This window comes from Paenibacillus harenae DSM 16969 (genome assembly GCF_000422465.1).
Lineage (GTDB): Bacteria > Bacillota > Bacilli > Paenibacillales > Paenibacillaceae > Pristimantibacillus > Pristimantibacillus harenae.
This window is the reverse complement of sequence record NZ_KE383843.1, coordinates 484,271-714,956: the sequence shown is the minus strand read 5'-3', so window position 1 is coordinate 714,956 and position 230,686 is coordinate 484,271. Positions and strand designations below refer to the sequence as shown.

205 protein-coding genes, 1 tRNA gene, 2 riboswitches and 1 other annotated feature (1 of these 209 only partly in view) are annotated in these 230,686 nt (G+C 52.2%); of the genes, 156 read left to right on the top strand and 50 right to left on the bottom strand.

What is annotated here, in order from left to right; translation table 11 throughout:
- Positions 1-686, top strand: partial view of a thymidylate synthase gene (gene thyA / locus H581_RS0122715; RefSeq protein WP_028612012.1) — the 3' portion only. It extends 148 nt beyond the left edge of the window; 686 of the gene's 834 nt are visible here — the last part of the coding sequence; its start codon lies off the left edge, out of view; its stop codon occupies positions 684-686.
- A gap of 21 nt (positions 687-707) precedes the next feature.
- Positions 708-1,466, top strand: coding sequence for an ankyrin repeat domain-containing protein (locus H581_RS0122710; protein WP_028612011.1), 759 nt, complete (start codon positions 708-710; stop codon positions 1,464-1,466).
- 350 nt (positions 1,467-1,816) lie between these two features.
- On the opposite strand, the gene H581_RS0122700 is transcribed toward H581_RS0122710, so the two are convergent.
- A complete protein-coding gene (locus H581_RS0122700) occupies positions 1,817-2,707 on the bottom strand; it encodes a LysR family transcriptional regulator (protein ID WP_028612010.1) in 891 nt (296 codons plus the stop codon).
- 109 nt (positions 2,708-2,816) lie between these two features.
- Here H581_RS0122700 and aroA point away from each other — a divergent pair, with 109 nt between their 5' ends.
- Entirely contained in the window at positions 2,817-4,169 is a 1,353-nt protein-coding gene (gene aroA, locus H581_RS0122695; protein ID WP_028612009.1) for a 3-phosphoshikimate 1-carboxyvinyltransferase, read from the top strand.
- Between the two features lie 22 nt (positions 4,170-4,191).
- Complete coding sequence (aroC, locus tag H581_RS0122690; protein WP_028612008.1) at positions 4,192-5,247, top strand: chorismate synthase; 1,056 nt, start codon at positions 4,192-4,194, stop codon at positions 5,245-5,247.
- Positions 5,248-5,253: 6 nt separating this feature from the next.
- On the opposite strand, the gene H581_RS0122685 is transcribed toward aroC, so the two are convergent.
- Genes H581_RS0122685 through H581_RS0122675 form a run of 3 tightly spaced genes read right to left on the bottom strand, consistent with a single transcriptional unit; the run spans position 5,254 to position 6,780 of the window.
- The gene (locus tag H581_RS0122685) at positions 5,254-5,694 is read right to left on the bottom strand and encodes a DoxX family protein (protein WP_028612007.1); all 441 of its coding nucleotides are present in this window, start codon (positions 5,692-5,694) and stop codon (positions 5,254-5,256) included.
- 13 nt (positions 5,695-5,707) lie between these two features.
- Positions 5,708-6,169: a DUF2269 family protein gene (locus tag H581_RS0122680; protein ID WP_028612006.1), complete on the bottom strand. Its 462-nt coding sequence runs from the start codon at positions 6,167-6,169 to the stop codon at positions 5,708-5,710.
- Positions 6,170-6,183: 14 nt separating this feature from the next.
- Positions 6,184-6,780, bottom strand: coding sequence for a TetR/AcrR family transcriptional regulator (locus H581_RS0122675; protein WP_028612005.1), 597 nt, complete (start codon positions 6,778-6,780; stop codon positions 6,184-6,186).
- Between the two features lie 201 nt (positions 6,781-6,981).
- Here H581_RS0122675 and kduI point away from each other — a divergent pair, with 201 nt between their 5' ends.
- Genes kduI through kduD form a run of 3 tightly spaced genes read left to right on the top strand, consistent with a single transcriptional unit; the run spans position 6,982 to position 9,392 of the window.
- Positions 6,982-7,812: a 5-dehydro-4-deoxy-D-glucuronate isomerase gene (gene kduI / locus H581_RS0122670; protein WP_028612004.1), complete on the top strand. Its 831-nt coding sequence runs from the start codon at positions 6,982-6,984 to the stop codon at positions 7,810-7,812.
- A gap of 25 nt (positions 7,813-7,837) precedes the next feature.
- Positions 7,838-8,632 carry a DeoR/GlpR family DNA-binding transcription regulator gene (locus H581_RS0122665; protein WP_028612003.1) on the top strand — a complete coding sequence of 265 codons (795 nt, stop codon included), beginning with the start codon at positions 7,838-7,840 and terminating at the stop codon, positions 8,630-8,632.
- 4 nt (positions 8,633-8,636) lie between these two features.
- Positions 8,637-9,392 (top strand): 2-dehydro-3-deoxy-D-gluconate 5-dehydrogenase KduD, encoded by a 756-nt coding sequence (gene kduD / locus H581_RS0122660; protein WP_028612002.1) that lies wholly within the window; start codon positions 8,637-8,639, stop codon positions 9,390-9,392.
- Between the two features lie 153 nt (positions 9,393-9,545).
- On the opposite strand, the gene H581_RS0122655 is transcribed toward kduD, so the two are convergent.
- Positions 9,546-9,971, bottom strand: a complete 426-nt coding sequence (locus H581_RS0122655) for a hypothetical protein (RefSeq protein ID WP_028612001.1) — start codon at positions 9,969-9,971, stop codon at positions 9,546-9,548.
- 3 nt (positions 9,972-9,974) lie between these two features.
- Positions 9,975-10,138, bottom strand: a riboswitch (cyclic di-AMP (ydaO/yuaA leader).
- 58 nt (positions 10,139-10,196) lie between these two features.
- A complete protein-coding gene (locus tag H581_RS0122650) occupies positions 10,197-10,529 on the bottom strand; it encodes a winged helix-turn-helix transcriptional regulator (protein ID WP_028612000.1) in 333 nt (110 codons plus the stop codon).
- Positions 10,530-10,780: 251 nt separating this feature from the next.
- Here H581_RS0122650 and H581_RS0122645 point away from each other — a divergent pair, with 251 nt between their 5' ends.
- The 4 genes from H581_RS0122645 (at position 10,781) to H581_RS0122630 (ending at position 14,567) form a co-directional block, all read left to right on the top strand.
- Positions 10,781-11,545 (top strand): dioxygenase family protein, encoded by a 765-nt coding sequence (locus H581_RS0122645; RefSeq protein ID WP_028611999.1) that lies wholly within the window; start codon positions 10,781-10,783, stop codon positions 11,543-11,545.
- A 32-nt stretch (positions 11,546-11,577) separates the two neighbouring features.
- A complete protein-coding gene (locus H581_RS0122640; protein ID WP_028611998.1) occupies positions 11,578-12,324 on the top strand; it encodes a GTP cyclohydrolase II in 747 nt (248 codons plus the stop codon).
- A 147-nt stretch (positions 12,325-12,471) separates the two neighbouring features.
- Positions 12,472-13,512 (top strand): hypothetical protein, encoded by a 1,041-nt coding sequence (locus H581_RS0122635; protein ID WP_028611997.1) that lies wholly within the window; start codon positions 12,472-12,474, stop codon positions 13,510-13,512.
- 89 nt (positions 13,513-13,601) lie between these two features.
- Complete coding sequence (locus tag H581_RS0122630) at positions 13,602-14,567, top strand: aldolase catalytic domain-containing protein (RefSeq protein WP_028611996.1); 966 nt, start codon at positions 13,602-13,604, stop codon at positions 14,565-14,567.
- Positions 14,568-14,698: 131 nt separating this feature from the next.
- Here H581_RS0122630 and H581_RS0122625 read toward each other — a convergent pair whose 3' ends face one another.
- Positions 14,699-15,013 (bottom strand): hypothetical protein, encoded by a 315-nt coding sequence (locus tag H581_RS0122625; protein WP_028611995.1) that lies wholly within the window; start codon positions 15,011-15,013, stop codon positions 14,699-14,701.
- Positions 15,014-15,166: 153 nt separating this feature from the next.
- Between H581_RS0122625 and H581_RS35090 the strand changes: the two genes are divergently transcribed.
- Positions 15,167-16,501: a vWA domain-containing protein gene (locus H581_RS35090; protein ID WP_051251237.1), complete on the top strand. Its 1,335-nt coding sequence runs from the start codon at positions 15,167-15,169 to the stop codon at positions 16,499-16,501.
- A 149-nt stretch (positions 16,502-16,650) separates the two neighbouring features.
- On the opposite strand, the gene H581_RS0122615 is transcribed toward H581_RS35090, so the two are convergent.
- Positions 16,651-18,030, bottom strand: coding sequence for a Glu/Leu/Phe/Val family dehydrogenase (locus tag H581_RS0122615; RefSeq protein ID WP_028611994.1), 1,380 nt, complete (start codon positions 18,028-18,030; stop codon positions 16,651-16,653).
- 163 nt (positions 18,031-18,193) lie between these two features.
- Between H581_RS0122615 and H581_RS0122610 the strand changes: the two genes are divergently transcribed.
- From H581_RS0122610 to H581_RS35055, 25 genes are all read left to right on the top strand, one after another.
- Positions 18,194-19,711, top strand: a complete 1,518-nt coding sequence (locus tag H581_RS0122610) for a spore germination protein (RefSeq protein ID WP_036719602.1) — start codon at positions 18,194-18,196, stop codon at positions 19,709-19,711.
- Positions 19,704-20,789 (top strand): Ger(x)C family spore germination protein, encoded by a 1,086-nt coding sequence (locus H581_RS0122605; protein ID WP_028611992.1) that lies wholly within the window; start codon positions 19,704-19,706, stop codon positions 20,787-20,789. Before H581_RS0122610 ends, H581_RS0122605 begins: the two co-directional genes overlap by 8 nt.
- A gap of 19 nt (positions 20,790-20,808) precedes the next feature.
- On the top strand, positions 20,809-21,921 hold the full coding sequence (locus H581_RS0122600) for a GerAB/ArcD/ProY family transporter (protein WP_028611991.1): 1,113 nt from the start codon (positions 20,809-20,811) through the stop codon (positions 21,919-21,921).
- Between the two features lie 68 nt (positions 21,922-21,989).
- Positions 21,990-23,414: a copper resistance D family protein gene (locus H581_RS35085; protein ID WP_051251235.1), complete on the top strand. Its 1,425-nt coding sequence runs from the start codon at positions 21,990-21,992 to the stop codon at positions 23,412-23,414.
- A gap of 106 nt (positions 23,415-23,520) precedes the next feature.
- Positions 23,521-24,006: an ATP-binding protein gene (locus tag H581_RS35080; protein ID WP_051251233.1), complete on the top strand. Its 486-nt coding sequence runs from the start codon at positions 23,521-23,523 to the stop codon at positions 24,004-24,006.
- Complete coding sequence (locus H581_RS0122585) at positions 24,003-24,347, top strand: STAS domain-containing protein (protein WP_028611990.1); 345 nt, start codon at positions 24,003-24,005, stop codon at positions 24,345-24,347. The genes H581_RS35080 and H581_RS0122585 overlap by 4 nt, the downstream gene beginning before the upstream one ends.
- A 37-nt stretch (positions 24,348-24,384) precedes the next feature.
- Positions 24,385-25,605: a PP2C family protein-serine/threonine phosphatase gene (locus H581_RS35075; RefSeq protein ID WP_051251231.1), complete on the top strand. Its 1,221-nt coding sequence runs from the start codon at positions 24,385-24,387 to the stop codon at positions 25,603-25,605.
- A 32-nt stretch (positions 25,606-25,637) separates the two neighbouring features.
- A complete protein-coding gene (locus tag H581_RS39365) occupies positions 25,638-27,857 on the top strand; it encodes an AAA family ATPase (RefSeq protein WP_051251229.1) in 2,220 nt (739 codons plus the stop codon).
- Between the two features lie 176 nt (positions 27,858-28,033).
- On the top strand, positions 28,034-28,612 hold the full coding sequence (locus H581_RS0122570) for a Pvc16 family protein (RefSeq protein ID WP_028611989.1): 579 nt from the start codon (positions 28,034-28,036) through the stop codon (positions 28,610-28,612).
- A 2-nt stretch (positions 28,613-28,614) separates the two neighbouring features.
- Positions 28,615-29,427: a peptidase associated/transthyretin-like domain-containing protein gene (locus tag H581_RS0122565; protein WP_028611988.1), complete on the top strand. Its 813-nt coding sequence runs from the start codon at positions 28,615-28,617 to the stop codon at positions 29,425-29,427.
- Positions 29,428-29,501: 74 nt separating this feature from the next.
- Positions 29,502-31,214 carry a phage tail sheath family protein gene (locus H581_RS0122560; RefSeq protein ID WP_028611987.1) on the top strand — a complete coding sequence of 571 codons (1,713 nt, stop codon included), beginning with the start codon at positions 29,502-29,504 and terminating at the stop codon, positions 31,212-31,214.
- 38 nt (positions 31,215-31,252) lie between these two features.
- Positions 31,253-31,687, top strand: a complete 435-nt coding sequence (locus tag H581_RS0122555) for a phage tail protein (protein WP_028611986.1) — start codon at positions 31,253-31,255, stop codon at positions 31,685-31,687.
- Positions 31,688-31,798: 111 nt separating this feature from the next.
- Complete coding sequence (locus H581_RS0122550; RefSeq protein ID WP_028611985.1) at positions 31,799-32,179, top strand: hypothetical protein; 381 nt, start codon at positions 31,799-31,801, stop codon at positions 32,177-32,179.
- A 17-nt stretch (positions 32,180-32,196) separates the two neighbouring features.
- A complete protein-coding gene (locus H581_RS39510; protein WP_036719599.1) occupies positions 32,197-32,373 on the top strand; it encodes a DUF6760 family protein in 177 nt (58 codons plus the stop codon).
- 54 nt (positions 32,374-32,427) lie between these two features.
- Positions 32,428-32,847: a phage tail protein gene (locus tag H581_RS0122540; RefSeq protein ID WP_028611984.1), complete on the top strand. Its 420-nt coding sequence runs from the start codon at positions 32,428-32,430 to the stop codon at positions 32,845-32,847.
- Positions 32,848-33,141: 294 nt separating this feature from the next.
- A complete protein-coding gene (locus H581_RS0122535; protein WP_028611983.1) occupies positions 33,142-36,702 on the top strand; it encodes a hypothetical protein in 3,561 nt (1,186 codons plus the stop codon).
- Positions 36,703-36,728: 26 nt separating this feature from the next.
- A complete protein-coding gene (locus tag H581_RS0122530) occupies positions 36,729-37,355 on the top strand; it encodes a CIS tube protein (protein WP_028611982.1) in 627 nt (208 codons plus the stop codon).
- 4 nt (positions 37,356-37,359) lie between these two features.
- Positions 37,360-38,454, top strand: coding sequence for a phage late control D family protein (locus H581_RS0122525; RefSeq protein WP_028611981.1), 1,095 nt, complete (start codon positions 37,360-37,362; stop codon positions 38,452-38,454).
- 5 nt (positions 38,455-38,459) lie between these two features.
- Positions 38,460-39,179 carry a phage baseplate assembly protein V gene (locus H581_RS0122520; protein ID WP_051251307.1) on the top strand — a complete coding sequence of 240 codons (720 nt, stop codon included), beginning with the start codon at positions 38,460-38,462 and terminating at the stop codon, positions 39,177-39,179.
- 20 nt (positions 39,180-39,199) lie between these two features.
- Positions 39,200-39,601 carry a GPW/gp25 family protein gene (locus H581_RS0122515; protein WP_028611979.1) on the top strand — a complete coding sequence of 134 codons (402 nt, stop codon included), beginning with the start codon at positions 39,200-39,202 and terminating at the stop codon, positions 39,599-39,601.
- Between the two features lie 17 nt (positions 39,602-39,618).
- Positions 39,619-42,714 (top strand): baseplate J/gp47 family protein, encoded by a 3,096-nt coding sequence (locus H581_RS0122510; RefSeq protein ID WP_028611978.1) that lies wholly within the window; start codon positions 39,619-39,621, stop codon positions 42,712-42,714.
- Between the two features lie 38 nt (positions 42,715-42,752).
- Entirely contained in the window at positions 42,753-45,017 is a 2,265-nt protein-coding gene (locus tag H581_RS0122505) for a putative baseplate assembly protein (protein ID WP_028611977.1), read from the top strand.
- A 33-nt stretch (positions 45,018-45,050) separates the two neighbouring features.
- The gene (locus tag H581_RS0122500) at positions 45,051-47,156 is read left to right on the top strand and encodes a phage tail protein (RefSeq protein ID WP_028611976.1); all 2,106 of its coding nucleotides are present in this window, start codon (positions 45,051-45,053) and stop codon (positions 47,154-47,156) included.
- A gap of 27 nt (positions 47,157-47,183) precedes the next feature.
- Positions 47,184-48,857 (top strand): hypothetical protein, encoded by a 1,674-nt coding sequence (locus H581_RS35060; protein ID WP_051251227.1) that lies wholly within the window; start codon positions 47,184-47,186, stop codon positions 48,855-48,857.
- A gap of 114 nt (positions 48,858-48,971) precedes the next feature.
- Positions 48,972-49,616: a DUF7010 family protein gene (locus H581_RS35055; protein WP_051251225.1), complete on the top strand. Its 645-nt coding sequence runs from the start codon at positions 48,972-48,974 to the stop codon at positions 49,614-49,616.
- A 71-nt stretch (positions 49,617-49,687) separates the two neighbouring features.
- Here the strand turns inward: H581_RS35055 and H581_RS0122485 are convergent, their stop codons facing one another.
- Together H581_RS0122485 and H581_RS37365 are read right to left on the bottom strand one after the other, a co-directional pair.
- Complete coding sequence (locus H581_RS0122485; RefSeq protein ID WP_028611975.1) at positions 49,688-51,475, bottom strand: MORN repeat-containing protein; 1,788 nt, start codon at positions 51,473-51,475, stop codon at positions 49,688-49,690.
- Between the two features lies 1 nt (position 51,476).
- The gene (locus tag H581_RS37365; RefSeq protein ID WP_084134728.1) at positions 51,477-51,863 is read right to left on the bottom strand and encodes a DUF4280 domain-containing protein; all 387 of its coding nucleotides are present in this window, start codon (positions 51,861-51,863) and stop codon (positions 51,477-51,479) included.
- A 210-nt stretch (positions 51,864-52,073) separates the two neighbouring features.
- Here H581_RS37365 and H581_RS36650 point away from each other — a divergent pair, with 210 nt between their 5' ends.
- From H581_RS36650 to zapA, 6 genes are all read left to right on the top strand, one after another.
- Positions 52,074-54,821, top strand: coding sequence for an adenylate/guanylate cyclase domain-containing protein (locus H581_RS36650; protein WP_028611973.1), 2,748 nt, complete (start codon positions 52,074-52,076; stop codon positions 54,819-54,821).
- Positions 54,822-54,856: 35 nt separating this feature from the next.
- The gene (locus H581_RS0122465; protein WP_028611972.1) at positions 54,857-55,354 is read left to right on the top strand and encodes a GNAT family N-acetyltransferase; all 498 of its coding nucleotides are present in this window, start codon (positions 54,857-54,859) and stop codon (positions 55,352-55,354) included.
- Positions 55,355-55,359: 5 nt separating this feature from the next.
- Positions 55,360-58,392: an Npt1/Npt2 family nucleotide transporter gene (locus H581_RS0122460; protein WP_169507539.1), complete on the top strand. Its 3,033-nt coding sequence runs from the start codon at positions 55,360-55,362 to the stop codon at positions 58,390-58,392.
- 409 nt (positions 58,393-58,801) lie between these two features.
- Positions 58,802-59,836 (top strand): phenylalanine--tRNA ligase subunit alpha, encoded by a 1,035-nt coding sequence (pheS, locus tag H581_RS0122455; protein WP_028611970.1) that lies wholly within the window; start codon positions 58,802-58,804, stop codon positions 59,834-59,836.
- 24 nt (positions 59,837-59,860) lie between these two features.
- Positions 59,861-62,302 (top strand): phenylalanine--tRNA ligase subunit beta, encoded by a 2,442-nt coding sequence (gene pheT, locus H581_RS0122450; RefSeq protein WP_028611969.1) that lies wholly within the window; start codon positions 59,861-59,863, stop codon positions 62,300-62,302.
- Positions 62,303-62,403: 101 nt separating this feature from the next.
- Positions 62,404-65,172, top strand: coding sequence for a cell division protein ZapA (gene zapA / locus H581_RS0122445; RefSeq protein WP_028611968.1), 2,769 nt, complete (start codon positions 62,404-62,406; stop codon positions 65,170-65,172).
- A 251-nt stretch (positions 65,173-65,423) separates the two neighbouring features.
- Here zapA and H581_RS0122440 read toward each other — a convergent pair whose 3' ends face one another.
- The 3 genes from H581_RS0122440 to H581_RS0122430 form a co-directional block, all read right to left on the bottom strand.
- Entirely contained in the window at positions 65,424-66,107 is a 684-nt protein-coding gene (locus tag H581_RS0122440) for an SDR family NAD(P)-dependent oxidoreductase (RefSeq protein ID WP_245600113.1), read from the bottom strand.
- A gap of 178 nt (positions 66,108-66,285) precedes the next feature.
- Entirely contained in the window at positions 66,286-66,684 is a 399-nt protein-coding gene (locus H581_RS0122435; RefSeq protein WP_028611966.1) for a cupredoxin domain-containing protein, read from the bottom strand.
- A 231-nt stretch (positions 66,685-66,915) separates the two neighbouring features.
- Entirely contained in the window at positions 66,916-67,275 is a 360-nt protein-coding gene (locus tag H581_RS0122430; RefSeq protein ID WP_028611965.1) for a phage holin family protein, read from the bottom strand.
- A 177-nt stretch (positions 67,276-67,452) separates the two neighbouring features.
- On the opposite strand from H581_RS0122430, the gene H581_RS0122425 reads away from it, so the two are divergent.
- The 5 genes from H581_RS0122425 (at position 67,453) to cysK (ending at position 73,239) form a co-directional block, all read left to right on the top strand.
- Positions 67,453-69,822, top strand: a complete 2,370-nt coding sequence (locus H581_RS0122425) for an endonuclease MutS2 (RefSeq protein ID WP_028611964.1) — start codon at positions 67,453-67,455, stop codon at positions 69,820-69,822.
- Positions 69,823-69,871: 49 nt separating this feature from the next.
- Positions 69,872-70,294, top strand: a complete 423-nt coding sequence (locus H581_RS0122420) for a DUF350 domain-containing protein (protein ID WP_028611963.1) — start codon at positions 69,872-69,874, stop codon at positions 70,292-70,294.
- Positions 70,295-70,404: 110 nt separating this feature from the next.
- A complete protein-coding gene (locus H581_RS0122410; RefSeq protein ID WP_028611962.1) occupies positions 70,405-70,965 on the top strand; it encodes a hypothetical protein in 561 nt (186 codons plus the stop codon).
- 124 nt (positions 70,966-71,089) lie between these two features.
- A complete protein-coding gene (locus H581_RS35045) occupies positions 71,090-72,298 on the top strand; it encodes an MFS transporter (protein ID WP_051251223.1) in 1,209 nt (402 codons plus the stop codon).
- Positions 72,299-72,321: 23 nt separating this feature from the next.
- Positions 72,322-73,239, top strand: coding sequence for a cysteine synthase A (cysK, locus tag H581_RS0122400; RefSeq protein ID WP_028611961.1), 918 nt, complete (start codon positions 72,322-72,324; stop codon positions 73,237-73,239).
- 20 nt (positions 73,240-73,259) lie between these two features.
- Here cysK and H581_RS0122395 read toward each other — a convergent pair whose 3' ends face one another.
- On the bottom strand, positions 73,260-74,330 hold the full coding sequence (locus tag H581_RS0122395; RefSeq protein ID WP_028611960.1) for a CotH kinase family protein: 1,071 nt from the start codon (positions 74,328-74,330) through the stop codon (positions 73,260-73,262).
- Positions 74,331-74,426: 96 nt separating this feature from the next.
- The gene (locus tag H581_RS35040; RefSeq protein ID WP_036719594.1) at positions 74,427-74,777 is read right to left on the bottom strand and encodes a hypothetical protein; all 351 of its coding nucleotides are present in this window, start codon (positions 74,775-74,777) and stop codon (positions 74,427-74,429) included.
- Positions 74,778-75,188: 411 nt separating this feature from the next.
- Here H581_RS35040 and H581_RS0122385 point away from each other — a divergent pair, with 411 nt between their 5' ends.
- The 24 genes from H581_RS0122385 to H581_RS0122270 all read left to right on the top strand — a co-directional run bounded on the left by H581_RS0122385 (position 75,189) and on the right by H581_RS0122270 (position 99,077).
- Entirely contained in the window at positions 75,189-75,854 is a 666-nt protein-coding gene (locus H581_RS0122385; RefSeq protein ID WP_028611959.1) for a hypothetical protein, read from the top strand.
- Between the two features lie 145 nt (positions 75,855-75,999).
- On the top strand, positions 76,000-77,121 hold the full coding sequence (locus tag H581_RS35035) for a GerAB/ArcD/ProY family transporter (RefSeq protein WP_051251221.1): 1,122 nt from the start codon (positions 76,000-76,002) through the stop codon (positions 77,119-77,121).
- Positions 77,118-78,581, top strand: a complete 1,464-nt coding sequence (locus H581_RS0122375; protein WP_084134723.1) for a spore germination protein — start codon at positions 77,118-77,120, stop codon at positions 78,579-78,581. Before H581_RS35035 ends, H581_RS0122375 begins: the two co-directional genes overlap by 4 nt.
- On the top strand, positions 78,578-79,756 hold the full coding sequence (locus tag H581_RS0122370) for a Ger(x)C family spore germination protein (RefSeq protein ID WP_028611957.1): 1,179 nt from the start codon (positions 78,578-78,580) through the stop codon (positions 79,754-79,756). The genes H581_RS0122375 and H581_RS0122370 overlap by 4 nt, the downstream gene beginning before the upstream one ends.
- A 127-nt stretch (positions 79,757-79,883) precedes the next feature.
- Positions 79,884-80,375, top strand: a complete 492-nt coding sequence (locus tag H581_RS0122365; RefSeq protein WP_028611956.1) for an Lrp/AsnC family transcriptional regulator — start codon at positions 79,884-79,886, stop codon at positions 80,373-80,375.
- A 16-nt stretch (positions 80,376-80,391) separates the two neighbouring features.
- Positions 80,392-81,612 (top strand): aminotransferase class I/II-fold pyridoxal phosphate-dependent enzyme, encoded by a 1,221-nt coding sequence (locus tag H581_RS0122360; protein WP_028611955.1) that lies wholly within the window; start codon positions 80,392-80,394, stop codon positions 81,610-81,612.
- 93 nt (positions 81,613-81,705) lie between these two features.
- A complete protein-coding gene (locus H581_RS0122355) occupies positions 81,706-82,296 on the top strand; it encodes a cob(I)yrinic acid a,c-diamide adenosyltransferase (RefSeq protein ID WP_028611954.1) in 591 nt (196 codons plus the stop codon).
- The gene (locus H581_RS0122350; protein ID WP_028611953.1) at positions 82,289-83,266 is read left to right on the top strand and encodes an RluA family pseudouridine synthase; all 978 of its coding nucleotides are present in this window, start codon (positions 82,289-82,291) and stop codon (positions 83,264-83,266) included. The genes H581_RS0122355 and H581_RS0122350 overlap by 8 nt, the downstream gene beginning before the upstream one ends.
- Positions 83,267-83,332: 66 nt before the next feature.
- The gene (locus tag H581_RS0122345; protein WP_028611952.1) at positions 83,333-83,713 is read left to right on the top strand and encodes an arsenate reductase family protein; all 381 of its coding nucleotides are present in this window, start codon (positions 83,333-83,335) and stop codon (positions 83,711-83,713) included.
- A gap of 8 nt (positions 83,714-83,721) precedes the next feature.
- Positions 83,722-84,930, top strand: coding sequence for an aminotransferase class I/II-fold pyridoxal phosphate-dependent enzyme (locus tag H581_RS0122340; protein ID WP_028611951.1), 1,209 nt, complete (start codon positions 83,722-83,724; stop codon positions 84,928-84,930).
- Between the two features lie 36 nt (positions 84,931-84,966).
- Positions 84,967-85,833: a 5'-3' exonuclease gene (locus H581_RS0122335; protein WP_028611950.1), complete on the top strand. Its 867-nt coding sequence runs from the start codon at positions 84,967-84,969 to the stop codon at positions 85,831-85,833.
- Between the two features lie 352 nt (positions 85,834-86,185).
- A complete protein-coding gene (locus H581_RS0122330) occupies positions 86,186-87,631 on the top strand; it encodes a family 43 glycosylhydrolase (protein WP_028611949.1) in 1,446 nt (481 codons plus the stop codon).
- 296 nt (positions 87,632-87,927) lie between these two features.
- Positions 87,928-88,149: a hypothetical protein gene (locus tag H581_RS38045; protein ID WP_156889664.1), complete on the top strand. Its 222-nt coding sequence runs from the start codon at positions 87,928-87,930 to the stop codon at positions 88,147-88,149.
- Between the two features lie 144 nt (positions 88,150-88,293).
- Positions 88,294-88,704: a helix-turn-helix domain-containing protein gene (locus H581_RS35030; protein WP_084134722.1), complete on the top strand. Its 411-nt coding sequence runs from the start codon at positions 88,294-88,296 to the stop codon at positions 88,702-88,704.
- Between the two features lie 98 nt (positions 88,705-88,802).
- Entirely contained in the window at positions 88,803-89,546 is a 744-nt protein-coding gene (locus H581_RS0122315) for a YveK family protein (RefSeq protein WP_051251220.1), read from the top strand.
- Positions 89,536-90,201 (top strand): CpsD/CapB family tyrosine-protein kinase, encoded by a 666-nt coding sequence (locus tag H581_RS0122310; protein WP_051251217.1) that lies wholly within the window; start codon positions 89,536-89,538, stop codon positions 90,199-90,201. Before H581_RS0122315 ends, H581_RS0122310 begins: the two co-directional genes overlap by 11 nt.
- Positions 90,202-90,518: 317 nt before the next feature.
- On the top strand, positions 90,519-92,345 hold the full coding sequence (locus H581_RS0122305; RefSeq protein WP_028611946.1) for a polysaccharide biosynthesis protein: 1,827 nt from the start codon (positions 90,519-90,521) through the stop codon (positions 92,343-92,345).
- Positions 92,346-92,371: 26 nt separating this feature from the next.
- Positions 92,372-93,253 (top strand): UTP--glucose-1-phosphate uridylyltransferase GalU, encoded by an 882-nt coding sequence (gene galU, locus H581_RS0122300; protein ID WP_028611945.1) that lies wholly within the window; start codon positions 92,372-92,374, stop codon positions 93,251-93,253.
- 21 nt (positions 93,254-93,274) lie between these two features.
- The gene (locus H581_RS0122295) at positions 93,275-94,438 is read left to right on the top strand and encodes a glycosyltransferase family 4 protein (protein ID WP_028611944.1); all 1,164 of its coding nucleotides are present in this window, start codon (positions 93,275-93,277) and stop codon (positions 94,436-94,438) included.
- A gap of 23 nt (positions 94,439-94,461) precedes the next feature.
- Entirely contained in the window at positions 94,462-95,385 is a 924-nt protein-coding gene (locus H581_RS35025) for a glycosyltransferase family 2 protein (RefSeq protein WP_051251215.1), read from the top strand.
- Entirely contained in the window at positions 95,366-96,439 is a 1,074-nt protein-coding gene (locus tag H581_RS0122285; RefSeq protein WP_028611943.1) for an EpsG family protein, read from the top strand. The genes H581_RS35025 and H581_RS0122285 overlap by 20 nt, the downstream gene beginning before the upstream one ends.
- Positions 96,440-96,452: 13 nt before the next feature.
- Positions 96,453-97,187: a glycosyltransferase gene (locus H581_RS0122280; RefSeq protein ID WP_028611942.1), complete on the top strand. Its 735-nt coding sequence runs from the start codon at positions 96,453-96,455 to the stop codon at positions 97,185-97,187.
- A gap of 42 nt (positions 97,188-97,229) precedes the next feature.
- Positions 97,230-97,838 carry a sugar transferase gene (locus tag H581_RS0122275; protein WP_036719590.1) on the top strand — a complete coding sequence of 203 codons (609 nt, stop codon included), beginning with the start codon at positions 97,230-97,232 and terminating at the stop codon, positions 97,836-97,838.
- A gap of 63 nt (positions 97,839-97,901) precedes the next feature.
- Positions 97,902-99,077, top strand: coding sequence for an aminotransferase class I/II-fold pyridoxal phosphate-dependent enzyme (locus tag H581_RS0122270; protein WP_425414643.1), 1,176 nt, complete (start codon positions 97,902-97,904; stop codon positions 99,075-99,077).
- Positions 99,078-99,089: 12 nt separating this feature from the next.
- Here the strand turns inward: H581_RS0122270 and H581_RS0122265 are convergent, their stop codons facing one another.
- Entirely contained in the window at positions 99,090-99,746 is a 657-nt protein-coding gene (locus H581_RS0122265; RefSeq protein WP_028611939.1) for an acetyltransferase, read from the bottom strand.
- A 207-nt stretch (positions 99,747-99,953) separates the two neighbouring features.
- On the opposite strand from H581_RS0122265, the gene H581_RS0122260 reads away from it, so the two are divergent.
- From H581_RS0122260 to H581_RS38480, 12 genes are all read left to right on the top strand, one after another.
- Complete coding sequence (locus H581_RS0122260; RefSeq protein ID WP_028611938.1) at positions 99,954-101,144, top strand: nucleotidyltransferase domain-containing protein; 1,191 nt, start codon at positions 99,954-99,956, stop codon at positions 101,142-101,144.
- A gap of 30 nt (positions 101,145-101,174) precedes the next feature.
- A complete protein-coding gene (locus tag H581_RS0122255; RefSeq protein ID WP_028611937.1) occupies positions 101,175-102,389 on the top strand; it encodes a glycosyltransferase in 1,215 nt (404 codons plus the stop codon).
- Positions 102,389-103,423 (top strand): glycosyltransferase, encoded by a 1,035-nt coding sequence (locus tag H581_RS0122250; protein ID WP_028611936.1) that lies wholly within the window; start codon positions 102,389-102,391, stop codon positions 103,421-103,423. The genes H581_RS0122255 and H581_RS0122250 overlap by 1 nt, the downstream gene beginning before the upstream one ends.
- 14 nt (positions 103,424-103,437) lie before the next feature.
- Entirely contained in the window at positions 103,438-104,598 is a 1,161-nt protein-coding gene (locus H581_RS0122245; protein ID WP_028611935.1) for a polysaccharide pyruvyl transferase family protein, read from the top strand.
- 7 nt (positions 104,599-104,605) lie between these two features.
- Positions 104,606-105,799 (top strand): glycosyltransferase, encoded by a 1,194-nt coding sequence (locus H581_RS0122240; RefSeq protein ID WP_028611934.1) that lies wholly within the window; start codon positions 104,606-104,608, stop codon positions 105,797-105,799.
- Positions 105,800-105,809: 10 nt separating this feature from the next.
- Complete coding sequence (locus H581_RS0122235; RefSeq protein WP_028611933.1) at positions 105,810-106,991, top strand: glycosyltransferase; 1,182 nt, start codon at positions 105,810-105,812, stop codon at positions 106,989-106,991.
- 23 nt (positions 106,992-107,014) lie between these two features.
- Positions 107,015-108,199 carry a glycoside hydrolase family 88 protein gene (locus H581_RS0122230; RefSeq protein WP_028611932.1) on the top strand — a complete coding sequence of 395 codons (1,185 nt, stop codon included), beginning with the start codon at positions 107,015-107,017 and terminating at the stop codon, positions 108,197-108,199.
- A gap of 83 nt (positions 108,200-108,282) precedes the next feature.
- Entirely contained in the window at positions 108,283-108,813 is a 531-nt protein-coding gene (locus H581_RS0122225; protein WP_028611931.1) for an acyltransferase, read from the top strand.
- Complete coding sequence (locus tag H581_RS0122220; RefSeq protein WP_028611930.1) at positions 108,813-110,393, top strand: lipopolysaccharide biosynthesis protein; 1,581 nt, start codon at positions 108,813-108,815, stop codon at positions 110,391-110,393. Before H581_RS0122225 ends, H581_RS0122220 begins: the two co-directional genes overlap by 1 nt.
- Positions 110,394-110,444: 51 nt before the next feature.
- Complete coding sequence (locus H581_RS35020; RefSeq protein WP_156889663.1) at positions 110,445-112,751, top strand: right-handed parallel beta-helix repeat-containing protein; 2,307 nt, start codon at positions 110,445-110,447, stop codon at positions 112,749-112,751.
- A gap of 147 nt (positions 112,752-112,898) precedes the next feature.
- Entirely contained in the window at positions 112,899-113,945 is a 1,047-nt protein-coding gene (gene galE / locus H581_RS0122210) for a UDP-glucose 4-epimerase GalE (RefSeq protein ID WP_028611929.1), read from the top strand.
- A 222-nt stretch (positions 113,946-114,167) separates the two neighbouring features.
- Positions 114,168-114,251: riboswitch (cyclic di-GMP riboswitch) on the top strand.
- A 16-nt stretch (positions 114,252-114,267) separates the two neighbouring features.
- Positions 114,268-114,429, top strand: coding sequence for a hypothetical protein (locus H581_RS38480; protein ID WP_169507538.1), 162 nt, complete (start codon positions 114,268-114,270; stop codon positions 114,427-114,429).
- A gap of 14 nt (positions 114,430-114,443) precedes the next feature.
- On the opposite strand, the gene H581_RS0122200 is transcribed toward H581_RS38480, so the two are convergent.
- From H581_RS0122200 to H581_RS0122170, 7 genes are all read right to left on the bottom strand, one after another.
- Positions 114,444-114,773, bottom strand: coding sequence for a helix-turn-helix domain-containing protein (locus H581_RS0122200; protein WP_028611928.1), 330 nt, complete (start codon positions 114,771-114,773; stop codon positions 114,444-114,446).
- Between the two features lie 200 nt (positions 114,774-114,973).
- Positions 114,974-116,770 carry an ABC transporter ATP-binding protein gene (locus H581_RS0122195; protein ID WP_028611927.1) on the bottom strand — a complete coding sequence of 599 codons (1,797 nt, stop codon included), beginning with the start codon at positions 116,768-116,770 and terminating at the stop codon, positions 114,974-114,976.
- A 25-nt stretch (positions 116,771-116,795) separates the two neighbouring features.
- Positions 116,796-117,251: a lasso peptide biosynthesis B2 protein gene (locus H581_RS0122190; RefSeq protein WP_036719587.1), complete on the bottom strand. Its 456-nt coding sequence runs from the start codon at positions 117,249-117,251 to the stop codon at positions 116,796-116,798.
- Positions 117,214-117,531 carry a lasso peptide biosynthesis PqqD family chaperone gene (locus tag H581_RS0122185; protein ID WP_028611925.1) on the bottom strand — a complete coding sequence of 106 codons (318 nt, stop codon included), beginning with the start codon at positions 117,529-117,531 and terminating at the stop codon, positions 117,214-117,216. The genes H581_RS0122190 and H581_RS0122185 overlap by 38 nt, the downstream gene beginning before the upstream one ends.
- Positions 117,524-118,465 carry a phosphoenolpyruvate carboxykinase (ATP) gene (locus tag H581_RS0122180; RefSeq protein ID WP_028611924.1) on the bottom strand — a complete coding sequence of 314 codons (942 nt, stop codon included), beginning with the start codon at positions 118,463-118,465 and terminating at the stop codon, positions 117,524-117,526. Before H581_RS0122180 ends, H581_RS0122185 begins: the two co-directional genes overlap by 8 nt.
- Positions 118,466-118,564: 99 nt before the next feature.
- Positions 118,565-118,702 carry a paeninodin family lasso peptide gene (locus H581_RS38040; RefSeq protein ID WP_036719585.1) on the bottom strand — a complete coding sequence of 46 codons (138 nt, stop codon included), beginning with the start codon at positions 118,700-118,702 and terminating at the stop codon, positions 118,565-118,567.
- A 14-nt stretch (positions 118,703-118,716) separates the two neighbouring features.
- Positions 118,717-120,654 (bottom strand): asparagine synthase-related protein, encoded by a 1,938-nt coding sequence (locus H581_RS0122170; protein WP_028611922.1) that lies wholly within the window; start codon positions 120,652-120,654, stop codon positions 118,717-118,719.
- Positions 120,655-120,933: 279 nt separating this feature from the next.
- Between H581_RS0122170 and H581_RS0122165 the strand changes: the two genes are divergently transcribed.
- On the top strand, positions 120,934-121,695 hold the full coding sequence (locus tag H581_RS0122165; protein WP_028611921.1) for a metallophosphoesterase: 762 nt from the start codon (positions 120,934-120,936) through the stop codon (positions 121,693-121,695).
- Between the two features lie 376 nt (positions 121,696-122,071).
- Positions 122,072-123,427 (top strand): dicarboxylate/amino acid:cation symporter, encoded by a 1,356-nt coding sequence (locus tag H581_RS0122155; protein ID WP_028611919.1) that lies wholly within the window; start codon positions 122,072-122,074, stop codon positions 123,425-123,427.
- A 64-nt stretch (positions 123,428-123,491) separates the two neighbouring features.
- On the opposite strand, the gene H581_RS0122150 is transcribed toward H581_RS0122155, so the two are convergent.
- Positions 123,492-123,761 (bottom strand): hypothetical protein, encoded by a 270-nt coding sequence (locus H581_RS0122150; RefSeq protein WP_036719581.1) that lies wholly within the window; start codon positions 123,759-123,761, stop codon positions 123,492-123,494.
- A gap of 51 nt (positions 123,762-123,812) precedes the next feature.
- Positions 123,813-124,109 (bottom strand): DUF3055 domain-containing protein, encoded by a 297-nt coding sequence (locus H581_RS0122145; RefSeq protein WP_028611917.1) that lies wholly within the window; start codon positions 124,107-124,109, stop codon positions 123,813-123,815.
- Between the two features lie 249 nt (positions 124,110-124,358).
- Between H581_RS0122145 and H581_RS0122140 the strand changes: the two genes are divergently transcribed.
- On the top strand, positions 124,359-125,357 hold the full coding sequence (locus H581_RS0122140; protein WP_028611916.1) for an HRDC domain-containing protein: 999 nt from the start codon (positions 124,359-124,361) through the stop codon (positions 125,355-125,357).
- Between the two features lie 63 nt (positions 125,358-125,420).
- Here H581_RS0122140 and H581_RS0122135 read toward each other — a convergent pair whose 3' ends face one another.
- Positions 125,421-126,437 (bottom strand): zinc dependent phospholipase C family protein, encoded by a 1,017-nt coding sequence (locus H581_RS0122135; RefSeq protein WP_028611915.1) that lies wholly within the window; start codon positions 126,435-126,437, stop codon positions 125,421-125,423.
- A gap of 167 nt (positions 126,438-126,604) precedes the next feature.
- Here H581_RS0122135 and H581_RS0122130 point away from each other — a divergent pair, with 167 nt between their 5' ends.
- The 6 genes from H581_RS0122130 (at position 126,605) to H581_RS0122105 (ending at position 132,846) form a co-directional block, all read left to right on the top strand.
- Positions 126,605-127,066 (top strand): chemotaxis protein CheX, encoded by a 462-nt coding sequence (locus H581_RS0122130; RefSeq protein ID WP_028611914.1) that lies wholly within the window; start codon positions 126,605-126,607, stop codon positions 127,064-127,066.
- 76 nt (positions 127,067-127,142) lie between these two features.
- Positions 127,143-127,916 (top strand): SDR family NAD(P)-dependent oxidoreductase, encoded by a 774-nt coding sequence (locus tag H581_RS0122125; protein WP_028611913.1) that lies wholly within the window; start codon positions 127,143-127,145, stop codon positions 127,914-127,916.
- A 26-nt stretch (positions 127,917-127,942) separates the two neighbouring features.
- Complete coding sequence (locus H581_RS0122120; RefSeq protein WP_028611912.1) at positions 127,943-129,394, top strand: DEAD/DEAH box helicase; 1,452 nt, start codon at positions 127,943-127,945, stop codon at positions 129,392-129,394.
- Positions 129,395-129,502: 108 nt separating this feature from the next.
- Positions 129,503-130,714 carry an S-layer homology domain-containing protein gene (locus tag H581_RS0122115; RefSeq protein ID WP_028611911.1) on the top strand — a complete coding sequence of 404 codons (1,212 nt, stop codon included), beginning with the start codon at positions 129,503-129,505 and terminating at the stop codon, positions 130,712-130,714.
- 135 nt (positions 130,715-130,849) lie between these two features.
- Entirely contained in the window at positions 130,850-131,599 is a 750-nt protein-coding gene (locus H581_RS0122110) for an ABC transporter ATP-binding protein (RefSeq protein ID WP_028611910.1), read from the top strand.
- Positions 131,599-132,846, top strand: coding sequence for an ABC transporter permease (locus H581_RS0122105; RefSeq protein ID WP_028611909.1), 1,248 nt, complete (start codon positions 131,599-131,601; stop codon positions 132,844-132,846). Before H581_RS0122110 ends, H581_RS0122105 begins: the two co-directional genes overlap by 1 nt.
- Before the next feature lie 89 nt (positions 132,847-132,935).
- On the opposite strand, the gene H581_RS0122100 is transcribed toward H581_RS0122105, so the two are convergent.
- A complete protein-coding gene (locus H581_RS0122100) occupies positions 132,936-134,234 on the bottom strand; it encodes an aminotransferase class I/II-fold pyridoxal phosphate-dependent enzyme (protein WP_028611908.1) in 1,299 nt (432 codons plus the stop codon).
- Between the two features lie 186 nt (positions 134,235-134,420).
- On the opposite strand from H581_RS0122100, the gene H581_RS0122095 reads away from it, so the two are divergent.
- On the top strand, positions 134,421-135,206 hold the full coding sequence (locus H581_RS0122095) for a helix-turn-helix domain-containing protein (RefSeq protein ID WP_028611907.1): 786 nt from the start codon (positions 134,421-134,423) through the stop codon (positions 135,204-135,206).
- Between the two features lie 229 nt (positions 135,207-135,435).
- On the opposite strand, the gene asd is transcribed toward H581_RS0122095, so the two are convergent.
- Entirely contained in the window at positions 135,436-136,218 is a 783-nt protein-coding gene (gene asd / locus H581_RS0122090) for an archaetidylserine decarboxylase (protein ID WP_028611906.1), read from the bottom strand.
- A 247-nt stretch (positions 136,219-136,465) separates the two neighbouring features.
- Between asd and H581_RS0122080 the strand changes: the two genes are divergently transcribed.
- On the top strand, positions 136,466-137,155 hold the full coding sequence (locus tag H581_RS0122080) for an HAD family hydrolase (RefSeq protein ID WP_028611905.1): 690 nt from the start codon (positions 136,466-136,468) through the stop codon (positions 137,153-137,155).
- 127 nt (positions 137,156-137,282) lie between these two features.
- Here H581_RS0122080 and H581_RS35015 read toward each other — a convergent pair whose 3' ends face one another.
- From H581_RS35015 to H581_RS0122050, 6 genes are read right to left on the bottom strand one after another with little or no spacing between them, the layout of a single operon-like run.
- Positions 137,283-138,572, bottom strand: coding sequence for a YheC/YheD family endospore coat-associated protein (locus H581_RS35015; protein WP_084134719.1), 1,290 nt, complete (start codon positions 138,570-138,572; stop codon positions 137,283-137,285).
- Positions 138,529-139,026, bottom strand: coding sequence for a GNAT family N-acetyltransferase (locus H581_RS36645; protein ID WP_051251206.1), 498 nt, complete (start codon positions 139,024-139,026; stop codon positions 138,529-138,531). Before H581_RS36645 ends, H581_RS35015 begins: the two co-directional genes overlap by 44 nt.
- Before the next feature lies 1 nt (position 139,027).
- Positions 139,028-140,182: a YheC/YheD family endospore coat-associated protein gene (locus H581_RS0122065; RefSeq protein WP_028611904.1), complete on the bottom strand. Its 1,155-nt coding sequence runs from the start codon at positions 140,180-140,182 to the stop codon at positions 139,028-139,030.
- The gene (locus tag H581_RS0122060; protein ID WP_028611903.1) at positions 140,182-141,561 is read right to left on the bottom strand and encodes a YheC/YheD family endospore coat-associated protein; all 1,380 of its coding nucleotides are present in this window, start codon (positions 141,559-141,561) and stop codon (positions 140,182-140,184) included. The genes H581_RS0122065 and H581_RS0122060 overlap by 1 nt, the downstream gene beginning before the upstream one ends.
- On the bottom strand, positions 141,558-142,790 hold the full coding sequence (locus tag H581_RS35005; protein WP_051251202.1) for a YheC/YheD family endospore coat-associated protein: 1,233 nt from the start codon (positions 142,788-142,790) through the stop codon (positions 141,558-141,560). Before H581_RS35005 ends, H581_RS0122060 begins: the two co-directional genes overlap by 4 nt.
- 11 nt (positions 142,791-142,801) lie before the next feature.
- Positions 142,802-144,172, bottom strand: coding sequence for a YheC/YheD family endospore coat-associated protein (locus tag H581_RS0122050; protein WP_028611902.1), 1,371 nt, complete (start codon positions 144,170-144,172; stop codon positions 142,802-142,804).
- 265 nt (positions 144,173-144,437) lie between these two features.
- Between H581_RS0122050 and H581_RS0122045 the strand changes: the two genes are divergently transcribed.
- Positions 144,438-144,719, top strand: coding sequence for a hypothetical protein (locus tag H581_RS0122045; protein ID WP_051251200.1), 282 nt, complete (start codon positions 144,438-144,440; stop codon positions 144,717-144,719).
- 68 nt (positions 144,720-144,787) lie between these two features.
- Here H581_RS0122045 and H581_RS0122040 read toward each other — a convergent pair whose 3' ends face one another.
- Positions 144,788-145,144 (bottom strand): helix-turn-helix domain-containing protein, encoded by a 357-nt coding sequence (locus H581_RS0122040; protein ID WP_028611900.1) that lies wholly within the window; start codon positions 145,142-145,144, stop codon positions 144,788-144,790.
- Positions 145,145-145,375: 231 nt separating this feature from the next.
- On the opposite strand from H581_RS0122040, the gene H581_RS0122035 reads away from it, so the two are divergent.
- Both H581_RS0122035 and H581_RS0122030 read left to right on the top strand, forming a co-directional pair.
- A complete protein-coding gene (locus H581_RS0122035) occupies positions 145,376-145,849 on the top strand; it encodes a hypothetical protein (protein ID WP_028611899.1) in 474 nt (157 codons plus the stop codon).
- A 90-nt stretch (positions 145,850-145,939) separates the two neighbouring features.
- Positions 145,940-147,295: a DRTGG domain-containing protein gene (locus tag H581_RS0122030; protein WP_028611898.1), complete on the top strand. Its 1,356-nt coding sequence runs from the start codon at positions 145,940-145,942 to the stop codon at positions 147,293-147,295.
- Between the two features lie 3 nt (positions 147,296-147,298).
- Here the strand turns inward: H581_RS0122030 and H581_RS0122025 are convergent, their stop codons facing one another.
- The 3 genes from H581_RS0122025 to H581_RS0122015 form a co-directional block, all read right to left on the bottom strand.
- Entirely contained in the window at positions 147,299-147,598 is a 300-nt protein-coding gene (locus H581_RS0122025; RefSeq protein ID WP_028611897.1) for a YtpI family protein, read from the bottom strand.
- A 90-nt stretch (positions 147,599-147,688) separates the two neighbouring features.
- Positions 147,689-148,204 carry a sporulation membrane protein YtrI gene (locus H581_RS0122020; protein WP_028611896.1) on the bottom strand — a complete coding sequence of 172 codons (516 nt, stop codon included), beginning with the start codon at positions 148,202-148,204 and terminating at the stop codon, positions 147,689-147,691.
- A gap of 2 nt (positions 148,205-148,206) precedes the next feature.
- Positions 148,207-148,533 carry a YtrH family sporulation protein gene (locus tag H581_RS0122015; protein ID WP_028611895.1) on the bottom strand — a complete coding sequence of 109 codons (327 nt, stop codon included), beginning with the start codon at positions 148,531-148,533 and terminating at the stop codon, positions 148,207-148,209.
- A gap of 142 nt (positions 148,534-148,675) precedes the next feature.
- Between H581_RS0122015 and H581_RS0122010 the strand changes: the two genes are divergently transcribed.
- From H581_RS0122010 to ppk1, 9 genes are all read left to right on the top strand, one after another.
- Complete coding sequence (locus H581_RS0122010) at positions 148,676-152,257, top strand: DNA polymerase III subunit alpha (protein WP_028611894.1); 3,582 nt, start codon at positions 148,676-148,678, stop codon at positions 152,255-152,257.
- A gap of 209 nt (positions 152,258-152,466) precedes the next feature.
- Positions 152,467-152,961, top strand: a complete 495-nt coding sequence (locus tag H581_RS0122005; RefSeq protein WP_028611893.1) for a phosphatidylglycerophosphatase A family protein — start codon at positions 152,467-152,469, stop codon at positions 152,959-152,961.
- Positions 152,962-153,057: 96 nt separating this feature from the next.
- Positions 153,058-153,246 (top strand): hypothetical protein, encoded by a 189-nt coding sequence (locus H581_RS0122000; RefSeq protein ID WP_028611892.1) that lies wholly within the window; start codon positions 153,058-153,060, stop codon positions 153,244-153,246.
- A 43-nt stretch (positions 153,247-153,289) separates the two neighbouring features.
- On the top strand, positions 153,290-154,162 hold the full coding sequence (accD, locus tag H581_RS0121995; RefSeq protein ID WP_028611891.1) for an acetyl-CoA carboxylase, carboxyltransferase subunit beta: 873 nt from the start codon (positions 153,290-153,292) through the stop codon (positions 154,160-154,162).
- Entirely contained in the window at positions 154,152-155,225 is a 1,074-nt protein-coding gene (locus tag H581_RS0121990) for an acetyl-CoA carboxylase carboxyltransferase subunit alpha (protein ID WP_028611890.1), read from the top strand. Before accD ends, H581_RS0121990 begins: the two co-directional genes overlap by 11 nt.
- Before the next feature lie 92 nt (positions 155,226-155,317).
- Positions 155,318-157,072, top strand: coding sequence for a pyruvate kinase (gene pyk / locus H581_RS0121985; RefSeq protein ID WP_028611889.1), 1,755 nt, complete (start codon positions 155,318-155,320; stop codon positions 157,070-157,072).
- A 121-nt stretch (positions 157,073-157,193) separates the two neighbouring features.
- The gene (locus H581_RS0121980) at positions 157,194-157,655 is read left to right on the top strand and encodes an acyl-CoA thioesterase (RefSeq protein WP_028611888.1); all 462 of its coding nucleotides are present in this window, start codon (positions 157,194-157,196) and stop codon (positions 157,653-157,655) included.
- Positions 157,656-157,704: 49 nt separating this feature from the next.
- Entirely contained in the window at positions 157,705-158,097 is a 393-nt protein-coding gene (locus H581_RS0121975; RefSeq protein ID WP_028611887.1) for an FxsA family protein, read from the top strand.
- Between the two features lie 159 nt (positions 158,098-158,256).
- Positions 158,257-160,323, top strand: a complete 2,067-nt coding sequence (gene ppk1, locus H581_RS0121970; RefSeq protein WP_028611886.1) for a polyphosphate kinase 1 — start codon at positions 158,257-158,259, stop codon at positions 160,321-160,323.
- Here the strand turns inward: ppk1 and H581_RS0121965 are convergent.
- Complete coding sequence (locus H581_RS0121965) at positions 160,298-161,839, bottom strand: Ppx/GppA phosphatase family protein (RefSeq protein WP_028611885.1); 1,542 nt, start codon at positions 161,837-161,839, stop codon at positions 160,298-160,300. The two genes, ppk1 and H581_RS0121965, sit on opposite strands and share 26 nt — an antisense overlap.
- Positions 161,840-162,151: 312 nt before the next feature.
- Between H581_RS0121965 and citZ the strand changes: the two genes are divergently transcribed.
- The 7 genes from citZ (at position 162,152) to H581_RS0121930 (ending at position 170,496) form a co-directional block, all read left to right on the top strand.
- Complete coding sequence (citZ, locus tag H581_RS0121960; protein WP_028611884.1) at positions 162,152-163,264, top strand: citrate synthase; 1,113 nt, start codon at positions 162,152-162,154, stop codon at positions 163,262-163,264.
- Between the two features lie 99 nt (positions 163,265-163,363).
- A complete protein-coding gene (gene icd / locus H581_RS0121955; protein ID WP_028611883.1) occupies positions 163,364-164,659 on the top strand; it encodes an NADP-dependent isocitrate dehydrogenase in 1,296 nt (431 codons plus the stop codon).
- A gap of 218 nt (positions 164,660-164,877) precedes the next feature.
- Complete coding sequence (gene mdh, locus H581_RS0121950) at positions 164,878-165,822, top strand: malate dehydrogenase (protein WP_028611882.1); 945 nt, start codon at positions 164,878-164,880, stop codon at positions 165,820-165,822.
- A 109-nt stretch (positions 165,823-165,931) separates the two neighbouring features.
- On the top strand, positions 165,932-168,091 hold the full coding sequence (gene recQ / locus H581_RS0121945) for a DNA helicase RecQ (RefSeq protein ID WP_028611881.1): 2,160 nt from the start codon (positions 165,932-165,934) through the stop codon (positions 168,089-168,091).
- Positions 168,092-168,279: 188 nt separating this feature from the next.
- A complete protein-coding gene (locus H581_RS0121940) occupies positions 168,280-168,699 on the top strand; it encodes a hypothetical protein (protein WP_028611880.1) in 420 nt (139 codons plus the stop codon).
- A 55-nt stretch (positions 168,700-168,754) separates the two neighbouring features.
- Complete coding sequence (locus H581_RS0121935; RefSeq protein WP_028611879.1) at positions 168,755-169,711, top strand: sugar kinase; 957 nt, start codon at positions 168,755-168,757, stop codon at positions 169,709-169,711.
- 2 nt (positions 169,712-169,713) lie between these two features.
- On the top strand, positions 169,714-170,496 hold the full coding sequence (locus H581_RS0121930) for a DeoR/GlpR family DNA-binding transcription regulator (protein ID WP_028611878.1): 783 nt from the start codon (positions 169,714-169,716) through the stop codon (positions 170,494-170,496).
- Positions 170,497-170,562: 66 nt separating this feature from the next.
- Here the strand turns inward: H581_RS0121930 and nagA are convergent, their stop codons facing one another.
- Together nagA and nagB are read right to left on the bottom strand one after the other, a co-directional pair.
- Positions 170,563-171,762, bottom strand: coding sequence for an N-acetylglucosamine-6-phosphate deacetylase (gene nagA / locus H581_RS0121925; RefSeq protein WP_028611877.1), 1,200 nt, complete (start codon positions 171,760-171,762; stop codon positions 170,563-170,565).
- Between the two features lies 1 nt (position 171,763).
- A complete protein-coding gene (gene nagB / locus H581_RS0121920) occupies positions 171,764-172,489 on the bottom strand; it encodes a glucosamine-6-phosphate deaminase (protein WP_028611876.1) in 726 nt (241 codons plus the stop codon).
- Between the two features lie 273 nt (positions 172,490-172,762).
- Here nagB and fni point away from each other — a divergent pair, with 273 nt between their 5' ends.
- The gene (fni, locus tag H581_RS0121910) at positions 172,763-173,818 is read left to right on the top strand and encodes a type 2 isopentenyl-diphosphate Delta-isomerase (RefSeq protein ID WP_028611874.1); all 1,056 of its coding nucleotides are present in this window, start codon (positions 172,763-172,765) and stop codon (positions 173,816-173,818) included.
- Positions 173,819-173,933: 115 nt separating this feature from the next.
- Here the strand turns inward: fni and H581_RS0121905 are convergent, their stop codons facing one another.
- Positions 173,934-174,611, bottom strand: coding sequence for a Ger(x)C family spore germination C-terminal domain-containing protein (locus tag H581_RS0121905; RefSeq protein WP_084134717.1), 678 nt, complete (start codon positions 174,609-174,611; stop codon positions 173,934-173,936).
- 301 nt (positions 174,612-174,912) lie between these two features.
- On the bottom strand, positions 174,913-175,059 hold the full coding sequence (locus H581_RS38035; protein WP_156889662.1) for a hypothetical protein: 147 nt from the start codon (positions 175,057-175,059) through the stop codon (positions 174,913-174,915).
- A gap of 165 nt (positions 175,060-175,224) precedes the next feature.
- Here H581_RS38035 and H581_RS0121895 point away from each other — a divergent pair, with 165 nt between their 5' ends.
- Entirely contained in the window at positions 175,225-175,965 is a 741-nt protein-coding gene (locus H581_RS0121895; RefSeq protein ID WP_028611872.1) for a class I SAM-dependent methyltransferase, read from the top strand.
- Complete coding sequence (locus H581_RS0121890; protein WP_245600112.1) at positions 175,962-176,978, top strand: MBL fold metallo-hydrolase; 1,017 nt, start codon at positions 175,962-175,964, stop codon at positions 176,976-176,978. Before H581_RS0121895 ends, H581_RS0121890 begins: the two co-directional genes overlap by 4 nt.
- On the opposite strand, the gene H581_RS0121885 is transcribed toward H581_RS0121890, so the two are convergent.
- Both H581_RS0121885 and H581_RS0121880 read right to left on the bottom strand, forming a co-directional pair.
- Positions 176,975-178,588 (bottom strand): response regulator transcription factor, encoded by a 1,614-nt coding sequence (locus H581_RS0121885; protein WP_028611870.1) that lies wholly within the window; start codon positions 178,586-178,588, stop codon positions 176,975-176,977. The two genes, H581_RS0121890 and H581_RS0121885, sit on opposite strands and share 4 nt — an antisense overlap.
- Positions 178,589-178,627: 39 nt before the next feature.
- The gene (locus H581_RS0121880; RefSeq protein ID WP_028611869.1) at positions 178,628-180,355 is read right to left on the bottom strand and encodes a sensor histidine kinase; all 1,728 of its coding nucleotides are present in this window, start codon (positions 180,353-180,355) and stop codon (positions 178,628-178,630) included.
- Positions 180,356-180,605: 250 nt separating this feature from the next.
- On the opposite strand from H581_RS0121880, the gene H581_RS0121875 reads away from it, so the two are divergent.
- The 4 genes from H581_RS0121875 to glpX all read left to right on the top strand — a co-directional run bounded on the left by H581_RS0121875 (position 180,606) and on the right by glpX (position 185,566).
- Positions 180,606-181,460, top strand: coding sequence for an ABC transporter permease (locus H581_RS0121875; protein ID WP_051251300.1), 855 nt, complete (start codon positions 180,606-180,608; stop codon positions 181,458-181,460).
- Between the two features lie 125 nt (positions 181,461-181,585).
- Positions 181,586-182,464 carry a carbohydrate ABC transporter permease gene (locus tag H581_RS0121870; protein WP_028611867.1) on the top strand — a complete coding sequence of 293 codons (879 nt, stop codon included), beginning with the start codon at positions 181,586-181,588 and terminating at the stop codon, positions 182,462-182,464.
- A gap of 126 nt (positions 182,465-182,590) precedes the next feature.
- A complete protein-coding gene (locus H581_RS0121860) occupies positions 182,591-184,321 on the top strand; it encodes an extracellular solute-binding protein (RefSeq protein WP_028611866.1) in 1,731 nt (576 codons plus the stop codon).
- 243 nt (positions 184,322-184,564) lie between these two features.
- Entirely contained in the window at positions 184,565-185,566 is a 1,002-nt protein-coding gene (glpX, locus tag H581_RS0121855; RefSeq protein WP_028611865.1) for a class II fructose-bisphosphatase, read from the top strand.
- 312 nt (positions 185,567-185,878) lie between these two features.
- Here the strand turns inward: glpX and H581_RS0121850 are convergent, their stop codons facing one another.
- Both H581_RS0121850 and H581_RS0121845 read right to left on the bottom strand, forming a co-directional pair.
- Positions 185,879-186,559 (bottom strand): TIGR00266 family protein, encoded by a 681-nt coding sequence (locus tag H581_RS0121850; protein ID WP_028611864.1) that lies wholly within the window; start codon positions 186,557-186,559, stop codon positions 185,879-185,881.
- 21 nt (positions 186,560-186,580) lie between these two features.
- The gene (locus H581_RS0121845) at positions 186,581-187,120 is read right to left on the bottom strand and encodes a phosphatidylglycerophosphatase A family protein (protein WP_028611863.1); all 540 of its coding nucleotides are present in this window, start codon (positions 187,118-187,120) and stop codon (positions 186,581-186,583) included.
- 132 nt (positions 187,121-187,252) lie between these two features.
- Between H581_RS0121845 and H581_RS0121840 the strand changes: the two genes are divergently transcribed.
- The 3 genes from H581_RS0121840 (at position 187,253) to H581_RS0121830 (ending at position 189,952) form a co-directional block, all read left to right on the top strand.
- Entirely contained in the window at positions 187,253-188,305 is a 1,053-nt protein-coding gene (locus H581_RS0121840) for a GerMN domain-containing protein (RefSeq protein WP_028611862.1), read from the top strand.
- A gap of 235 nt (positions 188,306-188,540) precedes the next feature.
- Entirely contained in the window at positions 188,541-189,278 is a 738-nt protein-coding gene (gene rph / locus H581_RS0121835) for a ribonuclease PH (RefSeq protein ID WP_028611861.1), read from the top strand.
- Positions 189,279-189,283: 5 nt separating this feature from the next.
- Positions 189,284-189,952, top strand: a complete 669-nt coding sequence (locus H581_RS0121830; RefSeq protein ID WP_036719571.1) for a non-canonical purine NTP pyrophosphatase — start codon at positions 189,284-189,286, stop codon at positions 189,950-189,952.
- Positions 189,953-190,293: 341 nt separating this feature from the next.
- Here H581_RS0121830 and asnB read toward each other — a convergent pair whose 3' ends face one another.
- A complete protein-coding gene (gene asnB / locus H581_RS0121825) occupies positions 190,294-192,138 on the bottom strand; it encodes an asparagine synthase (glutamine-hydrolyzing) (RefSeq protein WP_028611859.1) in 1,845 nt (614 codons plus the stop codon).
- Positions 192,139-192,275: 137 nt separating this feature from the next.
- Here asnB and H581_RS0121820 point away from each other — a divergent pair, with 137 nt between their 5' ends.
- Together H581_RS0121820 and H581_RS35000 are read left to right on the top strand one after the other, a co-directional pair.
- Positions 192,276-192,608, top strand: a complete 333-nt coding sequence (locus H581_RS0121820) for a hypothetical protein (RefSeq protein WP_028611858.1) — start codon at positions 192,276-192,278, stop codon at positions 192,606-192,608.
- 25 nt (positions 192,609-192,633) lie between these two features.
- Positions 192,634-192,987 (top strand): hypothetical protein, encoded by a 354-nt coding sequence (locus H581_RS35000; protein ID WP_051251198.1) that lies wholly within the window; start codon positions 192,634-192,636, stop codon positions 192,985-192,987.
- Positions 192,988-193,252: 265 nt separating this feature from the next.
- Here the strand turns inward: H581_RS35000 and H581_RS0121810 are convergent, their stop codons facing one another.
- Complete coding sequence (locus H581_RS0121810) at positions 193,253-194,146, bottom strand: LysR family transcriptional regulator (RefSeq protein WP_028611857.1); 894 nt, start codon at positions 194,144-194,146, stop codon at positions 193,253-193,255.
- Positions 194,147-194,263: 117 nt separating this feature from the next.
- Between H581_RS0121810 and H581_RS0121805 the strand changes: the two genes are divergently transcribed.
- Both H581_RS0121805 and catA read left to right on the top strand, forming a co-directional pair.
- The gene (locus H581_RS0121805; RefSeq protein ID WP_036719569.1) at positions 194,264-194,737 is read left to right on the top strand and encodes an HPP family protein; all 474 of its coding nucleotides are present in this window, start codon (positions 194,264-194,266) and stop codon (positions 194,735-194,737) included.
- Between the two features lie 205 nt (positions 194,738-194,942).
- Complete coding sequence (gene catA, locus H581_RS0121800; RefSeq protein WP_028611855.1) at positions 194,943-195,602, top strand: type A chloramphenicol O-acetyltransferase; 660 nt, start codon at positions 194,943-194,945, stop codon at positions 195,600-195,602.
- A gap of 190 nt (positions 195,603-195,792) precedes the next feature.
- Here catA and H581_RS0121795 read toward each other — a convergent pair.
- Positions 195,793-195,869: transfer RNA gene (locus H581_RS0121795), tRNA-Arg, on the bottom strand.
- A gap of 207 nt (positions 195,870-196,076) precedes the next feature.
- Between H581_RS0121795 and H581_RS0121790 the strand changes: the two genes are divergently transcribed.
- The 28 genes from H581_RS0121790 (at position 196,077) to murC (ending at position 230,523) form a co-directional block, all read left to right on the top strand.
- A complete protein-coding gene (locus H581_RS0121790) occupies positions 196,077-196,979 on the top strand; it encodes a hypothetical protein (protein ID WP_245600111.1) in 903 nt (300 codons plus the stop codon).
- 88 nt (positions 196,980-197,067) lie between these two features.
- Positions 197,068-198,357, top strand: coding sequence for a trigger factor (gene tig, locus H581_RS0121785; protein ID WP_028611853.1), 1,290 nt, complete (start codon positions 197,068-197,070; stop codon positions 198,355-198,357).
- Positions 198,358-198,587: 230 nt separating this feature from the next.
- Positions 198,588-199,181, top strand: coding sequence for an ATP-dependent Clp endopeptidase proteolytic subunit ClpP (gene clpP, locus H581_RS0121780; protein WP_028611852.1), 594 nt, complete (start codon positions 198,588-198,590; stop codon positions 199,179-199,181).
- 16 nt (positions 199,182-199,197) lie between these two features.
- Positions 199,198-200,454, top strand: a complete 1,257-nt coding sequence (gene clpX / locus H581_RS0121775; RefSeq protein WP_028611851.1) for an ATP-dependent protease ATP-binding subunit ClpX — start codon at positions 199,198-199,200, stop codon at positions 200,452-200,454.
- A gap of 109 nt (positions 200,455-200,563) precedes the next feature.
- Complete coding sequence (ispG, locus tag H581_RS0121770) at positions 200,564-201,673, top strand: flavodoxin-dependent (E)-4-hydroxy-3-methylbut-2-enyl-diphosphate synthase (RefSeq protein ID WP_028611850.1); 1,110 nt, start codon at positions 200,564-200,566, stop codon at positions 201,671-201,673.
- 157 nt (positions 201,674-201,830) lie between these two features.
- Positions 201,831-202,931 (top strand): GerAB/ArcD/ProY family transporter, encoded by a 1,101-nt coding sequence (locus H581_RS0121765; protein ID WP_051251196.1) that lies wholly within the window; start codon positions 201,831-201,833, stop codon positions 202,929-202,931.
- Positions 202,928-204,499: a spore germination protein gene (locus H581_RS34995; protein ID WP_051251194.1), complete on the top strand. Its 1,572-nt coding sequence runs from the start codon at positions 202,928-202,930 to the stop codon at positions 204,497-204,499. The genes H581_RS0121765 and H581_RS34995 overlap by 4 nt, the downstream gene beginning before the upstream one ends.
- Positions 204,496-205,599, top strand: a complete 1,104-nt coding sequence (locus H581_RS0121755) for a GerAB/ArcD/ProY family transporter (RefSeq protein WP_028611848.1) — start codon at positions 204,496-204,498, stop codon at positions 205,597-205,599. Before H581_RS34995 ends, H581_RS0121755 begins: the two co-directional genes overlap by 4 nt.
- Complete coding sequence (locus tag H581_RS34990; RefSeq protein WP_051251192.1) at positions 205,596-206,825, top strand: Ger(x)C family spore germination protein; 1,230 nt, start codon at positions 205,596-205,598, stop codon at positions 206,823-206,825. The genes H581_RS0121755 and H581_RS34990 overlap by 4 nt, the downstream gene beginning before the upstream one ends.
- A 133-nt stretch (positions 206,826-206,958) precedes the next feature.
- A complete protein-coding gene (locus H581_RS0121745) occupies positions 206,959-207,204 on the top strand; it encodes a hypothetical protein (protein ID WP_028611847.1) in 246 nt (81 codons plus the stop codon).
- 98 nt (positions 207,205-207,302) lie between these two features.
- The gene (gene lonB, locus H581_RS0121740) at positions 207,303-209,006 is read left to right on the top strand and encodes an ATP-dependent protease LonB (protein ID WP_028611846.1); all 1,704 of its coding nucleotides are present in this window, start codon (positions 207,303-207,305) and stop codon (positions 209,004-209,006) included.
- 37 nt (positions 209,007-209,043) lie between these two features.
- The gene (lon, locus tag H581_RS0121735) at positions 209,044-211,413 is read left to right on the top strand and encodes an endopeptidase La (protein ID WP_028611845.1); all 2,370 of its coding nucleotides are present in this window, start codon (positions 209,044-209,046) and stop codon (positions 211,411-211,413) included.
- Positions 211,410-211,997 (top strand): ribosome biogenesis GTP-binding protein YihA/YsxC, encoded by a 588-nt coding sequence (gene yihA, locus H581_RS0121730; protein ID WP_028611844.1) that lies wholly within the window; start codon positions 211,410-211,412, stop codon positions 211,995-211,997. Before lon ends, yihA begins: the two co-directional genes overlap by 4 nt.
- 192 nt (positions 211,998-212,189) lie before the next feature.
- Entirely contained in the window at positions 212,190-212,780 is a 591-nt protein-coding gene (locus tag H581_RS0121725) for a hypothetical protein (protein ID WP_028611843.1), read from the top strand.
- Between the two features lie 182 nt (positions 212,781-212,962).
- Positions 212,963-213,637 (top strand): YjgB family protein, encoded by a 675-nt coding sequence (locus H581_RS0121720; protein ID WP_028611842.1) that lies wholly within the window; start codon positions 212,963-212,965, stop codon positions 213,635-213,637.
- A gap of 281 nt (positions 213,638-213,918) precedes the next feature.
- On the top strand, positions 213,919-214,317 hold the full coding sequence (gene speD / locus H581_RS0121715; protein WP_028611841.1) for an adenosylmethionine decarboxylase: 399 nt from the start codon (positions 213,919-213,921) through the stop codon (positions 214,315-214,317).
- Positions 214,318-214,514: 197 nt separating this feature from the next.
- Complete coding sequence (hemA, locus tag H581_RS0121710) at positions 214,515-215,897, top strand: glutamyl-tRNA reductase (protein ID WP_028611840.1); 1,383 nt, start codon at positions 214,515-214,517, stop codon at positions 215,895-215,897.
- 22 nt (positions 215,898-215,919) lie between these two features.
- Complete coding sequence (locus H581_RS0121705; protein ID WP_028611839.1) at positions 215,920-216,732, top strand: cytochrome C assembly family protein; 813 nt, start codon at positions 215,920-215,922, stop codon at positions 216,730-216,732.
- A gap of 20 nt (positions 216,733-216,752) precedes the next feature.
- Entirely contained in the window at positions 216,753-217,397 is a 645-nt protein-coding gene (locus H581_RS34985) for a precorrin-2 dehydrogenase/sirohydrochlorin ferrochelatase family protein (RefSeq protein WP_051251190.1), read from the top strand.
- Complete coding sequence (gene hemC, locus H581_RS0121695; RefSeq protein WP_425414629.1) at positions 217,394-218,362, top strand: hydroxymethylbilane synthase; 969 nt, start codon at positions 217,394-217,396, stop codon at positions 218,360-218,362. The genes H581_RS34985 and hemC overlap by 4 nt, the downstream gene beginning before the upstream one ends.
- Positions 218,363-218,366: 4 nt before the next feature.
- A complete protein-coding gene (gene cobA / locus H581_RS0121690; protein ID WP_028611837.1) occupies positions 218,367-219,920 on the top strand; it encodes a uroporphyrinogen-III C-methyltransferase in 1,554 nt (517 codons plus the stop codon).
- 17 nt (positions 219,921-219,937) lie between these two features.
- Positions 219,938-220,936: a porphobilinogen synthase gene (hemB, locus tag H581_RS0121685; protein WP_028611836.1), complete on the top strand. Its 999-nt coding sequence runs from the start codon at positions 219,938-219,940 to the stop codon at positions 220,934-220,936.
- Between the two features lie 4 nt (positions 220,937-220,940).
- Positions 220,941-222,242: a glutamate-1-semialdehyde 2,1-aminomutase gene (gene hemL / locus H581_RS0121680; RefSeq protein WP_028611835.1), complete on the top strand. Its 1,302-nt coding sequence runs from the start codon at positions 220,941-220,943 to the stop codon at positions 222,240-222,242.
- A 9-nt stretch (positions 222,243-222,251) separates the two neighbouring features.
- Positions 222,252-223,244: an RluA family pseudouridine synthase gene (locus H581_RS34980; protein ID WP_084134713.1), complete on the top strand. Its 993-nt coding sequence runs from the start codon at positions 222,252-222,254 to the stop codon at positions 223,242-223,244.
- A gap of 89 nt (positions 223,245-223,333) precedes the next feature.
- Entirely contained in the window at positions 223,334-224,623 is a 1,290-nt protein-coding gene (locus H581_RS0121670; protein ID WP_028611834.1) for a LysM peptidoglycan-binding domain-containing protein, read from the top strand.
- Between the two features lie 130 nt (positions 224,624-224,753).
- Positions 224,754-224,993 (top strand) — a binding site (T-box leader).
- Positions 224,994-225,059: 66 nt separating this feature from the next.
- Entirely contained in the window at positions 225,060-227,705 is a 2,646-nt protein-coding gene (locus tag H581_RS0121665; protein WP_028611833.1) for a valine--tRNA ligase, read from the top strand.
- A 30-nt stretch (positions 227,706-227,735) separates the two neighbouring features.
- Positions 227,736-229,121, top strand: a complete 1,386-nt coding sequence (locus H581_RS0121660) for a bifunctional folylpolyglutamate synthase/dihydrofolate synthase (protein ID WP_156889660.1) — start codon at positions 227,736-227,738, stop codon at positions 229,119-229,121.
- A 7-nt stretch (positions 229,122-229,128) separates the two neighbouring features.
- Positions 229,129-230,523: a UDP-N-acetylmuramate--L-alanine ligase gene (murC, locus tag H581_RS0121655; protein ID WP_028611831.1), complete on the top strand. Its 1,395-nt coding sequence runs from the start codon at positions 229,129-229,131 to the stop codon at positions 230,521-230,523.
- Positions 230,524-230,686 lie beyond the last annotated feature (163 nt).

The window sequence follows — 230,686 nt, the reverse complement described above, 5'->3', positions numbered from 1 at the left end:
ACAATACCGAGGTTCCGATCCTAACGACCAAAAGAGTTCCATGGAAGAGCGCAATCCACGAGCTGCTCTGGTTTTATGTAAAGAGGACAAGCGATTGCGCATACCTCGACCAGAATAAGGTAACGATTTGGAAGGAATGGACAAACGATAGCAATAATATCGGGAAGGCGTACGGTTATCAATTAGGAAAGCCTGTTATGATAAACGGAAAGATGACGAATCAAGTCCATCATTTAATCGATCAATTGAAAAACAACCCGGCATCCAGAAGACATGTTATCTCGCTATGGGATATTGACGAGCTTGACCAAATGGAGTTATATCCATGTGTTTGGAATAACCAGTGGATTGTGAAACAAGGAAGGCTTTATCTAATCGTTAATGCCAGGTCCAACGATATCGGCTTAGGCAATCCGTTTAATGTATTCCAATATTATGTTTTGCAGCGGATGATCGCGCAAATAACAGGTTATCAGCTGGGCACGTTAACTTTTAACTTGAATGACGCACATATCTATGAGCGGCACATGGAACCGCTGCAAGAACAGATCACGAAGGATTCATATCCTGCTCCGGAATTTTGGATAAATCCGGAAATCAACGACATAGATGATTTCACGATAGACGATTTCAAGCTTATTGATTATCAGCACCATCCTTCCATGAGGTTGGAAATAGCAATCTAAATCAGAAGGAGATTGATTCTATTGGCTGCTTATGAAATTATACTTCCCGATGAGCCGCTTGCGGCTGCGGTCGTTGAAGCAATTCATACCGGGGACCTTGAAACGCTGAAGCGCCTGCTGCAAGAAAATCCCGGGCTCGCGACTGCATGGCTAGGGGAGCGTATGACCGATCGCTGTGACGGCGGAATGCTGCGTTCTCTGCTGCATGTGGCAACGGATTGGCCCGGCCACTTTCCGAACGGCGCTGCGACAGTAACTGCGCTGGTAGAGGCCGGCGCCGATGTGAACGCCAGATTTGTCGGTTTCCACAGCGAGACGCCGCTTCACTGGGCAGCGAGCTGCAACGACGTCGAAGTACTCGATGCGCTGATTGAAGCGGGCGCCGATATTGAGGCGGACGGTGCGGTCATCGGGGGCGGGACGCCGCTAGCGGACGCGAGAGCGTTCAAGCAACGGGAGGCGGCGTTTCGGCTGATCGAGCACGGTGCCAAGACCACATTGAATGACGCTGCGACGCTCGGACTATTGGATCGCGTTGAAGCTTTTTTCGCAGGTGACTGCCCGCCTGACAAGGAAGATATCACTCGTGCTTTCTGGGGTGCTTGCCATGGCGGGCAAAAGCATTGCGCGGCGTTTCTTCTCGAGCGGGGTGCAGATTTGAACTGGATACCGGATTGGGAAGAGTTGAGTCCTCTAGACGCGGCCCGGCGTGACGGCTCGGAAGAACTGGTTCAATGGTTGCTGGATCTCGGCGCTAAGTCGGCTAAACAATTGAAGTAAGCTTGTGTCTGGAAAATCTTATTTTGGTATTTTAATGGATGCATGAGTTGATGGGTGCAATCTATAAAAGTTGAACAAAAGAAACGAAAGCGTGGAGCGGAGAGAGCAAATCGTTCTGGAGAAACGAAGTGTTCGCTTTTTGCAGACCGAATGGTCACCCTAACAGGATTTACCTATTCAAAAACCATTTGGCTGCAACAGCGATCGAAAGAATGATTTGATCTCGCAGCGACGGCAGCTGATGTAAATCATTTGTTCAGTTGGTTTCTTAAGGCCGAATGGTCCGACCGGCCATTCTTTATTGACGGCAAAATAGTAGAGGAGCGACATGCAAGTTTATGCTCCTTTATTCATATTTTATGAGTCTCAAGCATCCGGGCGAAACGCTCAGCCGCTAGCGATAGGGGCTTGCCGTTGCGAACGGCAAAGCCGATGCTGCGGGGAGGGAGCGTTTCGTCCAACTGAAGTTCGATCAGCTCCCCCGTCGCAAGCTCCTCCTCGACGAAGGAACGGGTTATGAAAGCAGCCCCGAAGCCCAGCTTCGCGAACTCCGACAGCAGATCGATGCTCCCGAGTTCCATATCCGGCTTCACCGGAATGCCCCTTGCGGCAAACCACTGCTCGACGAATACGCGCGTGCTGCTTCCGGGCGACAAAAGGAGCAAAGGAAGACTCGCAAGCTCGTTTGCCGATAAGGTACGCCCCTCCAGCTTTTCCCGATAAGACTCCCCAACCACAAAGCAATCTTCCAAAATCGCCAAAGGCTGCACATCCAGCTCCGGATCGTGAATCGGCAGATGTACGATTGCGCAGTCGATCCGGCCTTCTCTTAACCGCTGCGCAATATCGGGTGTCTTGCCATGGGTAAGCCGGATCCGGATACCCGGATATTCCTTGTGAAACCTATTCAACTGCGGCAGCAGCAGATGCTTGATCAGCGAATCGCTCGCTCCAATCCGGACTTCTCCCTCCGCCAGCTGTTTCAAATCCCGCACATGTTTCTGCGCAGCGTCAAGCATAGAGAAGGACTGCTCCACATAGGCAAGCAGCGCCCGCCCTTCCTCCGTCAGCTCAACGCCTTTGGACAACCGGTGGAACAGCTTAAGCCCCAGCATTTCCTCCATTTGCTTTATGGCATAGCTGACCGACGGCTGCGTAATGTGCAATTGCTGCGCGGCTTTCGTAAAGTTTCCGTTGTGTGCGGTATGGAGAAAAATACGGTACCACTCCAGGTTTATCATTTGGCATAAATCCTCTCTATGACATGACTCGAATATTATGATTTCATTTATTTCACTCTCCTCATTATAATCATGTTAAATCATTCAATCAAATGGAGAGGTGAAGCAAATGGAACGAATGCCGCATACGCCGGATCTGGAAGCCCGTTCACCCTGGTCGACAAATAACGATAAACAATCGGTTGCCGTCAGTCCTCCAACCAAGGCTGTAGACGGGACGATCCGGTTGTCGGGCAGCAAAAGCATGACGAACCGCGCATTAATCCTAGCTGCAATAGCGGAGGGAACATCGCGGATAGACGGGTTATTAAGAAGCGACGACTCTTACTGGTGCATCGATTGCTTAACCAAGCTCGGCGTCCGGGTGGAGATCGAGGGAGAATCAGCTCGAATCGAAGGCTGCGAAGGAAATTGGCCGAATCAGTCGGGCGAGTTGTACGTTGGAGCCGCAGGTACGGCTGCCCGTTTCCTGCCCGGAGTACTGGCTGCAGGTACCGGGGCCTGGACCATGAGAGGAAGCAAACGAATGAGCGAAAGGCCGCTTGCCCCGCTGTTGGATGCGTTATCCCAGCTAGGTGCCAGCATTGCGTTTAAGGAATCAGGACAGTCTCTCCCGTTTACGCTGAAAGCGACTGGGCTGAAAGGCGGCGAGGCGGTACTGCCGGGTGCGACTTCCAGCCAATTTATAAGCGGCTTGCTGCTGGCAGCCCCTTACGCCAAAGAACCGGTGACGGTGCGCATCGACGGGGAGGTCGTGCAGCGGGATTACGTCGAAATGACGCTCGAAATGATGCGCGCTTTCGGTGCCGCGCCACAGGTTTCGGCTAACGGCCGATCGATAACCGTACCGGCAGGAAGGTATAAGGGCAGGCCGATTCAACTTGAGCCGGATGTTTCGACCTGCTGTTATTTCTGGGCGCTTGCCGCTCTTACGGCCGGGCGTATACGGATTGAAGGAATCGACGCCGCAATCACGCGCCAGCCGGATATCGAGATGCTGGACCTGCTGGAGCGTATGGGCTGCGCCGTTGTCCGCGGAAAGGATTTCGTTGAAGTGCGCGGGACGAAGCAGTTGAAGGGAGATTTTACGGTTAGTATGAGAAGGTGGTCGGACCAAACGCTCACCGTTGCGGCCATGGCCTTATTCGCCGACGGACCGGTTACGCTGACGGATGCCGCGCACATCAGGCATCATGAATGCGATCGGATTGCCGCCATTTGTTCGGAGCTTCGCAAGCTCGGTATTCGAGTATACGAGCATGATGATGGGTTAACCGTCTATCCGGGCCGGCCGGAGCCGGCGCTGCTGGATTCTCATGACGATCACCGGATGGCCATGGCGCTGGCCCTTATCGGCGCGAAGGCAGAAGGGATTCGCATAGCGGACCCGGGCTGCGTATCGAAGACATGCCCTGATTTTTTTGACCGGATGTCGGCTTTGGGTCTTTGCATCGAGTATTGAACATTAGGAGGTTTGTCTAAGGATGGCTGGAAACACATTTGGCGAGATGTTCAAAATCACGACCTTCGGCGAATCGCATGGCGCCGCGGTCGGAGTGATCGTAGACGGCGTAACGCCTGGCGTTGCGATCGACGAGGCTTATATTCAAATTCAAATGGACCGCAGGAAGCCGGGGCAATCCTCCGTAACCTCGCCGCGCAAGGAATATGACATTGTCCAAATTTTGTCGGGCGTGTTTGAGGGAAAAACGACGGGTACGCCGCTCTTTGTCATGCTGCATAATCACGACATGAGACCGGAAGCTTATAGCGGGATTCAGCATGCTTTTCGCCCCGGCCACGCGGATTTTACTTACCTGCAAAAGTATGGCATCCGCGACCACAGAGGCAGCGGACGGGCATCCGGCAGAGAAACGGCTGGCCGGGTGGCAGGAGGGGCGGTAGCGCGCAGGCTGCTGGAGAACAGAGGCGTGCAGGTGACGGCTTATACGAAAGAAATTGGAGGAATTGCTTGCCGGACGTTTGATGAGCAGGCCACTCAGCAAAACGCCGTCCGCGCATGCGACCCTGCGGCGGCGGAGGAAATGATAAGCAGGATCGAACAGCTGGCTGCGGCCGGCGACAGCTGCGGAGGAGTTGTCGAATGCCGCATCCGCGGCGTCATCCCGGGTCTTGGGGAGCCGGTATTCGATAAATTGGACGCGGAGCTGGCAAAGGCTATGCTGTCGATCGGTGCGGTGAAAGGCATCGAATTCGGCGCCGGCTTCTCCGCCGCCTCCATGCTTGGCAGCGAGCATAACGATGAGATGAGCATAGACGGCTTTCTAAGCAACCATTCGGGCGGCATAACCGGCGGCATCAGTACGGGACAGGAAATCATTTTCCGGATCGCCGTCAAACCGACTTCCTCAATTTCCGTTCCGCAGCGGACGATGAATGTTGGCGGGGAAGAGCAGCGGATTCAGACGATTGGCCGGCATGACCCGTGCATTTGCCCAAGAATCGTGCCCGTCGTCGAGGCAATGGCTTGCTTGGTGCTGGAGGATCAGTTCAAGCGGCAGGCGGCGATGATGGGGTAAAATCCATCATAGCCAGCCCGCGAACAGAACCGCCGCGATAAACACGATCTGAAGCAAGGTACGTACAAGCAGCTTAGGCGCAGGACGCCCGCCGATCGTTAATCGCTCCCGCGCTGCCCGGACATTGGCAGGGAACATGGCGATGAACAGCAGCGTCAGGCAGATGGAAGCCGCGCGGGAGGTCGCCGGGAACAGAAGGCCGATAGCTCCGGCAATTTCCAGCCAGCCCGTGGCTGTCACCATCCAGTCCGGCTTCGGAAGAAAAGCCGGGACCATTCGGATGAGGTCTGGCCGGCGTTTGCCCCAATGGGCCGATGCGGTAAGCAGCAGCATAACGGCTGCCGCTCCCTGAAGCGGCGTATGCCAACCGTCGAAATAGGACAATCCGAGCAGACCCGATATCCGGAGCAGCACGAATGAAAGAACAAGCGCATAGAAAGGTATCACATGCAGCCCTCCCTTATATGCTCTTCATAATCATCAGATACAGTATGACGAGAGGCAGCAGCGTCGCTGCGATCCCGAACACCGCCCAGTTGCGGGAAGCCTGCCGATAGGCTTTCGAGATGCTTCCGCTTCCGAGGCACTCTGCGCTATGGCGAATCATCGCTCGCTGCAGCGGAATAAGCACGGCCGCCCAGATCACGCCGGTAACGGCAAACAAGATAAGCGACAGGGTAAGCCAGTTCAAGCCGTTCAGCTTCATTTCCGCCTGTACGGTCATTGCGATCCCCGATACGACGATCAGTACAATTCCCGGAAGAGTGAACGCGTAATCGGCAAGCATGACGTTTTTGACCGCAGAATGAATGATAGCCGGATTTTTCGACAAATCCGCCCGAACCTTCCAGAACGCAGCCGTAATCACATTCCCCGCGAATAACACAACGCCTATTATATGCAGCAATAACCAGAAGCTCATCCCATTCACTTCCTTTACTTTTTGGATGTCAAAATACCGGCGATAAACGATGAATAATCAGCAATATGGAACGACGGCGAAGCAAACGGCAGAGAGGATCGGACGCGTAAACCTAGCGACAACAGGACGAACATTTCGGCTGTTTTATCCGTGTCAACGGATTCCGAAATAACCCCGTGCCGCTGGCCGGTCAAGATCCACTTCCTGGATAATTGAACAGACCGTTCATAAAACTGCTTGAGCGCTTCCGCAACCGCAGGCTGATCTTCCTTGCCGAGTAAATAAATGAATACCTGGTTGGTGACGTCCTTCGCATCGGCCAGAGTCGTAAAACGGTCAGCCAGGCGGCGCATCGGCCCGTCGAAGGTTTTGCCGCCGTGCTCCACCTCATTCATAAATTGTTCATTGGTTTCCTCCAACTGTTCCTGCAAGATCCATGCGAAAATATCATCCTTGGCTTTCACGTAATGGAAGATCGCTCCCTTCGACAATCCCGATTGCATCATAATGTCCTTCATGGTGACGGCATGGCAGCCTTTTTCCCGTACAAGCTCTTTGGTCGAATCCAGCAGCAGCCGGGTCGTTAGCTTCCTGCGTTCCTCCTGCTTCAAAATAACCCCTCCTTGCGCGCGTGCAGCCGATGCACGATTGTATGTATATCCCATTATATAAACCGACCAACGGTTTGTAAATAGGTATTTTTGTCGATTCTTCTGTATGTCTGCCTTCTGTAAAATACTCTTCTTATGTTTGTTAATGTGTGATATTATAATAAACGAACAAATACAAACTTTTTGGGAGGTTTTTATACGATGGAAGTACGTCACACAACGAACCCTACGGATGTGAAGCAATATACAACTGAACGCCTGCGCAGTGAATTTCTCATTGAAAGCCTGTTTGTGCAGGATCAGGTCAAAATGACTTATACGCATTATGACCGGATGGTCATCGGCGGAGCGGTTCCCGTAAAGGAAACGCTTGAGCTTGAGGATTCGGCCACGTTAAAGACCGAATATTTCTTAGAGCGCCGTGAAATCGCTTTTCTTAATATCGGCGGACCGGCGAAAATTACCGTTGAAGGCGAGACCTATGAGCTGAATAAGCTTGACGTGCTGTATGTCGGCAAAGGCAAGCGCCAGCTATTGCTGTCGAGCCTGGATCAATCGAACCCTGCGAAGCTGTATTTCTGCTCCGCCCTGGCGCATGCCGAGATCGCGACCCGCAAAATGACGATGGAGGAAGCTAATCCGACTCATCTCGGCTCGCAAGAGACATCGAACGAGCGCATTCTTTATAAATACATTCACGCGGACGGCATTCAAAGCTGCCAGCTGATGCTTGGCGTAACAAGCCTGCGTCCGGGCAGCGTTTGGAATACGATGCCTTCGCATGTGCATGACCGCCGCATGGAAGCTTATCTTTATTTCGATATGAACGATGATGCGCGCGTGTTCCACATGATGGGAGAGCCGTCCGAGACAAGACATCTCGTCGTGGGGAACGATCAAGCGATTATCTCGCCGCCATGGTCGATTCACTCCGGCGTCGGCACAAGCAATTATACGTTCTGCTGGTCGATGGCAGGCGAGAACTATACCTTCACGGACATGGACGCCGTACCTGCAAGCGAGCTGAAATAGAACCATTCGCTACGGGAGGTGCAATATGCTTGCTGCTGAACGGCATCGCAAAATCATAGAGAAACTGGAACAGCTTGGAGCAGTGAAGGTGTCCGAGCTTAGCGAGCAATTCCAGGTGACCGAGAAGACGGTCCGCGAGGACTTGGAGAAGCTCGAGGAGAAAGGGCTGCTCAAGCGGACGCATGGCGGCGCGGTCTTGGACCAAAGCGGAGAGGACAGCTTGTACCCGCTGCAATTCCCGAACAGTAAACATCAGCAGGAGAAAAGCGCGATCGCGGCGCTTGCGCTGACATGCATCGAGCCGAACGATATTATCGCGCTGGATGCAGGCAGCACCACGCTGGAGATGGCCAAGCGGCTTCCCAATATCCCCGTAACCGTGCTGACGAATGATCTGCTTATCATTCGCGAGCTTACCGTAAAGGATCAGGTCAGGCTTGTCGTTCCCGGCGGCTACAGGCATAATAATGTGCTGATCGGCGCGGAATCGCATGAATGGATCAAACGATTGAACGTCCATAAGCTGTTTCTGTCCACGACCGGCGTTCATTTGGAATACGGATTGACGATATTTACGGAAGAGCTGACGAAGCTGAAGAAGCTTTATATGGAAAACGCGAAAACAGTCTATTGTCTTGCTGACCATAGCAAGTTCGACAAGGGCGCATTAATTACGTTTGCCGAGCTCAAGGAAATTGATTTCATCATCACCGATGACGGAATCGATCCGGAGACGGCGGCGAAGTATGAAGCGCAGCATATCCGGATGATGAAGGCGGCGCTGCCGGATAACGGAAAGCGCGGCAAAGGGAAGGTGTGATTCGATGAGTTTGTTTGATTTGACGGGAAAAACAGCTATCGTAACGGGAGCGGGCCGCGGGCTTGGGGAAGCGATCGCGCTAGGGCTTGCGAAGGCCGGCGCCGATGTGGCGCTCGTAACGAATCGTACGCCTGCGGACCGGTCGGCGGAAGCCATTCGTGCGCTTGGACGCAAAGCGATTACGATTCAAGCGGATATCGGCGACCGCTCGAAGCTGGCCGGCATTACGGAGAGAACGGTTGATGAGCTTGGGCGCATCGATATTCTGGTCAACAACGCGGGGATTATCCGCAGAACGCCGGCTGCCGAACACAGCTACGAGGATTGGCAGGAAGTGCTCGATGTGAATTTGAATTCCGTATTCGTGCTTAGCCAATTAGCCGGCAAGCACATGATCGAGCGGGGCTCGGGAAAAATCATCAACGTCGCTTCGATGCTCTCCTTCCAGGGCGGTATTACCGTTCCCGGTTATACGTCCAGCAAGCACGCGGTTGCCGGCCTTACGAAGGCGCTTGCGAACGAGTGGGCAAGCAAAGGCCTGCAGGTTAATGCGATTGCACCGGGTTATATGAGCACGGACAATACGGAAGCGCTTCGCGAGGACCCTGTTCGCAGCACGCAAATTTTGCAGCGGATTCCTGCAGGCAGATGGGGAACCTCCGAAGATCTGGTCGGACCTGCCGTATTTCTGGCATCGTCCGCATCCGATTATATGAACGGTCATATTATGGCGGTTGACGGCGGATGGCTGGTTAGATAAGCGGGCGGAATATTCGGTAGATTATGGGCCGGTGATCAAGCGGATCGTCCTTCAAGAGGGAATGGATATGCGGATCAATTAAGGAATAATGAAAAACGAGTGGCAGGATGCGCTTCAACCCGGCAGGTTGATCGCCCTTCCACTCGTTTTTCATTAGAATAGCGATACATAGTTGACGGCGCGTTGACGTAACACATATTCCTCCGAATCTGCTGCAACCGGCGCTTGAGCGGCCGATGTAGCGATGACATGGTTAACGGCGGCTGCGAATAAATCGAGTGCACGGCCGGTAAGAGCAGTCTTGTCGTACTCGCAATCCTGCAGCGGCGGCAAGCTGATCTGGCCGATGAAAGCAAGAAGAATATCGCTCCATTGCTCGAGCTCGATCATTTCATCGTTCTCGTCTACGAACAGTTCGCTCCAGCCGTAGCCCGCATTCGTTGTCAAACGAAGACAAACGCGATAACCGGCAGAATCAATGGCTAGAGCAGGAATGACAAACAGTTCGATGCGCGAGACAGATAAGGAAGGGGAGTGTTCGGAGAAATAAGGAACATGACTTGCGGATTGAAACAACATAAATACACCTCTCCTTTTTCGCTTACGAGGTTAGCTGTCGGATTCGGGCAAGAGAGAATGCCCTACCGGGGTTACAAATCCCCGGATTCACCCCTTGCGAAGCGATGAATGAACGCTCGCGTTGGTTCCCCCGTTTTTTCATTCGAAAAATTCAGCGTAATTGGTTTACCTTTTAATTTTAAACCTGTAAAGCCATTTTGTAAACCTACTCATTCACGAGGCCTATCAACATTTCCCAGTTGTCTCGTCCTTTTTAATCCAATCCTGCGCCCAAACCTGTATTTCGCGGATGACCGGTTCAAGCGCCCGGCCTTTCTCCGTTAATGAATATTCAATGCGAACCGGAATTTCCGGATAGACATGCCGGTCGACGATTCCTTCGTTCTCTAAATCCTTGAATCGCTCCGAGAGCAGCCTGCCGCTGATCGGAAGCGCGGACTGAACGGCACAAAATCGCTGCGGGCCGGACAACAACTGATATATAATAAGGCCGGTCCAGCGTTTGCTAATGATGTCCATTCCCTTCTGGAAACGGGGACAAAGGTTTGACTGTTCCATTCTTATAATCACCTCTTTTGTAAATTCTAAGAATTTATAAGTTCAGTACTTATATGCGCTTAGAATTCTCTACGAAACGGTTGGCGTCCTCTGACAAGGACGCCGACACCCGTTTATGCTTGTTCCCCACAGTATAACTCCAATATCATATATATACAAGCACACCTGGATAATGTTAATTACTTGACTATCTTAAGTTGTAAAATTATAATTAGTTACAAATAGTAAGTGTATGTAGAGGAGGAAACTGGATGAAGCCTTTATTTCTTGCGCACGGATCGCCTATGCTTGCCGTTGAGCAAAATGAATATAGTAAGTTTCTTGCGCAAACCGGAGCGGAGCTGAAGCCGGATGCTATCGTTATTTTTACGGCTCACTGGGAAACCGAAGCGATCACGATCTCGTCGAAGGACGATGAGTACGAAACGATTTATGATTTTCACGGATTTCCGGATGAGCTGTATCAAGTCCAATATCCGGCCAAAGGCTCAACCGAGACGGCGGCGCTTGTCGGACGACTGCTGGGCGGCAGCGGCATTCCCGTCGAATATGACCGGGACCGCGGGCTGGACCACGGCTCATGGACGATGCTGAAGCATATGTTTCCGAAGGCGGATGTGCCGGTCGTGCAAGCATCGGTCAATCCGTACCGTTCCGCGGAGGAGCAGTACAAGATCGGAGAAGCGCTGAGAAGTTTAAGCTCGCATCGTATTTTACTGATCGGAAGCGGCGTCACCGTTCATAATCTGCGTATGGTCAAGTGGGGACAGAAGGAGCCGGAGAGCTGGGCGGTCGAATTTGACGAGTGGCTTATCGAGAAAATGAATACCCGGGATACCGGTTCGTTATTCCAGTATGAACAGCTTGCGCCGCATGCTAAACTGGCAGTACCGCGCGCAGAGCATTTTGTTCCTCTCTATATCGCGATGGGGGCCGGCAATCCGGCAAGTACTCCTAAGGTTATATACCGCAGCTATGAATTTGGAACATTGAGCTATTTGTCGATGCAATTTTAAACTATACTTATTTCCAAAGAAGGTGTAACCGCATGATTAAACCAAACATTGCAGCCATTATTAAAGATAAAATAAAACGGACGCAGCATGGCGGAGACGATATTTACGTGGTCGGCCCGGTTAAGCTGCCTGTCGAGCTCGACGGCGAGACGAAAATTTTTCACTGGTACAGCTGGCTTCGGAGAGAAGCGGGAGAGGAACGGTCCGCGGAGCGGCTGGTTGAAGATTTGAATCGTATCTCCTATGCGGACCTCCAGCAATCGAGCGTACTCGTATACGGCGACTTTGAAAATAACGCGGATGCGCTCATACGGATGCACAGCATCTGCCATACGGGCGATATATTCGGAAGCGCAAGATGCGACTGCGGCTTCCAATTAAAGCAATCGATGCGCATTATCGCGGAGCACGGATCAGGCGCCCTGTTCTATTTGGCCAATCACGAAGGACGGGGGATCGGGTTGTTCAGCAAAGCGTTAGCCTACCTGCTGCAGGAGGAAGGTCTCGATACCGTTGACGCGAACACGGAGCTCGGCTTCGCCGACGATGGCCGCGATTACGGAGAGGCGATCGCCGTTCTGAAGCTGCTGCGCCGACTTCCGGTGTCGATCATTACGAATAATCCCCGCAAGGTGGACGCGCTGCGCAGCGCCGGTATGAACGTCGCGGGCCGGGTGCCGCTGTGGGGCAACGCGTCCGTATATAACGAGAAGTATCTCCAAACGAAGATGAATCGTTCCGGCCACTTCGGCATGGAGCCGCAAAAGATTGTCAAATAAGCTCTATAATCGGGCTCAGATCAAGTAATAAACCATTTTACCGCGAAGCGGGAAAATGGTTTATTTTGCTTGCTAACATTTTTCGAGGCCAAGACGTCTTTATATATGCGAAGCTTTTTAAACGTATAGAGATGAAGGGATGGATGGATGATGAAGAATGAGGGTCTTATAATATCCTCGAAGTGGAAGAGAGTATTGATCGGGATTTCATTGGCGGCAGTATTGATAGTATCGGGCTGCGGCGCGGGTGATAACGGGAATGCGGGGAATAATAACACAGGACCCCATTCAGCTACCCCTCCGGCAACGAGTGAAGCTCCTCCTGCCCGGACAGACGGCGGGAAAGAGGATCGGGAACTGCTGAGCCAGCTCGAAGCCGTTGTCAAAGACGCTTCTGACGCTTCGGCTATAACGGCATTCATTGACGGGCATATTGCTGACGCGAACCCGGTGACGGCCGACGCTATGCTGCGTCAATTACACGAATACTATGATACGAACCTGGAAGCGGCGCAAGAACCTTTCTTTGCAACGGGAATACAGAAAGCTTTGTTGGAAGAGAAGTGGCCGATTACGAAGGAGTCCGCGGCAGCGATAAAAGATGAAGCGGCGAGGAAGCTGGCGCAGGACGCTTACAAGGGCGGCTACAAGCTGGAAATCGTAGAAGCCTCAATCTATCCGATCGTCGATTACGGCTTCCAGAAGAGCTACGGGAAGCAGCTGTCGGAGCCGATGAACGCCTACATCGAGCTGAAAGCGGCTGAATCCGATAAGGCGACGGTGAAAGACGGCGGACTTGCCGTTACTTGGGATGAATTAGCGGACCGTACGCTGCTTGCGGAGCAATACCTCGCGAAATATAAAGATTCGCCGGAGCGCGAAGAAGTGAAGATCCTCTACCTGGAACGGTATTTGACCATATATTTGAATGGACAGATCAACTCTCCGATTTACGATAGTGAAACCCTTAAGCTGCAGGAAGAAGTCAAAACGAGCTATATGACCACGGTAGCGGATGCAGCCGATTCCGCAACGGGCCGATTAACGGCAAAATTCCTGACCCTGCTTGCAGAAACCGATGAGCGGGTCGTTGAGGAGAAGGATGGAGAACTTACCGATTTGCCTTCCGTTAAGGAGTTCCGCGACGGTCTGACGGCAGAGGCGGAGAAGTTACTGATATCGCTATAATCCGACAAAAACACTTTGCGTTCTATTTCCTTTTCAAGTAAAATGAAAAAAAACTGAACTCATGTTCACAATAAAAGGAGTAACAACGCATGCAATCTAAAACGAGCCATTGCAAAATTGTTGACTGCACGGTCCGCGACGGCGGACTCGTAAATAATTGGGATTTTAGCGTCGAGTTCGTTCAGCATTTGTACGAGAGCTTGAACGAAGCAGGCGTCGATTATATGGAAATCGGCTACAAAAACTCACCGAAACTGCTCAAAGGAGCCGAAAGCGCAGGCCCTTGGCGTTTTCTGAACGATGATTTCTTGAAGAAAGTCATCCCGAACAAAGGCAATACGAAGCTTTCCGCGCTTGTTGATATCGGCCGCGTGGATGAGAACGACATTTTGCCGCGCAGCGAGAGCTTGCTTGACCTGATCCGCGTTGCCTGCTATATCCAGGACGTCGATAAGGCGCTGGAGCTCGTGAATGTGTTCCACGAACGCGGCTACGAGACGACGCTTAACATTATGGCGCTCTCGAATGTGATGGAGAACCAGCTTGTCGAAGCGTTCCAGCTGATCAACGAGAGCGTCGTAGACGTGGTATACATCGTTGACTCGTATGGCAGCTTGAAGCCGAATGACATGAACTATCTTGTCGATAAATTTAAGCAGCATTTGCCGAACAAGCGTCTCGGGGTTCATGCGCACAACAATATGCAGCTGGCATTTGCGAACACGCTGCTTGCGGCGGAGAATGGCGTCGAGCTGCTTGATTCTTCCGTATACGGCATGGGCCGCGCGGCCGGCAACTGCAATACGGAGCTGCTTGTAGCCGAGCTTCAGAACACGAAATACAACATCCGTCCCGTTCTCGACATGATCGAGAAATTTATGATTCCGCTTCGCGAGAAGGAAGAATGGGGCTACATCATCCCTTACATGATTACAGGCATTTTGGATGAGCACCCGCGTTCCGCAATGGCGCTTCGCAGCTCGGAAGACAAAGACAAAGGCGTGGAATTCTACGACCGTCTTACGACACCGGAGATCGCGCACAGCAAAAAATAAACCGGACAACAAAGCTGCCCGAAGGTCAAAATGATGACCTTTGGGCAGCTTTTTACATGACGGATGGCGCATCTGCTCCATGCAACTGTATTACGTGCGTGCAGCGAATGATTCAGTGAAGCATCCGCCTGCTAGGCCTGCTCGTGCTGCTCGATAAGCTCGCCGTCGCCGCGAATGGCTGCCGCTCGATGAAGCTCGTTCGGATGAAAAAAACCTTTGCCCCGAAAGACTTGGCCGCCTCCCGCAACGGCTGTCAACTGCACCTCTATGTCCTCGCTTTGCCCGAACCAGGCCAGCAGCTCGCGGTCGCCCAATCCGTTAAGATCGACATACCATAGGCGGCTGCCGTATTCCGTCACGCGGACAAGCTCAGCGGATGTGAAGGAGAGCGGCTTCGTATGCTGCTGGTATGATATTTCGAGTGCGATAAGTTCAAATGTTTCCACGATAAGGTCCTCCCGTATACATTGCTTGACAGGCAGTCCGAGCTTTACTCGCCGCATGCCTGAATCCGATTGTAATGTTAACCGCCCATAGATGCAACATTTGTAAAATAGTCACCGTCAGATTATCAAATACAAATAAAAGGGGCTGAATGGATGAAGGCGGGTCAATCGTTCAAAGGTTACAGCAGGTTAAAAAAAGGCACGAGCTTGATGATCGCGATTCTGCTTGCGGTTATATTAACGCTAAGCGGCTGCTCATCGTCACAGAATGACGCGGGAGACTATTCAGACGGAAATTCAACGGATAGCGCGCCATCCGAAGGCGAATCGGCTGCCGGTAAAGCGGAGACAGAAGACCAATCCACGACCTCATCCGAAGAAGACCGCTCATCCGTAAGCGAGCCTACAAAAGAGAAGGGCGGCGGAAAGCGCGGATATCCGAATCCGGACCGCGAGATGCAGGCCGGTCAATTAACGGCCGGCGAGTGGGATGATTTGGCCGCCTGGGAGCGGTTCGGCAATTTGCTGAACAGTCAGGAGGGAGATGAAAGCAAGCGGCTATGGGGCTTCTGGAATTTTTACCGTCTTGAGGTAGTCGTAACCGCTAACGGGAAAGCGGTATCGGATGCGGCTGTTCAGTTGAAGGCCGGCAAGCAGACGATCTGGAAAGCGCGTACGAATACGGAAGGCAGAGCTTACGTCTATTCGGGACTGTATGAGCGGGATACCGCGAACCAAGGCCGATACACGGTACAGGTTAATGCGGCCCAAGAAACAAAAACGACGCAGGAGCTTGACATTCCGCAGCAGGAAACGGTCAAGGTCGATCTGGGCAAAGGAGCGCGGCTGTCCGATCAGGTGGATCTCATGTTCGTCGTTGACACGACCGGCTCGATGGAGGATGAGCTGAACTACTTGGAGGCGGAGCTTAAGGATGTGGTCAATCGCGTATCCGATGAGCATGCGAATCAGCTTGACATCCGGCTTAGCGCGAATTTCTACAGGGATAAGTATGATGATTATATAGTAAAGCCGTATCCGTTCACGACGGATGTCAATAAAGTGACCGAGCAGTTCAGCAAGCAGCAAGCGAAAGGCGGCGGCGACTATCCGGAAGCCGTCGATCAGGCGCTGCGCGACGCGATTCATAAGCATGAATGGAGCGGGGAGGCACGCGCCCGGCTGCTGTTTCTCGTGCTGGATGCGCCGCCGCATGACGATCCGCAGATCATTGACGAAGTGCAGCAGCTAACGGAAGAGGCGGCAGCGCAGGGCATCCGCATCATTCCTGTGGCCTCCAGCGGCGTGAGTGCGGATACGGAATATTTGCTTCGTTTCATGTCAGTTGCGACAGGCGGCACGTACCTTTTCCTGACGGATGACAGCGGCATCGGCGGCGATCATCTGGAGCCGGCCGTCGGTGAATATGAGGTAAAGCTGCTGAACGATTTGCTGGTAGAAGTGATCAACCGTTACGTACAGGAGTAGCACCGCGCTCATTGGCAATAAAGTCATAAATAGCCGGAAGTTCTCCTTCTAGAATGCAAGTGTTTTATAGGGAGTTTTTCCGTTTAATAATATTTTTTAAAAGTTTAAAGGGCAAACCGCCGCTTCTTATGCGATGGTTTGCCCTTTTTTCAATAAAGCTTGCCTTGGCGGTACAGCATGGTAGACAGCTTCATGACGGCCTGAATGTAGCAATTCTGGCGAAGCGGGTGCGGGTCGCCGAAGAAGACGGGCAAAATACCGTTTAACGTTTTTTGCATTTTGTCATACAGCAGCTTGTGCACCTCTTCCTCGGTGTAGAACTGCGTCTCGCGTCCCTGCAGCCATTCGAAATAAGAGACGATGACGCCGCCCGCATTCGCTAATATATCCGGGATAATGATCGTCCCGCGCGAAGATAGCGTTACGTCGGCTTCGCCCGTAACCGGCGCGTTGGCGCCTTCCACAATGATGCGCGCCTTCACCTGGCCGACATTATCCTTGCGGATCTGTTCCTCGAGCGCGGCAAGAATGAGTACGTCGACATCTAAATAGAGCACGGCCTCGCGCCCCAAAATTTGGGCTTTCAGTCCAAGCGAGGCAAGCGCGTCTTCGGTTACAGGCAGGTCGCCTTGATGCTGCGCGGCGTAATCGATTAAAGCCGGGATCGATAATCCGTCCGGGTTGTAGAGCGTCACGTTACGGTCGCTGACCGCCGTCACTTTATTGTGCAGATATGTGCATTTGTATGCCTCAAGCGCTGCGACAGAGCCGACATTGCCGAAGCCCTGCACCGCAATCGTCAGCGGACGGCCCGAATGGGCGATCGCGGTTTGCACGAACGGATTATCGCTGCCGGACAGCCAGCTGCTCTGCGCCTTAAGAAAATCGTGGATCATGTATCGGAATGTGAAATAAACGCCCTTGCCCGTCGCCTCCCTGCGGCCCAAGGAGCCGCCGTTGATTACGCTTTTGCCCGTAAAGCTGCCGAGATAAGGCTGGCCGGGATGGATACTCTTGTATTCCGCCATCATCCAGTCCATCTCGCGTTCGCCCGTGCCCATATCCGGCGCGGGAATATCCTTGTCGGGACCGAGCACGTCACTGAAATATTGCACGTATTTTTTGCAAATGAGATAAAGCTCCTTCGCGGAATATTGGCGCGGGTTAATGACGACCCCGCCCTTGCCCCCGCCAAAAGGCACTTCGTGAAGCGCATTCTTGAGCGTCATAAGCGCTGCGAGATTCGTTACCTCCTCTTCGCTGACCGATTCATGGAAGCGGATGCCTCCTTTGTACGGGCCGAGCGTATCGTTATGCTGAATCCGATAAGCAGGAATCCGCACGACATTGCCGCTGTCCGCCGTGATGCGGAGAAACGCTTTGTGAACTTTATTGGGCGTGGAAAGGATCGCGGCCAGCGATAGAAATGCCTGCTCGCGGGCCTGCTCCTGCAAGTTCGGCAGAAATGCTTCGTCTCCCATTAATGCGTTTAAGGATTGCTGTACGATGGCGCCGGTTTGACTGGCCATTGCTAAACGACCTCCTCTTCAGGGATGAGATGATTGCACAGCCTTACCTTACCATATCGCGGAATGAAAACCAAAAAGCAGCTGCCCGAGGAATGTATGGATTCTGGGATCACCGAACATAATGGTGTTAACTCATACTACAGGTGTAGGCAAGGAGCAGACTATGAAGCGGCATAATGGACCTGTTATGGATTCGGTTAATTCAAGCAATAACGCTCGGACAACGATCGCCGAGGTTTTTCAATATGCAAGCAAATCCAGCGATTTTCATCAATTCTCTCCGATCGAGGACGACGATTCCGTCGGGATACGAATCAGCTATTATCAATCGCTTGTGGATGGCTTGAAAATAAACCGTTACCTCGTATCGGAAATTCAAAAAAATATCGAACATATAAAGAACCTGCAAGATATTAAAAGCATCATCCCGTTAGATGAGGTGAAGGTGACCCATGAGGCAGCCGAAGCGGAGAAAAAGCTGATAAAAGGCTATGCCGTCATTCAGTTGAACGAAGCGGAACAGGAGTTTATCCTGGTTAACGTGAAAACGGAGCAGGGCCATCGCCTGAGCAACGAAACCGAAAATGAATTTAGCGTCGTTGGGCCTAAAATCGGCTTCGTGGAAAATATAGACATCAATATTCACCTGTTAAGACAGCAAATCGCCGTACCGGAATTAGTGCTTGAGGAAATAACGGTCGGAACCTTGTCCAATACAAAGGTTATTATTGCGTACTTAGACGGAGTAACGAATCCAAGGCACGTGCAGACGGTTCGACAGCGGCTTAAAGCGATTGATTTTGATGTAATATTTGACAGCTCGATACTTGATCAAATCATCTCGGACAACTCCAATACGCCGTTCCCGCTGTTTCTATCGACGGAAAGGGTGGATCGCGTTATCTATGCGATCATATCCGGTCAAGTCGCCGTTTTCTCTGACAATTCGCCCTACGTGATTACCGGCCCGTCTACTTTTTTGGACTTTTTTATTTCGCCGGAGGACTATTATTTGCCTTGGATACTCGGAACCTTCTTCCGTATCATTCGACTTATGAGCGTTGTTTTCTCCATATTCGCCACGCCGCTTTATGTTGCCGCATTAACCTATCATTTCGAGGTGCTGCCGGAGGTCTTGCTCGAGCCGCTTATCATATCGCGCCAGCACGTTCCGTTTCCGCCCGTAATAGAGGCGATCTTTCTCGAAATCACGATCGAGCTGCTGCGGGAGGCCGGAGCGAGGCTGCCTACTAAAATCGGGCAGACGTTAGGGATCGTAGGGGGAATCGTAATTGGACAAGCGACGGTTCACGCGGCGCTGACGAGCAATATTTTGCTGATCATCGTTGCCCTATCGGCGCTCGCCTCGTTCACGACTCCCATTTTTAAAATGGCGAATACGATCCGGCTTTTGCGATTTCCGTTTATTCTGCTTGCGGCCCTTTGGGGAGGACTAGGCATTTTTGTCGGGTTCATTGTTCTTCTTGGGCATTTGTTGCGGTTAAAATCGTTAGGGACTCCTTATTTGGTTCCGATTTTCCCGTTTCGGACCGGTAACCTCGCGGACAGCTTCATCCGTGCCTCGTATCAATATGTGACAAATCGAAGCAAGTTTTTAAAGCCGGGATCCACTAAACGCTATCATCCGAAGGAAGACAAGGAGGATCTAAACAATGAGTAGCATGAAGCGGCTGCTGCTGCTTTCCTTCGCAGGCATGCTTGTCCTGACCGGCTGCAGTAATGAAGGCGTCGTCGACCATATCCGGATTTTGACCGTACTTGGATTCGACAAAAGCGAAACCGGATATACGGGCTCGGCTTTGTATTCCGATTATGGGGACCAAGGAAAAATAAAAGCGCTTCAAGGAAAAGCGAAGCAAACAAGGCTGATCCTGAATGAGATGGCCTTCCAATCCTCGCAGCCGATCCGGATGGAAAAGCTGAGAATGCTTGCTTTCAGCAAGGAGGTCGCCAAAGAAGGATTAGCCGCCTTTTTAAAAACCATTTGCAGAGACCCTTTAATCAGCAACTATATGATTATGGCCGTTTTTGACGATTCTATTGCATCCGTTTCCGAAAGTCTGGCAGGCAAAGGAAGCCAAGAGCTTCCTTACAATTTGCTCGAACAAAATATGAAGCTGGAGATGCTTCCTTATTCTAATCTTTCAACCGTCCTGTATGATTTTTACGGCACGGGGCGAGATTTTTCCGTTCCTTATCTTAGAATGAACCCAAAAAAGGAAATTGAGATTGCCGGATACGGGATATTCAAGGATGACCGGTTGAAGCTCGTTTTGAGTCCGGAAGAAATGCCGTTTTTTAAATTGCTGCTGGGCGACGCGATGCGGGGGGATATTCCTTTTATCATCAGGAAGGGCTCGAAGGAATCGCCGGCTATATTTACCGTTAACTACGGCAAGCAGAACAAGAAGGTTATCTTTAATCAGAACGAAACCCGAGTATCCTTTACCTTCGTGTTAGACGGGATGGTTAATGAATATCCGGAATGGTTTGCATTGGACGTGGAGGAAAATACAAAGTCGTTGATAAGGCAACTGGAAGAGCAAATTCAAAGCCGCCTTATGGCGCTACAGCACAAGTTTGAGAATGCAAAGGTTGACCCGCTGGGAATCGGTGATCTGGTCAGATCCCGTCTCAGAAGCTGGAACGAACAAAAATTTTATGCGGCAGAATACGAAAAAGTCAAATTCGATTTTCAATTTAGCACGCATCTAAGCAAGTCCGGAGTCGGAGAATAATGGCGTCAGGGGGATGCACGTGGGGAAACAAGTAAAGGAAAGCTTAACCGTATCTCCATATTTGTTATGGTTTTTACTGCATGGCACGCAAATGGGCAGTACCCTGCTAATTTTTCAAAGCCGCATCATTAAAGGGGCGGAAATGGATTCCATGTTTTCTTTTGCGGCTGTGGGGATCAGCCTTCATTTGATTATTGCGATCATGTTTTTTTTGCTGGAAAATGCAAAGGACGGAGACATCATATCGCTGCACAACCAGTTATTCGGCAAGCGGCTGGGAAGCCTTCTGACTCTCGCGTTCTATGGTTATATCCTTATCTTTATCATAAATGAAATGAGGTCCTATTTAGAGGTCATCCATGTGTGGGTATTTCCAAATACCCCGTTATGGTCCTTATCGGTCCTGCTGCTGCTGACTTCCGCTTACATCGTTTCCGGGGGCTTAAGGGTCATTACGGGTATTTCACTCTTCTGTGTCATCATCCCCTCCCTGCTCATACCGTCTCTCTATTTTCCGTTGAAACAAGGGCATTTGACGAATTTTCTCCCGTTGTTCAACCATAACGCTTATGAGTTTGCAGAGTCGGCCTATCATTCGTTGAGCACCTTGTTAGGCATTGAGTTTCTGCTTCTTCTGTATCCTTTTATCAAAAATCAGGAAAAGTCCAAGAAATGGGCCCATATCGCGGTTGCGCATTCCACTTTAATTCCTTTAATAATCGGGTTTGTTAGCTTTTCCTTCTTTAACATTCAACAGTTGGAGCATACCATCTGGCCTACGCTTATTTTGTCCAAAATCATTCGCTTTCCTTTTCTCGAAAGATTCGATTACATCTATATTTTTATGTGGTTTTTCGTGATGATTTCCGCGTGCTGCGTCGGCTTGTGGGGAGGCGTCCGCATTTTGAAGAACACGATCGGCATGAAAGCAAAACCATCCTTATGGATTACCTGCGGCCTCGTGTTTGTTGTGTTGCTTCCGATGAAGAGCCCGATGACGATTGAAAGGCTGGATTCCGTGTTGGCCTTGTCGGGGTGGATTCTATTGTACGGTTATATTCCGCTGCTATTTATATGGATTCGCGTGAGCAAGCGGTTTAAAAAAAGAGAGGGCATGGCTAATGGAAGTTAGGATAACGGATTGTTCTTTTGACGGCTGTCTAGTACACTGTAGCTGAACAATCTAAAGGAAGTGACATCGTGAGTAACCTGCCGCATGGACAAAAAAAAGCTCCGTCCTTATTCCGGAAGAGGATAAACTATATCTCTATTACAGTGCTGCTGCTGACGATACAAGCGGCAGCTTTATTGCTGATTGCTTCGGAACAGGCGTCGGCGCTGGCGGATACCGCTTCTCCCGCCTATCTCGCCTCCAGCTTCGATCCCCATGAGCAGGTCGGCCATGACCATTCGGCATCCAGCCGCGCAGATAGCGGGATAACGGCGGGTCAACTGATATTTTATGCGGTACGTTCCGCTTATTACCTCGCCTTGTCCCTTGCGGCGGGTTTGATGCTCTGGTCCGTTGCGATACCTGCGGAAGCGGACGCCGTTCAGCGAAAGCTCTTGGATAAATGGGGGCTGCCGGCGATGAGAGGGCTGCTGCTCGTTATCCTTTTATTCGTATTCGTACACATGAGTGAATTGTTAAAGGGCTATACCGGCGGCAGTCCGCGGGAATGGCTCCGATTGCTGACCGAAACCTCGCCCGGCCGCTCCTGGCTCGCGCTCATTCTGCTATCGTTCATCGGATTCGCCGCGCTGAAGCTTAAGGATTCCTTCAAAGCGCTGTGGGCGCTGCTTCTGCTGGCGGTGGAAAGCTTCAACGGACATGTTAATGCCTTGCCGTCCAATACGCTGGCCATCGTGCTGGACTTCATCCATCTCGTCTGTTCGGCCTTATGGGCCGGCGGGTTAATGCTGCTTCTGCTGTTCTGGCGGTCAGAACGAAAGGAGGCTGGGCGGTTCGCCGGGAAGTTTACGCAGATGGCATGGCTGACGATTCTGCTGCTGACGCTGAGCGGAGTCGGAATGACCTTCCTTCTGCTTCCTTCTTGGCGGTATTTGCTTTATACAACCTGGGGGAATTTGCTGCTTGCGAAAGGGCTGCTCGTCTTGCTCGTTATCGGGACGGGCTATCTGCTGCGCCGGCGCGTGAAGCGGCATGAGCTCCCGCGGGGGGGATTGCTGAAGCTTGACGGCGTTTTGATGTGCCTGATCATCATCATCGCAAGCTTGTTCACCTATATGAGCCCCGTTCCCGATACCGAACCGCTTTCCTATCATAAAATGGGCGATAAGCTCCATTACACGCTGGGGATAACGCCTAACGGTCCCGGCCCGAATCGGCTGACGCTGAAGGTGTGGCTGCCGGAGCAGCTTGGCGCCCCGGCTTCCGTTCAACTCGTTCTGCGGGCGGACCGATATCCGGGCCGCGCAGGTATCGAGGTTCCTCTGCTTAGCGATTTTTCCGGCAGCGAGCTATCGTTCCCAGGCTTTAAGGAAACGGCCTTCTATGCCGACAAGGTGGACCTGTATACACGCGGCGCTTGGACGGCCGAGCTTGTTATCATTGACAAAGCCGGCGGGGAAACGAAGCAATCTATTCCGTTCCGCAACGATTAAGAGTTTATCACAAGGTGAAATTATTCGACACGATTTGCAGGATTCAACCTCATTTCGTAGAATGTCTAAGCTTAGGATACGTCAGATTCAAATCGGGAGGTAGCGCATGTCGAACGATTGGCAATTTCCCATCGATCGTGAAATTAAGCTGTATAACCGGATGGATGAGCTTCATCGGTTGAATGAAGGGCTTGAAGTGGTCGGGTCTGAAGCCGGCTGGCCGGAGAGGGCGGTGCTCGACCTCTCGCTGGCTTGCGAAGAGCTTGTCGTTAATATTGTGAATTACGGCTTCCCTTCAGGCGGCGAGCATCCTATCCATGTCCTGATTCAAGCATCCCCGAACAGCGTCGAGGTCATGATCGAAGACGGGGGAATCCCTTTCAATCCGCTGCAGGAAGCGGACCCGCTTGCACTGCTGGACCTTGAGCTGGAGGATCGTCCGATCGGAGGCTTGGGTATTTTTTTTGTAAAAAGGTTAATGGACGACATTCATTATGAATACGCCGAAGGGCTGAACCGCTTTCGGATGCGGAAGCAATTTGGCGCCGCGGACAAGAACGATCAACAACTTGCAGGGGGACACGGGCGATGAACATACAAGCTACTGAAAAGAACGGGGTAACGATTATTCCATTGGAGGGACGGCTCGACGGCAGCAACGCAACGGTCGCGGAGCAAGCTTTCCTCCAGCTTCTCGCTGAAGGAAAGCAGCAGTTTATATTTGATCTCAGCGGGCTACAGTACATAAGCAGCGCGGGACTTCGCGTTATTCTCGTAGCCGCGAAGAAGCTGAGGGCATCGAAAGGCCGAATGGTTTGCGCGTCCTTAACCGAGCAGGTATACGATGTATTCGAAATGTCGGGCTTTACGACGATATTGGAAATGGCGGCAACACGGGAAGAAGCGCTTGAGAAAATAAGCGCAAGCGCTTGATGATGAACATTCAGAAGCCAGAAAGGCGGTACCGGTCTTGTCGGGTATTCAATTGTTAATCGGCGCGGCGGGCCTCGGCGCGGCGGCTTATATGTATGTTCGGAACCGCCGGCTGGCCGCAAAGCTGAAGCGGGCGGAGATGCTGTTTGATTTAAGCAAGGAGATGCATTCCTCGCTTTATAAACCAGAACTGTTACATGCAGTGAACGAAGCGGCCAGGAAGCTGGTATTCGCCGAGGAAACGGCAGCCTTGCTAGCTGATGACGCCGTTACCGGACCGGGAACCGGACTAATGACAAGCGCGCCAGGGAGCGGCGACGTCGTGACCGTGCCGATGATGGCGAGAGGCCGTAAGCTTGGCGTTCTGCAAGCGGCTGCCAAGCGCGGAGGGGCGTCGTTCAGCGATACGGACCGTGAGACGCTGGCGAAATTCGCCGAGCCGTTCGCGCTTGCTCTCGATAACGCGCTCCTCTATGAAGCGCTAGAGAAATCGGTGAACGAGCTTCAACACGCGACCGCGCAGAAGGAACGGCTCGAGAGCGAGCTGCAGATTGCAGGGAGCATACAGCTCAGCTTCCTGCCGACGATCATGCCTTCGGCTAACGAACCGTTCGACGTATGCGCGCTTCTCCGGTCGGCGAAGGAGGTCGGAGGCGATTTTTATAACTTTTTTAAAATTGACGACGACAACCTGTTCTTTACGCTCGGCGACGTATCCGACAAAGGGATACCGGCGGCGCTGTTCATGGCGATGACGCTGTCGCTGATCAAAGGGAAGATGAATTCGGAGCTCTCTCCGGGCGAGCTGCTTGAGAAAGTAAACGATGAGCTCTGTACCGACAATGCGCAGCTGTTTGCAACTATCGTATGCGGCGTGTTGAAGATATCAACCGGTGAAGTCGTGCTGAGCGACGGAGGCCACTGTACGCCATACGTCGTGAAGGCGGATGGCGAGGTGCTCCCGGTCAAGCTTCCGAAAGGAATACCTCTGGGGTCCTTCCCCGAGTTTACGTATAAGGATCAGACGATTGCGCTCGAACGCGGGGATCGCATCGTTCTGTATACGGACGGCATAACCGAAGCGGAGAACGCGGATCAGGAGCAATATTCAGCGAACCGGCTGCAGCTTTTCTTAGCACAAGCATCCGGCTACTCCAGCGCTGAAATTATCGACGCGCTGCTGATGGATGTGTTTATGTTCGCGGACGGCGCGCCTCAATCCGACGACATTGCGGTACTATGCCTCATGCGCCGTTAGGCGCGAGGCCTTCCGAATAAGGGTGAATCACTATGCGAATGTATAAAACCGGATTTGATTATTTAAGTGACGAGCTCGCCATGCTAGAGCAGGGGATCCGTCTTCTTCTTGCCGATTTCGAGAGCAGGGAGACCGACGGGCAGACGCCGGCAATGATGCGGGGACTCGTCGTTAATCCAGCGGATATCGAGCGGTCATTGCAGGAATCGGAGAGGCGCGGCGAGCCCGATGCCCTAGCCTGGTTCCGGCAGGCGCGCTTAGAGGCCGAGGCTGAATTCGAGAAGGCTGCAGGAGCCAGCATAAGCGAAGGGATATTCCTCCCATTCGCTTATTTGTCTCGGGCTTTTCAGCTTACGGCATGGGAGCGGCGCTGCGTGCTGCTTTGTCTGGCCGCCGAGCTCGACCCCCGTTTCGAGAGCTGGTTCGGCTATTTGAATGACGACGTGACGCTTCGCGCTCCGACCGCGTGGCTTGCCTTGCGGCTGCTCGGCGATTCGGCTGAGGACATCCACTCGGCACGGCGATGGTTGGCGGGTCACTCCGCGCTGGGGAAATTCGTCTTCAGAGCGGATAAAACGGCTGCCGCAGCCGACCGGAGCTCGCTGAAGCTGCCGCTGCGATTAGATTCCCGAATCGTCTCCTTCCTGCTGGAGACGGAACGGCTGGATACTAGAATTGCGGGAGTTGCTTCCCTTCACGGTACCGATGATCCCGCCCCCGGGCTTTTGTTCGATGAGCAGCTTCAGGAAAGCTTGCGGAAGGCGGTCGGCATGGAACGGACGCGGTATGAGAATGGGGAGGAACGCCAGGCAGGCGCCATGCGGCAGCTGCCGTTCATTCATTTAAGCGGTCCGCCCGGAGCAGGGAAGAAGCTGCACGCCCGGCATTTGGCCGAGGGCGAAGGCCGGCCGCTGCTGCTGGTCGGGCTGGATAAACTTGCGAAGGAAGCGGATACGCTCGCGGAGCAGCTGAAGCATATCGTGCGGGAGGCGATATTGTCAGGCGCCGTGCTGGGCCTGGATGAAGGAGCCGGCGATCTGTTCGCGCAGGAAGGCAGGGAAGGGGCGGATGGGCGGTTTACGGGAATTCGGGCCGCGCTTTGCGAATATGCGGATTCGCTTCATTTTCCGACGGCCATTTGGCTGTCCCGGCTGGAGCGCAGACCCTCGCAGCTGCCGCTCCCCGGGAAGGCCGTCTGGATTCATAGGCCGATCGTCATACCGGAAGCTGAAATACGGCTGCATTTATGGAGACGGTACTCCGATGGGCAGGCCGTTGACGGGATGCTACGGCTGCTTGCGGACAAATACGCCTATACAGCCGGACAGATTGCGGGCATGTACCGGCAGGCTAGACGGATTGCGGATTGGAGCGGGCGCGCGGAGCCGTCGCTGGAGGATTACGCCGCCGCTTCGAGAACGCAGGTGCAGCACCGTTTGTCCGAGCTTGCCGTGAAGCAGGCGCTTGTCAGGCAGTGGGAGGATCTTGTGCTGCCGGTTGAGCCGATGGAGCTGCTGAAGGATGCCTGCAGCCGATATAAATACAGTGAAACGGTGTTCCACCGCTGGGGATTCGGGAGCAAGCTTCCTTACGGTCGGGGTCTAAGCATGCTGTTCGCTGGGCCTCCGGGCACGGGAAAAACGATGGCGGCAGAGGTTGTGGCCGGGGAATTAGGTCTTGAGCTATACCGCATCGATTTGTCCCGGGTTGTAAGCAAGTATATCGGCGAAACCGAAAAAAACCTGCGCGAGCTGTTCGCGGAGGCGGAGAACAGCGGGGCAATCTTATTCTTCGACGAGGGGGATTCGTTGTTCGGCAAACGAACCGAGGTCAAGGATTCAAACGACCGCTTCGCCAATATGGAAGCGGCCTACCTGCTGCAGCGCATCGAAACCTTCGACGGCGTGTCGATTTTGGCTACGAACCTGCTGCAGAACATGGATGAGGCCTTTTTGCGCAGAATGCAGGCGATCGTTAAATTCCCGTTTCCGGACGCGGCTCAGCGCGAGCTTATTTTCCGTTCGTTGCTGCCGAAGGAAGCGCCGCTGGACGAGGATCTCGACCTCGCGTTTCTGGCGGCCCGCGTCGATGCGTCCGGAGGGCATATTAAAAATATCGTGCTCGCCGCCGCTTTTATGGCTGCCTCCGAGCAGGCCCCGATCGGAATGAAGCATATGATTCGCGCTACCCGCCAGGAGCTGCACAAGATGGGGAAAATCGTCGTCAAAGAATCGTTCGAGCCCTATATTTGATCGATTCTTTCATAGATTGTTTTCGACAAAAAACGAGTCTGTTTAGATTTTGTGCAGGCGATGCCAGTTTGACAAAAAATGAGTAATTTTGCGTAGTCAATTGGTAGTAGAGAAGCTATAATAGAATTTGTATACGAACGGGTTTGTAATTATGCATTTGGGAGAGTGGTAGGCTGATGGCAGGATATACGGTCATTGCGGATTTAGGAGCCAGTCTGCTGCGCTTGCTGCGGGACCATCTAACGCCTGATCCCGTGCCGCGTCCCGAATTGATCGGAATGGCATCGCCCCGAGATGCCGGGGATCTCTCGCTCTCCATGTTCCTTTATAACGTGAAGGAGAACGGCGAGGCGCGCCGGACCGGGATGGTCGACCGCGGAGGAGTGCTGCAGTATCCGCCGCAGGCGCTTGACTTTTATTTCATGATGACAGCGCATTCTAACGCGGACCGTCTAACGAAATCGCTGGACGAGCAGCGGATACTAGGACGTGCGATGCAGGTGATGTATGATAACGCCGTGCTTCGCAGCCCTTATTTGGAAGGCGCGCTGGCCGAAGGCGGAGATCCGATCCGGATGTCGCTAGTCGGCATGGAAGGCGACGAGCTTATAAAGCTGTGGCAATTCGGCGACCTGCCGTACAAGCTGTCCGTCGTCTACCGCGTCGGACCTGTCATGCTGGATTCGACGAGAGTCAAGCCGATTACCCGGGTCGTCGAGCGTCATATCGTGCTTGAGGATAAGGACGGTGGCTGAGCATGACGCGGCTTCGTTCATCCATCGTCACCCGCTGCTCGCTTGTCGTGTCGCCCGTCGACGTATGGACAAGAAAACTTCCTGTATCATCCTCTTTAAGCGTCACCCTTCAAGATATACATAAGAAGCCGATCCGAAAATCGGACGGCACCTACCTTTTTCTCGATTTGCCGGCAGGAAGCTATGTGCTGGAGGTTACCTCGCCAAGCTTTATCCCTTACCGGGAGACGGTCGACACCGCCAAGCTGGAATTTTTAAATCCGGTCGTAACGGTGCCGCTTCTGCCCGGTCCGGGTTATCCCTTTCCGGCTGCCGCGACCGCCATTTCCTTTCTTCTCTATGACGAAGCCGGGATTCCGCTAACCGGCGCCGGCGTTGCTGCTTACGCAGACGAGGAATCCGCATCGAGAGGGCGGATTTCCCAAGACAAGCTGGAGCCGGGGGACAGCATCGCTTCGGTCGGACTGCTGCAAGGCCAGACCGTTGCAGGCGAGAGCCTTCTTCTGCGCGGACAGGGCAAAGAAGAGCTCGTATGCGTCGCCGAAGTTTTGCCGGGCGGCGTGCTCCGCTTCGATCGGCCCGTCAAGGAAAGCTACCGCAGAGGCGCATTGCTGCTTCCGGCGGTTCGCACGCGCAGTGCGCAGAACGGCTCGGTATTGCTGCCGTTCCGCGGAACGCTGCCGCCAAGCTTTGCGGTGAATGCCGTCGTGACAAGCGGATCAACCCGCTTGACGGCGAAGCTGACCGCGCAGTCGGGAAAGGTTGCAAGCGCTCCGTCTCTGACTCTCCAACGGGAGAATGAAGGCAAGAAATAGGTCTTACGGCCGACACAGGCACTGCTTGCCTGCTGTTGCCTAATACATAAATAGTTTCAGAGAGGAGATCACACATGGCTGAGTATTTATCGCCAGGCGTCTATGTGGAGGAATTCGAAAGCGGCGCCAAACCACTTGAAGGGGTCAGTACGAGCACGGCAGGCTTTATCGGGCTAGCCGCGCGCGGACCGGTTGCGGGATTGCCGCAGCTCATCACGAGCCCGGCAGATTTTAGCCGCGTATTCGGTTCCTATCTTTCCGAGAACGCATTCGGCTCATACCGTTATCTTGCGTACGCGGTTAACCAGTTTTTCACAAACGGAGGTTCCCGCTGCTACATCATGCGCGTTGCTCCATCGGATGCCAAGATTGCTTCCAATGAAGCCCGGGAGGAAGCCGTTCTCTCCATTCAAGCTAAAAATCCCGGCGCGTGGGGCAATCAAATCCGCGTCGTTGCCACTCCTGCAAGCAAAGCGAAGACGCCGATCTATGAAGCGGGCGAAGGCAACCGCTACCGCGTGAAAAATGCTGCCGGCTTCAGCGCAGGCGACATTGTGGTATTTACAAACGGCGCAGAGAAGCAATATAACCGCGTCGTGTCCGTTCATGACCAAGTCATTGAACTGGCTGAAGCGTTAAGCGGAGACGCGGTCGATACATCGCTTGTACCGGCTAAAGTGCTCAGCACATCGGAATTTACGATCAACGTGATCTATGGAACCGAATCGGAAACCTACGAGAAGGCATCGCTGAATCCGGAAGCGCCTAACTACGTGGAGAAGCTGATCGGCCGCTCCAGCCTCGTCGAAATACAGGTCGCGAATCCGGTTGATGGCATTATCGCTCCGTTCGAACAAATCTCTGGCGCCAGCGACGGGAATTTTGAAATCCTGCTGTCCGGCGGCAGCGACGGTTCGGCGGGAAGCTTGTCGGCCGGCGATTTCATCGGAGAAGACTTCGGTCCCGGCAAAAGAACCGGCATCCAGTCGTTCATCGACAACGATGTGGTCAGCATTATGGCCATTCCGGGCGTAACGGATCCGAACGTGCAGCTGTCGCTCGTCGCGCATTGCGAGAATCTGGGAAGCCGCTTCGCGATTCTCGATCTCCCGCGCGAAGCGACTAAGGTGCAGGACGTGCTCGCGCACCGCGATTTGTTCGATTCGAGCTACTGCGCGCTGTATAACCCATGGCTTCAAGTCTTCGATCCGCTGGACAAGAGAAACATCTTCGTTCCTCCGTCCGGTACGATCGCAGGCATTTACTCCCGTTCGGATACGACGCGCGGCGTGCAGAAGGCGCCTGCGAACGAGACGCTTCGCGGCGTTGTCGGACTTGACGTGCAGTACAATAACGGCGAGCAGGACATTCTTAATCCGGCGGGCGTTAACCTGATCCGCGCTTTCACGGGCCAAGGCATTCGCGTATGGGGGGCTCGCACTTGCTCATCCAACTCGCTCTGGAAATATATCAACGTGCGCCGTTTATTCATTTTCCTCGAGGGCTCCATTAAGAACGGCTCGAACTGGGTCGTATTCGAACCGAACACGGAGCAGTTGTGGGCTCGCGTTCAGCGCACCATCGACGCTTTCTTGACGCGCGTCTGGCGCGACGGGGCTTTGGCGGGAACAAGCCCGTCCGAAGCGTTCTATATCGATATCGGACGTTCGACGATGACGCAGGACGATATCGACAACGGACGATTAATCTGCGTCATCGGCGTAGCGCCGGTGAAGCCGGCTGAATTCGTCGTGTTCCGCATTACGCAGAAGACAGGCTCGGAATAATAATTAGCTTCCATATCGAATAACGGAAGGGGATACACATGCCAGGGGACCGTATTGATCCATACCGCAATTTTAGATTTCGCGTAGAAGTAGAAGGACTAGAGCAAGCAGGTTTTAGCGAGGTATCCGGATTCGAAGCGACCTTCGACGTCGTGGAATACCGTGAAGGCAATGAACTGATTACGCCGCGCAAGCTTCCGGGCTTGATCAAATACGGCAACATTACGCTGAAATGGGGCACGACGGAGTCGATGGAGCTGTACGAATGGCTTCAGGAATGCGCCGAGGGCACTATCGAGCGCAAGACGATTACGATTATCGCCTTGGACGAAGAGGGCGGGGACGTCGCAACATGGCAGGTCATTGAAGCATGGCCGGTAAAATACACCGCTCCTACTTTCAACGGTACCGGCAACGAAGTAGCGCTTGAGCTGATCGAATTCGCGCACGAGGGTTTGACGCGCACGGCGTAGGCAATTAGAGCATGAAGGAGCGAAACAAGGGATGGCGGCAGGCGGTGACCCGTTTGCTCCTCTCTTGTTTTCCGCTTTATAGTTCTTTATTCGAAATGGAGAGATGAATCGATGGCGTTTCAAACGGAATACGAATTCGAACTGCCGCGCGGCTACGTCGACGATCAGGGGAATCTGCACCGTCGCGGCGTTATGCGCCTCGCAACCGCAGCGGACGAGATTTTGCCGATGAAGGACCCGCGCGTCCAGTCTAACCCGAGTTATTTGACCGTTATTTTGATGGCAAGAGTGGTGACGAAGCTGGGCGACGTCAGACATATCGATACGAAGCTGATTGAGAAGCTGTTTACGGCCGATCTTGCTTATTTGCAAAACCTGTACCGCCAAATCAATGATTTGGAGGCGCCGAAGGTGCTTACCGCTTGTCCGAAATGCGACCATGAGTTCGAGGTGGCCGTCGATTTTTTGTCCTTAACGGAGGCCCTCTCCTAGGTTACCCGGTTGACCGGCTGTACGAGGAGGTTGGCTTCGTCGCCTATTATTTCCACTGGCCGCATGACGAGATTATGAATATGGAGCACGCGGAGCGCCGCCGGTGGTGCGATGAGATTTCCAAAATCAACCGTAAAATGAATGATGAAACGGACAACAAGAAAAACATTTTCGACGTATTCGGGAAGAGGTGACGTGAGAGGGCTATGGCGGTAATGAACGGGAGAGGGCAAGGGCGCTTTCATGACGTGGCTACGACGTTTAAGTTCTGGGTAGAGCTGGACGATATCTTTGTGGCAGGCTTCTCCGAGGTTTCGGGTCTTGAAGCGGAAACGGAGATCGAGGAGTACCGCGAGGGCGGCGTCAACGGTTATGTGCATAAGCTTCCGAAGGGCGTCAAGTTTCCGAATCTAGTCCTACGCAAGGGGATGACGAAATCGCCGGCGCTGTGGAATTGGTACGAAAGCACGATTGACGGGACGATTGACCGCAAGACCGGTGCGATTGTGCTGCAATCCGCTGACGGAACGGAGTTTGGACGCTGGAGCTTTTTTGACGCGTACCCGGTCAAGTGGACGGGGCCCGAGCTCAATGCAAGCACGAGCGATGTGGCCGTCGAGTCGATCGAAATTATCCACAGCGGGTTATACGGGGATTTCGAAGCGTAGAGGCGGATTGGGAGCCGGGATGAAAGTTGCGGGATAGATTCGGTTGTAGCTCGGCATGACACAATCCTGCGGCTATATTGGGTTTTTGCAGTAACTTTGTTTTGTTTATCTGTGATTTGGAGGCTATGTTGTATTCTGTCCAGTAAAAAGTCGGTTAAAGACGAAATGAGGCTTTTGTGGCCGATATGATTGGATCAAATCCAGGATAGACACGAAAAAGATTCAAATTGCGGCTCTATACTCGATGAAATCCAGTATAGGCTTGTTGAAATAGGGATGAGGAGGATGCATCGGATGAAACGAAATGCGGACCGTACGACAATAGCTGCACCCAAGCCGTCTACGTCGGTACAGTCGTTTGCCGGAGGCATCTTTCATAAATATAAGGCGGGAGCGGCGTCGCACAACCGTTTCGGCAGAGTCATGATGGCGCATGCGATTCAAAGCCAGCCTAACGTGGTTCAGCAAACCGTTCATGTTCAGGTAACGGCGCCAAAAGATCCTGTTTTACACGCGAATAAGAATAAAAAGGCCGTACCGCCCGCGGAACGGCTGGTTGAACGGATTATTGAACGAGAAAAAGTTATTGTCGATCGAAATACGATCGTATTGCGGGATGTCACGCATGTTATTCGAGAGCAGCGGACGGTCAGGGAGTTAGCCGTAACGCAGCCTTTGCAAGTTCAGCCAGAACGAATCACGGCCGCAAAGCCTGTTCAATCGCATTCAACGATACATAAACAGTCAAGAGAGATTTCGGTCATACAAAGGAAAAGAGCAGTCATTCAGAACAATTCCGAAGAAATAGGGGTCATTCAAAACGGACCTAAAGAAAATTTGGCCATACAAAACAGAACGCCGAAAAGTTCAAACAAAACCGTAGAACAAAAAGAAGTTAAGGATTCAACCTATTCGCAAATTCGAAAGGTACCGCAAACCGCGATAAACTCAACTACGATAGGGAGAGGAGTTTCGCGGGCGGATGACTATATAGGACTTCAGGCCAAGCTAAGGTCCGGCATTATGATTCAATCGATCCGAGGGCTGGAGCGGCTGAAAAGATCGACGGTTAAAGAAAGTTTTCAGCTCATATCAAGCAGGCGGATGACAAAAGATTCACCGCTGCAATTGACGAATGCCAGGCGAGCCGCGTTCAGGCAGGAGCATGGCGAAACGACCGGCCCCCAGCTGCAGCTGCAGCAGGAGGCCGCCAAGCGCGAGGCAGCTGCGGTCAGGAAGCAGCAGGGAGCGTTGAATAGAGCCGAAAAGGCGAAGCTTGAGGCGGAGAAGCGCGAGACTGCTGCGGTCAGGAAGCAGCAGGTAGCGCTGAATAGAGCCGAAAAGGCGAAGCTTGAGGCGGAGAAGCGCGAGACTGCTGCGGTCAGGAAGCAGCAGGGAGCGCTGAACAGAGCCGAAAAGGCGAAGCTTGAGGCGGAGAAGCGCGAGACTGACCAGCAAAGAGAGTCAGCAAGCCTCGATGCTGCCGGAAGCGGCAGCCAACAGCCGGTACGAGCTGTCGTTAGTCTCACAAGGCAGCCGGGCTTACATGTGAAGGTGCTTTCTTTCGCCGAACAGCAGCGACAGCGATTGCAAGCATTAGTGCTTAAGCGGGAACCGCTGCAAGCAGCCAATAAAGAAAACGGAAATATACCGTTCTCAATCGCAGCAAAACGTCTCGTTCACCTTTCGCAGCAGCCGCTATCCGGGCGGTCGGAGCCGCATAATAATCGTTCAACTCCTAACGATTTGAAAAACGTTTCTGCAGAAAAGCACATACAAGTATCCGGGAGCAACGGCAGGCATCAATCGGAGATACCAAATTATTCAGAGAGGAAGCCGCTTCGAGAAGCCGCGCCGACCAAACCGTTAAAGCCCGTTCCGGCGAAAACGAGCATAATCAGCCAACGATTTTTATCGGAAAAGCCGATGATGACCCTTCTGCGCCGCTTTGACACGAGGTACTCCGGCAGCGCGGCAGGCAAAGAAACTTTACCAAGCGGAATAAACGAAGAAATTGTTTCTCGCCTCCCGGAAAATAGAGAACCGGGAAGCGGCAGCCGGAAAGCGATCGTTCACCTGAAACCAATGGGTGCATCATCGCCGGAAGCAGAAAGCAAGCCGGATGAAGCAAGAAACCCGAGAGTCACACGCTCTGCTTCGCCAACGACGGCACCGTCGGTTTCATCAAAGTCCGCAGCAAAGACAACGCCAGCGATTGGATCGAAAGATGAATCAACGAATGCTGCAAAGACAGAGCCAGCGATTGGATCGAAAGCTGCACCAATGAATGCACCAAAATCAATGCCAACGACTGCATCAACAACAGCATCACTGACAACATCACCGAGCGCATACTTGACCGCATCAACGACAGCATCAGCTAATACGGAGCATCCGTCCGCAAAGCAGTTTAAGCAATGGTCTGTAAAACCGGACGGTCAGCAAACCAATACATATCTGCAGCATCTGATTATTGCTCGAGGAAAATTAGCCGCGAGATCGGTAAGCGTTTTGAAGCGACTGTCCTCGCTTTCACCTCGTCTTGCGACGAGAATAAAGCATCAAAGTGCAGCTCCCCCATCAGTGAACGCAGCCGATCTAGAGACAAGAGCTGCCGGGGAAGAAAAATTGACCGGCAGAATGCCAAGGCAAGAGAAAGCGGTGCGGAGTCAGCTAAAGGCAAGTGATCGGCATACGCTGTCCTCGGGCAAAACGACTATTACCCATCGTTTGCCTAAGCCGTCAGAGGGGCAATTCAATTCCGATGAAGTCGTCGGCAATCCGGTTCCATTAAGGGCTTCTAATCGTTTCGCATCGATTGCCTCCAAAGGATCCACAGGGCAATCAGCGCATGCAATACAGAACATAATTCTAAATGGAATGAGACCGATCGGAATCTCTCAGGCGGGTGCACTTGTATATGAGAAACACTCACCGAAGGCGGGTTTGTCGAGGAGCGTTTCGGAAAGCCGGCTACATGCTCAGAGCAGCCAGCCGACAAAAGCGGCAAGCCCAACCCATGCACTGAACAGCAGGCTGAACAACAATGCGGTAAGCCAGGTACAAGCCCGGCACAGCAGGCCTAACACGGCTGTGAACCCAGCTGTAAACCCGGCTGTAAACCCGGCTGTAAACCCGGCACTAGCTCAGCGCAACCAGCCAAATATGTCAGCAAGCCGGTTACAGTATCAGCGCAACAAGCCAAATATGTCAGCAAGCCGGTTACAGTATCAGCGCAACCAGCCAAATATGTCAGCAAGCCGGTTACAGTCTCGAAGCAGCCAGCCGAATACGGCGGTGAGCTCAACACAGGTTCAGCGCAGCCAACCGCATGCGTCGTCCAGTCCTGCGCCAACACAGCGCGCAACTGAGCGTAGAGCCGTTGATGTTGCCTTTCCTCGAAGCACCGCTGCTGCGACCGTGGTCCGGGCTAACAGGAAGCCGTCTATACAAAGAGCTCTTCGAAACATAGTAACGACGGTTGCGAACATTGACCAAGAGCGGATGCAGCCGCAAGAGGGGAAGGCGCATGCGAGCGGAAACGAAGGCTTTAGTTATGCAAGGCCGGCAAATATCCGCAGCGATTCCCCTGCGAACGCCGGTGTACCGTCGATGGCAGGGCCTTTCGCGGACCGCGGCGCGATGCCCGTGCTCTCGCATCACCGGCCGAAGCCCCCTGCAGCGAAGGAACCGCCGCGCCAGGTGCAGGTCGAAGCTCCCCGGGAGCTGGATCCCGAGAAGCTGCAGAAGATGATTATGAAGCTGCCGCAGCTTCATCCCGAAGCGATCGCGGATCAAGTCTATAAAGCGCTGGAGAGAAAAATGAAGCTGGAGCAGCGGAGACGCGGCTTTTAAGCGGACAGGTTAGGAGAATGCGGCGGATGGCATTAAGCAAAGCGCAATTTTGGATTTTTCGAAGCAATGAGACCGAGAAGATCGACGTGCTGTTCAATCCAACGGAATATGAAATGGAGTCCGGCAATCAGTACTCGGAGAAGGAAGTGCCGGGGCTGCAGACGCCGCTTTCCCAATATACGGGCGGGGACAGGACGAAGCTGTCGCTCAATTTGTTTTTTGATACGTATGAGGCGGGAATCGACGTTCGGACGCATACCTCCAAAATCGTAGGCATTCTCGATGTGGATTCGGATCTGCACACGCCGCCAACCTGTAAATTCATATGGGGATCGCTTGATTTTAAAGGGGTTATTACAAGCATTTCGCAAAAATATACGATGTTTCTGGAGTCCGGCGTGCCTGTCCGCGCATCCCTCACCGTATCGATGCTCAGCTCGCAAACGATGAAGGAGCAGTATCAGGAAATTCCGAGGCAATCCGCCGACCGCACCAAGCAGAAGACGGTGAAGCAGGGGGATCAGCTGTGGTCGATCGCGGCCGGCGAATACGAGGATCCGGGCGCATGGCGCCATATTGCCGAAGCGAACGGAATTGATAATCCGCGTATCCTGACAGCCGGCAGAAGCCTGACGATTCCAAGACTGGAGTGAACATATGGCACCCGGGGAAGCAAGCTCCTTTGATAGTTTAGAACAGAAGTACGGTCATTTTAACGCGCCGGAAGCGGACGTCCTGATCGAAGGTCAATTGGCGAGGCAATCGGATATGGCCATCGATTGGGTTGACGTCGAGCTTTCGACGGATGCCCAGGCCGATGTCGCCCGTTTCTCGATCTCGAACGGTTATATATGGAGCGAATCCCGCATGCAGTGGATCGGATCGACCATTACCGTCGGGAAGAAGCTGCAGGTCAAGCTGGGCTACGCGGACAAAAAATCACTTGTTTTTGACGGGATTATCACAGGCTATACGCTTGATTATCCCTCTAACGGGAGTCCGGCGATCATCGTAACGGCGATGGACCGTTCGTTTCTGATGATGAAGACGTCGCATTCGAAGGTTTGGAATCAGAAGAAGGACAGCGACGTGGTCAGGCAGATCGCCGGCGAATACGGATTAAGCGCCGAAATTGACGATACGACCGTGACCAAAAAGACGATCGAGCAAATCGGAATCAGCGATTATCATTTTATCCGCTCGCTTGCCATCGAGAACGACCGCCTTTTTTATGTCGATGGGACAAAGCTATATTTTAAAAAACCAAAAACGTCCGGTTCGCCTCTCATCACATTGAAGTACGGGAAAAACCTCGTCCAGTTTACGCTGCAGGTCGACGGCTCGAGCCAGACGTCGAAGGTGACGGTGCGCGGCTACGACGTCGATAAAGTGGAAGCGATCGAATATTCGGCCAGCACGGTAACGGTGATCGGCAGCAACCAGAAGAGCGGTCCTAGCGTAGCAAGCCTGCTCTCAACGAAGAAGATCGAGGTTGTCTATACGCAGGCGGCATCTCAGGAAGAGGCGCAATCGCTTGGCAAGGCGATGCTGGAACGCTTATCGCGCGAGCTGGCGGCCGGGAACGGCACGTCGGTCGGCCTACCGGAAATCAAGCCGGGCGAGCTCATTAAGCTCGAAGGGCTGGGCAGCACTTCCCTTGATCAGCTGATGCGGTTAAGGAAAGTGATTCATAAGCTGGACGCGACGGACGGGTATATGACTTATTTTGAGACGGAGGGGAATGCGATTTGAGCAGGATGGTTCCGGGTTTTTTCGACCAGCATGAGCGTTCCATGCCGTCCGAGCAGCTGTCCGGCGTGTGGAATGCGATCGTTACCGACAATAAAGATCCCGAGAAGCTCGGCCGCGTCAAGGTGAAGTTCCCGCTTCGCGAAGGCGAGCTGCAGACGGATTGGATCCGCATTGCGACGCTGATGGGCGGCAAAGACATGGGCTCGCTGTTTTTGCCGGAGGTGAACGACGAGGTGCTGATCGCATTCCTCATGGGCAGGCTGGACCAGCCGGTCGTGATCGGCTCGTTGTGGAATAAGAAAAATAAGCCCCCCGTCCCTCATGAGAAGAACGATATCCGCAAAATCAAAACAAGATCGGGACATGAAATTATTTTCGACGATGTGGACGGATCGGGCTCCGTTACGATCAAAACATCCAAGGGTCACCAGATTACGCTGGACGATAAGGCCAAATCGATAACGCTGGAAACGCAGGATAAGCAGCAATCGCTGAAGCTTGACGAGACCGGGAAGAAGGTCATCCTCAAGGCCGGCTCAACCTCGACGCTTGAGATGAACGCGCAGGGCGACGTGAAGCTGACGGGTACCAAATCCGTTACCGTAAAGGGTGCGCAGGTGAAGGTGGAGGCGGATGCGACGTTGACGCTCCAATCGAACGGCATGCTTGAAGTGAAGGCTAACGGGATATTGTCGTTGAAGGGCTCTATGGTCAAAATCAATTAGCGGGGAAAGGAGCTGCGGCGATGCCGGCTTCATTTTTGGGAAAAGGATGGAAGTTCCCGGTTCAGGTCGATTCCACGACGGGCCGCATTCGGATGGCGGAAGGGGAAGAGGACATCGAAGAGTCGATCCGTATCATCATTCGCACCTCAAAGGGCGAGCGGTTAATGCGTCCCGACTTTGGCTGCGGCTTGCGGGAATTCGTGTTCGGAACGACCGATGAAACGTCCATGCGGCTTATCGCAAGCGATGTGCAGGAAGCCATCCGCATCTGGGAGCCGCGGGTAAAGGACGTGGAGGTCGAGGTTAAGCCCGACCGGCAAAATAACGGGCGCGTCCTGATGAGCGTGACTTATAAAGTAAGGACGACTAACAATTTATTCAATCAGGTCTTTCCTTTCTATTTGGAGGAAGGATCGAAATAACGGGAGCGAACGACGCGATGAATCACGGGGGAAGAAATGGCGGTGACAACCGTCCGCCGAAAATCAATCATCATAATCTATCTTCCTTCATGGCAAAGCTGAAGGAAATGGCGCCTCATTATACGCCTGAATGGCGTTTCTCGCAGGATGATCCGGATGCGGGGACGGGACTGGCCTATTTGACCGCCGAGATGCTCGAGGACACGGTGCAGCGGCTGAACCAAGCGCCGCTTAATCATTTTCTCGCGTTTCTAGATCTGATCCAGGTGAAGCTGCAGCCGCCAAGGCCTGCCCGCGCCTACGTTGTCGTTCAGCTTAGCGAAGGAACGGCCGAACCGGTCTATTTGCCTGCCGGCATCGCATTGACGGCCCCTCACCCGCAAGGCGGCGAGCCGCTTGTCTTCGAGTCTGAGAAGGCGCTGCTTGCGACGCCTGCGAGGCTGATGGAATGGATTAACGTGCATCCCGAGCGGGATCGCATCTCTACCGCAGCTACGGAGTACGGGGAGCGGCTGAGAAACGGGCATGCGGAGCCGGTAGGTTTATTCGATACGAGCTCAAAGCCCAATGAGCAGGAGCATGCTTTGTTTATCCGGCATGACGATCTGTTTCTCGTGGACCGTCCGAACCGATTTTATCTTAACGTATATCATACGGAAAAACGGTATACCGAGCCTGAAGTTGCCGCATCTCTTGCCTCGGAGTGGGTAGAGTGGAGTTACCCTTGCAAGGGAGAATGGGTCAAGTTCGATGCGGCTACGGCAGCTGGAAACATGGTTATTCTACATAAGCGGCGGATAGGAAGAATTGAACCGACCGAGCATGAGGGCATCCCCGGCAGGTGGATCCGGTGCGTCGTGAAGCAGTTGGACGGACAAGCATCGCCCTTGCTCGGCAGGTTTCTGGAGATGGATAAGCTGCGATTGCGCGCGGCACATGACGCGGCCGGCGACGAAGCGGGCATAACGCCGGGCGCTTTGTATTTTAACGATACGGAGCTGCTTGCTAACGGCTTCTACCCGTTCGGCGAGCAATTCATGCCTTATTCCGTCTTCTATTTATCGTGCGAGGAGGCGTTCACCAAGCGGGAGAGCAAGATCAAGCTGACCTTCTCGGCGAAAGCGGTCGCGAACCGGCTGCGCATGGCGCAGGATCCGGAGGTCAAATGGAAGATGGTCATGCGTACCTCCGACTTCGAGGAGAAGGACCCGCCTCGCGTGCGCATCCGCAGCGTCATCTGGGAGTATTGGGACGGAAGCAATTGGGCGAGACTGCCCGGCTGCGAGCCGTACGGGGATTTGTTCGCCGAGCTTCCGGAGCAGGAAGCAAGAAGCTTCACGCTCGCATTTACATGCCCGGAGAATATGACGCAGACGTTCGTTAACGGCTCCTTCGATTATTGGATCAGAGCCAGGGTGCTGCAGACCGATCCGATTATCGCGCCGGTTGTGGAGTATATGTCTCCCTGGCTCGAGCAGCCATCCCTGTCGTATGCGCATGGCACGCAAACGCTGTTTATGCCGGAGCATGCGTATACAAGAAACAACGCGGATGATCGCGACCGGACGGCGCCGGCACAGCAAGGCGGTCGGCCGTTTAAGCTGTTCGAACCGATTCCAACCAGCCATCCTTCGCTGTACGCTTCCTTTCAGGCAGCGCCGATCAAAGGACCGATACGATTGCATATTGATCTGGAAAGAAGATTTACGGCCCGCAGTCAGCCTCCGTGGCTGGAATGGGAGGCGCTCTGCCGGGAAGGCGGGAGATGGGTATGGCAGCCGCTTAAGGTGGTCGACACAACCGAAGCCTTCACGATTAGCGGCGGGCTGCAATGGACAGGACCGCCTTCGATGACGGCTGCCCGATTGTTCGGGAAGGAGCGGTATTGGATACGGGCGGTTAATCGGGACAGCAGCCTCGGCGATGCGTATCCGCATAATCCGGTAGCCGCCAGCATGCATATGAATGCCGTTTCTGTCAGGCAGCAGATCAGCCAGGAGAAGGAGCTGACCATTCCCGCGGACGGCTTCGTGCTGTTATCGCCATCAGCCTTTATCGAAGAAGAGGTATGGGTCGATGAGCTTGCGCATATCGCTGCCGGCGACCGCTTGGAGCTTGTCGATTCCAATCCCGATGATTATAAGCTTGAGAGAGACGGGGACGGAAATGACCAGCGCTTCTGGGTTCGCTGGAAGCCTGTCAGCTCGCTTGCGGAATCGGGACCGACAGATCGCCATTATTGCCCGGACCATGCGGGAGGGACCATGCAATTCGGCGACGGCGTGCGGGGGAGGCTGCCTTCGTCGGATACGCCTCAGACGGTGCGCGCCCGATTCAAAACAACGGCGGGCGCAAGCGGACATGTCGAGGCCGGGCAAATTACAGGCATGGTCGTCCCGCATGCTTTTATAAGCGGCGTTAGCAATCCGGCGCCGTCCGTCAGCGGCGGGGATGCGGAGCGGATCGAGCAGGTGCTCGTGCGCGGGCCCCAGCGACTGAAGCACCGCGGCCGGGCCGTGACGGCCAAGGATGTGGAATGGATCGCGCGCGAGGCATATCCGCAGATTGCGAAGGTGAAGTGCTTAAGCAACCGCAATGCGCTTCTGGAGCGTTGTCCCGGCTCCTTAACGGTGGTCGCCTATCCGTTCGGCGGGCTTGCGACAGCCGCGCAGTTTCCGGAGCTTCGCCGCACCGTGGAGCGCGAACTCATGCGTTCGGCGTCGAACCTGGTATCGGTAGGCGGGGCAATCCGCGTCATTGAGCCGGCTTATCTGGAAATATCGGTTCATGCGACGGTGGCTGCCGATTCGGAGGATGAACTAGTGCCGGTCGAAATGGCTTCCGTAAGCAAGCTGAACGCTTTTTTAAACCCGATTACGGGCAATGCCGACGGCAATGGCTGGAATATCGGCGAAGCGCTGCACGTTTCGGTGCTGCATTCGCTGCTGCATGGCATCCGTTCGCTGCTCTATATCGAGCGCCTGTACTTGCATGTCGTCAAGGTGGAGAACGGCAACCGCGTGGAATGGGATCCGGCGAGAATGAACGAGGTCATGCACGGCATCGTCATCAACGGGAGCCATTTCGTAACGGCAATACCGGCGCCTAAATAAGCTGTATATTTTTGATTATTTTTAGAAGGAGAGATTTTATGCTGCCCAGGCTGCCGCTCGACGACCGTACTTATGCGGAGATCGTCCAGCAATCCAGAAGGCTCATCCCGAAGCGGGTTCCGGAATGGACGGATGAGAACGCGCATGACCCGGGCATCACGTTCATCGAACTGTTCGCCTGGCTGACGGAGATGCAGCGTTATTATATCGGACGGATTCCTGACCGTAACCGCCGGAGATTTCTAGACCTGCTCGGCGTAGAACCTGCGGACGCGAGCTCGGCGAGAACCGTCGTCCGGTTCTCCGGCGTAACGAAGCCGGTAACGCTGCCGCGCGGCACGAAGCTAATGGCGGAGGACCAAATGTTCGAGACGGACGCTTCGCTCCCGCTTGTGCCGCTGTCGCTGGATCGGGTCGTGACCCGCACGGAGCGGGAGGCCAATGATGTAACGGCAACGAACGAGCATGCGAACGTCCCTTTCTATGCGTTCGGCATAGAGGCGAAGGCCGCCTCGAAGCTTTATCTATCCTTTGATCGGGAGCTTCGGCCGGAAGAGCGGATAACGATAAACGTGAAGCTGCTGGAAGCGGGCAAGCAAATGAACGAAGAGGCCGGGCATGAAGCATACATCGACCGGTCGGCCATCTCTCCTTCCGCCAGACTTTCCTGGAAGGCTTACTGCCGGGATGAAGGGACCGGCACCGCAGGCTGGATGCCGGTCGACATGATTGCCGACGAGACGCTTCACCTGACGCTCAGCGGGGAGGTGACCTTTCGCGTGAAATCGCCCATGCGGACCGTTACGGTTCATCCGGCAAGCGAGCGCGCAAGGTACTGGCTTTGCTGTACGGTGGAAGAGGATGGCTATGAAATGCCACCCCGCATCAGGCATATTATGCTTCATACCGTCGGCGCGGCGCAAAAGGATACGTTATGCGAAGCCGTCGATTTCGCTGTTGGCGGCAGCCCGGATGAAGAGATACATATCGATACATATTTGGCCTTGTATGGCCGAATTTACGTTCAAGTGCAAGACGGAAACGGAGCGTGGCGCTATTGGCAGCAAGCCGAATCTTGGGAGACGGCATCCGCTTACAGTCAGCCGCCGAGATTATATACGATTAAGAAGGATGAAACAAACGGGTGCGTAACGATTCGGTTCGGCGACGGGATAAAAGGCGCGGTTCCGCCGCCGGGACGAACCGTGCGGGTCATCGCCTCCGTGCCGGATTTCGAGCTCCACCGCGTTGCCGGACGGAGCAACGGCCTGCCGGGCCAGCATTTCGAGCTATACCATCTGCCCTGCAAGAAACGCGATGCGCTGCGGCTTCAGGTCGGCGAACCCGAAGCGGATGGCGCGTACAAATGGGAGGACTGGACCCGGGTCGACGACTTTGACCGTTCGGGTCCGGGAGACCGCCACTTCGTATATGACCCGGCGAAGCGGCTGCTCTATTTCGGGAACGGAGAGCGCGGGGCCATTCCGCCGGCGCAGCCGGAGAACAATATTGTGCTGATCGCTTGCGAGCTTGGCGGCGGCGGAAGGGGCAACGTGAAGCCGCGGCTTATTTCGGAGTGGGCAAACGAGAGGCAGCGGGCCTTGGGCATCACGGTCGATAACCCGAATTACGCCGCAGGCGGTGCAGATGCGGAGACGCTTCAGGAGACGCTTCAGCGCGCGCAGGCCGAACTGCATCGAACGTTCCGTGCGGTGACGAACGAGGATTACGAGACGATCGCGCGCGAGACGCCGGGGGCGGCGGTGTCGCGCGTGCATGCGATCCCGCTCTTCAAGCCCGGTCTCGCCGATTATCCGCGAGACAAGGCGGAGGGCCAAGTATCGGTCGTTGTCGTTCCATACAGCCTTAGCGAGACGCCGACGCCAAGCAAGGGCTTTCTGCAAACGGTTAAGCGCCATCTCGATACACGGCGGCTCGTGACGACGGAGGTGCATGTCATTCCGCCCGTCTACATCAAAGTAACGGTCAACGCGGTCGTCGTCGTCGAACCGCAGTTCGTGGACGAAGGACAACGGTTGATCGAGCTGTTAGAGCGTCTGCTAAGACCGCTCGACGGCGAGCAAGGCGCCAAAGGCTGGACGTTCGGCCGCAGCGTCTACAAAGGCGACATCTATAATGCGTTAAGCGGAGGAAGCGGAGTCGTATACGTACAGGATTTATGGCTGGACGGGGATGGCCCCCATGTCCAAAAAAGCGCGGGCGGCGACGTCATTTTACCGCCGCACGGCCTTGTCTATTCCGGGCGGCATGATATTCAGCTCATTAGTCGAACCCATCTCTAGCAGGATGCGAACCGGCAGCAAAGGAGGTACGGCATGACCTTGCAAAACCGTTTTTTTTCGATAAACCGCGAAGAAGATTGGCGGCTCGGCACCGGCTACAATGTCGGGACACAGCTTGCGGGCTGCGGCGTCCGCCGCGACAATAAATACGGAATTGCCGGAACTCTGCTATTGAATGAGCTAGCCGGCACCGCGCCCGTTAAGGAAATGGCCGTTTCGCGGCATGAGCATTTATATTTGCTGGACGAGAGGGCCGATCTCTGGATATACGACCGCAGAAACTCGTCTCATAAACGGCTGTTCACGCAAGGACACGGCTTGTTCAGCCCCAATGCGAGGCTGGCGGCCGAAGGCGAGCTGCTGTTTGCCGCCGACCTTGCAAGCGAGCGCACAGTGGCCGCCTATCATACCGGAAACGGGCAGACGATGTGGACGCGCGGCGGAGACCAGGCGGACGGGATTCCGCTCTATCCGCTTGCGATCGCCGCTGACAAACGTTATGTATATGTCCTTACCCCGCTGGAGCTGGATACGGTAGGCGACGAACCGTCCGTGCCCGAAGGCGCGAAGCTGGGCATTATCCAGTTCACGCATGGCGGAGCAGTCGCGGGCGTATGGAGCGACCCGGCGTTCGGACAGCTCGCCCGCGCGAAGCTGAGGCATATGAACCGGACGTATTTCATGACGGCGGCGGTCTCGGGGGAGCTTTATATTTTCGATACGCTATATGCGAGGTTGTTCTCTTTCGGTTCAAACGGCCGAATGGGCTTTAAGCGCGGTTTGCCTTCGCTGCCGTATGCGGGATTGTGTTCGGACAGCGGCGGGAAGCTCTATGCGGGCGATTCCCGTCAGCTGGACCAAATAAGCGAGGACGACAGGTTTATCGTGCAGTTGAATGCGGGAGGCGAGGTCATCGGACGTATTACGGGCTTCCGCGGCAAGGCCGATCAGCTGCTGATCGACGAGAAGGACCGGATGTACATCTTGACCGGCGAAGAGGGCACCGTCACGATATTGAACCTTCAGCCTCAGACGCTGCCGATGAAGGAAACCGGCGTACCCGAGGGCGTCTGGCTCTCTCGCGCATTTGACAGCGCGGAAGCGGATACGGTCTGGCACAAAATGCTGCTCGATGCCTTTATCCCTGACGGGACTCAACTTCGCATATCGTATTTCAGCCAAAATACCGACAGCTGCGTCCTGGGAGGCGTCTATCGGAGGGTGGACGATTGGATCGCGGACCCGACTATTCCTTATCGCGAGAAGCTGAAGGGTCTAGCCTCGTACTGGTCTGCGCCGGTCATTAATCCGAAGGACGCTTTGTTCTTCGGCGCCAAAGGCCGGTATTTATGGCTGAAGATCGAATGGATGGCGTCGGAGCGTCATACGCCGTTAATCCAGTCGATGCGCATATATTTTCCTAGGGAAACCTATCTTTCCTATTTGCCGGCTGTTTATCAAGAGGACCCGGCGAGCCGCGACTTTCTTGAACGTTACTTATCATTATTCGGCACGTTATTTTCCGAAATCGAGGATGAAATAGCGGATCTGTCGCAATATATGGACCCGGAGAGGGCGACCGGCGAGCATTTGCGCTGGCTTGCGGCCTGGGTTGGCCTTACGACCGACGATTATTGGACGGATAAGCAGGTTCAGGCGTTCATTCAAGCGGCTCCGGAGCTTTACCGCTACCGGGGAACGCGTCAGGGCTTGATGAAAACGATTGAAATCTACACCGGCATATCGCCGCTGATCGTTGAATATTTTCAGACGAAGGCGATGCGGGACAATGCGGAGCTTCGGGAGCTGACGGACCGGCTGTACGGCGGCGATCCGTATACGTTTACCGTGCTGCTCAGGCCGGAGCAGGCTCCGACCGAGAAGCAGCGGGTTGTCCTCGAACAGCTGCTGGAGGAACAGAAGCCGGCCTTCACGGAAGCCAAGCTTGTTCTGCTTCAGCCATGGATGTATTTGGATCTGCATACGTACCTCGGCATCAACACGGTGCTGACAGAGCCGTCATTGCTCATGCTGAACCCGGACCGCGCGATGCCTAACGATACGTTGATCGTCGACGTCGGGATGGAGAAGCGTATGGATGTTCATACCCGCCTGGAAATGGATTCGGAGCTGGAATAATAGAATGAACGAGAAGGAGTGGTACAGGTGAAAAAATCTAGGCTGTATCCGTTTGAAAGGAATCGTTATTTTTATGGCAAGCTGCTGACGGTGCGCGATTTCGAATCGGAGCAGAAGTATTTTAACGACAAAAGAAGATTGCTTAACCGTCTCCTCTACGGCAGCGGCGTATTGTCGGGGATGCAGGTCGTGGCGGTTGACGACAAAACGATATCCGTGGAAATGGGCGTAGCCATCGATTACATCGGGCGGGAGCTCGTTATCCCGTCTCCGGTCACGCTGAAGCTGTCCATGATCGAGGGCTTTACGAACAATGAATATAAGAAAAACGTTTATCTGTGCATTGCTTATGACGAGAAGGGCAAAGAGCCGGTCCATTCGGTCGGCAATTCGAGCGTCCGCAATGACGAGGTGAGCGAATACAACCGCGTGCTGGAATCGTACCGTTTGTTTATCGTGGAGGAGGCTCCGGCGCCTTCCTCGTTCGAATTCGTGCAATTGCTCGAAAATGTCGCGACGGTCTATGAGGACGCAAACGTACGCATTACGCAGCGCATGCCGAAATACGCGAATGCCGGCGAAGTGGTTGAGGTCAAGCTGGTGATTGAGAAGACGCTGCAGACGCCGCGGATCGCTTTCGAATACGAATATGAAGCGGCGGGCTTCACGCCGCTGGGGAACGATAAGAACAAGGTGAGCTTCACGGAGCCCGGCGATGCGCAGGAAACCGAATATACGGTCAGCTTCCACGTGAAAGCGCCTCAGACGGCTGGCGGCGTGGCAGAGCTCCTTGTGCCGAACCGGGCCGCGAAGCTGACGATCGGCGACGCTGCTATCCCGCTTGATACGAACGCGAAACATGCGATTGAAGTACTGGCTGAGCCTGTTGCGAACCGGATTTTGAAAGATTGGCATGAACGCAGCCTGGAGCAGGCCGTCGAGGGCGCATCCGATCAAAGCATCTGTCTTGCGAAGATCAGTCTGCTCCAAATGGGGCCGACCTATATGATCGAGAAGGTGGACCGCGTGCCGTTCGGCGAGTTCATCGAGAGCACGGCGCTGCTTCAGCGGCTGACGCATACGGGACGCGCGTCAGCGCTGCACCGGTTTTATGCAAGCGCGCAGACGCATGATCTGGAATTTGACGCCAAGCCTACGCTGGACGTGCAATATCATCCGGATCGCAACGAATTCGATTTTAATCTGGGCATTCCACGCCCGCAGCATTTATATGATGAGATATCGACCGGCACGATGGAGGTCGCGCTTGAATCCATCGGCAAAACCGGAGGCTTCTTCTTCTCCCGCGGCAAGAAAAACTATGTATCCGAGGAAATCGGGCACGGTCTTGGCGAAGGGCAGGTATCGGTCGTTGTCGGGCTGGAGGAGCTGGATAAGCCGCTCACGCCGGAGAAGGATGCGGCGACGAAGAAGGTATATTACGGTCAGAGCGATGTATTCAAAGGCACCGAATTTGAACCGGATATTCCGAATGTATCGTTAGGCACGATCGTCTACCCGGAGAAAGGGACGTTCCGGATCGGAATGAAGCTTCAGGGGGAAACGGAAACCTCCGCATCCGTCATCGTTGTGCGCTGGTGGGCGTTTAAAAGTCTTGGAGCCGCGCAAGCCGCTTTGCAGGAAGACGATCAGTTGGAGTCCGGGCTTGCCGAAGCGGCTGCTTCGCAGCAGGAATCGTAATAGAAACAGGCTGCTCGGTTAAGGTACAATCGTGACCTGTATGAGCAGCCTATTTGCGATAATTTGGCAATAGGATGATTGCAAAAAAAATGGATATAGAAAGGAATTACGAATATGGAACAGAAATTAACCGGCGTCCCCGGAGCGGCCGTGCGCGGAACGGCATCGGGCGTGTTTTTTATGGCGGTCTTCGGTACGCTTTGGGCTTATACCGGAATCATGGGACTACAGGGATGGGGACTCCCGCTGCTCTTAATTGCCGCAGTGGCCATAGGCGCTGCCCTCGTCTTTGGCGGAGTCTATCTTATCCGCTCGTCGCGGGCTCTGCCCGTTCAGTCGGCGGAAGCAGACCCAAGATTCGGGAACCGGACGAGATTCCGGTTCAATGTCATCTTCGCGGCAGAAGGCATTGCGATTGCCATTGCGATTGCGATCTGTAACGCGGTCCGGCACACGGAACTTATTCCGCTCATCATTGCCATTATCGTCGGCGTTCATTTTTTCCCGCTAGCCCCGCTGTTTAAGGTCGGCTTGTATCATGTCACCGGCGCGCTCCTTTGTCTGCTCTCAATCGTGACGTGGGTGTTTGTGCCCGAGAAGGTCTTGCTGGAAGGACATGAGATTTTGACGTACATGACGGTAGTTGGTCTCGGTTCTGCTCTTATCCTGTGGGCAACGGGACTGTCCATATGGCTAATGGGCAAAAAATTGCTGAATACTGCCGCACATAGTCGGACAGAAACACTTCATCCGCGTTAAAATCCAACCAGATTATAATCGAAAAAGTGGCTGAGCAGTCTATCTGCTTAGCCACTTTTTCGTAATGGACCTTATTCCTGCGTTTCCATGTACGTCATTTCAAGCCTTACCGGTTTGTCTTTGTTCATCATGAACGATAGAACCGCATTTCCCGACTTGAACAGCAGGGCGGATCGGCCGTTCTCGAGCGTTTCCTTCGTGGAGTCCGTCTTGGCGGCCAGCAGTCTGGCGTAGGTCTGTTCCATGACGGTGCTGTTCCAGGTCGTCAGCTTGCGCACGTAAGAAGCTTCCGGATTATCGGGGTCGGGCTCAAGCATGAACGACATCTGCAGAGCGCTGAACGTGAGCGTCTGCGGCAATACCGTTTCCGCCGCGGCATCGGTCACCGTCAACCCGACTTCGCCGCCGCCGGCCCCGCCTCTTTCGGAGGCATCCGTCTCGGATTCGGCGTTCCCCTCATCCCCGCCTGCGGATAATGCCTGCACTTCTTCTGTCTCGCTGCCGGTATCCGGAGCCGGAGGCGCTGCACCTCCAGCATCATCTTCAGCGGGAGGAGAGGCCGGCTGCCCGTTCTGTTCCTCCGGATTAATTTCTTCCGGAAGCGTCACGGCTTCATCCGTTGCGGCTTCTTCCCCGGGAACCGGGCCGGTATCGCTTTCTTCCGCTGCAGGGACAGGAGCGTCCGGAGCGCCCAGCGTTTCCTGAAGCTTCGCGAGCGAGAGGTTCAGGAAGCCTTCCGCGAACAACGAGCCAGCCCGGAAAAATCCTTTGTAGAGCGGAGCGCCGTCCGCATCGAATAACGTGCCGACGCCCTCGAATTTGCCGCTTACGAATTTACCGTCGTAGATGACGCCGCCAGCCGCGTTGAACGCTTGACCGATGCCGTTCTGAAGCCCGTTCGCAAAGGAGCCCGCATAGACGGCCGTTCCCATTTCATTGAACAGGCTTCCCATACCGTGATAGCTGCCTAACAGGAAAGCGCCGTCGTATTTCACGAAGCCGGAAGGATAATATTCCTTGCCCGCACCCGACAGCTTGCCCGCCAGGAAATTCCCTTCATATAGAAGGGCGCCGTTGCCGTCGTACTGCTTGCCTGCGCCTTCGTAGACGCCGTTATTGAACAAGCCCTCGTACATCAATTTATCAGCGCCGCCGTAGAGCTTGCCTTCGCCGCTGTAGATTCCTTTCACGAAGGAGCCTGCATAGACGATTGTGCCGTCCTCCTTGTATTCCGTTCCGGCGCCATCATAGGCCCCGGATGCAAATTGCCCTTCATACACGGGGTTTCCGTTCGGATAAAATAACGTTCCCGCGCCCGCGTAACGGTCATCCGCAAACTCGCCGCGATACAGAAGCGCGCCATCCTCGTCGTAGAGCTCCCCGGCGCCGGCCATCATGCCCATGGCAAAATCGCCTTGATAACGAAGCTTGCCGCTTGAGTAATACAGCTTGCCCGCACCCGTATATAAGCCGTTCTCCAGCTGTCCTTCAAATAGAAGGTTGCCCTTCCCATCCTTAATCGAGGCTGGACCGTTAAAGCCGCTGGCGGCAGCAGCGGAAGCCTCGAGCTGCGGCGTTCGCCCGAACCATTTGTTAATAAAAGCCGGCGGGCTGATAAAGCCGAAATAAACGATGATCAGCGCAATAACCAGAATTAACGCGATGAGCTTCTTGGCGATATAATAGCTTCCGATCCGCAAATAGTTGTTCAATGAGCGGAGCGGGCCGAATATCGCGCTTACCAGCCACTTTCGCAGGGCGGCAAGCGCACGCTTCGGCAGCGTCTTGGCGCGCTTGAGCGGTCTCAGGATCATGCGCTGGATCGGTTTGAAAATCGGCTTCAGTATTTGTTCAATCATCTCATGGCACCTGTATCGCCACTTGTCCCGGATTTACGAATTGGATGACGCCTCCCCAGTTACACATGCATTTGGATGAATTGTTAAGCGCCGGCATGTTGGCTACGAGCACTGTCGGCGAGCCAGGCATCCAAGGAGCGGCCGTAACCGGCACGCAGGGCATGGGCGTTAGCGCGCCGAGTGCGGCAGCGGTTGCGGATGCGACCATCGGATTAGCCATCGAATTGCACATCCCGAAGGGCATAATGTTAACCATCGGCTTGTTGTCCATAATATTGGCGATGGGTAAAGAGGTCAGAACGCGGTTGGCAGGCAGTACGTTCAACGTGCTCGGAGCCGCCCCGAAGGAGCACTGCATCGTAGCTCCGCCGCATACAAGTTGTCCCATAACGATCCTTTCGGGCGAGCGGGCAATGGCTGCATGCCCCTCCTGTTTTCTACTATATTCATAGTACTATAAGGCTAAATCGCCATCAACAAAAACCTGCTGAAAACCGCTGATTTTTGATCTTTATCGCCAAGTAAAAGAGTGCCAAACGGCTTAACATGTAGTACTATGGAAATAGTAGATTTTAGCATTTGGAAAGCGATGGTGAACATGCGAAGGTCCTCATGGGGTATTGCGCTGCTGCTTATAATTGCGATTGGCCTCGGCTTCTGGCTTTATCCGAACGCTAGTCACTTTCAGGTTCTTCCGTACGTAAAGGATAAGCCGCTCTCTTACTTGTCGAAGGCCTCGGCAGGCCCGGACGGCAGCCTGATTGTCATCGGCGATTCCCGCCAGGAAATTGTGCGGATTGGCGGAGACGGAGATATTGAAGAGGTCATAACCCAGTCGATAGACAGCGGCGCGAGACATGACTTTACCGAAGTTGCGGTTGCGGAGGACGGCACGATTTATGTTCTCGACACGGTATTGGACGGTTATGGGCTGTATGTGCAGGAGGAGCGCATCGTCCGATATTCGGTTGACGATCCGCATGAAACGATCCTGTATACGTTCAAGGGCAGCGGCACGAATAAGCGCGTCGGCCTGATCAAAGGCCTGCATGCCGCTGGCGGCAGCATTTATTTCTACATAAGCGAAGAGACGGAAGTGCAGTTGAACCGGATATCTCCGATGGGCGGGAAACCCGAGGAGATGCTAAGGTTCCGAATGCCGGAGGATCGTTTCTTATCGGAGATTACAGGCTATGAGCCGGGCCATATTTATTACTCGACGAAGCGGGGAGCGATATTCCGCGTAAGCCGGGAAGGCGCGAGCGAGCTGGCGTATCCGCTGGAAGGAATGGACCGTACCCGCAAAAATTTCCCGGAAAGCCTCCGGCTTCATCAGGATGGAAGATTGTATTTCATCGATCGGTTCGTAAATGCCGTTACGAGTATGTCCGCGGCCGATTCAAGCGGGCTGCGTACCGAAATCGACGAAGCCTTCTTAAAGGAAAAGGCGCCGGATGCCGCTGTCCTCGAGATTGCGGATCTGACCTTGGATCCTGCAGGAAACATGATTCTGGTGCTTGACGACCGGGTCGTAAGCATCAGTTCGGATAAATCGGACGGCAGCGTAGTGGAGAAGCTGGCCTATGACCGCAGCACGATTGTGAAGAGCTGGCTTGCTTGGCTCGCCGCAGCTTTGCTGCTTGTGATTTTATTGGCGCTGGTCCGCCTGGTATTCGTACACGTGCTGAAAGGGAGAATCTCTCTATTTTTCAAGCAAGTATTCGCTATTGTGCCTATACTGATCCTCGCAATGATTCTATTATCCAATTTCATCTACGACAGCTTCTCCGTCAGGATGGAGGAAGAGATGCAGCGGCAGCTCTCGCTGCTTGCGCGCAACGGCAAGAACATCATTAACGGCGATCAATTGAATCGGATAACCTCGCCTAACGATTACCGGAACAAAGACTACCAAGCGATTTCCGGTAAAATAAACACGCTGTACGAAGGAGAGAACGACGCAAACCGCAAAGGGCTGTACAGCACGCTTTACAAATACGAGAACGGCGAGCTGTACATTATCATGGACGATGATGACGGCGTCAATATGTATAAGCCTTTCTCGCTCAGCGAGGAGAATCGGCTTGTTCTGGAGAAAGGCGAGATTCTAACCGGCCGCTGGGAGGATGCGACCGGCAAGTGGATGTATGCGATCGGCCCGGTCTATGACTCTGCAGGCTCTGCCGTCGGCATCTATGAGACAGGCCGCGATTTGAACGTTCTCTATCAAGCCAATCAGACGATATACAAAAGCGTGGTGCACAATATCGTGATGATCGGCATTGTCCTGATCATTCTTGTTCTTGCCGTTACCTATTACCTGCTGTCGTCGCTGCGGAAGCTGCGCAGAAGCGTCATGGAAATGGCGGACGGCAACTGGGATGTAAAGGTCGATATCCGTTCCCAGGACGAGGTAGGCGATCTGGGCGAACAATTTAACCGGATGGCGAACCATATTCGGACCTATATCAAGGATATTACCTCGTTCAGCGAAGCTTCTCACCGGTTCGTGCCGCAGCAAATTTTCAAATACTTGGGCAAGAAGGGCATAACGGATATTCACCTCGGCGATCAGGTTCAGCAGAATATGGCCGTCATGGTCGCGAATATCCGCTCGTTCCACCAGCTGTCGAAGCAGCTTACGCCGAAGCAAAACTTTGATTTCATGAACGGCTTTCTCAAGCGTTTCAGTCCTTACGTCCGCACGGAGGAAGGCCTGATCAGCAAATACTTGGGCGCGGGCTTCATGGCGCTGTTCCCGGCGCGCAATGAGGATGCGCTGCGCGCGGCCGTCGCGATCCGCAAGGAGCTCGTAAAGTATAACGAAAGCTTGAAGGCGTCCGGCTTCGCGCCCGTCGAGCTTGGCATGGCGATTCATAAAGGGCCGCTAATGCTCGGGATCGTCGGCGAGGAGCAGCGGATGGAGGGCAACGTCATCTCGGATGATGTCAACATTACCGCTGCGCTGGAGCGCATGTCGGATGCGATGGGCGCTACCATTCTTGTAACCCGCACTTATTTCGAACAGCTTCGTTCCCCCGAGCGCTTCCGCTACCGGGTGCTGGGACGCATTCGGATTGACGGCAAGGATGATCCGATCGAGCTTGTCGATGTGTACGAGGGGGATGTGGAATCGGAGCGCCAGCTGAAGGACCGCACGAGAGCGATGTTCGAGAAGGGAATTATGCTCTGTCAGGAAGGCCGCTTCTTCGATGCGAGGGAGACGTTTATCGAGGTTATTAAGATCAATCGTTTCGATAAAGCGGCTAAACTCTACTTCTATCTATGCGACGAATATTACCAGAAGGGCGCTGCTGAAGGCTGGAACGGCACGCTCGCCGTATAGTTCTATCCATTAAATAGGAGATGGAGGAGGATCGGATGCTGGCGCAGCGATTTCAGATAGAACGAGTAACAACGACTGATGAAGCGGAACGGATCGTCGATTTTTTATTATCGGATTACTCCTTTGACGATACCCGCTATACGCCCGGAGAGCTTGTTCACTTTCGCGAGCTTCCCTATAAGGCGCTGAGAGGCGAGCTGTTGTTCTGGTACGCGGAGGATCAAGAAGGACAGATCGTCGGCATAAACTGCGTCGCCGAGAATGAACAGCAGACGGGCGGTTTTAGCTGGGACTATATCGTCGTGCACCGGCATTTCCGCAAGACCGGCGTTGCCAACTCGCTTATTGAGCAAATGTTCCATTATATGCGGACAATGCATGCGCGTTATATCATTACGTATACCTGTGACCTTCCTGAATATACCCGCATACGGCAGTTGTTCGAGAAGAGCGGATTCTCGCTTGTCGGCAGATGCCCGGACTATTACTACGAAGGGGAAGACCGGTTGATCTATTATCGAAAGCTGGTTTAATCGAAATGAATGTAGAACGAATGTTACGTGCTGTCGGTGCCCGTCCTGAGGACCAGCGTAAGCTGCTGATGATGGCACCTGTTTTTTTTATTTGCGGCATTGCCGAAATGCTCAATTATAACGGGTTCATGACCTTGTTCAATCAACGCTTCGGAAGCGAGTATTTGCCCTACGTTTATGCGGCAGAAGCGATTATTTTGCCGCTCGAGGCGTGGCTGCTCTCCTGGCTTGCTGCAAAGCTGCCCAAGCCGAAGCTCATGCGCGTTCTGTACGGGCTTCTTCTGGGCATCGTAATCGTTAACGCCTTGATATTGCTTGCCTTGCAAAGCTTCGGGATGGAGCTGAGATGGTACTATCCTATCTTGTTTATTGCCTCGAACTTCGTCGTGCGGCAGCAAACCCTGCTATTGTGGAGCCTTGCGATAGATCTGTGTTCGACGCAGCAGGCCAAGCGGCTGATGCCCGTGTTCGTCGGCTCGGCTACGCTTGGAGGCGTCGCGGCAGGCTTGCTTGCGCAGCTCATCAGCATCGCATTCGGGCCTGCGGTCATTTATGCCGCAGGCGGCGCGCTGCTGCTTATCGCATGGGGTAATTACCGGAAGGTGATTAACCTTTACTTGGTACCGTTATCCCTGAAGCTGGAAGCGAATTCGGCGGAGGAGGAGCAGGTTTCGACCGCTGCGGTGTTCAAGCATGCGCTGCGTTCGCCCTTTCTGCTGACCGTTATTTTGTTAATGACGCTGATGCCTGCGCTGTATTTTCTGATGGAATACGAGTTTCTGAACGTGACGAAGCTTTCCTTCCCGGACGAGCGGGCGTTCAGCCGGTTTTTTGGGATGATCACGACGATGCTGTTCGTGCTGGCTTTCCTGCTTCAGACCGTATCGGGGAAGCTGATGGCGCGCCTTGGCGCAAGCCAAATGCTGACCGCCATCGCGGGCGTGTACGCCGTATCGTTTCTGGGCGCTGTTATTTTTATCGGAGGAGCTGCGGCGCTTCCGATTATTTCGATCGGATATATGCTGCTGTATTTACTGCTGTATTATTCCGCCGAGCCCTCCTACCAGCTGTTCTTTAAGACGCTGCCGCTTGCGCAGCGGGACAGCTACCGGTATGCTGCCCAAGGGATCGCCGCTTCGGCCGGCATTTTGATCGGCGCGGGTCTGCAGTTTCTTCATTCGGGCTTCGGTCTCCCTTGGACGCTTCTATCCATTGTCGGACTAGCCGGCGCGGCAGTGCTGCTTGTGCTTGCATGGTTCGGCAGACGGTTCTATATGAGAGAGCTGGTAGGCAGCGTACAGACGAACGGCGGCTATGATTTGACAGAGCAGTTCGATGAATTCAGCCGGAATGAAGCGGCGATGGCGGAAATCCGGCGAATGCTGAAGCATCCGCACGATTCCGCGCGGGAGGTTGCTCTGCAAATTATCGGCAGGCTGCAAAATCCGCAGGATGCGCCGGATTTGCTGGAGCTGATCGACGATCCGAACCCTCGTATTCGCGTTGCCGCAGTCAGAGCGATGAATCTGGAGAAGGCGGATCTGCAGGCGATGGTGAAGGTGGCGGCCTTTCTGGAGGATCCGGATGACGAGATGCGAGCTGAAGGCGTTAGGCAGATCGGCAGAATGAAGCATATGGAGCATCAGGCCTTCTATTTCTTGCGGCAAAAGCTGCTGGACCGTCATCCGAGCGTCATCGCGGAGGCGGTAAAGGCGATGTATTCGTTTCAACATGCGCCAAGCCTTGAGGCATGCGCGGAAGCGATCGACCGGATATTGGAAGAGGGCGGGGAAGCTTCCGTCCATATTTGCCGGGTTATTGCCGAGTTGAAGCTGGATGACTTCTTTCCGAAGGTGGAAAGACTGGTCGACGAAGAGCATACGGCGGCCCGCGTAGCGGCAATCGCCTGCCTCGGGAGCCTGAAGCATACGTCGATTATTCCGAAGCTGCTGCAGCGGCTTCCTATGATGGATCAGGAAATGCTGCGGACAACGACGGAAAGCTTTATTCATATGGGAGAGAAAGCGATCGGTCCGTTATGGGACAGCTTGGCGGATGCGCCGCCGAAGAGCTGGGCAGCTGTCGTGACCGCCCTGTCCTCGTTGCAAACGGAAGACCGGATCCGAACAGGACTTATAGAATCGGCCTTGCAGCGTCTAAGCACGCTTGAAGAGGCATCGTCGTATTCCGTATCCCTGAAACAGCTTGATCTGGAGAAACTCTCTGAACTGGCGCTGCTGCGCTGGCGGGAGGTCCGGGACTTTGTATTTGACGGAGTCTGGGCGGTCCTGGCAAGATTAGCCGATGAGCAGGCGGTCGACTCGGTGAGACGCGCCGCAGCCGATGAGGATGATGAAATTCGCAGCAACGCCTGGGAGGTGCTTGCCGAGGGGATGGGCGACCGCCGTCTCTCGCAATTTATGCTCAGCGTATTAGAGCGCGGGGAAGAAAGTAAGCCTGTTGGCACCACAGATGAAGCGCGTTCGCAGCTCCTGCTGGCGATGCGAAGCAGCGACGATTGGTGGCGCGAGATTGCCGCTGCGGCTTTAACGGAGGAGGAAACACACGTGTCGAACGATCAGCAGTTGATGAGCAGGCTTACTAAGGTGCTGTTTCTCAGGCAGGTTCCTTATTTCGCCGATCTGTCGCTCGAGGAGCTCGGATTAATAGCCAGCATTGCGGAAGAGTATGTCTGTCCGGAAGGCGAGTGTCTGCTGCGGCGGGGAGAACCAAATCCGGCGATGTATGTTATCACTGACGGCAACATAGAGCTGACGAGCGTTTCCGCTGCGGGCTGGGAAGGAACGATCGGCGTGCTTGGCGGCGGCGAGGTGTGCGGGGTGACATCGGCGCTTGACGGCACCGCTTCTACGGTTACGGCGCAGTCGCTTCTCGGAGACGTCAAGGCGCTTAAGCTGGTGGGCGAGAATGTATCCAGGCTCATCCGGTTATATCCGGAAATCGGCATCGGTCTGCTGCGCGCATCATTCGCCCGCATTCGCCTGCTGGAAGAAATGATGATGAAGATTGATTCCTGACGGAAAAAAGCGGGCTGACGGTTGCAACGGCCTGATACATTGCATATAATATAGATTATTATTTCATATTCGCAGCAAAGCGATGATGGAGAAAAGTACGCAGTGCTTTCGCACAGGGAGAAGACGCCGCAGATTGAGAGCGTCTTTGTGAAATAAGGCTGCCGAAGTTCGCTCCGGAGCAGACGCCTGAACCGCCGCAAGGCGCGAGTAGGGAGTGTCCGGTTCCCGCCGTTATGGGGCTTAAGGGATTACAAGGAGTTTCGGCATGCGATGCGTTAACCGACAGGGATCGCGGCGTGCAGGGATGAACGAATGTAATCCGAATTAGGGTGGTACCACGGTTCTTTCGTCCCTTCAGGGAGAAAGGGCCTTTTTTTGTTGTTATTCGATAAACCGGAGGCGAAGAGTGATGAAGGAAAGATTGGAAGGACTGCGCGGCGAGGCGCTTCAGGAGCTTCAACAGGTGGAATCACCGCAGCAGCTGAATGATTTGCGCGTCAAATATTTGGGCAAGAAAGGCGCTTTGACCGAGATTTTACGCGGGATGGGCGGCTTGAGCGCCGAAGAGCGCCCGCTGATCGGGCAGGTAGCGAATGATGTCCGCGCTGCGATTGAATCCGTGATCGAGAAGAAGCAGGAAGCTTTCCAGCAAGCGGAGACGAATAACCGTCTTCTTGCGGAGACGCTGGACGTCACACTGCCCGGGAAACAGCTGCCGACGGGATCCATACATCCGCTTAATAAGGCGGCGCAGGAAATCGAAGATATTTTCATCGGACTCGGCTATACCATTGCGGAAGGACCTGAGGTCGAGGAGGATTATTATAACTTCGAGGCGCTTAACCTGCCGAAAAACCATCCGGCCCGCGATATGCAGGATTCGTTCTATGTAACCGACGACATCCTGATGCGCACGCACACGTCGCCCGTCCAGGTGCGCACGATGAAGAAGATGAACGGACAAACGCCGGTCAAAGTCATTTGCCCGGGCAAGGTATACCGCCGCGATGACGACGATGCGACGCATTCGTTCCAGTTCAATCAGATTGAAGGACTCGTGATCGGCAGAAACATCCGCATGAGCGACTTGAAAGGAACGCTGCTGCAGTTCGTGCAGCAAATGTTCGGAGCACAGGCCCAAATTCGCCTCCGCCCAAGCTTCTTCCCGTTCACAGAGCCTAGCGCCGAGGTTGACGTAACCTGCGTGCAATGCGGCGGTCACGGCTGCCGGATGTGCAAGCAGACGGGCTGGCTCGAAATTCTCGGCTGCGGCATGGTGCATCCGCGCGTGCTCGAAATGGGCGGCTACGATCCCGAAGAGGTCAGCGGCTTCGCTTTCGGCATGGGCGTGGAACGGATTGCGCTGCTTAAATACGGCATTGACGACATTCGTCATTTCTATACGAACGATCTGCGGTTCTTGAACCAATTTGCGAGAATGTGACGAAGAGAGAAGGGAAGAAGAGAGATGAACGTATCCTATAAATGGTTAAGCGAATATATCGATCTGTCCGGCTTCACGGGAGCTGAGCTGGCGGAGAAAATGACGCGCGGCGGCATTGAAATCGACGCCGTCGAATCCCGGAATAAAGGCGTAACCGGCGTTGTCGCCGGTTATGTGAAATCGAAGGAAAAGCATCCCGACGCGGATAAGCTGAATGTCTGTAAGGTGGACGTCGGTACCGGCGAAGAGCTTCAAATCGTCTGCGGGGCCAAAAATGTCGATGCCGGCCAGCACGTTCCCGTTGCCGTGATCGGCGCCGTCCTGCCGGGCGATTTCAAGATCAAACGCGCGAAGCTGCGCGGCGTGGAGTCGCAAGGGATGATCTGCTCGGCGAAGGAGCTTGGATTGAACGAGAAGCTGCTGCCGAAGGAGCAGCAGGAGGGCATTCTGGTGCTTCCGGCGACGGTGAAGATCGGAACGCCGATCGTTGATGTGCTTGACATTGACGATGAGGTGCTGGAGCTTGATCTTACCCCGAACCGTTCGGATTGCCTCAGCATGCTGGGAGCGGCATACGAGATTGGAGCGCTGACCGGCCGTGAAGTTCGTCTGCCTGACAGCTCGGTTAACCATACGGCGATCCGCACCGACAGCCTCGTATCGGTCGAGGTCAGCTCGCCGGAGCACTGTTCGCATTACGCCGCACGTTATATTAAGGATGTGAAGGTCGGACCGTCTCCGTTGTGGCTTCAAAACCGCCTGATGGCCGCTGGCGTGCGCCCGATCAACAATGTCGTGGACGTGACGAACTTTGTCATGCTGGAATACGGCCAGCCGCTGCATGCTTTTGACGCGGACCGCATTCCGGGCGGACGCATTGAAGTTCGGCTTGCGAAGGCCGGCGAGACGCTTGTCACCCTGGATGACCAGGAGCGCAGGCTGGAGCCGCATATGCTGCTGATTACCGACGGCAGCAGGCCGATCGGGCTTGCTGGAGTAATGGGCGGGGCTAACACGGAAGTAACGGACGGAACGGTAAATATTTTGCTGGAATCGGCAAAATTCGACGGCGGCACGATCCGCAAAACATCGCGCCAGCTTGGACTGCGCTCGGATGCGAGCATTCGCTTCGAGAAGGAAGTGGATCCGGCGAGAGTGATTCCGGCGCTCGACCGCGCCGCAGCGCTTATTGCCGAGCTGGCTCTCGGCCTTGTAACAGAAGGCATCGTAGAAGTGACAACGGGCAAAGGCCAGCCTGTTCAAGTGGATGTCTCGCTTGAGAAAATTAACGGCTTCCTGGGCACCGAGCTTTCGAGACTTGAGGTGCAAACCATCTTCAGCCGCTTGAATTTTGACTATGAATTATCCGGCAACAATGTATTCTCGGTTAATGTGCCCTCTCGCCGCGGCGATATTACCCGTTCCGTCGATTTGATCGAGGAGGTTGCCCGTTTGTACGGTTATGACAACATTCCGACGACGCTTATTCATGGCGATGTGATACCCGGCTCGTTAACGAAGCCGCAGGCGATCCGGCGCGAGCTGCGCAAACGCCTGACCGATGCGGGTCTTCACGAGGTAATCAGCTATTCGTTCACCGGTCCGGCCAGGACGAAGCTGTTCCCGTCAATGGCGGAGGAAACGCTGGCTGTCCGCTTGGCGATGCCGATGAGCGAGGACCGCAGCGTGCTGCGGACGACTCTGATCGCACAGCTGCTTGAGACGGCTGCCTATAACCGCAACCGCAAAAACGAATCGGCCGCTATTTTCGAAATCGGCAGCGTGTTCCATACAGACGAGGAGCAGCTGACGCGCTTGCCGCAGGAGAAGCACCGCTTCGCAGCGCTGCTGACGGGCAACCGCACCGAGGCGCAGTGGAATACGAAGGCGGTTCCGGTTGATTTTTACGATGCGAAGGGCATTTTGGAAACGCTGTTTGCGGTGCTGGGTCTTACGGATAAGGTATCCTATGAGGCGGCCCAGCCTGAGAACTTCCATCCGGGTCGTACGGCAGCCGTTATCCTGGATACGCCAAAGGGGCATGAGATCATCGGTTATGTCGGCCAGCTCCACCCGGCGCTGCAGCTGGAAGCGGATCTCGCAGATACGTATGTGCTTGAAATCGGACTTGATCTGGTCTATGAGCTGGCCTCATCGGACATCGAATACAAAGTGCTGCCTCGTTACCCGGCGATGCAGCGCGATATCGCGGTGGTCGTCGGCCAAGAGGTGGCATCCGCCAAGCTGACCGGTGCGGCATGGAGCACAGCGGGCGAACTGTTGGAGTCCGTCCGGGTGTTCGATGTATACATGGGCGAGAAGCTTGGAGCCGGCAAAAAGAGCGTCGCTTTGTCGCTTGTTTACCGTCATAAAGAGCGCACACTGACAGATGAAGAGGTAACAGAACTGCACGGAAAGGTTGTTTCGCAATTGGAGCAATCTTTTGGGGCGGAATTGCGCAAGTAAGCAGGAAACTTCTTAAGCCGCATCGAAATAGTTCCTAGTGAGCTGTGATGCGGCTTTTTTTAATTCTATGGTTTACTTGGACAATGGGAGGATTCGCCATAATGGATGCTGAACAAACGGTCGTTACGGTTGATATATATGGGGTTCAATATAAATTAAAAGGTCATTCCAACGTGGATTACATGAAGAGGGTTGCCAGCTCGATCGACGAGAGCATGAAGAAGCTGGCCAAGGGCTACCCTCGTCTGGATATGCCAAAGCTGGCGGTGCTGTCCGCCGTGCAAATTACGGAGGAAGTGTTCCGGTTGAGACGGGACAATTCGCGTCTTCAAGAGGAAGAAGCAAAGCTGCACATGACGCGGCAGCAGCTGGAGCAGGTTCAGCAGCAGGCAGTCAAGCTGCAGGGAGAGCTTGCCGAGGCTAAGCGGACCGCGGAAGAGCAGCTTCAGGCGGCGAAGGCTGCGGCGGATGCGGAGCTGGCTGAAATGCTGGCGCTTGCTGCGGAGCAGGCTGCGTCTCAGCAGGCCGCTGCGGCGGAAGCGATCAAGGCCCAGGAAGAGACGATTATAAGGCTGACGCAGGAAAATGTCGAACGGCTTGCGGCGCTGAGAAATAAAAAGGATGAACAGCTCGCGCAGCTGGCGAAGGAGAAGCAGGAGCAGCTGTCCGAGCTTGCCCGCGCGAAGGAAGCGGAGCTGGCGGCGCAGCTGCAAGCTTTTGAAACGGAGCGGGTTGAGCTTGAGCGCGGGAAAAGCGAGCAATTAGCATCGCTGAAGCTGGCACAGGAGGAAGCGCTGGCTGCTGCTGCGGCTGAGCGGGAAACCGCCCTCGCTGCCTCCGCTGCCGAGAAGGAAGCTTTAATGGCCGAGCTGGCCGCGGGCTGGCAGAGCAAGTGGGACGAACGGGAGCAGGCTTGGCTTGCTGGAGCAGAAGCTGAGAGACGGGAACAGGAACGGATAAGCGAGGAGCGGGAGCAATCTTGGAAGCTTGAGGCGGCGGAGAAGGAGCAAGCCTTTCGTTCGGATCTGGAACGCCGGAGAAACGGCTGGCTGGAGGAAAGAGCAAGACTGCAGGGGCAAATTGCAGAGCTTCAGCAAGGATGGGCCGCGGAGAAAGAAGCGCTTACGCAGCGAATCGCGGCTGCGGACGAGCAGCTGATGCGGGCGATGGAGCAGGAAGAAACCTTCCGCACCTCATACGCGCAGCTGGAGCAGGAAAGCCAAGATAGAGAACGGCAGCTTCAGCTTGCCAACAGCAAGCTGGAAGCGGTTCATATGGAGCTTGCTCAGCTGCGCGAGGAAAGCAGCGGCGCCTCAGAGCTGATGAATGAGCTTGAGCGGAAGCTTGCTCATGAACGCAGCCATGTGTCTGCGGCAGACCAGCGGGCAACGGAGCTGCTTAACCAGCTGAAAGAGGCGAAGGAAAAAGAACAGCGGCTGGAAGCCGGTTTGCTAAAGCTCGAAGAGCAGCAGAAGCTGCACGAAGAGCTTCTGCTTCAGCTGCAGCTGGAGCAGGAAGAGCTTGAGCTTGCTCGGAGGAATGAGAAGGAAGAGTTCCGTATTGCGCTGCAGGCGGAGCTTGAGAAACAGAGGGATGAACTGTCGGAGGCGCATCGTCTGGAGCTGCAAGCGCTTGAGCAGGAGAAAGCGGACCATGTACGCAGTATGCGATTGGATCAGGAAGAACAACTTAAGCTCATCGAAGCAGAGAATGACGAGCTGTTCAAGCAGCTGGCCGCAGAAAGCAAGGAACGGTATGAGCAATTGGAAGCCGAACGGATAGCAAGCGCCGAGCAGATGATTTCGGAGCGCCAGGCGTTGCTTAAGCAGCAGGCTGAGCGTTATGAAGAACGGGCATCGGAGTACGAAGATCGATTGAAGCAGCTTCAGGCCAGTCTCGATGAACAGCTCGACCAGCAGAAAGCAGCATTTGACGAGCGGTTCAATCAGCAGGCGGAAGACTACGAGGAGCGTCTGGCACAGCATAAGGCTAGTCTGGATGTCCAGTATAACCAACAAATAGCGGCTTATGAGGAGCAGTATAACGAACAAGCCGCGGAGTACGAAGAGAGGGTGAAACGGCTTAAGGCGAAACAGGACGAGCAGCTAAAGCAGCTTCAAGCCAATCAGGAAGAGCAGATCATGCAGCTGGAAGTTAATCATGAAGAGCTGCTTCTCCAGCAGCGGCATGACTATGAGGCTACGATCGATAAGCTGAAGACGCAGCTTGCGCAGATCGAGCATATAGCGGCGTCCGCCGCGCAAAGCGAGCAGACTTACAAGGCGGAGCTGGAGCTCCTCGCCGCCCGCGAGCGGGAGCTGTCGGAGCAGCTTGAATTGAACGCCGCCCGCGAGCAGGAGCTGACCGGGCTGCTGGAACTGACTGCAGCCCGCGAGCGTATTGCGACTCAGCAGCTGGAAGCGGCCGCGGCACGGGAACGGGAACTGAGCGAGCTGCTCCAGACGGAGAAACAGCTTACGGAGCAGACCGCGGCAGAAGCGAAGCAGCTGGAGCTGGAGAAGCTGGCGAGAGAAGGAGCGGAAGAAGCGCTCCGCAGCAAGCTTGAGCAGGCGATGCAGGAGGCAGCCGCCGCTTCCGAGCTGAAGGAGGAGCTGTCCGAGAATACCTCCAAGCTTGCGAGAGAGCGCGATGAAGCGGCACGCAAAGCTGAGGAATTGGCCCGCGAACGTAATGCGGCTGCCGGCGAAGCCGAGGCGTTGGCGTTCGAGCGGGATGAAGCGGCTCGCGCGGCCGAGAAATTGGCTGAGGATCATAAGCAGCTGCTCGAGCAGCACCATAAGCTGAAAAATGAATATTCGAAGCTGCAAACGGAATATAACGAATGGATTGAGCTGATCGAGCAGAGCTGATCGGCTGCTGTACAACACGCGGCAGCCGGTGACCGTAAGACGGCCCCGCAAGAAGGACACCTCTATGCGATGGTGTCCTTCTTGCGGGTTTTTTCCCTTTTTACGGATGCTTCGACAAACAACAAAAAAGACGGCTCCACAGCCATGCGGAAGTCGTCTTATGCGTGCTGTCAGCTCATTCCTATCCTAATGTCCGGCTCTAGTAAACGGAGAGACGGCTTACGGAAGAGTTCCATATGACCGAAATGACATTACCCGTACGATACAATCGTTCCGGTCGGTCCGCCGACCGGCAGGCTGGCTAACCGGATAAGATCGGGCGTTACGATTGTGGGATCTTTGCCGGTCGCATGCATCTCGGTACGCAGCGTGCCGGGATTATACAGGTTCGCCAGAATGCCGTGTTCATGTTCCTCATCCGCCAGCGTACGGGTCAATGATTCCAAGCCGGCTTTCGCTGCGCTGTAAGCGGCATAACCGCCTGCGCCGTTCCAGGAAAGCCCGGAAGTAATATTAATGATTCGTCCGTATTTCGCTTTGCGCATCGCCGGCAATACGGCCTTCGTCAGCAGAAACGGTCCGGTAAGATTAATTGCGATTTGATTTTGCCATTCGCTCGACGTCAGTTCAAGCACGGTTCCCGGCTCGAATACGGCCGCATTGTTCAGAATAATATCGACTCGGCCAAAGCGGTCAAGCACAGCTGTGACTGCTTCTTGAATCTGACGCTCATCGGATACGTCCGTTTGAATCACAAGAGCTTCCTTGCCCGTCCGCTCCTTGACGATCTGCGCCGTTTCCTCCAGCTTTGGTCTGCGTCTTCCGAGGAGAACGACGTCTGCGCCTTCAGTAGCGAAGGATATTGATGTTGCCCGGCCTAGCCCTGTGCCAGCTCCGCTGATCATGGCGACCCTGTTGTCTAGTACTCCCATCATTATTCCTCCATCCCGAATATGCTTGAGAATATCTTATCAGAGGAGGGGGCGGCAGGGGAAGCGGAATACCCATCAGACTTTTTTGCTATTTTTAAAAGGAAACGTTATATATGCCGCGCCGGCCTATCGACATAAAATAAGCCCGGGTCAAAAGCCCCGGACTTATTACGAATAAAGCTTATTCCACGACGAGAGTCGATTTCATCGTCCGGTGTCCTTGGCCGCAAGGAACGTTGCAAATGATTTCGTAGCTGCCCGGCTCGGAAATGTTAACGGCGACGGTTTTGCCGTTATTTACTTCATAATCGGTTTTTTGAATTTTTGCGCTGTGCATGCCTTCTATGGAATCGAGCTTAAGATTAACCGTTTCGCCGGCTTTGATCTTGTACTCCTTCTGATCAAATTCCCAGTTGGATGCCGTTATCACGATTTCAGAGGATGCCGCGCCGCTGTCGGCAATTGCGTTCTCAGCCTCTTGATTTGCTCCGGTGTTTGCGTTGCTTGCATTATTCGCGCCGCATGCCGCAAGAACGACGACCAGGCACATCGCGCCCGCAAATAGTAACCATTTTTTCATTTGAACAGCTGCCCCTTTCGATTATCCGCCAAAAAACGGACGAGATGTTTTATTCCTGTTTCGGTTCTATTGTAACCTATCTCACTTGGAAATGAGTGACAGCGCGATGACAAACTTATGAATAACCTGTGAATTTCAGGTGGGATCGAGCCTCGTCCGATCGCAGCAAACAGCCCTTGACGGCCTCAAAAGGGCTGTCAAGGGCTGCCGCTTCCCGTACGGCGAGTTCCATCAACTGCGGTCGCGCCGGCCGGCTTCGTACGGCGAGCTGACTGGAATGAACAGATCGATAATCCCGATTACAAGAGCTGCCAATATAGCTCCAAGTAATGTGACCTCGACGCCGCCGACAATAAATTGCGCGATCCAGATGACCGCTGCGCTGGCAAGAAAGCCTACAATCCCGCGGCCAAACGGCGTGACTCTTTTACCGAATATTCCTTCGATAATCCATCCGAGAACCGCAATGACCAATGCGAGAAATAAAGCGCTCCAAAATCCGCCGACGCTGAATTGCGGTACGATAAACCCGACAAGCATAAGCACTAAAGCAGCAACGATAAAGCGCACGATATGGCCTAAAAACGTCATTATTTAAACCCTCCTTAACCTGAACTTTCGTAATGTCATTGCAAAAGTGATTTTGTAAGGCGGTTCGATCATTAATATTGTGACCATTTGTGCATGATTTATGTATGATAACCCGGATCAACCGTGCAACGCGCCCGCGGTTCGGCTATAATAAGAAGGCGAGAGGAGTGTTAAATGTTGGATTCAAAAATTTTGACGACACTGGAATATCCGAAAATCATATATAGATTGTCTCAGCATGCCGCAACATCGCTCGGCAAAGCGGCAGCTGAAGCGCTGCAGCCGGTATCCGATCTGGAAGCCGTCAAGATGACGCTGCAAATTACGGATGAAGCATACGCCGCCGACCGGTTAAAAGGAAGCGCGCCCTTCGGCGGAGTTGCCGATATCAAAGCCGCTCTGCACCGGTCGCGTATCGGCGGTACGCTGAATCCGGCCGAGCTGCTTGAAATTGCTTCAACGGCGCGCGGCGGACGCCGCGTGAAGAAGCATATGAACGGCCTGCATGAAGACCATCATCCGATCCCGCTGCTTGCGGGCACCGCTGATCTGATCAGCGAACATAAGCAGCTTGAGGACGCCATCTTCGATTGCATCGACGACCAAGCTGAAGTGATGGACACCGCCAGCGCCGAGCTCGCTTCAATCAGGCGGGAGCTCCGTAGCGGCGAATCGCGGATTCGAGAGAAGCTTGAGCAGATGATCCGCTCCTCTTCCGTGCAAAAAATGCTTCAGGAAGCGATTATTACCCTTCGCAACGACCGCTACGTTATTCCGGTTAAGCAGGAATACCGGGCGCATTTTGGCGGAATTGTACATGATCAATCCGGTTCGGGCGCAACCTTGTTCATCGAGCCGGAGACGATCGTGGCGATGAACAATAAGCTGCGGGAGCTGAAGGCAGGCGAGCAGCGGGAAATCGAGAAAATACTGCAGAAGCTGACGGCCTTAACTTCCGATTATGTAGAGGACCTTCTCTACAATCTGGATCTGCTCGGCCAGATTGATTTCGCATACGCTAAAGCACGGCTGGCCCATGAAATGAAAGCGACGCTGCCTCGGATGAATGACAGAGGTTTCTTGAAGCTAAAGCGCGGCCGCCATCCGTTAATTGAGGCGGATAAGGTTGTGCCTATCGATGTCGAGCTGGGCAATAACTATACCGCAATTATCGTGACGGGACCGAATACCGGCGGCAAGACGGTATCGCTCAAGACGATCGGCTTGCTCAGCTTGATGGCCATGTCGGGTTTATTCGTTCCGGCCGAGGACGGCAGTCAGCTCTGCGTGTTCGATGCGATATATGCCGACATTGGCGACGAGCAAAGCATTGAGCAGAGCCTGAGCACCTTCTCCAGCCATTTGAAAAACATCATTCGGATATTAAGCTCGATGACGTCCAAAAGTCTGGTGCTGTTAGATGAGCTGGGTGCGGGAACCGACCCTGCGGAGGGCAGCGCCCTTGCGATAGCGATATTGGAGCATGTACACGCGATGGAAAGCCGAATCGTAGCGACAACGCATTACAGCGAGCTCAAGGCATACGCCTATAACCGGAAAGGCGTTATCAATGCGAGCATGGAATTCGACGTGGCTACGCTCAGTCCGACGTACCGGCTGCTCGTCGGCGTACCGGGCCGCAGCAACGCATTCGCCATCGCGGAACGGCTGGGGCTTCCGCGCACCATTATCGATCATGCGCGGGGCGAGGTCAGCGAAGAGGATCAACGGGTTGAGAATATGATTGCATCGTTGGAGGAGAACCGCTTAAGCGCCGAAACGGAACGTCAAACGGCGGAATCGTTCAGGCGCGAAATGGAGACGCTGAGGGCCCGTCATGAAGCGGAACGCGAGCGGTTCGAGGAACAGAAGGATAAACTTCTGCAGAAGGCGCAGGAAGAAGCGCGCGAAGCCGTCGCGAAGGCGAAGCGGGAAGCGGAGCAGATTATCGCCGACCTGCGCAAGCTGGCGCTTGAGGAAGGGGCTTCGGTGAAGGAGCACAAGCTTATCGAAGCTCGGCGCAGGCTTGACGAAGCCGCGCCGGAGCAGCAGCAGTCGAAGCGCGCCTCCGCAAAACCTTCCCATAAACCGGCAAAAATCGAGGCTGGTGATGAAGTGACGGTATACAGCCTGAATCAAAAGGGGACGGTCGTCGAAATTCACGGCACGGACGCGACGGTACAGCTTGGGATTATGAAGATGAAGGTGGCGCTGGACGATCTTGAGCTGTTGAAATCAACGGCATCCGTTAAGCCTCAGCAGCCGAAGCAGGCTGCCAGCTTGAAGCGCTCGCGCGATGACAGCGTCAAGATGGAGCTTGATTTGCGCGGCGAAAATTTGGAGGAAGCGATATTGGAGGTTGACCGGTTTCTGGATGAAGCGTTTCTGTCCGGACTCGGCCAGGTCTCGATTATTCACGGCAAAGGCACAGGCGTGCTGCGTACGGGGATTCAGCAGTATTTGCGGAAGCACAGCCATGTGAAGAGCTTCCGTATAGGCAATTACGGCGAGGGCGGCATTGGCGTTACAGTAGCGGAGCTGAAATAACGCCGGCTTCTCCTGCAAGGGAAACAGCCTGATGATGGAGGTGAACGGTATGGATAATGAAGTCGATAAGCTGCTTGACAACCCGTATGCCGCTTCTCTCGTTTATGTATCGGTTACGGTTTTGTCGCTCATTGTTTTTTTATCTGTCTTTGAGCTGGTAACCCGGTATAAATGCTGGAGCGAGATCAAAAAAGGAAATTTGTCCGTAGCTATGGCGACCGGCGGCAAAATATTCGGCATTTGTAATATTTTTCGCTTCTCCATCCAATCCAACGATTCCGTTTATGAGAGCTTAATTTGGGGAACGTTCGGTTATGTCATATTGTTGGCGGCCTATTTTTTATTTGAATTCCTCACACCTGTTTTTCGGATTGACGAAGAAATTTCCCGCGATAACCGCGCGGTTGGGCTGACGGCGATGGTTATTTCCGTTTCCCTTTCTTATGTTATTGGAGCTACTGTCATCATATAGCGGAGGAAGCCATTATGAAATATTTATGGAAGGTTTTAATGGTCGTGGCGATCTTGTTTTTTGCATTCGGATTCGTATACTTAATGAACAATTAGAAGGGAAGTCATGAGATGAAAGAGCAAGTGATTTGTCCGTGGTGCTTGACGGAAATCGTATGGGATGAGGAAATCGGGCCGGAGCAGCACTGTCCGCATTGCGAGAACGAGCTGAGCGCTTACCGTTCGCTGGAGCTAGGGGGCTCTGGGGAGGAGGAGCAGGAGGAGTATGTCGAGCGTTCCCAAACGGCGTCAGCACGGTCATCGGCCTGGAGCGAGGAAGACGGGGAGGATGACTCCGGAATGGATCATGACAGCTGGCTGAAGCAGGGACAAGGCTACCGCAGCGCGGATAAATCCTGGTTGGCCATTGAGCATTCGCTTCAGGGCATTACCGACGACCAGGACGAGGTTCCCGAATGTCCGGCCTGCAGGGAATATATGCTGGAGGCCGGAATGCAGCTAGTCGGCGAGCAGCATTTCGAGCCCAGAATAGCGCCGTCCATCAACGGGCCGGTGCTGACGGCGCCTTTTAAACTGATTACGTACATATGTCCGGCTTGCTTCCATACCTCCGCCTTGCTCAGCAAAGAGGATCGCGAGCGGATGATTAAACGATTGACGCCGAACGAATAACGCGTAACTGGTAATAATGGACGGGCATGCCTCGCAGCCGATAGGGGAAACTTACAAAACGTAATTCTAACAACGTAAACGGACATTCCATGACAGCTGTTTACGAGGTGCGGGAGGAATCGTTTTGGTAAAAGCAGCTCTAGGCGGACAATGCGTGCTGTTGCTTCTTGTCCAAGCGCTATACGGCATTGCGAACGCGTTATCAGGTACTTTCGTTCCGGTGTACTTATGGAAAGCAAGTCAGTCCTACATGCTGATCGGATGGTTCACGTTAGGCCAATACGCGACGAGCGGGCTTATATTTTGGATTGCGGGGAAATGGGTCAAGGAGCATAACAAAATGAACAGCCTGCGTATCGGCATCGTGTTATCCGGCTTGTTTTATTGCACTGTGCTCCTATTAGGCCAGCAGGCAAAAACGTACGGCGTACCGCTCGGCATTTTGAACGGCATGGCGCAAGGCTTTTTTTGGGTAGCCTTTAATGTCATCTACTTTGAAGTGACGGGGCCGGATAATAGGGACCGCTATAACGGCTGGGCCGGGTTTCTAGGCTCCGGAGCCGGCATCATTGCCCCGTGGGTATCCGGTTTGCTCATTACCACGCTGAAGGGCGAGAAGGGTTACCGGTTAATCTTCACCATATCGCTTATCATCTTCGCGGTCGGCGTCGTACTCAGCTTCTGGCTGAAGAAAAGGCACGGGCAAGGAATTTATAATTGGAAGCACGGCGTACAGCAGCTGATGCAGAAGGGCAATCCATGGCGCCGCATGTTTCCGGCTATTGCGGCACAGGGCGTGCGAGAAGGCGTGTTTATGTTTCTGGTCGGGCTTACGGTTTATACCGCGACCAAAGACGAGAGCAAGCTCGGCACCTTCTCGCTTATTACCTCGCTGGTGGCATTAATCAGCTTCTGGCTTGTCGGCAAGTATTTGAAGAAAAATAACCGTAAAATCGTGATGCTGATCGGGGTCATAATGATCGCCGTCGTGATCCTGCCGTTATTTTGGAACGTATCTTATGCGACGCTGCTGATGTTCGGAATCGGTACCTCCTTATTTATACCGCTTTACACGATTCCGATGACATCGCGGGTATTCGACCTTATCGGGCAGACGGAGGAAAGTGCGCGGGAGAGAGAGGAATTTATCGTGCTGCGTGAGGCAGGTCTTGTTATCGGCAGGATTATCGGCCTGACCTCGTACTTAATCGTACTTCCGCAGAACCAATCTGCGGTTGCCATTACATGGCTCTTATTTGCGGTCGGCATCGTTCCGATTGCGGGCTGGTGGTTTATAAAACCGTTCTTGGAACAGCAGCGACAGATATCATAACCTTCGGGAGGGAGGACATAAAAATGCCCAGAATCGTTACGGACGTTACGGAGCTGATCGGGGATACCCCGGTTGTCCGGTTGAATCGGCTGCAGGAGGAGAACAGCGCCGAGGTATGCGTGAAGCTGGAGCGGTTTAATCCAAGCGGCAGCGTGAAGGATCGAGCGGCGTTCTCTCTTATCCGGGATGCCGAGCAGCGCGGGCTAATCCGTCCCGGCGATACGATCATCGAACCGACGAGCGGAAATACGGGCATCGGACTGGCGATGAATGCGGCAGCCAAAGGCTATAAAATGATTTTGGTTATGCCGGATAACATGACCGCTGAACGGATCAAGCTGCTGAAGGCATACGGCGCCGATGTCGTGCTGACGCCCGCGGCGCAGCGGATGCCGGGCGCTATACGCAGAGCGCTTGAGCTGCAGGCGGAGCGGCCGGGAAGCTTTATCCCGAATCAATTCGAGAACGAGGCGAATCCGCAAATTCATAAAGTGACGACCGCGCAAGAAATCATCAGGCAAACCGAAGGCAAACTGGATGCCTTCGTTGCGACTGCGGGTACCGGAGGAACGATTACCGGTACGGGCGAGGCGCTTAAAGAAATCATGCCGCAGCTGCATGTCGCGGTCGTTGAGCCGAAGGGGTCGCCCGTCTTGTCCGGAGGACAGCCGGGCCCGCATAAGCTGGTCGGCACGAGCCCCGGCTTCGTACCCGCGATTCTGAATACGACGATTTATAATGAAATCATTCAAGTATCCGATGAGGATGCTATAGCAACGATGAAGAGCTTAGCGCGGCTTGAAGGCTTGCTGCTGGGCCCTTCGTCCGGCGCCTCGGTTTGGGCGGCGATGCGGGTGGCGAGAAGGCTCGGCACCGGCAAGCGCGTGCTTTGCATAGCACCGGATACGGGCGAGAGATATATGAGCATGAATATTTTTTAAAAGGAGCGGCAGCCGCTGCTCTATTCCCATTTCCGCAACGCTTGCTGCAGGATTTGACGTCTCTCCTCAATATAATGGCGGATAAAAGCCGGCTCCGATAGGAACGTATCGTAGCTGGCTTTTCGCGTGTAGTCGCTTCGAATGGCCGGCGACAGCCGCCGGTGCATCCGGTTGATCACCGGTTGGAGCTTCTCGGCCGTGAACGCCGTCCGAAGCAGCCGCTTGACGATGCTCCGGTACTTCCTCCGGCAAAAAGGATAGGTAAAAAGCTTAGCCGTAAGATTATTGTATCCCTGCAAGCGAACGAGATTGCTTCCGCATGGCTTTCCATAGCAGTTTCTTCCCCATGTGCCTTCATAATCCCATGGTATGATACGGTATTTCCCGGTGATCCGATGCTCGTAAAGCGCGTAATTTTGATCGAAGCCGTCATAATTTCCGGTCAGCACCGCACCGGCCAGCCATAGTAGATATTGCGTGACGTCCAATCTTCGCGCGATATGAGAGCCAAGTCTCCTTCCAGACAGCCGATTGAGATTTTGAATGAACGAAACAAGTCTGGTCTTCGTGCCTTTCTTCCCCTGCATCATCTCATAGCCGTCAAACAACGAAGGCTTGGCGCCTTTCGAGACGGGGTCGGTCAGGCTGAAGTCCGCGCTGTCGTTCACCGCATAGATGAGAGAACGGTAACCGATGCGCCTTTTCTGGAAAAAAAGCTTGTCAACCGCTTCGATCTCTAAGTATACGCCCTGCGGCTCACCATTTATAACGAGCCAAAAATGGGTAGTCTCCGGTGAAGGAACTCCGATTTTATTGAAAAAATGGAAAGAGAGGGCGTTCCGCATCATGGATGGATCGTCGTATTCGGCATTCCAATGCAGCGTTCTGCCGTCTTGCAACCTGACCTCGTAGGATTTCTTCGAATAATTGCGCGTATGACCGCCTCTAAGCCCAAAGTCTGCCTTATAAATTTGACCGTCGAGCTCCAGCTCCGCGGGCTTGAAAGCCCGACCCCAGGCATTCCTTTGAATTTCTTGAAGATCTGATGCCGGAATGGCAATCGTCCGGACGGGTATTGTTTCTGAAGCCATCTCACCATCTCCCAAGGCAAAAGATAAAGCCTACCGTTAGACGATAGGCTTTTGATCTTATTTACCTTATTCAGCTTGCGCCCAGATGGTCACTGTTTAGAGCGTAAATTGCCATACGCTGCCGGAAATAAACGGATCGGTCTCTTCCTGCTGAACCGGTACATTACCGCTTGTACGGTTACCGCCAGTCATATCGCCGCCAGTCTTGTTACCGCCTGTGCGGTTGCCGCCGGTACGGTTCCCTCCAGTCAGGTTGCCACCAGTCTTATTGCCATATGTCTTGCTACCGCCAGTCAGGTTGCCGCCGGTACGGTTGCCGTCAGTCAGGTTATCGCCGCCAGGCCGGCTGTCCATTAGGATGCCGCCGTTCCGGCTAGCTGTCCAGTTTTTCCCCTTGCCGTACTTCCTCGTAATACCTTTTTCCTTCTCATTCTTGTTTTTGGCCAAATTTATGCCCCTCCTAGTATGAAGATATTACAAGTTATGAGCGAACTCTATTATTTGTGAAGGGTTGATTGCTTAATCTTCAATAAATAGATATTAATCTAGTACCCCTAGTATTGGGGATACATACAAATATATTACATATCGTCTCCCATGACAGTTGAACCTAATGAAGTATAGGGGGGATGCCCGCCATAAAGCATTCTTTATGCTGCTGATAGAGTCATGACGTTGAATTAACATAAAGGATGCGCAAGGCAACCGCTGCGGCGGAAAGAATCGCGCTAATACAGCTGCTGCCAAACCCGCGGTAATGGCTCGCCGCGTGAGCAAATAACGCTGCAGGATTGCCGGGCAAAGGTCTTGACCGTTGTCCAGTTCTACTATCTACCACGGATGAGAGGAGGCGAAAATATGAAACAACGTCATCCGCTGCTGGATCAACAGGTTGAATTGGAGATTTCGGGAAAAGCGTCGCTCATACGAGGCAAGCTGATCGAGTTTGGCCAAGATATTCTAGTGCTGCATAACGGGACCCGGTTCTTATATGTACCTCTTATTCATCTGCAGCAGCTGCGCTTATCGTTGAAGGAGCAGGAAAAATACGATGTCCCCGAAATGCCGTTTGAACCGTATATCGATCCGATCTCCTACCGCAAAATATTAATGAACGCAAAAGGAATGTTCTCCGAGATTTACATTACGGGAAATCAGTCCATTCACGGTTATCTGACAGCCGTTATGAACGATTTTTTTGTCTTTTATTCTCCCGTCTATCATACGATGATCATCTCGCTCCAGCATTTAAAATATCTTATTCCTTATAACCCGAATGTCACTCCGTACACGTTAACTCCGGAGCAATTTCCTCTAAAGCCTACGTCATTGACGCTTGCGAGAACGTTCGATCAGCAGCTGCGTAAATTAATCGGTGAATTCGTCGTTCTGGATTTAGGCGAAAACCCGAACAAAACCGGCGTTTTGAAAAACGTCGACCAAAGCATGATCGAGATTGCGACAGCGAGCGGCAACGCTGTATTTTTACACTTTGACCATGTGAAGACGGTGCATGTTCCGTAATTCTAAAGACTGCGCTCTCAGCTGATCCTGCAGCTTGGAGTCAGTCTTTTTTTTATTTGAGATATCGAATAGCAAAATTAAGGTATGCCAATGCATCTTGAAGCTTACTTCGGGAAACATTACGTGATAAGGAAGTGATTGACAAATGCGTATAAAATCATTTGGTATATTTCCGGCTATCGCTATTGTGATCCTATCAGTCGGGCTTGTGAACCATGTCCTTTCCATTCCGCTGCTGCTGAATATAGCGTATCGGGATGCCTGGATAAGCGTCTTGGTTGCCATTCTCATTATGCTGCCATGGCTGGCGTTTCCTCTTTACGGTGTCATTCGAAAACTGGAACGGAAGCCCATCGACCAATGGCTGAAGCAGCGGCTGCATCCCGTGATTGCCTGGACCGTTATCGGCTGTTTCCTGCTTCTCTTGCTATCGATCGCATTAGAAACGCTAATCGTAACCGCATCATGGACGGCCACAACCTATTTGCCGAATACGCCGCCATTTGTAATTGCGATTGTTTTTCTGGGACTTTGTCTATACGCGTCCGTTTCGGGGATGCGCACCATCGCCTATATGAGCTGCCTGCTTCTTCCGCTCGTTGTTTTCCTTGGCGATTTCGTGATGACGACGAATATGCCGCATAAGGATTATCTTTACTTGCTCCCGATGCTCGAGAACGGCATGCCGCAGGTCATCAAAGCTTCCATCATTTCCATGACCGCATTCAGCGAAATGTTTACCCTGCTGTTTATACAGCATCATTTGAAGGGGGATTTCAAACGCTGGCATCTTATCCTTGTGGCGCTGTTCCTTACGCTCATTACGATTGGACCGCTCATCGGCGCGATATCGGAGTTTGGGCCGATTGAAGCGGAGAAGATGCAGTATCCTGCATTTGCGCAGTGGAGGCTGGTATCGATCGGAAGGTATTTTGAGCACGTGGATTTCCTTGCCATCTTTCAATGGCTGTCGGGATCTCTTATTCGCCTTTCGCTTGCGCTGCATATTATTACGGAATTTAGTCCGTTCGGGCGGCTGAGAAGAAGGTGGATATTTCCATCCCTTTTGGCTGCCGCGATGGCTGCCCCCGCTTATTACGGCATACATAATATGCTCATTTACTATGAGGTTTTGAGATGGAAATATCAATATATCGGTTATTTTTCAATAGGGCTGGTCATTCTCGTGTGGGGAATAAGCTTTCAGAAGAGAAATGGCAATGATCCGCTGCTTAAGAACAGCTCTGAGGAGGATGTGATGAAATGACTCGCGGCAACCGGAATGAATTGGAGCATGAACTTATCCGCGACCATGAGCAGGACGATGAAATAACGATTGATCAGTTTAAGGAAAGCTTGAGCGAGTGCAGAGACGTGATTGTATATACCTTGCATGCCGGCAAAAGCAAACAGCTGGAGGTTCATCTCTTCCATTGCGACGGAATGATCGACTACCAGCAGTTTCACCTCGGCCTGCTGCCTCAGTTAGAGCGTTGGGAAGAGGAAGCCGGCGATTTGCCGGAAGGACGGGAAATCAAGCTGGACGGCATGATCCGCATTAAGAATGGCCCGGATAACCGTCATCTTTACGCTCGATTGTTTGCCGGCAGCGTGGTGCTGGCATTTTCCGGCCGGTCCGGGTTCTACGAATACAATATTTCGAATCAGCCTGCCAGAACGCCGGAGGAATCAACGATGGAGGTGTCGCTCAAAGGTCCGCGCGACGGCTTTGTTGAGCAGCTTTCCGTTAATATGGCTTTGGTGCGCAAACGGCTTCGTACCCCTCATCTGCACGTGGAATACCGCAAGATCGGAACCGAAACGCAAACGGAAATCGCGCTTCTCTACATGGCGGGTCAAGCCAAGCCGGAGCTTGTCGAAGAAGCGAGAAAAAGGCTGGAAGATATTCAAATTCCCTCGCTGAACGGTGCAGGGGAACTGGAGGAGCTGCTGTCCGACCAGCCCTATTCGCTGTTTCCATTGCTAGAGTACATCGGCCGCCCGGATTATGTCGTTCAATCGCTTATGAGAGGGAGAATTGCCGTGCTGGTGGACGGATCGCCCGCGGCGCTGATCGCCCCGGGTAATTTAATGCTTCTTATTAAATCACCTGAGGATTCGCATTTGCCCTATTATTTTGTATCGCTGGAGAGGCTTCTCCGCTTTGTTGGATTAGTTCTCTCCTTATGTCTGCCAGGCTTTTGGATTGCTTTGTCTGCCTTTAATACGGATCAGATTCCGTTCACGCTGCTCGCAACGGTTACGATATCGCGAATCGGGCTGCCGATGTCGGCGACAATCGAGTTGTTTATGATGCTGACGCTGTTCGAGGTGTTCCGCGAAGCGGGAGTGAGGCTGCCAAGGCCGGTTGGACAAACGGTCTCGGTTGTCGGCGGACTAATCGTCGGAGATGCGGCGATTCGCGCCGGCCTAACCTCGCCTACGATGCTTGTCGTTTCTGCCGTCACGGCCGTATCCACCTTCACGCTGGTCAACCAATCGCTAATCGGCTCCGTGACCATCCTCCGGTACGGCATTTTGCTCGCTTCCTCGGTGCTGGGCGTATTCGGTTTTTTTGCGGGCACCTTTGCCGTTCTTATCTATATGGCCAGCCTGGAATCATTCGGGACTTCCTATCTGGAGCCGATTGCGCCCGTTCGCTTCAAGCAGCTAGTATCGGCCATTCTGCAGAAACCGTGGGTGCTTCGCAAGAGGGGGCGGACATGATTCGGGTACTGAAGAAGCGATTGCGATTTCGCCTTCTTCGCCAAGGAGGCTTCCTGCTTGCAATCCTTTCTGCTTCCTGCTTGCTGCAGGGCTGCTGGGACGAGGTCGACCTGCAGGATGTCAGCTACGTATCCGCGATCGGCGTCGACTACCGGGAGGGCAGCTTCATTATCTATGCGCAAATGATTAAATTTAGCAAGGTAGCCAAAACCGATTCGCCTCAGCCAGACCCGAGCCCGGTATGGATCGGCACAGGGAAAGGAGATACGGTGATGCTCGCCATGCAAAATTTAACCCGCGGGGGTCAAGCCCAAATGAATATCGAGCATTTAAAAACGCTCGTGATCCAGGAAAGGGCAACCAGCAAAATGAATGAAATCCTGGACGGTATGAACCGGCAGCGCACATCGCGGTACACCGTGTGGGTATTCGGTACGAAGGGCCCGATCGAGGAGGTGTTTACAACAGATTCTTTCTTTGACCAATCGCCGCTTAACAGCATTGCCTACACGCCGCTTCCTCATGAAGAGCAGTACAGCTTTATTCGACCGCGTGAAATGCAGCTGGCTGTCCAATCCTTGAAGGAACCGGCCATGACGACGACATTGCCCGTATTGGAAGTAAGCGAGGCAATTTGGAAGCACGGGAGCAAGCCTCTCAAAACGCAAACGATATCCGGTATCTTCGTATTCAAGGAACTGGAATACAAGAAATATATGCCGGAGGGCCTTGTTAAAGGGCTGCGCTGGGTTGATCCTCATTTTGATAATTTCATGCTGAGAGCGGAAAGCGTAAACGGCAAAGCGACAGTTGCGATACGAAGCGCTTCCAAGAAGCTGAAAGCAACCTTTAAAGAGGGTCAGCCTCAGTTTGCAATGACAGTGAGGCTGGAGGGGGATGTGACGGAACTTGCGGGAAACATGAAGATGGGGGAGATCGAAGGGATTATCGCGGCGCAGGTAAAGCAGGAAATCGAGAGTACCTACAAGAAAGGACTGGAGAATGAGCTGGATTTGTACGAGCTCGGCCACCATCTGTACCGTTACCATCTGGCGAAGTGGAGGCTGCTGGATGCAAAGGGCAATTGGCTTCCCCGCGAGGATCAATTGAAGGTTAAGGTGACGTATAATCTTCGGCATTCAGGTAAATTTGAATTAAGCGGCGAAAATAAGTAATAATCAGAAGCGAAAGGAATAACCCCTCATACCCGGCACGGACCCTTCGTTTTTTTCTTTGCAGGTTCATCGAAAAAGTTGTAAAATATGCTTTATAATCGCGAGGCGTACTGGAAGGAGTTATACAATGAACGAATTACAGTTGAAGGTGCTGGAACTGCTGAAGGAAGACGCGCGAAGGGATGCCGAGCTGATTGCAACGATGCTTGACGTGCCGGCTGAAGACGTGAAACAGGCGATCACGGATCTTGAGAAGGACCATATCATTGTGAAATACGCCACGGTCGTGAACTGGAGCAAGGTCGACGACGAGAAGGTGACGGCGCTTATCGAGGTACAAATCACACCTGAGCGCGGGCGCGGATTCGAAGGAATCGCGGAGCGCATTTATTTATATCCGGAAGTGAAATCGGTTTACTTGATGTCCGGCGCATACGATCTGCTGGTCGAGGTGGAAGGCAAGAATTTGAAGGAGGTCGCTTCCTTCGTATCGAATAAGCTGTCCCCGATCGACGCGGTCTTATCGACAAAAACTTTTTTTATCCTGAAAAAATACAAACAAGACGGCATTATCTTCGAGGAGCATGAAGGTGACCATCGCTTGATGGTTTCGCCGTAAAAAAAGGTGATGGCAAATGATTAAAGACGAACAGAAGGAATCCTTCGCATCCGGGCAGCGTCAGTCGATGGCCGATTATTTGTCCCCGCTTGTCCGGGGCATTAAACCGTCGGGAATCCGTCGGTTTTTTGATTTGGTCAGCTCGCGCAAGGACGTCATCACACTAGGTGTCGGCGAGCCTGATTTTGTGACGCCGTGGCATGTGCGGGAAGCGGCCGTCTACTCGCTTGAAACGGGAAAGACGCAGTACACCTCCAATGCCGGAATGCCGGAGCTGCGCGGGGCGATCGGCCAATATTTGAACGATCAATTCGCGGTCGAATATAATCCGGCCGATGAAATTGTCGTTACGGTAGGCGGCAGCGAAGCGATCGACCTCGCGCTGCGCGCGTTAATCGCGCCGGGCGACGAGATCATGATTCCGGAGCCCTGCTATATTTCCTATTCGCCGATCACCGCCCTCAGCGGCGGCAAGCCTGTAGGCATCGAGACTTATGCGAGGGACGGCTTCAAGCTGAAGGCTGATTCGCTTCAAGCAGCCATTACGCCTCGTTCCAAAGTACTTATCTTGTGTTATCCGAGTAATCCGACGGGCGGCATCATGACTTACGAGGACTGGCTGCCGATTGCCAAGGTCGTCGAGGAGAACGATCTGATCGTCATATCCGATGAAATTTATGCCGAGCTCACGTACGGCACGAGGCATGTCAGCTTCGCGGCTATGCCTGGAATGAAGGATCGCACGATCCTCGTCAGCGGCTTCTCCAAAGCGTTCGCTATGACCGGCTGGCGAATGGGCTACGCTTGCGGACATTCCGATCTTATCGCGGCGATGCTCAAGATTCATCAGTACACCGTCATGTGCGCCCCTATTATGGCACAGTATGCCGCGCTTGAAGCGCTCCAGCACGGATTGGAAGAGAAGGACCGGATGGTGGAGGCATATAACCAGCGGCGCCGCCTCGTCGTCAAAGGGCTCTGCGATATCGGGCTGACCTGCCACGAACCGCAAGGAGCATTCTATGCCTTTCCGTCCGTCGTATCAACGGGCCTGTCAAGCGAGCGTTTCGCGCAGCGGCTGCTCGACGAAGCGAACGTTGCGGCCGTGCCGGGCGATGTGTTCGGTCTCGGGGGAGAAGGACATCTGCGCTGCTCCTATGCGACCTCCGTCACGAATTTGACCGAGGCGCTCGATCGGATCGGACAATTCGTATATAAGCTGAAGCAGGAAGGTTAGAAGCAGTTGCGAGCGGCAGGTCAGGAGCATATCCGGCCTGCTTTTTGCTTGAAGGCGGAAGGATGCTTTACCTTAGAAAGGGGAAATCGGACGATGAAATTGTATACAAGAACGGGTGACAGCGGACAAACCTCGCTGATCGGCGGGCGGGTCCGCAAGGATGATATCCGCGTCGAGGCATACGGCACGATCGATGAGCTGAACAGCTTTGTCGGGCAGGCGGCCGCAGAAGCGGCGAAACATGAACCGCTGGCGGAAATGGCAGGCTGGCTGGTCGATATTCAGCAGGAGCTGTTTGATTGCGGTTCGGATCTGGCTTATGCGAAGGAAGGCGCTCCTCTTAAAATGACGGCGGAGCCGGCGAAACGCTTGGAAGGCTGGATTGACCTCTATATCACGCAGGCGCCTGAGATTACGCGATTTATTTTGCCGGGAGGAAGCTCCGTATCGTCTCTGCTGCATGTATGCAGAACGGTATGCCGCAGGGCGGAGAGAAGGGTCGTCACGCTTGCGGCCGGGCATGCGGTTAACCCGGAGGTTCAAATTTATTTGAACCGTTTATCGGATTTCTTCTTCGCGGCGGCAAGAGTCGCCAATGCGAAGCTTGGCGTGCCCGATACGGAATATGTGCGGAGTGCGGAAGTGTTCCGAAAACGGAAAAAAGAGCCGAAGAAGGATGGATAACCAATATTATAAACCGTTAGTCGCGGTCGTTACCGAGGCGGAGCAGGGGAAGACGGTCCGGTCCGTGCTGGAGCGGCAGCTGGGCGTCTCCCGCAAGCTGCTGTCGCAGGTGAAGCTGACGGAGCACGGGCTGACGGTTAATGAAAAGCGGGTTTACACGACGTCTCCCGTCCGGACGGGAGACGTGATCCGCGTCCGGATGGAGCGGGAGGTGTCAGACGATATCCTGCCGCAGCCCCTTCCGGTTCAAATCGTATTCGAGGATGAGGATCTGCTGATCGTGAATAAACCGGCGGGGATGATCGTTCATCCGACGCATGGCCATTATACAGGGACGATGGCCAACGGCATCGTCTACCATTGGCAGCAGAAAGGGGAAAGGGTTCGCTTCCGTCCCGTGCACCGCCTGGACGAAGAAACGTCGGGTCTTGTTGCGGTAGCGAAGACGTCATACGTACACCAGCAGTTGTCCGAACAGATGCAGGCTGGCGGCGTGTTGAAGCTATATCGCGCTTATGTGTACGGCAGCCCTGAGCCGGCGAAAGGAACCGTTGATGCGCCGATCGACCGCAATCCGGATGAACCGCATGTGCGGATCGTCACGCCCGAAGGCTATCCGTCGGTCACGCATTACGAGACGGTGAAGTGCTTTCGAACCGCGGATGGAAGCGCGCCGGCAGCTGCCGCCGTCCGTTTGAAGCTGGAGACGGGAAGAACGCATCAAATTCGGGTCCACATGCAGCATATCGGCTGCCCGCTTATCGGGGATAAGATGTATGGACCGAAGGAGGGCGCAATCTCCGCATGGGAGGAAGCGGCAGGCCGACAGGCGCTTCACGCCGAGACGCTCGGATTCACGCATCCGATCACGCGGGAGCGGATGGAGTGGCAGGCTTCGCTGCCGCTTGAGCTTGCAAGGCTGGAGCAGCTGCTCTCTACGCAACGCATGCCGACGCTAGACCGTTCTTGAAAATAGATAGCAGGAGAGCCGTTTGCCGATTGAACGAGGCTCCTGTAATTGTGGAGGAATGCAGCCGTGGGGAAACAGAAGCAAGTAACGATCATTCAATATCCGAAATGCAGCACATGCCGGGCGGCCGTCAAATCGTTGCAAAGTAAAGGTTATGAAGTGATTTCGCGAGATATCGTAAACGATACGCCGACCGCGAAGGAGCTGAAGGAACTTGTCGCCAGAAGCGGCCTGGAGCTGAAGAAGTTTTTTAATACGTCGGGTGAAGTGTATAAGGAGCTGAACTTGAAGGACAAGCTGGCCGCGATGTCGGAGGACGAGAAGTATGCTCTTCTCGCGGCCCACGGCATGCTGATCAAGCGTCCGATCGTAACGGACGGCAGCAAAATCACGGTCGGCTACAAGGAAGAACAATACGAACAGGCATGGAATAATGGAAAAGGGTGATTGAGCGAATGTCGCAAACGAAATGGAGATCGGAACGGTTGTCTCTCCTGGGGTCCTCGATATTTGCCGAGGTAGCGGCATGGAAGCTGGAAGCGGCGGCCAGCGGGCTCGATATGATCGATCTTGGCATCGGAAGCCCGGACCAGCCGCCGACGCCCGCCGTCAGGCAGGCGCTCAGCGCGGCGGCGCTTCGGACGGACATGTACGCTTATCCGGCGACAAGAAGCGGCTTGCCCTTCCGTCAGCAGGCTGCGGAGTGGATGAAGCACCGCTTCGGCGCCCAATTGGACCCGGCCAAGGAGATCGTTACGCTGCTCGGCTCGCAGGACGGCCTTGCCCATTTGGCAATGGCGCTGTGCGATCCGGGCGATACGGCGCTGCTGCCGAACCCGGGATATCCGATCTATGCGGCCTCGCTCGCGCTTGCCGGCGTTGAATGCGTTCTTATGCCGCTGCGCGAGGAGAACGGGTTTATGCCGGATTTGGACGCCATTCCGGATGAGGATTGGGATCGGGCGACGTTCATTCTGCTCAACTATCCGAATAATCCGATCTCGGCGGTAGCGGATTTAGCTTTCTTCGAGCGTCTTCTGGATAAAGCTCGCCGCCACGGCGTTTTGGTCGTACATGATTTAGCCTATTCGGAAATGGGCTTCGACGGCTGCGAGCCGCCGAGCATTTTGCAAATTCCGGGAGCCGCCGAGCAGGCGGTCGAATTTCATTCGCTATCCAAAAGCTTCAACATGGCCGGCTGCCGGATCGGATTTTTAGCCGGAAACGAAAAAGTCGTCGGCGCATTGCGCGAGCTGAAAGCCAATATCGATTACGGCGTGTTTGACCCCGTGCAGGAGGCGGGTATCGCCGCCCTTCAGGAAGCGATGTCGAATTCTGAGCTGACGAAAGCAGGCAAGCTGTATGAGCGGCGAAGAGATGTCTTCGTCGAAGCGCTTAGGGCGGAAGGCTGGCAGGTTGCCGCCCCGAAGGCGACGATGTTCGTGTGGGCGCCGCTGCCTGCAATGTTATGGTCGCTGGACAGGCCGTGGGACTCGCGTCTAATTTCCCAGGAAATGCTGAAGGCGACCGGCGTCGTTGTTGTACCCGGGGAAGCTTTCGGCTCAGAAGGCGAAGGTTATGTCCGAATCGCTCTCGTTGAGAGCGAGGAAAGGCTGAAAGAAGCGGCAAGAAGAATTGGAAGTTTCATTCGCGGGAATAAATGATAGAATCAATAATATAAAAGTTGAAGGGATGAGACAATGAGCGAACAACGATTGCTGCTTGTAGACGGCATGGCCATTTTATTTCGAGCCTATTTCGCAACGTCATTCGGAGGCAGTGTCCGGAAGACGAGCGCAGGCGTGCCGGTAAATGCGGTGCACGGATTTGTCCGTTATTTCATGGACGCCATTAACACGTTTAATCCTACGCATGTCATTTGCTGCTGGGATATGGGAAGCACGACTTTCCGCACCGCGCAATATGACGGATACAAGGCGAACAGGCCGTCCGCGCCGGAAGATATGATTCCGCAGTTCGATCTGGTGAAGGAAGTCGTAGCCAGCTTCGATGTGCCGAACATCGGAATTGAGGGATTCGAGGCCGACGATTGTATCGGAACGCTGGCAGCAGCTTTTAAAGATCAGGCGGATATCATTGTCGTAACCGGCGACCATGATATGCTGCAGCTTGTCGATGAGCGAGTATCGGTGGCGATTATGAAGAAAGGCATCGGTAATTATATGGTGTACACGCCTGCCACTCTAATGGAAGAACGCCAATTAACTCCTGAGCAGATTATTGACATTAAAGGACTCATGGGCGATACGAGCGACAATTATCCCGGCGTAAAGGGGATTGGGGAGAAGACGGCGCATAAGCTCATTCAGGAGCATGGTTCGATCGACGGCTTGCTGGCGAATCTCGATGCCATATCCAAAACGATTCGCGCCAAAATCGAAGCCGATCTTGACATGCTCCATTTATCCCGCGATCTGGCAACGATTCGCCGTGACGCTCCCGTATCGGCTGAGCTGGAGCTGTGCTGCTGGGGCTATAAGCGCGACAATGTCCTGCAGAAATTTGAAGAGCTGGAGTTTAAGAGCTTAATTGCGTTGATCAGCTAATCGCCGAGTCAAATGAAAACCGCTTTGAACTTGCGCCTTGTTTTTGTGCAGGAGCAGAGTGGTTTTTTTTCTACGGCTGACCAATTAACGTACAAATTGTTTTAGCCTCTTGAAGGTACTTTGAAGGGTGTTTCTTCTGAAACGACGACATCGACACGCATTTCTGCGCCTTCGGAGACATCGGTGATCTGCGTTGCTTCCCCGCATAGCGCGTCAGATGGCTATATGGTGCTATTTTAGGACGTGAAAATCAAGGTTTGCGTGAACGGGGCATGATATACTGAAATTTGGGTAAAAATGCCGAAGCCATGCCGATTCGTAACCGCAAGTCGAAGGAAAGGAAGTATCAGAGATGAATGATGTGCAGGTAAAAGGTGACCAAGGGAACGGAACTTATATAAATCCGATTCTGGCAGGGGATTACGCAGATCCGACGATTGTAAGGGTCGGGAACGACTATTACATGACGCATTCCAGTTTTGAATTCGCTCCCGGGTTTCTGATCTGGCATTCAACCGACTTGGTGAATTGGGAGCCGATTGCGAAAGCGTTGACGGAATATGCAGGAAATATATGGGCGCCTGATTTGGTTTATTACGATGGCCAGTATTATATTTATGCTCCAATTGACGAAGAAATTATGGTTTTGACTGCAACTACTCCTGCAGGACCTTGGAGTCCTCCTAGAAAAGTGGGAATTCGAGGAATCGACCCCGGACATATTGCTGACGGGAACGGCAACCGATATTTGTTTTACGGTTCCGGCAATATGGTTGAACTTACGCCGGACGGCCTCTCGGTTAACGGTGTTCCCCGCAAGGTATACGAGGGATGGCGGTTTCCGGAAGAATGGGTGGTGGAAGGGAAGTTTATGGAGTCTCCCAAGCTCACTTATCGGAACGGTTATTTCTATCTCACCGTGGCGCAAGGAGGGTCATCCGGGCCCGCAACAAGTCATATGGTGGCGTCGGCCAGATCCAGGTTTCCTTGGGGACCGTACGAGGATTCGCCGTATAATCCGATTCTCCGTACGCAAGGCCGGAATGAGAAATGGTGCTCGAAAGGCCATGGTTCGATCGTCGATACGCAGGGCGGCGATTGGTGGATCGTCTACCACGCCTACGAGAAAGGATATTATACGCTCGGGAGACAGACGCTTCTGGAGCCTCTTGAATGGACCGAGGATGGATGGTTCCGTATCCCGGAAGGCGTTAGTTCCGATGAACCTATTCGAAAACCTGTCGGCCCAGCCGTTGCACATGGCATGGTGGATATCGAATTTCAGTCAGACTCGGGCGGTTTGGGCTATCCCTGGAGCTGGTACAAACCCAAAAGCGCGATCGATTACGCCGTCGATCGACGTGCCGTCACGATAAGCGCCGGTCTCCAGAGCGTTCCGCTTGTCTTTATGCCGGTGGATCATGCCTACGAGGCGCAGGTGGAAATCGAGTTTACGGGGGATGCTATAGGGCAGTTCTTGTTGTTCTATAATGAGTCGACCTACAGTGGGCTCGGACTCTCCGAAGACGGCCTGCACGGCATCATTCGAGGCTGGCGAACGCCTGCGAGACCATTGCCTTACCGGCATATATTCGTTCGGCTTATCAATATGGAGCATGAGGTCGTCTTCTATTACAGCCCAGACGGCACGGAGTGGACAAAATTCGAACATTCCTTCGAAACATCAGGGTGGCATCATAATGCGCTCGGGGGCTTTCTTGCTTTACGCATGGCTCTATGGGCGCAAGGCAGCGGGAAAGTAACGTTCAAAAACTTTGCGTATCGTTCAATGCATTGAATTGTTTGCCGAATATGAATCATATAGAAAATAAGCCGCACGATATATCGATCCGATCATCACTTAGAATAATATTTCTAACACAATGAGGACCGATAAATTGTAACGGAACGCTGGCACCAGCTATTAAAGATCAGGCGGATATCATTGTCGTAACCGGCGACCATATAGCTGCAGCTTGTCGATAGAGCTGAGTTTAAGAGCTTAATTGCGCTGATCAGCTAATCGCCGAGTCAAATAAAAACCACTTTGAACTTGCGCCCTTTTTTTTGCGCAGAGCAGAGTGGTTTTTTTCAATGTACCAAGCAGGGCTGCACCCCGGCAGCCCTGCGTTCATTTTTAATGCGATTATTTCGACTTTTGCTGTTGAACGGGCGATTTTCCTTGCTTTGCCGGATCGCTCGATTTTGTTGTCGTATGTTTCACGTCGCGGTTACGTTGGTTTTTATCAGTCAAAAGTAATTCTCCTTTCAAATGGCTTCGTTTATTGTTATTCGTCAATCGAACAAAAACTATAACTGTAAAAAAGAGTAAATCGTATTGACCTGTTCTCTTTAAAGAACTAAAATAAGGTTATCGTTTGTTATAAAGTCCAAAACATAGCTCAACTGTAATAGGAAATGTATGATCTGTATGATCTATTCTGGTCGAAGGAGAATTTTATGATTGGGGAACGAATAAAAACCTTACGTAAAAAAAAGGGCTTATCGATTACGAAGCTTGCGGACCTTGCAGGCGTTTCCAAATCTTATTTAAGCTATATTGAACGAAATATGCAAAATAACCCCTCTCTTCAAGTGATGGCAAAAATCGCGGCTCCTTTGGATTCTAACATTGAGTATTTGCTCGGCAAAGAAAATGTACCAAAAATGCACGAAGAAGAAATTTTGGATGAGGAATGGCATTCGCTCATTAAGAATGCGGTAGACGAAGGAATGAGCAAGGGCGACTTTCAAGCATTAAAGGACTTGATCCGCTCGAATATGTGGAAGGAAAGCAGGGCGGAAGCGGGTAACAGTATGACCGAGAAAAAGAAAACATCGAATATTATCATTCTTCATATCGATAACTAGCGGCAGAAAAACAGGAAATCCCATATTGACATGTTCTATATAAAGAACTATCATTAGATTATTGTTCTTTATAACAAACAAAGTTGGCAGGTGTGCAAATGGATGGAAAGCAATTGGAAAATTCTCAAACGGTACGAAATGAAAAGGAAAAAGTAAAGGAAATCAACATCAAAGCGCTTTATGCCGTCATTCGAAAGAAGCTCTGGTTGATTATGCTTATAACGTTGGCCTTCACCGTACTGGCAGGCCTGTACAATTCGAGGCCTGAAACGCCGGTTTATTCCGCATCCACGCGCATGATCGTTGTAGCGAACGCGGAAATGATGGGTACGCTTCGGATCATGTTCCGCGAACCGGTCGTTCTGGATCAGGTGATCGAAAGGCTGGAGCTGAACAGATCGGTTGGGCAGCTCAGAAGCCAGATCAGGGTGGACAGCGTGGAGGGATCCCTTGTTACCGTCGTGTCCGTCATTGATGGGGATCCCGGGCTTGCGGCAGAAATTGCGAACACCGTTGTGTCTGTCTACCGTCAGGTCGCCGCGGAGACGCTGGGCGTCAGCGGAGTCAAACTTCTGACGGAAGCGGCGGCGAATCCTGATTCCATCAATGTGAAGAGCAACACAGTGGTATATGCCGGATTCCTCGCGGGACTTGTTCTGAGTATAGGCTTGATTTTCTTTCTCGATTCCCTTAATGATTCGATCCGGTCGGAGCGGGAGATTGAGGAGCTTCTCGGCTTAACGATGCTCGGCCAAGTGTCCCGTATGAAGAAAAGAGATTATGCCAGAAAATCGAAGAAACAAAAAAGCGTCATAGCGCGGGGTGAAACCATTGGTTCGTGAGCGGAAAATTGCGGCAAAATCATTCGTCAATAGAAGTCTGCTGTCCTATGTGAATCCGCATGGATCGGTTGCCGAGCAATTCCGGACCATCCGGAACAATATTCAATACGCCTCCAAAGGCCGGAAGATACGTTCCCTGCTGGTAACCTCTCCGAACGAGGGAGAGGGGAAATCGACGGCAACGGTCAATCTGGCTGTATGTACGGCACAACGCGGCGACCGGGTGCTGATGATAGACGCCAACTTTAGAAACCCGATCCTGCATCAGATCTTCGGCGTACAAACCTCTCCGGGCCTGTCGAATGTGCTGGGGCAGCAGCTCGATGTCCGCGAAGCCATTTATAATACGGAGGTCGAGAGTCTTGACATCCTGCCGAGCGGACAACGTTTTTTTAATACGACCGAGCTGCTGGATTCGCAGATTATGGCTGACGTCATGGAGTACGCGGTCTCCCATTACGATATGGTGCTGCTCGATTGTCCTCCGGTGCTCGGCACTCCGGATACGAATGCGCTTGTTAATAAATGCGACGGCGTTATTCTGCTGCTGAAGAGCGGGAAGACGCAGGAAGGGCAGGCGAAGGAAGCCAAACGTTCGCTGCTGTTTGCAAAAGCAAATATTCTTGGCGTTATATTGAACAAGAAAAGCGTTTGATGATTTTTATCGGATAGCGCTTTTTTTTCGGATAGTTGTTCTTAATAAAGCACAACTTTCTTGCAAAAGGAATACGAACCGGTAATGTCTCCTCACCGCTATCAACGGAGGCACTCGGCCATGCTGTGGGTTTATGGAAACCTTAGACGCAAGTCGTCAAGAGTGTGGCGTGAGGATGGGTTAGATGCCCCAGGCTCAGCATTAGAGTTTTTAACTAAGAGGTTTTGTTATAAGACCTGTTAGTTAAACCCTCTAGTGAGGGTGCCGTTTTAATTCTGCACGCTGTAGACGTATATATTGGAAAGGGTGAACATTCTTTGACATATCGGCAAAGGTTATCGTTATTGATTTTAATGGATTCGATTATCGTACTGACGGCTATTTTCTTCAGCCGGTTTTTGCTGGAAGCTTCGCTTGACGTCGTAACGTTTCCGATTGTGATCAGTTCCATTACGCTGCTTTTAAGCCATCATTTCGTTTCTTTCTATTTCAAGCTGTATAAGAAGGCCTGGGAATATGCGAGCGTCGGCGAGCTGCTGATCATTACGAGGTCCGTCACACTTTCGATCGTAACGGCGGCGCTTATCCAACAAATCATCGTTCAAGACGTCTATTTCAGACTGCTTGCCGTTACATGGATGATCCATATGCTGCTGATCGGCGGGTCCCGATTATCGTGGAGAATTTTGCGGGGGCATTATCATAAATACGAGGGACAGCGGAAACGGACGCTTATCGTCGGCGCGGGATCTGCAGGCACGATGCTTGCCAGGCAGCTGTTGAGCAACAGCGATCCGGAGCTGCTGCCGGTTGCTTTCGTTGACGATGACGCTAATAAGCACAAGCTTGACATTATGGGCATTCCGGTCGCAGGGGGAGTGAAACGAATCGTCGATATCGCGAAAAATTATAATGTCAATAATATCGTGATTGCGATTCCGTCTTTAAATAAAAAACAGCTGAATACGATATTTACGGAATGCGCGAGGACAAAAGCGAAAACGCAAATTATTCCGATGCTCGAGGACCTTGCTACGGGAAAAGTATCCGTCAACCAGTTCCGTGACGTGCAGGTGGAGGATTTGCTCGGCCGCGAGCCGGTGGAGCTCGACATCGACAGCATATCCGGCTATGTGACGCAGAAGGTCGTTATGGTAACAGGGGCGGGCGGGTCGATCGGCTCGGAGGTGTGCCGGCAGATTTCGAAGTTTTTGCCGGATAAGCTGATCCTGCTCGGACATGGGGAGAACAGCATCTATTCCATCGAGATGGAGCTGAAAGAGCTGTACGGCCATACCAATATTCAATTTATAACCGAAATCGCCGATCTTCAGGACGCAGTCAAAATGCAGCAGGTCATGCAGTCTCACCGACCGCAGGTCGTCTATCATGCCGCGGCCCATAAACACGTGCCTTTGATGGAACGGAATCCGGAGGAGGCCTTCAAGAACAACGTGCTCGGCACCTTGAACGCGGCAAAGGCGGCGAGCATGAGCCGCGTCGAAACCTTTGTCATGATTTCAACGGATAAAGCGGTTAATCCGACAAGCGTCATGGGGGCTACGAAGCGGATAGCCGAAATGATCATTCAGCATATGGACCGGGTTAGTCAGACAAAGTTTGTGGCGGTGCGATTCGGAAACGTGCTGGGCAGCCGCGGAAGCGTTATTCCGCTCTTCAAGAAGCAGATCGAGAAAGGCGGACCCGTAACGGTAACCCACCCCGATATGGTCCGGTATTTTATGACCATTCCGGAAGCGTCTCGACTCGTTATTCAAGCCGGAGCGCTTGCCAAGGGCGGCGAGATCTTCGTGCTGGATATGGGCGATCCTGTGAAAATAACCGATCTTGCGCAAAACGTGATCCGCATGTCGGGTTATACGGTAGAAGAGATCGGCATCCAATATACCGGGATCCGGCCTGGCGAGAAGCTTTTTGAAGAAATGCTCAAGGACAATGAAATCAATGAACAGCAGGTCTACCCAAAAATCTACATCGGAAAGTCGATGGAGGTCTATTTTGAGGAGATCGAAGAAATCATTCAGGAGTTCAGCGGCATGAACAAGGCGGAATTGCGCATTCGTCTGCTTGATCTTGCAAATAATGTTGTTGTTTTACCGGGATATGTGTCGGTTACTGGATAACAAACGTAAAGGAGCGGTTGAAGCCGATGAAAGTAAGAAAAGCGATTATCCCGGCAGCGGGCCTGGGGACCAGGTTTCTGCCTGCAACGAAAGCAATGCCGAAAGAAATGCTGCCGATCGTCGATAAGCCTACCATTCAATATATCGTCGAGGAGGCGATTGCGTCGGGGATCGAAGATATCATTATCGTAACCGGCAAAAATAAAAGGGCGATTGAGGACCATTTCGACAATTCGATTGAATTGGAGCAAATTTTGACGGCGAAGCATAAATTCGATTTGTTAAGCGAAGTGCGGAAATCCTCGGATATGGTCGATATCCACTATATTCGCCAGAAGGAGCCGAGAGGCCTTGGCCATGCGATCTGGTGCGCGCGGAAATTTATCGGAGACGAACCGTTTGCGGTGCTGCTGGGGGATGATATCATCACGGCGGATAAGCCATGCATGAAGCAAATGATCGAGAAATACGAGCAATACCGTACGTCGGTTATCGGCGTGCAGCGCGTCGCGGATGAGGCGGTGTCGCGCTACGGGATCGTCGACGGTACGAGAATGGAAGAGGGGTTCCATCGTGTCCGACATCTTGTCGAGAAGCCGGCAAGGGAAGAAGCGCCGTCGAACATGGCTATAATGGGAAGATACATACTGAATCCGTCGATATTCGACGTACTGGCCAATCAGCAGCCGGGCGCAGGCGGCGAAATTCAGCTGACGGATGCCATCGCGGCCTTAAATCGTTCCGAAGCCGTGTACGCCTATGAATTTGAAGGCAAGCGGTATGATGTCGGTGAGAAGATGGGCTTTATCCAAACGACAATAGAGTTCGCGCTGCAGCGGGACGATTTGAGGTATGAGCTGTTAGACTACCTGTCGCAAATGCTGGATCGGGAAGCAGCACGCAAATAAGCTGGTATAGGATGGTTATCCATGGCGAATAAAATATTGTTTTGCGCAACCGTTGATTATCATTTCAAGGCGTTCCACCTGCCGATGATGGAATGGTTTAAACAGCAAGGATGGGAGGTTCATGTCGCCGCGAAGGGGGATATGGACCTCCCTTTCGTTGACAGGAAATATAATCTGCCGCTCGCACGGTCCCCGTTTCGCCTAATGAACGTGAAGGCGTATCGCGAGCTCAAATCCATCGTCAATGAACAGAGCTACAAGATCATTCATTGCCATACCCCTATGGGGGGCGTGCTGGCCCGCCTGGCTGCGCAAGGTACGAGACGGAGGGGGACAAAAGTCATCTATACGGCTCACGGCTTCCACTTTTGCAAAGGGGCGCCGCTGCTGAACTGGGCGCTGTATTATCCCATTGAGAAGAGGCTTTCGCGATATACCGATTGCCTGATCACGATTAACAGCGAAGATTATAACCTTGCGGTATCGAGAAATTTCAAGGCACGCAGAATCGAACAGGTGCACGGCGTTGGCGTGAATACCGCGCAATTCAAGCCGATGCCGAAGATCGAGAGATGGCGCTTTCGGCAGGAGCTCGACTTCCGGACCGACGATTTCCTGATGTTCTATGCGGCTGAGTTTAATAAAAACAAAAATCATCAGCTCCTCATCCGTGCGGTCGCCGCCATCAAGGACCAGGTGCCGCATACCAGACTGCTGCTAGCCGGGCAGGGCCCCCTCTTGGAGTCATGCCGCGAGCTGGCCGCCCGGCTTGGAGTGGAGAACATGATCCGCTTCCTTGGTTACCGTCGGGATATCGACCGGCTGCTGCCGATCTGCGACGTCGCGGTCGCATCCAGTCTTCGCGAGGGGCTGCCCGTTAACCTTATGGAGGCGATGGCTTGCGGCCTTCCGATCGTCGCTGTCCGGAACAGAGGGCACGCCGAGCTTGTCGAGGACGGCGAGAATGGCTTTATCGTTGAGCCGCAAGATATGCAGACATTCGCCGCCAGACTGAAGCAGCTAAGCGTGTCGATCGAGCTGAGACGCCGCCTCGGAAGCAGAAGCCTGCAGAGCGTGCAGAAGTACGGGTTGAATCAGGTGAAGCAGGAATTGAGCGGAATCTATAAGCCGATTATGGAGCAGTCGCAAGAAGGATTGGAGAGATTTGAGTGGGCGGTCCAATAATTCTTTTTCAACAGAGGTGCTAAATGAAAACATTGACTGTATTTACGCCCGCGTTTAACCGTGCGTATTGTTTGCATCAATTATATGAAAGTTTGCAGCGTCAAACGTCTAAGGATTTCGAGTGGCTCATTGTCGATGATGGTTCAACGGATAATACTGAATCGTTAGTAAACTCATGGATAAGAGATAATTTAGTGCCTATACGCTACTATCGGCAGCAGAACCAAGGAATGCATGGCGCTCATAATACGGCTTATGAGCATATAGAGACGGAGTTGAACGTATGTATCGATTCCGACGACTATATGACCGATAACGCGGTTGAGCTTATCGTGTCATTCTGGAAAAAGCATCGCAGCGACAAGGTTTGCGGTTTCATTGGCCTTGATGCCTATACGAACGGTCAAATTATCGGAACGGAATTACCAAAGCATATGAAGAGCTCGACGCTATATGATCTATATTATAAGCATGGAGTGAAGGGAGATAAAAAACTTATTTACCGAACCGAACTTGTGAAAGATAATCCTTACCCTCTTTTTGAAAGCGAGAATTATGTAGGACTGAACTGGAAGTACTTGCTGCTTGATCAGAAATATGAACTGCTGATTATGCACGAGATTCTATGTATTGTAGAATATCTGCCTGACGGCTCCACTAAAAACATGCTGAAGCAATACCGCAGAAATCCGAAAGGATTTGCGTTCTATCGCAAGGAGCTTATGAAGTTACCTTTCGGAAGTTTGGCTTTCCGATACCGGCAAGCGGTTCATTACGTATCCAGCAGCATCATTTCCAGAAATAAAAACTGGTTGAATGAGGTCCCCTTCAAGTGGCTCACGATATTGGCCATTCCGCTCGGCTTGATGTTGTATGGCTATATTTCGATAAAAACAAAAGGGGTAATCCCTCAAAAAGGAACAACAAATGACTATCCTATGGCTTAGCTTATTAGTCGTTTTTCTCTGCGCTATTTTTGCGAGGTATTTTTCTGTCTCTACTAGTGCCGGCTTGACATCCATTCAACCGAACAAAGTTTTGGCTGCTGGAGCGGCGTTGACACTTGTGCTTGTAGCAGGCTTAAGAAATAATATTGGCGATACCGTCTTCTATATACATTCCTATCGGGTTGATGATTTTAGTTGGGGATCCATTATTCAGAAGAAGGATATCGGCTTCGGTTTACTGCAAATGCTGTTGAAACAAATCTCAAACGACCCTCAAATCTTGTTGTTTGTCACAGCAATGATAACGAATCTATTAATAGTTGCAGTGTTATATAAGTATTCAAGGCAACTTGACTTAAGCCTCTATATTTATATAACCTCTGGAGCTTTTATCGTTTCGATGAACGGCGTCAGACAGTTTCTAGCAGCGGCGATGGTATTTGCGGTAACCAAATCTCTATTTGATGGCAAATGGAAGACCTACATGTTGGTTGTGCTCTTTGCATCCTTTATCCATCAGAGCGCTCTGATCATGATTCCTTTGTATTTCATTGTTCGGCGCAAGGCATGGACTGGCGTTACATTCCTTTTTTTATTTCTTGCTATTTTGGTAGTCATGGGATTTCAGCAATTTTCGGAGCTTCTATTTAGCGCGCTCAAAGATACGCAGTATGGCGACTATGCGAGCTTCGAGGAAGGCGGAGCAAGCGTGCTACGGGTCATTGTGCTCGGTCTACCGCTCATTATCGCTTTTCTGGGTAGAGAAAAGCTTCGGCTAATCTTTCCGAAAAGCGATATTATTGTAAATCTTACTATTGTCGGCTTTGCGCTTATGGTTATTTCTACGCAGAACTGGATTTTCGCAAGGATGAATATTTATTTCAGTCTATATCAATTGATCCTTATAGGCTGGCTTGTTAAGGTTTTTCGTCCGAAGGACCAAAAGTTTATTTATTTGGCAATCCTCGTATTTTATTTTCTTTATTTCTATTTCGAGAATGAGATGATATTGGGCCTTCGATATACAAGCGATTATTTAGTATGGCCATTTTAAAGGAGGCAGATGAGTGGAGACAGAGGAAAAAATTCCACGTATTTTGCATTATTGCTGGTTTGGGCGAGGAGAGAAATCAAGGAAGATGATCAAGTGCATGAACAGCTGGAAGATGCGCATAGGCGATTATCAATGGATCGAGTGGAACGAAGATAACTTCGATCTTTCGGCGAACCGTTATGTGAAGGAAGCCTATGAGGCCAAAAAGTATGCTTTTGTCAGCGATTATGTGCGCTTGCATGCTCTTTATCATTATGGAGGCGTATATTTGGATACGGATGTCGAGGTTATTAAGCCGCTTGATCCGTTTCTTAAACATGAAGCATTCTCGGGCTTTGAGGATGAGACGTATCTTCAATCAGGAACCATGGGGGCAGCCAAAGGACATCCATGGATGAAAGAGCTGCTGGAGAACTACGACAGCAGAAGCTTTCGAAGGGGAGAGGGGGATTATGATCTTACAACGAATACAACCGTCATTACCGAACTCTGCGGAAAGCATGGTTTGAAGCTCAATGGCGAATATCAGGTGCTGAGCAACGGTGTTACCTTTTATCCGAGAACGTACTTCAGTCCCTACGATTATATTAACGGCGGGAATTATATTAATGAGGATAGCTATACCATTCATCACTTTGCAAAATCTTGGCTGCCTGCAAGTGTGAGGCTTAAAAGTGTAATAAAAAGATACGCAAGCAGAATCGTCGGACCGCGGATGATTTCAAAAATGAGAAAACTGCTCTCTTAACGTAAACCTAAGCGGATATTGGATACACAGGAGCCTATATTGATGACGAAACGGCTATTTGATCTTATTATTTCTTGTATGATGCTTATCATTTTATCGCCTGTAATTGCGATTACAGCTTTACTAGTCAGGCTGAAGCTGGGCACGCCAATAGTTTTTAAGCAGAAGCGGCCGGGGCTTCACGGACGTCCTTTTTTTGTGTATAAATTTCGGACAATGACCGACGAGAGGGATGAGAACGGACAACTGCTGCCGGATCATTTCAGATTAACGTCGTTTGGAAGCTTCTTGCGCAGATTCAGCTTGGATGAACTTCTGCAGCTCTTGAATGTGGTGAGAGGTGAGCTTAGCTTAGTCGGGCCGAGACCTTTGCTCATGGAATACTTACCGCTATACACGGAGGAGCAGTCGAAACGGCATGAGGTAAGACCGGGTATTACCGGCTGGGCACAAATCCATGGCCGCAATGTTACATCATGGGAGGAACGCTTCAAGCGGGATGTATGGTACGTAGAAAACCAAAACATGCTGCTGGATTTAAAAATATTGCTGCTTACGGTTATGAAAGTTATCCGGTCAGAAGGTGTGAGCAGTGAAGGCTATGTGACGATGCCGGTATTTCAAGGAAATACAACGAATCAGGATGTCTGAGGCCATCTCGTACGCAGTCGGATTACTGGTGAGACGACTTATTTATAATTAAGGATGTGTATGATTGTGCAGGAAAATAGTCGGAATCGTATTTATCTATCTCCTCCTCATATGAGCGGTAATGAGCACAAATATATTAATGAAGCATTTGAGACGAACTGGATTGCACCGCTTGGTCCGAATATTGACGCATTCGAGAATCAATTAGCCGAATATGCCGGTGTAAATGGCGCAGTTGCGGTGAGCTCTGGGACCGCTGCCATTCATTTGGCGCTCCATCTGCTTGAGGCAGGCAGAGGGGATCGAGTGTTTTGCTCAAGCTTAACGTTCATTGCGAGTGCAAATCCGATTACATATTTAGGCGCAGAACCTGTATTTATCGATTCTGAGCCCGATACATGGAATATGTCTCCCCGTGCCCTTGAGAATGCGCTATCGGATGCTGTTAAAGAAAACTGGCTTCCAAAAGCCGTTATCGTCGTCAATCTATACGGGCAAAGCGCGAAGATGGATGAAATTCTCGAGTTATGCAACCGCTACGACATTCCGGTTGTTGAGGATTCGGCGGAATCGCTTGGTTCTACCTACAAAGGCAAGCAAAGCGGATCCTTTGGAAAATTCGGTATTTACTCCTTTAACGGCAACAAAATAATAACGACCTCAGGCGGAGGCATGCTCGTATCTAATGATACGGAACTTCTTGAGAAAGCACGGTTCCTGGCGACTCAAGCAAGAGATGCAGCGCAGCATTATCAACACAGCCAAACGGGCTATAATTATCGGATGAGCAATCTGTTGGCAGGTGTCGGAAGAGCGCAGCTGGAAGTGCTGAATGATCGGGTAGCAGCAAGAAGGAATGTGTTCGACAAATACGTGGAAGCTTTTGCGTGCAAGCCAGGCATTCAGTTTATGCCTGAACTAGGAAATTCAATGTCTAATAGATGGTTGACGGCGATGACCGTTGATGAACAGGTGTCGGGTGTAGCTATCCCGACCTTACTTGGAGCGCTAGCCGGACAAAATATCGAGTCACGCCACGTATGGAAGCCGTTGCATCTACAACCTCTATTTGCCGGTGTTCGATTCTATGCGCATACGGCTGAGGCAAATGTATGTGAGGAGTTATTTCGGACGGGTATCTGTTTGCCTTCAGGCTCCAGCTTGTCGGCCACTGACCAGGCAAGAGTCATAGATTGCATCATTGACGTCATGAACAAATATGCCGGCAAGCATGTGTAAATGGCTTAGCAATTATAAATATTTCTCGCCGGCCACACGCGAACGAACGGTACGAGCCGGAGATCCATAGGCGATCGAATAAGAAGGAATATCGGTTAGAACCGTAGAACCGGCACCAATAACGGTATGCTCGCCAATCGAGCGGCCATGAATGATCTTCGCTCCGATGGAAACAACTGCATAATCGCCGATCTTGACATTGCCGCCGGTTACGGCATTTGGAGCAAAGGTGACAAAGCTTCCTACGGATGAATCATGATCGACAGATGTATGCGGATATAGGACGCAGTGTTCACCGATGCTTGTATCGCTATTGATAACAGCGCCTGACATGACTACCGTACCTGCTCCGATCGTCGCTCCCCTTGCGATAGAGGAGGAAGGGTGAACGGCGCTTACGAAGGTGAAATCTGAGCGAACGGAAAGGATGCTGGCAGCGATATTGGCTCTCAGCCAGTTGTCTCCAACCGCAATGATTCCCTTATGAATTGATTTTCCTTGCGTTTTGAGCCATGCCTCGCTCCCCAACACATCGTAGGCAAATACATTCGTTCCCGCAGCCTTATAGCCGTCAAGTAATCCGACGATCCGATATAATCCGGCTTTCTCAATAGTATCAATGACAGCCTTGGCATGGCCGCCGGCGCCAAATACGATGATGTCCTTCAACAGGATCAATCCTCCTAAGCCTTTTAGTATTTCCCCGAGCCATACTAATTCTATCAGAAATCATGTCTGTTTTGTCAGTTTACAATTCAATAATCAGTTGATAATTGACAGAAATTATATAAGGTGATAATCTGTATTTGTGTTCGTTTTATAGAACAAAATTTAAGTTTTGTTCGTTATTAGGTCATTAGTATGAAGGAGAAATTCATGAATAACGACGTCGCCCTCCTTAAAGAAGATTTATCCGATGAATTAAGGCTGATGCTCGCGCTCCTTGCCATGGAGCAGCAAGCTGATATTTCATTTGATATAGAGGATATGCTCCAAAAGGCGGATTGGGACCGATTTATTGAATTAGCGAGGCATCATCGGGTCTTTCCATCCATCAATCGAAAGCTGCAGCAATTGAAAACAACCGGAATTCCTGTTTTCGTAACTCAAATGTTTCATCGCGATTACTATCGCAACACGATGCAAATGCTGGCCTTAAGCGGAGAGATGGAGCAGTTGTCCAAAGTGTTCTCTGACCATGACATTCGCACGCTATTCCTGAAAGGCCCGGTAATCGCTGCTGATTTATATGGAGATGTGTCATTGAGGACGTCTTGTGATCTGGATTTTCTTGTACCGATCGGGGCATTGGAGCAAGTGGAGAGCTTGCTTGTCTCGCTTGGGTATGTGAAGGATGATTATATCGAAACCGTGCTGAGTGACTGGAAGTGGCGGCATCATCATTTCGCGTTCTATCACCCAGACAAGAGGATTAAAGCAGAAGTTCATTGGAGGCTCAATCCAGCTCCTTCTAAGGAGCCGAAATTTAATGACTTGTGGGAGCGAAGACGTCAAAGCTCGCTCATTAACCGCCCAATCTATTATCTCGGCCGAGAGGATTTGTTTATGTTTCTCGTATCGCACGGCGCCCGTCATGGGTGGTCCAGGCTGCGCTGGCTGCTGGATATTAAGCAATTGATTAACCAACAGATCGATTGGCCGAAGTTGATACGCCTGCTGCGCGAACACCGATATGCTCATATCGGGGGTCAGGCACTGCTGCTGGCGGCCAGGCTGCTAGCTGTCCCGCTGCGGGAGGAAATGAAGCCTTTATTATCCGATCGCAGAGCGGAATGGTCTGCTGAGGACGCGATGTTCTACGTAAGGAGAATGGTAAATTTGCACAGCCCGCCGATTCCGGAAGAAGTAGACCGCTATCACAAAAAATATTTATTCGGGCTTCTCACAACAAGGCAAAAGATAAAGTTTGTCGCCAGTTTTTTGCATCCCTATCCGGAAGACGCCAATACGTTACCGCTCCCTAAAAATCTTCATTTTCTTTATTTTCCTCTTCGTCCTTTTATATGGAGCTGGAGGAAAGTGCGAAAACGGCCGGAACAAGCCTAGATTACCAGAAGAATCGATTTGGAGGACGAGATGAGAAACGTATTGATTGCTTCCTATGATATGGAGGTCGGCGGCGTCGAGAGAAGCCTGGCTGGCATGCTGGATGAATTTGACTACAGCCGCTATGACATTGATTTGATGCTTTATCGGCACAAGGGTGATTTTATGCCGTTATTATCGGAGAGAGCAAATTTGCTCGCCGAAATACCGCAATACGCATCATTCCGCAAATCGATTAACGAGACGATTAAGGACCGTCAACTGCCGATCGGTATCTCGCGTGTTTTGGCAAAGACTCATGCATCCGTCGTTGGCATGGTAAATGGAATACCTGAAATGGGCTATTATCAGATGCAGCTCATGTGGAAATATGCATCTCCCTTCCTTCCTGCGTGCAAGCGCGAATATGATGTCGCCATAAGCTACCTGTGGCCGCATTATTTTGTCGCTGACAAGGTGAAGGCAGGCAAGAAGGTCGCATGGATTCACACGGATTATTCAACGGTCGCCACGAATCGCCAATTAGATCTCAAGATGTGGCGGAAATTCGATTACATTATTGCGGTATCGGATGCATGCAGGGATTCCTTTCTGGAACGATATGGGGAGCTGCGTGATAAGGTCGTCGTGATGGAAAATATGATCTCGCCGTCCTATGTCCGATCGATGGCCAAAGAGAATATGGACCAGAATCCGATGACCGGTGATTCTCGCTTCAAGCTGCTCTCAGTCGGAAGATTATGTCACCAGAAGGGCTTTGATCATGCAATCCAGGCGTTTAAGCTGCTGATTGATAAAGGTTATAACAAAATGGTCTGGTACATCGTTGGTTATGGAGGAGATGAAGAGCTGCTTCAGGAGCTAATCGTACAAAACGGACTGGAGGGCCGATTTATCCTTCTTGGCAAGCAAACGAACCCATATCCATACATGGATCAATGCGATCTGTATGTACAGCCCTCACGTTATGAGGGCAAAGCGGTTACAGTGACAGAAGCTAAGATCTTAGGCAAAGCGGTCATGATCACAAATTATCCAACTGCTTCAAGCCAGGTTCTCCAAGAGGTGGACGGATATATCGCTGAACTGTCGATTGAAGGAATTGCGGCAGGAATTGAGAAGCTTTACCACGACAATGAACTAAGAGAGAGGCTAGCTTTCAATTGCTCGAATACGGATTATAGCAACAGCAGCGAGCTTGACAAGCTGTATGAGCTGATGAAGCCGAGTAGGAGGAGTGATTGATGAGCAAGAAGATTAGCGTCATTGTGCCTGTATACAATGCGGAGCCATATATCGGCGAATGCTTGCAATCACTCCTCGCCCAAACGCTCCAGGATTGTGAATTTATATGTGTAAATGACGGGTCTACCGACCGCAGTGCTTCAATAATCGAACAGTTCCGGCAAATGGATTCGAGAGTAATCCTCATCAATCAATCTAATCAAGGAGTAAGCGTTGCAAGGAATACTGGCCTGGAAGACGCTGCGGGCGAATATGTCGGGTTCGTTGATGCGGATGATTTTATTGAACCTGATATGTATGAGCGTTTGTACAATGCTGCTGGCAAGGGAGATTGCGACGTCGTTCTATCAAATTTCGAAAGTGAGCTCGACGGCTATCGCATCGTAACCCAATATCCTTTCCCAACAGATGTTGTACTGCATTCGGATTTCATTAGGAGAGAGGTTCTGCCCACTTTCCTAAGGACCGATCAGTTGAATACTGCATGCAATAAAATCTATCGCACCAGCCTTATTCAGAAGTACAAGATCCGGTTTCCGGAAAATGTGACCCTTGGCGAAGACGGATTATTTAATATGATGTTCTTTAGCTGTGCAGCTTCAATGAATTACATCTCTTACACCGGCTATCATTATCGCGAGGTAAAAGGCAGCGCAACCCGAAACATTGCCAGCAAGGATTATTTTCAGAGAGCCTTAGAGGTTTATGAATCGAAACTGCCTGACAGCTATGCGGGATTGCTGGATCAAAGGACGATTAAAGAGCTGAAGTCAATTAAGCTGATTCAGAGCGTGCTGGCCTATATCCATATTTATTTGAAGCCTTCAAAGGAAATGGGAATCATCCATAAGTTTCGATATGTGCGGAAAATGATAAGAAACCAAGAGGTAAGAAGCTCACTCCCTATTTATTGCAAGGAAATGGCTATGGAGCTTGGCGTATATCAGAAAGCGATGCTTCAGATGATGAGAAGAAAATCAATTTTAGGATTATATGGGCTAACGGCTTACAGCAGATTCAGAAATAAGAATTAGCGGAGGAGAATACGATGAAAATAATGATGTTTGCCCATGACGGAAGCTTAAACAGAGGTTGCGAAGCGATTGTCCGTTCATCTGCAGCCATTATCAAAGAGCAAATAAAGGAAGCCAAGGTTTATCTGTCATCGGCACTGCCTGAGTCAGATCGCATCATCGCTAAGTTGGATGGCATATATGACGGTTCGACGCTGGAAATCAAGAAGTATTCCTATGATTGGTTTCTGTCCTCTTTCAAATTGAAGATGTTCCAAGATGAGTCCTATGCACTGGGCCGCATTCATCACAACATCATAAAAAAGATCAAGGATGTCGATATCTGCTTATCGATCGGCGGAGATAACTACTGCTATGGCGAGCAACCTGGCTGGTACGAAATCGACCGTAGAGTGAAGGCTCAGGGGAAGAAGCTCGTGCTATGGGGTTGCTCCATTGGAGAAGAGGATATGACGGAACGCAAGCTTGAGGATTTGAAGCTGTTCGATTTGATTTTACCGCGGGAGACTCTTACTTATAACATGCTCAAAGGTAAAGGGCTTCACAACGTAAAGCTATGCGCTGATCCCGCATTTACGATGGAGAAAGAAGAACTGAAACTTCCGAAGGGCTGGCAGGAGGGCAATACGATTGGTCTTAACTTTAGCCCATTGGTTTGGAAGCGAAACAAGGAATCTCGAGCTGCTGTAGATAAACTGATCCGCTATATTTTGAATGAAACGGATATGACCATTGCCCTTACGCCGCATGTCATCATTCAAGGAAATAATGACTATGAAGTGTTAAGCGATTATTACGATGCCTATAAGAATTCGGGCAGAGTTGTCCTGCTTCCGGATAATTTAACCGCGATTCAGTATAAAGGTTATATTGCCAGAATGAGATACTTTATTGGTGCCCGAACGCATGCTACAATCGCAGCTTATTCCAACTTCGTACCAACAATGGTGCTTGGATACAGCGTGAAGTCGAAGGGGATCGCCAAGGATCTTTTCGGTGAAGAGAAACTTGTTCTCGGTATCGAGGAAATATCCGACAGCGGCAAATTGATCGGTAAGTTCGATGAAATGCGGCGGGAGGAGGCTGAACTGAAGGCGAAGCTTAAAGAGGCTATTCCACGCATTCAGAAAATGTCTTATAAAGCAGTCGAGTATATCAAAGAATTGAGCAGATGAGGGTCATATGAAAAAAAAATTACTGTTCGTGATGCCCAGCTTATCCTCTGGCGGCGGAGAGAAGAGTCTGATCAATCTATTAAGCAGACTCGATTATGAGCTTTACAGTGTTGACCTGCTCCTGCTGAATAAGGAAGGACTCTTTCTAGGGCTTGTTCCAGAGCAAGTTCAGCTGCTGTCTGTATCTGGTACCTTTGATTTATTCAGTCTTAGGCTTGGCATGTCTGTTCAACAATACCTGCTGCGGGGAGAACTTGCACTGGCGTATTACAGAATCATGTTCAGTCTGCAGAATAGAAGTGCGAAGAATGTATCGATAGGAGAACAGCTGAGCTGGAAGTATATGTCCAAATCGATTCAAAAGCTTAATACGCGCTATGATGCGGCAATTGGTTTTTTGGAAAAAACATCCATTTATTATTGTGTCGAAAAAGTGGATGCAGTTAAGAAAATAGGTTGGGTACATACGGATTATGACAAGCTGGGTATGGATCCTAGTTATGATGCGGATTATTTTGAACGATTGGATTATATCGTCACGGTATCGAATGAATGTGCGAACACGCTGGAAAGATATTTTCCGGAGCAGACTGAGAAAATAAACGTCATTCATAATATCGTATCTCCTGCCATTATTCAGAGCATGGCGAACGAGAAATACGATGATGTATACAACCGCGTAGAAGACGAGATCGTCATACTCTCTATCGGCAGGCTGACACCGGAGAAGGGGTTCGAACTGGCTGTTCTAGCGTGCAAGGAGTTGTTGAACCGAGGCTATAAGCTCCAATGGAACATTATCGGCGAAGGGGAAGAAAAAGAAAAGCTAATGAAGCTGATACAGGAAAATAGGCTGGAACAGCATTTCAAGCTGCTCGGACCGAAGCACAATCCTTACATCTATCTTAAGCAAGCCGATATTTACGTGCATACATCCAAATTTGAAGGGAAATCCATTGCGATCGATGAGGCCAAAATATTACATAAACCAATCGTGGTGACACGCTTCAATACTGCGAAGGATCAGATTCAGGATGGACTGGATGGCTTAATCGTAGATATGAATCCGATGTCGGTCGCTGCCGGCGTGGAGAGATTGATACAGGATCGGGAATTAGCCGACAGCATAACGAAGTATTTATCGGAGCAAAAGCTGGGAACGGAAGAAGAAATCAAAAAGCTGTACAGACTCCTTGCATAGGTGGATGAATATGAAGAAAAAATTGCTGTTTGTCATGAATAATCTCAACTGCGGCGGAGCGGAAAAAGCGCTGATCTCATTAGTTCAAACGATCGATTATGCAAAATACGAAGTGGATTTGTATTTATTTAAGCATGAGGGTATTTTTTACAACAAGCTTCCAAAGCAGGTGAAAGTAATAACCGAGCCGCTTTATTATAAGAATTTCGATATGTCGATGAAATCTGCCGTACTGGACAGTTTGAAGCAAAGAAGATTTGACATAGCGTTCTCGAGGCTGCAGGCCGGTTACGTCTTTTATAAGGAGAAGAATCCGGCAAAACGGGAGCAGAGAGTTTGGAAATATTTATCGAGAGCGCTGCCGGCTCTGCCTAAAAGTTACGATGCTGCAATCGGTTTTCTCGAGAAAACTCCGATTTACTTCAGCATAGAGAAGGTAGATGCCGTGAAAAAGATTGGTTTTATCCATAATGATTACGACAAGCTGCAAATGGACCCGCAGTTGGATATCCCTTTTTTTGCGAAGCTTGATCATATTATCACAGTATCCGAGGTATGCGGAGAAGTGCTGATGAAGCGATTTCCGCAGTTCCAAAGCAAGGTGAAAGTTATTCATAATATCGTATCGCCCTCTGTGATTCATGAAATGTCCAAAGAGAGCGAAGAAGTATTTCAAACGAAAAGGAAAATAATCGTTTCAATTGGAAGATTGCATTCGCAGAAGGGTTTTGAAATGGCGATTGAAGCCTGCAAAAACTTGTGCGACAGAGGATATGATATCAAATGGTATGTGATCGGCGAAGGGGAAGAGAGGAATAAATTGGAGCAATTAATAGCTCAGCTTCACCTTCAAGACCGTTTCTTCTTGATCGGATTGAAGGATAATCCTTACCCTTATATGAGAGAAGCGGATATTTATGTTCAGCCCTCGCGATTTGAAGGGAAGTCGATTGCAATCGACGAGGCAAAGATTTTGCATAAGCCTATAGTCGTAACCAATTTCAGTACAGTAAAGGATCAAATCGAGCACAACAAAAACGGCATTATTGTTGAAATGAATGCGGATGCCCTGGCTGAGGGAATTGCGCAGATTTTGGAGAATGAAGAACTAAGAACAGCGCTTGTCAGGAGACTATCGGAAGAGAACCTCGGGACAGAAGCGGAAATCGAGAAATTGTATGCACTTATTTAGCGGCCTATGGAGGAGAGAGCAGGATGCTGGAGATTTTAGCAATTATCTTTATCAGCTTTACGGTCATTATTGCGGCGATCGACTTTCTTCCAATCTGCAGAGACTGGCTTAGCAGAATTCATATTGGAAGATATAAGAGCAAGCAGGTATGGAATCAATCCATTACGCAAATAGGCCTCAAGTGGCTTAATCATACACCGAAAATCAAAGTTACGGATAATACCCGATTAATTGCTATTGATATGCTGAAGGGGAATTACACGAAAGGAGTCATACAGCACTGGCAGGAAGCTTCTCTGTTGCTAGGTATATCCGAATGTTTGAAGTACGGCGGTGATAAGGAGATGAGAAGCGGAGTAGAGCAATTTCTAAAAACAAAATTTGACGTTAACGGCAATTGGAAGAAGACCCCTGCTTATATCGATTCAGCGATACTAGCCTATGCCGTCATGAAGCTGGAAGACTTCAATAGTGAGCGGCTAAAGCCGGCATATGACAGCACATGGGCATTGATTCAATCTCATATCGGCGATGATGGTACGGTACAGTATCGAAAATTTATGAAAAATTACCGTTATGTTGATACTATCGGGTTTATATGTCCGTTTCTGGTTGCATATGGATTGAAATACAATAAACCTGAATGTGTGGAGCTTGCCGTCAAGCAGTTGGAACAGTATGAGCGCTATGGAATGCTCGAGGAACATTATATTCCAAGCCATGCGTACCACACCGGAAATGCTCTGCCTCTAGGGTTATTCGGCTGGGGAAGAGGACTTGGTTGGCTTTCGATCGGATTGATCGATGCTTGGCGCGAACTCCCTTCGGAGCATGAGGCGAAGCCCAAGCTTGAGCAATTTGTCCTCAAGTTCGCGAGGGCTGTTCTTACCTTTCAAGGTCCGGATGGCAACTGGAACTGGACCGTTACACGTCATGAGACTAGAGCGGATTCTTCTACTACGGCTACCTTGGGCTGGTTCCTGCTTCAAGCGTCACAAATCCAAGAATTATCGAACGAATGTACAGCCGGTGCGGAACGGGCGATGCATTATTTGATGAAGGTAACGAGAAGAAACGGCATTGTGGATTTCTCGCAAGGCGACACAAAGGACATTGGTGTGTATTCGATGTTGTTCGGTATTCTGCCATTCACTCAGGGCTTCTGTATACGTATTGTGAATCACTACAACAATTCGAAGGTTGTGTAGAAATGTTGAGAAGAATGGTTTGCATCGTCTGATAGAGGACCAAAAAAGGATATGTGGGTGATGTTATGTTGATAACGAGAATAATGAAATCTTTAAAAATTAGAATTATGAGTAAGCTAAATCCTAAAACTGAGTTGGAAAGACTGAAGGAGAGAGGGCTGATTTACGGAAAAAACTTCAACTTTTTTAACAGCCATATTGATTATGGGCATTGCTGGTTAGTTGAAATTGGAGATGATGTAACGATTACGAATAGTACTATCTTAGCACATGATGCGAGTACGAAGCTCTATTTCGGCAAATCTAAAATTGGAAGAGTCAAAATAGGAGACCGAGTTTTTATAGGTTTTAATAGTGTCATACTATGCAATGTACGTATTGGAAATGATGTTATAGTCGCTGCAGGGTCTGTAGTTACAAAGGATATTCCTGACAATTGTATTGCTGCTGGCACACCTGCCAGAATTATTGGCAAAACATCCGATTATTTGGATAAACATAGAGCACTAATGAAGGAGAAACCTGTGTACGATACCTACTGGCCATATAAAACAGAAACACAAATCGCCGCAATTAAAAAAGATTTAGAATTCGATTTTGGATACGATGAGTAATGAGAGTCAAATTCACATTATTGAACATATTGTCTGGCGTTGGTAATCAGCTCATTATTACAGTGCTAAGCTTTATATCCCGAACAATATTTATTAATAGCCTTGGTATTGAGTATCTGGGTATTAATGCATTGTTCACCAGTATTCTTGCTATGTTATCTCTAGCTGAAGCGGGGATTGGATCAAGCATTATCTATAATCTATACAAGCCGGTGGCTGATAACGACAGAACCAAAATATTAGTTTTGATGCAATTATACAAAAAGGCTTACTTGATTATTGCTGGTGTGGTCATGTTTCTCGGTCTGGGACTAATGCCATTCCTTGATTTATTCATAAAGGATACCAGTATCGACAATTTAACCTTCATTTATTTTTTGTTTCTAATGAACACGGCTGCTCCTTACTTATTTGTTTATAAGCATTCCTTCTTGAATGTTAATCAGAAGAACTACATCGTAACGCTTGTATTCTCCGTATCTGCAATCATTTCAACCTGCATGAAAATAGCGATCCTGTATTATACGGAAAACTATATCTTTTATCTAATCGTTGAGAGCGCAATCACGATTACAACCTCTATTATATTAGCTTACATTGTCGATCGGCTTTATCCATTTCTGAAGGAGAAGACTAAACGAAAACTCGACCCGGAGACGAAGGCCAATTTCATCAAAAATATGAAAGCGATCATTTTGCAAAATGTAGGTAACTATTTCATATTTGGTGTTGATAGCATACTTATTTCTTCTTTCGTCAGCATTGCAGCCGTCGGCCTTTATTCGAATTATAAGATGCTAATTGATATTTGCCGTACATTTTTGAATCAAGTATTTGCGAATATGTATCACAGCTTGGGAAATTTAGTGGCGAGGGAAAGCGCTGAAGCCATTTATCGGATCTACAGGGTAACTTTTCTGCTTAACTTTTGGTTGTACTCACTGCTCTCTATCGTTCTCTACTTACTCGTAGAGCCGCTAATCGTCGTATGGATCGGTGCAGAGTTCAAAATGACCCATGTTGTTCTTCTAGTTCTTATTATCGCTTTCTTTGAACGAGGAATGAGAAATTCGTTAAGCGCAGTCAAAACGACAGCTGGTATTTTTCATGAGGATCGCTATGCTCCCTTGTTCCAAGCAGTGGTAAATCTTGGTTTATCACTTGTGCTTGTACAATATTGGGGGATTACAGGTATTTTTGCAGGCTCTGTCGTAAGTGCAATATTGGTTCCCTTCTGGTATACACCGAAGCTGGTTTACCACAAAGTGTTTCACCAGCCGGTAAGTCGTTATTTTACCCGATATCTGTATTATACTATTATCGGATCGATTACGTGCCTGCTTGCCGGATTTACCCTTCAATTCATTCCTTCAAGTTCTATTTTGTGGATTATTGTTCAAGGGATCAGCATATTTTTGATAGTTAACCTTGTTTATACAATGATATTTTATAGAACAGAAGAGTTTAAGTATTTGCTTGGTATAGCCAGAACGCTGATTATTAAGATCCCACGCCTCGGTGTCATCTACCAAAAGACAGTTAAACGCGGTCGTCCTTTGGATGTTGGCGGAAATAAGTAACCTTCCTAAGACAAGTTGCATAAACTGGAATTAAATGGGAGGTGTGGGGTTGTGACTCAACAAGAATCTTACCGGATAGAACTTAGTCGTTTTAATATTAGTAATACCGGCCAAAATGCTGTGGAAACCACAAGAGGTATCAATGAGGCATTAAGTTGGTCGAAATCGCAGGGGTATACCCATGTCGTCCTTCCGAGCGGAACATATCGTGTTAAGGTCGAACCTAGAATGCCATCAGCTATTTATATGCAGAGCGGGATGCATTTTGAGCTGGAGCAGGGCTGTATCATTGAGTTGGAGGCGAATTCCTCGCCGGATTACTCAATCATTGAAATGAAATCAATTTACCATTCGAAGCTGTCAGGCGGGAAACTTGTAGGCGATAAGAAAAATCATGTATACGAAATTTATGTAAAGTTTGGGAGAGGCGGAGTTAATGCGGATGGCACGCTAAACAATGATCCGAATTGGATACGCAGTGAAGTCATTGACCGCTACGCCAATCCAGGCCTTCTGGAAAGCTTTAGACTTTGGAGCATACCGGGTGTGAGCGCGACGACATATCGTTTCTATCAGTATAAAGATAATATATCTCCAGCAACGCTTGTAGGTTTCCGGACGAACGGTGTATTTGCTCCCGTCGGTTCAACTGGCAGAGGATGGTTTCTCAATGAAGAGAAGGATATGAGCAAAAATAATAAAATGATATTTGCAATCCCGCTTACCACGCCTATGACCGATAATCAGATTGGACTGATTCGGGCGAAAGTAGATAATTCTGATTACACTCATGAACACGGATACGGTATTGGTATACTTGGATCAAATTATATTGAAATTGGCGACATTGAAGTTTCGGATTGTACAGGAGACGGTATTTATACAGGATGGGAGCAATATCATTTAGATCCAGTCTTATATACGCAGGAGCAGATGGGTCAGCATATACAGATCCATGATTGCCACATTCATCATTGCCGCAGACAAGGAATTTCGCTAACGAGTTCAAATGATACTCATGTTTATAGAAATAAGATTCATCATATCGGATATGACGATGACGGTGTAACGACGAATTTTCGGAACGGCATACCGCCGATGTTCGGAATTGATATCGAATCGATGTATAGTGAAACCAACATCCCGTACAAATCAGCTGAAAGACCAAACGGCATCGAGCTCAATTACAGAATCCATATAACAAACAATCATATATACAATAATGCGCGTGGACATTTTGTAAATTCAGACGGCAGTCATCTTGTACTGCAAGGTAATATGTTCGAAGGAAACAACGTAGGCGGTATCAGCTCAAATCCTGATTTTCCGAATGTAAGATTTATCAATAATACGTTTATCGGTTGCGAGCTGTGGGTGCAAGGAGACAATATTGTAAATGGTGCAGTTATTCTGAATGGGAATTTAAGGATGTCTGATGTAAAAGGAGCAGTTGTGCAAAATTGTCAGATCAAGAATGGTCAGTTCTATGGCTCCAGTATGTATGGATATTTTGGAACACCGGTCGTAAATGCTGCAACGGGTACCTTTACGTATAATGCTGCGCATGGCATGGGCAATGGAGCACAAGTCTCTTTCGAACAGTGGGTCGGTAAGGTTCCGTCTGGAATTAGCGTTAATAAATTGTATTACACGGTCAACATTACTTCGAATTCGTTTCAAGTTTCAGAAACAAAAGGCGGTCCTCCTGTAGCTATTACGGATTCAGGTCAGACAGGCTTTAACATTAGTAGATTCAATTATGGCAGATGCTATATTTCCGATATTACAGTAGAGCGGGATTGGCGCCCGGATAACGCGCTTACGCCAAACTTAAACCTATTGGCAGCCGGAGCAGTTATTAAAAATATAACGGTTAAAAATTACGACGTTTCCATCATGGTGCCGCAGGATTATGCCGGCCGGCCGATTCTTGTAGATGGACTGACGCTTATTGAAGGATCTGCGAGATTTGAAGGCTGCCATATCAGTAATAGTGAATTTCTTAGAGCCAAAACGCCTTTATTAGGAAACTCCGATATTCAGCTGGGCTCAAATGATGCCAGATATACGAGACAGATCACGCTTCGTAACGGTTTACTGCATAATCTTGGTCTTGTCATGGACGGAAATTCGCTTGTAACGGGAACGACCTTCGTAAATGCATCAATTGGCAAAGCGGATAATACAAAGAAAGCCGTTATTACAACGTCGCACTTTGACAACAGTAAAATCAACTTGAACTGGCTCCGGCAAAATCAATCCGCCACGATCGCAAAATGCGTATTTAGAGGAGTCACGGTAACGGGTACGGCTCCTTATGTACGGCTCGTGGATAATACGGATCTTGGCAGCGCTTAATAGGAGACCAGGCTTCTAAGAAGAAATGAACATGAAATGAACCTCCCTGTAGATTTTTTGCCGCTGCAGGGATTTTATTTGCTATAATGTTCTTAAAAAAGAACTAAATTTGTTTCTTATAATGAATATCGGAAGAGAGGGATACATATGGCCGTATTAGTTACCGGAGGTGCGGGTTATATCGGAAGCCATACTTGCGTGGAGCTGCTGGAGGCGGGCTTTGAGGTTGTTATTGTCGATAATTTATCCAACAGCCATTCCGCTGCATTGGACCGGATCGCTGAAATTACGAATAAAGGCTTTGCGTTCTACCAAATGGACTTATTGGATCAGGACGGACTCGACGCCATATTCGCAAGTCATAAGATAGAGGCGGTTATCCATTTTGCCGGTCTCAAGGCCGTTGGAGAATCCGTTCGGATGCCGCTCTCTTACTATCATACCAATATAACAAGCACTTTAGTGCTGTGCGAGGCGATGAAAAAGCATGGCGTACATAAACTCGTATTCAGCTCTTCAGCAACGGTATACGGACTTTCGGAGCAGGTTCCGATTTCAGAACATTTTCCGCTGGGAGCAACGAACCCCTATGGCCGCACGAAGCTGATGCTGGAGCAAATTCTTCAAGACTTGGCCGAATCCAATAAGGAATGGAGCATTTCCATTTTGCGTTATTTCAATCCGGTAGGCGCGCACAAAAGCGGAAAAATCGGAGAAAACCCGAGTGGCATTCCGAATAACCTGATGCCTTACGTTTCACAAGTAGCCGTCGGGAAACTGAAGCAAGTCAACGTATTCGGAAACGATTATCCGACGGTGGACGGTACCGGGGTAAGAGATTATATTCATGTCGTTGACCTCGCAGCTGGTCATTTGAGGGCGCTAGAGCGAATATGCTGTAAAACAGGAGTTGAAATTTATAACCTTGGTACAGGGAGGGGCTACAGCGTTCTTGAAATGATTACCGCCTTCGAGGAAGCATCAGGACGGCGTATTCCTTATACGATTGCTGATCGCAGGCCTGGCGATATAGCGGTCTGTTATGCGGATACGACCAAAGCGAATACGGATCTTGGCTGGACTGCGGTACGGGGAATTGAAGAAATGTGCGAGGATTGTTGGCGCTGGCAAAAAAACAATCCAAACGGCTATGAATCGGCGAGCGAAAGCGAGGAGCTCGGATTAGCGCAATGATAGAATGTCTTGCAATAAAGAGACATGGTCGAAGCCGAGTCTTCTAAATTTGAAAGGTTAGTTTCCGAGTCCTACTTCATCGTTTTCTCTTGGTCTATTTCTATTAATAATCCTTAATACAATTCGACAAAATATGTAATAATCTCTTAATATTACGAGACAGAAAGCGACAGCATGCGCAATAGGAGTGGATTATAATACAAGTAAAGAAAGCTATTTTTTATGGAATAGGGAGACGTTGAAATACGTTTAGTATCTGGGCACCTTAAACGTATGGAGTCAGTGGTGCAACCGTCCCAAATAGAATGGGGGACATAGGAATATGGTACTTGTGCAATCGGAAGACAATCAGGACTTGGATATGGAATGGGTAACCTTGATCATGAATGCGCGCTCGATGGGATTTGAAACGGAAGACTTGCGCAAAATTTTAAAGGTGCTTGCGGAAAACGGGAATGACGGTGCAGCAGACACCGCCGTTTAGACACAGAAGAAGCGCTATTCGCGCTTAATTTTCCACTTGTTAAACTCCAGAAATTCTTTGAACTGGTCTTTGCTGACTCCCGAAGCCATTGCCTCCCTAACCAGATCGGCCCATTCGCTATCAAGATGCTCGGGCTTATGGCCAGATTGCTCATCATTCAGGAAATCTTCTACCGTCACATGCAGTACGGCGCCTACTTTTTCGAGAAACTGGATCGAAGGATTCTGTTGGAGCCCCCGCTCAATTGAGCTTAAATAAGATTTAGCCACGCCGGCTCTTTGGGAAAGTTCAGTTAGCGACAGGCCCTTTCTCTTGCGCAGCATTTGAATGCGTTCACCGATCATGACGAACTCCTCCGTTATCTCATAAATGCAGTCTTCTACCTATTATAACGAATAACTTTAATTCGCGAAAGCAGGTACACAATAGTTAAAGCATTTTAATGAAGAAAAAATAGAAATTGCATGCGCTCATGAAGAAAGACCAAGGAATTAACCTTGGTCTTTTTTAATCGAATCCCATATTTTGTATATTTATTGCGTATTTAAGCCGTAATCTCTGTCTGATTACTAATCATATTGCCGAATAAGCTGGAACGATCAGCTGCCAATTGCACGTAATCGCCGATTTCAACCAGCTTCCCTTGATCGATCACGATAACTTGATCCGCATTTCGGATCGTCGATAACCGATGAGCAACGACAATGATGGTCATCGTGCCCTTCAACCGGTCAATCGCCTCTTGAATCCTTTTCTCGTTCTCAGTATCCAGGGCGCTCGTCGCTTCATCCAGCACGAGAATGGCCGGCTTCCGGATGACCGCGCGGGCCAGGACAAGCCGCTGCCGTTCTCCTCCGGATAGCCGGATTCCCCGGTCGCCTATCACCGTATCCAGACCCTGCGGGAGCTTGAGGACAAATTCGGAAGAGGCGGCGAACTCCAAAGCCTCCCACATCTGTTCATCGTTCGCATCCGGCTTTACCATTAATAGGTTTTCCCTGATGCTTGCGTTGAATAAGAAAGGGTCCTGTGCAACGTAACTGATAGATTGTCGATAAGACAACAGATTGTCTTTGCCGACAGGCTTTCCGTCAATGGATATAAACCCGGATTCGGGTTGGATCAGACCCATTATAAGGTCGATTAGCGTGCTTTTCCCGGCCCCGGAAGGGCCTGCGATCGCTGTCATACGATTGGCCGGAATGTGCAGATTTATATTTTGCAGCGTGAAGGCCGTTTCATCCTGGTTATAACGATAAGAAATATGATGACAATCGATGCCATGTTCTACCCGCAAGGGAGAGGCCGTCTTGTACTCATGCCCCAATTGCTCGGCGGCTTGGCTGCATTCCTTTTGTAAATGAATGAATGCTTTGCATGCCGGGATCATAGACGCTAATTGCTCCAGGGTAGACTGAATGCCGGTGAATCTTGGCCACAAACGCGCGAAGATGGCTGTGATCGTTATCATTTGAATGCCTTGCGAATGAAATAGCTTGAATGAAAAGAACAGGAAGCAGGCGATCAGCACTGCGGAAGACATTTTATATACGAGCTGCGAATTCATTCTAAGCCGGATGTATGACATTTGCTCGCGCATCATGCCTTCGGTCAATCCGATAAGCCAATGAAGCCGGGAATGCTCCAATGTATTGCTTTTGATGTCCTTAATCCCGTTTAATTGATCGGTTATTCCCGCCAGATAGCTTTGAGAGAGCTGGGAGGTTTGATTGCCAAGCTGCTTGGCATTTTTAATGAATGTTCTTGAGAAAAGACCGAGTATAATGCCGCACCCTAACACGAACAGGGTCAAGCTTGGCGAGAGCCAGAACGCAATGCCGATTTGGATCAGCGTGAAGATGAGAGAGGTAACAAGCTGAAGGAATTGATTAATGGCACTAAGTACGCGGGCAAGCTCGATCGTCAATAAATTAATTAAATCCGAGGATCTTTTTTTCAGAAAAAAAGGCCAGCTCGCTTGAAGGAGCGCGCCATAGGTTTCAATTCGAAGCTTTCTGCCAAATTTCTGTTGAAGCTCTACGTTTCGGATCATGACATGCCGCTGGATCAGGTTCTGTCCGGTCGTAATGATAATGAATGCTCCTAAAATCGCTACTAAAGCCAAAGTGGGCGGAATGTCCTTCATGTATTCGGAGATCCATGAGAAGTAGCTTCCTCCCATATCCAAACTTACGACTCCGGTGAGGCTTAGCAGCGGGACTAATAATAAAATGCTGAAGCTATCAAGGAAGCTGGAAATCACCATCCCGAAGAGATTGCCGTAAATAGCCGCTCCGGAAAAAGCATGCAGACGCTTCATGTAATGAAGAATATATCCCATTTCTCTCTCCCCCGGGCGTATCCGTTTAAGAGCCGACGGCTCTCTTTGCAAATTTTTCAACAACGACAAAACGATTCATAACATCGGCTCCCGTAAGGTACATGGGGCCGCTGCGCAGCCACGCATGGGCGATCAATTCTCCTTTGTCGCCCTTGGCGGTTCCTAAGTAGAGGGTGGATTCAATCCGCCGTCTCTCCAGCATTTTCATGCCTGCTATCGCTTTGACCATACATTTGCTTTCCCATAACGTGTGTCGGCTAACCGCCTCTACGGCATTCGAAATTTGGCTAAGCAGCCGTATATCCGTTAACGGCGGCTGTGCGGCCGTTTCCTCGCTTTTGATTCCAAGAGAAGGCGCTATTTTAACAAAAGGCCGTTTTATAAGGATGCGGGCCCAGCCTAGATACAGAAATGCCTCGCAAAATAGGAGGAAGGTAGAGCTGTCAAGTGTGAGCAGAAAGCGAATTTTTCTGATGAACAAGGATCAGCCCTTCTTTCCGCAAATGTTCCAGAAACGAAATGACATGCTGCTCGCACTCCTCGCGGGTGACATCATATTCCAAAAGCAGATCGCCGATAACCTGTTCAACCGAGACCGGGCTGCCAAGGAAGTCCCAAATTCGGCCGCCGACGGTTCCGAGATTGTAATAATTTCCGTTGCGGACGCTCAGCATAACCTTCTCTCCGCCCATATCGCTGACAATATTTTGTTCGCAGGCCGTAATGTAGTCTGTTAAGGCAATCGTTTCCGAATTAGTCATGATCGGAATCCTCCTTGTGAATGGTGTTTAACAAATAATCGGCTAATTCATGCGCGCTGAAGCCCGAAGCCGGTCGTTGCAGCCGGTACATGTCGATGCGGTTCGCAAACCGGGCAAGCGTCTTGAAATGCCATTCCATCAGATTTAACCGTTCAATCAGAAAACCGCGGAACGTATGTTGAAGCAACGTATGAAACCTTATAAGACCATCAATAGGTTTTATCGTCGCGTTTGTTTCCGTTTTTACAAGTTCATAAACTCCGGCTAGCGGTAAAGGGCTGTTGCAGAAGCGGGAAGGGACAGGCACGGCGAATTTGGTTTCCCGGTCAAATAAAGGCTTTAAATTAGCCGAGCTCATTCCAAGCCGATCGATGGATTCCTGCCACATTTTTTGCTGGGGATAGGAGGGCATGACCGTCGGTGCATGATCATCGGCTAGTGTTACCGCAATTAGGTCATCGCTTAATAATTGATAGCCTTTACTCAGAAGCGTTGAAGCCAGCGTCGATTTTCCGGCGCCGGATACGCCAAGGATCGCATAAGCTTTCCCGTGAATGGCGATTGCGCTGCCGTGCAGGGGGAGGATTCTTCTCTGCATTAGAATAATTCCCATGCAAGTGCCGAGTATGTACAGCCGGATTTTATCCTCAGCGGAAGGCTCATAAGGAGAGATGATTATTGTATCGCCGCCGCGCATGCAGAATATGGCAACGTCAGGAACACGAATTAATACTTGATGATGACAGACTGCCAAATAGTTGTCTACCTGCCTTGACTCATCCCATAATAGCGGTGCAAGGCTTTTGGTTACCGTAACGGTTCCCATGCCGAAGGAATCAAAGGGCTCCGGAGAAGGAAGCTCTGGAAGAGGGATATCGCTCTCGATCCTTAAGCCAAATGAGCTGTAAATGTGTTTACGATTGGTCATTAACATGACACTCACTCCAGGTCGCGGTACGATTTTGGAGGATGCCCTTTTACATAAATAGAAGGGCATCCGAATTCTAAGTATTATTGAAATTTGGAAAAAAGACTAACTGAAGTGGATCACTTCCGTTGGGTCCGGTTGTACGGCGTCCGGTGTTGCAATGCCTGGGCCTGCCATTGTCATATTGACGTTAAGTACTTCCAATGCAGGTTGTTTCCATGCTTTCTTCTCTTGGTTATGCACGATATCACCTCCTTTCAGGTATAGGATTTCATAAATCGGTAGAAGATCAAGCTTCGCATTAATATCCGAAATTCCGTATCGAATACGAGCTCGGGGCGAGGGTCTTTCCGAATGATCGAAAAGGCGTTTTCCAGCTCTTTTATGTTGAGGTACCCGGATACGATGGGGTCTTCAATAACCTGTTGCAGCTCGCTGGTAAGCATATTCCATGACGGCAACATACGATGAACCCCGTCCGCCCCTTGCACGCCTCTTACCTTCTGGTTGAGTCTGATTTTTTCGGGTAAATAATTTTTCGTAGATCTGCGTATCAGCGCTCGGTCGAGACCGTTCTGAACGAATTGTTCCTCCGGAACCGATAGACAGAAACGGATGACTCGCAGGTCATTGGTCGGGTCGCGTTCCCAGAGAGAATGACGCAAAGATTGTTTGCAGCCGACCTTACCGGTCAAACTCCAATAATAAGGATTTTCGAATTGCTTTTTCCTTACTTCATATACATTCTGCAGCGGATCGCCCCAGAAGTCATAGCCATGGTCCCGCAGCCGCTCATAGACGTTTGTTCGTTTGGCAAACTCGGGGTTAATTAAATCGGGCAGATCGGGCTCCTGCGTTGATGTCATCAGCTTCGCGAGCCCAGGGAACGCCTTTTTTCCTACGATGCGAATGACGAGAGACCGGTTTGCCCCGAGCCCCGTGCTGTACTGCTGGAATTCCTTATAAAATCGTATCCATTTAAAGCTTCTAAGCAGACTAGCCTGATAATCCAAAGCAGGCCCCCACGAAACGGTCCAGTTCCCCCGGCTGCCGCTCAGCAATACGCCGACCTTCTGCTCATGAGCTTTTTGATAAATGCCCCTCAGCCAGAAAGAATTTTCATAAAATTTATACGGCTCCTCCATAATATCCAGCCATTCATTCACCTCAGAGAGAGGATTCATCTCCGGAAATTCAAAATACTGATCATGAATATTGCCTACATGATTCACCGTAGATTTAATATTTTCCCGTTCATTCGCAATCCTGCTCCTTGGCGTCCAATCGCTAAAGTCATCGACCGGGACATAACTAAACGTATGCAGCGGCTTCTCTTGATCGCGCAGCGCACGCGCAGCAAAACTTACGACCGACCCCGAATCGAGCCCGCCGCTCAGATAAGCCCCGACCTGCCGATGGGTGCGAAGCCGTGACTTCACGGCCTGTTGAAACACGTCACGGAATGCTTCTTCATATTCCCCGTTTGACTTGAGCTTCAATTTATCTCCGGCATCGACCGTGCAGTACTTGGTGAATTTCATTTCCCCATCCGATACCGACACGGTATGAGCAGGAGGAATCTGCCCGATATGCTTATATACGGTCGTGTACAAATCAACGCATTCGGTTGTTGTAGGAATGGCTAGAAACTCGGACAGCCATTGTTCATTGATGTGTTTATTCAGGCCCGGCAATGCAAACAGAGGCTGAATCGTCGTGCTAAAGGCAAGCAGCTCTCTCGTCTGAGCGTAATAAAGCGTCCGGTTGCCGGAGAAATCTCTGGCGCCGAACAACGTATTATTCCGTCTGTCCCAAATGAGAAAGGCGAAATCCCCGATCAAGTGAACGGGAGCGTCCTTTCCCCATCTCTGATAGGCGAGCAGGATCAGCATGCCGTCCGGCATATCTCTTCGCTCCGACTGCCTGACTTGAAGCTTCTCAAACAGCTCGTCGCGATTATCAATAATGGCATCCGCCGTTATGGCTAATTCTCGGTCATCGTCATAATGCGGCAGCCGTTCCTTCACGGATTCCGGCGTAATCCACTGTGCGTGGCAACCAAGAAAAACTTGCTTGTCATGCCAGGTGCGCGCATAATCGGCGGGATAACGCTGCAGCGTCTGCATGGCCCGTTCTCCAAGCCCGGGCTGTACAGGTTCGTGATTAGATTGATAAATACCGATTATTGCGCTCATAAAGTCCTCCTGTCGCTTGAGAAAACAAGTTGTTCTTGTTAAAGAACAACTGCGAGGCATAAAAGAATGCTTCGACAGCACCGTGCACATTATAGGTAAAAAGGGCTGACTAAGCATATTAAAGTACATTATTTCAAGGGATTTGTTCTTTATTAAGAACTTGATCTTAGGTTACCATCTACGTGGAATCATTGTCAACAGATTAGTTGTGAAAGACTTTCCTATTGACTATACTAATTCAAAGAGTACCTATCGATCCGGATGGAAGGGGGAAGAAGAATGTTTTTTTTATACATAGCGGCCGCTGTTGTTCTCGTATATATCCTGTTTATTCTTCCGACCCAATGGCTGAAGACGGAGCGGGTTTGTTATCCGATCGGCATTCAAAAACGAATCTTGCAAATCAGCGATCTTCATACCGACCGGCTGCGCGTCAGCGCGATGCGGATCGGGGAGGCGATTGAGGACGCGAAGCCGGACTACATTTTTCTTACGGGAGATTTCACTTACCGTGCAAATTATTTACCGCGCACAAACTATTATTTCAAAGTGATTGCCGGATATGGAATACCCGTATATGCGGTACTCGGAAATCATGACTATGATTTACCCAAATTAAGCCAGCTGCTTGGATTATTTAAAGCGAACGGCATCCGGGTCCTGCGTAACGAATCCCTCTCGCTGCCCGATTTCGAATTAGTCGGCATCGATGATTTCGGCACCGGCCACAGCAAAGTGAATCGTGCGTTCAAAGGCGCAGGCTATAAGAAGCCGGTCGTTGTTATGACGCATGATCCCAATGTGATTCCTGGTATCACGCAATCCTATGATTATTTAATGGCCGGCCATCTGCACGGCAAGCAGCTGAATGTGCCGTTCTTTTTTGTGTTTAAGCCGAAAGGACCGCTGCCTGCCAAGGGGATTTACAAAGGGCTGCATCAGGGCGAGAACGGCCCTTTCTACATTTCCAAGGGCATAGGCCAGGCGGGCTTTAATGCGCGGTTTATGGTTAGAAGCGAGATTACGATACACGATTTATAAGGAAGCTTATATAGAAGGAAGCGGCCGGGAACGTCCAGCCGCTTTTTTTTGTGCAAATATAAGACTTTATAATTTATAAGTTTAGCACATATAAATGGGCTTATATTTCACTGCGGTACCGTTTTTAGTTGAGTTTGCTTCATGAGTTGCTTCAGAAAATACGGAGTTATCGGTATCGTCCTTAGATAAGGACGCCGATAGGCGATTCTGCTTGGTATATTCCAGCGATTGCCGAGTAAAGATAATATTGACAACCTGGAAGCAGCGATGATATATTATTCCAACAAAGATGAGTAATTTCATCGGAATTATAGTATTTATTGTGATTTTACTCTCTTCCATACATTCAGCTTCATAGGGAAAGGGTGCGCGCATGATGGAAAACAATTTATTATCGGCGATCGAATCGAATTGGATCAGCCTGCTTGTTTCTGCGGTATTGCTTGGAGGGCTTTATTACATGGCCAAGAAACGCGTCGGCTTCGGAACGAGGGTCCTTGTCGCGCTGGGACTCGGCCTCGCCGCCGGTATTATTTTTAATACCTTCAAGCTGGATACGGAGGGCGTCGGGACAATCGGATCCATCTACATTAATCTGATTCGGATGATTGTTATACCGCTCGTCTTCGTGCTTGTTATCAACAGCATTATCTCGATTACGAACATCGAGTTCCTCCGTAAGATCAGCGTGAAGACAATAGGCTGGTTTCTTGCTACGACAGGGGTTGCCGCAATAATCGGGCTTCTCGTCGCGTCGTTGATTAATCCGGGCGCAGGATTCGAGCTGACGAAGCCGGAGAATTTCGAGGTTCGCGAAGTGCCTAGCTTCTTCCAGGTTATTTTGAATCAAGTGCCTGCAAATCCGTTCATGGATGCTGCGGAAGGCAGAGTCGTCCCGATTCTTATTTTTGCCTTATTTATCGCAATAGCCATCGTGAAGATCGGAGCGAAAAAGCCGGATGCCGTTCAGCCGGTCAAAGCGTTCGTGCAATCCGCGACGGAAATTATGCATCAGGTCGTTAAATTTGTCCTGCGATTCACGCCTTACGGCGTATACGCGCTGATTGCGGTCATGGCCGCCCGCTACGGTTGGGAGACGCTTGAGCCGTTAGGGATGCTGATCGTAGTAAGCTATATCGCGCTCATTCTGCATTTTGTCTTCGTGTTCGGCGGATTGGTCTCCTTCGTGGCAAAGGTGAGCCCGCTCAGATTTTTCAGAAAGGCTTACCCGACTGTTGCGGTGGCCTTTACGACGCGCAGCAGCTTCGCTACCTTGCCGATTAACCTTGAAGTGATTACGAAACGGCTTCGCGTATCTCCGAAAATCGCCAGTTTCGTTGCGCCGCTCGGAGCTACGATGAACTTTAACGGCTGCGGAGGAGTATGGCCCGCCGTCGTCTCTGTATTCGTCTCCCAGGTATACGGCATCGCTCTGTCGGCTACCGATTACGTGCTGATCGTACTCGTCAGCGTCATCTCTTCGATCGGCGTGGCAGGCGTGCCGGGACCGGCATCGATATCGACAACGGTCGTTCTGACCGCAATCGGTTTGCCGCTTGAAGGTATCGCGCTCGTCGTAGCCGTAGAATCGCTAATTGATATGGGCCGGACCGCGGTCAATGCAACCGGCACGACGGTAACGGCGCTCCTGGTCGCGAATTCCGAAGGAGAATTCGACCGCGAATCGTTCAACCGCGGCGAAGAGGATGAGCTAGAATTGAATCCGGTTTAATACGGGAATTAAAAAGCCCTTGGTCAGATACGCGGCAACGCGTACGGCCAAGGGCTTTATAGGTTTATGGTTCGTCGTGGACTTCGGGGTAAATCGCGTCATAATCATCTTCACCGGGATACTCGAGTGACAGACCGGCTTGATTCTCGTAATCGAAGCGATCCGGCGACCGCTGTTCGATTCGCCAAGGCTTGCTCGTTCCAAGCGATTCTACCTGAAGACCGGAACCGTATCGGCCCACCGGAAATTCCTCAGGAATGAGGTCGTTGCGCTGTGACTCCACTGTCGATACATCCGTACGATGCCGGCGATCCTCATGAATAAAACGATCCATCAGCAAACTCCTCCTGAAATGGTAGTTTATTACCATTTCAGTGTTCCCCGATTAATCGGTAAAATGCACCGTTCCCACTACAAAATACAAAAACTGCGTAAGCTCGGCCGCTTCTTCCTCCGTCAGCTTATACGTATATTCAAGATAGCCCTCTTCCTCCAAATCGTCGGGTCCGATAATCGCCGTCTTGCCGGATTGCAGATCCGTTACAAGCTTCTTCCCGTAGAAGCGGTTCGTGGTCGTTACGGCAAGATCGAACCGTTTCAAGCTGGGGCCGATAAAGGTTACAAATCGGGTTGACGTCTGTTCTGTCGTATCGGACATAAAATCATAATCAGGCAACAGCATGCTATATAGCCTCCACTTCATGAATTACTATCATTATACAACAAGCGGCCAACAAAATGCTTGTCATCCCTAAATCATTGTGATAGCATAAGAGCAATCGAATCATTGAACGAATGAGGAAGCACCTCTTCTGCCGCGGCGGAAGAGGTGCTTTTTTTTTGTTGTTCGGCATCTTGGCAATAAGCGGGATAACGGCCCTGACGTTCAATACATTCGTGACAAATTCAATTAACGGAGGATTGAAGAGACATGCAAATCGTTTTTTTGAACACATTCGAGAAACCGGAAGAGGGAAATCGGCTCTCGAGCGCGCAGTTGTCCATATGCGAGCGTCAGGGGCAATGGGCCGTACTTTGGATGGAAAGTGAGGAAGGGGCGGAAAGCCCGCAAACCTGGTTTGAAGGAACCTCATGGGAAGAGATGCTGACGGCTTTCCGTCACGGGGTTGCGAAGGTCATGGGAGAAGGCTACGCTCCGATTATTGACGGTATGCTTGATGACCGGCGCACGGGTACGGGAAACTTCCAATCGATGCTGCAATGCTACGGCGAGCTGCATGCCAATTCCGAGCTGTTCCAGTTACTCCGGGAATGGCGCCGTCACAAAGCCGTATCCGAGAAGCGCTCCGCTTACTTAATAGCGACGAACCGGATGTTGTGGATGATTAGCGCATTCGTGCCTCAGACTGCGGAAGAGCTTGTTCAAATACCGGGCTGGGGCACCGCAAAGCACGCTTCATACGGGCAAGAACTGCTGGAAATTACGGCGGGAGCCGGGCGGACAACGGGTTTTCCTCTGCAATGGGTAGAGGAGAAGCTTGATCCGGCTGCGTATACGGGCTGGCTGTTCAAGCAGAAGGAGACCAGATATAAAGCGCAGATGGACCGGCAGCAGGCGAAAAGACGGATTTTATCGGCCGTGCAGCAGGGGGGGACGCTGGAGCTTCTGGAATCCGAGCTGACCTTGTCGCGCCGCGAGCTGCTGGACCGGATTGAACAATTGGAGCAGGAGGGCTATGATTTTGAGTCGCTCATAGCGAAGGAGCTGACCGAGGTGCCTGAGGATGAACAGCAGCTGGTATGGGACGCACTGTCGCTTGTCGGCGACAAATATTTAAAGCCGGTGCTGCAGCAGGTCTATGGCTCAACGGATTCTTCTGAGCTGGGCAAGCCGGTTGACATGCTGTATGAGCGGCTTCGTTTGATTAGGCTGCGCTTCCGCAGAAGCCAATCGAGTAAAGCTGGGTAATCGGATGCACAGCCAGCCCATTAGGAGAGCTGGCTGCGCGTCAATGGCGGAGGCTGCTTCTATTTAGAAGGAAGGAGCCTCCGTAATGCCGGGTTGATCAGGCCAAATGGTATCGGCATATCGAATTTTCGCGCCGGAGTCGCAATCCAAGCCGGTTTCATAGGAACGGTTGCCGATTCGTTCAACCGCTTCGTCGCGAAGCTGTCTGGCTAACGTCCGGTCTTCCTTGGTCGGCTGCGCATTCTCATAAGCCCGGAGCCATACGAGAATGGAACCGACGACCTCTAACGCATCATCCAATGCGCGATCCCATAGCGTCCATGCGCTCTCACGGCGAGTTATGCCCGGGTCGACCGGATCGATCCAAGGCAGCCCGGATACGTTTAGAATATCGTAGGCAATGAAGCCGCGTTTAAAAACAAATGGTTCGATCTGTCCGAAGGTCAGCTTCCGCCGCAGGCCGGTCGGATCGTGGAACAGACGCAGCGCGGCCGTAAAGTCCCGGTTGGCCTGGTTCCAGTCCCCCCGGGCAATAAGCGGCCCAAGGTCTGTATAATAGGTATATGTAATGGATTCGAAAGCATCTATTATCGGCTCGGGGAAGGCGCCTTTCGTATCGACGAGCTTCCAAACCGCGGTATTCCACGTTTCAATGCCCCACAGCTCCCGTGCAATTAACGTATCCATCATAATTTCAAATCGCTGATGATCCCATTTGCGAAATCCGGATCTACTGAATACATAGGGATGCATATGCCGGTCCAGGACGTGATGCAGGGCGAAGCCCAGCGCATATAGAACGGAAGGGTCGGGCCGGGCCGGGTAAGCGCGGCGTCCGCTGATACTATCGAGCAGCTCGACCAGCGCATGGCCGCAATGCCTATTGTGCATCTCAGTACCCAATCGGTTAAGCGCCGCGCTTTGTTGCCATGGAAAAAAACGGTGATAAAATAAAAAGTCAGGCCCCTGGCAGCCCATATTAAACATATTCTTCTGCTCATCGCTTTGAAGAAGCGAAGCTTCCCCAAGCCTCTCAAGCACAAGCTGCCCGAATATGAAATGAGCCCAGACGTTAGGCATAGAAAAAGCCTCCTCTAATCCCGCATAATTCTACATATTTCTTGGTGTAAATAGTGCCAGGGAATGATATCCTTTATTTATAGTATACTTGTCCTAGTGAATTAAGTATAATAGAATTTAAATAAGGCAAAGCGCGAATTTTGTCGAAAAGGAGCGTATCCTCTTTTATGAAGGCAGAATACATCAACCCGTTTCTTGAATCCGCCAAAATCGTAATCGAACAGGTTGTTCAGATACGACCTGCGACAGGGGAACTTGGTCTTAAGGACATTAAATTTGCAGAGAATTACATATGGATTCAAATTGGGCTTAATGGACAAATGAACGGTGATATTGTATTCGGACTCAGTGAACAGGTTGCTATGAAGATGGTCTCGGCTATGATGGGCGGATACGTCATTTCTGAAATCGATGAAATCGTTAAAAGCGCGATCTCCGAGCTTGGCAATATGATTAGCGGGAATGCCAGCACCATGCTGTTTAATCAGGGAGTCCGAGTGGATATAACGCCTCCGAAGTTCATTCAATCCGCTCAATCGGCAGGCTTTAAGGCGCAAAAGGCACTGACGATTCCCCTTATTATGGAAGGCATCGGCGAGCTTGACATCCAGGTTTTAATCGCATCTTAGCACAGAATGGGCTCCTTCGGGAGCTTTTTTTGCGTCTGCATCGGCGATCAAGTAAACTGAAATTGGGTGATGCTGGATGTTACAGGGTAAGGTTATATTTATTTCCGGCGCTTCAAGCGGAATAGGGGCGCTGGCCGCGGCAAGATTGGCGGAGCGGGGGGCGATCCCCATCCTGACAGGTCGTAATATAAAGAAGCTTCATGAAATCGCGAATGCGATGAAAGGAAGCTGCTCGGTTTATCAGATGGACGTGACCGATAACGGGCAGGTGCAGCAAACCGTGCAGGCCGTAATCGCCAAGTATGGGAAAATCGATATTTTGCTTAATAATGCGGGCTACGGCAAATTCGAGTATTTTATGGAAATGTCTGTGGAAAGCTTTGAACAGATGATGGATACGAATTACATGGGTGTCGTGCGATGCGCGAAAGCCGTCGTCCCCCACATGCTGAAGCAGGGGAACGGGCATATTGTCAATATTGCATCGATGGCCGGAAAGATCGGATCGTCGAAGTCGACGGCTTATACGGCTACGAAGCATGCCGTCCTCGGATTCACGAATTCCCTTCGCATGGAGCTGAGGGGGAGCGGCATTCGAGTATCGGCCGTTAACCCGGGTCCGATCGATACGCCTTTTTTCTCGCTGGCAGATCCTTCGGGCACCTATGTCAAAAATGTAAGCTGGTTCATGATGAAGCCGGAATACGTCGTGAAGTCGATCATCCGGGTGATGGAGAAGGGGAAAGACGAGCTCGACCTGCCGAAGTCGGCTTCGATAGGCATTAAGCTGTACCATCTATTACCGCGCACAGCCGACCGGCTGTTCGGCGGTTGGTTAAATCGAAAATAACGGTTGGATTAAGAGAGGATTACAAAATGAGTAAGTATACATGGAATGAAATTGGCATTAATGAATTGCTTTCGAATAAGCTCGAAGCGAACGGGATCATGGAGCCTACGGAAGTGCAGGCGGAGACTATACCGATACTGCTCGGCGGCAGCGATGTCTCAGCGCGTTCGCAGACCGGGACGGGGAAGACGCTGGCCTATTTGCTGCCGCTTCTGCAGAGGCTGAATGCCCATTCAAATGCAGTGCAGGGCGTGGTTCTGGCTCCTACGCAGGAGCTGGCGATGCAAATCGTACGCGTTGCGGAGGCATACGGGGAGCCGCTTAACATTCGTGTACAGCAGCTAATCGGAGGGGCGGCGTTGAAACGCCAGGTTGAGAAGCTGAAGCTGCGGCCCCAGCTCGTCATCGGCACGCCGGGACGGATTCATGAGCTTCTGAAGCTGCGCAAGCTTAAATTAAGCGAAGTAACAAGCGTCGTTATCGATGAGGCGGATCAAGTGTTCCAGCTCGGCTCGACGAAAGAGGTGGAAGCGATTCTGTTCGCGATGGGACGCGAGAGACAGATCGCCTTCTTCTCCGCAACTTATCCGGAGCAGATGGCCCGGTTCGAGGGCCGTTGGATGAAGGATCCGACCCGTATTCAAATTACGCCTGAGCACCGCGTGTCGGAGACGGTCGAGAACTTCTATCTGGTGAGCGATAAGCGGGACAAGACAGATACGGCTCGGCGGCTTATCCGGTTGTTAAATCCGAAATCCGCTTTGCTGTTCTTAAACGACACGGACAATATTGCAAATTGGGAATCCAAGCTCAGCTATGAAGGCTTTACCGTCGAGACCCTTTACGGCGATGCCGACAAGCAGCGGCGCGCAGCTACGCTGGCGCGCTTCCGCGAAGGGCGCTGCCAGCTGCTATTGGCGACGGACGTTGCCGCGCGGGGGCTGGATATCGAAGGCCTGCCGCTTGTCGTTCAGCTCGATCCGGCCGCGGATGCAGATCATTACGTGCATAGGGCGGGCCGAACCGGCAGAATGGGGCGGCCGGGAACGGTCGTGTCGATTGTGACGCCGCAGGAGCTGTTCATTATGGAGAAATTCCGCAAGCAGCTGGGCATCGATCTCGCAGAACGGACAATGTTCAGAGGCAAGCTGCTGACCGGGGAGGAGCTTCGCGAGGCGACGCGTCCATTCGCGCTGCGTCATGAAGCGAAGCAGGGCGGACGGGATAGCAATGCCGTTGCCGTGCCGAAGCGTCCGATCGAAGGAAATAAGCCGGAGCACGCTGCCGGCGGTGAAGCGAGTAAAGAACGGACAAGCTCCGCTCCGCAAACGCCGCAGCCGAAAGCTAAACTAGCGCAGCCTAAAGCTAAACCAGCGCAGCCTAAAGCAGCCGTTAAGGCGGAACGGAAGCGCGAAGGCAAAAATAAAGGCGCGCCAAAATGGTTGAAGGCCAAGCGCGAAACAGAAAAAGAACAATAACATATTTTTTTGAAGCCACCCTCTTAAATCGAACAACCACTCCCGAAACCTATGGGCGAAGGTAAAATGCGGAAATTTCCGCAATCGACAAAAGGGAGAGTGGCTTTCTTGACGAAACAAACGATATGGAAAAAGTCGGCAATATCCTCACTGGCACTTCTTATGCTGGCAGGCGGCGCTACCTCGGCATTTGCGGATGGAGGCAAGGGAAAAGGCGATCACGACGACGATAAAAGGGATCGTGACGATGATAAATATGAAGTAACCTGGAAATTCGAAGACGAGAAGGAGCTGAAGTGGGCGCTGGAATACATCATGCGTCTATCCTCGAAGGGCGTATTCACCGGATATACGGACGGCACGTTTAAACCGAACCAGAAGATCAGCCGGATCGAGACGCTTGTAGCTGCCGTCAGATTAATGGGGCTGCGCGCGCAAGCCGAATCCTCTGCGGAAATGAGTACGGATCTCCAATTCAAGGACGGAGACAAAATCGAACGCAAATATCCTTGGGCAGTCGGCTATGTATCGGTAGCGCTTGAGAACGATCTGTTCGCCGAGACCGAGACGGAAGTGAAGCCGGAGGAGAACGCGACGAGGCTTTGGTCGACGATACTGTTGATTAAAGCGCTTAAGCTGGAAGATGAAGCGAAGGCGCTGAACAACACGAAGCTGGACTTCAAGGACGCGAAAGAAATTCCGGCAGGCTCGGTCGGCTATGTCGCGCTCGCGCTTCAGAAAGGCATCATTACCGGTTATGAGGACAAGAATGGCAAAACGTTCCGCCCTAACCAGCCGGTAACCCGCGCAGAGCTTGCAGCCCTTCTGGACCGTACCGATACGGAAATGCCGGATCACGATGCGCAAGCGATTGCCGGCAAGCTGAAAGCTTCTGCGGCAGCTGGCCAAATCACGGTCGTGAAGGCGGACAATTCCGAGGTAGTGCTAAATTTGGACGCGAATGTTTTTATTTACCGCGACGATAAGAAAGCAGCCGTAAGCGAGCTGAAAGCCGGCGATGAAGTGCTTGTCCGCACTTATCAAAATAGAGTCGTATTTATTGAAGTAACGAAGACTGCGCCGGTTGTGACAGCTCTCGATAAGACGGGAACCATTAACTCGCTGGCTTATGACGCGAACGACTCTGAGAAGATCACGATGATCTCGATCCAGTGGATTGAAAACGGAACAGTCGTCGGATCCTCATATAACGTTGACGCTAATGTATCGTATAACGGCAACAAAGACCTTCTGAGGATAGGTCAGTTCGTACAGCTGAAAGGCGAGAACCTAACGGTAAAAGAGATCCGCTTTTTATAATGCTGGAATATAAATGATATAGAGGTAAGAGAGAAGCATCGCCGTTATCGGTGGTGCTTTTTTTTGATATTCCCCGCATAATTCGTTATGCTGATAAAAAGCACATGTTAAATAAGCGATAGTGAAGGTGAATGGATGGATCCGATTTTACGCGTAAACGACTTAACAGGAGGCTACAGCCCAAAGAGGCCCGTGCTGCACCAACTTACTTTTGACGTCAAGGCGGGCGAGATGGTCGGATTGATCGGCTTGAACGGCGCTGGCAAGAGCACGACGATCAAGCACATCCTCGGACTGATGAAGCCTCGGACGGGAGAGGTAAAGGTTGACGGCGTTACGCTGGAAGCCGAAACCGAACGGTACCGGGGGGCTTTTGCCTATGTGCCGGAATCGCCGGTTCTGTTCGATGAACTGACGGTGGAGGAGCATTTGCGCCTTACCGGTATGGCTTACAAGGTATCGAATAATGAGGACGGAGCGCGGGAAGAGGAGCTTCTGCAGCAGTTTCAGATGATGCCGAAAAGAAAGGCGTTTGCCTCGCATTTATCCAAAGGAATGAAGCAGAAGGTCATGATCATGAATGCGCTGCTCGCCGACCCGCCGTTATATATCATCGACGAGCCGTTTCTCGGGCTTGATCCGCTTGGCATCCGCTCTTTGCTGGAGCGGCTTGTCGAGGTGAAGCGGAAGGGCGCCGCCATCTTAATGAGCTCGCACATTTTGTCAACGGTGGAAGCGTATTGCGATCGCTTCATCGTTATGCATCACGGGAAAATCGTTGCGCAGGGCACGCTCGATGAGGTGAGGCAGGCAGCCGGAATGAACATGCGCAGCGGAACGCTGGAGGATGCATTCTACAGGCTTGTAACGGGAGGAAAGGCCTGATGGGTGCCGGGCAAAAGCTTGAAGCTCTTTGGAGCCGCCGGGCTCGGGCTTTTCGCGAAGAGACGATGCCTTATTTCCGCTATATGGCGCAAAGCGGCTTCACGGCCTTTATGTCGCTTCTATTGATTTCATCAGCGATAGGTTACGTAACGTTAATCCGGAATTTGCCGGCCGATTTCCCGATTGCCGCGACAGGCGTTCTGGCCTTGACGCTTGTCCTTTGTTGGAGTCCGCTCCGGACGTGGCTCGAGCCGGCGGATATCGTATTTATGATGCCCCGGGAGGCGGAGATGAACGGCTACCTCGGGCGATCGATCCGTTATTCGGCGCTCGTCAGCTCGCTGCCTGCCGTTCTTGTGCTCCTGTTGTACCTGCCGATTTATAATCAAGGTCCGGCGCTGAACGGAGGCTGGCTGCTGGCGGGAGCGGCGGCCGGTCTGAAAGCAGGCAATAGGTGGGGGGCATGGCGGGAGAGGCAGATGTCGTGGCCGGGAATGAGAAGAGGGATGCGGCTGCTGCGCTGGGGGCTGACTGCGCTTGTCCTTGCTGCATGGTTAACCTGCGAGCTGTGGCAAGCGGCAGCTTTCTCGCTCCTGATCGTTTTGTTATACGCATTTATTCATCGTCTGCCCAGCCGGCACCGATTTCCTTGGGAGAGGCTGGTTGAAGAGGAAGCGAGAACGCGAAGGCGGTATTATGTTTTTTTTGGCTGGTTCATCGATGTGCCGACCCGTTCTTCCAGCATCGCGAAGCGCTCTTATCTGGCTTGGCTGCTGCGCGCTGTGCCGAATTCGAATCGGAATACCTATGTCTATTTATATGCGGCGTCTCTTCTAAGAACCGAAATCGGCGGTATCGTCATTCGCTTGCTGGCGATCGGAAGCCTCGTTACTTATTGGATTGCCGATGCAGGATCGTTGGACGGATGGGCTGCATTCATCGTGTACGGCTTGTTTATGGCGGTACTGTCCGTTCAAATAGGCGGCCTGCGGCATATTCACCGGTATACGGTTTGGCAGCATGTCTATCCGATGCCTGACAAGCAGCGCGTCGCGCAATATGTGAAGGTTGACCGCATCGCTATTGTCGTATGCGCCTTGCTGCTGTGGTTGTTTGCCGCCGTGCCGCTGGCGTTGGAATCGGTCTATATCCCTTCGCTGGTCTCCGCGGGAGGGGCGGTTACTTTCCTGCTCACCCGTCCTGCGCGACTGCGTAGAAGACTGCGGGTTGAAGCGGAGGAAGAATAAGGGCCTGCCCCCGGACAATCAAAATACCCCTGAACGATTTGGCCGCTTCTCAAGCGGTCTGTCATCCAGGGGTATTCTTCGTGCATTAGTTACTTCGCATGCAGCTCGTTCACGGCCGTAAAAATCGTATCGAACAGCTCCTCCAGATGCTCTTCCTCAATGCAAGAGAAGGCAACGCGCAGGTCGGTCTCGCCCAGCGCAATCGTTCCGATGCCGTATTGGTTCAGAAGATGAACGCGTACGGCTTCAGCCGGGACGTCGTTCATCTTGAGGCACATGAAGTAGCCGGAGTTAAACGGATAGTAGCTCCATACGTCGCCGTAACGGCCGCTGTCGAGCAAGGACTTGACGCAATTCGCGCGTCCTTTCATAATTTCGTATTTTTCGGCTTTCTGCGCTTCAAAATCCGGAGACGTCAATGCCCGCAGCACGAAGGTTTGCGAAGGATGCGGCCCGCTCGAAATCGTTGCGCGGATAATGCCCAGCGTCTTCTGCTCCAGCGCGGCCAGCGTTGCGGCCGAACCGGAAGCATAGGTAATGAAGCCTACGCGGAAGCCCCATACGTATTCTTCCTTGGTTGCGCCGTCCACCTTCACGGCGAGCACGCGAGGATGCAGGTCCGAGAGCTTGGCGAACAATGATTCATGCATGGAATCTTCGAAGAACAGGCCAAAGTAAGCATCATCGGTTACAACTACGACGTTAATGCCGGCTTCGGCCGCATCGCGGATCGCTGCAACGATTTCATCGCCTTCCCGGGGTCCCGGCGTATAGCCTGTCGGATTGTTCGGGAAGTTCAATACGACGATTGCTTTGCCTTTATCCTTCTGCGCAAGCAGCGCTTCGCGCAGGCCGGCGCTGTTGAATCTGCTCTGATCGTTATAGAGCGGGTATTCCACGATCTCGGCGCCGCGGCGGACGCCGAAGGTCAGCTCGTAATTTTCCCAGTTTTTATTCGGAATGACAACGGCATCTCCGGCATCGGCGAACAGATCGGCTACGATACTAAGGCCGTGCGTTAACGCATTGGTCACGATAGGATTGCCGAAGCCCTTCCCTTCCAGCGACGGGTTATCCTTGAACATCTTGGCGCGCCATGCGCTGCGGAGCTCCGGCTTGCCGCCGGGAGGCGCATATTCATATATGTCTTTCGGATTGTAAGCGGATAACGTCTCTTGAATGACCTTAAGGTGCATCGGCTGTCCGCCTTCAGTCGCGATTCCGATCGTGGCGTTAAACTTCGTCGCTTTCGATTTTGCCTCGGCGGATTGACTAAGGATGCCTTCCTTCGGGAAATAAATCGCTTTGCCTAAGGTTGACAACATGGCGTAGACGTTCGGGTTTTCCGTTTGCAGCGTCTCGTTTAACTGCTGAGCAAGTGGGTTCATGGACTTCATTTCATCCTTCCGAAATCATTCATTAGTAAAGAGTAATTGTCGGGTGCTATTATAACATTTTTTATATGCCGCTAACCATTTTCCATGCAAATTTTTTCGTAATTTTCGGGCGGCTTGCGCAAAAGTTTACTGCTGTTGTATGATGACGGCATAGAATGATACGGGAGGAAAAGCCCTATGCTGCACATTTCGCCCGCGTCGCTCACCCTGACGCCTTATTTCGCCAAGATCGTGTGCGAGCCGGGCTGGAGGTGGGCAAGACGCGAGAAGCCGATACCCAACTATGATTTATTCTATGTATGGAGCGGTGAAGGGGAAGTAGAGGTAAACGGAGAGCATTACAACGTTGGACCGGGCAGCTGCTTCTTGTTTCGCCCCGGCGATTACACGAGCGCCACGCATAACCCGCAGCGCCCGCTGGTGCTGTCCTACATACACTTTGCCGTAGACGAAACGATCGATGAAGTGCCCAACCGGTACAGACAGTTGAACGATACCGTTGATTTTGAATATATGCTGTCCCGTTATGTCCGGCTGTTTCTTGTGCAGACATACGCGGCGGAGGAAGAAGCGCAGCTTGTTCTGAAACAGCTCTTGATTCACCTGCTGCGGGAGGACAATCAGCTTCCCGTCGAGAAGAAGGCGAGCAACCAGTTGACGGAAGCCATTCATGAGGTAGCCAACTTCGTCAGGCAAAATCCGAGCATCGCGCACCGGGTGGAGGATTTGGCCATGAGGGCTCAGCTGTCTCCGCGCTACTTCTCGATGAAATTCAAGGAGCTGATCGGCATGTCGGTGCAGACCTATATGATCCGCACCCGTATTGAACGGGCGCAGCATCTGCTCATGCACGCGGGGATGAACGTGACGGAGGTGGCGGATGCGCTCGGCTATCGGGATATCTTCTTCTTCAGCCGCCAATTTAAGCAGTATACGGGACGCAGCCCATCGGAAATCAGGTAGCAGAACGAACAACCCGGCCTCTTCGTTTGGAAGCGGCCGGGTTATTTGTGTCAATTCCAGGAATTTATAAATGAGTATTTCACTTATAAACTTTTAGAATTCTCTGCGATACCGTTTTTAGGATGAGCTTGCTTCATGAGCTGCTTCAGAAACATCCATGACGATACCGTCACCACATAAAACGCCTTGCGTCCTCTGAGAAGGACGCAAGGCAGGCGTTTCTGCTTGTTTAATGCTGGAAGCCGAGCAATTCGCCCATTCGCACTTTCACCCCGGGCATGATGTCTCCGCGGGGCGTGAAGGTCCCGTCTTCCATCAGAAGCACGACCGTAGAGCCAAATTCGAAATAGGCGAGCTCGTCGCCTTTCGCCATTTCATTCTGAAGCGGCTGTACGTATTGGATGCTGCTTACGTTCATCGCTCCGACTTTGACGACGGCCGTCTCGCCGTGTTCATTCTGCATGTATGTAATAAGCCGTTCGTTCCGGCTCAGCACTCTTCTCATATGGCGAAGCCCAAAGTCGTTCACGGGATATACCTTGCCCGCAATATGTTCGCGTTCAACAATACGGCCGGCTACCGGCGTATGGATCCGATGATAATCGGTCGGACTTAAATAAAGGACCAAGTAAAAGCCGTTCATGTAATTCGCCGTCCTGGGCGAACGGCCCAGAAGCTCGTCGATCGTATAATCTTGCCCCTTCACGTTCAATATCGTTCCGCCGCTTATCCATCCAGCGCCTGTGACGAGCGCATCGACGGGACTTACAAGCGAATCGGCCCCTTCATCGACCAAACGGAGTCCGGGCTTAAGCCGTCTCGTGAAAAATTCGTTCAGCGTCTTATAGTCGTGTAGCGGTTTCTCCGCTTCCTCGGCCTTAATGCCGTATGCTGCGGCGAATCGGGTAATAAAACGACGGCTGGCGGCCGATTGCGCGAATTTTCCGGTTATTCTGGAAATCCATTTGCGCGAGCTTAATTCAGTCATGGAGCGAAGCAGCCATTTGGTCATAAGTAAACCGTCACGTCCTTTCCTGCATGGGCAATTCGTCCTTCGCCCACCAAACAGTGTGACATATCCTGCAGCATTTATCAATAAGCGGACACGAGCAGAAACGCCTGCTTTTCGTCCTTGTCAGCGGACGCAAACCGTTTTCTCCGTATTTTCCGAAGCAGCTCATGAAGCAAGCTCACTCTCCTCTTGCGGTTCTTTCCTTACTTCCGTTATGATAAGGCATAGTTGAAAGGGGGATTTTGACGTGAGTAATGATAGGAGCAAGCTAACGCTTCCGAAGCCGGAGGCTGTCATATTCGATATGGACGGAACGTTGTTTGAAACGGATAAACTGCTTGTGCCCGTTCATCGCCGCGTATTTGAAACGCTGCGGGAGGAGCGTTTATACGTACGGGAAACGCCGCCTGTCGACAGGCTGCTGAGCTGCCTGGGCATGCTGCTTGAAGATATTTGGAAGATGGTGATGCCGGACAGCACGCTTGAGGCCAGGAGACGCGCGGATGAGCTGCTGCTGCAGTATGAGTTGGAAGGCCTGGCTGCAGGTGAAGGGGAGCTGTACCCCTATGTGGAGCAGACGCTTCGCTTGTTGAAGGACAAAGGCGTCAGACTGTTCGTAGCGAGCAATGGGCTGGAGGACTATGTAAAGGGCGTCGCGCAGTATAAAGAAATTGCCGGATTGTTCGACGGCTTGTACAGCGCGGGAGAGTACGGTACGGCAAGCAAGGTGGATTTGGTTGCGCGATTGCTTCAGGATCATGGCTTGCAGAGCGCATGGATGGTCGGAGACCGGTCATCAGACGTTGAAGCGGGCCGGGAGAATGGTATCCGTACGATCGGGTGCGCTTACGCAAGCTACGGGCGAGAGTCGGAGCTGGATGGCGCGGATGCGCATATTTCCGATTTTCGGCAGCTGCTCGATTTGCTGGGCCAGTAACGGGTTGAAGGGTCACTTAGTCAAAAAAAAATAGGGCTGTCGCCACAGGCAATCGCCTTGCGGGACAGTCCTTTCTTTTTCACCCTGTGCACATGGGCTCGGGCAGTTCAATATGCAGAAGCCCCGATTACAAACTATTTTCAGGTTCCTCAGTCAAATCCAAATCCAAATCCAAATCCAAATCCAAATCCAAATCCAAATCCAAATCCAAATCCGGATACAATCCCGGTTCGAAATCCAGTTCGAAACCCGTTTCCGGGCTCGTATCAGACTTGAATCCGAATCTAGCCTCCGAAATAGAAGCGTGCTTTCCTTTCATTCGCCGCTTCTGATTGTACAGCCATAGCGCATATTCCAGCGGTCTTACGATCGCTTTGCGGTAGACTTCTTTCTCCCCGGCCTGCACGAATACTTCTCTGGCGGGCTTCGGATTAACCTCCAGCAGCCAAATGCCGCCTTTTCGGTCGATCGCCAAATCAAGCGCGAGCTCGCACAGCCTGCCGTAGCTTCTCTCCAGGTAAGCCGCAACGCCGACGCCGAACTTCTCCGCTTCGTCCTTCACCTGATTGATCTTCGACTCATCCCGAATCCAATCTTTCAGCAGCGCGTTCATCGTAGCGGCGTGTCCTCCGCCGTGCAGGTTGGACGTTACGCTGCCGGGGGCGCCGATCCGGCCAGCGCAGCCGGTAACTTCCCAAGCGCCGTCGCCGTTCTTCTGCACAAGCATACGGTAATCGTGAACGCGTCCGTTATTCAACTTGATTTGAATGCCCTGCTGGGCGATATACCGGCTGCTCCTCAAATTCCACGATTGGAGGAAGCCGCCGAGCGCGGAGAGCGTAATCTGCCTCGGTTTAATGATTCTCCGCGACTGGTCGCGCCCTTGAATATGAAGCGTGCCGTCATTTTGCTTCTCGATGCGCAGAATGCCCCGGCCGCCCGTCCCGTTGATCGGTTTCAAATAAATGAGCGAGAATTTGCGGAGCATGCCGAGCACATCCTGCGTATTCTCCACGTACCGGGTGGTAGGCAGATAACCTCTAAAGCGCGAGTCCTTCGACAACGTGCGGTGGACCGTCCATTTGTTGCGGAGCGTGCGGTTCAGGAAGGTGAGGTGGCCGTAGCGGGATCGGAACCGCTTCAACTGCTGGAAGCGGTAAGAACGTTGAATGCGGCAGCGGTCATAGATCATATTCGGGAATGAGGTCCACCTGCGGGACCAGGTTTTGGAATCCGGGTTATAAAATAAGGCATGTATTTGGTTTTGTTTATAATTGACGTCCTTAGGCGTGAATACGAAAACGTGAAGTCCCAGCTTTCGGCCGGCGGAAGTCATTTTCTGATAAATGGATCTCTCCTCTAGCATGCCGGCTTCATTGAGATACAAAGTCAGAATGCCTAGGACGGGCATTGTCATGAACGGTTCCCCTTTCAAAACGGAGCGTCGGTTTGCCGGTAGGTCCTTTGTGCATGGAGACGGCAGTCATTCCGAGCCGGAAGCACAGCGACATACTTGCGATATTATCTGTGGCTACGTTGCAGCACAGCCGGCCAAGGCGCTGAATCATCGCTTGAACGATAGCGCTGCCGACGCCAAGTCCTCTTGCTTCAGGATGCACGACGACCATACAGCCGCTTTCTCCGCCGTCCGAGGCAAAACCAAAGCCGGCGAGGCGGCCGCCAAGCGTCGCTACGGAGACGACCGCGCCGTATGCTCCTTGCCGATCGGCTTCCAGCCGTAAGCCATCCAGCTTGCGTAGCGCATGAATCGTTGAGACCGCAAGCCGCTTATCTCCGAATCGGATCGCAAAGCCAATAAGTCTCTTTTGTTCCGACGACCATTTGTCCGGCGTAAGCAGCTCCAGGTTCACGTCATGCACCCCCCGCTTTTTCTGATTTTTTTTTGGCCAAGTAAGCCCCATACTGGAAAATACGTTCTAACGATTTCTGCCGAATATGGGGCTCATCGAACTTCATCGGCTTCGAATTCGCTTCAAAGAACCACATGTTCCCCGCGCTGTCGATGCCGATATCCATCGACATTTCGCCGAGCAGCTGCCCGGATGCCCGCTCGATCTGCTTCGCAATAAGCAGCGCTGTGTTTTTTGCTTTTATGAGTAGCTTACGCGCCTGCGCCTCATTAAATGAATGGGCCAGCAGCTTCTCCGGATCTTCGATCATACCTCCGCGGGGGACATGGGTCGTAATGCTCATCGCTCCTGCGATACGCGCCCCGATCCCGGTGATATCCCATTGTCCGCGCTGATTTTTTTGCGCGAGCGCCCTCAGGTCGAATCTGCGGTCCTGGAAGGAAGCCAGTTTAATGCCTTGCTGGGCAATATAGGCTTCGCCCCCGCTCTGCTTATGGATACGGCTCCACAGCTTATCGATCGAAGCGCAGTTGTAGGTGGCGCTTTTTTTGTTTTCTTGTATTTTCAAACGGTAAGGCAGCTGCTTCTCGGCCTGTACCTTGATCGTCATGATTCCTTTGCCGGCTTTGCCGCTCTCCGGCTTGAGATACAGATAGGGATGCTTGCGCATCATGCGGCTGAGTCCGGTGACCGAAACCAGCTTGCGGGTCGTAGGGATGAACGGTTTGGTCGATTTCGACAGCCGGAGCCATTCGAATAAGTCCCATTTATTAAAGAAGTATGGATTGAACAGCTTGACGCGGGGATGCTTCTTGCAAGCGGCGATTTTGTTCTTGACGGCTGGAAGCACCTCGTCCTCGCGCTGCGGAATCCGATTGTAGATAATGTCGGGAAAAGGGAGAAGACGCTGCTGCCAGCTGTCTGTCTTCTCGTTGAACACGAATCCCAATAAGCTGCTCTTGGTGAGCAGCAGATTTTTGACCGTCAAGACATAGACGATGAACCCCATCGATTGACCGGTCCGAATCAGATCGAGGAAGTTGCTCCGGTTACCCCGGAAAAGCTGAATATCATCTTCGATGGTTAAGATCGCGAGGACCTGCTTGCCTTCGCGCTGCTCTCGAAAGTCCGACTCCTCCGGCTGTAAATTTTCCATTAGCCATTACCTCCCTGGCCTTGAAAACGGCTGAGGTACATGCAATGTTCAAGGATATACGAGATCGATGCGCGGCCCTCCGCACGGAGCGCGGGATGCTTGTAGATCGATCGTCCCGGCTTGGCGTTGGCTTCGAACATCCATATCTCGCCGTCCTTATCTATCCCAATATCGAGTCCAAGTTCCCCGAGCCGATGCGGATAATTCCGTTCGATCGATTCCGAGAGCTTGATCGAGGCCTTCTTCGCCTTCTCCAGCACGGTATCGGCTTGGCTGCCGAATGTCTTGCCGAGCGCCTGTTCCGGCGTCATCAGCGAGCCGCCGTTCTTCACATGCGTGGTTACGCTGCCGCGTCCGGCCTTCTTCGCGCAGATTCCGGCAGGAACCCATTCGTTCTTGCCGTTCTTGTGCATATGAAAGCGGAAATCGATCGGGCAGCTGTCAATTTCGATCAGGCGGATGCCCTGCTGCACGACATAACGGTTTAAATGGCTCCCGTGCCTGGCCTGCAGCATCCGCATCAGGCTTTGGAAATTAGTGAATCGAAGCAGGACATTCTGGCTGCCCTTGCGGTAGCGGGCGAAATACCCGCGCTTCGGATGGTAGGTCAAGCGATAGATGCCGATGCCGAGGCTTCCCGCCGTTGGTTTGAAGTAGAGAAACTGGTGATTTTCCAACATTTCCTTCATTTTGTCCGCGGTCGGTCCGGATATCGATTCCGGCAGATGCTCCAGCGCTTCGGGATCATTGTCAAGCAGCTTATAGACGTCGGCCTTATTGAAGAAGCTCCAATTGAAAAAAGGAATCTTCCTCCTTACGAATCGCTCGCGCAGCGAGTTGATCGTCGCCGACGTTTCCGCCTTGCGGCTGGTCAGACGATTATAGACGACGTCAGGGAGCGGAACGATTTTGCGGTACCAGCCGCCTTGGGCGGAAAGGAAGTAGCCGTTAATCGTTTGCTGATGCCAGTTGATATCGCCTGGCGTAAAGCCGAACAGATAGGCTTTATGCTCGCCGTTCCGGATGATTTCTTTAATAAAACCGGTTTTGGCGCCGAACGGGTTGCTTACCGAACGACCTGAATGGTCGCTTAAAATGCCGACGAGCGGTCCGAGCTGAACCTCGTTATCGCCGCTGTTTAACACGTATACGTTGCCGGTCTTGGGCACCCGGATGGATTGTCGAACGCCGGCGGATAAATACAAGTGATTGCCCTGCCGCTTCAACTGCTTGATCTCTGCGGTTATAACCTCGTTTCCCAGCTTGAGATGAACCGATTTCTTGCCGGACAGCTTCAGTTGCTTCAATAGCGGGCTGGACAAATAGACGATCTTATTCGATTGCTGTGAGAAATGTACGTTACAAGTTGTCAAACTCATCGATGAACCTCCTGAACGTTGAAAGGCCGTATTGGGTTGGTGATTTTCACATCAGATTGACGGCCGTTTACAGATTCATTGGCTGCAAAGGACGGGTAAAGGCGGTTGGACAGAAAGCGCGCATACAGGAGCGGCCTCTCGATCGAGAGCATCTCGGCTTTCTTGTCGCTTATGCTTCGGAAGGCAGACCTGCCCGGCTTCGAGTTCGCTTCCAGCAGCCAGAGACGGCCGTCCGGCTCGATGCCGTAATCGAGCCCAAGTTCGGCAAACCTGCCGAAACGGCTTTCAAGCCGTTCAGCTGTTTGCTTGCTTATTGTATGGATTTGTTCGATTAAACGTTCGGATTCGATCTTCCCGAATTTCGCGGCAAGTAGCGAGTCGGCCCGGCCGGCTCCGCCTCCGCCGTGCAGGTTCGAAGTGAGGGAGCCCGCTTGGCCGCAGCGGACGGCGGTGCCGGACGACGCCCATCGCCCAGTTCCGTCCTTCTGCATAAGCACCCTGACGTCAAACGGTTTGCCGTCTTCGCCGCTTAGCTCGAGATAGGGCTGGATGAAATAGCTATGGCGGGTTATGCGGCTTTCGATCCATCCGGCGAATGTGCGGTCATCGGCAAACGTGCGGGAGAAGTGACGATTTCGCCCCGTTCTCCCCCTTACCAGCAGCGACAGATTATGAGGGCATCGCTTGATATGCATCAGTCCTCTGCCTTGCATGCCGGCAGATGGCTTCAGAACGATTCCTCGCTTATGCCGGGGGAGCAGCTTCAGCAGCTGTTCGGCCGATTCGCAGCTCTCCGATTCAGGCAAATGCTCCTTCAGCATTGGATCATCCTTGAGCGAAGCGTATACCGCAAGCTTCGCGGGCAGGCTTCCGTTTAATAATACATGTGGCTTCCTCGCCGACATCGAATCCAGCATGCGCAGGCAGCTTATGCGCTGGGCCGTTTCCGTATAGAAACAGCGGTCGTAGACGATATCGGGCAAGGGCGCCGCTTGCCTGCTCCACCCGTTGTGCTGATAGCGATAGGCATGCAGCGTCCCGGACTCCGCATGGTAGCCGTCCGCCGCAAAAACGTATACGTCGATGCCAAGCGGACCCGCGGCCAGGCTGAGCGCGCGGCAGAAGCGCGGCTCAGGCAGTGCCGAAGCCTCCACTTTCAGTCCATGATCGCTGCCAGGCGGACGGATCGCGGCAACGACAATGCCGAGGATGATCGTTCGAATTTGCATAAGCGCCTCCGTTAAAAGCCCGATAAAAATCGGGAATATTGAATCATCATGCGGACGGACGGACGAATTTTTTTCTCGCTCAGCGTGGTGTTGTCATTCTTTGAAGGCTTGGAGTTAACCTCAAGCAGCCATACGCGGCCGCTTGTATCGAGCGCCAAATCGATCCCCAGCTCGCCGAAATGGGCAGGAATTTGCGTATCCACTCCCCGCGCGATGTTAAGCGCGGCCTGCTGCAGGCGCTGACTTGCTTCCAGCCGGCTGATTCCGGCCTGCAGATTCGATTTGGCTACGGCATCGCCGACCGAGCTGAGCGTGCCCCCTCGCGCCAGATTGGACACGAAATGATCGTTGCCGGCCGTTCTAGCCACAATGGAGGTAATGGTCCATTTGCCTGCAGCGTTCTTCTGCACAAGTGCGCGAAAATCAACCGGTCTCTTCTGGATTTCAATCAGCTGCAAGCCTTGTTGGATCTGATAACGGACGGTTTTCATTTTTGCGGAAATCGTCGAGAAGAGTTTAGCCATAGTCGAATATTGCACTCTTCGCGTACCGGCTGCCGTCGCATAAAGAGCCTGGTAGCCGCCGGAATCGTTGCGGGTGATCCGGATAATCCCTTTGCCTAAGCTGCCTCTGCCGGGCTTGAGGAAAACGTTGCTATACCGTGAGCACATCGACTTCAGCATCGAATAATTGCGGAGCAAATGCGACTCGGGCAAATAACGAACGAGCGAATCATCCTTCTTCAAGGCTTCGAAAACCTCGGTTTTATCCAGAAACTTTTCGTTAAAAACGGTTGTCTGATGATAAAGTTTTACTTCCTTCATGAAATGCTGCACGCTGGGTCTGTTCTCTAGCTTCCTCGACGTTAAACGGTTGTTGATGACGTCGGGTGCGGGCATCGCCGCCTGCTTCCACCCGTCCGAATAGATCCAGCCGTCAACGGTATGGTTACTTGTGCCGATCTGATTCGGAGTGAAAAAATAAACGTAAGCGCCTTGCGCCGTACAGGCATCGACGAGCTCTCTGCAAAACATGGTGATGGAGCCGAAGGGTCTATCCGGCATATGCGGATAATCGCGGCTGACAAGAACGCCGATCAGCGGTCCTAATGCAAGTGTGCCGGAACCCGGTTTGTACTGCATACGAACATGCGCGCCATGCGATAGTCCCAGCTGTTCAGCCAAGCCCTGGCTCATTCTCATGCCGTCGAATCTGGCGGCGGGAATGATCTTCACATGCTGCCGGAAAGCGCCGAATTTTAATAGAATGTGCTGGCCCTGCGGAATCTTCCACTGCTTAACATGCGTTTCACCAAGCATGAGCGTATCTTCCGGGATCATGCCGGAGCCGATCACCTGTACGGCTACTTTCGATTTGAGCATCATAAATCTCCTTCCGAGCAGGAGGATGACGATAAGAGATAAGCGGCCATAGGTGTTTTAAACGAATTACCTCATCATATGAGGACATCTATTCCTTTGTGAATCGGAAGCGGACATCGGGCTTGTGCTGTTTTCGCCGGCTTTTCCATAAGCGGATGCCGGCCCTCATCAGCCTAGCAGCATATCTCGTAAGTTTCGTTCATAGGATGGTAGTGCGGACAAGTAGGTATAAGCCGCTTACGATCAGACGGAGGAGTTGATGGCTATGTTTTCCGGTAAAGGTCGCCATGTCTTGTATTTGCTTCTTGCGGCCGCGATGCTCGTATATGCGCTGCCTCGTCTTGAACTCGGCGCGCCGTGGAATTGGACGGGGGTATTCGGGCTGGCATGGATCCTGTTTGCGGTTATCGTTATAACCGCACATGTTAACGCGCTGCTTATGAGCGACGAGAAACGCAGGGGGCTGGCCCGGATCAAGCGGGCAAAGGCGCAGCTCTGGGAGCGCAAGCTGGAGCAGAAGGCGATGGCCAAAAGAGCGCGCGGTTAAGCGGGGCAGCCGCGGCAACTTCAAAAACAAGAAGATCCGTCGGCGTTTCATCCGGCGGATCTTCTTGTTTACTCTAATTCCTTGAATTGAACGAGCTGCTTTACGAATTTATAGACGGCTTCCTGTTCTTTCAAAGATAAGCCGTTCAATTGATGAGCGATCTTGTTGGCGTAGTCTTCCTCGCCGCCTTGGTCAAGCGTGTCCTGCTGACCGGTAATCACATTTACGATTTGCTCGATCGGGGTCTGAAGCGCAAACGCGATTTTGCTAAGCACGTCAATCGTCGGGTTTTTTTCTCCCCGCTCAACCTGTCCCATATAGGATGCGTTTATTTCGGCGCGCAAGGCCAGCTGTTCCTGGCTTAAGCCTCTTTTCTTGCGCAGCTGACGAATGTTTTCTCCTATCAACCCTGCAATCCCACTCATTTTGTCACCTCAAAACTAACGATAGAGCTTTAGATGAAACGCAACAACATTCTATAGAGTATATTCACTTCAATGACTATAGTCATTGACTTATTGGTGGGTTCTTTACTATAATTGTGTAAAAAAGTATCATTCTATTATTATGATTGCCTATTAAGGGTCGAATTACCAATTAATCAGTGAAGGCAGGCTATCTTATGGCACGAGCATGGCAGCTGGAAGGGGGTCACCGTGGTAGACGAATTTGAATTTTTCAGAAAAGTCCGCGCTTATTATTGCAATGTTCCTTTCCTTGTACAATTTACCTATCGTTTGTCTCATCGGGTCGATAGAGCGGCGACGGCGAAAGGCTCCTTCAGCTGCCGCGTTAATCCGCATACGCAGATCGTGGAATATGTCCTTGACTTGAAATCAGATCCGATTTCCAGGCCTTACAGCGAACAGAGCTCATTCCTTTTTTCCAGCGTTTACGAGGAAATTCCGCCCCAAAGCATTGAAATTGACAATTATCTTATTCAATCTCTCCGGTACCCGGTTCCGATTTCATACGACTGGCAGACGTTTATTATGACGGGGGCCGAGAATGCCATTAATACGCAGTCGATTCATCAGCTGTTCAAGAAGCGGAGGCTGACGGGCGTACGGGGGCAAGAGGTAGACGGCATGCTCAAGACGGGGAAGGTGCTGCTGAACTGGCAGCTGTAACGGCGCCTGTCTGCGCCGGCGGCATGACTTGTTCTCCGCTTTCTCCTATAATAGGGGAAAAAGGACGGATAAGTGGACGGAGGAAAAACGATGGCTTCAATCGGACCCGGGAATGAAACGAGCACGAAGCATGAGCAAATTTTGCAATACATCCAGAGTCTCAAGATCGGAACGAAAATTTCGGTTCGGGCGATCGCCAAGGAGCTTGGCGTCAGCGAAGGAACGGCTTACAAAGCGTTTAAGGATGCGGAGAGCTCCGGCCTGGTCAGCACGAAGGAGCGGATCGGAACGGTCCGGATCGACCGCAAGAGGCGCGAGGCGCTGGACCAGCTTACTTTCGGCGAAGTAGCCGAGATCGTCGAAGGCAAGCTGTTCGGAGGAGCGGCCGGCCTCGACAAGACGCTGCATAAGTTCGTCATCGGCGCGATGGAGCTTGATGCCATGCTTCGCTATATTGACGAGAGCAGCCTGCTTATCGTGGGCAACCGCATCGGCGCCCATCGCTGTGCGCTGGAGGAGGGGGCGGGCGTTCTCATTACCGGCGGCTTCGGGACGAGCGAGGAGGTCATCCGGATCGCGGACGAGCGTTCGCTTCCGATTATTTCCTCGCGGCATGACACGTTTACCGTTGCGTCCATGATTAACCGGGCGATTTACGACCGTCTCATCAAGCGGAAGATCATGCTGATCGAGGATATCGTAACGTTCAGCCGTCCCGCGGATGTGCTTCGCGCCGGCAATACCGTTGCCGACTTTCACAGGCTTTCGCTCGAGACGGGTTATTTCAGGTTCCCGGTTGTCGATGAGCGAAACCGCGTTATCGGAATGATGACCGCCAAGGATGCCGTCGGCTCCCCTGAGGATAACATTCTTGACAAGCTTATGACGAGGCAGCCGATTACCGCAGCACCCAATATAACCGTCACTTCGGCCGCTCATACGATGGCGGCGGAGGGGATCGATTTGCTGCCGATCGTCGACAGGCACCGCAAGCTGCTCGGCGTGGTGACCAGGCAGGAGGTGCTGGATGCGATGCGCTTCGCCGGCAAGCAGCCGGAATCGGGCCAGACGTTCGAGGATTTGATGTGGACCGGATTTATGGCGACTTCCGGCATGAGCGGCGCGGATGAGCTGGGCATTGCCTACAAAGGAACGGTTTCTCCGCAAATGTCCGGTTCTCTCGGGATGATGTCGGAAGGACTTCTTGCCACGCTCATGACGCAGGCGGCAAGACGGATGATTCGCGAGACGGCGAAACGCGATTATTTGCTGGAAAGCATGACGACCTATTATGTCAGACCGGTTCAAATCGACAGCGAGATTACGATTATTCCGAAAGCGCTGGAGATGAGCAGGAAGTTTACGAAGCTGGAGATCGAGGTGAAGGATGCGAAGGGATTGGCCGCCAAGGCGATGCTGACGGCCCAGATGATCGATCCCTATTGACGTCTACTGGTCTCTGGTTGCGCGGTAGAGGCTGAGGTTGCGCAGTCCGGCGAACAGGTTGAATATGCCGATGACCATGAAGACGGCACCGATGACGATGCGAAGCGTAGACTCTCCCGACAAAAACAGCTGAACCAAAGCGATGAACAGCAGCATGACGCCCATGCTGATATTCATCCTGGCCGTCAGTATGCCGCGGGTTCTTGCATCCTTCGTGCGTCGCGATTTAAAGCTGAAGATGGCTGAGAACGCAAGGGAAATGAAAATTACCGGTGCGAACAGCCACTGCATAAGCTGATCCATTTTTTACAGCAGCTCCTTTGAATAATGAGATTGCCGCTTGACACGCAAGAGCAGACAGGCTCTATTGTACCATGATCAGCCCGATTTCGCTCATGCGGGAGGCTTCGTATAATTATCAACATGCACCCAGACTTGAAGAACATTGTCGACGACGAGTATCGTTTTGATTTGGATGCTGTAATCCTTGCCGTAGATATCGGTATACACCTTCCGGTCAAGGAGCTTGCGGGCGAATTTCGCATCGGAATCGATCTCGTAAATGCTTCGGCCGAGAAAGATGTCCAGATCTTCCTTTATTTTTTTTATCAGAGCCGCTTCCGTCACCTGATCGAGTTTCGGCCTGTCCGATTTGAGGCCGGTTTCAGTCTCAATCCGAGGCTGAACGCTTTTAATGACGGTGTGCTTGTTTTTGAAATCCTTCAGGTTCTCCATATCTTGCGCATTCTGCTCAAGCTGCATCTCCAGCTCGCTCTTCAAGGTAATCAAAGCTTCGGTCTGAGCCAAGTAAAACGAATTATAGACGATAGCCCCGATGATCATCCCCAGCACCAGCACCCCCGTCATCTGCATGCCCCTGACCCAACGTTCAAAAGGCGGTACCCGCATTGTTATATGGCTCCCTTGCAAATAAGTCGGACCAGCTCCGATCCCAGATGCGCGCCGAGAAACGCGATAATAATAAAACAAATCTGCTGGGCGGCCGGCGACAATTGCCCGGCCATAATGTTGCTCTCAATGACGCGGACCGGATCGATGGAACCGCCGACCGCCACGACGATCGCCCAAATTTTCAACCGGGCGGCCGTATCGAGCATCGTAGCCGCGGGCGGCAGCAGCATGAACACCGAACCGACGCCGGCCAGCATCGATCCCCCGATCACGACGCCGAACGCTATAAAAAAATCAAGTCCCGCCTTGGACAAGAAATAGCTCATGGAACTAACCTCCTCGGAAAAATATGAAATATTGAAACCGGCTCGAACGCTTGTACACCCTGCTACCATTCTATGGGCGTGTCCGCCTCTATTATGATAAAATAGAGCTAACTATTTCGGACGGCGAAGGAGATCAGGCGTTATGAGCGGTACGACCGAACCAAATTTCGTGCATTTGCATGTACACAGCGAATATAGTCTTCTCGACGGCGCCGCCAGAATTCGCGATCTTGCGGCGACAGCGTCGGAGCTCGGAATGAAGGCGCTCGCCTTGACGGACCATGGGGTCATGTACGGGGCGATTCCTTTCTACCGCGCATGCCGCGCTCATGGAATTAAACCGATCATCGGCTGCGAGCTTTATATGACAACCGGCTCCCGGTTCGAGAAGGGAACCCGCAAGGAGAACCCGATCTATCATCTTGTCGCGCTTGCCAAAAACGAGGCGGGGTACCGCAATCTGATGAAGCTAAGCTCGATCGGCCATCTGGAGGGCTTCCATTACAAGCCCCGCATTGATCTGGAAGTTCTCCGGGAGCATTCGGAGGGTCTGATATGCCTCAGCTCCTGCTTGAAGGGGGAGGTCTCGCAGCATTTGCTCTATGACCGCCGGGAGGAGGCGAAGAACGCCGCCTTGCGCTACAAGGAAATATTCGGAGAAGACTTTTACTTGGAGCTGCAGGATCACGGCATGCTGGACCAGAAGAAGGTAGCCGCCGCCATGATCGAGCTTTCGCGCGAGCTCGGCATCAAGCTAGCCGCCACGAACGACGTCCATTATTTACGAGCAGAGGACGCGGAGGTGCAAGACGTGCTGCTGTGCATCGGAACGGGCAAAACGGTTGAGGACACGGACCGCATGCGCATGCTGACCAACCAGCTCTATTTGAAAAGCGCCGATGAAATGGCGGGCTTATTCAGGCATGTTCCGGACGCGCTGGCGAATACCGCCGAGATCGCGGATCGATGCGAGCTGGAGCTTACGCTGGGCCGCGCCGCGCTTCCGGTGTTCCGGCCCGTGCCGTCCGGAATGAGCTCCGCCGCTTACTTGGAGACGCTATGCCGTGACGGCTTAACCGCAAGGTATGCGGGCCTGCCGGAGTGGCTGAGCGATGCCGGCTTCCGTGAGAGGGCCGAGCACCGGCTGGAGTACGAACTTTCGGTTATTGAGAAAATGGGCTTCAGCGACTACTTCCTCATCGTCTGGGACTTCATACGCTTCGCGCACGAACGCGGCATCCGCACCGGTCCGGGACGCGGGTCGTCCGCGGGCAGCCTGGTCGCTTACACGCTTCGGATCACGGATGTGGATCCGCTTAAATATAAGCTGTTGTTCGAACGCTTTCTAAATCCGGAACGGATCTCGATGCCGGATATCGATATCGACTTCAATGACGAGCGACGCGATGAGGTCATTGCCTATGTCGCGGCAAAGTACGGCGAGGATCATGTCGCGCAGATTATCACTTTCGGCACGATGGCGGCGAAGGCTGCTGTACGCGATGTCGGGCGCGCGATGAACGTTCCTTTTCAGGAGGTCGACCGCGCGGCGAAGCTCATCCCGAATCAGCTGCACATTACGCTCGAGGAGGCGCTGCGCGCCAGCCCGGAGCTTCGCGAAGCGGCAGAACGCCTGCCGAAGACGGCCGCATTGCTGCAGATGGCGCTGAAGGTGGAGGGCATGCCGCGCCATGCGTCGACGCATGCTGCGGGGGTCGTCATTTCACAGGAGCCGCTTACGGATTATACGCCGCTTCAGACGGGCAGCGAGAGCATTCCGCTTACGCAGTATTCAATGGAGCATTTGGAGGCGGTCGGCCTGCTCAAAATGGACTTTCTCGGACTGAGAACCTTGTCCATCTTAGAGAGAACGCTTCAATGGGTGAAGGAGCTGTACGGCAAGGAGATCGATTTCCGGACGGTTAACGATTCGGATCCCGAGACGTACGCGATGCTGGGACGCGGCGATACGACCGGCATATTCCAGCTGGAATCCTCCGGAATCAGGCGCGTGCTGAAGGAGATGAAGCCGACCGTGTTCGAGGATATCATCTCGGTGGGAGCCTTGTACCGACCCGGTCCGATGGAATTTATCCCGAAATTTATTCAGGGCAAACACGGTCTTATCACCGTCGATTACCCGCATCCTACGCTTGAGCCCATCCTGGCCGATACCTACGGCATCATCGTCTATCAGGAGCAAATTATGCAGATCGCCTCGCTGATGGCGGGCTTCTCGCTCGGCGAAGCGGATTTGCTAAGGCGTGCAGTCTCGAAGAAGAAGCGCGAGGTGCTGGACGAGGAACGGGCGCATTTTGTGAAAGGCAGCTTGAAGCAGGGGTACTCGGAGTCCGATGCCAACCGGGTCTACGATATGATCGTGCGTTTCGCCGATTACGGCTTCCCGCGCGCGCATGCCGCCGCATACGGCGTGCTAGCCTTCCAGACCGCATGGCTGAAGGCTCATTATCCGGTTCCGTTCATGGCCTCGATGCTCGCATCGGTGACCGGCAACCAGCGCAAAACAGCCGAATACGTCGATGAATGCCGGCGCATGGGCATCGAGGTGCTCCCGCCGGACGTGAACGAAAGCGGCGTTTCCTTCACGCCTGCCGGCGGAGCCGCCCGGTTCGGCCTTGCCGCGATCAAGAACGTCGGCACGCAGGCAATCGAAGCGATTAAAGCTGTGCGGGTAGAGAAGCCGTATGAGAGCCTGCTTGATTTATGCCAGCGCGTTGACCTGCGCATCGTCAACAAGCGGGTGCTTGAATCGCTTATTCAGGCGGGAGCCTGCGATTCGCTGCCGGGCCATCGCGCGCAGCTGCTGGCCGCGCTCGAGGAAACGGTGGAGGCTGCTCTCAAATGGCGGAAGGAGCGGGAAGAACTGCAAATCGAGATGTTCGGCTTCGATGAGGTGCAGAACTGGGATGTGGAGCTGCCCGATATACGGCCGTATACGACAAGCCAGAAGCTGGATTTTGAACGGGAGCTGCTGGGGCTTTATTTGTCGGGTCATCCGCTGGACGATGCGGAGGAGCAGCTTGCGGGACTCGGCCTTGACCGGCTGGTTGAGCTTGGCGACGCGAAGGACGGGACGGCGGCAGTTGTCGGCGTCATGGTCGTATCGCTAAAGCCCTTCACGAACAAGAAGGGTCTGGCTATGGGCTTTCTCGAGCTGGAGGACCGGATTATGCGCGTGGAAGCCGTCGTTTTCCCTTCAGTCTGGAAGCGGGTAGGCGCCAAGCTGGAGAAGGGCGGACTGGCCATCGTGCAAGCGACGGTTCAGCAGCAGGACGATGATTTCAAGCTGCTCGTCGAGGATGTCGTTCCGCTTGAGGGGGCGGCCGTATATCTCGCGGACCAGGTGAGAAGGCTCCAGAAGCAGGCGCAGGCCCGCGCAGCCCGCAGCGCCGCTGGAGGAGCGACGGCCCCCCGCACGCCGCCGCAAAGCCAACCGGTTCCGCAGCCGCGCGCGCAAGCGATGCAGGAACGAAAGCCTCAGCGCGTTTATATCAAAATCGCTGCGGAGAACGAGCAGCCTGCTGTCCTTGAGAACCTTAAAACATTGCTGGCCTCTCATTCCGGTCCTCTGCCGACCGTCCTGTTCTACGAACGGGGCCAGAAGTCAATCGCGTTAAGCGACAGCTATCGCGTGAAGCCGTCCCCGCAGCTGATTGAGTCGATTGGAAAGATTTTGGGAGAAGGCATGATCGTCGTGAAGTAAGCGGGCCCGTTACCTCTGTTCTTGTCATTCATTTGGAATTCCTATGCACGTCAGGACTCGCGCCTGCATATATCTAGAGATACAAGCGAACGGAAAGTGACATTCGCGGATTTCCAGCACCGGCCATTTGCCGCCGCCGTACGCAGCGAGCCGTTTTTCGCTTATGTTTTTCGAAATCTATGTACAAGCAGTAGCGGGAGGGATGGGCTATGGTGACAGGAATCGAGAAATGGCTCTTGAAGCGCGGGGTATCAGTGGATGACGTGACGGAAATCGTGTATACGCTGCAGCGCCCTTATAACGGGGATTTGACGATGAAGGAGTGCGAGGAAAGCGTGAGGGCGGTGCTCTCCAAACGCGAGGTACAGTATGTGATGTACACGGGAATAGCCCTTGACGAGCTGGCGGAGCGCAGGCTGCTGCCCGAGCCGCTGCAGGCGATTATGGAGAACGACGAGTCGTTGTACGGCGTCGATGAAACGTTAGCGCTCGGAATTACGAATGTTTACGGCATGATCGGATTGACGAGCTTCGGATATTTAGATAAAGTAAAACCCGGCATCATTCGTCAACTGAATTTGAAGGGCGAAAGAATTCACGTTTTTTTGGATGACTTGGTTGCCGGATTGGCTGCCGCCGCATCTGCAAGAATTGCGCATCAAGACCCAAAGGCGCTCCGATATGATTTGCCGGATTCCCCATGACTATGGTATCATTATGACATCATATGGCCTGTTACCGGGGATTGCTATGTTTAGTAAGTGAACTTTGCGTCAGCAAAGTTTTCAGGAGGTACCGTGATGTGGACGGTCATTTATATCGCACCAACAGCAAAAATCGCAGATAACATCAAGAAGCGGCTTACGGAGGAAGGTTTTTTGGTAAAGGTCCGCGCTGTTAATCTGTCCAAACAGCAATATGAGATTCTAGTTCCGTCAGGCGAGCTGGAGGAAGTACAGGAAGTTTTCAATTCCATTATGCGGCCATGACGAAGGACGGCTCTATACTATTGCGCCTTGAGAGGTGTCACACGTGCAAATAAAGGACTTATTTACGAAGAAGAAATACGCGACGATACCTTCGGAGCCCCGCAAGCGGGACAACATTCCTGAAGGGTTAATGAATAAGTGCTCCAAATGCGGCAATATTCAGTACAGCAAGGAATTGGAGAAAAATTTGAAGGTTTGTTCCTCCTGCGGGCACCATCACCGGTTGAACGCTTGGGAAAGAATCGCCATGACACTCGATGACGGGCATCTGATCGAATACGATGCGGAGATGGAATCCGTCGATCCGCTTGAATTCCCCGGTTACGCAACGAAGCTTGAGCAGCAGAAGAGCAAATCAAGCTTGCGCGATGCCGTCGTAACGGGCGAAGGCGCGATCGACGGTTTTCCTGTTGTCGTAGCGGTGATGAGCTTTGATTTTTTCACCGGAAGCATGGGATCCGTCGTCGGAGAGAAGATTACGAGAGCGATCGAAGCGGCTCATGCGAAGCAGCTGCCGCTTCTTATTTTCTCGACTTCGAGCGGTGCGCGGATGCAGGAAAGTATTTTGAGCCTGATGCAGATGGCCAAAACAAGCGCGGCGCTCTCTAGGTTTCAAGGCGCCGGCGGTTTGTATATTTCGATATTTACGGATCCGACGACCGGCGGGGTGTCGGCAAGTTTTGCGAGCTTGGGCGATTACAATTTGGCCGAGCCCGGCGCATTAATCGGTTTTGCCGGACGGATTGTAATTGAACAAACGATCCGCCAGAAGCTCCCTGAGAACTTTCAAACCGCTGAGTTTAACTTGCAGCACGGTCAGCTTGACAAGGTTGTACACCGCAAAGACATGAAGCCTACGTTAGCAAAGCTGCTTGATATGCATTGCGTAAGGGAGGGAACGTCCAATGGCGGGTGAACTGCCTTTTGAGAAACCGCTGAACGAATTAAGGCAAAAGATCGTTGAACTGAAGACTTTAAGCGTGGAGAAGGGAATTGATTTCTCGGAAGAAATTCTAGGACTGGAGACGAGATGCAAGCAGTTGGAGGAAGAGCTGTACAGCGAGCTTTCTCCGGCGCAGAAGATGCATATGGCTCGTCATCACCAGCGTCCGACGTCGCTTGATTTCATTCAAACGATCTTTACCGATTTTTTGGAATTGCACGGGGATCGTCTGTTTGCGGACGATCTTGCTATTGTCGGCGGACTGGCCAAGCTGGGCGGCGTGCCGGTAACGGTTATCGGACATCAGCGAGGCAAGGATACGCGCGATAATATTGCCCGCTTTTTCGGCAGTCCCCATCCTGAGGGATTTCGGAAAGCTTTGCGTTTGATGCAGCAAGCAAATAAATTTAAGCGGCCGATTATAACTTTCATTGATACAAAGGGCGCATATCCGGGCAATACTGCTGAGGAGCGCGGACAATCGGAAGCGATTGCCCGTAACCTACGGGAAATGGCCGGTTTCGGCGTGCCTATCGTATGTATCGTAATCGGAGAGGGCGGCAGCGGCGGCGCATTGGCTTTGGGCGTCGGCAACCGCGTGTTAATGCTTGAGAATGCGATTTACTCCGCGATTTCGCCGAACGGCGCGGCATCCATTCTATGGAAGGACGCTTCAAGAGCGGACCAGGCTGCCGAAGCTATGAAGATCACGGCGAAGGATTTGCTCGAATTGGGCGTCATCGAAGATATTATTGCGGAGCCTCATGGAGGCGCGCACAAGGATTTGGAATTCCAGGCTGATCAAATAAAGGAAAAGCTGTGGAAGCATCTGCAAGAGCTTCTTCCGCTCAGCGCGGAACAATTGATTGAGGACCGTTACCGGAAATTTCGCAAGGTTGGCCAATTCCGGATCGCCGAGCCGAAGCCTGCGCGAGAGGGAAAAGCGGCTGCAGATCCGGATAAACCGGACGCTGCGCCATTCGGCGCCGAAGCTTTGGTCGAGCAAGCCTCGGAGAAGGCTCCATCCGTGCAGTAAAATGGTGTACAATCGATTTCCTGTCGTATATCCGGCAGGAAATCATGTCAGTATATAATAGAATATCAGGCAACTAACGGAGGAAATTGAACATGCGCAAAACTAAAATCGTTTGTACGATCGGACCATCCAGCGAGTCATTGGAAAACACAAAGAAATTAATTAAAGCAGGAATGAACGTAGCCCGTCTCAACTTCTCGCACGGCGATTTCGAAGAGCACGGCAATCGTATTAAGAACATTCGCATTGCAAATGCGGAGCTTGGTACATCGGTAGCCGTCCTGCTTGATACGAAAGGACCGGAAATTCGTCTCGGAAAGCTGAAGGAAGAGCCGATCGAGCTTAGTCAAGGCGAAACCGTAACGCTGACGACGGAAGAGATTTTGGGGGATCGTAATCGCGTTCCGATTACATACAGCAATCTTCCGAATGACGTTAACGTTGGCTCGACCATTTTGATCGATGACGGTCTGATCGGTCTTACGGTTGAAGAGGTTAAAGGCACGGAAATCATTTGCCGCATCGTAAACAGCGGACCCATCAAGAGCAAAAAAGGCGTAAACGTGCCCGGCGTAAAAATTTCGTTGCCTGGTATCACAGAAAAGGATGCCAACGATATTATTTTCGGTATCGAGATGGGCATTGACTTTATCGCTGCTTCTTTCGTTCGTAAAGCGAGCGATGTGCTGGAAATCCGTGAGCTGCTGGAGCGCCACAATGCAAGCCATATTCAAATCATATCGAAAATCGAGAACCAGGAGGGCGTAGATAATCTGGATGAAATTCTAGAGGTATCTGACGGCCTGATGGTTGCCCGAGGCGACCTTGGCGTTGAAATTCCGGCTGAGGAAGTTCCGCTCGTTCAAAAAACGATGATCAAAAAAGGTAATCTTGTAGGCAAGCCGGTTATTACCGCTACTCAAATGCTGGATTCCATGCAGCGCAATCCCCGTCCGACCCGCGCGGAAGCAAGCGACGTTGCGAACGCGATTTTCGACGGCACGGATGCGATCATGCTTTCCGGTGAAACGGCTGCCGGCCGTTATCCGGTAGAATCGGTGCAAACGATGGCTCGTATTGCCGAGCGTGCGGAGAACGCGTTGGAATACCGTGAAATTTTCAACAAACAAGCGAATGCCCAACAAACGACGGTTACGGAAGCGATCAGCCAAGCCGTTGCCAACTCCGCGCTCGATCTGCGTGCTAAAGCGATTATTACATCGACGCAAAGCGGCTTTACGGCTCGCATGGTGTCAAAATACAAGCCGAAGTCGCCAATTATTGCCGTAACGACGGACGAGAAAGTGCTGCGCCGCCTTTCCCTGATTTGGGGCGTATTCCCGGTACTTGGTCCAGAAGCAAAAACAACGGACGAAATGTTCGAAAATGCCGTTAAAGGCGCAATGAGCACTGGTTTCCTAAGCCTTGGCGATACCGTTGTTATTACGGCAGGAGTGCCGGTTGGCCGCGCGGGTACAACGAATCTGATCAAAATCCACCATATCGGCGAGCTTTTGGCGCAAGGACAAGGCATCGGCAGCCAAACGAGAACGGGCAAGATCGTTGTGGCGCGCACGCCGAAGGAAGCGATTGAAAAAACGACACCTGGAGATATTCTTGTAACGGTATCGACCGATAAGGAATATATGCCGGCATTCGAGAAAGCGGGAGCGGTTGTAACGGAGCAGGGCGGAATTACCAGTCACACTGCTGTTGTCGGATTAAACCTTGGAATCCCGGTCATTCTCGGAATCGCGAATGCGACTGAGCTGCTGCAGGACGGAATGGAAGTAACCGTCTACGGCGAAACGGGCGTCATTTATCACGGTCAATCGAAGGTACTGTAGGTCGTGCCGATACGGCGAATTGAACCAATTGGATAGAACATAGACAAAAGCGATGGTGATCTCACCGTCGCTTTTTGTTCAACTTAGCGCGTCTAGGCCGTAAGGAGGGAGGAATATGGGCATGGCTGTAAGCTGGTTTCTGCATCCGCTGCGCGTCAGGTATCAGGAAACGGATCAAATGGGCGTCGTCTTTCACGGCAATTATGTAACTTGGTTCGAAATTGGACGTACGGAATGGATAAGAAATGCCGGGTATGATTATAAAACGATAGAGGAGCGCGGATTGCTGCTGCCCGTCGTCGACTTGCAGTGCAGGTACGTGCTCCCGGCGCGATACGACGATACCGTTCTTGTATGCACAAGAATCGCGGATTGTTCTCCCGTGCGATTGGCATTTGAATCGCAAGTGCGCAGAGTAACCGAGGCGGATTGGCATGCTGGACTGCATGCCGAGGAGGATCAGCTTCCTGGGGAGCTGCTGGTTGAGGGCGGCACGAAGCATGTCTGGGTAAATCGTCAGTGGCAGCCGGCCAGATTGAACAAGGCGATGCCTGAATTATACGGGCTGCTTCGGACAACTTGATTATCGAAACATCGAAAAAAAGGAGTCACATTATGAAGGAGGGGCCGGCATGTACAAATGGCTATTGGCTGCTATCATTATTTTGCCCATTGTAGAGCTGTGGGGCATCCTGCAGGTTGGAGATTGGATCGGCGGTTGGACCACCTTTTTTATCATTTTGATCATGGGCTTAGCCGGCGCGTATCTCGCGCGTGCGGAGGGCCGTAAGGTGTGGGTGGAAGCGCAGCAGCAAATGCAGGCCGGACAAATTCCGGGAATTACAATGCTCGACGGCATTTGCGTGCTCGCAGGCGGACTGATGCTGCTTATGCCGGGGTTTTTATCGGATATCGTCGGCATTACGCTTCTTTTTCCGCTTACCCGTCCGTTCTACAGGCAGCTCATGCTCCAATGGATTGAAAAAAGAATGAAAAACGGCGATTTTCGAATCGGACGGTTCTAATATTTACGCACCATTTACAAAAGGTTAACATGGAAATAATAGTCCGGCGTCATAATAGGAAAGGTGAAAATGGAGGAGCAAACCGTATATACATAAATAATGCAGCAGCGCACTGGTGACGAAGAAAACCAGCTTCAACTTTTTCAGGAGGCGTGAGAAATGACTAAGCTGTTATCCAACTATGTCAATCGTGATTTGAGTTGGATCGAATTTAATCGAAGAGTTCTTCAAGAGGCTCAGGATGCGGGCAATCCTTTGCTGGAACGCGCTAAATTTCTGGCGATCGTCACGAGCAACCTGGATGAATTCATGAGCGTCCGTGTCGCAGGCATTCAGATGCAGATGAGAGCGGGCCTCACGAAAACCGATTTTACCGGGTATACGCCTTCCGGTCTTTGGAAACGGCTCATCAAACGAACTACGCAAATGATCCATGAGCAATACCGCACCTACAGGGAAGTATTTCGCTGCTTAAGCCGTGAGGGGATCTTTATTAGGTCGATCGATGAGCTGAACGTGACGCAGACGAAGGCGGTATCGGATTATTTTCACGAAATCGTATTTCCGGTTCTTACCCCGATGGCCGTCGACCAGAGCAGACCTTTCCCGCTTGTGCATACGAAGGAATTGTATTTATCCGTCTTATTGAGAGAGGAAGGGGATCCGGCGGAAGAAGAGCCCTACTTCGCCATCGTGCAGGTGCCTTCAATTTTGCCGAGATTCGTCCCGGTTCCCGGTCGCACGAACAGCAAAAAAACCGAGTTTGTGCTGCTTGAGGATTTGATCGAGAAATTTATCAATACGTTGTTTAACGGTTATATTCCATTCTCCGTTAGTCCGTTCCGGTTGACCCGCGACGCGGATATTACGTTGAACGAAGAGGATGCGGACGACCTGCTCGAGGAAATCGAGAAGGAGCTGCGCCGCCGCCGCTGGGGCATTCCAGTTCGACTGGAGGTTGCCAAAGGCATGCATCCATATGCGCTTGAGAGGCTGATGGAGGAGCTGGAGATCGCGGATAATTTATTCGAAATTGATGGTCCGCTTGACCTAAGTTTCCTGATGAAGTTCGCGGGCGCGCTTCCCGGCTACGATAACCTGCGATTTGAGAAAATGGAGCCCGTTTATCCGCGGGAATTCGATGATACGGACGATATGTTCGAGGTCATCCGCCAGCGCGACGTTCTGATGTACCACCCGTACGAATCGTTCGAAGCCGTCAATGACTTTGTGACGCAGGCAGCCTACGATCCTGACGTGCTGGCGATCAAAATGACGCTGTATCGCGTCAGCGGCCAGTCCGCGCTTGTGCAGGCGCTCGCGAAGGCTGCGGAATCGGGCAAGCAGGTAACGGTCGTAGTGGAGCTGAAGGCCAGATTCGACGAGGAACGAAATATCGCTTGGGCGCGTCAGCTTGAGAAGGCCGGCTGTCATGTCGTCTACGGATTAGTCGGACTTAAGACGCATGCCAAAATATTGCTCGTCGTACGCCGCGAGCAGAGAACGCTGTGCCGGTACGTGCATGTCGGCACAGGCAATTATAACGATAATACGGCGACTTTATACACGGATATCGGATTATTTACCTCTCATCCCATTATCGGCGGAGACGCTTCGGCTCTATTCAACGAGGTGACCGGTTATTCGTCCCCCTACGAGTGGAAGGCATTCGGCGTGGCTCCGACCGATCTGAAGGAGAAGCTGTATCGGCTGATCGACCGCGAGTTAGCCAACGCGACAGCCGGCAAGCCGGCCAAAATCATTGCGAAGATGAATTCGCTGTCGAATCAGGATATGATCGATAAGCTGTACGAAGCCTCGCAGGCCGGCGTGGAAATCGTCCTTATCGTTCGCGGCGTATGCTGCTTGCGGCCGGGAGTGCCCGGAAGGAGCGAGAACATTAAGGTGATCAGCATCGTGGACCGTTTCCTGGAGCATGCGAGAATTATGTATTTCTATAACGGCGGGGAAGAAGAAGTGTACTTATCCAGCGCGGATTGGATGACGCGGAATCTGACGAGACGGATTGAGCTGATGTGTCCGGTTTTCGATGCGAAGCTTCGCCAAATTTTAATTAAAATGCTGCAGCTCAACATCAACGATAACGTGAAGGCCCGCGAGCTGCAGCCAAGCGGTGCGTATGAGCATGTGGCGTGCGGGGAAAAGCAGCCCTTCCGAAGCCAGTTCGAGGCGAAGATGATTACGTCCTGGAAGGGATTGGCATAGCATGATCTAGGACGGGAACCGCCCCCCATAACTTCTTGAATTCAACGCTGAGCTCCTCCACCTCGCGGCGTTCGACCGCGAGTGCGCCCCGCGGATGGACGGGTTGAAGCACAAGCTGTTGGCCCGTCATCTGCATATTCATTTGTCCGATCGCCTGCGTCTCCGTCCGGTCGAGTGCGGCCGACAGCTGCAGCAGCGTTCCAAGCTTATAAATAATTTCGAGGTCGGAGTCGTTCAGAAGCTCGCGATATTCGGAGATATGCTGCCTGACCCGGCTTTTGCTCTTATAAGAGGCAATCGCAGCAATCATGACGATCTCCCGATGTGTCAGTCCGTTCAAGTGCGAATTCATGATCAGATAGAAGGAATGTCTGGCATATTCGTAATAATCGATGGACGCGCCGATCCGGAACAGCTGGGAGGCCGTATCCAGCAGCACTCTTGTCTGCGGCGGCAGCTGATATACGTAATTGAGCGCGTCGTAGAGCTCAAGCGCCAGCCGGTTGACCTGCATCACATGCTGCTTGGGCGCCTCGGGGTGCAGCGCGATCAAGTTGTTTATGCTGTAGGCGAGCACATCGTCGAGCTTCGGATGACTCGGAAATCTCGTCGCGTGGAATAAACCGTCGCGCAGCCCGGCGCCGCAAATGCGGTAATGGGCGGCTTTTGCCGCCCGAAACAGGAAGCGCAAAATCGCAACGCCCGGAACGACGACGTCGGCGCGGTCCTTGGACAGGCCGGGAAGCTTGCGCCTCTTCTCGAGCGGAAGCCTCCGCATCTGGTCGAACAGAGCATTGGCATGCTCGCCGGTTATCGGGTAATTATGGGTATGGGGGAAAGGGTATTTGTAGGCCGCCTGATGCATTTTGCCAAGCGCCCGTGCAGTCCCGCCGACGCCGACGAGCGGAAGCCCCGGCGATTCGCCGATCCAGCCCGTTTGATTGACCGCTTCGGCAATATACGCTTCCAGCGCTCTCAATCCATCGTCGTTCAGCATGCCTTTAACGCCAAATCGCTTGTTAAGGCTAACGCAGCCGAAGGGAAAGGAAACACTTTGGACAAGCGAGCGGTTGCGGAATAAAGTAAGCTCCGTACTGCCTCCTCCAATGTCAATGAGGTAGCCGTCCCGTATCTGCAGCGAATTGATCATGCCGAGAAATCCGTAGGAAGCTTCTTCTTCCCCGGAGAGCAATTCGATGGATAATCCCGTTTCTTCCTTAATCCGCCTCAGAATCGACTGGCGATTGGCTGCATTGCGGATCGCGGCCGTGGCGACCGCACGTATTTGGCCGGCATGGTTATGCGTGCAAATCATCGTAAAATGGCGCAGCGTGTCGATTAATTCGTCAAGCGCGGCATTCGAGAGTCTTCCGTCTTCATCGATGCGCTCGCTTAGACGGGCGTGGCGCTTGCTGCTGTCCGCGACACGGTGCGCGCCGTTTACGGTCCGCTCATAGACGACCAGACGGACGGAGTTGGAGCCGATGTCAATTATTCCGATGCGTTGTCCTGTCATGTTGCGCCTCCGTTGCTGTGGATTTTTTAAACGCCGAATTCTCTTTTGGCCATTTTACCATTAATTTCGATTCAGTAAAAATAGTTTTAATGCGCGGCTAAAATTGGATCAAATAGGGAAAAATGCAGTTGGCGCATCCGACATAAAACGTAAAATGTCCAATCGAAAAAAATATTAATGGTACCGATAAAGCATTTTTATGTCTGGATTTGTTCACTTCATTGTCAAAATCATTTATGATTAATAACGACGGTACAATGAAACGTTTTCCTATTATTGATGACGATACCAAATGTTAAAGGAGAGAGATCAATGACAGCAACCAAAGGCCTGGAAGGAATTGTCGCCGCGGCGTCGTCCATCAGCTCGATTATTGACGGCGTATTGACGTATCGCGGTATTGATATTGACGATCTCGCGCAGAACGCAAGTTTCGAAGAGGTGGCTTACCTGCTCTGGTACGGCAAACTGCCTAATCGATCGGAGCTTGACGGTTTGCAGAAGCAGCTGGACCAATATGCCGCGCTTCCGCAAGGCGTACTTGATCAAATAAAGCTGTATCCAAAGGATACGAATTCGATGGCCGCGCTTCGCACGGCGGTTTCGAGCCTGGCACTATACGACAGCTCGGCAAACGACATGTCCCCGGAAGCCAATCAGCTTAAGGCGGTTAAACTGCAGGCGCAGCTTCCAACTATTATAGCGGCATTCGCGCGCATCCGTCAGGGCAAAGAGCCCGTTGCACCTAAGAAAGGCGTATCGATCGCTTATAACTTCCTATACATGCTGACAGGAAGCGAGCCTGCCGAAGTTGCGGTTAAAGCGCTTGACCAAGCGCTCGTGCTGCATGCCGACCACGAATTGAACGCTTCGACGTTCGCGGCGCGCGTAACGGTCGCTACTTTGTCGGATATTTACTCAGGCGTAACATCCGCAATCGGCGCATTGAAGGGGCCGCTGCACGGCGGCGCCAACGAAGCCGTTATGGTGATGCTGGAAGAAATCGGCTCGTTCGCCAACGTCGAAAGTTATATTAACAACGCGCTTGCGAACAAACAAAAAATTATGGGCTTCGGTCACCGGGTATACAAAAACGGCGATCCGCGCGCGAAGCATCTCCAGAAGATGTCCCGCGAGCTCGGCAAGCTGACAGGCAACATGGAGCTCTACGAAATGTCCGTAAAGATCGAAGAGCTGGTAACCGGACAAAAGGGCTTAAAGCCTAACGTTGACTTCTATTCCGCTTCCGTCTATACTACGTTGGATATTCCACGCGACTTGTTCACGCCGATTTTCGCGATCAGCCGCGTTTCGGGATGGAGCGCGCACATCCTCGAGCAATATCAGGATAACCGCCTGATTCGTCCGCGGGCTGATTACGTAGGACCGGTCAATGCAAAGTATATTCCGATCGAACAACGATAGTTTTCGAAATGCGGGAACGAACTGACTGTTCGTTCTCCTTTTCGCGCAATAACCTATTAAGCTTGCTCAGCAAGTACATATCCAAGGAGGATTTCATTCATGGCTCAATTCGAGAAATACGCGCTTCCAACAGAGGGCGACCAAATTACGATTGACAACGGCGTTCTTCAAGTTCCTAACAATCCTATCATTCCATTCATCGAAGGCGACGGTACGGGCCGCGATATCTGGCGCGCTTCCAAACGCGTATTGGATGCGGCAGTCGAGAAAGCCTACGGCGGAAGCAAAAAAATCGCTTGGTACGAAGTGTTTGCCGGCGAGAAAGCATTCAACGCATACGGCGAGTGGCTGCCGGCCGATACGCTTACCGCAATCCGCGAATATATCGTAGCCATCAAAGGACCTTTGACGACGCCAATCGGCGGCGGCATCCGCTCCTTGAACGTTGCTCTTCGCCAGGAGCTTGACCTGTACGTTTGCCTTCGTCCTGTACGCTACTTCGACGGCGTGCCTTCCCCGGTTAAACGTCCCGAGCTGGTAAACATGGTTATTTTCCGTGAAAATACAGAGGATATCTATGCCGGCATCGAGTATCAAGAAGGTACACCGGAAGTGAAAAAAGTGATCGAGTTCCTGCAAAAGGAAATGGGAGCCAACAAAATCCGTTTCCCTGAAACTTCCGGGATCGGCATCAAGCCCGTATCGAAAGAAGGCTCGCAGCGCCTTGCCCGCGCAGCGATCGAATACGCGATCAAGCACGGCAAAAAATCCGTAACGCTTGTGCATAAAGGCAACATCATGAAGTTCACGGAAGGCGCGTTCAAAAACTGGGGTTATGAAGTGGCTGAGCAAGAGTTTGCCGACAAGACGTTCACTTGGGGCCAATACGACCGCATCAAGGAAGCGCAAGGCGTGGACGCCGCGAACAAAGCGCAGGCTGAAGCGGAAGCTGCCGGCAAGATCATCGTGAAGGATGCCATCGCGGACATCGCGCTGCAGCAAGTATTGACTCGTCCAACCGATTTTGATGTCATCGCAACGCTTAACCTGAACGGCGACTACTTGTCCGATGCTCTTGCCGCTCAAGTCGGCGGTATCGGTATCGCACCGGGCGCGAACATCAACTACCTGACTGGCCATGCGATTTTCGAAGCGACGCACGGAACAGCTCCGAAGTATGCCGACAAAGATGTTGTAAATCCGGGTTCGGTTATCCTCTCCGGCGTTATGATGCTTGAGCACCTCGGCTGGCAGGAAGCGGCCGACCTTATCTATAAAGGCATGGAAGCATCCATTAACAACAAAACGGTTACTTACGACTTCGCCCGCCTGATGGAAGGCGCAACCGAAGTGAAATGCTCTGCGTTTGCTGACGAGGTAATCAAAAATATGTAACAAAAGCTTGAAAAGCTGTTTTCGAACCCACCTAAATCCTCCCTTCCAAGGGAGGACCCCAAGGCGCTGCGCCCTCTGGACACCAGCAATGGGGAACGTGGGAGAGGATGAGACGCGTAGATGGTACGGTTCTCACATGGAGCGCTCGTCCCTGCGGGATCCGCTATAAGTTGCTGGGGGAAAGAACAAATAAGCGCATTATTGGAGGCGTTTCTGCAATGGCGATTAAGAGGAAAAAGATTACGGTTGTAGGTGCGGGATTCACGGGCGCGACTACGGCGTTAATGCTTGCTCAGAAAGAGCTTGGCGACGTCGTTCTTGTCGATATCGCGGCGCTGGAAAACCCGACAAAGGGCAAGGCGCTCGACATGCTTGAGGCAACTCCGGTTCTCGGCGTTGACGCGAACATTACCGGTACTTCCAGCTACGAGGATACGAAGAATTCCGATGTCGTGATTATTACGGCCGGCATCGCCCGCAAGCCGGGCATGAGCCGCGACGATCTCGTGAACACGAATGCGGGTATCGTAAAATCCGTTTGCGAGAACGTAAAAGCGACCAGCCCTAACGCTTATGTCATCATCCTCAGCAACCCGGTTGACGCGATGACCTATGCGGCATTCCAAACGCTCGGTTTTCCTAAAAACCGCGTAATCGGACAATCCGGCGTACTTGATACCGCCCGCTATTGCACATTCATTGCGCAAGAGCTGAACGTATCCGTCGAAGATGTTCGCGGCTTCGTGCTTGGCGGACACGGCGACGACATGGTGCCGCTTGTTCGTTACTCGAATGTCGGCGGCATTCCGATCGAGAAGCTCATCCCGGCAGACCGCATCGAAGCGATCGTACAGCGCGCGCGCGTGGGCGGCGGCGAGATCGTTAACCTTCTTGGCAACGGCAGCGCATATTATGCGCCTGCGGCGTCGCTTGTGCAAATGACGGAAGCGATTCTGAAGGACAAAAAACGGATTATACCGGTTATCGCCCTTCTTGAAGGCGAATACGGCTACGACAATCTGTTTATGGGTATTCCGGCCATTATCGGCGGCGACGGTATCGAGAAGGTGCTTGAGCTTGATCTGACGGCTGATGAGAAAGCGGCGCTGGATAAATCCGCTCAATCCGTCCGCAATGTGATTCAAATCGTAACAGCGGGCTAAACAAATAAAGCGAGCGGCATTTCAACTTGAAATGTGTTTGGGAAGGACCCTGACAGCCTACTGCCAGGGTCCTTTCCGTTTGCTCGTTATTCCCGAAGGAGAGTGCAAAATGATCGAACAGGCCAGACAAACCTTGAAGCGAGTGTACGGCTACGATTCGTTTCGCAAAGGACAAGAGGATATCATATCGGGCATTATGAGCGGCAGCGACACGCTTGCTATTTTGCCGACAGGCGGCGGCAAATCGATCTGTTATCAAATACCGGCGATGCTGCTTCCGGGAACCTCGCTTGTGATCTCGCCGCTCATCTCATTGATGAAGGATCAAGTGGATGCGCTGCGGCGCGTTGGCGTATCGGCGGCATTTCTTAACAGCTCCCTGAGTGCCGGGGAATACAGGGAAATCATGCATGGCGCGTTGCAGGGAGAATACAAGCTGCTGTACGTTGCGCCGGAGAGACTCGACGCGCCGATGTTTCAGTCCTTATCCGAACGGCTGGCCATCCCTCTAATTGCAATTGACGAAGCGCATTGCGTTTCGCAATGGGGACATGATTTCCGTCCGAGCTACCGGCAGCTGGCAGGGTGGATAGGCAGAATGGCGAATCGCCCGCTTGTCGCCGCTTTCACGGCGACCGCTACGAATGAGGTAGCCAAGGACATTGCCGAAATGCTAAAGCTCCGCAATCCGAACGTATTTGTCACGGGCTTTGCAAGGCCGAATCTATCATTGTCCGTCGTCACGGGAGTGGATAAAAAGAGCTTTCTTGAGCGGTACGCGGCTGAACGCAAGGAGCAGTCCGGCATCGTCTACGCGGCTACGCGTAAAGAGGTCGAGAACGTCTATGAGCAGCTGACGCGCAGCGGCATTCCGGCCGGCAAATATCATGGCGGCTTATCTGACGCCGAGCGCGCCGACACGCAGGAGAAATTCCGCTTTGACGATATTCGCGTCATGGTGGCAACGAACGCCTTCGGAATGGGCATAGACAAGCCCAATGTGAGGTACGTGCTGCACTGGCAGATGACCGGCGATATCGAGTCGTATTACCAGGAAGCAGGGCGCGCGGGCCGCGACGGGGAGGAAAGCGAATGCGTGCTGCTGTTCGAGCCTGCGGATATGCAGGTGCAGCGCTTTTTGATCGAGCAGGGATCGGGCGATTCGGATCGTAAAGCAATTCAGCTGTCCAAGCTTCATCTGATGATGAATTACAGCCGCACGCAGCGCTGCCTGCAGCAGTTCATCGTGGATTATTTCGGCGAAACCGGGGTGGAAGCTTGCGGCAAGTGCAGCAGCTGCCTGGATAAGAGCGAGCCGGTAAACCGTACGGAGGAAGCGAAAATGGCTCTTTCCTGCGTCGGCCGCATGAAGGGGCGTTTCGGGGTTACGATGGCAGCCAAGGTGCTCAAAGGCTCCCGCGATAAAAGGCTGCTGGAATTCGGACTCGACCGCTTATCGACATACGGACTTATGCGCCATCTGCCCGAGAAGGAAATCGCCGATTGGCTGTATTGGCTCGTCTCGGAAGGTTATTTGAAACTTAGCGAAGGACAGTATCCCGTCGTGTCGTTGACGGCGAATGCGCTGCCGGTGCTTGAAGGACGCGAGATGATCATGCAGCGCGTCCGGACTTCGGTGCGGCAATCGGTCGGCACGGATATGTCCTCCGCCGCTTCGCCGTTATTCGAGGCGCTTAAGCAATGGCGCAAGGAGAAAGCGGCTGCGGAGGGCGTGCCGCCGTTTATGCTGTTCTTCGACGCGACGCTTCGGGAAATCGCCAATGCGCAGCCGCAAACGGGCGAGCAGCTGCTGGGCATTAAAGGAATCGGCGCGGCGAAGGCGGATAAATACGGCGGGCAGCTGCTTGAGATTATACGCTCCCTCGGGAGTCAAGGCGCACCGGTGCGAACGGATGCCGGAATTCAGCAGCAGTTTTCCGGTACAATTAAACGTCCTCAAACGGGCGATGAACAGCCGAGCCATTTGACCACGCTGGAGTTCTTTCAGGCGGGCCGGGAGCCCGAAGAGATCGCCAAAGCCAGGGGTATGAGCAAGGTTACGATTGAAGGGCATTTAATCCGCAGCGCGGAGGAAGGCCACGAGCTGGATTGGAGCCGGATAATCCCAGCCGAATATGAGCAGCGCATCATGGAGGCGATCGATAAGCTGGGCGCCGACAAGCTGCGTCCGATTAAGGATGCGCTTCCGGATGAGGTCGCCTACTTCGCCATCCATGGCGTCATATGCAAATATGGGTTAAAAGGTTGAACCGGCTATTCAGCTGAGGTATGAATGATTTTTCTTGCAGCAAACCACAGAAGACGTGAATCATATGTTCTGCGTAAATCGTCTATTGATTTGAAAAAACAAATGTTTCTGATAAACTATTCGTAGTATGCGATTTTAGTAAAGTTTGGTTCTTCATTTCTTGATGATGAAACAGGAGGAGTTTAGTGATGTATGATGTGATGATGTTTTTACACGCGCTAGGCGCAGTGGGAATGGGCTTTTATGTCGTTCTTCCTTTTATGATAGGGAGAGCGTCCGGTATTGCCGGCGTCGGACAAGGCGGTTTAGCCGAGGGCCTGCTTACCGCGAACCGGATTGCGCAATATTTCTTGATCGTGCAGCTGTTAACGGGCGGTTATTTGATGTCTCAAGCGGATTATTCCGTAGCATGGATGATTATTGTCACCATCTTGTTTCTTGCGATCGCAGCGCTGGGCGGAATCGTCTCCAAGCCTCTTAAGCTCGTCGTTTCTTCGATTGCCGATGGAAAAAGCGCGACTGCCCATATTAGCAAAGCGCGCGTCATGAGCATAATCATTTTGCTGCTTTATATCGTAATTATCTACTTCATGCAAATTCCTTTTTGAGAGACGAATTAATTTCATTCTTTTAAAAAATATGATGCTGTAGGGGGAAGGCAACGTGCACGAAGCATCACCGCAAATTGTAACGTTTGGCGAGACCATGGCTCTATTCATGCCGCAGGAGCATAAATCCATCGAACGCGCCGCGACCTTGGAGCAAGGCTTCGGCGGGGCGGAGAGCAATGTCGCGATCGGACTTGCGCGGCTTGGTTCCTCTGTCGGCTGGTTCGGGGCGCTTGGCGACGATCCGTTCGGCAAAATGATTCTAAAAACGCTGCGCGGCGAAGGCGTGGATATATCACGGGCAAAGCTTCGTTCGGATGCGCCGACCGGCATGATGTTCCGCGAGCATGTAGCGGGGCGTCTGGCCGTCCATTATTTCAGAAAGCATTCCGCGGCAAGCCGGATGCTGCCCGAACAGCTCGATGAGGATTACATCCGCGGAGCCAAGCTTCTACATGTAACCGGTATCACGGCGGCGCTGAGCGATGATTGCCGCAGGACGCTGCGGCGCGCCGTCGATATTGCGAAGGAGGCCGGCGTGCTCGTCAGCTTCGATCCGAATTTACGTCTGAAGCTGTGGCCGATTGAAGAAGCGCGCGAAGCGCTGCTTCCGTTTGCGGCCGATGCGGATTATTTTCTGCCGGGCTGGGACGAGCTTAAGCTGTTGTATGACTCTGAAGATTACGAATATATTAAAGGCAAGCTGACTGAGCTGAAAGCGATAAGCATCATTAAAGGAATGGGCGATACCACAATCGTTTTGGATAAAGGCCAGGAAGAAAGCCTGCCCTTCTATCCGGCTGAGCAGGTCGTTGACACGGTTGGGGCGGGGGACGGCTTCTGCGCAGGATTTCTTGCAGGCATCATGAAGGGCATGACTCCGATCGAAGCGGTGCGTCTCGCCAGCATCAACGGCTCGCTGGTCGTCCAAATGCGCGGAGACTGGGAAGCGCTGCCCGAGTGGAGCGTAGTCGAGCAGCGCCTCTCCGCCAAAGCATGGGTGGAACGCTGATAATGGCCGACGTCATTGGTTCCAAGGGAAGGCGCCGCCGCGAGGCAATGCTGCAGCTGCTGAAGCAGCAGGGGCGAATTACGATTCCGGAAATGGTCGAGCGTTTCGGCTGCTCGGAGGCGACGGCCCGCCGAGACCTTGAGCAGCTGGAAGCGGAATATCCCGTTATTCGCACAATAGGCGGGGCGATGTATGACGGCATGCATACGGCGCGCGAGCTTCCATTTGCCGAGAAGGAAGGGCTGTCGATCCTGGAGAAGGAGCGTATCGCCGAGCTGGCCGCTTCCCTGATCACGGAGGGAGACGTCATTGGCCTATCCGGCGGAACGACCAACTTCCTGATTGCGAAGCTGCTGAAGACCCGCAAAGGAATTACAGTGGTGACGAATGCCGTCAACATCGCGATGGAGCTTGCGGGAAGCCAGATTCAAGTGGTAGTGACCGGAGGGATCATGCGTCATAACAGCTTTGAGTTATGCGGACCGCTGGGCGAGGGTATGGTATCGCATCTGCATATCGGCAAGATGTTCATCGGCGTCGACGGCATTTCAGCCGCGAGCGGCATTACAACCTACTCGGAGCAGGAAGCGCAAATTGCGAAAGCGCTGATTAAACGTTCTCAAGCCGCGTATGCCGTATTCGACCATACCAAAACCGGCCGCACTTCGCTGTTCTCGGTTGCAGCGTTATCCGAGCTTCGCGGGGTCATTACGGACGCCCCTCTGGAAGGCGAGCTGGCTGCTCAAGCGGAGCAGCAGAACATTTCCGTGCATGTGACGGGTTAGGCGCATCATGCCAAAAGACGGTCTCTCCATGAGTGATGGAGGGACCGTCTTTTTATAAGAAAAGTATTAAACCACAACCGCTTCGTACACGGAACGCCCCTGCACCCAGGTTTGCTTGACGTTGAACTGCGCATCGGTCAGCACAAGATCGGCCTGCTTGCCGGCTCCGATGGAGCCGGTAAGGCTGCTGATGCCAAGCTGCTTCGCGGCGTTGCCGCTGGCCATCCGGCTGATATCGACAATCGAAAGCCCCGTATGCTCGAGCATAAAACGGACAGCGCCGATCATCGTTAAGCAGCTGCCGGCCAAGGCGTTACCTTCGCGCAGCCGGGCTTCTCCGTCCTTCACGACAACGGCAAGTCCGCCTAACGCGTAATCGCCGTCCGGCATGCCGGCAGCCGCCATCGCATCGGTAATGAGAATCACCTTATCCGTTGACTTCGCGGCAAGCAGCAGTCGGATGGCAGCGGGATGAACATGCTTGCCGTCAGCGATCAGTTCGCCGTATATGCGATCCTCGATCAGCACGGCGCCGAGAGTCCCGGGTTCGCGGTGATGCAAGCCCCGCATGGCGTTGTACGTATGAACGGCCTGCGACAATCCGTCGTCAGCAGCTGCGATAATCTCTTCATAGACGGCGTCGGTATGGCCGCAGGCGGCGACGATTCCTTGCCCGGCGAGCCAGGCGATGGCATCAAGAGAGCCTTTTCGTTCGGGAGCGAGCGTAAGCTGACGTATGAGGCCAGGCCATTTCGCTGTCCACTGCTTCAGCCACTCCAGCTGAGGATCCACGATAAAAGCAGGATTTTGCGCGCCCGGCCATTTCTCGCTAATAAACGGACCTTCCAAATGGACGCCGTAGAGGGAGGCATAGGGCATTTCCGCCGCGCGATAGTCCTCCGCTGCCTGCAGTACGGCGTCTATTGCCTCCTTGGAGGCTGTCATCGTCGTAGCGAGCATGCCGGTTGTGCCGTGCGAGGCGTGAAACCGCGTAATCTTATCAAAGCTCTTGCGTTCCGCATCCATAAAATCAGCGCCGGACCCGCCGTGTACATGCATATCGATAAAGCCCGGCAGCAGATATCCGCCGAGCCCGTCAACGGAAACAACCGAAGCCATAGCTTCAGCGTCTAATTCACATCCATCGGACAGCACTCGGCTGATCCTGCCCCGCTCGACGTGCACGCTGCCGCTTACGATTTGATCTTCGAGTACGATATTTACGTGATGAATAAGCCAACTTGCAGAACTGGAGCTTTCCGTCATTTCACTTCATCATCCTTCCTGCCTCGCGATCGAGAAGCACGATGACACGGGCATGTGTTTGCAGCAAGGAAGCCGGCACGCTTGTCGTAATCGGGCCGGTCAGCGCTTCTTTTACGATCTCCGCTTTGTCCGCGCCGCGGACGACCAATACAATCGTGTCCGCTTTCAGGATGGAGCCGACGCCCATCGTAATCGCCTCATGCGGAACTTCCGCCAGCGATGCAAAAAAACGGGCATTTGCCTCGCGCGTCTCCGCTTTAAGCTTCACCGGATGCGTGCCTCCCGAAAGATTGACGGCGGGTTCGTTGAAGCCGATATGCCCGTTATGGCCAAGCCCGAGGAGCTGAATATCGACGGGGCTCGCTTCGAGCATGAAATCATACCGGACGCATTCCGCTTCAATGTTATCGGCCATTCCGTTCGGCAAATGGATTTGATCCTGAGGGATGTCGATATGCGAGAATAAATGCTTCTTCATGTAATAGGCATAGCTTTGATCATTTTCGGGCGGGAGTCCGACGTATTCGTCCAGATTGAACGTTGTAACGGAGCGGAAGCTAACCTTTTTCTTCTCGTATTGCTCTACTATTTTGTCATAAATTCCGAGAGGTGTCGATCCTGTTGCAAGACCCAACACGGCGTTTGGCTTCTCGATGACTTTATTTACGATTAACCCCGCCGCATAGGAGTCCAATTCCTGCTGCGTGTCAAAAATGATCATGTTCATCATAGCGCCTCCAATCGTTTCGTTACTTCTATTTTAAAGCAGTTCCGACGGGTATACAATATAAAATGATTGTAAATATCAAATTTTTGATTGTAAAAATCATTTAAATGATTGTAAACGTATGAACCGACAGCGGCCAGCACCGGAAGCGTGAAACGGAAAATTATGCTATGCTTGTACATAAACGTGTATAGCCGGTTAACGGCTGTGAAATAGATAAGCGAAAGGGCTGCCGCTATGGGCGGCAGCCGTATTCGCTTGGGAGGATCAAGCATGACAGTAGAGGATCAGGCAGCAACCGCGAAGCGAAAGGGAGAGCATATCCGCATATGTTTGCAGGAGCAAGTTAACGGCATCGGTATCGAGACCGGCTTGAACCGGTACCGATTTAAGCACAATGCGCTGCCGGAGCTTTCTTTCCGCGACGTGAAGCTGGAAACCGAATGGCTTGGCAGAAGGCTTGGAGCGCCTCTGCTCGTCAGTTCCATGACAGGGGGCACGGACGAGGCGGGCGCGATTAACCGTCGGTTGGCGATTGCGGCGGAAGAGCGGGGCTGGGCGATCGGACTTGGCTCCATGCGGGCCGCGATTGAGAATGAGCAGCTTGCGGACACGTTCAGGATCAGGAAGGATGCACCGAGCGTTCCCGTAATCGCGAATATCGGCGCCGTTCAATTCAATTACGGCTTCGGCGCGGAAGCCTGCCGCAAAGCGGTTCATATTGCGGAGGCAGACGCGCTCGTCCTGCATTTGAACAGCATGCAGGAGGTGTTCCAGCCGGAGGGCGACACTGATTTTCGCGGTATTTTATCCGCTATTCATCAAGTATGCCGTTCCCTGGAGGTACCGGTCGGCGTGAAGGAGGTAGGCTGGGGTATTGATGCGGATACGGCCGCGGCCCTGTACGACGCAGGCGTCTCCTTCATTGACGCGGCCGGCGCGGGAGGAACCTCGTGGAGCCAGGTCGAGAAGTTCCGCTCGACCGACGCCCTCCGCAGCGAAGCCGCCGAAGCGTTCGCCGATTGGGGAATCCCGACAGCGGACAGCGTGTCGGAAATTCGCGCGAGGCTGCCGCATGCGACGATCATCGCGAGCGGCGGCTTGCGGAACGGCGTCGATGCAGCCAAAGCCATCGCGCTTGGCGCGAATTTGGCGGGCTTCGGAAGAGTGCTGCTTCCGCAGGCCGCCCGCATTGAAGAAACGGCATTGCAGGAGCAGTTGCTTCAGCAGTTCGAGCGGATTGAGTTCGAGCTCCGCACCTCGATGTTCGGCATCGGAGCAGGCTCCGTTGCCGAGCTGAGAAATACGAACAGGCTTATTGCCAAATAAGCCATATGTGCCCGGAAGGGAAGCGAGGATCCCCCGGCTTTTTCTCCGAGCCCAGATATGGAATTCAGCACAAAAAGGACCGTCCGGTGAATAGAATGATGCCGGACGGTTTTTCTCATTTGATCAGCCCCGTACCTTCGATTTTAATATCCGTATTCACGATGAACTTAACATAAGGATATATCGACTGCCATTCCTTCCAAGCGCCTTTACCGGGATGAGCAGCGCGATACCTTAAGCCGAAGCCGAGCGGATCGACCCCCGCTTTTTGGATTTTGCGAAGCAGCTTCTCTGCGGATTTGGAGTAGGTCTTGTTTAATCGCTGCTCGATTGGCGCCCAATTTTGCGTGTACATGCCGTTTGGCGCTTCCTCGACGACCGTGTTCATCTTAACGCGCATCGTAATGACATCATAGCCGTTCTGCTTGCCGATGCGGTATTTCGTATTCATTTGGTTAATCGTCAGGACGATGGGATGCCCTTTGACCGTGCCGTGGGTTGACGATTTGACGATTTCGTCAGCCAGCTGGATATACATCTGCGATTCTGACGGCGATAATACGAGCTTCACCTTCTCCTTGTTCAATAGAGACGCTCGATTAATGATGAAGCCCTCCTTGTTGTCCTTCATAATAACCGGAATGACAGGATCTAGCCCCTCCTCCATCGACCGCCTTGATAAATCCGATAACGTTTCTACATAGGTATAAGACGACTCGGTTCCGTCTGCGCCGAAGCTGAGAAAAAGCGTGTTGCCCGGATAACGGTCCGACAATGGCTTCACCTTCAGCATCGTTTCGGCATCGGGTCCACGTAAGCTTTGAACATACGAACGCCTTCGGCAGCCGTTTGGGCATCAATGGTTTCAAGCTGCGCCATGGAGGCTCACGGCTCGATTTTAGGAGACGGAACGGCTAGCTGCGTCGTGATACGGTACGGTTTTTTTTCATTGCCGGATAAGTCGATTCCGAGCGCGACGACAAAAAAAAGTTTGTCTATATCCTTGAAACCCCGATACGAGCCAGCGGGGAAGATGAAGCTTCAAAATTTCGGGCAGTCCTTTACCCGGCTAGCGGGCTAGCGCTCGTGTACATTTAGACCAAAATGGCGCCGCTAACTGCCCCCGCGATCAGTGACGAAACGGCGCCAGCATACCGGAAGGTGATCAGGATGTGCGGCACGTACAGCCTGAGATTAATGAAGCTGACAAAGATGAAATTGTAGAAGAAATAGCGGTTCATTGGAAAAATCGTGCAGCCGTTTCCGCTTGCATAGCTTGCTCCGATAGAGATAAATTATTCCAATTCCAAACCGGTTTTGCGGGCATGGAGCAATTGAAGTAAAATAAGTAATCATATCGATTAAAGAAACGAGCGGTAAGTTTCATCTTGAAGGAGCGCGGCGAAATGAAACCATGGTACGAACAGAGCTTTGGCAATGATTATATGCTTGTCTATAAACATCGTAATTGTATGCAAGCCGGCAACGAGGTGCGGCAAATGGTAGATTGGCTGCAGCTGCCGAAGGGCGCAGAAGTGCTCGATATCGGCTGCGGCACGGGAAGGCATTCGCTCGCGCTGTCAAGCTTAGGATATTCGGCGACAGGAATTGATTTATCCCCGGCCTTGTTAGATGAGGCGCGCGGGAATGATGAATCTGGTGCCGTGAATTGGATCGAGGGCGATATGCGCGAGCTGCCTTTCGAAGCGGGGAGCTTCGATGCGACGGTTAATCTGTTCACTTCCTTCGGCTATTTCTCGATCGAGGACGAAAACGTGAAAGTGCTGCGTGACATACGGCGAGTATTGCGAACGGGCGGCTCTTTTCTCATTGATTTTCTTAATCCGGTCTATGTCGAGCAGCACCTGGTTCCATGGTCCGAGCGGGTCGATTCGGAGACGGGGCTTCATATTGAGGAGGTTCGGTCGATTCGGGACGGTTGGGTACAGAAGGAAATTACGGTATACGAACCGAACGCGCAGCCGAGGCAATATTTGGAGAGGGTCAGATTGTACGGCCTGGATTGGTTTACGCGCCATTTGACCGATTGCGCCCTTGAGCTTGAGCGGTTGTACGGCCATTACGACGAATCGGAATACGATGCCGTTTATTCGCCGCGCATGATTATGGCAGGAAGGGCGAAATGACGATGAAAGCACAATTTGAAGATGAATCAAATCGTACGGTCGTACTGGAAAAAGGATGGATTCAAGTGAAGGTCCCCGTTCCATTCTCGTTGAAATGGGTGAACAGCTACCTGATTCCGGAGACGGAGGGCTATACGCTGATCGATCCGGGCTTGCGGACGGATGCCGCGATCCGGATGTGGGACGAGTCATTGCGTACGCATCGTATACAATGGACGGATATCACACGGATTATCCTTACGCATCAGCACCCCGATCATTACGGCCTCGCCGGTTACGTGCAGGAGAAGAGCGGGGCAAAGGTATACCTGTCAAGGCGGTCTCATGCCTACGCGATTAGGCTTTGGAGCGAGAACAGCACGTTCGCTGAAGAACTGCAGAACCTATATGCGGAGCATGGCATGCCTGCCGAGCTGAGAGCGGCCATCGGGGCTAATTTGTCCACTTTTACAGCCATGGTCTCCCCCCAGCCGGAGGTAACTTACATGCAGGCGGGAGACAGCATGGAGATCGGCGGGACGAGCTGGAAGCTGATCGACGCGCCCGGACATGCGAACGGCCAGCTATGCTTCTATAATTCGGAGCGGGGCTGGATGCTGTGCGGCGACCAGGTGCTGCCTCGTATTACGCCGAATATCAGCGTCGTACCGGGAGAAAGCGGAGATCCGCTGGCTGTTTTTCTTAACAGCCTGGACGAATTGCGGCAGTATAAGGTAACGCTTGCCTTGCCAGGGCACCGTGATCCGTTCACCGACTTTGCCGGACGCATAACAGAGCTGCAGGAGCATCATGAACGCAGGCTGCTGCGGATGCGCGAGCTGCTTGCCGAAGAGCCCCGCACGGCATTCGCCATGTGCGAGACGCTGTTCGGCAGCCGTCTGCGCGGGAACGCTCATAATTTGCGGTTTGCAATGTCGGAGACGATCGCCCATCTCGTCTATTTGGAACGGAAAGGGTTTATTTCCTCGACGCTGTCGGACGGCGTATTCCACTTCGCTTTATCCGCTGTCTAACGATCGCGGAATTCCTGCGGCGTCATGCCGTATCGGTCCTTGAACACCTTGATGAAATAGCTTGTTTTCATATAGCCGACCTTGGCGGCGATTTCGTATATTTTATCCGGCGTGGAACGGAGCATATGGGCGGCCTTCGCCATTTTAAGGCGCGACAAGTAGTCGCTGATGCCTTCGCCCGTTTCGAGCTTATAGATTTTGGACAGGTAGGACGGGTTCAGGAACACATGCTCGGCTATGGATTGCAGTGACGCGTCCTCCAGATGGCCGGAGGCGTATTCCTGTACCTTCTGTACGAGGTTGGAGCGGGAATCCTGCACTTTGCCGCTCATGTGCTCCCGATATGCCTGCAGCACGCTTGTTGTCCAGGAACGCAGCTGCTTGACCGTATGAAAATGAGGGCCGTTCAGCAGCTGGTTGTATTCCGCCCCCATCAGCTCGGCCATCCACAGCTTATTTTTATGAATGGAGAAGCTGAGCGAGCTTACGATCATGAAATAGGTTTCCAAGATATGCTCATGCGAGTCTCCCCATTTCTGCTCTAATTCCTCGAAAGCCAGATTCAGCTTCTCATCGATGGCGTCCCACTGGCCTGCCTCCAGCAAATGAATAAGCAGGGGAGGATGGTACAAACGGGATAAGGAGTTGGCTTCTCCTTGCTCCGCATCCTCCGCCAGCGTCAACTGGAACCCCCGCTCGCTGCCGATTCGTTGGCGGAAGCTGCTCAGCGACAGCTCATAGGTGCCCTGAACGTCGTCTGGAAAGGCGGCCTGCTTGCTTAATACAAGCGAGACGGTGCCTTTCAGGTACAGCTTCACGCAGTGCTGGAGCTGAGCCGTTTTCCGCTCGATCTGATGGATATTCATCGGCTCCGCCGACAGGGCATCCTTCTTCCTCGTCAACAGAAATACCAGATAGCCGTATTCGTCCTTGGTGTACCAAAGGCTGTATTCATCCGAGAAAATCTCCTCCGCAATGTTGCATATCGCATATTCCAGCAGGGAGCTATCCTTTTCGTTCTGCTCGTCAAAGTAATCCTCCGGTCTTAGCAGCATCAGGCAGCAGCCTGAGGGAGCCGTAAACGGCAGCTCAAGCATTTGAAGCCTCTCCTTCAGCTCGGCTAATCCGGTGGCGCGGCTTTTCAGAAGCTCAAGCAGCAGATGGCTGCGGAGGATCGGCAGATTGCTTCTGAGCGACGAAAGCGCGCTTTGATGGGAAGTGACCTCCTGCCAGCGATCCTCCAGCTCGCTTACAGCTTTGCTGACGGCGTTCAGCAGCTCCTCGTCCTCCGCCGGCTTCAGCAGGTAATCGCTCGCCTGATGCTGCAGCGCGCGCTTGGCATATTCGAAGTCGTTATAGCCGGACAAAAGAATGCATTTGACATGATTCCATGAAGCTCTAATCTGCTCGATCAGGTCAAGTCCGGATAGGCCCGGCATCCGAATATCGGTAATGACGATGTCGACCGGCGTTACATTCATAATCTCCAGCGCCTCTTGCCCGGAATTCGCCCGGTAGACGGAGGCGACGCCTACGCTTTCCCAGGGCAGCATGCTTGCCAGATCCTCTACCAGATCCGGCTGATCATCTACAATAAGCAATTGGTACAATTTGCATCTCTCCTTTTCTTATCGTAATCGCGCTTCAGATTACGGACTCCTCGGCCAGTTTAAATAGACGGCGATGCCGCCCTCCGAACGAAGCCGGAAGACAACCGAGGCTTCCGGCCCGAATTGATAATGGAGACGCTGCCGGACATTCCATAGCGCGCAGCCGGAATTGTCGTCGGGAGGATGCGTAATGCGTTTCTCCAGCGTGCGCAACTGCTCCTCCGACATGCCGATCCCGTTATCCTCCACTTTGATCGTATAGCCGCGCTCGTTATGTTCTCCCGTAATCGTAACCATGCCGTCGCCTTCATGCCTTTCAATGCCGTGCAGCACCGCATTTTCGACGACCGGCTGAAGCAGCAGCCTGGGAATCTCGAGCTCCTGCATCGCTTCGGGAACTTCGATGCGGTACGACAGATGCCGGATATGGAATTGCTGGATTTCCAAATAGCTTTCCAGCAGCTGCAGCTCCTCGCTGACGGTTGCGGTCAGCTTTTCCACCCGGGTCGTATACCGGTAATATTTGGACAGATGCATGGCAAGCTTCATGACCGATTCCTTCTTATCGAGCCGCGCCAGGCTGCGGATAAGCGCAAAGCAGTTATAAAGAAAATGCGGATTGATCTGCGATTGCAGCTGCTTTACGTCCGCTTCCCGTCTTCTGAGCTCCTCCACATAAACCTTCTGGATCAATTGCTCCGTGTGGGCGGCCATATCGTTAAAGCGTTGGAACAAATACGTAAATTCGTTTCGCGGGTTCACCGTTATACGGGTCGAATAATTGCCTTCTTGAAGCCGCTTTACATTCCGGATCAATAAACCGATCGGCCGCTGTACGTTGCGGTACAGCAGATAGCCGGCCAAAATGCTCATAACAAGCAGCAGCGTGACAGAGCCATAGAACAGGCTCCTGCTCGCGACGATCGGTTTCAGAATATCGGCAAGCGGCACATAATCGACAAGGTACCAGTCGAGCGTCTTGATATGCGCGGTTGTAACGAGGAAGGAGGCGCCGTCCACCTTCAAGATCCGGTTGGAAACCTCTTCAACCGTCGAGCTTTGAATCATCTTCGTAATTTCCGCCAGCATGTCCGCGTTCGTAGACCGGCTCTCGATAGCCCCGGCCCCGTTCGGATGCAGGAGGAACGGATCGCCTTTCCCGGCATGTTTGAACGCATCCAGATCCCGGATAATATGCTCCTCCGGAAAGGATATTTCGACGATAATCCCTGCGCTTTCGATATCGTCCGTTTTGCTCTTTGGCTTAACGATATGGCGCACGAACCGGTTTTGCTTCAAATTTTGAATCGTCATTTCTTTATAGGACCAATTCGGCGTTAGGATTCGTTTCACCGACTCCAGGTCGTACGTGAGATAGGTATTGGTGGATACAATTTGTTCGCTGGCAGGCGCGTAAATACTGTATTGGGTGTCCCAGCGCTGCGCGACGTTCAGCAGCCGCAGCCGCTCGAGAATGCGAAGCTTCTCGGCGTTGCGTTCATAGGCGCTTTCAATAAGATGAAGGTTCTGCAGCTGCTGGATATGGATATCCTCGCTGAGCAGGAAGCCGAGCGTCGACAGCGTCGTTACGCTTTTGTCAATCTCGCTGGCCAGGAAGGTGATGTCTTTTTGCTTCAGCGATTTCATCTCTTGCGTAATGACATCGATGCTTGTCTGGATGGAAAGCGTATACAGAATTATGATCGGAATGAGCAAGAGTACGATTAAGGATGTTATTTTAGCAAACGTATTTTCTCTGAGGCGCATAGCTCTACCCTCTCTTATTTAAGTCAACAAAATGGCATGCTTCCAAAGAACGTGGTCTATAGAACAGGAGATCGAACTGATAAAATTATCATACAGGAGAGCTGATAAAAAACAATCTTATTTTGACATGGAAAGGGGCACCGCAGTGGAAAGTGCGATAAACGAACCGCTGAAGCAGTCAACTTCACAGGCGAACAAACAACTAAACCGGTCGAGAGAGAAATGGAGTCGCACATGGCCCTTGCATCTCATGCTGCTGCCGGCAGCCATCGCCACATTTATATTCGCCTATGTGCCGATGAGCGGGCTGATCATGGCTTTTCAAGATTTTAAACCTTACGACGGCATGCTGGGGTCAAAATTTATCGGCATGGAACATTTCCGGTTCATGTTCGAGTATCCGGACAGCAAACAGGTCATTTGGAATACGTTAATTATTTCGGGTCTCAAAATCGTCTTCGGGCTGATCGTGCCGTTTGTCTTCGCGATTCTGCTTAATGAGGTCAGGAAGATGCTGTTTAAGCGCGTCGTTCAGACGCTGGTTTATTTGCCGCATTTTATCTCGTGGGTTATTCTAGGCGCGATATTGACCGATATGCTGGGCAGCGAGGGCGTTGTCAATCAAGTGCTTAACGGGCTTGGAATCGGCGCGATTCCTTGGCTGATGGAGGGTGATTGGTTCCGCTTCACCGTTGTCGTCAGCGATATATGGCAAAATTTCGGTTTCAATACGATTGTATTTCTCGCTGCCTTGTCGGGCGTCAATCCTTCGCTGTACGAAGCGGCTGAGGTCGACGGGGCAACGCGCTGGAAGCAGACGATTCACATCACAATGCCTGCGATGATTCCGATCGCGGTCGTCGTAGGCACGCTGTCGCTCGGTAATATTTTGAACGGCGGCTTCGACCAAATTTTTAATTTGTACAATTCTCTCGTCTATGACAAGGGCGACATTATCGATACGTTTGTGTACCGGACGGCGATTCTGAACGGGCAGTATAGCTTTGGAACTGCCGTAGGGCTGTTCAAATCGTTAATCGGCTTGATTTTGATCGTCTTCTCTTACCGGTTGGCATTCAAATATGCAGGCTACCGTATTTTTTAAAGTATAAGATAAGTTTACCTCGTATAACCAGGCTTATATTTCACCACACGTTTGCGTTCATAGATATGGACGCCGACAGGTCTTACTGCTTGAAATTAAAAGTTCCACAAAAAAGGATGAGAATGATGTACCATAAATCAGCGGGTTATCGAACCTTTTCCGTATTCAATTATTTGCTGCTTACGCTCATTTGCGTATCGTGCATCCTGCCGCTTATTCATATTCTGGCGGTCAGCTTCAGCGCCAGCTCGCCGGCTAACGCGAACCTGGTCGGGCTGTGGCCGATCGGCTTCAATTGGGATGCGTACGCGAAGACGTTAAACAACGATAATTTTCACAATGCTATGCTTGTCGGCGTAGAGCGGACGCTGCTCGGGACAGCCGTCGGCATGGCCCTTATGATATTGGCCGGTTATGCGCTGTCCAAGGATAACGGCATGTTCCGCAGCCGTTCGGTTTACACGTGGTACTTCTTGTTCACGATGCTGTTCAGCGGCGGGATTGTGCCGGCGTACATGCTGATCCGCAACCTGGATCTGATGAATACCATTTGGGCGCTTGTGCTGCCCGGCGCGGTTAATGTCTTTAATATGGTGCTGCTGATGAACTTTTTCCGAGCGGTGCCGAAGGAGCTGGAGGAGGCTTCGTTAATCGACGGAGCCGGCCAATTCCGGACCTTGTGGAGCATTTATTTGCCGATTTCGATGCCTGCGCTTGCGACGATCTCGTTATTTACGATGGTTACGCATTGGAATTCGTGGTTCGACGGGCTGTTGTATATTACCGATTACCGGAAATACCCGTTATCTACGTTCCTCCAAACGATCATCGTCCAGCAGGATTTCAACAAAATCAACCCGGATATAAACGAGCTGAAAAACATTTCCCAGCGTACGGTCAAATCAGCGCAGATCTTCATCGGAACGCTTCCGATTTTGATCGTGTATCCATTCCTGCAGCGTTTTTTTGTGAAAGGCATTATTTTAGGGGCCGTGAAGGAATAGGCGATAAAAAGGTATGGATAACAAAATATTGGTCTTTATAAATATTATTCTCAACATTATATTTGTTACTGACGATGGATTATCGTTGCATTTTTACAAAAAAATAACTTATGGGGGTTCAAAGGGATGAAAAAGTTGTTATCCATTCTTATCGTATTGTCGATGGCGCTTGCGATTGCGGCTTGCTCCGGCAGCAACAACGGCAACAAGCCGGCCAATACCGGCGGTAATACCGGAGGGGACGATGCGGCTCCAAGCAATGCGGCTGCCGAGGAAGGATTTAAAGACGGCAAATATACGACGCCGGTTACGCTTTCCACCGTATGGGGCCTTAACCAGAACGGATCGGTCTTCAAGGAAGGCGAAACCATAGAGGATAACGTTCATACCCGGCTCATTAAAGAAAGGCTGGGCATTGACATCAAATACGATTGGGTCGTTACCAACACGAACGACGCTTACAAAACAAAGCTTCGCCTGATGCTGTCCTCCGGCGAGGAGATGCCGGATGTCGTCGTTTACCGTGGAGACCTGGAAACGGTTAATATGCTGATCGATTCCGGCCAGTTCATGCCGGTTGGCGATCTGGTCGACCAATACGCGAATGAAACGTACAAAGCGGGTCTTGATCTTGATCCGACAATCTGGCTGCCGATTACCCGCGACGGCGGGAAGATGGCGCTGCCGATTCTTGATTATGCATACAATGCGGACCATGTGATGTGGATTCGCGAGGATTGGCTGGAGAAGCTTAACCTGAAGGCGCCGGCGACGATTGACGAGATGGAGACGGTCATGGACGCTTTCGTTAAAGGCGACCCTGACGGAGACGGCAGCGCGAATACCCTTGGCCTTGCAACCGGCTTTAAGAACGGCTTCAGCAACTGGATGACGGACATCGGCTTTGTCTTCGGCGCATTCGGCACGATGCCCGGCCAATGGAATCTATCGGCTGACGGCAAGCTGGAGCACGGCTCGATCAATCCGGCCGCGAAGCAGGCGCTCGGCAAGCTGAAGGAGTGGCTGGACAAGGGCTACATCTCGCAGGATTCGGCGCTGCTTGACGAGTCGACCGGCGCGGAGCTCTTCACGAAGGGCAAAGCGGGCATCGTATTCGGACCGAACTGGCTGCCTGCTTGGCCTTTCCCGGACTTGCTGAATAACGTTCCGGGCGCGAAATATAAAGCTTATCCCGTGCCTGCAGGCCCGGATGGCAAAATCGGTTCCGCCGGAGGCAATCCGCCTGCGAACGGCTACGTGTTCATCAACAAAAACTCGGAGCATCCGGAAGCGATTTTACACTATTACAACTGGTTCTTCGATCATATGGCGAATCCGCAGCCGGGCAGCGAATTCGAGAAGGGCTTCGCAGAGGGCTACGACTACGCTACGCTGCCTGACGGATCGATTACGGCCGACATTGCGAAATACCCTGAGCTGTTCCCTGGTCTGAAGGATCAAACGGCGCCGCCGCTTTATTACACGCTTACGTATGAAGGCGCTCGTATTCCGACTCTATATGCCGAAACGCATGTGAAGCTGGCAGGCGGAGCAGAACCGGCTACGCCGTATGAGAAGCAGGAGTTCAACACCCGTCTGAAGGAAAATACGGATGCGATGAAGGTTGTTATGGACCAGCAGGATATCCGTATGAAAAACTACTACATGGGTCCGTTAACGGAAACGATGCAAAGCAAAAACGAGCTGCTGAATAAGCTGCTGAACGAAACCTTCAGCAAAATCATTTACGGTCAACAGCCTGTCGATGCTTTCGACGCCATGGTAGGAAACTGGAAGAAGTCCGGCGGCGAGCAAATTAAGATGGAAGTGAACGAATGGTATAACAGCGTCAAATAACGAATACAGTCTGTTCGTAATCAAATCGTGCAGCATCAAAGCCTCGAAGCCCAGCTTCGAGGCTATTTTTATCGTTTGAGTGAATTTATTCTGCATACGCCAGATAATGATGATTTAATGAAGAAAGATATATAATTATTGCATCATATATAAATATATGATACATATTTATTAACGGAAATGGCTTCAATGTGTACTCTATTCAGAGATATCCGTCATATGAAATGAGAAGGAGATTAGATAATGGAGAGAGAATTGGCGCTTGAGCTTGTAAGGGTTACGGAATTGGCGGCATTGGCATCCGCGCCTTGGATGGGCAGAGGCGATAAGAACAGCGCGGATGAAGCGGCAACGTCAGCCATGCGGGCGATGTTCGATTCGGTATCGATTCATGGAACGGTGGTCATCGGCGAAGGCGAAATGGACGAAGCTCCGATGCTCTATATCGGGGAGGAAGTCGGCAGCATGAACGGCCCGGAAGTCGATGTCGCGGTCGATCCGCTGGAAGGAACGGAGATCGTGGCGAAGGGGCTTAATAATGCCATGTCCGTTATTGCCGTTGCAGGCAAAGGACAGCTGCTGCACGCGCCGGATATGTATATGGAGAAGCTGGCATTCGGTCCGGCGCTCGTCGGCAAACTATCGATTACCGATCCGCTGGAGGAAACGCTCCGCAAAGCGGCCGTCGGATTAAATAAGAAGGTGGCGGATTTGACGGTCATGATTCTTGACCGCGACCGCCATGAATCAATCGTGAAGGTACTCCGCAAAGTCGGCGTACGCATCAAATTTTTATCGGACGGCGATGTTGCCGGGGCGATGGCGCCAGCGTTTCCCGAAGCAGGAATTGATCTCTACGTAGGATCAGGCGGAGCGCCGGAGGGGGTATTGGCCGCGGCTGCGTTAAAATGCTTGGGCGGCGAGCTGCAAGCTCGGCTGATGCCGGCGGACGGCAATGAGTACAAGCGCTGTATCGAAATGGGCATTGAAGATCCTTACCGCGTGCTTTCCATGGAGGATATGATCGGGAACGGCGACGTTTATTTTGCGGCGACGGGCGTAACGCCCGGCGAGTTTCTCGGCGGTGTCCGCTATTTTCCCGACCAACGGGCCGAGACGCATTCCATCGTCATGAGGGGCAAGACGAAGACGATCCGATTCGTCCGTTCGCTGCATGTTTTGCCGAACAAGCCTTTCTTGAACGCCGGTTTGCCGACAGCCCTGCAAACGCATGGCAATGGATGACCTGATCATCCGGCGCAGAACCTAGGCTGCCGGCCGCCGGCTGCTGGAGCATCGCCGATTAATTCTCCGACGCAATCCCGTTCGAGTTCGGACGAGAACGGCACGGCCTTTCGTCGAGTTCTAGAAAACCGGCCCCGGTCTGCATAGAGATCGGGGCCGGTTTTTGTTTTCGATCATTCACTCTCTATACTGGATTCCATCCAGTGATAGGAGGATTTTTGCATAAAGCGGCGTTTGAAGCCGAACAAACTGGACGAAATACAGGATAAGTACAAATATAAGGCAGGCATAGCGGCTGGCTGCCGATCGGTTCTAATTGCCTCTGGGAAGGAATTTCTTTAACCAGCTGGCGAAGCCCGACGGGTTCCGGGACTGCACGAGGACGACGCCTTCTCCGCGGAACCGGCAGACGATCGCTTCTCCGCTCGTTATGCTGGAGAGCCAGCCCTTAGACGCCTTATCGATGCTGTACTGCATATAGGCAGGCCATGCAACCAGATGGCCGTTATCGATGACGATCTCTTCGCCGGGAGCCAAATTAACGGCGTGAATGGCGCCGTAAGAGGATAGAAACACGGTGCCTCTCCCGCTAATTTCCACGATGAAGAAGCCTTCGCCGGATAACAGACCCCTACCCAGATTTTGCATTTTCGTATTCACTTCGATACCGCTTGTACCCGCCAAGAATCCATCCTTCTGAACGAGCAGCTTATAGGAGCCGTCCAGCTCGATCGCTTCGATATCCCCGAGGGAGGGGGGAGCAAGGAGAACCTCTCCTTGCCCCCGATTTGCGGTTAACTCCTGGAAAAAGAAAGTCTCGCCGCTCAGCATTCTGCCAAGCCCGCGCATAATGCCGCCGTCGACCGTACCCTTCAGATCGATATTCGGCGACATGGAGACCATCGCCCCCATCTCGGCCTTTACGTTCTCGCCCGGATTCAGCTTGACCTTCAGCATGGCGAAAGCGCCTCTATACAAAATTTCGTAATTCATCTTTCGACCCCTCCTGTACGTTTAATCGAGCGGAGGCTGCGTGACGCCTTCCCGCTCCGCCTGTTTGCGGTGAGCGATCCGGCTGGCCGCGGAAGCGGCGATCGCGCCTACGATATCGTCTAAGAATGTGTGAATTTCACCGTCTTTTTTATCGTTCAGTCTGACCAGAATGCCCGGCTTCAGCTTGTCGATATAACCGAAGTTCGTGAATCCGATGCTGCCATACACATTAACGATCGACAGCGCCAAAATTTCATCGCAGCCGTAAAGACTCTCGTCGTACTTGATCATATCCTGCAGCGGCGGCATGAGCTTTCCTTCCTCGGCCAATATATCGAGCTGGATGCCGGTCAATACGGCATTTTGCACCTCGCGCTTCGATAGAACGGCATCGACGTGCACGATGCAATCTTCGGGCGTCAGATCAGGGAAATATTCCTTTTGCAGAAAATGAACGAGCTCGGCGATCGCCAGCTTCGTCACCCCGCGCTTCATGAGCCATTCGTCTGTCGCTTCCGCTACTTTGCGGCTGTTAAGGCTATAAACTTCAGGATTGGACATGTTTTTGTACCCCCTTACGATTTTGTGGACAAAACTGGTCTAAAACAGGGAAGGGCTCGTATACATAGTACTACAAATAGTGAGTTGTACAAAGCCGCCAGGCAAAACTTGATTTAGGGAGGAAAGGTCAATATGGTTCAAAAAAGATGGATTAGGGGTGCAGTGCTATCGGGTGTATTGGTGCTTCCCATTCTTACGGCAGGCTGCAGCTTTTTCTCGCAGGAGACAGGCAAGTCGATCGATCCGCCGCAGGTTGAGGTGCAGGACGGATTAGAAGGCGAAGAAATCGGACAGGCTGATCTGCAAGGACAAGATACGCAAATGACGGTGTATTTGGAGGACCGGAACGGCTATTTGGCGCCGATCGCTCTTCAGACAACGCTGGGAACCAATGAAGTCGCAGCTCAAAAGGCGCTTGAAATGATGGTGGAGAACGGTGCTTACGCGAATCAGCTGCCGGAAGATTTCCGCGCGGTCATTCCTCAAGGCACTCAAATTAAAAAGTATACCTACGATAAGGAACAGAAGCTTGCCATCGTTGAATTCTCGGAGCCGTTCTCCAGCTATAACGAGCAGGATGAGCGTACGATCGTAGAAGCGATTACGTGGACGCTGACAGCGATGACGGGGATCGAGGGCGTTGAAATCTGGTATGAAGGCGCCAAATTGACGGAAATGCCGGTGGACGCTTTCCCGCTTGACGATGCGCTCACGAGGGATATCGGCATCAATATCGAAACGGCGAACGGAGTCAACTACGCGCAGTCAACGCCGGTCACGTTGTATTTCTCGGCCCAAACGTTGAACGACGAGCAGTATTACGTACCGGTAACTCGGCTTGTGGACCGTTCGGCATCGCCTGCTCAGGCGGCGATCGAGCAGCTGATTTCCGGACCGCTTAACACGAAGGAGCTGACGAGCGTCATTTTACCGGATGTAGAAGTGAAAAACATCGTACAGGAGGGCGAGGTCGTGACGGTCGACCTGCAGGATGAGGCCTATCAGGCCGGTCAGAAGCTTCCGGCGGAGATGCTTCAAGCGCTCGTTCTCTCGATCACGGAGACGACAGGCGCGGATTCGGTCCAGCTCAAGGTTAACGGCGAGACCAATATCATTGACGATGCCGATCAATCCTACAGCGAGCCGGTTAGCAGACCGCATCACGTTAACGCCATCAAATCGTAATCATACAGATGCTTCAAGCGGCTGCCCCTCTAGGTCATCGACCTTGAAGGGCAGCCTTCTTTTATTAAAGGGATGCTCCCTTGCCGATTTGTTGGCATCCGGAGAGGTCCCTTTTCTTTTTCCTTTCCTTGAGTGCATTTCAATGTCCACTTTGGTAAAATAGGAAAGATTGTGGAATGGTATGTTAGTGAATGATCAAACTAAACGAACTTTGAGTTACTCAGGAGGCAAAAGCATGCGAATTGATGGCAGGCAAACGAACCAGCTGCGGCAGGTAACGATAACGACAGGCGTAAATAAATATGCGGAGGGCTCGGTCCTCATCGAGGTCGGCGATACGAAGGTGATCTGTACGGCCAGCGTCGAGGAACGGGTACCCCCTTTCATGAAGGGACAAGGCAAGGGCTGGATTACGGCGGAGTACGCGATGCTGCCGCGGGCGACGCATTCGAGAAATATCCGCGAAGCGGCGAAGGGAAAGCTGACGGGACGAACGATGGAAATTCAGCGGCTGATCGGGCGCGCTTTGCGCTCAGTCGTTAATTTGCAGGCGCTCGGGGAGCGGACGATCACGCTGGACTGCGATGTCATCCAAGCGGATGGCGGCACGCGAACGACCTCCATTACGGGATCGTTCATCGCTCTGTGCCTGGCGGTTCAGAAGCTGTCGGAAAAAACGCAGTTCGCCAAATTTCCGATTACCGATTTTCTGGCATCGGTCAGCGTCGGCGTTATCCAGGAAAAGGCGATGCTGGATTTGAATTACGATGAAGATTCGAAGGCGAAGGTGGATATGAACGTCGTGATGACCGGCAGCGGCAAGTTCGTTGAGGTGCAGGGCACGGGCGAGGAAGCTCCTTTCTCGCGCGATGAACTGAACCAGCTGCTTGCGCTGGGCGAGGCGGGCATCACGGAGCTGATCAGCAAGCAGATTGAGGTGCTTGGACCGATTGCGGACCGTATCGGAGGTTAGCCTTAATGACAAAACCATCCCTGTTATCCCAAAACGTCATCGTCATTGCCACCAAAAATGCCGGTAAAGTGAAGGAGTTCGCTCACGCGCTGCAGAAGCTTGGCAAAGAAGCGGCAAGCCTGCTGGATTATCCGCAAATTCCGGACATCGTTGAGGATGGCCTGACATTCGCGGATAACGCCCGAATTAAAGCGAAGACCGCCGGCGACGCGCTCGGCGTGCCGGTGCTCGCGGATGATTCCGGTCTGCGCGTTGAAGCGCTGAACGGCGAGCCGGGCGTATACTCTGCCCGCTATGCGGGGGAGGGGGCGACGGACGCCGATAATAATGCGAAGCTGCTGCGGGAACTCGCTCGCTTGCAGATGAATGCGGCGGATTCCGCGCGTCCGAATCCGGATTTGCCGGACGGCTCACTCATACTGAGCAGAGCACAATTTGTATGCGCGCTTGCCTTGTACGATCCGGCGACGGGTATGTTTATTGAAGCGGAAGGCACGGTGGACGGCATGATTACGGACCGTCCGCACGGAGCCGGCGGCTTCGGCTACGACCCGCTGTTCTGGCTTCCAGGCCTGAATCGCGGCATGGCCGAGCTCTCGAAGGAAGAGAAGCAGCAAATCAGCCATCGCGGCGAAGCGCTGCGAAAGCTGCTGCCTCAATTAGAGCACCTTTAATTAGGCGTAAATGCCAAATAACCCCGAACCGCAGCGTTTCTGCTTCCAGTAGAAACGGCTATGCGGCCGGGGTTTTTTGAAATGAAATTTTGTTTACGGACTCTTTCTGATTCCAGGTTTAAATGTATAGACGTATCCGCATGAAAGGGAATTTCTCCTGTTAAATAACTTTAATATAGCTAAAAACGATTCTAACGGGAATTTCTCCCGTTAATCCGCCCATTTCATCGCATTTCAGACAAAATCGGTCGAAATAACGGGAGCTTTTCCTGCTAGACGGTGAAGAAGTGTAGTCCAACTAAGAAAATAGCGGGAGGACTTCCCGCTCGCAATCGTTTGCCCTACGCAATGACAATCTTATAATGCTTCAACCACAAGTTCACCTGATATAAATAGGCGAACAGCTGCGGACCGGACATGAGCTGGCCGAACCATGGAATGTTCGATTTTGCGGAATCCGATTCAGCGAGCTCCCTCACCTTTTTCGCATTGATAAGCGGGAGCAGCGGGGATGTCGGATCATCCAGCACCTCTAGAAGCAAGCCTTTGACGGCGGCCAAATAATTCGGGTTATGCGTTTTGGGATACGGGCTTTTTTTGCGGGTCAGGACATCGTCCGGAAGTACGCCCTTCAGCGCTTTGCGCAGTATTCCCTTCTCGCGGTCGCCGGATGTTTTAATCTCCCATGGAATGTTCCAGACATATTCGACCAGACGGTGATCGCAGAACGGTACGCGCACTTCGAGGCCTGCCGCCATACTCATCCGGTCCTTCCGGTCAAGCAGCGTCGGCATGAACCGCGTAATGTTCAAGTACGACATTTGGCGCATCTTCCGAAGCTGATCGTTCTCTCCGTCCAGATGCGGCACCTCGGCAATCGCCTGCGAATAGCGGTCGCCGATATAATCCAGCGGCTTGATCCAAGCCGCTACGTCCGGCGCAAGGAGGTCGGCGCGCATGGCGGATGCGAGCGACCACGGGAACGTGTTCGCATTCAACGCTTCTTCACGGTGGAACCAGGGGTATCCGCCGAAAATCTCATCGGCAGCTTCACCGGAAATCGCAACGGTCGCATCCTTTTTAATTTCATGACAGAACAGCAGGAGGGACGCGTCCACATCCGCCATGCCGGGAAGGTCGCGGGCATAGGTGGCTGCCTGCAAGGCTTCGGCAAGTTCGGGCGTGTCGAATTGTATCGAATGATGGACCGTGCCCAGGTGCGCGGTCATGCGTTCAATCCACGGTGCGTCGCTGTTCGGCTGGAACGCATGCGCTTGAAAATGCTTGTCGTTATCCCGGTAATCGACCGAATACGTGTGCACGCTGCCTTGGCCGGTCCGATTGTAATAGTTAACGGCGAGCGTCGTCAGAGCGCTGGAATCCAGACCGCCCGACAGCAGCGTGCATACCGGCACGTCCGATACGAGCTGACGTTCCACGGTATCCTTTAGGAGTCCGCCGACATGTTCAGCGGTCTCGCTTGTATTATGATCATGCGCCTTGCTCTTAAGCTGCCAATAGGTAACTGTCTTAATGCCTGAGCGGCTGACCGTCATGCATTTTCCCGGCCGAAGCTCGCTGATTTGCTTGTATACGCCATGGCCGGGCGTGCGCGCGGGTCCGAGTATGAAAATTTCGGCCAGCCCTTCGGCGCCGACCTCCGGCTTCACTGCCGGATGCGCCAAAATGCATTTCTGCTCCGAGCCAAAAATAAAAAGCCCGTCCTGCTGGCTGTAGAACAGCGGCTTGACGCCAAGCCGGTCGCGGGCCAGGAACAGTTCCTGCTGCACGACATCCCAGATCGCAAAAGCAAAAATGCCGTTAAAGCGTTCGACGCAAGCTTTTCCCCACTCCATGAAAGCGACCAGCAGCACTTCCGTATCGCAGCTTGTCGTAAATGTTCTTCCCCTGCTTTCCAATTCCTTGCGAAGCTCGAGCGCATTATATAATTCACCGTTATAGACTACGACATATTTGTCGTCGCCCGTATGACGGATCATCGGCTGGGCTCCGTTCTCAGGATCAATAACGGAAAGGCGCCGATGGCCTAATGCGCAATGCGCCGATATCCACGTGCCGGAAGCGTCGGGACCGCGCGGTGCAAGCGTATCGGTCATCTTCTCCAAGCTTTCGCTTTGCTTCGTAAGGTCACGGTTCCAGTCGATCCAGCCGGTAATTCCACACATCGATCTCATTCCTCTCTTTAGCTGGTCTCATGCAGCGATAATATCAGTTATATGCTGAAAAAAGGGATAAAATGTCTGTCCGAAGGGGAATGCTAGTAGGGTTGTAAAGGAAGCTAACAGGAAAGGGGAATCCGTTCATGAGCAAGAACGAGGCAGAGCATGAGGGACGAAAGCCCTATTACGTATCCGTTCAAGCGGGACAAATTTTGGAGGATCCGGAAGCGGCGGCCTACGAGCTGGAAGTTTATTTAAATGAAAGAGAGCATATCCGGCTGAGGGAGCTGTTTGACGAGCTGTCCAGCATGGATGAGGCTCAGACAGGCCATTTTGGGCTCAATCCGTTCAATATGAGCAGCAACGCCGAAATAAATGAAGGCTATGATGATATCATGAAACGGATTTACAAAAAACTGCACGATTACGGGACGGAAACGACCAAGCGGCATATCGAATCAATGGGACTGTTTTAACAGGTGAAGCGGGAGGTTATAATCATTGCAATTAGTAGAAGCGAACGTTAGGTGGGCAACAGAGTGGCAAGGTTTGACTTGCGCAGTAGTAGAGGTAGTCACAGACGACCCGGAAGCAAAACATGCGATTGTTTATTTCTCGTTGTCCGACGATAACGATTTCGATATGCAGGCTGTCGTTCAAAATCATGCGGCGGCGGATACGGACTGGTTCGATAACAATATGCACCAGGCTTTCGAGGACGTGACCGTAGACCTCTTCCAGAACGTAAATATGAAAACGAACTGGGGGGCGCGGGAAGTATTCAAGGAAGAGGTGCTTTCATTCGGACGGGTGAGAGAAGAACTGGCAGAACTGCTCCGTAACGGAGCGGAATAAGGACGGCGGGAGGTTGCTCCAAACGGTTGGATGCCGCTAACGCAAAAACCAGCATAGTTGACGGAACGTTACCGTGCCCAAACCTGCGTTTAGTCTGATCGAATCCTTGCGCTTTTTTGTCGACTTTTCTATTAAATATTTTCGATAACGCAGCGAGTTGACCGAGGCCAAGTAGGAACGGCTATACCGATTCGTTGAAAGCAAGCAAACGGCATTTTCAGTTTAACTCCAAGAAACGGATGGGCCACGTTATGGCTCATCCGTTTTATTGTTTTTTAAAATAATCCGTTAATTGCTGAAGAAAGGCTTGCGCAGCCGAATTTGGCTCTCGGCCTTTGCGGGTAATAACCCCGTGCGTCATCGTCAGCTGACGGTCGTACGGGAGGGGGAGCAGCGTACCGTCCGCAATTTCCGTCCGCACATTCGATTCCGGTACGAAGGCGATCCCGATGCCGCAGCTCACGGTTTGCTTAATAAGCTCGACGCTGGAAAAGGACAGCTGATCCCCAAGCACTACCTTAGCAGCCTGCATGACGTCGCGTCCGTAGGCGTGATAGATGCATTGCTCGCCAAAGCTGATGAACGCGGTATCGCTTAGTGAGCCCCAGCCCTGACGTTCGATTCGTTCGCGAAGCGCGGGAGAACAGACGAGCATAAGCTTCTCTTCCAGCAGCGGCGTAAAGTGGAGGTCATCCCGCCCGGGATCCATAGGCAGAATTCCTGCATCCGCCTGATGATTAACGACATTCGCGATAATGTCGTTCTTGAGGCCGGGCGCGAAGCGGAGCTTCACCTTCGTGAATTGCTGCAGAAACGCAGTCAGGAATGGAGGCATATGGGAAACGGTGAACGACTCTAGCGCCGCTAACCGGACAATGCCGGAGGGAGCGCCGGTATCAGCGAAAGCATCCTGCAGCGACTGGCCGAGCCGGATAAATTCATAAGCGTATGGCGCTAGCCGGAGCCCGTTCTCGGTCGGTTCGACGCCTCGCGGCAGGCGGTGAAACAGCTTCTTCCCGCTGGTCGTCTCCAAATGCCGGATATGCGCCGTAACGGTTGACTGGGCGTACCTCAGCTTGTCGGCGGCGCGGCTGAAACTCTTTTCTTCCAATACGGTCGTGAATGTAACGAAAAAACGTCCTTCCCATGATTCCATCATATCGTTTTCCCCTTAGGTATCGGATTTTGAAATGATTCGTATCGGAAACATTCAATATTCAAATGGATAAGTTCTATGATACCATCGTTTTCAATAAACCGAAACGAGGCGATTCCTATGTGGGGAAAAATAATGGGGAAGCCGCTGCTGGCGGCAGCGGGCGGGACTTTAGCCATAGCGTTGTTGTTATATCTTGGCGACGCCGTATCTTTAACTTTTTTAATGGCGCCTTTCGGGGCAAGCTGTGTCATTGCATTCGTACTGCCGGAGAGCCCGCTGGCGAAGCCGCGCAGCATCATCGGAGGACATATCATCAGCACGGCGATCGGCCTTGCCATCCTGCATCTGGTTGGAACGTCCATCTGGTCAATGGCATTTTCGGTAGGCTTATCCATCCTTCTGATGCAGTATACACGGACCGTTCATCCTCCTGCCGGCGCGGACCCGTTAGTCGTTCTGCTTAGCGGCGCAAGCTGGTCCTTCCTGGTTACGCCGGTGTTGATCGGTGCCGTGCTAATTTCCGTCTCGGCTTATCTTTACAGAAAAGTGCTGACCTCCGCCAAATCGGCGCAAACGGAAGCGGGAAAATAAAGAAAAGCTGCTCCTGCAGAGACGGGAAGCTCAGTTGTTCAAGATTAGCAATCAGTTATAAGCATTTTTTGATGTTGTGGCTATGGTGATGGTATACTCGTCGTTACAGAATACTTTCTAGAGGGATTGTGATGAGGATATGGTTAAATCAGTCGAACAGACCTCCTAAAATGAAAAATGCAATAATTTTAGGAGGTCATTATATATGAATTTCAATCCGATTGTTATGGATAACTGGAGTAGAAAACCCTATTTTGATCATTATTTAAACAATGTCAGATGCACCTATAGCATGACGGCAAATATTGACATTACCCTTCTGCTGTCAGAACTTAAGAAAAAGGGGATTAAGCTGTACCCGGCGCTAATCCACATGATAACTACGGTGGTAAATCGTCACAGTGAATTTCGCACATGTTTTGATTCCGAAGGCAGGTTAGGCTATTGGGATAGCTTATCTCCCAGCTTTACAATTTTCCATGACGATGATAAAACTTTTTCAAGCATCTGGACTTTGTACGGTGAAGAATTTAACGGTTTCTACAGCCGTTATCTTGATGATATGAAAATGTACGGAAGTGTTAAACAATTTGCCGCTAAAGCAAACGAACCGCCTAACACTTTCCCCATTTCCAGCATTCCGTGGGTCAGCTTCACGGGCTTTAACCTGAACGTCTATAACGAGGGAACCTATTTGCTGCCTATCTTTACAATAGGAAAATTTTTTCATCATGACGATAAAATACAGTTGCCGTTATCCGGACAGTTCCACCATGCCGTTTGCGACGGCTACCACGCCGGCTTGTTGTTTAATGAACTGCAAGTACGGGCAGATACTTGTAAGGAATGGTTGCCAACCATTTAGCTGGCCGCTACATTCCGCTCACGGGACACAGCCGGCGCGAGTCCGCCCTTTTTCACCAAATCTCATTCCCTTTCCGGAAGCAAGTAACAGCAAAATCGCTAAAGTCAAATAAAGAAGACCTCCAATTCCTTGTAGATCAAGGGCTTGGAGGTCTTATGTAGACCACAGCATGAATTTAAGTTTAATTTGATGGCGTCCCGGGAGGGATTCGAACCCCCGACCGACGCCTTAGAAGGGCGTTGCTCTATCCAGCTGAGCTACCGGGACACAAGTAATAATATACCACAAACTAAAGTTATATTGCAAGCATATTTTTAAAAATAACGATTGGCTGCGGTATTTGTTTTTTCTTTCATTCGTACATGGTATAATCGAACGCAAGATTAGTCGAATGTACAAACGGCGTGAACATAAGGCGGTGTTATCATAACGACTCCCAATGACACACAAGGCGACAACAAGGATAACGTTTATTTGTTCCCAAGCATGCTGGATCATTATCAAATTCAGCTGACGCGGATGCTGGAAGCGGAGCAATACGGGGAGGCCAAGGAGCTGCTGCGTTTTTTGCTGCAATGCCAAGGCGAGGATGAGCGCCATTATGAAGAGTGGGACAGTCTTCTGACATGGCTTGACATGGCTTTTCCCGAGAACGGAACGGCAGATGAAGGGACAAGCCTCCTGGCGGTGAAGCACGAGGAGGAGAATGAAGCGTCGATTCGCGAGCAGCTTCTGAATCCGCCGGATCAGGATGAAGCGTATGTGAATCAGGTGCTTTACATCATGCAGCATCACCCTATGATCGATCAACAGCTGCTTGCTCTTGAACGTGCCGCTTATATCCAATCGCCTGACATCAATGATTCCATTGAGAAATGGCTGTTGACCGAACCGGTGCATCCCGTCGTCCAGTTTAAGGCGCTGCAGTGCTTGCGCAAGAGAGGCGTAACCGGGTCTCTGACCATTGAGCGTCTCGGGGAGACGGTACAGCTTGAGTTGGACGAAACTCCGTTGTCTATGGAGGATTTTCCGGAGCCTGTCGTCCGGATATTGGAGCGGACCGCGCAGGCGGCAGAGGTGGACGATCCGACATTGCCTCATTTTGCCGGAGAGCTCTGGAAGGAAAGTTTACAATTTTTGTACGGAACGGCTGCCTATCATTGGATGCTAAGGGAAGATGAGGACACGGTAGATATATTTGCCGCCGCACTGCATTTGACGCTGCTGCTAACCGTCTACGGCTCGGCTAATGATGACGATATTCGCGATACATACGGTATTTCCGAAGGTTTAAGGTTCCGTTACGAGCAAGCCTGCAGGGCGCTTAGACAGGTTGCTGTCTTGCAGCAATCGGGCGATGATGATCCGCAGTCTTGAAATGGTTGTCCATCTTGATTATAATAGAATGGTTTATGAAACGTGAATACTAGTGATGCATGAGCATTTTCGGAGGGGAAGGCATAAAATGAAAGCAACTTGGGAAAAAATAGACAAGAACATCGTTTCAATCGACGTGGAGGTAGGCGCGGAGAAAGTCTCTGATGCTCTTGATCAAGCATTTAAGAAAGTCGTTCAGAAGGTAAACGTACCCGGATTCCGCAAAGGTAAAGTGCCGCGCGGCATCTTCGAATCCCGTTTCGGGATTGAAAGCCTGTATCAGGACGCGATTGATATTTTGCTGCCGGATGCATACTCCGAAGCGGTGAAAGAAACAAGCGTAGAGCCGGTTGACCGTCCTGAGATTGACGTTGAGCAATTCGGCAAAGGCCAAGCCTTCAAGTTCAAAGCAAAAGTAATCGTTAAGCCTGAAGTAAAACTTGGCGAATACAAAGGTCTTGAAATGGAAGCCGTTTCGGCTGGCGTATCGGAAGAGGAAGTAGCGGCTGAACTGGAGCGTCTGCAGCAGCGTCACGCGGAGTTGACGGTTATTGAAGAAGGTGCTGCCCAGGACGGCGACATTACCGTAATTGACTTCGACGGTTTCATTGACGGCGAGATTTTTGAAGGCGGACAAGGCGAGCGTTACTCGCTCGAGCTCGGATCGAAATCGTTTATTCCCGGCTTCGAGGATCAAGTCGTCGGCATGCAAATCGGCGACTTCAAAGACATCGAAGTAACGTTCCCGGAGGACTACCATGCGCAGCACCTGGCCGGCAAACCGGTCGTGTTCAAAGTGAAATTGCATGAAATCAAGCGCAAGAGCCTGCCGGCTCTAGACGATGAGTTCGCGAAGGATGTCAGCGAATTCGATACGCTTGAAGAGTACAAGCAAGATCTTATTGCCAAGATGAAAGAGCGCAAGGAGAAAGAAAACGAGCAAACTCGCGCTAACGCGATCGTTGACAAAGCTGCAGCAGCGGCAGAAGTTGAAATTCCTGAGCCGATGGTCGTCACTGAGACGGACTACCTGATTAAGGATTTTGAGAACCGCCTTCGCATGCAAGGAATGAACATGGAGCTTTATTACCAGTTCTCCGGTCAGAGCGAGGCCGTGCTTCGCGAGCAAATGCGCGCCGATGCCGAGAAACGCGTACTGAATAATCTTGTTCTTGAAGCGATTGCTAAGGCAGAAGGCATTGAAGTTACGGAAGAGGATTTGTCTTCCGAGCTTGAGCGGCTGTCCGCTTCGTATAACCGCCCTGCCGAAGAGCTTCGTGAAATTTTCGAGAATAACGGCAACTTGACTAACCTGCAGGAAGATATCACGCTTCGCAAAACGATCACGTTCCTGCTTGAAAACAGCAAAGAGGTTTAATTACGCACATCACGATAATTAAATAGACGTTTTACCCAGGATAAGGCACGTCATAGATACGTGCCTTATTTTGACACTACATAGGAAAATGTGCTCGGCCCGGGGGCTAATCTCCGTACATATCGCAAGACCGTTATCGTATAATGTACTATTGGAAAAATGACATCATTACGATGACGTGTTACAATAAGTAAGTAACCAAAGTCATAAAACGAAAAGAGGTTGGTCGCATGAATCTGGTACCGATCGTAGTCGAACAAACAAACCGTGGGGAACGTTCTTACGATATTTACTCCCGTTTGCTGAAGGACCGCATTATCTTTCTGGGGAGCGCAATTGATGACGATGTAGCAAACTCTATCATTGCACAGCTGCTGTTTCTGGCGGCCGACGATCCGGAGAAAGACATCCATCTGTACATTAACTCGCCCGGCGGCTCCGTAACTGCGGGGATGGGGATATTTGATACGATGCAATTTATAAAGCCCGACGTGTCCACCATTTGTATGGGCATGGCGGCAAGCATGGGCTCTCTGCTGCTTACGGCGGGTGCCAAGGGCAAGCGCTTCGCGCTTCCGAATGCAGAGGTTATGATTCACCAGCCGCTCGGCGGCGTGCGTGGTCAAGCGACGGACATTAAGATTCATGCGGATTGGATCTTGAAGACGAAGCAGAAGCTGAATCAAATTTACGTAGAGCGCACCGGACAGCCTTATGATAAAATCGACCGTGATACCGACCGTGACTATTTTATGAGCGCGGAAGAGGCTCTGGCATACGGTCTGATTGACAAGGTAATTACAACACCGGTATCGACGATTTAATCGAAGGGGTGATAACATGTTTAAATTCAACGACGAAAAAGGCCAGTTGAAATGCTCGTTTTGCGGAAAATCGCAAGACCAAGTCCGTAAACTAGTTGCCGGTCCCGGCGTCTATATATGTGATGAGTGTATCGAGCTATGCACGGAAATCGTCGAGGAGGAGCTCGGGAACGAAGAAGAGCTCGATCTGAAGGATATTCCGAAACCGAAGGATATTCGAGCAATTCTGGACTCCTACGTCATCGGTCAGGAGTTTGCGAAGAAATCGTTGTCCGTGGCGGTATACAACCACTACAAACGGATTAATTCCGGCAGCAAGATCGAAGACGTGGAACTGCAGAAGAGCAACATTCTGCTTCTTGGCCCGACGGGCTCCGGCAAGACGCTGCTCGCGCAGACCATGGCTAAAATATTAAACGTGCCGTTTGCAATTGCCGATGCCACTTCGTTGACGGAGGCGGGTTATGTAGGCGAGGACGTCGAGAACATCCTGCTCAAGCTTATCCAGGCTGCCGATTATGACGTAGAGAAAGCGGAGCGCGGCATTATTTATATCGATGAAATCGATAAAGTAGCGCGCAAGTCCGAGAATCCGTCGATTACGCGCGATGTATCGGGCGAAGGCGTTCAGCAAGCGCTGCTCAAAATTTTAGAAGGCACGGTTGCTTCCGTTCCGCCGCAGGGCGGCCGCAAGCATCCGCATCAGGAATTTATCCAAATCGATACGACGAACATTTTGTTCATCTGCGGCGGCGCGTTCGACGGTCTCGAATCGCTTATCAAACGCCGGATCGGCAAGAAGGTCATCGGCTTTAATTCCACGGGCGAAGCGCAGAAAGACTTGAAAGCCGGCGAATATTTGACGATGGTCCTGCCTGAGGATCTGCTGAAATTCGGCCTAATTCCGGAGTTTGTAGGCCGTCTGCCGGTTATATCGACTTTGGAGCCGCTGGATGAGCCGGCGCTTGTCCGGATTTTGTCCGAACCGAAGAATGCGCTTGTGAAGCAATATCAGAAGCTGCTTGAAATGGACAATGTGAAGCTTGACTTCGAGCCGGCCGCACTTGATGCGATTGCGAAGGAAGCGATCAAGCGCAACACGGGCGCACGCGGATTGCGGGCCATTATCGAGGGCATTATGCTTGAGGTCATGTATGAGGTGCCGTCGCGTGACGATGTAAGCACTTGTCTTATTACGGAGCAATCCGTAAAGGACAAAATCATGCCTGAGCTTGCCGCCAAGAAAGGCAAGAAGAAGGAAGAGAGCGCCTAACTTTCGTCGTATGGATCAGCTATTACCGTCATTATCTCCACCCGGCCGAGCGGTTTTTTTAACCGCTCGTCAAGGGTGGAATTTTGGCGTTCATGGGAGAGATAAGCTTATGTACTTGCGTCAAGATACGGTAGCGGTTAAAGTCGGCGATCTAACGATTGGCGGCAGCAATGAAGTGATCATTCAGAGCATGTGCACGACCAAGACGGCAGATGTGGAAGCGACGGTTGCAGAAATTTTGCGTCTCGAGGAAGCGGGCTGCCAAGTCGTGCGCGTCACCGTCAACAACAAGGAAGCGGCAGAAGCGATTAAAGAAATCAAGAAGCGCATTCACATTCCTCTTGTTGCCGATATCCATTTTGATTACCGTCTGGCTCTCATGGCCATTGAGAACGGCGTAGACAAAGTGCGGATTAACCCGGGCAACATCGGACGCCGCGAGAAGGTTGAAGCGGTCGTTAACGCCTGCAAGGATAAGGGCATTCCGATCCGAATTGGCGTAAACGCGGGCTCGCTTGAAAATCATCTGCTGGAGAAGTACGGCTATCCGACACCCGAGGCTATGGTGGAGAGCGCATTGTTCCATATCGGCATACTGGAGGATCTTGATTTCCACGATATTATCGTGTCGCTTAAAGCGTCGGATGTGCCGATGGCCATTGCCGCTTACAGTATGGCAGCGGAGAAAATCAAATATCCGCTGCATCTTGGCATTACGGAAGCAGGTACGCTGCATACGGGTACGATCAAAAGCTCGGCTGGTATCGGCGCTCTTCTAGCGATGGGAATCGGCAATACGGTGCGGATCAGCCTTAGCGCTGATCCGGTTGAAGAGGTGAAGGTAGCGCGCGAGCTGCTGAAGACGTTCGGACTGATCACGAACGCGGCGACGCTTGTGTCCTGTCCGACCTGCGGCCGTCTCGATATCGATCTGTTCTCCATCGCTAATGAAGTAGAGGATTATATTTCGAAAATCAAAGTGCCGATAAAGGTTTCGGTTCTCGGCTGCGCGGTGAACGGTCCCGGCGAAGCGCGGGAGGCCGACATCGGCATTGCCGGCGCACGGGGTGAAGGCATGCTGTTCCGTTACGGGGAAATGATCCGTAAGGTACCCGAAGCGGAGCTTCTGAATGAGCTCAAGAAGGAAATCGACGAAATTGTGCGTGTTTTTGAAGAAACGGGAGAGATCCCCGGGCGTAAGCATCATGCTCCGGCGTAATATCCATTTAGATAAAGAGACTTGTTGCGTCCATTGGACGAGAACAAGTCTCTTTTTTTTGTCATCATGTCCGCTAATTCACGGTAAAAGATGCATAAATTCCCACCTTCGGGGGGAAGATAACGGATACCTAGCGCAGGGACGAGAAGGTGGGAGGATGATGGAGCGGATCAGCCTTAATCAGCTTGGATCGATGATCGTATTGTTTTTGATCGGCAGCTCCCCTTTGTTTTTGCTGGCTAGCGAAGCGGGCAAAGATGCATGGCTGTCTGTTTTTATCGGAATGCTGTGCGGGCTTGCGTTGTTATGGGGAGTCAATCTCGTTTTATACCGATACGAACCGGACATGCATTTATTCGAAATCATAATGAAGTATTTGGGTAAACCTGCGGGCTATCTCGTCTCCGTCTGCTACGTTCTGTATTTTTGCTATAAATCGATACGAAACGTACGGGAATTCGGTGATTTGAGCCTCATTTACCTGCTTCCGCAAACGCCGCTGGCCGCGGTTATGCTTCTGATTTGCGTAACGGCGGGATTATCGATTCTCGGCGGCGTGGCCGTTTTTTTCCGGATGGCGGAATTTACGATTCCGATCGTCATCGTCATTTATGCCTTATTGTTTCTGCTTATGGCCGGTACCGGCCTGCTCAACCTTGAAAATATCATGCCCGTATTGGATGAAGGGATTAAACCGGTATGGGACGCGGCTTTTCCCGAGACGGTGTCGTTTCCGTTCGGCGAGCTCGTGTTGTTCCTCATGTTTTGGAAATATGCCGACAACCGGAACGCGGTTACGGCGATCGCTGTGAAATGCTACCTGATTTCCGGACTCTTCATTACGCTCACGAATCTGCTTATCGTAGCGGGAATGGGCAAGCTGGCGCCTGTTGTAAGTGTTCCGCTCATGCAGCTTACAAGTTCCATCGAAGCGGCCAGAGTACTGGAGCGGATCGACCCGCTTGTAGCGCTTCTCCTGTTCACGGGCGTCATGTTCAAGCTGACATCCTACTATTTAGGCGCCGTGCTCGGAATACGGTACTTGATGAAGCTTTCTAATAAAACGGCGATCCTGCTTGCGGGAGGCATCATTTTCGGAGGCTCCTTCTTGTTTAGGAATTACATGGAGCATATTTGGTTCGGATTTCGCTATAACTTGAAGTACCATTTTCCGCTGTTTCAAATAGTATTTCCGATTATGTTGGTCATGATCGTCGCCTTTAAGAACAGACTGGCTGCAAAGGAGCATGCGGAGTGAGCGAATCCCCAAAGAGCGGAAACGAATCCGGCTCTGATGCTGTGAAGGCTTTGTCCAACGATTTGGATGCGAATATAAAATGGCTTTCCGGGGAGCTTGGCACGGAGCCGGACATCGTGATCAGGCGGTTTCAAGTGCTGCGGAACAAGCGTGCGGCCTTAGTCTATATTTCGGATATTTCGAATGACGCGTCAATCAATACGCTAATGATGAGCATGCTGGATGAGGGCTTAAAGCCGGTCGCGGACGAGTATGAGGAAGAGCCGTTGCAAGCCTTAATGCTGCGTTCGATAACCGTAGGAGCCATTCGGCAGCTTAACAGCTTGGATCATGTGCTGCTGGCGATTCTGGAGGGCTGCTCCGTTATTTTGCTGGACGGGTTCGCGACGGTGATCGCCGCTGATACGGGCGGCAGCGAGAAGCGGGGAGTCGAAGAGCCCAGCTCGCAGACCGTCGTCCGCGGGCCGAAGGAAGGTTTTACCGAAAGCGTACGCACGAATACGGCGCTTATCCGCGCCAAGATCAAATCGGCGGATTTGCGCATGGAATACAAGCGGATCGGCAAGCGGACGCAAACGACGGTCGTCGTGGTATACATAAGGGGAATCGCCGAAGAGAAGACGATTCAGGAGGTCAACCGGCGATTGGACCTGATCGATACGGACAGCATTCTCGAGAGCGGCTATATCGAGGAATTTATTCAAGACAAAACATTTACGCCGTTCCCGCTCTTCCAGAACACGGAGAGGCCCGATGCGGTCGCGGCCGGCCTGCTTGAGGGACAGTTTGCGATTATCGTGGACGGAACGCCGTTCGTGCTGCTCGCTCCCGTCACGTTCATCAAGTTTTTTCAGTCCAGCGAGGATTATTACCAACGGTACGATATTGCGTCCTTTCTAAGGCTTATTCGGTTGAGCTCTTTCCTCATATCCATGCTGCTACCGTCACTTTATATCGCCATTACGACGTTCCATCAGGAAATGCTGCCGACTTCCCTGTTAATCAGTCTCGCAGCGCAGCGCGAAGGCGTTCCTTTTCCTGCTTTGATCGAAGCGATGCTCATGGAGCTGACCTTTGAAATTTTGAGGGAAGCCGGCGTCAGAATGCCCCGCATCATCGGTTCGGCGATTTCGATCGTCGGTGCCCTGGTGCTCGGGCAATCCGCGGTCCAGGCTGGTCTTGTATCGGCGGCCATGGTTATCGTCGTGTCGTTCACCGCCATCGCCAGCTTTGTTATCCCGTCGGTCAATATGGGAAGTGCGGCCAGGCTTATCCGCTTTGCCATGATGTTTTTGGCGGGTACCTTCGGGCTATTCGGAATAATGGCCGGACTTATGATCATTTTGGCGCATATGTCCGGTCTCCGATCGTTCGGCGTATCTTATCTTACGCCTTTATCACCGCTCGTGCCGGGCAATTTGAAGGACGTGTTCGTCCGCGTCCCTTGGTGGGCGATGAAGAAACGGCCTTCCATGTACGGGGGGGAGCCGACTACGAGACAAGGAAGCGGCAAGCAAAGTGCTGAAAATCAGGGAAATAACAGCCAAGAAGGGAAGCGAGATCGATGAATCAGCGAATTTCGGTCCTCCAGGCAACGGCGATTATCGTGAATGCCGTTACCCCTAGCGCGATTATGGTTATTCCAAACCAAGTGATCCTGATGGTGAAGCAGGACGGTTGGTTTTCGCCGCTGCTTTCGTTTCTCTTCATCCTTCCGCTCATCTATATTATAAGCGGCATTTGCCGCCGAAATAACGGCAAGCCATTGATGGAATGTTTGGAGAGCAGCTTCGGAAAGGCTGCTGCGACAGGAATCGCCCTCATCTTCAGCGCCTACTATTTGATAAGCTCGGCATCTGTCGTCAGACAGTTCGCGAATTTTATTTCCGAGCAATTTATCATGACGACGCCTCTGGCCGTCATCGCGCTGCTCATCACGTTCGTTGCCGTTTACATATTCGCCCAAGGGGTCGAGGTGATGGGACGCGTTTCTTTTTTTGTCTTGTTTGTCTCCATACTGTTTTTGGGCATGAACATCTTTTTACTTTGGGGCCAATACGATTGGAACCATTTTTTGCCCGTTTTTGAAACGACGCCTTTGGAGCAATTGACCGCATCTGTGCCTCCGGTCGGCTGGCTGACCGATATAACCGTCGTTCTGCTGCTCATGCCCTACATGAAGGCTTCCGCGTACGGCGGCAAAGCGGCGATATGGGGGGCTATGATGGCCACGGTATTCTACTGCCTCATCATCGCGATCACCCTGGCCGTACTAGGGGCCAAACTGGTCCCTTCGCTGACCTACCCGGTTTTTGCCGCGCTCGGAACCGTCCAAATCGGGGAATTCGTCGAACGGATCGACTTCATCTTGATCATGGCGTGGATGGCTTCGATGTTTACAAAAGTCTCGGTTTTTTTGTTCTGCTTCAATCAGATGGTTCTCTATTCCTTCCGATTGCGGTCCCATAACGGTCTATATGTCGCCACCTGCCTTCTCGTTACCGCGATAGCGCTCTATTCGTGGCCAAGGAACGGAGCCGTGAACGAATTTGTTTTCAAATCGCTAACCGTATACAAAATCATAAACAATTATGCCCTCTTTTTCTTAATCTGGATTGGCCTGCTCTTAACGAAACGCAAGTCTAATGCGGAGGAGGCGGTCTCATGACGGCCAAGCGCACTGCCCGATCCGTTGCCGTTATGGCCTTATGCCTGTTTATGCTGACCGGTTGCTGGGACCGCATCGAATTGAACGAGCTGGCGATTACGTCGGCGACATCGATCGACAGGGACGGCGAGGATTGGGTCGTTACCTTCCAGGTCGTCATCCCTTCCACGATCTCGTCGGGCATCGGCATTATGGGCGCAGGCTCCGGCTCCTCGCCGGTCATCGTCTATTCAACCAAAGGCAAAACGATCAGGGAAGCCAACTCACGCAGCTATTTGGAAAGCCCCCGCAAGCTGTATTTTGCCCACAACCGCGTCATCGTCATTAGCGAAGAAACGGCAAGGCGAGGGTTAAACCCAATTCTCGATGTGTATTTGCGGAATCCGGATGCGAGGGAAACGGTCGACGTGCTGATCTCGCGGGGAAACTCCCGCAATGTTTTGGAACAATTGATGCAGATCGAACGAATACCCGGCAACGGCATCCGGGAGATCAACAACAGGGAAGAAAAATATTTGTCGGCGCTGCCGGAAGTGAAAATGTATGAACTGGCGATGAGCTTATCCAGCGATTCGGCCAGCACGCTGCTGCCGGAGGTGTATCTATCCGGGAAAACGGAGACGGATTCACTCAAGGTTTTCGAGAAAACGACGCTGCCGTCGAAAATCAGGCTCGGCCGGATCGCCGTCATCAAAAAAGATAAAATGGTCGGCTGGTTGTCCCGGCAAGAAGGCTTGGGCGTCGCCTTTATCAGAAATACGGTGGACAAATCGTTTATTGCCCCGGCTTGTCCGAATGATCCCTCCAAACGTGCTTCCATCTTCCTAGGAAGCTCGACGACGAAGCTAAAACCATCCTTACAGGACGGCAAATTGTCCGTGAAGGTGCAGATTAAATCAAGCGGCTCGCTCACGCAGACGGATTGCGGCGCAAAGGATCTGAACAACCCGGAAACGATCGCGGAGCTAGAGAAGGCGGCCGAGAAAGAGATCGTAACGTACGCGGAATCCGGCTGGAGGGCGGTGCAAAGGCTGAAGACCGATGCCGTCGGGTTCGCCGACATGGCCCACCGCAAATACCGCAGGCAATGGCACAAATGGGAGAAGGACTGGGACAGCGTGTTTGCGGATATTCAAATCGAGGTCACGGCCAACGTCACGCTGTCGAACGTCGGCTTAAGCAAAGAGCCGATTCAAGTTGAACGGCTGATGGAAGGGAAAAAATGAGAAAACCTCTAACAAGGCCTATTGAGGATGAGCGACCGCGGTTAGAGGAAGGTTTTATAGCCAATATGAATTTAAAATTCCGATATCATCGGAAACTTATAATTCTTATGTGGTAAGAAAGGAGCGGATATAGTTGGACATGCCGACGGTCATCGGAGCGGCTCTGTTGTTATTGATGCTATGGTCAGGCTTCAAGCTGATGGCCAGGCGGGGACATAACCGCGAGTACGGGATGTTTGCGGCCATGATTCTGTGGTCCGCCTATTTGGTCGGCTCTTCGAAATTCGATTGGCAGCCGGTGACGCCGGTGACGCTGGTGGAGGGGCTCTTAGACCCCATCGGCAGGTGGCTGGCCTACGCGGGATTTCTGCCCGAATAAACGTGCCTGCGGAAAATAATCGCGGATGCGGTTATTCCCTCTTCCAAGGGGTAATACTACCAATTATGTAGACTGTGCCCCGAGAGGAGTGGATAGGTATGAGTTTGAGTGTTGTATTAATGTTGATTCAAGTGTTTTTTGCTGTCGTGATTGGCCTTTACTTTTGGAATTTGCTACGCAACCAGAAGACGAACCGCTCTGCGGTGGACCGGGAATCGCGCAAAGAGATGGATAAGCTGCGCAAGCTGCGGTCGGTATCGCTCACAAAGCCGCTGGCGGAGAAGACGAGACCGCAGGCGATGCAGGATATCGTCGGCCAGCGCGACGGGCTGCGTGCTTTGAAGGCTGCGCTTTGCAGCGCAAACCCGCAGCACGTTATCATATATGGGCCGCCGGGAGTAGGGAAGACGGCTGCCGCGCGGGTCGTGCTGGAGGAGGCGAAGAAAAACCCGTCCTCGCCCTTTTTGCCGGAAGCGAAATTTACGGAGATCGACGCAACCACGGCCCGATTCGATGAACGGGGCATCGCGGATCCATTGATCGGCTCGGTTCACGATCCGATATATCAAGGCGCCGGCGCGATGGGCGTCGCCGGAATTCCGCAGCCGAAGCCGGGCGCCGTTACGAAAGCGCATGGCGGTATTTTATTTATCGATGAAATTGGTGAATTGCATCCGGTGCAAATGAATAAATTGTTAAAAGTACTCGAAGACCGCAAGGTTTTTTTGGAGAGTGCTTATTACAATTCGGAGGATGCGAACATTCCGGTTTATATTCACGATATTTTTCAAAACGGCCTGCCCGCGGATTTCCGCCTTGTCGGCGCTACGACGCGTTCGCCGCAAGAAATTCCGCCGGCAATCCGTTCCCGCTGCATGGAAGTGTTCTTCCGTCCGCTGCTTGCCGGCGAGATCGGCTTGGTCGCGGAAAATGCGGTTAAAAAGATCGGCTTTGCACCTTGTCCCGAAGCGATTGACGTCGTGAAGAAGTATGCGACGAACGGCCGTGAAGCGGTTAATGTTATTCAGTTGGCCGCCGGGGTAGCTTTGTCGGAGAAACGGGAACGGATTACCGCAGCCGATATTGAGTGGGTCGTCAACAGCAGCCAAATTCCGCCTCGTCCGGACCGTAAGGTGCCTGAGGCTCCTCAGATCGGCTTTGTGAACGGCCTTGCCGTTTATGGACCTAATATGGGGACGCTGCTTGAAATCGAGGTGAGCGCCATTCCGGCGGCTGCAGGGCAGGGGCAATTTACGATCACCGGCGTTGTCGACGAAGAAGAGCTGGGCGGAGGCTCCAGGACGCTCAGGCGCAAAAGCATGGCCAAAGGTTCCGTTGAAAACGTGCTTACGGTGCTTCGCCGTGTCGGCCTCAATCCGCAGGATTTCGATTTGCACATTAATTTTCCCGGCGGGACGCCGATCGACGGTCCTTCCGCGGGCATTGCGATGGCAACGGCAATTACGTCGGCCATTAAAGGGCTGCCGATCGATAATAAGCTGGCTATGACGGGCGAAGTGGGCATTCACGGCAACGTGAAGCCGGTTGGCGGCGTTCTGGCTAAAGTCGAAGCGGCATTCCAGGCCGGAGCCAAGCAGGTCATCATTCCGCGAGAGAACTGGCAGGCCATATTCGCCGATCTGGAAGGTCTTCAAGTCATCCCCGTAGAACGGGTAGAAGAGGTGTTCAGACACGTATTTCCGGCTGCCGGGGTGCTGCCGGATCAGGTGGAGGCGCCGGTCGGCAATGAGATATTTGTCACGCCGAGCGTTACCTATTTGCAGGCTGATTCCGTAGAATGATAAAATGGGATAGACGTTAACATTTGGAGGTGCTGGTGTGGGACCTGGTAAATCGAAGGGTCGTCGGCTGCCCCTGCTTCCGCTGAGAGGGCTACTCGTTTATCCCAGCATGGTGCTCCACCTTGATGTGGGTAGGGACAAATCGGTGCAGGCGCTGGAGCGCTCGATGGTCGAAGATCATATGATATTGCTTTGTTCACAATCAGAGGTGAACATCGAGGAGCCGACGCAGGAGGATATATATAAGGTCGGTACCATTGCAAAAGTTAGGCAGATGCTCAAGCTTCCGAACGGTACGATCCGGGTGTTAGTGGAAGGTGTCGTTCGCGCAGAGATTGTGGATTATTTGCCGAATGATGAATTTTATGAGGTGTCGGTGAAGGAACTTCCTGAGCTGGAGACGGATGATCCGGAGGTGGATGCGCTGATGCGCTCCGTCCTGAATCAATTCGAGCATTACATTTCCTTATCCAAGAAGGTTACGCCGGAGACGCTTGCTGCGGTATCGGATATTGAAGAACCCGGCCGGCTCGCCGACGTCATCACAAGCCATCTGTCTCTCAAAATTAAAGATAAGCAGGAAATTCTCGAGACTATCGATGTGGGGAAACGTCTGGAGAAACTGCTTGATATTTTGAACAACGAGCGGGAAGTGCTCGAGCTTGAACGCAAGATCAACCAGCGGGTCAAGAAGCAGATGGAGAAGACGCAGAAGGAATATTATTTGCGGGAGCAGATGAAGGCGATCCAGAAGGAACTTGGCGAGAAGGAAGGCCGGGCCGGAGAAGTGGAAGAGCTGCGGGGCCAGCTGTCCGATTCGGGCGTTCCGGAACAGGTGAAGGAGAAGATCGAAAAGGAAATCGACCGTCTCGAGAAAATGCCTTCTACGTCGGCGGAAGGCGGCGTCATTCGGAATTACATCGATTGGCTGCTGTCACTGCCGTGGAACAAGATGACGGAGGATGACCTGAGCATCAGCAAGGCGGAAGCGATTTTGAACGAGGATCATTACGGACTCGAGAAGCCGAAGGAGCGCGTGCTGGAGTATTTGGCCGTGCAGCAGCTCGTCAAGAAGCTGAAAGGTCCGATCCTTTGCCTGGTTGGGCCTCCGGGCGTCGGTAAAACGTCGCTTGCGCGCTCTATCGCCAAATCGCTAGGACGCAAATTTGTGCGGATCTCGCTCGGCGGCGTGCGGGATGAAGCCGAAATACGCGGACACCGCCGCACCTACGTTGGCGCGATGCCGGGCAGAATCATCCAGGGCATGAAGACGGCAGGTTCGTCCAATCCGATATTTTTGCTCGATGAAATCGACAAAATGGCCATGGATTTTCGCGGCGACCCGGCTTCGGCGCTGCTGGAGGTGCTTGATCCGGAGCAGAACAGCACGTTTAGCGACCATTTTGTCGAGGTGCCGTTCGATTTATCGAATGTTATGTTCGTGACGACGGCCAATGCGCTTCATAACATCCCCCGTCCGCTGCTTGACCGGATGGAGGTGCTGTATATTCCGGGCTATACCGAGCTGGAGAAGCTGCAGATCGGGACGCGTTATTTGCTGCCGAAGCAGAAGAAGGAGCACGGGTTAACGGAGGAACAGCTCAGGATCTCGGAAGAGGTGCTGCTGCAGCTGATCCGGGAATACACGCGTGAATCCGGAGTGCGTAATTTAGAGCAGCAAATCGCAGCCGTTTGCCGGAAGGCGGCCAAGTATTTCGTATCGCAGGAGGAGACGGAAACCCCAGGGACGCTCGAGGTGCAGAGCGAGCTGCTGAAGGAATGGCTCGGACCTTCGAAGTTCAGGTACGGGCTTGCCGAAAGCGAGAATCAGATCGGGGCCGTTACCGGCCTTGCCTGGACGGAGGTTGGCGGAGATACGTTAGTTATCGAGGTTACGGTTATGCCGGGCGGCGGAAAGCTGACGTTGACCGGCAAGCTTGGCGACGTCATGAAGGAATCCGCGCAGGCGGCGTTCAGCTATACGCGCTCCAAGGCGGTTGAGCTCGGTATCGATCCAAGTTTCCACGAGAAAAACGATATCCATATTCATATTCCGGAAGGTGCCATTCCGAAGGATGGGCCATCCGCAGGCATTACGATAGCAACAGCTCTAATCTCGGCGCTTACCGGGCGTTACGTATCCAAGGAAGTAGCCATGACCGGTGAAATTACGCTCCGGGGACGCGTGCTTCCGATCGGGGGCTTAAAGGAGAAATCGCTTGCCGCGCATCGCGCAGGCATTCGTAAGGTGCTGTTGCCGAAGGACAATGAACGGGATTTGAGGGATATTCCCGACAGCGTGCGCAATGATTTGCAATTTATTCCTGTTAGCCATATGGATGAAGTGCTTTCGCATGCGCTCATTCCGCTTCAAACGGAGGAGAAGGCAGGTACACCGATTTTATGAAAATTACTCAAGCAGAGTTTGTTATCAGTGCAGTTCAACCCCATCAATACCCTGTCGACGCCTTGCCAGAGATTGCTCTGGCAGGGCGTTCGAATGTCGGAAAATCATCATTGATCAATAAATTGATTTTACGCAAAAACTTAGCCAGAACCAGCTCTCAGCCGGGCAAAACCCAGCAGCTGAATTATTACAGGGTTAATGATCTCATTTATCTTGTCGATTTTCCGGGATACGGATATGCGAAAGTGTCGAAGACGCAGAGGGAGCAATTCGGCGAAATGATTGAGCGATATATCCGCGATCGGGAGCCGCTTAAGCTTCAGCTTCTTGTCATTGATATACGGCATGAGCCGTCGAAGTTGGACCAGCAAATGTATCAATGGCTGAAGCATTATGAAATCCCGACCTGCATCGTGGCGACGAAGGCGGATAAAATACCGCGATCGAAATGGGACAAGCATATCAAAATGATTAAAACGACGCTTGAAGCCGATCCTCGCGATTCTGTCGTATTATTTTCGTCGGAAACCGGTTTGGGACGAGAGCAGCTTTGGGATGTTATTTCGGAAGCGATTACTACATGAGGGAGCATGTGCAGCATGTTCTTATCTAAAGCAGAGGATACAGCGTAAAAGTCGCTCTTCCTCGTGAAATCCTCCGTTTTTTTGTGGAATATGCGAAAATATCGGGGCTGGCAGGCAGGAATAAAATGCTCTGATCAAGTATAATATACTTAAGACCATAGCATGCAAGTTTAAAGAATTGAGGAGATTTTTATGGCTAAGCGGCTAGCCACAGAGTATGTAAATGCCAAACTGCAATTGACGAATGAAGAGATGGCTGAGTTTATCCGATTGTTTGAAGAGCAGCAACTGCGCCTTGAGGTGCTGGTGCTCGATAATGGAAATCAGGAGCTCGTTCTCGAAGACGTGGCAGGGAGGGAAGAAGTCCGACTGACCTTTGAACGTCAAAAAGACTATTATGTGTGCGTACTTTCTTGCCGTCTTGTTGGACCAAGGCTGACCAATGCTATGCGCAAAGCGGTATCTGCTTTCCGCGGAAGCGCGATCGTCAACCGAATTTACAGTCATTATACGATGATCTATCATTATAAGAACGGCTCTGTCCAAAAAATCGTCGAAAGCTCTAAATCGGGCGACCGCGTCGTGTTCGAGTTCAAGGATACGCGTACCCAGTTGGAGAGAGTTTTCCGCAGCAGACTGATTGAACGCGAGATCGACTTGATCCACAGCGCTGTGAATGAGCTGTTGGATCTCCGAAACCAGACCGGGGTTGCCGAAGAAATCGGCAGAATTGATGAGCGTTTAGCCCAATTAACCCGTAAGCTATTTATTCTGGAGGCTTAAAATATCGAGATTCATGAATAGGGAAGCTGCAGCCGCAGCTTCCTTTTTTTATATGGTAACAGGTACATTCTCATATTTTTCATAAGAGAATACTGCAACATATTGCTGTTTCTGGCTGTTTGTAATATGGAGCGGTTAATATAGCCTGCTAAGACATACAGCATCAGTAAGGAGTGAACGGGATGAATCCGACAAAAAAGTTTAAACCATTTGCAATCGGCATCACCTTTGCGCTTGCCATATCTTTAAGCGCGTGCAGCGGAGAAGACGCGAATTTGGAACAGGCAGCCCCTCCCGTATCGGAGGCGCCAAGCGAACTGCCCGGCACGGAGACCGATAATACCGGCGAACAACCCAAGGAACAACCGACGGACGAACCAAGCGCAACGCCAAGCGGCGATGAGAATGCGAACGGCATGTCCGAGGCGGCCAAGCTGATCGGATCGATCGAGAGCCTGGCTAAGAGCGGCAAGGTGCCGGGCAGCGATTATGCCGCCCATACGGCTTTATTTGATGAAATCGAGCAGGATTGGGGCAAGCCGGACAGCAATGAGTCAGCGGGTAAAGGCCTATATGCGGCCTATAAGAAGAAGGGGATCACGTTCGGATACAACAAAGGAATGATTGTCTTTGACGTAAGATCTTACGCTAGCGAGCTGCAGAGCCTTGCCTTGAAGGATATTGAAGCGGCGCTCGGCCAAGCCGATGAGAAGACGGCAAACGGTTCCGATGATATTTATACCTATGAGGTTAACAAGCGGTATCAGCTGAAATTCATCATTCCGGAGTCGACCGGCAAGGTAAACCATATCTCCGTATACAGCCCGGAGGACACAAAAAATAATATGGCGGGATAACCCCATTACCGTCGCAGATAACGATTTGCTGACATACATTAAAAACGGACCTCGGCAAGGGGATGCCAAATCGGTCTTATGAAAAAAAAGGGTTGCAATTATTGCGGATAGATGTTATTTTTATTCTCGTTGAAAACATTGTTGTACACGATAATAGGAACCAGGATTCACTCAGGACATAGTTATGTTGCGAGAGATTAATCCCTCGAGAAGTGAATGACGTAGGTCCTAGCGGATGAAATTTTTCAAACATTTTATTCCTAGGAAGGGGGAACCGAAAGATGGAATACTCAACTTTCGGAAGACACGTTGCTGTTGATACTTGGGGTGTAGACTTCGATCTACTGAACAGCGCTGAATTTTTGCAATCACACATGGTGGAAGCTGCTGAAGCTTGTGGTGCTACTGTATTGTCAGTTCAAGCGAAACAATTCGAACCTCAAGGAGCAACCGTGCTCGTGTTGCTGTCGGAGAGTCATCTCTCGATTCATACGTATCCTGAGAGAGGCTTTGCCGCGCTGGACTGTTATACCTGCGGTGAAACTGTTGATCCTCAGCTTGCGATTGACTACATGCTCGCTGTATTAAAGCCGAAGCAAGCATACGCGAAGAAGCTCGTTCGCGGTATGGGCGAATTGCAAGTGGAAGAACCAAAAGTGAAACAAACCGAGCTCGTCTAAGAGCGTTAAATTAATGAACGGATAAGAAATAACCATGGAGCATATCCATGGTTATTTCTTTGTAAGAATAGGGAATAATGAGTTTGTATTTTTCAAACATTATTCATAAATGAATAATATCTGAATGACGAACTGTGATATACTAAACGATAACATCGACGGTTTGTACACAGTATAGAAGGAGGCAGGTGACGCGCATGCACATTATCGCAGTAGGACTGAATTATCGGACGGCTCCCGTAGAAGTAAGAGAACAATTTGCATTCGCGGAACGGGATTTGCCGGAAGCGCTGAAACAGCTCGTACAAACACAAAGCATCATGGAATGTGTCATCGTAGCGACCTGCAATCGTACGGAGATTTATGCAGTTGTTGACAGGCACCATCTGTGCGGACATTATATTCGAAGCTTTATGGAGAAGTGGTTCAAGCTGCCGAGAGTGCAGTTCACGAACCATTTATATATGTATGAGGACGGCGAGGCGATCGACCATTTGTTCCGCGTAACAAGCGGGCTGGATTCCATGGTGATCGGCGAAACGCAAATCCTCGGCCAAGTGAAGAGCGCCTTTCTGTTAGCCCAGCAGCAGAAGACGACCGGTACGTTGTTTAACATGCTGTTTAAGCAGGCTTTGACGATGGCGAAACGCGCGCATACCGAAACGTCGATCGGCGAATCCGCGGTTTCCGTCAGCTATGCGGCAGTAGAGCTGGGGAAACGGATTTTCGGGCAGTTTCACAAAAAGACGGTTATGGTTATCGGCGCGGGAGAGACCGGCGAGCTGACGGCGAAGCATCTGTACGCGAACGGCGCGGAGCGGGTAATCGTCGTGAACCGGACCTTCGAGCGGGCCGCGAATCTGGCCGATAAGTTCAATGGAATCGCATGGTCGATGGAGGAAGCGGCCGAGAAGCTGCATGAAGCCGATATTATTATCAGTTCAACCGGCTCGGACGGCTACGTGATGACGCGCCGGCAGGTTGCGCAAGCGATGCAGCGCCGGAAGGCTAAGCCGCTGTTCATGATCGATATTGCAGTGCCCCGCGATTTGGATCCGTCCATCGCTGCGGTAGAGAACGTGTTCTTGTACGATATTGATGATCTGGAGGGTATCGTGGAGACTAATCTGGAGCATCGCCGTCAGGAAGCCGCTAAGATCGAAGCCATGATCAGTGAGGAGATCGAGCTGTTCGAGCAATGGTACAAAACGTTAGGCGTCGTTCCTCTGATACGTGCGCTTCAGACCAAAGCGGCCGATATTCATGAGGGAACGATGAACAGCCTGATGAACAAGTTGCCGGACCTGGAAGAACATGAGCTGAAGGTCATTCGCAAGTTAACGAAAAGCATAGTAAACCAAATGATGCAGGATCCGATTTTGCGCATAAAAGAAATGGCCGGCGAGAAACGGGCTGACGAGGCAATGGACATGTTCGTTAAGCTGTTCGCGCTGGAGGATGAGCTCGCTAAGACGCGCCAAGCCGAGCTTGACGCGGCAGAAGAAACTGTCGTTGCAGCCCAAAAGATAAACGTTCAAACCCATGCAGCTTCGGTGGTATTAGCACCTATTACAAGATAGAGGGCCGCAATGTGGAGGAACTATGGAGACGCAAACCTGGTTATATGATGCGATACTTTACATTTACGCCCTGAGCCTTCTGTTTTATTTCTCCGACTTCATGAATGCGAGTCGGAGAGCGAAACGGATGGGAACAGGGCTGCTTATTTTTGTATGGGTATTACAAACCGGCTACCTCATGTACCGGGGGGTAACTCACCTGCAATCGGCGGCGGTAACGCCTTTTGAATATTGGTTAGGCTTCTCTTGGCTGCTGATTACAATCTCGCTCATGATCAGCCGGTTTATAAAAATTGATTTTATCGTTTTTTTTGTCAACGTGATCGGATTCGCCGTACTCGCGTTAAATCTATACAGCAATCATGGAGACGGGCAGTCGCTTGCCGTTTGGAGAGCGACGCGGGAGCTGCTGTACATACATATCAGCCTTGTGCTTTGCGCCTATGCGGCGCTGACGATCGGGGCTTTATTCGCCGGCATGTATTTGTTTTTGCACAATCAATTGAAACGGAAGCGGTGGACTCATTTTGTCCGGAGATTGCCCAGTCTGGATACCATTGAGCGCTATGGGGACCGTGCGGTGATCATCGGCGTGCCGATGCTGGCCATGTCGCTTGCGATAGCCGTCACTTCCTTGCTCGTGGAGGAGAGGCTTGCGCTGCTCTTCGATTGGAAAGTACTCTCCTCATTCGCCACTTTAATCATGTATATTATTTATGTCTACCAGCGGGCGATGCTGAAGAGGCCCGGGCAGCAGCTTGCCAGGCTTTATATGTTTTCATTCGGTATGCTGCTCTTGAATATATTGACAAATTACTTTTCGTCATTTCACTAGCCGGAAGCGGGGGACAGCAAATGAATGGATATTACCCGGTCGTACTGCAGCTGCGGGGGAAACGCTGCGTCATTGTTGGCGGAGGGGCCGTCGCGCAGCGCAAGCTGCTTGGGCTGCTGGAGGCAGGGGCCGATCAGGTTATCGTCATTAGCCCGGCCGTTACGCCGAGAATCGCAGAGATCGCAAAGGAAGGTTCCATTCGAGTGGAGCTGCGCGAGTATACCGAAAAGGATGCGCGCGAGGCGTGGCTGCTGTTCGCGGCGACGAATGATGGACAGGTGAATGAGGCTGCGGCGGCGGATTGCATGCGGTATGGCGTCTTGTTCAATGCGGCCGACGAATTCAGCCGAAGCTCGTTTATTTCCCCGTCGGTAGTGCGAAGGGGAGATTTGCTGCTTGCCGTTACCGCTTCGGGAGCAAGCCCCGCCTTATCGCAGCGGATTAAGACAGAGCTTGCGGAGCGGTACGGGCCGCAGTATGAGGAAATAACGTCGCGCTTGCGCGACTTGCGTGAACGAGCGCAGCAAATGCTGCTTGATGAGCAGGACAGACAGAAGGTCCTGAAGCTTGCGGCGGAAGAAGCGCCGGAGCTGAATCGAAAACATTTCGATATAGATGAGTGGCTGCAAAGTCTGCATCATCGCATTGACAGGGGGCAACTATGATGGGAACGAATCATCGGGACAAGCGGGTTATCGTTATAGGCACAAGACAAAGCGCGCTTGCTTTGACGCAGACGGGTCAGGTTATTGACGAGCTGAAGAGAATCTGCCGGGAGCAGGGATTTGATTATACGTTCGAGGTAAAAAAAATGGTGACGAAAGGGGATCGGATACTCGATGTCACCTTGTCCAAGGTAGGCGGTAAAGGCTTGTTCGTGAAGGAAATCGAGCAAGCGCTGCTGGATGGCGAAATTGACTTGGCCGTGCACAGCATGAAGGATATGCCGTATGAGCTGCCGGAAGGTCTGATGAACGGAGCTACGCCTAAGCGGGTTGATCCCCGGGATTGCCTCGTTATGCGGGAGGGAAGCTGCTTAGCCGATCTGCCGCAGGGCGCGCGCGTCGGAACGAGCAGTCTGCGCCGTTCCAGCCAACTGAAGCATGCAAGGCCGGATCTGCAGTTGGAATCGATCCGAGGAAACATCGACTCGCGTATACGCAAGCTTGAAACGGAGGGGCTTGATGCGATCGTTCTCGCAGCCGCCGGCCTTACGCGTATGGGCTGGGAGGATCGGATATCAGCTAACGTGCCGGTAGACGTATGCTTGCCTGCGGTAGGCCAAGGCGCACTGGGTATCGAGTGCCGTGAGAATGATCTGCAACTTCGGGAGCTGCTGCGTTTATTTAACGATATCGAGACAGAGCTTGCGGTACGTGCGGAGCGAAGCTTTCTCGGCGCTCTGAATGGAGGCTGCCAGGTGCCGATCGGCGCTTATTGCGAGGTAGGCGGCGAAGCAGTGGCAGGCGAAAGAGAGCTGGTCATGACCGGTATCGTCGGCACGCCGGACGGGGTTACGCTGCTGAAGGAAATGAAGCGGGGGACGGATCCCGAGCAGCTCGGACGCGATGTGGCGGATGCGCTTATCGCACGCGGCGCGGACCGGATTTTGGCGGAAATTGGGGGATAATAGATTGAATAAGGGGAAAGTTTATTTGGTCGGCGCCGGACCCGGCGATCCTAAGCTAATTACGGTGCGGGGTTTGGAGTGCTTAAAGCAATGCGACGTAGTGGTATACGATCGTTTGGCAAGTCCCAGACTGCTTCGTTATTTGAAGCCCGGTACGGAGAAAATCTATGTTGGAAAGCTGCCGGACCGCCATACGATGAAACAGGAGGACATCAATCAGCTTCTCGTTGATCTTGCCCTGGAGGGAAAGACGGTTACCCGCCTAAAGGGCGGTGACCCGTCGATTTTTGGCCGTGTGGGAGAAGAAGCCGAGCTGCTCGTTGACAATGGCATCGAATTTGAAATCGTGCCCGGTATAACGTCTGCGATCGCTGTCCCCGCTTACGCGGGTATTCCGGTGACGCACCGGGATCTGGCTTCCTCGTTATCCATCATCACCGGTCATGAAAGCCCTGACAAGCTGGACCGTTCCATCCATTGGGATAAGGTAACGAATGCTACGGGAACGCTAATATTCCTGATGGGCGTTGCCAAAATCGGGTATATCGCCGAGCAGCTGATGAAGCACGGCAAACCGCCGCAAACGCCTGTAGCGCTTGTCCGTTGGGGAACGAGGGTAGAGCAGCGCACGGTAGTCGGGACGCTTGAGACCATTGAAGCGGTTGTGAAGGAAGCGGATTTCAAGCCGCCTGCCGTTATTATCGTCGGCGAGGTTGTGCTGCAGCGCGAGAAACTGCAATGGTACGAGAAGAAGCCGTTGTTCGGCACGCGCGTGCTCGTTACCCGTGCCCGAGCGCAGGCGAGCGAGCTGGCTGACCGGATTGAGGCGCTTGGCGGAGAGCCTTGCGAATTTCCCGTTATTGAGACGAGAGAACCTTCGGAGCCGGCTGACCTTGAAGCGCTTCAAGCTGCGCTTGAAAGGGCCGAGCAATATGAGTGGCTGATGTTCACGAGCGTCAACGGGGTTGACTATTTCTTTCATTGGCTGCGTAAGTTCCGGATCGATGCAAGAAGATTTCACGGGGCCAAAGTGGCTGCCGTCGGTCCGAAAACCGCTGAAGCGCTCGCGCAGCGCGGACTTATTGCCGAGGAGCTGCCGGTTCTGTTTCATGCGGAAGGCTTGCTGGAGCAGCTTGCTTCCAGGCTGCAGCCGGGCGAACGCGTTCTGCTGCCGCGCGGCGACTTGGCCCGGGAGGTGCTGCCGCGCGAGCTGAAGGCGCTGGGACTCGTCCCGACCGAAATTGACGTATACGAAACGGTGATTGCGGAGGAGCATGACGAGCTGGCGCTGGAATGGCTGCGCGAGAAGGACATTCACATGATTACCTTTACAAGCTCATCCACGGTAACCAATCTGCTCGAGGTGTTGAAACGCAGCGGGATTGAGAATCCGGCCCGGCTGCTGTCCGAAATTCCAATTGCGAGCATCGGACCTGTCACGTCGAAAACGATAATGGCTGCCGGTCTAAAACCAACGGTAGAAGCTGAGGATTCCACGCTCGACGGCCTGCTGCGCGCAATTGTGGATTACCGGACGGCGAATAAGCAAACCTTGTAGGGAGGATGAGACAACAGATGAGTTTTCCAACAGTTAGAAATCGCAGATTACGCAAATCAGCGGCGCTTAGAAGCCTGGTAAGGGAAACGGTGCTGAGCTCGAATGATTTCATATATCCTATTTTTGTAACCTATGGCGAGAGCATCAAAGAGGAAATTCCTTCGATGCCGGGCGTATATCATTTTTCCATGGACCGGTTGGAGGAAGAAATTCGGGACGTCGTTGCGGCAGGCATTCAGTCGGTGCTCATGTTCGGTATTCCGGAAACGAAGGATGCGATCGGCACCTCCGCCTATGACGCGAACGGTATCGTGCAGCAAGCGATCAGGGCGATCAAGGAATGGGCGCCAGAGCTTGTGGTTATTGCAGACACCTGCTTATGCCAGTTTACCGATCACGGACATTGCGGCATCGTACACGTGCATGAGGCGACGGGAACGGCTGAGGTAGACAATGATTCAACGCTGGATCTGCTCGTTCAAACAGCGGTTTCCCAGGCTGAAGCGGGTGCGGATATTATCGCGCCTTCGAACATGATGGACGGCTTCGTGCTTGCGATCCGCGAAGGCTTGGATGAGGCGGGCTACAGCGACATTCCGATTCTGTCGTATTCCGTGAAATACGCTTCTTCCTATTACGGACCGTTCCGCGACGCGGCGCATTCGGCGCCGCAGTTCGGAGACCGGAAGACGTACCAGATGGATCCCGCAAACGTGCGCGAAGCCATGCGCGAAGCGGAATCCGACATCGCCGAAGGCGCGGACATGCTGATGGTAAAGCCTGCGCTTGCTTACCTGGATGTTATTAGGCTGCTTAAGGACCAATACCATTTACCTGTGGCCGCATACAACGTCAGCGCGGAATATTCAATGGTCAAGGCAGCTGCCGCGAGCGGCTGGATCGATGAACGCGCCATTGTGCTCGAGACGTTGACCGGCATGAAGCGCGCAGGCGCCGATCTGATCATTACCTACCATGCGAAGGATGCAGCCCGTTGGTTGAAAGGGGAGAAATAAGCGAATGAGTGAACAATCGAACCTTAGAAATAACGAGCGCTCGGCAGCGGCTTTTGCCAGAGCGAAGCAAGTGATGCCCGGCGGCGTGAATAGTCCGGTACGGGCTTTCAAATCGGTTGGCTTAACTCCCGTCTATATGGATCGGGGAGAGGGCAGCCGCATCTATGATATCGACGGCAACGTCTACATCGATTATGTCGCATCATGGGGCCCTCTTATTATGGGCCACGCCCATTCGGAGGTCGTCGATGCCATCAAGCGGACGGCGGAGAAAGGGACAAGCTTCGGCGCTCCGACGGAGCTGGAGACGCTAATGGCAGAGCTTGTGTGCGAGCGCGTTCCTTCCGTTGAGGTCGTTCGCATGGTTAATTCCGGTACGGAAGCGACCATGAGCGCGTTAAGGCTCGCCCGGGGTTATACGAAGCGGAACAAGATTTTAAAGTTCGAGGGCTCCTATCACGGGCATGCGGACAGTCTGCTGATTAAAGCGGGCTCCGGCGTTGCGACATTAGGATTGCCCGACAGCCCGGGCGTTCCGGAGCATGTGGCTTCCAATACGATCACGGTGCCGTATAACGATCTCGAATCGGTAAAGCTCGCATTCGAGAAGTTCGGCGAAGAGATTGCTTGTGTCATCGTCGAGCCGGTAGCAGGCAATATGGGCGTCGTTCCGCCGCTTCCCGGCTTTCTGCAGGGGCTTCGGGATATCACGTCACAATACGGCAGCGTTCTTATTTTCGATGAGGTCATGACGGGCTTTCGCGTCGCTTACAGCTGCGCGCAGGGCTTGTACGGCGTGACGCCGGATCTGTCCTGCTTCGGCAAAGTCATCGGCGGCGGCCTGCCGGTCGGCGCTTACGGCGGCAGACGGGAGCTGATGGAGCTGATCGCGCCAAGCGGACCGATCTATCAAGCGGGGACGTTATCGGGCAATCCGCTCGCGATGGCAGCTGGTTATACGACGCTTAAGCTCCTAACTCCTGAAACGTATGAGCTATTGGAACGGCAGGCGGTCAGATTGCAGCTGGGCTTTGAGGCGAACGCCCGCAAGCACGGTATTGCCAGCACGATCAACCGCGTAGGCTCCATGGTATGTCCTTTCTTCACCGACACCTTTGTCATTAACTACGATACGGCAAAAACTTCCGACCTGGAGCGGTTCAAAGCTTATTTCGCGGCGATGCTTACTCTGGGCGTCAGTATCGCGCCATCGCAGTTTGAAGGCATGTTCGTCTCGGCCGTTCATACCAATGAAGATATTGACGCGACGATCGCGGCGCATGATCAAGCGTTAAGCCGTTTGTAGGATGCCGGTATGCTGACGAACTGGCAAGCAGTACGCGATGGAACATGGCTTGAGCTTGACTGGCCGAGCCTGACCGACTTGGAAGGATCGGGCGGATCCAAGACTCCGGCGAACTTGCCGGTGCTTGGTCAGCCGCAGGCCGGCAGTCATCCGCATGCGGTGCGGCAGTGGCTGTTGGCTCGTTCTTTATTTCCGCCCAAATGGATAAATCGGCTGTTTTCAATTGGCGGAATCGGGTGGAACGGAGATCGGCTGCGGCTGCTCGTTTTCCCTGCGGCGGACCCGCTCGGCGATCCGAATTACCGGAAAGCTGCGCTGCCGCCGGTGAATTCTCCGCCTGCCGTCTTGTATGAAGATGATTTCTGCATCGTCTTCCACAAGCCGGCCGGCATGCCGGTTCATGAATCGGCCCCGGGACAGAGGGGGACGCTGGATGAAGCGGCTGCAAGGCATTTGCTGGAGAAAGGCGATCCTTTAACGGTCCGGCATATCCACCGGCTCGATGACGATACGTCGGGTCCCGTACTGTATGCCAAAAACGATTTGGCGCAGTGGAATCTGGACGAAGCCATGCGGCTGAAGGAAATCGACAGGCACTATATTGCGGTCGTCCATGGGCGAGTAGCCAAAGCTGCGGCAACCGTGCAGCTGCCGATCGGCAAGGACAGGCATCACCGCGCAAGAAGGCGCGTCACGGAAGGCGGTGAGCCAGCCGTTACGCATTATGAAGTAATCGAGGCGGGACAGCCATATACGATTGTCCGAGTAAAGCTGGAAACCGGAAGAACGCATCAGATTAGAGTACATATGAGCCATATCGGCCATCCTCTCCTTGGAGACGAGTTATACGGCGGCGATTCCCGCATGCTGCCTCATCAAGCGCTACACGGCGAGCGCCTTCTATTTCCCCATCCATGGACGGGAATGGCGGTCGATGTTCCCGCTCCTTGGCCCGAATGGCTTACGAAGCTTGCGCAAAACATGTTACCCCGTTCAAAATGATAGTCATGCTCCTGCCCAACCTACCATATAGATAAGTAGTGAATGTAATGGTAGCCCAAGCATTCAGTATGAGGAGGGAGGACTTCGACGTGTCTGATCAAATGAACGGATTACGTTTTGATGTGTATGAGCGCGTCCATCTGCCCGATGATGTCGCGGGCATTGATGAGCTGGAGGAAATTGAGCTTGTTCCCCGCATTCAAGTTATCGATGAAGGCGATCATGCGGTACTGAAAGGACAGCTGCTCTTAAGCGGGATTTATCGGGGGCAAAATGATAGTGAGCTTCCGCTAGCGCTGGAGCATTGGATTCCGGTTGAAATAACGCTTCCGATGAACCGCATTACGAGGCTGGACGATATTTCGATTGAAATCGACAATTTTGACGTCGATCTATTGTCGGCCCGGACGCTGAACATTACGGGCGTGCTTTCGCTTCGGGGGATATCCGCCCAGCCAGTCCAAGAGCCGGAGGAAACATGGCGCGAGGAACCGTTCACGGTCGTGCATCAGCGCGAAGCCATTGAGGAACAGCAGGCAGAGGCGGAAGCCATCCGACAGGCAGCCGACGAGGAGCTATCTTACATACCGGAGGCGGAGGAGAATCCTGCCGCGGTTGAGCCGTTTTATTCCACAGAACGGCAGCTGGAATTGCAAGACGAAGAGGATGAGGAAGAGGAGGCTGCCGCCTCGGTAACAATCTCGTCTGCTTCGCCGGATTATAGCTGGACTTCCTCCCAGCTGTTTGCCGCAAGCCCGCAGCAGACAGAGACGGGGGAAATGGAAGAGGAAGAGGACCGTGAGATCGCGGCTTATTCCCAGCCATCGGAAGGTGAAGGCTGGCTGACAACTTCATCCCCGTTCACGGAAGCGTTGCAGCAGCCTCCGCAGCCGGAGGATGAGCCTATTCGAGCGCAGCCCGAAGAAGAGATTGCGCAAGCTTCGCCATTTCTTCAGGCACAGTCCTTGGAGGAAGAGGAGCAAGAGCCGGAGAAGCAGGAGCTGCGCATCGCCTTCACAGGCAAACAGCCTGAGAGCGACGGGGGACCGGCGGTTCATGTCGGTATTCAAACCCTGCTTCAGACGAGCAGGCGCGAGCAGGCGGCCCGTCAGGCTGCCGAGCAGATCGTCGCGGAGGAGCAGGCAGCCGAGGATGCGCGAAATCAAGCACCGGGCGACGAGATCGAATGGAAGAACCTCTTCCTGGGTAAACAATCAGAGGACAGGGAGTTTCGCAAAATCCGGATGTGCATCGTACAAAGGGACGAGACACTGGAAGCAATCGCCTTGCGATACAGCTTGAATCCTCGGGAAATATTAATTTATAACCGGATGGATGAATCCGAAGTGACAGAAGGCCAACTTCTCTATATACCATAACGTTTTGTGCTGAACAATGCCTCTATTGCTTATGAAAATAAGCGATAGGGGCATTCGTTCGTACCGGCTGATCGCGACCCTGGTTGACTCAGCCGTGGAACAAAGGTATGATTATGCATATATATGTGCAATAACGACATTGAAGGGGAATAGTAAGCAGCGAAGCCTTAAGAGAGTGGAACCGTTACGCTGAGAGGTTCTGCAGGATCGAACTGTTACGGGTCGCCCCGGAGTTGCCTGAACCAAACGGATGCAGATCGTGCGCCGAATAAGTCAGGCCGGCCGCAGCCGTTATCTGTTTGAGTGCCGCGCGAATCGTTTTGCGCGGAACAAAGGTGGTACCACGGAAGCTGAACCTTTCGTCCTTTATTATAAGGGCGGAAGGTTTTTTTGTTTTAATCAGGAGTATTAGAACATTTTTTGGAGGATGGAACAGATGTCAGAAAATCAAACGAAGACAACAGGGATGCCGACAACTTATGATCCGAAGGCGGCCGAACAGAAATGGTACGATTACTGGTTGGAGGGCAAATATTTTGAAGCGGGCAAACGTCCGGATGCCCAGCCTTACACCATCGTCATTCCGCCGCCGAACGTAACGGGAATGCTTCATATCGGGCATGCGCTCGACTTCACGCTGCAGGACATCCTCATCCGTACGAAGCGGATGCAAGGCTATGACGCGCTATGGCTGCCGGGCGCGGACCACGCCGGCATTGCAACGCAGACAAGGGTAGAGCAGAAGCTGCGCGAGCAGGGCGTAACCCGCCACGATCTTGGACGCGAGGCATTTCTAGAGAAGGTATGGGAGTGGAAGGACCAGTATGCGAATACCATCCGCGAGCAGTGGGCCAAAATGGGTCTCTCCCTGGATTATTCGCGGGAGCGCTTTACGCTGGATGAAGGGCTTTCTAAAGCGGTACGCGAAGTGTTCGTCCGTCTCTATGAGAAGGGTCTGATCTACCGCGGCAAAAAAATAATTAACTGGGACCCGGCCGCACGCACGGCCCTTTCCGATATTGAAGTCGAGTATAAAGAGCTGAACGGCCACTTGTACCATTTGCAATATCCAATGAAGGACGGTTCCGGCTTCATAACGGTTGCGACCACCCGGCCGGAGACGATGCTTGGCGATTCCGCCGTGGCGGTTCACCCGGAGGATGAGCGCTATAAGCATTTGATCGGCAAAATGATCGTTCTACCTGTTGTCGGCCGCGAGATTCCGGTCATTGCCGACGAATACGTCGATAAAGAATTCGGATCGGGCGCCGTTAAGATTACGCCGGCTCATGACCCGAACGACTTTGAAGTCGGCCAGCGTCATGACCTGCCGCAAATTATCGTCATGGATGAGACCGGAACGATGAACGCGGAAGCGGGACCGTATCAAGGGCTGGACCGCGCGGATTGCCGGAAGAAGCTCGTGAAGGATTTGCAGGAGCAGGGCGTCCTGGTCCGCATCGAGGATCACGTCCATCAGGTTGGACACAGCGAGCGCAGCGGCGCCGTCGTAGAACCGTATTTGTCCACGCAATGGTTCGTTGCGATGAAGCCGCTCGCAGAAGCGGCGATCGCGGCGCAGAAGGCTGGCAAAGGCGTGCAGTTCGTGCCTGACCGCTTCGAGAAGACCTATTTGAACTGGATCGAAAATGTCCGTGACTGGTGTATCTCCAGGCAACTGTGGTGGGGTCACCGCATTCCGGCCTGGTATGACGAGTCGACCGGCGAAATGCATGTATCGCGCGAGGATATGACCGGCGAGCATCTACGTCAGGACAACGACGTGCTGGATACGTGGTTCAGCTCCGCGCTGTGGCCGTTCTCAACGCTCGGCTGGCCGGATCAAACGGAGGACCTGAAGCGCTATTATCCGACGGACGTCCTTGTGACGGGCTACGACATCATTTACTTCTGGGTAGCGCGAATGATCTTTACGGCGCTGGAGTTCACGGATGAAATGCCGTTTAAAGACGTGTTAATGCATGGTCTCGTCCGTGATTCGGAAGGCCGCAAGATGTCCAAGTCGCTCGGTAACGGCGTTGATCCGCTTGAAGTTATCGAGAAATACGGCGTTGACGCAATGCGCTTCATGATTTCGACGAGCAGCACGCCGGGTCAGGATTTACGCTTCCGCTGGGAGAGGGTGGAACAGGCCCGCAATTTCGCCAACAAGATTTGGAACGCTTCGCGTTTCGCGCTTATGAATCTGGAAGGCGTGGAAGCGAAGGACGTAGATATTACGGTTAACCTTGGTACGGCCGACCGTTGGATTTTGCATCGCTTGAACGAGACGGTACGCGACGTCACGCGTCTCATCGACAGCTATGAATTCGGCGAGACGGGACGCATCCTTTATAATTTTATTTGGGACGATCTGTGCGATTGGTATATCGAGTTCGCCAAGCTCAGCCTGTACGGATCGGACGAAGCCGCGAAGAAGGCGACGCAGTCCGTTCTCGCCTATATCCTTGACCGCACGCAGCGCCTGATTCATCCGTTCATGCCGTTCATCAGCGAAGAAATCTGGCAGCACCTGCCGCATGTCGGCGAGACGATTACCCTTGCGGAATGGCCGGTATACGATGCCGCTCTGGAGGCTCCTGATTCGGTAAAAGAGATGGAGCTGCTCATGGACGTGATCCGCTCGGTCCGGAATATCCGAGCCGAAGTGAATGTACCGATGAGCAAAAAAATCGAGTTGCTGATCAAGCCGGCCGGCGAAGCCGAAGCAGCGATTTTGTCGCGGAATGAAGAGTTCATCAAACGGTTCTGCGGCACTTCGATGCTGGAAACGGGCCATCAGATCAGCGCTCCGGACAAAGCGATGACCGCCATCGTAACAGGCGCGGAGCTTTATTTGCCGCTTGCGGGTCTCATTGATATCGCACAGGAAATCGCGCGCCTGGAGAAGGAGCATCAGCATCTGAATGCCGAGGTTGAGCGGGTTGAGAAGAAGCTCGGCAACGAAGGCTTCGTGGCGAAAGCGCCAGCCAAAGTTATCGAGGAAGAACGCAGTAAAATGAACGATTATGCAGAGAAACGCGATAAAGTGCAGGCCAGAATTGCGGAATTGCGCGGATAACGCTGCAAAACGGAAGAAGGATCGATAAGAATGACGAATATGAATATCGAGCAGCGGCTAGCGGAGCCGCTGCATTCCTACCGGGAAGCGGTAGAATGGATTACGGGGCTTATCCCTTTCGGCGTTCGTCCCGGCCTTGAGCGCGTCGAACAGCTGATGGAGCGGCTCGACAATCCGCATCGCAGATTAAAATTTATTCACGTTGCCGGCACGAACGGCAAAGGCTCGACCTGTGCGTATTTAACAAGTGTGCTGCTGAAAGGCGGCTATGATGTCGGGACGTATACATCGCCCTATATTACGAAGTTTACGAACCGCTTTCAATATAACGGCGAGGACATCGAGGAAGAGACGCTGCTTAAGCTCGCCAATGAGCTGAAGCCGCATGTCGAAGCGATCGCGGAGTCGGAGCTCGGCTCGCCTACCATGTTCGAGGTATCGACGGCGCTGGCCATCCTCTTTTATGCGAAGGTAACTTATCCGGATTACGTCGTCTGGGAGACGGGGCTTGGCGGACGGCTGGATGTGACCAATATTGTGCATCCGGTTGTCTCGGTCATAACGAACATCGGCCATGATCACATGGATCGCCTGGGGGATACGATTGCTGCCGTCGCCGGCGAGAAGGCAGGCATCATCAAGGCGGGAATCCCCGTCGTCAGCGCGGTGACGCAGCCTGAAGCGGTTGAGGTCATTAAACGGACCGCAGCCGAGAAGCACAGCACGCTTTATCTGCTTGGCGAGCAGTATCGGGAAACGGCGCTGTCGTTGCGCGAGGATGAACAGAACTTCCGTTTTACGGGGCTGTTCCGGACAATCGAACCGCTTACCATTACGCTTAACGGTGAGCATCAGCGGACGAATGCGGCGGTAGCCGTGATGACGCTGGAGGTGCTGCGCCAATACAACGCGCTGGTGCTGGAGGATGATGCGCTCTCGGATGGCTTGCGGGAAGCGGCTTGGCCGGGAAGGCTGGAGATGGTATCGCGGACGCCGCGTATTTTGCTGGATGGCGCTCATAATCCGGAAGGGGCCGAGACACTAGCTGCAGCACTTGGAAATACGTATAAATATGAACGTTTACATCTCATGATGGGTATGCTCGAGAATAAGAATCATCACGATGTCCTTAAGCATATACTACCAATAGTGGATACGCTTATTGTGACCGAGCCTGATTTTCGTATGAAAAAAGATGCGTCCGCTTTGGCTGAAATCGTACAGCAAATGCGGCAGCAGCAGCCTCATGAACTTTCCTTCGAGCTGATCGTGGAACCAAATTGGCAGGCAGCATTACAAAAATTACAACAGTTAACCGGGGAAACAGACCTTGGGGTCGTGACAGGCACGCTTTATTTAATAGCTGACGTTCGCTCCCGCATATTGTACAACTCGGATTCTGAAAAAGGTTGGTGAACCGTCTTTGAATACGGCAGAACACGTTCATTTCATCGGAATCGGCGGTTACGGCATGAGTGCCATTGCCCGCGTCATGCTGGAAATGGGTTATAAAGTAACCGGATCCGATGTCGCGCGTCAAGAATTAACGGAGAAGCTTGCAGCGAATGGAGCAAGCATTTATATTGGTCATCAGCCGGAACACGTGAAGGGAGCCGATCTGGTCGTGTACTCCACGGCGCTTCCCAAAGACAACGTCGAACGGAAGGCGGCTGAGGAGCTTAACATCCCGGTGCTGCACCGTTCACAGATGCTGGCAAGACTAATGAATGCAGGTAAAGGAGTGGCCGTTGCCGGCGCTCACGGCAAAACGACAACCTCTTCCATGATCGCGCTCGTTATGGAAGCCTGTCACGCAGACCCGACCTACATTATCGGCGGAGAGATCGTTAACGTAGGCACGAATGCGAAGGCGGGCAAAGGTGAATACGTTGTAGCGGAAGCGGATGAAAGCGACGGATCCTTCCTTCAATACCACCCGACACTGGCTATCGTAACGAATATTGAACCCGACCATCTCGAAAATTATGACGGCGATTTCGGCAAGCTGAAGGCGGCCTATGTACAGTTTCTGCAGCAGGTAAAGGCGGGCGGTAAAGCGATCGTGTGCGCAGATGACGAGACGGTAAATGAATTGATCCCGCAGGTATATAAAGGGAATGTGTCTTCCTCGCAGCTCGTCACGTACGGCATCGACTCGGAGGCGGATTACAAAGCGGATCATATCGTGCTTGGCGACCGCAAGGTTTCCTTCACGATGACGCATAGAGGCGCGCCTCTCGGGACTGTTGAGTTGTCTGTACCGGGCCGACACAATGTCTACAACGCAATGGCTACGGTCGTAACTTGCCTTGAAGCGGGGCTGGCCTTTAATGAGATCGCGGAAGCCATTCATTCCTTTCGGGGGGCGAAACGGCGGTTCCAGGTGCTTGGCGAAGTGAACGATATTCTCGTGATTGACGATTATGCACATCATCCAACGGAAATCAGAGCGACAATCAGCGCCGCAAAAGCGACGGGCAAACGGATCATTGCCGTGTTCCAGCCGCAGCGCTATACGCGAACCTTTTTCTTATTCGAGCAATTCAGCCGCGCATTCCCGGAGGCGGACGAGGTCGTCATCACCGATATCTATTCGCCGGCTGGCGAACAGCAGATCGAGGGTGTAGACTCGCGCAAGCTGGTTGAACTGATCAAGACGAACAGCAATTCGAACACGACGTATTTTCCGACCAAGGACGAAGTTCTTGCCTATTTAACGGAACGCGTTGCCCCTGGCGACCTTGTGATCACGATGGGGGCAGGCGATATTTGGAAAGTGGCGGATGCGCTGGCGAAATCGCTAAAGTCCTTACAATAAAACGAATGCCCGAAGATTCCCAGAAGGAGTCAACGGGCATTTTTTGATGATTGCTTATTGTCTAACCTCTCCCCCCAAGTGCTCAATCAGTAAGCGTCCCGCAGGGTCGAAAGCGGTTATATAACAAACGCCACTCACATCCGACTCATTCTCTCCAACGTTA

What these genes read in the sequence shown, in the direction of transcription:
- H581_RS0122700 (WP_028612010.1), bottom strand. Translation starts at nt 2,707, where the DNA reads ATGATAAACCTGGAGTGGTACCGTATTTTTCTCCATACCGCACACAAC.
- aroA (WP_028612009.1), top strand. Translation starts at nt 2,817, where the DNA reads ATGGAACGAATGCCGCATACGCCGGATCTGGAAGCCCGTTCACCCTGG.
- aroC (WP_028612008.1), top strand. Translation starts at nt 4,192, where the DNA reads ATGGCTGGAAACACATTTGGCGAGATGTTCAAAATCACGACCTTCGGC.
- H581_RS0122680 (WP_028612006.1), bottom strand. Translation starts at nt 6,169, where the DNA reads ATGAGCTTCTGGTTATTGCTGCATATAATAGGCGTTGTGTTATTCGCG.
- kduI (WP_028612004.1), top strand. Translation starts at nt 6,982, where the DNA reads ATGGAAGTACGTCACACAACGAACCCTACGGATGTGAAGCAATATACA.
- H581_RS0122665 (WP_028612003.1), top strand. Translation starts at nt 7,838, where the DNA reads ATGCTTGCTGCTGAACGGCATCGCAAAATCATAGAGAAACTGGAACAG.
- kduD (WP_028612002.1), top strand. Translation starts at nt 8,637, where the DNA reads ATGAGTTTGTTTGATTTGACGGGAAAAACAGCTATCGTAACGGGAGCG.
- H581_RS0122655 (WP_028612001.1), bottom strand. Translation starts at nt 9,971, where the DNA reads ATGTTGTTTCAATCCGCAAGTCATGTTCCTTATTTCTCCGAACACTCC.
- H581_RS0122650 (WP_028612000.1), bottom strand. Translation starts at nt 10,529, where the DNA reads ATGGAACAGTCAAACCTTTGTCCCCGTTTCCAGAAGGGAATGGACATC.
- H581_RS0122645 (WP_028611999.1), top strand. Translation starts at nt 10,781, where the DNA reads ATGAAGCCTTTATTTCTTGCGCACGGATCGCCTATGCTTGCCGTTGAG.
- H581_RS0122640 (WP_028611998.1), top strand. Translation starts at nt 11,578, where the DNA reads ATGATTAAACCAAACATTGCAGCCATTATTAAAGATAAAATAAAACGG.
- H581_RS0122635 (WP_028611997.1), top strand. Translation starts at nt 12,472, where the DNA reads ATGATGAAGAATGAGGGTCTTATAATATCCTCGAAGTGGAAGAGAGTA.
- H581_RS0122630 (WP_028611996.1), top strand. Translation starts at nt 13,602, where the DNA reads ATGCAATCTAAAACGAGCCATTGCAAAATTGTTGACTGCACGGTCCGC.
- H581_RS35090 (WP_051251237.1), top strand. Translation starts at nt 15,167, where the DNA reads ATGAAGGCGGGTCAATCGTTCAAAGGTTACAGCAGGTTAAAAAAAGGC.
- H581_RS0122615 (WP_028611994.1), bottom strand. Translation starts at nt 18,030, where the DNA reads ATGGCCAGTCAAACCGGCGCCATCGTACAGCAATCCTTAAACGCATTA.
- H581_RS0122610 (WP_036719602.1), top strand. Translation starts at nt 18,194, where the DNA reads ATGAAGCGGCATAATGGACCTGTTATGGATTCGGTTAATTCAAGCAAT.
- H581_RS0122605 (WP_028611992.1), top strand. Translation starts at nt 19,704, where the DNA reads ATGAGTAGCATGAAGCGGCTGCTGCTGCTTTCCTTCGCAGGCATGCTT.
- H581_RS35080 (WP_051251233.1), top strand. Translation starts at nt 23,521, where the DNA reads ATGTCGAACGATTGGCAATTTCCCATCGATCGTGAAATTAAGCTGTAT.
- H581_RS0122585 (WP_028611990.1), top strand. Translation starts at nt 24,003, where the DNA reads ATGAACATACAAGCTACTGAAAAGAACGGGGTAACGATTATTCCATTG.
- H581_RS39365 (WP_051251229.1), top strand. Translation starts at nt 25,638, where the DNA reads ATGCGAATGTATAAAACCGGATTTGATTATTTAAGTGACGAGCTCGCC.
- H581_RS0122570 (WP_028611989.1), top strand. Translation starts at nt 28,034, where the DNA reads ATGGCAGGATATACGGTCATTGCGGATTTAGGAGCCAGTCTGCTGCGC.
- H581_RS0122565 (WP_028611988.1), top strand. Translation starts at nt 28,615, where the DNA reads ATGACGCGGCTTCGTTCATCCATCGTCACCCGCTGCTCGCTTGTCGTG.
- H581_RS0122560 (WP_028611987.1), top strand. Translation starts at nt 29,502, where the DNA reads ATGGCTGAGTATTTATCGCCAGGCGTCTATGTGGAGGAATTCGAAAGC.
- H581_RS0122555 (WP_028611986.1), top strand. Translation starts at nt 31,253, where the DNA reads ATGCCAGGGGACCGTATTGATCCATACCGCAATTTTAGATTTCGCGTA.
- H581_RS0122550 (WP_028611985.1), top strand. Translation starts at nt 31,799, where the DNA reads ATGGCGTTTCAAACGGAATACGAATTCGAACTGCCGCGCGGCTACGTC.
- H581_RS0122535 (WP_028611983.1), top strand. Translation starts at nt 33,142, where the DNA reads ATGAAACGAAATGCGGACCGTACGACAATAGCTGCACCCAAGCCGTCT.
- H581_RS0122530 (WP_028611982.1), top strand. Translation starts at nt 36,729, where the DNA reads ATGGCATTAAGCAAAGCGCAATTTTGGATTTTTCGAAGCAATGAGACC.
- H581_RS0122525 (WP_028611981.1), top strand. Translation starts at nt 37,360, where the DNA reads ATGGCACCCGGGGAAGCAAGCTCCTTTGATAGTTTAGAACAGAAGTAC.
- H581_RS0122520 (WP_051251307.1), top strand. Translation starts at nt 38,460, where the DNA reads ATGGTTCCGGGTTTTTTCGACCAGCATGAGCGTTCCATGCCGTCCGAG.
- H581_RS0122515 (WP_028611979.1), top strand. Translation starts at nt 39,200, where the DNA reads ATGCCGGCTTCATTTTTGGGAAAAGGATGGAAGTTCCCGGTTCAGGTC.
- H581_RS0122510 (WP_028611978.1), top strand. Translation starts at nt 39,619, where the DNA reads ATGAATCACGGGGGAAGAAATGGCGGTGACAACCGTCCGCCGAAAATC.
- H581_RS0122505 (WP_028611977.1), top strand. Translation starts at nt 42,753, where the DNA reads ATGCTGCCCAGGCTGCCGCTCGACGACCGTACTTATGCGGAGATCGTC.
- H581_RS0122500 (WP_028611976.1), top strand. Translation starts at nt 45,051, where the DNA reads ATGACCTTGCAAAACCGTTTTTTTTCGATAAACCGCGAAGAAGATTGG.
- H581_RS35055 (WP_051251225.1), top strand. Translation starts at nt 48,972, where the DNA reads ATGGAACAGAAATTAACCGGCGTCCCCGGAGCGGCCGTGCGCGGAACG.
- H581_RS0122485 (WP_028611975.1), bottom strand. Translation starts at nt 51,475, where the DNA reads ATGATTGAACAAATACTGAAGCCGATTTTCAAACCGATCCAGCGCATG.
- H581_RS37365 (WP_084134728.1), bottom strand. Translation starts at nt 51,863, where the DNA reads ATGGGACAACTTGTATGCGGCGGAGCTACGATGCAGTGCTCCTTCGGG.
- H581_RS36650 (WP_028611973.1), top strand. Translation starts at nt 52,074, where the DNA reads ATGCGAAGGTCCTCATGGGGTATTGCGCTGCTGCTTATAATTGCGATT.
- H581_RS0122465 (WP_028611972.1), top strand. Translation starts at nt 54,857, where the DNA reads ATGCTGGCGCAGCGATTTCAGATAGAACGAGTAACAACGACTGATGAA.
- H581_RS0122460 (WP_169507539.1), top strand. Translation starts at nt 55,360, where the DNA reads ATGAATGTAGAACGAATGTTACGTGCTGTCGGTGCCCGTCCTGAGGAC.
- pheS (WP_028611970.1), top strand. Translation starts at nt 58,802, where the DNA reads ATGAAGGAAAGATTGGAAGGACTGCGCGGCGAGGCGCTTCAGGAGCTT.
- pheT (WP_028611969.1), top strand. Translation starts at nt 59,861, where the DNA reads ATGAACGTATCCTATAAATGGTTAAGCGAATATATCGATCTGTCCGGC.
- zapA (WP_028611968.1), top strand. Translation starts at nt 62,404, where the DNA reads ATGGATGCTGAACAAACGGTCGTTACGGTTGATATATATGGGGTTCAA.
- H581_RS0122440 (WP_245600113.1), bottom strand. Translation starts at nt 66,107, where the DNA reads ATGATGGGAGTACTAGACAACAGGGTCGCCATGATCAGCGGAGCTGGC.
- H581_RS0122435 (WP_028611966.1), bottom strand. Translation starts at nt 66,684, where the DNA reads ATGAAAAAATGGTTACTATTTGCGGGCGCGATGTGCCTGGTCGTCGTT.
- H581_RS0122430 (WP_028611965.1), bottom strand. Translation starts at nt 67,275, where the DNA reads ATGACGTTTTTAGGCCATATCGTGCGCTTTATCGTTGCTGCTTTAGTG.
- H581_RS0122420 (WP_028611963.1), top strand. Translation starts at nt 69,872, where the DNA reads ATGGATAATGAAGTCGATAAGCTGCTTGACAACCCGTATGCCGCTTCT.
- H581_RS0122410 (WP_028611962.1), top strand. Translation starts at nt 70,405, where the DNA reads ATGAAAGAGCAAGTGATTTGTCCGTGGTGCTTGACGGAAATCGTATGG.
- cysK (WP_028611961.1), top strand. Translation starts at nt 72,322, where the DNA reads ATGCCCAGAATCGTTACGGACGTTACGGAGCTGATCGGGGATACCCCG.
- H581_RS0122395 (WP_028611960.1), bottom strand. Translation starts at nt 74,330, where the DNA reads ATGGCTTCAGAAACAATACCCGTCCGGACGATTGCCATTCCGGCATCA.
- H581_RS0122385 (WP_028611959.1), top strand. Translation starts at nt 75,189, where the DNA reads ATGAAACAACGTCATCCGCTGCTGGATCAACAGGTTGAATTGGAGATT.
- H581_RS35035 (WP_051251221.1), top strand. Translation starts at nt 76,000, where the DNA reads ATGCGTATAAAATCATTTGGTATATTTCCGGCTATCGCTATTGTGATC.
- H581_RS0122375 (WP_084134723.1), top strand. Translation starts at nt 77,118, where the DNA reads ATGACTCGCGGCAACCGGAATGAATTGGAGCATGAACTTATCCGCGAC.
- H581_RS0122370 (WP_028611957.1), top strand. Translation starts at nt 78,578, where the DNA reads ATGATTCGGGTACTGAAGAAGCGATTGCGATTTCGCCTTCTTCGCCAA.
- H581_RS0122365 (WP_028611956.1), top strand. Translation starts at nt 79,884, where the DNA reads ATGAACGAATTACAGTTGAAGGTGCTGGAACTGCTGAAGGAAGACGCG.
- H581_RS0122360 (WP_028611955.1), top strand. Translation starts at nt 80,392, where the DNA reads ATGATTAAAGACGAACAGAAGGAATCCTTCGCATCCGGGCAGCGTCAG.
- H581_RS0122355 (WP_028611954.1), top strand. Translation starts at nt 81,706, where the DNA reads ATGAAATTGTATACAAGAACGGGTGACAGCGGACAAACCTCGCTGATC.
- H581_RS0122350 (WP_028611953.1), top strand. Translation starts at nt 82,289, where the DNA reads ATGGATAACCAATATTATAAACCGTTAGTCGCGGTCGTTACCGAGGCG.
- H581_RS0122340 (WP_028611951.1), top strand. Translation starts at nt 83,722, where the DNA reads ATGTCGCAAACGAAATGGAGATCGGAACGGTTGTCTCTCCTGGGGTCC.
- H581_RS0122335 (WP_028611950.1), top strand. Translation starts at nt 84,967, where the DNA reads ATGAGCGAACAACGATTGCTGCTTGTAGACGGCATGGCCATTTTATTT.
- H581_RS0122330 (WP_028611949.1), top strand. Translation starts at nt 86,186, where the DNA reads ATGAATGATGTGCAGGTAAAAGGTGACCAAGGGAACGGAACTTATATA.
- H581_RS38045 (WP_156889664.1), top strand. Translation starts at nt 87,928, where the DNA reads ATGTACCAAGCAGGGCTGCACCCCGGCAGCCCTGCGTTCATTTTTAAT.
- H581_RS35030 (WP_084134722.1), top strand. Translation starts at nt 88,294, where the DNA reads ATGATTGGGGAACGAATAAAAACCTTACGTAAAAAAAAGGGCTTATCG.
- H581_RS0122315 (WP_051251220.1), top strand. Translation starts at nt 88,803, where the DNA reads ATGGATGGAAAGCAATTGGAAAATTCTCAAACGGTACGAAATGAAAAG.
- galU (WP_028611945.1), top strand. Translation starts at nt 92,372, where the DNA reads ATGAAAGTAAGAAAAGCGATTATCCCGGCAGCGGGCCTGGGGACCAGG.
- H581_RS0122295 (WP_028611944.1), top strand. Translation starts at nt 93,275, where the DNA reads ATGGCGAATAAAATATTGTTTTGCGCAACCGTTGATTATCATTTCAAG.
- H581_RS35025 (WP_051251215.1), top strand. Translation starts at nt 94,462, where the DNA reads ATGAAAACATTGACTGTATTTACGCCCGCGTTTAACCGTGCGTATTGT.
- H581_RS0122285 (WP_028611943.1), top strand. Translation starts at nt 95,366, where the DNA reads ATGACTATCCTATGGCTTAGCTTATTAGTCGTTTTTCTCTGCGCTATT.
- H581_RS0122275 (WP_036719590.1), top strand. Translation starts at nt 97,230, where the DNA reads ATGACGAAACGGCTATTTGATCTTATTATTTCTTGTATGATGCTTATC.
- H581_RS0122260 (WP_028611938.1), top strand. Translation starts at nt 99,954, where the DNA reads ATGAATAACGACGTCGCCCTCCTTAAAGAAGATTTATCCGATGAATTA.
- H581_RS0122255 (WP_028611937.1), top strand. Translation starts at nt 101,175, where the DNA reads ATGAGAAACGTATTGATTGCTTCCTATGATATGGAGGTCGGCGGCGTC.
- H581_RS0122250 (WP_028611936.1), top strand. Translation starts at nt 102,389, where the DNA reads ATGAGCAAGAAGATTAGCGTCATTGTGCCTGTATACAATGCGGAGCCA.
- H581_RS0122245 (WP_028611935.1), top strand. Translation starts at nt 103,438, where the DNA reads ATGAAAATAATGATGTTTGCCCATGACGGAAGCTTAAACAGAGGTTGC.
- H581_RS0122240 (WP_028611934.1), top strand. Translation starts at nt 104,606, where the DNA reads ATGAAAAAAAAATTACTGTTCGTGATGCCCAGCTTATCCTCTGGCGGC.
- H581_RS0122235 (WP_028611933.1), top strand. Translation starts at nt 105,810, where the DNA reads ATGAAGAAAAAATTGCTGTTTGTCATGAATAATCTCAACTGCGGCGGA.
- H581_RS0122230 (WP_028611932.1), top strand. Translation starts at nt 107,015, where the DNA reads ATGCTGGAGATTTTAGCAATTATCTTTATCAGCTTTACGGTCATTATT.
- H581_RS0122225 (WP_028611931.1), top strand. Translation starts at nt 108,283, where the DNA reads ATGAAATCTTTAAAAATTAGAATTATGAGTAAGCTAAATCCTAAAACT.
- H581_RS0122220 (WP_028611930.1), top strand. Translation starts at nt 108,813, where the DNA reads ATGAGAGTCAAATTCACATTATTGAACATATTGTCTGGCGTTGGTAAT.
- galE (WP_028611929.1), top strand. Translation starts at nt 112,899, where the DNA reads ATGGCCGTATTAGTTACCGGAGGTGCGGGTTATATCGGAAGCCATACT.
- H581_RS38480 (WP_169507538.1), top strand. Translation starts at nt 114,268, where the DNA reads ATGGTACTTGTGCAATCGGAAGACAATCAGGACTTGGATATGGAATGG.
- H581_RS0122200 (WP_028611928.1), bottom strand. Translation starts at nt 114,773, where the DNA reads ATGATCGGTGAACGCATTCAAATGCTGCGCAAGAGAAAGGGCCTGTCG.
- H581_RS0122195 (WP_028611927.1), bottom strand. Translation starts at nt 116,770, where the DNA reads ATGGGATATATTCTTCATTACATGAAGCGTCTGCATGCTTTTTCCGGA.
- H581_RS0122185 (WP_028611925.1), bottom strand. Translation starts at nt 117,531, where the DNA reads ATGACTAATTCGGAAACGATTGCCTTAACAGACTACATTACGGCCTGC.
- H581_RS0122180 (WP_028611924.1), bottom strand. Translation starts at nt 118,465, where the DNA reads ATGTTAATGACCAATCGTAAACACATTTACAGCTCATTTGGCTTAAGG.
- H581_RS0122170 (WP_028611922.1), bottom strand. Translation starts at nt 120,654, where the DNA reads ATGAGCGCAATAATCGGTATTTATCAATCTAATCACGAACCTGTACAG.
- H581_RS0122165 (WP_028611921.1), top strand. Translation starts at nt 120,934, where the DNA reads ATGTTTTTTTTATACATAGCGGCCGCTGTTGTTCTCGTATATATCCTG.
- H581_RS0122155 (WP_028611919.1), top strand. Translation starts at nt 122,072, where the DNA reads ATGGAAAACAATTTATTATCGGCGATCGAATCGAATTGGATCAGCCTG.
- H581_RS0122150 (WP_036719581.1), bottom strand. Translation starts at nt 123,761, where the DNA reads ATGGATCGTTTTATTCATGAGGATCGCCGGCATCGTACGGATGTATCG.
- H581_RS0122145 (WP_028611917.1), bottom strand. Translation starts at nt 124,109, where the DNA reads ATGCTGTTGCCTGATTATGATTTTATGTCCGATACGACAGAACAGACG.
- H581_RS0122140 (WP_028611916.1), top strand. Translation starts at nt 124,359, where the DNA reads ATGCAAATCGTTTTTTTGAACACATTCGAGAAACCGGAAGAGGGAAAT.
- H581_RS0122135 (WP_028611915.1), bottom strand. Translation starts at nt 126,437, where the DNA reads ATGCCTAACGTCTGGGCTCATTTCATATTCGGGCAGCTTGTGCTTGAG.
- H581_RS0122130 (WP_028611914.1), top strand. Translation starts at nt 126,605, where the DNA reads ATGAAGGCAGAATACATCAACCCGTTTCTTGAATCCGCCAAAATCGTA.
- H581_RS0122125 (WP_028611913.1), top strand. Translation starts at nt 127,143, where the DNA reads ATGTTACAGGGTAAGGTTATATTTATTTCCGGCGCTTCAAGCGGAATA.
- H581_RS0122120 (WP_028611912.1), top strand. Translation starts at nt 127,943, where the DNA reads ATGAGTAAGTATACATGGAATGAAATTGGCATTAATGAATTGCTTTCG.
- H581_RS0122110 (WP_028611910.1), top strand. Translation starts at nt 130,850, where the DNA reads ATGGATCCGATTTTACGCGTAAACGACTTAACAGGAGGCTACAGCCCA.
- H581_RS0122105 (WP_028611909.1), top strand. Translation starts at nt 131,599, where the DNA reads ATGGGTGCCGGGCAAAAGCTTGAAGCTCTTTGGAGCCGCCGGGCTCGG.
- H581_RS0122100 (WP_028611908.1), bottom strand. Translation starts at nt 134,234, where the DNA reads ATGAACCCACTTGCTCAGCAGTTAAACGAGACGCTGCAAACGGAAAAC.
- H581_RS0122095 (WP_028611907.1), top strand. Translation starts at nt 134,421, where the DNA reads ATGCTGCACATTTCGCCCGCGTCGCTCACCCTGACGCCTTATTTCGCC.
- asd (WP_028611906.1), bottom strand. Translation starts at nt 136,218, where the DNA reads ATGACCAAATGGCTGCTTCGCTCCATGACTGAATTAAGCTCGCGCAAA.
- H581_RS35015 (WP_084134719.1), bottom strand. Translation starts at nt 138,572, where the DNA reads ATGACAATGCCCGTCCTAGGCATTCTGACTTTGTATCTCAATGAAGCC.
- H581_RS0122065 (WP_028611904.1), bottom strand. Translation starts at nt 140,182, where the DNA reads ATGGAAAATTTACAGCCGGAGGAGTCGGACTTTCGAGAGCAGCGCGAA.
- H581_RS0122060 (WP_028611903.1), bottom strand. Translation starts at nt 141,561, where the DNA reads ATGAGTTTGACAACTTGTAACGTACATTTCTCACAGCAATCGAATAAG.
- H581_RS35005 (WP_051251202.1), bottom strand. Translation starts at nt 142,790, where the DNA reads ATGCAAATTCGAACGATCATCCTCGGCATTGTCGTTGCCGCGATCCGT.
- H581_RS0122050 (WP_028611902.1), bottom strand. Translation starts at nt 144,172, where the DNA reads ATGCTCAAATCGAAAGTAGCCGTACAGGTGATCGGCTCCGGCATGATC.
- H581_RS0122045 (WP_051251200.1), top strand. Translation starts at nt 144,438, where the DNA reads ATGTTTTCCGGTAAAGGTCGCCATGTCTTGTATTTGCTTCTTGCGGCC.
- H581_RS0122040 (WP_028611900.1), bottom strand. Translation starts at nt 145,144, where the DNA reads ATGAGTGGGATTGCAGGGTTGATAGGAGAAAACATTCGTCAGCTGCGC.
- H581_RS0122030 (WP_028611898.1), top strand. Translation starts at nt 145,940, where the DNA reads ATGGCTTCAATCGGACCCGGGAATGAAACGAGCACGAAGCATGAGCAA.
- H581_RS0122025 (WP_028611897.1), bottom strand. Translation starts at nt 147,598, where the DNA reads ATGGATCAGCTTATGCAGTGGCTGTTCGCACCGGTAATTTTCATTTCC.
- H581_RS0122020 (WP_028611896.1), bottom strand. Translation starts at nt 148,204, where the DNA reads ATGCGGGTACCGCCTTTTGAACGTTGGGTCAGGGGCATGCAGATGACG.
- H581_RS0122015 (WP_028611895.1), bottom strand. Translation starts at nt 148,533, where the DNA reads ATGAGCTATTTCTTGTCCAAGGCGGGACTTGATTTTTTTATAGCGTTC.
- H581_RS0122010 (WP_028611894.1), top strand. Translation starts at nt 148,676, where the DNA reads ATGAGCGGTACGACCGAACCAAATTTCGTGCATTTGCATGTACACAGC.
- H581_RS0122005 (WP_028611893.1), top strand. Translation starts at nt 152,467, where the DNA reads ATGGTGACAGGAATCGAGAAATGGCTCTTGAAGCGCGGGGTATCAGTG.
- H581_RS0122000 (WP_028611892.1), top strand. Translation starts at nt 153,058, where the DNA reads ATGTGGACGGTCATTTATATCGCACCAACAGCAAAAATCGCAGATAAC.
- H581_RS0121990 (WP_028611890.1), top strand. Translation starts at nt 154,152, where the DNA reads ATGGCGGGTGAACTGCCTTTTGAGAAACCGCTGAACGAATTAAGGCAA.
- pyk (WP_028611889.1), top strand. Translation starts at nt 155,318, where the DNA reads ATGCGCAAAACTAAAATCGTTTGTACGATCGGACCATCCAGCGAGTCA.
- H581_RS0121980 (WP_028611888.1), top strand. Translation starts at nt 157,194, where the DNA reads ATGGCTGTAAGCTGGTTTCTGCATCCGCTGCGCGTCAGGTATCAGGAA.
- H581_RS0121975 (WP_028611887.1), top strand. Translation starts at nt 157,705, where the DNA reads ATGTACAAATGGCTATTGGCTGCTATCATTATTTTGCCCATTGTAGAG.
- ppk1 (WP_028611886.1), top strand. Translation starts at nt 158,257, where the DNA reads ATGACTAAGCTGTTATCCAACTATGTCAATCGTGATTTGAGTTGGATC.
- H581_RS0121965 (WP_028611885.1), bottom strand. Translation starts at nt 161,839, where the DNA reads ATGACAGGACAACGCATCGGAATAATTGACATCGGCTCCAACTCCGTC.
- citZ (WP_028611884.1), top strand. Translation starts at nt 162,152, where the DNA reads ATGACAGCAACCAAAGGCCTGGAAGGAATTGTCGCCGCGGCGTCGTCC.
- icd (WP_028611883.1), top strand. Translation starts at nt 163,364, where the DNA reads ATGGCTCAATTCGAGAAATACGCGCTTCCAACAGAGGGCGACCAAATT.
- mdh (WP_028611882.1), top strand. Translation starts at nt 164,878, where the DNA reads ATGGCGATTAAGAGGAAAAAGATTACGGTTGTAGGTGCGGGATTCACG.
- recQ (WP_028611881.1), top strand. Translation starts at nt 165,932, where the DNA reads ATGATCGAACAGGCCAGACAAACCTTGAAGCGAGTGTACGGCTACGAT.
- H581_RS0121940 (WP_028611880.1), top strand. Translation starts at nt 168,280, where the DNA reads ATGTATGATGTGATGATGTTTTTACACGCGCTAGGCGCAGTGGGAATG.
- H581_RS0121930 (WP_028611878.1), top strand. Translation starts at nt 169,714, where the DNA reads ATGGCCGACGTCATTGGTTCCAAGGGAAGGCGCCGCCGCGAGGCAATG.
- nagA (WP_028611877.1), bottom strand. Translation starts at nt 171,762, where the DNA reads ATGACGGAAAGCTCCAGTTCTGCAAGTTGGCTTATTCATCACGTAAAT.
- nagB (WP_028611876.1), bottom strand. Translation starts at nt 172,489, where the DNA reads ATGAACATGATCATTTTTGACACGCAGCAGGAATTGGACTCCTATGCG.
- fni (WP_028611874.1), top strand. Translation starts at nt 172,763, where the DNA reads ATGACAGTAGAGGATCAGGCAGCAACCGCGAAGCGAAAGGGAGAGCAT.
- H581_RS0121905 (WP_084134717.1), bottom strand. Translation starts at nt 174,611, where the DNA reads ATGCTGAAGGTGAAGCCATTGTCGGACCGTTATCCGGGCAACACGCTT.
- H581_RS38035 (WP_156889662.1), bottom strand. Translation starts at nt 175,059, where the DNA reads ATGAACCGCTATTTCTTCTACAATTTCATCTTTGTCAGCTTCATTAAT.
- H581_RS0121895 (WP_028611872.1), top strand. Translation starts at nt 175,225, where the DNA reads ATGAAACCATGGTACGAACAGAGCTTTGGCAATGATTATATGCTTGTC.
- H581_RS0121890 (WP_245600112.1), top strand. Translation starts at nt 175,962, where the DNA reads ATGACGATGAAAGCACAATTTGAAGATGAATCAAATCGTACGGTCGTA.
- H581_RS0121880 (WP_028611869.1), bottom strand. Translation starts at nt 180,355, where the DNA reads ATGCGCCTCAGAGAAAATACGTTTGCTAAAATAACATCCTTAATCGTA.
- H581_RS0121875 (WP_051251300.1), top strand. Translation starts at nt 180,606, where the DNA reads ATGCTGCTGCCGGCAGCCATCGCCACATTTATATTCGCCTATGTGCCG.
- H581_RS0121870 (WP_028611867.1), top strand. Translation starts at nt 181,586, where the DNA reads ATGTACCATAAATCAGCGGGTTATCGAACCTTTTCCGTATTCAATTAT.
- H581_RS0121860 (WP_028611866.1), top strand. Translation starts at nt 182,591, where the DNA reads ATGAAAAAGTTGTTATCCATTCTTATCGTATTGTCGATGGCGCTTGCG.
- glpX (WP_028611865.1), top strand. Translation starts at nt 184,565, where the DNA reads ATGGAGAGAGAATTGGCGCTTGAGCTTGTAAGGGTTACGGAATTGGCG.
- H581_RS0121850 (WP_028611864.1), bottom strand. Translation starts at nt 186,559, where the DNA reads ATGAATTACGAAATTTTGTATAGAGGCGCTTTCGCCATGCTGAAGGTC.
- H581_RS0121845 (WP_028611863.1), bottom strand. Translation starts at nt 187,120, where the DNA reads ATGTCCAATCCTGAAGTTTATAGCCTTAACAGCCGCAAAGTAGCGGAA.
- H581_RS0121840 (WP_028611862.1), top strand. Translation starts at nt 187,253, where the DNA reads ATGGTTCAAAAAAGATGGATTAGGGGTGCAGTGCTATCGGGTGTATTG.
- rph (WP_028611861.1), top strand. Translation starts at nt 188,541, where the DNA reads ATGCGAATTGATGGCAGGCAAACGAACCAGCTGCGGCAGGTAACGATA.
- H581_RS0121830 (WP_036719571.1), top strand. Translation starts at nt 189,284, where the DNA reads ATGACAAAACCATCCCTGTTATCCCAAAACGTCATCGTCATTGCCACC.
- asnB (WP_028611859.1), bottom strand. Translation starts at nt 192,138, where the DNA reads ATGTGTGGAATTACCGGCTGGATCGACTGGAACCGTGACCTTACGAAG.
- H581_RS0121820 (WP_028611858.1), top strand. Translation starts at nt 192,276, where the DNA reads ATGAGCAAGAACGAGGCAGAGCATGAGGGACGAAAGCCCTATTACGTA.
- H581_RS0121810 (WP_028611857.1), bottom strand. Translation starts at nt 194,146, where the DNA reads ATGATGGAATCATGGGAAGGACGTTTTTTCGTTACATTCACGACCGTA.
- H581_RS0121805 (WP_036719569.1), top strand. Translation starts at nt 194,264, where the DNA reads ATGTGGGGAAAAATAATGGGGAAGCCGCTGCTGGCGGCAGCGGGCGGG.
- catA (WP_028611855.1), top strand. Translation starts at nt 194,943, where the DNA reads ATGAATTTCAATCCGATTGTTATGGATAACTGGAGTAGAAAACCCTAT.
- tig (WP_028611853.1), top strand. Translation starts at nt 197,068, where the DNA reads ATGAAAGCAACTTGGGAAAAAATAGACAAGAACATCGTTTCAATCGAC.
- clpP (WP_028611852.1), top strand. Translation starts at nt 198,588, where the DNA reads ATGAATCTGGTACCGATCGTAGTCGAACAAACAAACCGTGGGGAACGT.
- clpX (WP_028611851.1), top strand. Translation starts at nt 199,198, where the DNA reads ATGTTTAAATTCAACGACGAAAAAGGCCAGTTGAAATGCTCGTTTTGC.
- ispG (WP_028611850.1), top strand. Translation starts at nt 200,564, where the DNA reads ATGTACTTGCGTCAAGATACGGTAGCGGTTAAAGTCGGCGATCTAACG.
- H581_RS0121765 (WP_051251196.1), top strand. Translation starts at nt 201,831, where the DNA reads ATGATGGAGCGGATCAGCCTTAATCAGCTTGGATCGATGATCGTATTG.
- H581_RS0121755 (WP_028611848.1), top strand. Translation starts at nt 204,496, where the DNA reads ATGAATCAGCGAATTTCGGTCCTCCAGGCAACGGCGATTATCGTGAAT.
- H581_RS34990 (WP_051251192.1), top strand. Translation starts at nt 205,596, where the DNA reads ATGACGGCCAAGCGCACTGCCCGATCCGTTGCCGTTATGGCCTTATGC.
- lonB (WP_028611846.1), top strand. Translation starts at nt 207,303, where the DNA reads ATGAGTTTGAGTGTTGTATTAATGTTGATTCAAGTGTTTTTTGCTGTC.
- yihA (WP_028611844.1), top strand. Translation starts at nt 211,410, where the DNA reads ATGAAAATTACTCAAGCAGAGTTTGTTATCAGTGCAGTTCAACCCCAT.
- H581_RS0121725 (WP_028611843.1), top strand. Translation starts at nt 212,190, where the DNA reads ATGGCTAAGCGGCTAGCCACAGAGTATGTAAATGCCAAACTGCAATTG.
- H581_RS0121720 (WP_028611842.1), top strand. Translation starts at nt 212,963, where the DNA reads ATGAATCCGACAAAAAAGTTTAAACCATTTGCAATCGGCATCACCTTT.
- speD (WP_028611841.1), top strand. Translation starts at nt 213,919, where the DNA reads ATGGAATACTCAACTTTCGGAAGACACGTTGCTGTTGATACTTGGGGT.
- hemA (WP_028611840.1), top strand. Translation starts at nt 214,515, where the DNA reads ATGCACATTATCGCAGTAGGACTGAATTATCGGACGGCTCCCGTAGAA.
- H581_RS0121705 (WP_028611839.1), top strand. Translation starts at nt 215,920, where the DNA reads ATGGAGACGCAAACCTGGTTATATGATGCGATACTTTACATTTACGCC.
- H581_RS34985 (WP_051251190.1), top strand. Translation starts at nt 216,753, where the DNA reads ATGAATGGATATTACCCGGTCGTACTGCAGCTGCGGGGGAAACGCTGC.
- hemC (WP_425414629.1), top strand. Translation starts at nt 217,394, where the DNA reads ATGATGGGAACGAATCATCGGGACAAGCGGGTTATCGTTATAGGCACA.
- hemB (WP_028611836.1), top strand. Translation starts at nt 219,938, where the DNA reads ATGAGTTTTCCAACAGTTAGAAATCGCAGATTACGCAAATCAGCGGCG.
- hemL (WP_028611835.1), top strand. Translation starts at nt 220,941, where the DNA reads ATGAGTGAACAATCGAACCTTAGAAATAACGAGCGCTCGGCAGCGGCT.
- H581_RS34980 (WP_084134713.1), top strand. Translation starts at nt 222,252, where the DNA reads ATGCTGACGAACTGGCAAGCAGTACGCGATGGAACATGGCTTGAGCTT.
- H581_RS0121665 (WP_028611833.1), top strand. Translation starts at nt 225,060, where the DNA reads ATGTCAGAAAATCAAACGAAGACAACAGGGATGCCGACAACTTATGAT.
- H581_RS0121660 (WP_156889660.1), top strand. Translation starts at nt 227,736, where the DNA reads ATGACGAATATGAATATCGAGCAGCGGCTAGCGGAGCCGCTGCATTCC.